The 230,075-nt window shown below is 71.7% G+C and carries 188 protein-coding genes, 15 tRNA genes, 1 other RNA gene, 4 pseudogenes and 1 riboswitch (1 of these 209 running past the window's edge); of the genes and pseudogenes, 107 read left to right on the top strand and 101 right to left on the bottom strand.

The genetic code is table 11. The annotated features are described in order from the left end of the window. Positions 1-470: 470 nt before the first annotated feature. Positions 471-1,025 (bottom strand): MarR family winged helix-turn-helix transcriptional regulator, encoded by a 555-nt coding sequence (locus tag ACZ4VA_RS32085; RefSeq protein WP_468083507.1) that lies wholly within the window; start codon positions 1,023-1,025, stop codon positions 471-473. Positions 1,026-1,200: 175 nt separating this feature from the next. On the opposite strand from ACZ4VA_RS32085, the gene ACZ4VA_RS32090 reads away from it, so the two are divergent. Continuing rightward, a complete protein-coding gene (locus ACZ4VA_RS32090) occupies positions 1,201-2,472 on the top strand; it encodes an MFS transporter (protein ID WP_356176028.1) in 1,272 nt (423 codons plus the stop codon). A gap of 13 nt (positions 2,473-2,485) precedes the next feature. Here the strand turns inward: ACZ4VA_RS32090 and ACZ4VA_RS32095 are convergent, their stop codons facing one another. Both ACZ4VA_RS32095 and ACZ4VA_RS32100 read right to left on the bottom strand, forming a co-directional pair. Then, positions 2,486-4,156: an ATP-binding SpoIIE family protein phosphatase gene (locus ACZ4VA_RS32095; RefSeq protein WP_356176031.1), complete on the bottom strand. Its 1,671-nt coding sequence runs from the start codon at positions 4,154-4,156 to the stop codon at positions 2,486-2,488. Positions 4,157-4,359: 203 nt separating this feature from the next. After that, positions 4,360-5,763, bottom strand: coding sequence for an NAD(P)/FAD-dependent oxidoreductase (locus ACZ4VA_RS32100; RefSeq protein ID WP_468083509.1), 1,404 nt, complete (start codon positions 5,761-5,763; stop codon positions 4,360-4,362). 375 nt (positions 5,764-6,138) lie between these two features. Here ACZ4VA_RS32100 and ACZ4VA_RS32105 point away from each other — a divergent pair, with 375 nt between their 5' ends. Both ACZ4VA_RS32105 and ACZ4VA_RS32110 read left to right on the top strand, forming a co-directional pair. Then, entirely contained in the window at positions 6,139-6,903 is a 765-nt protein-coding gene (locus ACZ4VA_RS32105) for a TetR/AcrR family transcriptional regulator (RefSeq protein WP_356176034.1), read from the top strand. 306 nt (positions 6,904-7,209) lie between these two features. Then, positions 7,210-9,135: a sigma-70 family RNA polymerase sigma factor gene (locus ACZ4VA_RS32110; protein ID WP_468083511.1), complete on the top strand. Its 1,926-nt coding sequence runs from the start codon at positions 7,210-7,212 to the stop codon at positions 9,133-9,135. 12 nt (positions 9,136-9,147) lie between these two features. Here ACZ4VA_RS32110 and ACZ4VA_RS32115 read toward each other — a convergent pair whose 3' ends face one another. Further along, on the bottom strand, positions 9,148-12,411 hold the full coding sequence (locus ACZ4VA_RS32115) for an AfsR/SARP family transcriptional regulator (protein ID WP_468083513.1): 3,264 nt from the start codon (positions 12,409-12,411) through the stop codon (positions 9,148-9,150). A gap of 516 nt (positions 12,412-12,927) precedes the next feature. Next, entirely contained in the window at positions 12,928-15,033 is a 2,106-nt protein-coding gene (locus tag ACZ4VA_RS32120) for an asparagine synthase-related protein (RefSeq protein ID WP_356176042.1), read from the bottom strand. Between the two features lie 810 nt (positions 15,034-15,843). Between ACZ4VA_RS32120 and ACZ4VA_RS32125 the strand changes: the two genes are divergently transcribed. The 4 genes from ACZ4VA_RS32125 (at position 15,844) to ACZ4VA_RS32140 (ending at position 20,995) form a co-directional block, all read left to right on the top strand. After that, complete coding sequence (locus ACZ4VA_RS32125; RefSeq protein WP_355790582.1) at positions 15,844-17,265, top strand: MFS transporter; 1,422 nt, start codon at positions 15,844-15,846, stop codon at positions 17,263-17,265. A gap of 108 nt (positions 17,266-17,373) precedes the next feature. Then, entirely contained in the window at positions 17,374-18,585 is a 1,212-nt protein-coding gene (lhgO, locus tag ACZ4VA_RS32130) for an L-2-hydroxyglutarate oxidase (protein WP_388904860.1), read from the top strand. 128 nt (positions 18,586-18,713) lie between these two features. Beyond that, entirely contained in the window at positions 18,714-19,580 is an 867-nt protein-coding gene (gene trmB / locus ACZ4VA_RS32135) for a tRNA (guanosine(46)-N7)-methyltransferase TrmB (protein WP_468083516.1), read from the top strand. A gap of 65 nt (positions 19,581-19,645) precedes the next feature. Further along, a complete protein-coding gene (locus ACZ4VA_RS32140) occupies positions 19,646-20,995 on the top strand; it encodes a PrsW family intramembrane metalloprotease (RefSeq protein WP_356176047.1) in 1,350 nt (449 codons plus the stop codon). A 255-nt stretch (positions 20,996-21,250) separates the two neighbouring features. Here the strand turns inward: ACZ4VA_RS32140 and ACZ4VA_RS32145 are convergent, their stop codons facing one another. The 10 genes from ACZ4VA_RS32145 to ACZ4VA_RS32190 form a co-directional block, all read right to left on the bottom strand. Beyond that, positions 21,251-22,195, bottom strand: coding sequence for an aldo/keto reductase (locus tag ACZ4VA_RS32145; RefSeq protein ID WP_356163568.1), 945 nt, complete (start codon positions 22,193-22,195; stop codon positions 21,251-21,253). A gap of 56 nt (positions 22,196-22,251) precedes the next feature. Continuing rightward, positions 22,252-23,301, bottom strand: coding sequence for a M23 family metallopeptidase (locus ACZ4VA_RS32150; RefSeq protein WP_356163569.1), 1,050 nt, complete (start codon positions 23,299-23,301; stop codon positions 22,252-22,254). Positions 23,302-23,312: 11 nt separating this feature from the next. Further along, a riboswitch (cyclic di-AMP (ydaO/yuaA leader) is annotated at positions 23,313-23,470 on the bottom strand. A gap of 255 nt (positions 23,471-23,725) precedes the next feature. Further along, the gene (locus ACZ4VA_RS32155) at positions 23,726-25,063 is read right to left on the bottom strand and encodes a PP2C family protein-serine/threonine phosphatase (protein WP_356238148.1); all 1,338 of its coding nucleotides are present in this window, start codon (positions 25,061-25,063) and stop codon (positions 23,726-23,728) included. Between the two features lie 143 nt (positions 25,064-25,206). Continuing rightward, positions 25,207-25,280, bottom strand: a tRNA-Met gene (locus tag ACZ4VA_RS32160). Between the two features lie 93 nt (positions 25,281-25,373). Then, the gene (locus ACZ4VA_RS32165) at positions 25,374-26,588 is read right to left on the bottom strand and encodes an alginate lyase family protein (protein WP_356238147.1); all 1,215 of its coding nucleotides are present in this window, start codon (positions 26,586-26,588) and stop codon (positions 25,374-25,376) included. Between the two features lie 99 nt (positions 26,589-26,687). Next, positions 26,688-27,830: a dihydrofolate reductase family protein gene (locus tag ACZ4VA_RS32170; RefSeq protein WP_355782425.1), complete on the bottom strand. Its 1,143-nt coding sequence runs from the start codon at positions 27,828-27,830 to the stop codon at positions 26,688-26,690. Positions 27,831-27,925: 95 nt separating this feature from the next. Further along, a tRNA-Lys gene (locus ACZ4VA_RS32175) sits at positions 27,926-28,001 on the bottom strand. A 110-nt stretch (positions 28,002-28,111) separates the two neighbouring features. After that, positions 28,112-29,665, bottom strand: a complete 1,554-nt coding sequence (locus tag ACZ4VA_RS32180; RefSeq protein ID WP_356238146.1) for an amino acid permease — start codon at positions 29,663-29,665, stop codon at positions 28,112-28,114. A gap of 162 nt (positions 29,666-29,827) precedes the next feature. Then, the gene (locus ACZ4VA_RS32185; RefSeq protein WP_355785085.1) at positions 29,828-31,954 is read right to left on the bottom strand and encodes a DEAD/DEAH box helicase; all 2,127 of its coding nucleotides are present in this window, start codon (positions 31,952-31,954) and stop codon (positions 29,828-29,830) included. A 1,487-nt stretch (positions 31,955-33,441) separates the two neighbouring features. Further along, positions 33,442-33,792 carry a metallopeptidase family protein gene (locus ACZ4VA_RS32190; protein WP_355785087.1) on the bottom strand — a complete coding sequence of 117 codons (351 nt, stop codon included), beginning with the start codon at positions 33,790-33,792 and terminating at the stop codon, positions 33,442-33,444. Between the two features lie 137 nt (positions 33,793-33,929). Here ACZ4VA_RS32190 and ACZ4VA_RS32195 point away from each other — a divergent pair, with 137 nt between their 5' ends. The 5 genes from ACZ4VA_RS32195 to ACZ4VA_RS32215 all read left to right on the top strand — a co-directional run bounded on the left by ACZ4VA_RS32195 (position 33,930) and on the right by ACZ4VA_RS32215 (position 37,741). After that, positions 33,930-35,492 carry a metallophosphoesterase family protein gene (locus ACZ4VA_RS32195; RefSeq protein WP_355785090.1) on the top strand — a complete coding sequence of 521 codons (1,563 nt, stop codon included), beginning with the start codon at positions 33,930-33,932 and terminating at the stop codon, positions 35,490-35,492. A gap of 255 nt (positions 35,493-35,747) precedes the next feature. Further along, positions 35,748-35,820, top strand: a tRNA-Glu gene (locus ACZ4VA_RS32200). Positions 35,821-35,867: 47 nt separating this feature from the next. Then, a tRNA-Asp gene (locus ACZ4VA_RS32205) sits at positions 35,868-35,942 on the top strand. 24 nt (positions 35,943-35,966) lie between these two features. Continuing rightward, positions 35,967-36,040, top strand: a tRNA-Phe gene (locus ACZ4VA_RS32210). A gap of 69 nt (positions 36,041-36,109) precedes the next feature. Beyond that, the gene (locus tag ACZ4VA_RS32215; protein WP_355785093.1) at positions 36,110-37,741 is read left to right on the top strand and encodes a hypothetical protein; all 1,632 of its coding nucleotides are present in this window, start codon (positions 36,110-36,112) and stop codon (positions 37,739-37,741) included. Between the two features lie 99 nt (positions 37,742-37,840). Here ACZ4VA_RS32215 and ACZ4VA_RS32220 read toward each other — a convergent pair whose 3' ends face one another. Continuing rightward, positions 37,841-38,893 carry an ABC-2 transporter permease gene (locus ACZ4VA_RS32220; RefSeq protein ID WP_356163853.1) on the bottom strand — a complete coding sequence of 351 codons (1,053 nt, stop codon included), beginning with the start codon at positions 38,891-38,893 and terminating at the stop codon, positions 37,841-37,843. Between the two features lie 153 nt (positions 38,894-39,046). On the opposite strand from ACZ4VA_RS32220, the gene hrpA reads away from it, so the two are divergent. The 3 genes from hrpA to ACZ4VA_RS32235 all read left to right on the top strand — a co-directional run bounded on the left by hrpA (position 39,047) and on the right by ACZ4VA_RS32235 (position 43,536). Then, complete coding sequence (gene hrpA / locus ACZ4VA_RS32225) at positions 39,047-43,015, top strand: ATP-dependent RNA helicase HrpA (protein WP_356163574.1); 3,969 nt, start codon at positions 39,047-39,049, stop codon at positions 43,013-43,015. Between the two features lie 92 nt (positions 43,016-43,107). Then, positions 43,108-43,182 (top strand) — tRNA-Asp (locus ACZ4VA_RS32230). A 162-nt stretch (positions 43,183-43,344) separates the two neighbouring features. Continuing rightward, positions 43,345-43,536, top strand: a complete 192-nt coding sequence (locus tag ACZ4VA_RS32235) for a DUF6274 family protein (RefSeq protein WP_355793926.1) — start codon at positions 43,345-43,347, stop codon at positions 43,534-43,536. A 471-nt stretch (positions 43,537-44,007) separates the two neighbouring features. Here ACZ4VA_RS32235 and bldC read toward each other — a convergent pair whose 3' ends face one another. Further along, complete coding sequence (gene bldC, locus ACZ4VA_RS32240) at positions 44,008-44,214, bottom strand: developmental transcriptional regulator BldC (protein ID WP_003949541.1); 207 nt, start codon at positions 44,212-44,214, stop codon at positions 44,008-44,010. 544 nt (positions 44,215-44,758) lie between these two features. Continuing rightward, positions 44,759-45,610, bottom strand: coding sequence for a DUF8083 family protein (locus ACZ4VA_RS32245; RefSeq protein ID WP_389390208.1), 852 nt, complete (start codon positions 45,608-45,610; stop codon positions 44,759-44,761). Positions 45,611-45,855: 245 nt separating this feature from the next. On the opposite strand from ACZ4VA_RS32245, the gene ACZ4VA_RS32250 reads away from it, so the two are divergent. Next, entirely contained in the window at positions 45,856-46,938 is a 1,083-nt protein-coding gene (locus tag ACZ4VA_RS32250) for a Leu/Phe/Val dehydrogenase (protein WP_356163575.1), read from the top strand. Between the two features lie 312 nt (positions 46,939-47,250). After that, positions 47,251-47,505 carry a DUF3073 domain-containing protein gene (locus ACZ4VA_RS32255; protein ID WP_355791219.1) on the top strand — a complete coding sequence of 85 codons (255 nt, stop codon included), beginning with the start codon at positions 47,251-47,253 and terminating at the stop codon, positions 47,503-47,505. 108 nt (positions 47,506-47,613) lie between these two features. Here ACZ4VA_RS32255 and purM read toward each other — a convergent pair whose 3' ends face one another. From purM to purS, 6 genes are all read right to left on the bottom strand, one after another. After that, a complete protein-coding gene (gene purM, locus ACZ4VA_RS32260) occupies positions 47,614-48,681 on the bottom strand; it encodes a phosphoribosylformylglycinamidine cyclo-ligase (RefSeq protein ID WP_356238145.1) in 1,068 nt (355 codons plus the stop codon). 45 nt (positions 48,682-48,726) lie between these two features. Beyond that, positions 48,727-50,253, bottom strand: coding sequence for an amidophosphoribosyltransferase (purF, locus tag ACZ4VA_RS32265; protein WP_356163576.1), 1,527 nt, complete (start codon positions 50,251-50,253; stop codon positions 48,727-48,729). Between the two features lie 266 nt (positions 50,254-50,519). Beyond that, positions 50,520-51,317: a maleylpyruvate isomerase family mycothiol-dependent enzyme gene (locus ACZ4VA_RS32270; RefSeq protein WP_355795449.1), complete on the bottom strand. Its 798-nt coding sequence runs from the start codon at positions 51,315-51,317 to the stop codon at positions 50,520-50,522. A 179-nt stretch (positions 51,318-51,496) separates the two neighbouring features. Continuing rightward, positions 51,497-53,755: a phosphoribosylformylglycinamidine synthase subunit PurL gene (gene purL / locus ACZ4VA_RS32275; protein WP_389390207.1), complete on the bottom strand. Its 2,259-nt coding sequence runs from the start codon at positions 53,753-53,755 to the stop codon at positions 51,497-51,499. Then, a complete protein-coding gene (purQ, locus tag ACZ4VA_RS32280; RefSeq protein ID WP_356163577.1) occupies positions 53,752-54,432 on the bottom strand; it encodes a phosphoribosylformylglycinamidine synthase subunit PurQ in 681 nt (226 codons plus the stop codon). Before purQ ends, purL begins: the two co-directional genes overlap by 4 nt. Then, positions 54,429-54,680: a phosphoribosylformylglycinamidine synthase subunit PurS gene (purS, locus tag ACZ4VA_RS32285; RefSeq protein WP_121404865.1), complete on the bottom strand. Its 252-nt coding sequence runs from the start codon at positions 54,678-54,680 to the stop codon at positions 54,429-54,431. The genes purQ and purS overlap by 4 nt, the downstream gene beginning before the upstream one ends. 361 nt (positions 54,681-55,041) lie before the next feature. Between purS and ACZ4VA_RS32290 the strand changes: the two genes are divergently transcribed. The 4 genes from ACZ4VA_RS32290 to ACZ4VA_RS32305 all read left to right on the top strand — a co-directional run bounded on the left by ACZ4VA_RS32290 (position 55,042) and on the right by ACZ4VA_RS32305 (position 56,125). Continuing rightward, entirely contained in the window at positions 55,042-55,359 is a 318-nt protein-coding gene (locus ACZ4VA_RS32290; protein WP_355788774.1) for a histone-like nucleoid-structuring protein Lsr2, read from the top strand. Positions 55,360-55,518: 159 nt separating this feature from the next. Continuing rightward, positions 55,519-55,590: transfer RNA gene (locus tag ACZ4VA_RS32295), tRNA-Gly, on the top strand. Between the two features lie 79 nt (positions 55,591-55,669). Further along, a tRNA-Gly gene (locus ACZ4VA_RS32300) sits at positions 55,670-55,745 on the top strand. Positions 55,746-56,049: 304 nt separating this feature from the next. After that, positions 56,050-56,125: transfer RNA gene (locus ACZ4VA_RS32305), tRNA-Gly, on the top strand. 43 nt (positions 56,126-56,168) lie between these two features. On the opposite strand, the gene ACZ4VA_RS32310 is transcribed toward ACZ4VA_RS32305, so the two are convergent. From ACZ4VA_RS32310 to ffs, 6 genes are all read right to left on the bottom strand, one after another. Then, positions 56,169-57,068, bottom strand: coding sequence for a phosphoribosylaminoimidazolesuccinocarboxamide synthase (locus ACZ4VA_RS32310; protein WP_468083524.1), 900 nt, complete (start codon positions 57,066-57,068; stop codon positions 56,169-56,171). 241 nt (positions 57,069-57,309) lie between these two features. Next, the gene (locus ACZ4VA_RS32315; protein WP_468083526.1) at positions 57,310-58,836 is read right to left on the bottom strand and encodes a N,N-dimethylformamidase beta subunit family domain-containing protein; all 1,527 of its coding nucleotides are present in this window, start codon (positions 58,834-58,836) and stop codon (positions 57,310-57,312) included. 173 nt (positions 58,837-59,009) lie between these two features. Next, positions 59,010-60,884, bottom strand: a complete 1,875-nt coding sequence (locus ACZ4VA_RS32320; protein ID WP_468083683.1) for a hypothetical protein — start codon at positions 60,882-60,884, stop codon at positions 59,010-59,012. Between the two features lie 403 nt (positions 60,885-61,287). Continuing rightward, positions 61,288-62,541, bottom strand: coding sequence for a phosphoribosylamine--glycine ligase (purD, locus tag ACZ4VA_RS32325; RefSeq protein WP_468083528.1), 1,254 nt, complete (start codon positions 62,539-62,541; stop codon positions 61,288-61,290). Between the two features lie 879 nt (positions 62,542-63,420). Next, entirely contained in the window at positions 63,421-65,715 is a 2,295-nt protein-coding gene (locus tag ACZ4VA_RS32330; protein ID WP_468083530.1) for a DNA polymerase III subunit gamma and tau, read from the bottom strand. Positions 65,716-65,832: 117 nt separating this feature from the next. Then, an RNA gene (gene ffs / locus ACZ4VA_RS32335) (signal recognition particle sRNA small type) lies at positions 65,833-65,927 on the bottom strand. A 72-nt stretch (positions 65,928-65,999) separates the two neighbouring features. Here ffs and ACZ4VA_RS32340 point away from each other — a divergent pair. After that, positions 66,000-66,087, top strand: a tRNA-Ser gene (locus tag ACZ4VA_RS32340). 75 nt (positions 66,088-66,162) lie between these two features. Here the strand turns inward: ACZ4VA_RS32340 and ACZ4VA_RS32345 are convergent. Further along, positions 66,163-66,900: an SDR family oxidoreductase gene (locus ACZ4VA_RS32345; protein ID WP_356163580.1), complete on the bottom strand. Its 738-nt coding sequence runs from the start codon at positions 66,898-66,900 to the stop codon at positions 66,163-66,165. Positions 66,901-67,043: 143 nt separating this feature from the next. Between ACZ4VA_RS32345 and ACZ4VA_RS32350 the strand changes: the two genes are divergently transcribed. Further along, on the top strand, positions 67,044-67,679 hold the full coding sequence (locus ACZ4VA_RS32350) for a TetR/AcrR family transcriptional regulator (RefSeq protein WP_468083532.1): 636 nt from the start codon (positions 67,044-67,046) through the stop codon (positions 67,677-67,679). Between the two features lie 55 nt (positions 67,680-67,734). On the opposite strand, the gene ACZ4VA_RS32355 is transcribed toward ACZ4VA_RS32350, so the two are convergent. The 4 genes from ACZ4VA_RS32355 to ACZ4VA_RS32370 form a co-directional block, all read right to left on the bottom strand. Continuing rightward, complete coding sequence (locus ACZ4VA_RS32355) at positions 67,735-68,055, bottom strand: hypothetical protein (protein WP_468083534.1); 321 nt, start codon at positions 68,053-68,055, stop codon at positions 67,735-67,737. Between the two features lie 235 nt (positions 68,056-68,290). Beyond that, on the bottom strand, positions 68,291-68,947 hold the full coding sequence (locus ACZ4VA_RS32360) for a hypothetical protein (RefSeq protein ID WP_468083535.1): 657 nt from the start codon (positions 68,945-68,947) through the stop codon (positions 68,291-68,293). Further along, a complete protein-coding gene (locus ACZ4VA_RS32365) occupies positions 68,944-70,431 on the bottom strand; it encodes a hypothetical protein (protein ID WP_356238139.1) in 1,488 nt (495 codons plus the stop codon). The genes ACZ4VA_RS32360 and ACZ4VA_RS32365 overlap by 4 nt, the downstream gene beginning before the upstream one ends. Positions 70,432-70,464: 33 nt before the next feature. Continuing rightward, positions 70,465-70,929 (bottom strand): hypothetical protein, encoded by a 465-nt coding sequence (locus tag ACZ4VA_RS32370; protein ID WP_356238138.1) that lies wholly within the window; start codon positions 70,927-70,929, stop codon positions 70,465-70,467. A gap of 185 nt (positions 70,930-71,114) precedes the next feature. On the opposite strand from ACZ4VA_RS32370, the gene ACZ4VA_RS32375 reads away from it, so the two are divergent. Continuing rightward, positions 71,115-71,990: a DUF72 domain-containing protein gene (locus ACZ4VA_RS32375; protein WP_389390199.1), complete on the top strand. Its 876-nt coding sequence runs from the start codon at positions 71,115-71,117 to the stop codon at positions 71,988-71,990. 60 nt (positions 71,991-72,050) lie between these two features. Here ACZ4VA_RS32375 and ACZ4VA_RS32380 read toward each other — a convergent pair whose 3' ends face one another. The 5 genes from ACZ4VA_RS32380 to ACZ4VA_RS32400 all read right to left on the bottom strand — a co-directional run bounded on the left by ACZ4VA_RS32380 (position 72,051) and on the right by ACZ4VA_RS32400 (position 78,385). Beyond that, positions 72,051-74,036 (bottom strand): copper resistance CopC/CopD family protein, encoded by a 1,986-nt coding sequence (locus ACZ4VA_RS32380; RefSeq protein ID WP_468083537.1) that lies wholly within the window; start codon positions 74,034-74,036, stop codon positions 72,051-72,053. 323 nt (positions 74,037-74,359) lie between these two features. Continuing rightward, on the bottom strand, positions 74,360-75,181 hold the full coding sequence (locus ACZ4VA_RS32385; protein WP_468083539.1) for an SDR family NAD(P)-dependent oxidoreductase: 822 nt from the start codon (positions 75,179-75,181) through the stop codon (positions 74,360-74,362). Continuing rightward, complete coding sequence (locus ACZ4VA_RS32390; protein ID WP_356163586.1) at positions 75,178-75,657, bottom strand: cupin domain-containing protein; 480 nt, start codon at positions 75,655-75,657, stop codon at positions 75,178-75,180. The genes ACZ4VA_RS32385 and ACZ4VA_RS32390 overlap by 4 nt, the downstream gene beginning before the upstream one ends. Before the next feature lie 9 nt (positions 75,658-75,666). After that, on the bottom strand, positions 75,667-76,293 hold the full coding sequence (locus ACZ4VA_RS32395) for a GNAT family N-acetyltransferase (RefSeq protein WP_356163587.1): 627 nt from the start codon (positions 76,291-76,293) through the stop codon (positions 75,667-75,669). Further along, positions 76,283-78,385 (bottom strand): penicillin acylase family protein, encoded by a 2,103-nt coding sequence (locus tag ACZ4VA_RS32400; RefSeq protein WP_468083541.1) that lies wholly within the window; start codon positions 78,383-78,385, stop codon positions 76,283-76,285. The genes ACZ4VA_RS32395 and ACZ4VA_RS32400 overlap by 11 nt, the downstream gene beginning before the upstream one ends. An 84-nt stretch (positions 78,386-78,469) precedes the next feature. On the opposite strand from ACZ4VA_RS32400, the gene ACZ4VA_RS32405 reads away from it, so the two are divergent. The 7 genes from ACZ4VA_RS32405 (at position 78,470) to ACZ4VA_RS32435 (ending at position 82,895) form a co-directional block, all read left to right on the top strand. Next, positions 78,470-79,210, top strand: coding sequence for a siderophore-interacting protein (locus ACZ4VA_RS32405; RefSeq protein WP_355782741.1), 741 nt, complete (start codon positions 78,470-78,472; stop codon positions 79,208-79,210). A gap of 88 nt (positions 79,211-79,298) precedes the next feature. Further along, positions 79,299-79,901 carry an HhH-GPD-type base excision DNA repair protein gene (locus tag ACZ4VA_RS32410; protein WP_468083544.1) on the top strand — a complete coding sequence of 201 codons (603 nt, stop codon included), beginning with the start codon at positions 79,299-79,301 and terminating at the stop codon, positions 79,899-79,901. Positions 79,902-79,996: 95 nt separating this feature from the next. Continuing rightward, positions 79,997-80,698, top strand: a complete 702-nt coding sequence (locus ACZ4VA_RS32415) for an HdeD family acid-resistance protein (protein ID WP_468083545.1) — start codon at positions 79,997-79,999, stop codon at positions 80,696-80,698. A gap of 343 nt (positions 80,699-81,041) precedes the next feature. Next, positions 81,042-81,308 (top strand): hypothetical protein, encoded by a 267-nt coding sequence (locus ACZ4VA_RS32420; RefSeq protein ID WP_356238131.1) that lies wholly within the window; start codon positions 81,042-81,044, stop codon positions 81,306-81,308. Positions 81,309-81,378: 70 nt separating this feature from the next. Continuing rightward, entirely contained in the window at positions 81,379-81,522 is a 144-nt protein-coding gene (locus tag ACZ4VA_RS32425; RefSeq protein ID WP_355794820.1) for a hypothetical protein, read from the top strand. Positions 81,523-81,852: 330 nt separating this feature from the next. Then, positions 81,853-82,149, top strand: coding sequence for a type II toxin-antitoxin system VapB family antitoxin (locus ACZ4VA_RS32430; RefSeq protein ID WP_003999914.1), 297 nt, complete (start codon positions 81,853-81,855; stop codon positions 82,147-82,149). Between the two features lie 98 nt (positions 82,150-82,247). After that, positions 82,248-82,895, top strand: coding sequence for a LytR C-terminal domain-containing protein (locus tag ACZ4VA_RS32435; RefSeq protein WP_468083547.1), 648 nt, complete (start codon positions 82,248-82,250; stop codon positions 82,893-82,895). 67 nt (positions 82,896-82,962) lie between these two features. Here the strand turns inward: ACZ4VA_RS32435 and upp are convergent, their stop codons facing one another. After that, complete coding sequence (upp, locus tag ACZ4VA_RS32440; protein WP_355794129.1) at positions 82,963-83,598, bottom strand: uracil phosphoribosyltransferase; 636 nt, start codon at positions 83,596-83,598, stop codon at positions 82,963-82,965. A gap of 174 nt (positions 83,599-83,772) precedes the next feature. Between upp and ACZ4VA_RS32445 the strand changes: the two genes are divergently transcribed. From ACZ4VA_RS32445 to ACZ4VA_RS32485, 9 genes are all read left to right on the top strand, one after another. Next, positions 83,773-83,955 (top strand): hypothetical protein, encoded by a 183-nt coding sequence (locus ACZ4VA_RS32445; protein ID WP_355794128.1) that lies wholly within the window; start codon positions 83,773-83,775, stop codon positions 83,953-83,955. Between the two features lie 272 nt (positions 83,956-84,227). Next, positions 84,228-84,770, top strand: coding sequence for a tRNA adenosine deaminase-associated protein (locus tag ACZ4VA_RS32450; RefSeq protein ID WP_355794131.1), 543 nt, complete (start codon positions 84,228-84,230; stop codon positions 84,768-84,770). 69 nt (positions 84,771-84,839) lie between these two features. Next, the gene (gene tadA / locus ACZ4VA_RS32455; RefSeq protein ID WP_355794130.1) at positions 84,840-85,271 is read left to right on the top strand and encodes a tRNA adenosine(34) deaminase TadA; all 432 of its coding nucleotides are present in this window, start codon (positions 84,840-84,842) and stop codon (positions 85,269-85,271) included. A gap of 61 nt (positions 85,272-85,332) precedes the next feature. Beyond that, positions 85,333-85,417, top strand: a tRNA-Ser gene (locus ACZ4VA_RS32460). Positions 85,418-85,604: 187 nt separating this feature from the next. Beyond that, positions 85,605-85,784 (top strand): hypothetical protein, encoded by a 180-nt coding sequence (locus tag ACZ4VA_RS32465; protein WP_468083548.1) that lies wholly within the window; start codon positions 85,605-85,607, stop codon positions 85,782-85,784. 58 nt (positions 85,785-85,842) lie between these two features. Continuing rightward, a complete protein-coding gene (locus ACZ4VA_RS32470) occupies positions 85,843-86,136 on the top strand; it encodes a Dabb family protein (RefSeq protein ID WP_355796263.1) in 294 nt (97 codons plus the stop codon). A gap of 194 nt (positions 86,137-86,330) precedes the next feature. Continuing rightward, complete coding sequence (locus tag ACZ4VA_RS32475; RefSeq protein WP_468083685.1) at positions 86,331-87,350, top strand: RNA polymerase sigma factor SigF; 1,020 nt, start codon at positions 86,331-86,333, stop codon at positions 87,348-87,350. 244 nt (positions 87,351-87,594) lie between these two features. Beyond that, positions 87,595-88,512, top strand: coding sequence for an RNA polymerase sigma factor SigF (locus tag ACZ4VA_RS32480; protein ID WP_355788848.1), 918 nt, complete (start codon positions 87,595-87,597; stop codon positions 88,510-88,512). 38 nt (positions 88,513-88,550) lie between these two features. Further along, positions 88,551-89,309, top strand: coding sequence for a hypothetical protein (locus ACZ4VA_RS32485; RefSeq protein WP_468083551.1), 759 nt, complete (start codon positions 88,551-88,553; stop codon positions 89,307-89,309). Between the two features lie 25 nt (positions 89,310-89,334). Here the strand turns inward: ACZ4VA_RS32485 and ACZ4VA_RS32490 are convergent, their stop codons facing one another. Then, positions 89,335-89,529 carry a hypothetical protein gene (locus ACZ4VA_RS32490; protein WP_355788853.1) on the bottom strand — a complete coding sequence of 65 codons (195 nt, stop codon included), beginning with the start codon at positions 89,527-89,529 and terminating at the stop codon, positions 89,335-89,337. Positions 89,530-89,863: 334 nt separating this feature from the next. Between ACZ4VA_RS32490 and ACZ4VA_RS32495 the strand changes: the two genes are divergently transcribed. The 3 genes from ACZ4VA_RS32495 to ACZ4VA_RS32505 all read left to right on the top strand — a co-directional run bounded on the left by ACZ4VA_RS32495 (position 89,864) and on the right by ACZ4VA_RS32505 (position 93,850). Further along, positions 89,864-90,364, top strand: a complete 501-nt coding sequence (locus tag ACZ4VA_RS32495; RefSeq protein WP_355788856.1) for a MarR family winged helix-turn-helix transcriptional regulator — start codon at positions 89,864-89,866, stop codon at positions 90,362-90,364. A 92-nt stretch (positions 90,365-90,456) separates the two neighbouring features. Continuing rightward, a complete protein-coding gene (locus ACZ4VA_RS32500) occupies positions 90,457-92,907 on the top strand; it encodes an MFS transporter (protein WP_468083687.1) in 2,451 nt (816 codons plus the stop codon). Between the two features lie 121 nt (positions 92,908-93,028). After that, positions 93,029-93,850 carry a YceI family protein gene (locus ACZ4VA_RS32505; protein ID WP_355789635.1) on the top strand — a complete coding sequence of 274 codons (822 nt, stop codon included), beginning with the start codon at positions 93,029-93,031 and terminating at the stop codon, positions 93,848-93,850. Between the two features lie 27 nt (positions 93,851-93,877). On the opposite strand, the gene ACZ4VA_RS32510 is transcribed toward ACZ4VA_RS32505, so the two are convergent. Both ACZ4VA_RS32510 and ACZ4VA_RS32515 read right to left on the bottom strand, forming a co-directional pair. Continuing rightward, a complete protein-coding gene (locus tag ACZ4VA_RS32510) occupies positions 93,878-94,642 on the bottom strand; it encodes a GAF and ANTAR domain-containing protein (RefSeq protein ID WP_355789632.1) in 765 nt (254 codons plus the stop codon). A gap of 28 nt (positions 94,643-94,670) precedes the next feature. Next, positions 94,671-95,396, bottom strand: a complete 726-nt coding sequence (locus tag ACZ4VA_RS32515) for a GAF and ANTAR domain-containing protein (RefSeq protein WP_355789629.1) — start codon at positions 95,394-95,396, stop codon at positions 94,671-94,673. A gap of 237 nt (positions 95,397-95,633) precedes the next feature. On the opposite strand from ACZ4VA_RS32515, the gene ACZ4VA_RS32520 reads away from it, so the two are divergent. Both ACZ4VA_RS32520 and ACZ4VA_RS32525 read left to right on the top strand, forming a co-directional pair. Beyond that, positions 95,634-95,984 (top strand): STAS domain-containing protein, encoded by a 351-nt coding sequence (locus ACZ4VA_RS32520; RefSeq protein WP_468083554.1) that lies wholly within the window; start codon positions 95,634-95,636, stop codon positions 95,982-95,984. 25 nt (positions 95,985-96,009) lie between these two features. Then, complete coding sequence (locus ACZ4VA_RS32525; protein ID WP_355789623.1) at positions 96,010-96,480, top strand: PPOX class F420-dependent oxidoreductase; 471 nt, start codon at positions 96,010-96,012, stop codon at positions 96,478-96,480. A gap of 16 nt (positions 96,481-96,496) precedes the next feature. Here ACZ4VA_RS32525 and ACZ4VA_RS32530 read toward each other — a convergent pair whose 3' ends face one another. From ACZ4VA_RS32530 to ACZ4VA_RS32560, 7 genes are all read right to left on the bottom strand, one after another. Next, positions 96,497-97,270, bottom strand: coding sequence for a TetR/AcrR family transcriptional regulator (locus ACZ4VA_RS32530; RefSeq protein ID WP_468083556.1), 774 nt, complete (start codon positions 97,268-97,270; stop codon positions 96,497-96,499). A gap of 325 nt (positions 97,271-97,595) precedes the next feature. After that, positions 97,596-99,788, bottom strand: coding sequence for an ArnT family glycosyltransferase (locus tag ACZ4VA_RS32535; protein ID WP_468083558.1), 2,193 nt, complete (start codon positions 99,786-99,788; stop codon positions 97,596-97,598). Further along, complete coding sequence (locus tag ACZ4VA_RS32540; protein ID WP_468083560.1) at positions 99,785-101,254, bottom strand: bifunctional glycosyltransferase family 2/GtrA family protein; 1,470 nt, start codon at positions 101,252-101,254, stop codon at positions 99,785-99,787. Before ACZ4VA_RS32540 ends, ACZ4VA_RS32535 begins: the two co-directional genes overlap by 4 nt. 26 nt (positions 101,255-101,280) lie before the next feature. After that, the gene (locus ACZ4VA_RS32545) at positions 101,281-102,879 is read right to left on the bottom strand and encodes a sensor histidine kinase (RefSeq protein WP_468083561.1); all 1,599 of its coding nucleotides are present in this window, start codon (positions 102,877-102,879) and stop codon (positions 101,281-101,283) included. Next, positions 102,876-103,616: a response regulator transcription factor gene (locus ACZ4VA_RS32550; RefSeq protein WP_402381238.1), complete on the bottom strand. Its 741-nt coding sequence runs from the start codon at positions 103,614-103,616 to the stop codon at positions 102,876-102,878. Before ACZ4VA_RS32550 ends, ACZ4VA_RS32545 begins: the two co-directional genes overlap by 4 nt. Before the next feature lie 145 nt (positions 103,617-103,761). Next, complete coding sequence (locus tag ACZ4VA_RS32555) at positions 103,762-104,631, bottom strand: amidohydrolase family protein (protein ID WP_388904865.1); 870 nt, start codon at positions 104,629-104,631, stop codon at positions 103,762-103,764. A 411-nt stretch (positions 104,632-105,042) separates the two neighbouring features. Then, positions 105,043-105,930, bottom strand: coding sequence for a DUF2797 domain-containing protein (locus tag ACZ4VA_RS32560; RefSeq protein WP_468083563.1), 888 nt, complete (start codon positions 105,928-105,930; stop codon positions 105,043-105,045). A 451-nt stretch (positions 105,931-106,381) separates the two neighbouring features. On the opposite strand from ACZ4VA_RS32560, the gene ACZ4VA_RS32565 reads away from it, so the two are divergent. Together ACZ4VA_RS32565 and ACZ4VA_RS32570 are read left to right on the top strand one after the other, a co-directional pair. Continuing rightward, positions 106,382-107,566, top strand: a complete 1,185-nt coding sequence (locus ACZ4VA_RS32565) for a DNA cytosine methyltransferase (protein WP_468083565.1) — start codon at positions 106,382-106,384, stop codon at positions 107,564-107,566. Positions 107,567-107,716: 150 nt separating this feature from the next. Further along, on the top strand, positions 107,717-108,889 hold the full coding sequence (locus tag ACZ4VA_RS32570; protein WP_468083567.1) for a Shedu anti-phage system protein SduA domain-containing protein: 1,173 nt from the start codon (positions 107,717-107,719) through the stop codon (positions 108,887-108,889). A gap of 461 nt (positions 108,890-109,350) precedes the next feature. Here the strand turns inward: ACZ4VA_RS32570 and ACZ4VA_RS32575 are convergent, their stop codons facing one another. Together ACZ4VA_RS32575 and ACZ4VA_RS32580 are read right to left on the bottom strand one after the other, a co-directional pair. After that, the gene (locus ACZ4VA_RS32575; protein ID WP_468083569.1) at positions 109,351-109,914 is read right to left on the bottom strand and encodes a GNAT family N-acetyltransferase; all 564 of its coding nucleotides are present in this window, start codon (positions 109,912-109,914) and stop codon (positions 109,351-109,353) included. Then, positions 109,911-110,684: a GntR family transcriptional regulator gene (locus ACZ4VA_RS32580; RefSeq protein ID WP_468083571.1), complete on the bottom strand. Its 774-nt coding sequence runs from the start codon at positions 110,682-110,684 to the stop codon at positions 109,911-109,913. The genes ACZ4VA_RS32575 and ACZ4VA_RS32580 overlap by 4 nt, the downstream gene beginning before the upstream one ends. 158 nt (positions 110,685-110,842) lie before the next feature. Between ACZ4VA_RS32580 and ACZ4VA_RS32585 the strand changes: the two genes are divergently transcribed. The 10 genes and pseudogenes from ACZ4VA_RS32585 (at position 110,843) to ACZ4VA_RS32630 (ending at position 117,892) form a co-directional block, all read left to right on the top strand. Then, positions 110,843-111,172 (top strand): SCO3933 family regulatory protein, encoded by a 330-nt coding sequence (locus ACZ4VA_RS32585; RefSeq protein WP_468083573.1) that lies wholly within the window; start codon positions 110,843-110,845, stop codon positions 111,170-111,172. Between the two features lie 2 nt (positions 111,173-111,174). Next, positions 111,175-112,518 carry an FtsK/SpoIIIE domain-containing protein gene (locus ACZ4VA_RS32590; protein ID WP_468083575.1) on the top strand — a complete coding sequence of 448 codons (1,344 nt, stop codon included), beginning with the start codon at positions 111,175-111,177 and terminating at the stop codon, positions 112,516-112,518. Positions 112,519-112,852: 334 nt separating this feature from the next. Beyond that, positions 112,853-113,494: a DUF2637 domain-containing protein gene (locus ACZ4VA_RS32595; RefSeq protein WP_468083577.1), complete on the top strand. Its 642-nt coding sequence runs from the start codon at positions 112,853-112,855 to the stop codon at positions 113,492-113,494. 20 nt (positions 113,495-113,514) lie between these two features. Then, positions 113,515-113,700, top strand: coding sequence for a mobile element transfer protein (locus ACZ4VA_RS32600; protein WP_468083579.1), 186 nt, complete (start codon positions 113,515-113,517; stop codon positions 113,698-113,700). Positions 113,701-113,713: 13 nt separating this feature from the next. Continuing rightward, positions 113,714-114,082, top strand: coding sequence for a hypothetical protein (locus tag ACZ4VA_RS32605; RefSeq protein WP_468083581.1), 369 nt, complete (start codon positions 113,714-113,716; stop codon positions 114,080-114,082). Positions 114,083-114,174: 92 nt separating this feature from the next. Next, complete coding sequence (locus ACZ4VA_RS32610) at positions 114,175-114,354, top strand: hypothetical protein (protein WP_468083583.1); 180 nt, start codon at positions 114,175-114,177, stop codon at positions 114,352-114,354. 98 nt (positions 114,355-114,452) lie between these two features. Next, positions 114,453-115,094 (top strand): DNA methylase, encoded by a 642-nt coding sequence (locus ACZ4VA_RS32615; RefSeq protein WP_468083689.1) that lies wholly within the window; start codon positions 114,453-114,455, stop codon positions 115,092-115,094. Continuing rightward, entirely contained in the window at positions 115,091-116,485 is a 1,395-nt protein-coding gene (gene repSA, locus ACZ4VA_RS32620) for a replication initiator protein RepSA (RefSeq protein WP_468083585.1), read from the top strand. Before ACZ4VA_RS32615 ends, repSA begins: the two co-directional genes overlap by 4 nt. After that, positions 116,482-116,685, top strand: coding sequence for a helix-turn-helix domain-containing protein (locus tag ACZ4VA_RS32625; RefSeq protein ID WP_070388538.1), 204 nt, complete (start codon positions 116,482-116,484; stop codon positions 116,683-116,685). Before repSA ends, ACZ4VA_RS32625 begins: the two co-directional genes overlap by 4 nt. Continuing rightward, positions 116,682-117,892: pseudogene (locus ACZ4VA_RS32630) on the top strand (site-specific integrase). Before ACZ4VA_RS32625 ends, ACZ4VA_RS32630 begins: the two are co-directional and overlap by 4 nt. Positions 117,893-117,969: 77 nt before the next feature. Here ACZ4VA_RS32630 and ACZ4VA_RS32635 read toward each other — a convergent pair. Both ACZ4VA_RS32635 and ACZ4VA_RS32640 read right to left on the bottom strand, forming a co-directional pair. Then, positions 117,970-118,042: transfer RNA gene (locus tag ACZ4VA_RS32635), tRNA-Arg, on the bottom strand. Between the two features lie 229 nt (positions 118,043-118,271). Next, positions 118,272-118,362, bottom strand: a tRNA-Ser gene (locus ACZ4VA_RS32640). A gap of 157 nt (positions 118,363-118,519) precedes the next feature. On the opposite strand from ACZ4VA_RS32640, the gene ACZ4VA_RS32645 reads away from it, so the two are divergent. Then, a complete protein-coding gene (locus ACZ4VA_RS32645) occupies positions 118,520-119,011 on the top strand; it encodes an SSI family serine proteinase inhibitor (RefSeq protein ID WP_468083588.1) in 492 nt (163 codons plus the stop codon). 245 nt (positions 119,012-119,256) lie between these two features. Further along, positions 119,257-123,765 carry a PAS domain-containing protein gene (locus tag ACZ4VA_RS32650; protein WP_388904852.1) on the top strand — a complete coding sequence of 1,503 codons (4,509 nt, stop codon included), beginning with the start codon at positions 119,257-119,259 and terminating at the stop codon, positions 123,763-123,765. A gap of 110 nt (positions 123,766-123,875) precedes the next feature. On the opposite strand, the gene ACZ4VA_RS32655 is transcribed toward ACZ4VA_RS32650, so the two are convergent. From ACZ4VA_RS32655 to ACZ4VA_RS32695, 9 genes are all read right to left on the bottom strand, one after another. Further along, a complete protein-coding gene (locus ACZ4VA_RS32655; protein ID WP_452918911.1) occupies positions 123,876-125,552 on the bottom strand; it encodes a long-chain fatty acid--CoA ligase in 1,677 nt (558 codons plus the stop codon). 251 nt (positions 125,553-125,803) lie between these two features. Further along, positions 125,804-126,358, bottom strand: coding sequence for a SigE family RNA polymerase sigma factor (locus ACZ4VA_RS32660; RefSeq protein WP_355779442.1), 555 nt, complete (start codon positions 126,356-126,358; stop codon positions 125,804-125,806). Between the two features lie 279 nt (positions 126,359-126,637). Continuing rightward, entirely contained in the window at positions 126,638-127,867 is a 1,230-nt protein-coding gene (locus ACZ4VA_RS32665) for a DUF1906 domain-containing protein (RefSeq protein ID WP_356163621.1), read from the bottom strand. 53 nt (positions 127,868-127,920) lie between these two features. Beyond that, a complete protein-coding gene (locus ACZ4VA_RS32670) occupies positions 127,921-129,087 on the bottom strand; it encodes a lipid-transfer protein (protein ID WP_468083591.1) in 1,167 nt (388 codons plus the stop codon). Continuing rightward, entirely contained in the window at positions 129,084-129,512 is a 429-nt protein-coding gene (locus ACZ4VA_RS32675) for a MaoC family dehydratase (protein ID WP_355779435.1), read from the bottom strand. Before ACZ4VA_RS32675 ends, ACZ4VA_RS32670 begins: the two co-directional genes overlap by 4 nt. Next, complete coding sequence (locus tag ACZ4VA_RS32680; RefSeq protein WP_468083593.1) at positions 129,509-130,666, bottom strand: acyl-CoA dehydrogenase family protein; 1,158 nt, start codon at positions 130,664-130,666, stop codon at positions 129,509-129,511. The genes ACZ4VA_RS32675 and ACZ4VA_RS32680 overlap by 4 nt, the downstream gene beginning before the upstream one ends. Before the next feature lies 1 nt (position 130,667). After that, positions 130,668-131,570, bottom strand: a complete 903-nt coding sequence (locus tag ACZ4VA_RS32685; RefSeq protein WP_452918902.1) for a bifunctional MaoC family dehydratase N-terminal/OB-fold nucleic acid binding domain-containing protein — start codon at positions 131,568-131,570, stop codon at positions 130,668-130,670. After that, positions 131,567-132,742, bottom strand: coding sequence for an acyl-CoA dehydrogenase family protein (locus tag ACZ4VA_RS32690; RefSeq protein ID WP_468083595.1), 1,176 nt, complete (start codon positions 132,740-132,742; stop codon positions 131,567-131,569). The genes ACZ4VA_RS32685 and ACZ4VA_RS32690 overlap by 4 nt, the downstream gene beginning before the upstream one ends. Before the next feature lie 278 nt (positions 132,743-133,020). Further along, positions 133,021-133,329 carry a hypothetical protein gene (locus ACZ4VA_RS32695; RefSeq protein ID WP_355784294.1) on the bottom strand — a complete coding sequence of 103 codons (309 nt, stop codon included), beginning with the start codon at positions 133,327-133,329 and terminating at the stop codon, positions 133,021-133,023. A 381-nt stretch (positions 133,330-133,710) separates the two neighbouring features. Here ACZ4VA_RS32695 and ACZ4VA_RS32700 point away from each other — a divergent pair, with 381 nt between their 5' ends. From ACZ4VA_RS32700 to ACZ4VA_RS32710, 3 genes are all read left to right on the top strand, one after another. Further along, positions 133,711-134,586 (top strand): bifunctional DNA primase/polymerase, encoded by an 876-nt coding sequence (locus ACZ4VA_RS32700; RefSeq protein ID WP_452918897.1) that lies wholly within the window; start codon positions 133,711-133,713, stop codon positions 134,584-134,586. A 336-nt stretch (positions 134,587-134,922) separates the two neighbouring features. Then, positions 134,923-135,687 (top strand): SDR family NAD(P)-dependent oxidoreductase, encoded by a 765-nt coding sequence (locus tag ACZ4VA_RS32705; RefSeq protein ID WP_468083597.1) that lies wholly within the window; start codon positions 134,923-134,925, stop codon positions 135,685-135,687. 142 nt (positions 135,688-135,829) lie between these two features. Beyond that, positions 135,830-136,528, top strand: coding sequence for an SDR family oxidoreductase (locus ACZ4VA_RS32710; protein ID WP_355784302.1), 699 nt, complete (start codon positions 135,830-135,832; stop codon positions 136,526-136,528). A gap of 93 nt (positions 136,529-136,621) precedes the next feature. Here the strand turns inward: ACZ4VA_RS32710 and ACZ4VA_RS32715 are convergent, their stop codons facing one another. Beyond that, on the bottom strand, positions 136,622-137,143 hold the full coding sequence (locus ACZ4VA_RS32715) for a histone deacetylase (protein ID WP_468083599.1): 522 nt from the start codon (positions 137,141-137,143) through the stop codon (positions 136,622-136,624). A gap of 324 nt (positions 137,144-137,467) precedes the next feature. Further along, positions 137,468-137,956: a hypothetical protein gene (locus ACZ4VA_RS32720; RefSeq protein ID WP_355784307.1), complete on the bottom strand. Its 489-nt coding sequence runs from the start codon at positions 137,954-137,956 to the stop codon at positions 137,468-137,470. Between the two features lie 677 nt (positions 137,957-138,633). Here ACZ4VA_RS32720 and ACZ4VA_RS32725 point away from each other — a divergent pair. Next, positions 138,634-139,701, top strand: coding sequence for a hypothetical protein (locus ACZ4VA_RS32725; RefSeq protein ID WP_468083600.1), 1,068 nt, complete (start codon positions 138,634-138,636; stop codon positions 139,699-139,701). A 403-nt stretch (positions 139,702-140,104) separates the two neighbouring features. Here ACZ4VA_RS32725 and ACZ4VA_RS32730 read toward each other — a convergent pair. After that, positions 140,105-140,775: pseudogene (locus ACZ4VA_RS32730) on the bottom strand (YdcF family protein). After that, positions 140,772-141,455 (bottom strand): annotated as a pseudogene (locus ACZ4VA_RS32735) (GntR family transcriptional regulator); the annotation flags it as partial. The pseudogenes ACZ4VA_RS32735 and ACZ4VA_RS32730, both read right to left, overlap by 4 nt. Here ACZ4VA_RS32735 and ACZ4VA_RS32740 point away from each other — a divergent pair. Next, a pseudogene (locus ACZ4VA_RS32740) lies at positions 141,455-141,961 on the top strand (site-specific integrase); the annotation flags it as partial. The pseudogenes ACZ4VA_RS32735 and ACZ4VA_RS32740 overlap by 1 nt on opposite strands. A gap of 144 nt (positions 141,962-142,105) precedes the next feature. On the opposite strand, the gene ACZ4VA_RS32745 reads toward ACZ4VA_RS32740, so the two are convergent. Further along, positions 142,106-142,190: transfer RNA gene (locus ACZ4VA_RS32745), tRNA-Ser, on the bottom strand. 100 nt (positions 142,191-142,290) lie between these two features. Next, the gene (locus ACZ4VA_RS32750) at positions 142,291-143,859 is read right to left on the bottom strand and encodes a S1C family serine protease (protein ID WP_356163642.1); all 1,569 of its coding nucleotides are present in this window, start codon (positions 143,857-143,859) and stop codon (positions 142,291-142,293) included. Between the two features lie 257 nt (positions 143,860-144,116). On the opposite strand from ACZ4VA_RS32750, the gene ACZ4VA_RS32755 reads away from it, so the two are divergent. From ACZ4VA_RS32755 to ACZ4VA_RS32765, 3 genes are all read left to right on the top strand, one after another. Next, positions 144,117-144,926, top strand: a complete 810-nt coding sequence (locus ACZ4VA_RS32755; RefSeq protein ID WP_356163643.1) for a glycerophosphodiester phosphodiesterase — start codon at positions 144,117-144,119, stop codon at positions 144,924-144,926. A gap of 183 nt (positions 144,927-145,109) precedes the next feature. Beyond that, entirely contained in the window at positions 145,110-145,652 is a 543-nt protein-coding gene (locus tag ACZ4VA_RS32760) for an ATP-binding protein (protein ID WP_388904848.1), read from the top strand. Between the two features lie 239 nt (positions 145,653-145,891). Then, positions 145,892-146,881, top strand: coding sequence for a DUF5926 family protein (locus ACZ4VA_RS32765; protein ID WP_355786639.1), 990 nt, complete (start codon positions 145,892-145,894; stop codon positions 146,879-146,881). Positions 146,882-147,144: 263 nt separating this feature from the next. Here the strand turns inward: ACZ4VA_RS32765 and ACZ4VA_RS32770 are convergent, their stop codons facing one another. Together ACZ4VA_RS32770 and ACZ4VA_RS32775 are read right to left on the bottom strand one after the other, a co-directional pair. Beyond that, entirely contained in the window at positions 147,145-147,705 is a 561-nt protein-coding gene (locus ACZ4VA_RS32770) for a hypothetical protein (RefSeq protein ID WP_468083603.1), read from the bottom strand. 56 nt (positions 147,706-147,761) lie between these two features. Further along, positions 147,762-148,427, bottom strand: a complete 666-nt coding sequence (locus tag ACZ4VA_RS32775) for a bifunctional DNA primase/polymerase (RefSeq protein WP_355789502.1) — start codon at positions 148,425-148,427, stop codon at positions 147,762-147,764. Positions 148,428-148,899: 472 nt separating this feature from the next. Here ACZ4VA_RS32775 and ACZ4VA_RS32780 point away from each other — a divergent pair, with 472 nt between their 5' ends. The 8 genes from ACZ4VA_RS32780 to fxsT all read left to right on the top strand — a co-directional run bounded on the left by ACZ4VA_RS32780 (position 148,900) and on the right by fxsT (position 163,810). Then, complete coding sequence (locus ACZ4VA_RS32780; protein ID WP_355789499.1) at positions 148,900-150,411, top strand: PP2C family protein-serine/threonine phosphatase; 1,512 nt, start codon at positions 148,900-148,902, stop codon at positions 150,409-150,411. Between the two features lie 138 nt (positions 150,412-150,549). After that, positions 150,550-152,037, top strand: a complete 1,488-nt coding sequence (locus ACZ4VA_RS32785; RefSeq protein WP_388904847.1) for an aminopeptidase P family protein — start codon at positions 150,550-150,552, stop codon at positions 152,035-152,037. A 97-nt stretch (positions 152,038-152,134) separates the two neighbouring features. After that, the gene (pdxR, locus tag ACZ4VA_RS32790) at positions 152,135-153,526 is read left to right on the top strand and encodes a MocR-like pyridoxine biosynthesis transcription factor PdxR (protein ID WP_389390177.1); all 1,392 of its coding nucleotides are present in this window, start codon (positions 152,135-152,137) and stop codon (positions 153,524-153,526) included. Positions 153,527-153,613: 87 nt separating this feature from the next. Beyond that, positions 153,614-154,936: an MFS transporter gene (locus tag ACZ4VA_RS32795; RefSeq protein ID WP_468083606.1), complete on the top strand. Its 1,323-nt coding sequence runs from the start codon at positions 153,614-153,616 to the stop codon at positions 154,934-154,936. A gap of 777 nt (positions 154,937-155,713) precedes the next feature. Next, positions 155,714-155,911 carry an FxSxx-COOH cyclophane-containing RiPP peptide gene (fxsA, locus tag ACZ4VA_RS32800; protein ID WP_355790202.1) on the top strand — a complete coding sequence of 66 codons (198 nt, stop codon included), beginning with the start codon at positions 155,714-155,716 and terminating at the stop codon, positions 155,909-155,911. Positions 155,912-155,934: 23 nt separating this feature from the next. Next, positions 155,935-158,331: an FxsB family cyclophane-forming radical SAM/SPASM peptide maturase gene (locus ACZ4VA_RS32805; protein WP_468083608.1), complete on the top strand. Its 2,397-nt coding sequence runs from the start codon at positions 155,935-155,937 to the stop codon at positions 158,329-158,331. A gap of 179 nt (positions 158,332-158,510) precedes the next feature. After that, the gene (locus tag ACZ4VA_RS32810; RefSeq protein ID WP_468083610.1) at positions 158,511-159,764 is read left to right on the top strand and encodes a TIR-like protein FxsC; all 1,254 of its coding nucleotides are present in this window, start codon (positions 158,511-158,513) and stop codon (positions 159,762-159,764) included. A 77-nt stretch (positions 159,765-159,841) separates the two neighbouring features. Further along, complete coding sequence (gene fxsT, locus ACZ4VA_RS32815) at positions 159,842-163,810, top strand: FxSxx-COOH system tetratricopeptide repeat protein (RefSeq protein ID WP_388904845.1); 3,969 nt, start codon at positions 159,842-159,844, stop codon at positions 163,808-163,810. A 69-nt stretch (positions 163,811-163,879) separates the two neighbouring features. Here the strand turns inward: fxsT and ACZ4VA_RS32820 are convergent, their stop codons facing one another. Together ACZ4VA_RS32820 and ACZ4VA_RS32825 are read right to left on the bottom strand one after the other, a co-directional pair. Further along, positions 163,880-164,740, bottom strand: a complete 861-nt coding sequence (locus tag ACZ4VA_RS32820) for an alpha/beta fold hydrolase (protein ID WP_355794375.1) — start codon at positions 164,738-164,740, stop codon at positions 163,880-163,882. A gap of 390 nt (positions 164,741-165,130) precedes the next feature. Beyond that, positions 165,131-165,625: an ATP-binding protein gene (locus ACZ4VA_RS32825; protein ID WP_355794374.1), complete on the bottom strand. Its 495-nt coding sequence runs from the start codon at positions 165,623-165,625 to the stop codon at positions 165,131-165,133. 248 nt (positions 165,626-165,873) lie between these two features. Between ACZ4VA_RS32825 and ACZ4VA_RS32830 the strand changes: the two genes are divergently transcribed. The 9 genes from ACZ4VA_RS32830 to ACZ4VA_RS32870 all read left to right on the top strand — a co-directional run bounded on the left by ACZ4VA_RS32830 (position 165,874) and on the right by ACZ4VA_RS32870 (position 176,207). Next, positions 165,874-166,737, top strand: coding sequence for a hypothetical protein (locus ACZ4VA_RS32830; RefSeq protein WP_468083612.1), 864 nt, complete (start codon positions 165,874-165,876; stop codon positions 166,735-166,737). Between the two features lie 228 nt (positions 166,738-166,965). After that, positions 166,966-167,700, top strand: coding sequence for a YcnI family copper-binding membrane protein (locus ACZ4VA_RS32835; protein ID WP_355791059.1), 735 nt, complete (start codon positions 166,966-166,968; stop codon positions 167,698-167,700). 105 nt (positions 167,701-167,805) lie between these two features. Then, positions 167,806-168,456 (top strand): SCO family protein, encoded by a 651-nt coding sequence (locus tag ACZ4VA_RS32840; protein ID WP_355791062.1) that lies wholly within the window; start codon positions 167,806-167,808, stop codon positions 168,454-168,456. Continuing rightward, a complete protein-coding gene (locus ACZ4VA_RS32845; protein WP_468083615.1) occupies positions 168,453-168,923 on the top strand; it encodes a copper chaperone PCu(A)C in 471 nt (156 codons plus the stop codon). Before ACZ4VA_RS32840 ends, ACZ4VA_RS32845 begins: the two co-directional genes overlap by 4 nt. 14 nt (positions 168,924-168,937) lie before the next feature. After that, the gene (locus ACZ4VA_RS32850) at positions 168,938-171,109 is read left to right on the top strand and encodes a copper resistance CopC/CopD family protein (protein ID WP_356238115.1); all 2,172 of its coding nucleotides are present in this window, start codon (positions 168,938-168,940) and stop codon (positions 171,107-171,109) included. A 6-nt stretch (positions 171,110-171,115) separates the two neighbouring features. Next, entirely contained in the window at positions 171,116-172,450 is a 1,335-nt protein-coding gene (gene efeB, locus ACZ4VA_RS32855) for an iron uptake transporter deferrochelatase/peroxidase subunit (protein ID WP_356163650.1), read from the top strand. A 109-nt stretch (positions 172,451-172,559) separates the two neighbouring features. Beyond that, positions 172,560-173,492 carry a prephenate dehydratase gene (pheA, locus tag ACZ4VA_RS32860; protein ID WP_355788761.1) on the top strand — a complete coding sequence of 311 codons (933 nt, stop codon included), beginning with the start codon at positions 172,560-172,562 and terminating at the stop codon, positions 173,490-173,492. Between the two features lie 625 nt (positions 173,493-174,117). Then, positions 174,118-175,395, top strand: a complete 1,278-nt coding sequence (gene serS, locus ACZ4VA_RS32865; protein ID WP_356238114.1) for a serine--tRNA ligase — start codon at positions 174,118-174,120, stop codon at positions 175,393-175,395. After that, a complete protein-coding gene (locus ACZ4VA_RS32870) occupies positions 175,392-176,207 on the top strand; it encodes an HAD family hydrolase (protein WP_355788755.1) in 816 nt (271 codons plus the stop codon). Before serS ends, ACZ4VA_RS32870 begins: the two co-directional genes overlap by 4 nt. Before the next feature lie 77 nt (positions 176,208-176,284). Here ACZ4VA_RS32870 and ACZ4VA_RS32875 read toward each other — a convergent pair. From ACZ4VA_RS32875 to ACZ4VA_RS32900, 6 genes are all read right to left on the bottom strand, one after another. Further along, positions 176,285-176,370: transfer RNA gene (locus ACZ4VA_RS32875), tRNA-Ser, on the bottom strand. Between the two features lie 310 nt (positions 176,371-176,680). Continuing rightward, the gene (locus ACZ4VA_RS32880) at positions 176,681-176,917 is read right to left on the bottom strand and encodes an SGM_3592 family protein (protein ID WP_356163651.1); all 237 of its coding nucleotides are present in this window, start codon (positions 176,915-176,917) and stop codon (positions 176,681-176,683) included. Between the two features lie 107 nt (positions 176,918-177,024). Then, positions 177,025-177,744, bottom strand: a complete 720-nt coding sequence (locus tag ACZ4VA_RS32885; RefSeq protein WP_356163652.1) for an ABC transporter permease — start codon at positions 177,742-177,744, stop codon at positions 177,025-177,027. A 9-nt stretch (positions 177,745-177,753) separates the two neighbouring features. Beyond that, positions 177,754-178,665, bottom strand: a complete 912-nt coding sequence (locus ACZ4VA_RS32890) for an ABC transporter ATP-binding protein (protein ID WP_468083620.1) — start codon at positions 178,663-178,665, stop codon at positions 177,754-177,756. Beyond that, the gene (locus ACZ4VA_RS32895) at positions 178,662-179,567 is read right to left on the bottom strand and encodes an ABC transporter permease (protein WP_356163653.1); all 906 of its coding nucleotides are present in this window, start codon (positions 179,565-179,567) and stop codon (positions 178,662-178,664) included. The genes ACZ4VA_RS32890 and ACZ4VA_RS32895 overlap by 4 nt, the downstream gene beginning before the upstream one ends. Next, positions 179,557-180,543 carry an ABC transporter ATP-binding protein gene (locus tag ACZ4VA_RS32900; RefSeq protein WP_355781358.1) on the bottom strand — a complete coding sequence of 329 codons (987 nt, stop codon included), beginning with the start codon at positions 180,541-180,543 and terminating at the stop codon, positions 179,557-179,559. The genes ACZ4VA_RS32895 and ACZ4VA_RS32900 overlap by 11 nt, the downstream gene beginning before the upstream one ends. Before the next feature lie 265 nt (positions 180,544-180,808). Between ACZ4VA_RS32900 and ACZ4VA_RS32905 the strand changes: the two genes are divergently transcribed. The 7 genes from ACZ4VA_RS32905 (at position 180,809) to ACZ4VA_RS32935 (ending at position 187,418) form a co-directional block, all read left to right on the top strand. Next, positions 180,809-181,663, top strand: a complete 855-nt coding sequence (locus tag ACZ4VA_RS32905; protein WP_468083623.1) for a M24 family metallopeptidase — start codon at positions 180,809-180,811, stop codon at positions 181,661-181,663. 26 nt (positions 181,664-181,689) lie between these two features. Further along, positions 181,690-183,453, top strand: coding sequence for an SDR family oxidoreductase (locus ACZ4VA_RS32910; protein WP_452918827.1), 1,764 nt, complete (start codon positions 181,690-181,692; stop codon positions 183,451-183,453). Beyond that, positions 183,450-183,680, top strand: a complete 231-nt coding sequence (locus ACZ4VA_RS32915; RefSeq protein ID WP_356163656.1) for a hypothetical protein — start codon at positions 183,450-183,452, stop codon at positions 183,678-183,680. Before ACZ4VA_RS32910 ends, ACZ4VA_RS32915 begins: the two co-directional genes overlap by 4 nt. A 69-nt stretch (positions 183,681-183,749) precedes the next feature. Beyond that, positions 183,750-184,694, top strand: coding sequence for a MerR family transcriptional regulator (locus ACZ4VA_RS32920; RefSeq protein ID WP_468083625.1), 945 nt, complete (start codon positions 183,750-183,752; stop codon positions 184,692-184,694). A 122-nt stretch (positions 184,695-184,816) separates the two neighbouring features. Next, positions 184,817-185,377: an RNA 2'-phosphotransferase gene (locus ACZ4VA_RS32925; RefSeq protein ID WP_356238109.1), complete on the top strand. Its 561-nt coding sequence runs from the start codon at positions 184,817-184,819 to the stop codon at positions 185,375-185,377. Between the two features lie 70 nt (positions 185,378-185,447). Beyond that, complete coding sequence (locus ACZ4VA_RS32930) at positions 185,448-186,359, top strand: LLM class flavin-dependent oxidoreductase (RefSeq protein ID WP_356163659.1); 912 nt, start codon at positions 185,448-185,450, stop codon at positions 186,357-186,359. A gap of 171 nt (positions 186,360-186,530) precedes the next feature. Beyond that, positions 186,531-187,418: a Cof-type HAD-IIB family hydrolase gene (locus tag ACZ4VA_RS32935; RefSeq protein ID WP_356238108.1), complete on the top strand. Its 888-nt coding sequence runs from the start codon at positions 186,531-186,533 to the stop codon at positions 187,416-187,418. 76 nt (positions 187,419-187,494) lie between these two features. On the opposite strand, the gene ACZ4VA_RS32940 is transcribed toward ACZ4VA_RS32935, so the two are convergent. From ACZ4VA_RS32940 to ACZ4VA_RS32960, 5 genes are all read right to left on the bottom strand, one after another. Next, entirely contained in the window at positions 187,495-188,541 is a 1,047-nt protein-coding gene (locus ACZ4VA_RS32940; RefSeq protein WP_468083627.1) for a M23 family metallopeptidase, read from the bottom strand. Positions 188,542-188,717: 176 nt separating this feature from the next. Then, positions 188,718-190,436: a sensor histidine kinase gene (locus tag ACZ4VA_RS32945; RefSeq protein ID WP_468083629.1), complete on the bottom strand. Its 1,719-nt coding sequence runs from the start codon at positions 190,434-190,436 to the stop codon at positions 188,718-188,720. A 91-nt stretch (positions 190,437-190,527) separates the two neighbouring features. Continuing rightward, on the bottom strand, positions 190,528-194,250 hold the full coding sequence (cydD, locus tag ACZ4VA_RS32950; RefSeq protein WP_468083631.1) for a thiol reductant ABC exporter subunit CydD: 3,723 nt from the start codon (positions 194,248-194,250) through the stop codon (positions 190,528-190,530). A gap of 101 nt (positions 194,251-194,351) precedes the next feature. Further along, positions 194,352-195,356 carry a cytochrome d ubiquinol oxidase subunit II gene (cydB, locus tag ACZ4VA_RS32955; RefSeq protein WP_355783651.1) on the bottom strand — a complete coding sequence of 335 codons (1,005 nt, stop codon included), beginning with the start codon at positions 195,354-195,356 and terminating at the stop codon, positions 194,352-194,354. 20 nt (positions 195,357-195,376) lie between these two features. Further along, complete coding sequence (locus ACZ4VA_RS32960; RefSeq protein ID WP_355783653.1) at positions 195,377-196,882, bottom strand: cytochrome ubiquinol oxidase subunit I; 1,506 nt, start codon at positions 196,880-196,882, stop codon at positions 195,377-195,379. Positions 196,883-197,122: 240 nt separating this feature from the next. Between ACZ4VA_RS32960 and ACZ4VA_RS32965 the strand changes: the two genes are divergently transcribed. Beyond that, positions 197,123-197,569: a cyclophilin-like fold protein gene (locus tag ACZ4VA_RS32965; RefSeq protein WP_356238105.1), complete on the top strand. Its 447-nt coding sequence runs from the start codon at positions 197,123-197,125 to the stop codon at positions 197,567-197,569. A 210-nt stretch (positions 197,570-197,779) separates the two neighbouring features. Here the strand turns inward: ACZ4VA_RS32965 and hisC are convergent, their stop codons facing one another. Beyond that, the gene (gene hisC, locus ACZ4VA_RS32970) at positions 197,780-198,859 is read right to left on the bottom strand and encodes a histidinol-phosphate transaminase (RefSeq protein WP_355782347.1); all 1,080 of its coding nucleotides are present in this window, start codon (positions 198,857-198,859) and stop codon (positions 197,780-197,782) included. 420 nt (positions 198,860-199,279) lie between these two features. Between hisC and ACZ4VA_RS32975 the strand changes: the two genes are divergently transcribed. From ACZ4VA_RS32975 to ACZ4VA_RS32985, 3 genes are all read left to right on the top strand, one after another. After that, complete coding sequence (locus ACZ4VA_RS32975; RefSeq protein ID WP_355782344.1) at positions 199,280-200,392, top strand: LacI family DNA-binding transcriptional regulator; 1,113 nt, start codon at positions 199,280-199,282, stop codon at positions 200,390-200,392. A gap of 194 nt (positions 200,393-200,586) precedes the next feature. Then, positions 200,587-201,672, top strand: a complete 1,086-nt coding sequence (locus ACZ4VA_RS32980) for a metallophosphoesterase (protein ID WP_355782353.1) — start codon at positions 200,587-200,589, stop codon at positions 201,670-201,672. Between the two features lie 181 nt (positions 201,673-201,853). Further along, positions 201,854-202,720 carry a hypothetical protein gene (locus ACZ4VA_RS32985; RefSeq protein WP_468083634.1) on the top strand — a complete coding sequence of 289 codons (867 nt, stop codon included), beginning with the start codon at positions 201,854-201,856 and terminating at the stop codon, positions 202,718-202,720. Between the two features lie 355 nt (positions 202,721-203,075). Here the strand turns inward: ACZ4VA_RS32985 and thiC are convergent, their stop codons facing one another. Continuing rightward, a complete protein-coding gene (thiC, locus tag ACZ4VA_RS32990; protein ID WP_355782338.1) occupies positions 203,076-204,878 on the bottom strand; it encodes a phosphomethylpyrimidine synthase ThiC in 1,803 nt (600 codons plus the stop codon). Between the two features lie 220 nt (positions 204,879-205,098). Here thiC and ACZ4VA_RS32995 point away from each other — a divergent pair, with 220 nt between their 5' ends. Further along, entirely contained in the window at positions 205,099-206,619 is a 1,521-nt protein-coding gene (locus ACZ4VA_RS32995; RefSeq protein ID WP_355782336.1) for a YibE/F family protein, read from the top strand. A 44-nt stretch (positions 206,620-206,663) separates the two neighbouring features. On the opposite strand, the gene ACZ4VA_RS33000 is transcribed toward ACZ4VA_RS32995, so the two are convergent. The 4 genes from ACZ4VA_RS33000 to ACZ4VA_RS33015 form a co-directional block, all read right to left on the bottom strand. After that, on the bottom strand, positions 206,664-207,101 hold the full coding sequence (locus ACZ4VA_RS33000; RefSeq protein ID WP_355782333.1) for an SsgA family sporulation/cell division regulator: 438 nt from the start codon (positions 207,099-207,101) through the stop codon (positions 206,664-206,666). Positions 207,102-207,200: 99 nt separating this feature from the next. Further along, positions 207,201-207,992, bottom strand: a complete 792-nt coding sequence (locus tag ACZ4VA_RS33005) for an IclR family transcriptional regulator (protein WP_388904839.1) — start codon at positions 207,990-207,992, stop codon at positions 207,201-207,203. A 299-nt stretch (positions 207,993-208,291) separates the two neighbouring features. Next, a complete protein-coding gene (locus tag ACZ4VA_RS33010) occupies positions 208,292-208,504 on the bottom strand; it encodes a DUF5326 family protein (protein WP_355782330.1) in 213 nt (70 codons plus the stop codon). 193 nt (positions 208,505-208,697) lie between these two features. Next, positions 208,698-209,015 carry a cupin domain-containing protein gene (locus ACZ4VA_RS33015; protein WP_121404964.1) on the bottom strand — a complete coding sequence of 106 codons (318 nt, stop codon included), beginning with the start codon at positions 209,013-209,015 and terminating at the stop codon, positions 208,698-208,700. Positions 209,016-209,095: 80 nt separating this feature from the next. Between ACZ4VA_RS33015 and ACZ4VA_RS33020 the strand changes: the two genes are divergently transcribed. The 4 genes from ACZ4VA_RS33020 to ACZ4VA_RS33035 all read left to right on the top strand — a co-directional run bounded on the left by ACZ4VA_RS33020 (position 209,096) and on the right by ACZ4VA_RS33035 (position 212,539). Next, entirely contained in the window at positions 209,096-209,476 is a 381-nt protein-coding gene (locus tag ACZ4VA_RS33020; protein WP_355785372.1) for a phage holin family protein, read from the top strand. A 180-nt stretch (positions 209,477-209,656) separates the two neighbouring features. Further along, a complete protein-coding gene (locus ACZ4VA_RS33025; protein WP_355785369.1) occupies positions 209,657-210,802 on the top strand; it encodes a cystathionine gamma-lyase in 1,146 nt (381 codons plus the stop codon). A gap of 234 nt (positions 210,803-211,036) precedes the next feature. Further along, positions 211,037-211,942, top strand: coding sequence for a LysR family transcriptional regulator (locus ACZ4VA_RS33030; RefSeq protein ID WP_356163666.1), 906 nt, complete (start codon positions 211,037-211,039; stop codon positions 211,940-211,942). Positions 211,943-212,056: 114 nt separating this feature from the next. After that, complete coding sequence (locus ACZ4VA_RS33035) at positions 212,057-212,539, top strand: NUDIX hydrolase (protein WP_355785363.1); 483 nt, start codon at positions 212,057-212,059, stop codon at positions 212,537-212,539. Between the two features lie 23 nt (positions 212,540-212,562). Here ACZ4VA_RS33035 and ACZ4VA_RS33040 read toward each other — a convergent pair whose 3' ends face one another. After that, a complete protein-coding gene (locus tag ACZ4VA_RS33040) occupies positions 212,563-214,128 on the bottom strand; it encodes a globin domain-containing protein (RefSeq protein WP_468083639.1) in 1,566 nt (521 codons plus the stop codon). Between the two features lie 876 nt (positions 214,129-215,004). Here ACZ4VA_RS33040 and ACZ4VA_RS33045 point away from each other — a divergent pair. Then, entirely contained in the window at positions 215,005-215,871 is an 867-nt protein-coding gene (locus tag ACZ4VA_RS33045) for a GNAT family N-acetyltransferase (protein ID WP_355785357.1), read from the top strand. Positions 215,872-215,943: 72 nt separating this feature from the next. On the opposite strand, the gene ACZ4VA_RS33050 is transcribed toward ACZ4VA_RS33045, so the two are convergent. After that, positions 215,944-216,363: a GlcG/HbpS family heme-binding protein gene (locus tag ACZ4VA_RS33050; RefSeq protein WP_355785374.1), complete on the bottom strand. Its 420-nt coding sequence runs from the start codon at positions 216,361-216,363 to the stop codon at positions 215,944-215,946. A gap of 131 nt (positions 216,364-216,494) precedes the next feature. After that, on the bottom strand, positions 216,495-217,703 hold the full coding sequence (locus ACZ4VA_RS33055) for an MFS transporter (RefSeq protein WP_356163670.1): 1,209 nt from the start codon (positions 217,701-217,703) through the stop codon (positions 216,495-216,497). 142 nt (positions 217,704-217,845) lie between these two features. On the opposite strand from ACZ4VA_RS33055, the gene ACZ4VA_RS33060 reads away from it, so the two are divergent. Together ACZ4VA_RS33060 and ACZ4VA_RS33065 are read left to right on the top strand one after the other, a co-directional pair. After that, complete coding sequence (locus tag ACZ4VA_RS33060) at positions 217,846-218,304, top strand: MarR family winged helix-turn-helix transcriptional regulator (protein WP_468083642.1); 459 nt, start codon at positions 217,846-217,848, stop codon at positions 218,302-218,304. Between the two features lie 60 nt (positions 218,305-218,364). Beyond that, positions 218,365-218,817, top strand: coding sequence for a GNAT family N-acetyltransferase (locus tag ACZ4VA_RS33065; protein ID WP_355794589.1), 453 nt, complete (start codon positions 218,365-218,367; stop codon positions 218,815-218,817). A 66-nt stretch (positions 218,818-218,883) separates the two neighbouring features. Here the strand turns inward: ACZ4VA_RS33065 and ACZ4VA_RS33070 are convergent, their stop codons facing one another. Together ACZ4VA_RS33070 and dnaB are read right to left on the bottom strand one after the other, a co-directional pair. Then, positions 218,884-220,269 carry a serine hydrolase domain-containing protein gene (locus ACZ4VA_RS33070; RefSeq protein ID WP_356238101.1) on the bottom strand — a complete coding sequence of 462 codons (1,386 nt, stop codon included), beginning with the start codon at positions 220,267-220,269 and terminating at the stop codon, positions 218,884-218,886. Positions 220,270-220,448: 179 nt separating this feature from the next. After that, positions 220,449-221,927 carry a replicative DNA helicase gene (gene dnaB / locus ACZ4VA_RS33075; protein WP_356163673.1) on the bottom strand — a complete coding sequence of 493 codons (1,479 nt, stop codon included), beginning with the start codon at positions 221,925-221,927 and terminating at the stop codon, positions 220,449-220,451. Positions 221,928-222,386: 459 nt separating this feature from the next. Here dnaB and ACZ4VA_RS33080 point away from each other — a divergent pair, with 459 nt between their 5' ends. Then, complete coding sequence (locus ACZ4VA_RS33080; RefSeq protein ID WP_468083644.1) at positions 222,387-223,724, top strand: MATE family efflux transporter; 1,338 nt, start codon at positions 222,387-222,389, stop codon at positions 223,722-223,724. A 146-nt stretch (positions 223,725-223,870) separates the two neighbouring features. Here the strand turns inward: ACZ4VA_RS33080 and rplI are convergent, their stop codons facing one another. From rplI to rpsF, 4 genes are all read right to left on the bottom strand, one after another. Beyond that, on the bottom strand, positions 223,871-224,317 hold the full coding sequence (rplI, locus tag ACZ4VA_RS33085; protein ID WP_121404978.1) for a 50S ribosomal protein L9: 447 nt from the start codon (positions 224,315-224,317) through the stop codon (positions 223,871-223,873). An 18-nt stretch (positions 224,318-224,335) separates the two neighbouring features. Beyond that, entirely contained in the window at positions 224,336-224,572 is a 237-nt protein-coding gene (gene rpsR / locus ACZ4VA_RS33090; protein ID WP_003949403.1) for a 30S ribosomal protein S18, read from the bottom strand. A gap of 45 nt (positions 224,573-224,617) precedes the next feature. Next, positions 224,618-225,214 (bottom strand): single-stranded DNA-binding protein, encoded by a 597-nt coding sequence (locus ACZ4VA_RS33095; protein WP_468083647.1) that lies wholly within the window; start codon positions 225,212-225,214, stop codon positions 224,618-224,620. A gap of 78 nt (positions 225,215-225,292) precedes the next feature. Continuing rightward, positions 225,293-225,583 (bottom strand): 30S ribosomal protein S6, encoded by a 291-nt coding sequence (rpsF, locus tag ACZ4VA_RS33100; RefSeq protein WP_028804085.1) that lies wholly within the window; start codon positions 225,581-225,583, stop codon positions 225,293-225,295. Positions 225,584-225,869: 286 nt separating this feature from the next. Between rpsF and ACZ4VA_RS33105 the strand changes: the two genes are divergently transcribed. From ACZ4VA_RS33105 to ACZ4VA_RS33115, 3 genes are all read left to right on the top strand, one after another. After that, positions 225,870-226,184, top strand: coding sequence for a hypothetical protein (locus ACZ4VA_RS33105; protein WP_356238099.1), 315 nt, complete (start codon positions 225,870-225,872; stop codon positions 226,182-226,184). Positions 226,185-226,393: 209 nt separating this feature from the next. Beyond that, entirely contained in the window at positions 226,394-227,515 is a 1,122-nt protein-coding gene (gene femX / locus ACZ4VA_RS33110; RefSeq protein ID WP_356163677.1) for a peptidoglycan bridge formation glycyltransferase FemX, read from the top strand. 128 nt (positions 227,516-227,643) lie between these two features. Next, positions 227,644-228,675: an alanine racemase gene (locus ACZ4VA_RS33115; protein ID WP_356238098.1), complete on the top strand. Its 1,032-nt coding sequence runs from the start codon at positions 227,644-227,646 to the stop codon at positions 228,673-228,675. A 100-nt stretch (positions 228,676-228,775) separates the two neighbouring features. Here ACZ4VA_RS33115 and ACZ4VA_RS33120 read toward each other — a convergent pair whose 3' ends face one another. Then, positions 228,776-230,075: the 3' portion of a glycosyltransferase family 87 protein gene (locus ACZ4VA_RS33120; RefSeq protein ID WP_389390159.1), read on the bottom strand. 209 nt of this gene lie beyond the right edge of the window; 1,300 of the gene's 1,509 nt are visible here — the last part of the coding sequence; its start codon lies beyond the right edge, outside the window — the gene reads right to left on this strand; its stop codon occupies positions 228,776-228,778.

The raw sequence follows: 230,075 nt of genomic DNA on the forward strand, positions 1-230,075 counted from the left end.
TCTCGGGCTTTCCTCCGGGCGCTTCCCTTCGGTCTTGCGTTTCCGACTCTATCAGACCGTTTCCGGTTCCGATTTCCTCGGTGCTTTCCAGGTTTGCGCTTTCGCGTTTCCCTTTCCGGCGGTTCCGACTCTATCAGATCCTTTCGGGCCTGATTCCCAGTCAGCGGGGCTTGTCTTCGCGGCTGTTGGGCCGTTCCGACGTCCCAGACTTTAGCGGATCCGCTCGGCGGTTCCTAATCGGAGCCGCCGGAGTCAATCGAATTGAATTCGGACATGCCGAAATACAACCCGGTTGGGAGATCCTGCTGGTGGTTTGGGTGCCGCTTCAGCGGCGGAGGTGCTGTCGCAGAACCGTTACGGCCCCGCGGCAACTCGAAGAACCTTACGGATCCGGCAGATGGCTGTCAACCACCTCTGTCAAGATCTTTTGCGGGAGGCTCCGACACCCTCACTGACCGGGGTCGACGCTCTCAGTCGAGGTCGGTGAGACGGCCGCCCGCGTCGGGCTGGGCGTCCTCCACGCGGCGGAGGAGTCGGGTGAGCACCTCGCCCAGGACGCCGCGCTCGTCCGCGGACAGGTCCTGGAGCAGGTCCTCCTCGAAGACCGTGGCCAGGCGCATCGCCTCGAGCCACTTCTCGCGGCCCTCCACCGTCAGCTCGATGATGACACGCACCCGGTTGGTCTCGTCCCGCTCCCGGGTGACCAGCCCCTCCGTGACCATGCGGTCGATCCGATGGGTCATGGCGGCCGGCGTGAGGCCCAGCCGCTTGGCGAGCTCGCTCGGGCCCAGGCGGTACGGGGCGCCGGAGAGGACGAGGGCCTTGAGGACCTCCCATTCGGCGTTGCTGATGCCGAGGGTGGCCGTCTGCCTGCCGTAGGCGACGTTCATGCGGCGGTTGAGCCGGCCGAGCGCCGAGACGATCTTCTCGACCTGGGGGTCGAGGTCGCGGAACTCGCGCTGGTAGGCCGCGATCTGTTCTTCGAGGGTCGGCTCGCTGACGCCGCCGCCGGGGGTGTCACCCATGGGCGCAGTATGGCACGCCCTCGCTTGGCTTCGAAGTCCTTGGAGGTGTACTGTTTAGCTTCGAACTTTAGCTCTGAAGTCTTCAGGGTTAACTCCTCATCCGTACCTCTGGACCGGCTCCCCGCTCGGGGGCCGGCCGGTCCTCGTTCCAAGGCAGGTGAAAGTGACCAGGGCGATGGGCGCAGCGATGCGCCGGATCCACGTGGGCAACGCACTCAGCGCGTTCGGGCTCGGCTTCACGGTTCCGTATCTGTACGTCTACGTGGCGCAGGTGCGGGAGCTGGGGGCCATGACGGCGGGGCTCGTGCTCGCCGTCTTCGCCGTGGCCGCGCTCGTGGTGCTTCCGTTCGCCGGGCGGGCCATCGTCCGGCGCGGTCCGCGGCCGGTCCTCGTCGCCGCCCTGGTCACCGCCGCCCTCGGAGCGCTGAGCCTGGGACTCGCGGGCAGTGCGACGACGGTCCTGCTGTCGGCCGCCGCGCTGGGTGCCGGTCAGGCCGTCATGCAGCCGGCGCTGGCCACGATGATCGTGGACTGCTCCACCGCGGACACCCGCTCGCGCGCCTTCGCCACGCAGTTCTTCCTGCAGAACCTGGGTCTCGGCGTCGGCGGCCTGATCGGCGGCCACCTCGTCGACACCACCCGCGCGGACTCGTTCACGCTGCTGTTCGCGATCGAGGCGGCGATGTTCCTGCTGCTCGCCGTGATCATGACGACGGTTCGGATGCCGCACGCGCCGCGGGTCGAGGGTGCCCCGCAGGCCAGGGGCGGCAGCTGGAAGCAGCTGCTCGGCAACCGGGCCATGGTGCAGCTGTGCGTCCTCGGCTTCGTGCTGTTCTTCGCCTGCTACGGCCAGTTCGAGTCGGGGCTGAGCGCGTACGGCGTCGAGGCGGCCGGTATCTCGACCTCCGCGCTCGGTACGGCTCTCGCGGCGAACACGGCGATGATCGTCGTCGCGCAGTTCGCGGTGCTGCGGTTCGTCGAGCGTCGCAAGCGGTCCCGGGTGATCGCCGCGGTCGGGCTCATCTGGGCCCTGGCGTGGGTCGTGGCCGGGTACGCGGGCCTCGGGCACGGCAGCCAGACCATGGCGACGGCCGCGTTCGTGTCGACGTACGCGCTGTTCGGTCTCGGTGAGGCGATGCTCTCCCCGACGGTCGCGCCGCTGGTCGCCGACCTGGCTCCGACCGGCATGGCGGGCCAGTACAACTCCGCCTTCGCGCTGGTGAAGCAGCTCGCGCTGGCGGTCGGCCCGGCGGTGGGCGGTCCGATGGGCGCGTCCCTGCACGCGCCGTACGTCGTGACGTTCCTGCTGTTCTCGCTCGGCATCACCTACCTGGCGGTCCGGCTCGGACGGCAGCTCACCCCCGTGCAGAACCAGCCGTCGCTCGCGCGCAGCCGGGTGGTGGCGCAGGGCGGTGCGCCGGCCGAGCCGGCCCGCTCCAGCGCCTGACGGGAGCGGCCGCTCAGCCCGCCTCGCGCGGCAGGGCGAACTCGCACCACACCGCCTTGCCGCCGCCCGGCGTGCGCCGGGAGCCCCAGCCGGAGGCGATCGTGGCGACGATGGCGATGCCGCGTCCCGCCTCGTCGCCCGGTTCGGCGCGGCGGCGGCGTGGCAGGTGGTCGTCGCCGTCGGTGACCTCGATGATCAGGCGCCGGTCGGTCCGGCGCAGCCGCAGCCGCATCGGCGGGGTGCCGTGCTGGAGGGAGTTGGCGACGAGTTCGCTGGCGGCCAGCACGCCGAGGTCGTGCAGCTCGCGCGGGAAGCGCCAGCTGGTGAGCACCCCGGAGGCGAAGGCACGCGCGCGTGGGGTGGCCTCCACCCCGCCGAGCAGCTCCAGTGCGGCGTTGCGGAACAGCTCGCTGTCGGGGCCGGTGCGGGCCGGGTGCTGGAGGACCAGGACGGCGACGTCGTCGTCGTGGTCGGCCGTCACCCCCGCCGAGCGGACCAGTCGGTCGCAGACGACCTGCGGGGTGCCGGTCGCGCCGGCCAGGGCGCGCTCCAGGGCGGCGATCCCCTCGTCGAGGTCCTCGTTGCGCCGCTCCACCAGGCCGTCCGTGTAGAGGACGGCCGTGGAGCCGGGGCCGAGCGGGACCGTGCCCGAGGCGTGCATCCAGCCGCCCGTGCCGAGCGGGGGCCCGGTGGGTTCGTCGGCGCGCAGCACGGTGCCGCTCTCGTCGCGTACGAGGATCGGCAGGTGGCCCGCGGACGCGTAGACCAGCCGGCCTTCGTTCGGGTCGTGGATGGCGTACACGCAGGTGGCGATCTGGTTGGCGTCGATCTCCGTGGCGAGGCCGTCGAGGAGCTGGAGCACCTCGTGCGGGGGCAGGTCGAGCCGGGCGTACGCGCGGACCGCCGTACGGAGCTGGCCCATGACGGCGGCGGCGCGCACCCCGCGCCCCATGACGTCGCCGATGACCAGCGCCGTGCGGCCGCCGCCCAGGGTGATGACGTCGTACCAGTCGCCGCCGACCGCGGCCTCGGTGCCGCCGGGGTGGTAGGTGGCGGCGACGCGCAGGTCGTCCGGTTCCTCCAGCTCCTGGGGCAGCAGGGAGCGCTGGAGGGTGACGGCGGTCTCGCGCTGCCGGCGCTCGCTGGCGCGCAGCCGCTCGGCGGCCTCGGCGTGGTCGGTGACGTCGGTGGCGAAGATCAGCACGCCGCCGCCCCGGCCATCGGTGCCGTCGTCCCCGTCGGGCGTGTCCACGGGGGTGCAGGTGAAGGTGTACGAGCGGCCGTCGGGTGTCCTGCGGGACTTGACCGTGCGCGGTTTGGCACTGCGCAGCACCTGGTCGAGGAGGGGCAGCAGGCCCAGCCCGTCCAGTTCCGGCAGGGCCGAGCGCGCGGGCTCGCCGAGGGGGCGTACGCCGAAGGCGGTCACGTACGCGTCGTTCACGTACGCGATGCGGTGGTCGGGGCCGTGCACGAGGGCGACGAGGGCGGGGACGCGGTCGAGGACCTCGCGCACCGGCAGTACGTCGACCGCGGGCACGTGCGGCGCGGCGTCGGTCAGCTGCTCGACGCGGGCCGCGGGCACGGATCCGTCGCCCCGCCGGTCCTGGGTGACCGGATGGTCGCCGCGCGCCGCGGCGCGGCGCTGCGTTCCGGGGAGTCGGGCGCTCCAGCGCGTGAAGTTCACGAGTCCTTGCCTCGGGTTCATGGCCCCCGGCCGGCACGGTCGGCCGGGGGGCCGGGGGTCTCCCCCGGGGGATACAGCACGTGGGAAAAAGCGTCGTGGGTCCGAAGAGCGGGGCGGCGGACCCGCCCGGCCGGGGAACAGTCTGGCCGACCGGACCGACATCCGTCAGACGCGGGCCCCTCCGGCGGAGTTCCTGGCTCCGGTCAGGACGACCCCTTCGGGTCCCGGGCGGGTTTTCCACCGGCCGCGAGTTCGAACTCGGCACGGGGGTGTTCGAGTGAGCCGAGGGAGACGATCTCCCTCTTGAAGAGCCCCGACAGGGTCCATTCGGCCAGGACGCGGGCCTTCCGGTTGAAGGTCGGGACCCTGCTCAGGTGGTAGGCGCGGTGCATGAACCAGGCAGGGTAGCCCTTCAGGCGCCGTCCGTAGACGTGGGCCACGCCCTTGTGCAGCCCGAGCGAGGCGACGGAGCCGGCGTACCGGTGGGAGTACGTCTCCAGCTCCTCGCCGCGCAGGGCGTGGGCGATGTTGTCGCCGAGGAGCTTCGCCTGGCGCACCGCGTGCTGGGCGTTGGGCGCGGTCTGCGCGCCGGGCTTCCCGGCGGCGACGTCGGGGACGGCGGCCGCGTCACCCGCGGCCCACGCGTGCGGGGCGCCGTCCACGGTGAGCCGGGCCGTGCACTTCAGGCGCCCGCGCTCGTCGAGCGGCAGGTCGGTGGCGGCGAGGAGCGGGTGGGGTTTCACGCCGGCCGTCCACACGACGGTGCGGGTCGGGAAGCGCGCTCCGTCGCTGAGGACGGCGACCCGGTCGGCGCACGATTCCAGCCGCGTCTCCAGGCGTACGTCGATGTTGCGCCGCCGCAGCTGGGTGACCGTGTACCTGCCCATCTCCTCGCCGACCTCGGGCAGGATGCGCGGCGAGGCCTCCACGAGGATCCACTTCATGTCCTCGGGACCGATGTTGTGGTAGTACCGCGTGGCGTACCGGGCCATGTCCTCCAGTTCGGCGAGGGCCTCCGTGCCCGCGTAGCCGCCGCCCACGAACACGAAGGTCAGGGCCGCGTCGCGGACCGCGGGGTCGCGGGTGGAGGAGGCGATGTCCATCTGCTCGATGACGTGGTTGCGCAGGCCGATGGCCTCCTCGACGGTCTTGAAGCCGATGCCGTGGTCGGCGAGGCCGGGGACCGGCAGGGTGCGCGAGACCGAGCCGGGCGCGAGGACCAGTTCGTCGTAGGTGAGCTCCTCCGCGCTCGCGCCCTTCTCCTCCGTGGCCGGGGTGGTGAAGACCGCCGTGCGCGCGGCGTGGTCGATCGACAGGACCTCGCCGACGACGACCGTGCACCGGTCGAGGACCCGCCGCAGGGGGACGACGACGTGGCGCGGCGAGATCAGACCGGCGGCCGCCTCGGGCAGGAACGGCTGATACGTCATGTAGGGGTCCGGGGAGACCACGACGACCTCGACCTCGCCCCGTCTGAGCTCCGGTTTCAGCTTCCGCTGCAGTTGCAGCGCGGTGTACAGCCCCACATAGCCGCCACCGACGATGAGAATGCGTGCGTTCTTCCGGGGTTCGGGGGTCGTCCCCTGATTGATCTCAGCCGTCACCATCCCATGACGCACCCGGCGCCTGCGTTTGTCCACAGCCCCGACAAATTGTGTGACCGGCGGTCGCCGTCGCGCGGGGTCGGCCGAATTGCCGGAGTACGGAGAAGACGCCCAGCTCAGTGGGGGCGCACGGGGTGGGTAGAGGGGGCGCAATCGGGAGGTAACAGACCCGTGCTCCGATCGGGGGGCGCTCTGTGCGGAACCTGCCCCTTCTGAATTGACCCCCTCTCAACTATGTTCGTGTGTCGACGGGGTGCAGGGGGATGTGCTCGACGGGCCGCAGGAGCGGACCCGTGAAACACGCTCGTTCCACACGCTCCGGCTTTTCAATGGCGGGGAGAGTCTCCGGGGGGAGACGTCATTACCGGGGGAACGCTTATGCACATTCAGGACTCTCATTGGTCTTCCGCGTCGGCCATCGCACCCGGTGGCGCACTCGGCGCGGCAAGCGGCAACGGACGCGGTCCGGGGGACGGTTCCCGTACCACCCCGTTGCGCGTGGACGCACAGCGCAATCTGGAACACGTACTGCGCGCGGCGCGCGAGGTCTTCGGCGAGCTGGGGTACGGCGCGCCGATGGAGGACGTCGCACGGCGCGCCCGGGTGGGTGTCGGCACGGTCTACCGGCGCTTCCCGAGCAAGGACGTCCTGGTGCGCCGGATAGCCGAGGAGGAGACGTCCCGGCTGACCGACCAGGCGCGTACGGCGCTCGGCCAGGAGGACGAGCCGTGGTCGGCGCTGTCGCGCTTCCTGCGGACGTCGGTGGCCTCGGGCGCCGGGCGGCTGCTGCCGCCGCAGGTGCTGCGGGTGGGCGTCGCCGACGAGGGCGCCGACGGCGTGCTCGCGGAGGAGGCCCGGGTGCCGCACCAGCGGACCCAGCCGGCGGCCGAGCTGCGGCTCGTCGAGGACACCGCGCCCGATCCGGGTGACGACACCGGCGCCGCGGCGCTGCTCGAGGTCGTCGGCCGGCTCGTGGACCGGGCCCGCGCGGCGGGCGAGCTGCGGGCGGACGTGACGGTCGCGGACGTCCTGCTGGTCATCGCGACGGCCGCGCCCTCACTGCCGGATCCCGCCCAGCAGGCCGCGGCCTCGGCCCGGCTGCTGGACATCCTGCTGGAGGGCCTGCGGTCCCGGCCGCTGTAGAAGCACGGCGTGAGGATCGCCGCGAGAGGCCGCCGGTCGTGTCCGGCGCGCCTCCCGCGGCGGCCCCGCCCCGCTCTCCCGCGCGCCGGGCGGGCATTTCAGGCAGGACTCCAACTTCCGTACAGCCGCGCCCTGTTGGCGCCACAAGAAGCGGTGAAGCCTTCCCCGAACAGGTGACGGTCAGTACCGCCGTACGAAAAAACCCCACGGACGAGTGGTTGATCCCCGCGCCCCGGCTCCTCAGGGGCCCCGTGTGCCACGCTTTCCCGGTATCCGGGTCGAGTGTGCAGGCGGGGGCAGTCCGCGATGAGTGTTGACGGACGGGACGAGTCGCCCGGCGACGCGGGCGCGGAGCCCGACGGACCGGCCGCGCGGCAGGTCCCGGGCCAGGGCCGCTCGCACGGTGGCCGCTCCCTCCCCGCGACCGCGGACACCGCCGCGGACGGGACGCCGCAGCCCAGCGTCCCCTCACAGCGCGAGCGCCGCGAGGACGGCGTGCTGCCGCCGCCGGCCGAGCTGCCGCCGTCCGACGCCGACCTGATCGAGCGGATGCGCGCGGGCGACGACACGGCCTACGAGGCGCTGTACCGCCGCCACGCCGACGCCGTACGCCGTTACGCGCGCACCTGCTGCCGGGACGGGCACACCGCGGAGGACCTCACGGCCGAGGTGTTCGCGCGCATGCTCCAGGCGGTGCGGGGCGGCAGCGGCCCCGAGCACGCCGTACGGGCGTACCTGCTCACCAGCGTCCGCCGCGTCGCCGCGCACTGGACGAAGACGGCGAGGCGGGAGCAACTCGTCGACGACTTCGCGGTGTTCGCCGCGCAGGCCGCCCACAACCCCGAGGTCCGCGACGACGACACGCTCGAACTCGGCGCGGACGTGCGGGCGATGCACGAGGCCGAGCAGTCGATGGCCATGCAGGCGTTCCGGTCGCTTCCCGAGCGCTGGCAGGCCGTGCTCTGGCACACCGAGGTCGAGGACGAGTCGCCGAGCGAGGTCGCCACGCTCTTCGGGCTCGACGCGAACGGCACCCGCGTCCTCGCCAGCCGCGCCCGCGAAGGACTCAAGCAGGCCTACCTCCAGGCCCACGTCAGCACCACGCTCATCGCCGACGAGGAGTGCGCGCGCTACGCCGACCGGCTCGGCGCCCACGCGCGCGGCGGACTGCGCAGCCGGGCCGAGCGCGGGCTGCGCAAGCACCTGGAGGAGTGCGTCAAGTGCCGCCTCGCGGCGGGTCAGATCAAGGAAGTCGCCGGCGGCATCCCCGCCGTCGTACCGGTCGCGGTGATCGGCTGGTTCGGGGCCGCCGGGTACGCGAAAGCGGTCGCGCTCGTCGCGGGCGGCACCGGGGTCGGCGCCGCGGGTGCGGCCGCCGCCGCGGGCGGTTCCGCCGGAGGGGCCGGTGGCGCGGCGGCCTCCGAGGGGCTCGGCGCGCCGGCCAAGGCCGGTATCGCGGCGGGAGTCGCCGCGGTGGCCGTCGCGGCGGTTGCCCTCGCGCTCGTCGGCGACGACAGCCCCGCGAGGAAGCCCGAGGCCAGGCCGAGCGCGTCGCGCGCCGTCGAGTCGCAGGCCCCGGAGCCCGCCCCGGACCCGCCGGGGAAGGCGTCCCGGCGGCCGCCGGTGGTCGCCGCCGGTGCCCCGACCCCGGCCCCGGCGACGACCCCGGCGCCCGCTCCCCGGCCCACGCGGGCCGAGCCGTCCCCGACGCCCACCCGTACGAAACCGGCGCCGGCCCCGGCACCCCGGCCCACCCCGAAGCCCACACCCCCGCCGCCGCCCGCGCCCGCGCCCGCGCCCGCCGTCTACCCGTGGAACGAGCTGAAGTACGGCCTGACCGGTGACGGCACCGAGCCCGAGATGCGGCTCGGCGAGAGCAGCTGGGTGTGGCAGCGGTGGGGCGTCTCGGTCGGCGGCCGGGAGTACGCGCGCGGAGTGACCGTGCACGGCAAGTCCTCGGTGACCATCGACCTGAACCGCGACTGCACGGCGTACGACGCGGTGGTCGGCGTCGACGACATGACACTGGGGCTCGGCAGGGTGCGGTTCTCCGTGTACGCCGACGGCTCGCGTCTGTGGCGGTCCCCGCTGCTGGCCGGCGGCGACAGCGCGGTCCCGGTCCACGTGGACCTCACCGGCCGCCGGACGATCCGCCTCGCCGTCGACCCCGACACCTCGTTCGACGCCGTGACGCTCGCGGACTGGGCGGACTCGGCGTTCAGGTGCCGCTGAGCCGCACGAGGGCTACCCGGCGTCCAATGCCTCCTTCAAGGTGAGCAGGACGCCGTCCGGGGTGAGGCCGCCGCCCAGCGCGCGCTCGGACTCGTAGCGGGCGCGGCCGAGGGACGCGCGCGCCTCGGCCGTGATGCGCTCGGCGTGGCAGCTCTCCGGCATCGGACGCGGGTGGCCGCCCCGCCAGCGCTCTCCGGCGGCGAGCAGGCGGACCGCGCGCGCGAGGTCGCCCGTCTCGGCGAGCAGCCGCGCCGCGTTGTCGGCGAGGGTGGCCGTCACCCACTCCGCGCAGCGCGCGTCCATGGCGTCGCGCAGGGTCTCGGTGATCTTCGCCAGGCCCCGCTCCGGGGTCGTCTCGATCGCCGTGATCATGGCGTCGAGCTGGCCGAGGGCGGCGAGGAACTGCGGCGGCGGGGTGCCCCGGCGGGACTCCGTGCGCGCCGCCCGGAGCAGCTCGCGCGCCTCGCCGGCCGCCCCGTCGTCCAGCGCCATGTGGGCGCGCATCATCAGGACGAAGGCCCGGGAGTCCGTCACCCCGTGGCGCTCGGCGGCCTCGCTCGCCCGGTCCAGGAGGGCCAGCGACTGCGAGCGGTCGCCCGCGCGGTACGCGATCTCGGCGAGCCGCGCGATGAGGAACGGCGTCTCCGTGTGGGCGCCCACCTCGTGCGCGAGGCGCAGCGCGTCCTCGTACTCGCCCCGCGCGTCCTCGAACCGGCCGCGCACCATCGCCGTCTCCCCGGCCGCGCTGCACACCTGGGCGCGCATCCAGCGGTCGCCGACGCGGCGGCTCAGGGTGCGGAGCTCGGCGAGGTCGCCGTCGATGTCGTGCAGCCCGCCGGGTGAGTCGACGACCATGTGCGTACGGAACATGAGGATGACGCCGACCTCCCAGTCGCCGCCGTACGTACGGCAGTTGGCGAGGGCGGCGTCCAGGGCGGGCCGCAGGTCCTCCGATGAGCCCAGGAAGTAGACGGCGAGCGGCCAGACCAGTCCCGGCATGACCGCCGCGTCCGGACCGCCCTTCTCGAAGACGCGGCGGACCCGGCGGATGTACTCCGGAGTGAGCCGGTCCCGGAGCGACTCCAGGGGCTGCGCCTCCATGACGAGGAACAGCTCCTGCATACGGAGGTTCATCCGCAGGCGGTGCAGCGGGTGCTCCTCGCCGTCGGCGTCCGCCAGGCAGGCCCCGGCGGGGTCGACGCCGGACAGCGCGGCGAGCAGGTCGTCGCCGCGGGCGTCCGGGCCCGCGTCCAGGACGAGCCCCAGGCGCAGCACGCGGTCGGTCCATTCCGCGCCCTCGGCACGGTCGTTGCGCAGCCACCAGAACCAGCCCATGGCGAGGACGAGGGCGCCGGCCTCCTCCTCCGCACCGGCGTGGACCGCCCGCCAGAGCGCCGCCCGGATGTTGTCGAGCTCGCTCTCCAGGCGCCGGATCCAGGGGAGTTGGCCGGCGGAGCGCAGCTGGGGCTCGGCCTCCTCGACGAGGGCGCGCACCCAGGCGCGGTGGCGCCGCTCGGCCGCGGCCCGCAGCCCGGGCACCTCGGCGGCGCGTTCACCGGCGTACTCGTGGATGGTCTCCAGCATCCGGTACCGCATCCCGCCGTCCTCGCCCGGTGTCGCGACGACCAGGGACTTGTCCACGAGCGCCCCGACGAGGTCGGCCGCGGGCCCGGTGCACACCGCCTCCGCCGCCGCGAGGTCCCAGCCGCCCGCGAACACGGACGCCTCGCACAGCACGGTGCGTTCCCGCTCGTCGAGGAGGTCCCAGGACCAGTCGACGACGGCGCGCAGCGTCTGCTGGCGGGGCAGGACCGTGCGGCTGCCGGAGGTGAGCAGTCGGAAGCGGTCGTCCAGGCGATCGGCGATCTGGCGCGGGGTGAGCATCCGCAGCCGGGCGGCGGCCAGTTCGATGGCCAGCGGCAGTCCGTCGAGCCGCCGGCAGATCTCGTCCACCGCCTCCGGGTCGTGCACGGCGTCCGCGTCGGGGCGGACGGCGGCGGCCCGCTCCACGAAGAGCCGGCGGGCGGGGTCGGGCGGCAGCGGCTCCACCGGGCGGACCGACTCGCCCGGCACACCGAGGGGTTCGCGGCTGGTGGCGAGGATCGTGAGGCCGGGGCAGTGCGTCAGCAGGGTCTCGGCGAGGGCGGCCGCGGCGTCGATGACGTGCTCGCAGTTGTCGAGGATCAGCAGCAGGCTGCGCGCGGCGCAGTGCTCGACGAGCAGGGCGAGCGGGTCGGTCGCCGCCGTGGCGGACATCTCGTTCGTGACGAGCACGGTCTCGCGCAGGCCGAGGGCGCCGACGACCGCGCCGGGCACCGCCTCCGGCCGCTCCAGCGGAGCCAGTTCGGCGAGCCACGCCTGCGGCAGGCCGGCGGCGGCCTCCTCGGCGAGGCGGGTCTTGCCGGAGCCGCCGGGTCCGGTCAGCGTGACCAGGCGGGCCCGGCGCACGTCCGCGCGGATGGACTCGATCTCGGGTTCCCGCCCGACGAAGGAGTTCAGCCGCCGCCGGATGTTCCCGCCGCGCGGCTCCGGCCGTACGGGTGCGGGAACCGGCGCCTCGGACTCCCCGAGCAACTCGCCGTGCAGCGCCCGCAGTTCCGGTCCCGGGTCGGTGCCGAGCCCTTCCAGGAGGGCGCGGCGCGCGGTCTCGTACGCCGCGAGGGCGTCCGCGTGGCGTCCGGCGTCGCGCAGGGCGTGGATGAGGAGCGCGTGCAGTGGTTCGTCGTAGGGGTGCGCGGCGGTCAGTTCCCGCAGCTCCGGCACGACGTCGGGGGCGCGGCCCAGTCGCAGGTCGGCGGCGAGGCGGGTACGGGTCGCCTCCAGGCGCAGGGCCTCCGCGCGGGTCGCCGCGTCACGGTCGGGAAGGTCTGCGAGGGCGGGGCCGCGCCAGAGGGCGAGGGCTTCGCGCAGCTCGTCCGCGGCGGTGTGCGCGTCGCCCCGGGCGAGGGCGGTCTTGGCGTCGCGCACGAGGCGTTCGAAGACGTACAGGTCGACGTCGTCCCGTGCGGCGGCGAGGCGGTAGCCGCCGGGCCCGGAGATGACAGCGTCCTTGCCGAGGGCCCGGCGGAGGCGGCCGACCAGGGCCTGCAGCGCCGCGGGGGCGTCCTGGGGCGGGTCGTCCGCCCACACCTCGTCGATCAGGGTCTCGGGGGTGGTCGTGCGGTCGGGGCGCAGGGCGAGGGCGGTGAGGAGTGCGCGGACTCGGGGGCCGCCCATGGCTATGGGGGTTCCCTGGTCGTCCTCCGCCTGGGTGACGCCCAGGATTCTGTACCGCACGCCCCCATTCTCACCGCCCCACCATCCCCCAGCACCCCCTTTCCCCGGCGAGCCCCACCCCGACCTCACCAGCCCCGGCCCACTCCCCGCCCATACGCCGGCCTCGGAAACCCCAACAGACCAGGCAACCCGAACCACGAGGCCCCCACGTACAGCAGCCCCCGCTGCCTCGGCCGACGCCGGGGTGGGACGGCGAACCCGGCGCCAACGGGGAGCCGCCTGCGCCCCACCCTCCCCCACTCTCGGCTCCGTTCGAGCGGGGGGACCCCCATCGCCCCAGCGGCACGATTGCCCGCAGCTGGGGTGACGACGGCCCGCAGCCGCCCTCCGACCGAAGGGGCCGTGCCGGTACATCAAATGGCCGTCGAGACGGGGACGTACGCAACCGAGGAACGCTGGTAACGGGGGCCGGCAACAACTACCGACGGCCGGATGTACCGGCACGGCCCCGACCCACCCACCGGACGGCCAGCGCCCGACGCCCACCACACCGGACACCGCCCAGGACAACCCCGCTCAAGGCGCCCCCGCCAGCCCCCGTCGCCCCGACCCCAGCACCCGCCCCTGCGGCGCGATCCCCGCGGGTACCGCCCGCTGCCGGGCCGGCGTCCCCGTCCAGCACGTGCCCCGGCGGCTCAGCAGCCGACGGAGCCACAGCTCCAGGGAGACCAGGTCCGCGAGCCCGTCCAACGGCAGCGGCTCCCCGTCCGCCGCAGCCCGCAGCGCCCTGCGGACCACCCGCGCCTCGACCAGCCCCGCCTCCGCGAGCAACGGCGTGTCGAACAGGGCGATCAGCGAGTCCACGGACACCCGCAGCCCCGTCCGGACGGCCGCCGCGGAAGAGGCGTTGGACGGCGCGCCCCAGCCCGCGGGGAGGTCACCGACCCCGGCCCCCTCCAGCACCGTACGGAGGATCGCCGCCCGCGCCCCGGGCTGCACCCGCAGCGCCTCGGGCAGCGCCCGGCACGCCCGCACGACCTGGTTGTCGAGGAACGGCGCGTGCAGCCGCTGGAAGCGGATCTCCACCGCCTGCTCCAGGATGCGCAGGTCCGCCGCGTGCCGCGCGAGCGCCGCACGCGCGCGGAAGTCCCCGGGCCGCTGCCCGGGACTCACCCCCGCCCGCCCGGACGCCGCCTGGAGACGAACCGATACTTCAGCGAGAGCCTCCCCGGTCAGCCACCGCGCGGCGGGCCCGGGCCGGGCCCAGGTGAGCGCGGAGAGGGAGGCCCCGACGGCCCCGACGGGCTCCTCGAACCGGCGGTGCAGCAGCCGGTCGGCGAGGACGTCGACCCCGGCCCGGTACGGCGTACGGGCCAGCTTGCGCGCCGCGCCGTACACGCGCGCGGGGACCATGACGGACCCGTCGGCCCGGGTGAGCGCGGCGACGGGCCGCACGAGATGGCGCCGCTTGCGGTCCATCAGGAGATCCGCCAGCCGGGCGGGGTGCGCGTCGAGCACCTGCCGCGCCCCGTACCCGGTGAAGTGGTCGGCGCTGCCCGCGGCGAGCCGGGCCCGGTGCCGGGCGGCCGTCACCAGCGAGGGCGCGGGCTCGTCGGTGAGCGGCCCGTCCAGGTCGGCGTAGGGCAGGGCCTCCTCCCCGCCGGCGACGACCACGTGGTGCAGCCGGGGGTTGGCGGCCAGCGACCCGGCCCGCTCCAGCTCGGCCTCACGCCCGCTGACGGCGAGGTCGTTGAAGGTGACGGCGAGGAGTCGCTCGCCCGCGCCGGTGCCGTGGCCCAGCACGGTGCCGGGCATCCCGGGGAGCCCGGCGGCGAGGAGCGCGAGGGTCCCCGAGGCGGGGCCGCCGGAGAGGTCGGCGCCGATGCCGGGGACGGGCATGCCGCGGGCGGCGCGCCGCTCGGCGGGGCCCATGCCGGGCACGGGACCGGGGTCGACGTCGGCACCGGGCACGTGCCGGGGCGCGGCGAGCCGGGCGCGTACGGCGTCGACGAGGGCGTCCCGGACGGCGTCCACGGAGGCGGTGGGATCGGCGGCCGGTGCGGCGACGGCGAGCGAGGCGACGGCCTCGTACCCGGCGATCTCCCGGGCCCCCGCGCGCAGGATGAGCGCGTGTCCGGGCGGGATGCGCCGCACGCCGTCGTACGGCGTGGAGTCGTGCACGGCGGCGGGCACGTCGGGAGCGGCGAGCAGCGCGGCGAGGTGTCCGAAGTCGAGGTTGGCCTCGATGAGGTCGGCGAGGGGCAGCGCGGCGGTCGCGTAGGCCGTACCGCCCGCCCAGGGGGTGTAGAACACGGGCCGGGCGCCGGCGAGATCGCCGCAGACGGTGACGCGGCGGCCGGCCTGGACGATGGCGGTGTAGCTGCCGGGCCAGGCGGTGAGATGGCGAAGTGCCCCTCCGCGGGCGGCGAACAGCCCGACGCGCAGTTCCTCGTCGGAGGCGCCGCAGGTGCCGAGGACGGCGATCCGGTTCTGCGCGCCCGCGTTGACGACGCGCACCTCGTCGGGGCGCCAGTCGCCGACCGCCCAGAGCGGATCGGGGTCGCCCCAGAGCAGTTGGGAGCCGACCGGGTGCACGGTCTCGCCGTCGCTCCCGGTGGCACCCGCCGAGCCGACCTCAGAGGCTCTGGCGGCGGTACTGCTCCACCCCACCAACCACCGCATCGCCGCCTCCACAGGCTGTGGACAACCAGTGCACCGCACGAACTGGGCACCATGCTGCCACGAAGCGGGCACGCTGGAAGGCCTGTGGGACTGCTTGCGCCCCCCGGAATGCGCCCCCGCGGACCCCGTGCAGGCTCCCGACCGGCCGTGCGGCGGGTGTCGGGGAGCAGTCGAGGGACCGTCAGAGAGGCAATGGCGGAGGCGAGTTGACGTGCCGGCGGCGGGCCGGTGGACGGCGGCGGACGGGAGCCGGGGAGGCGCGGCCGGGGCTGCCGCCAGGGCGGTCACGAAAGACACCCCCACGAACAGCGACTCGAATGCGCCCCCGATACGCTCCCCAAAGGCACCCCGCGCGCCCTCAAGTGACGTGGTGAGACGGCGTATTGACCTCCCGAGGAACCGTCGATAACAAGCCAAATCGATGCTGGATGGCCACGCGCGCACACGCTCCGTACAGGCCGTGCGGAGGGCCGGCGACCTCCAGTCCGGGAGGCGGAGTTCGCCTCCCGGACCGATCCGCCGCCCGCGGGGATGTAGGCGGCGGTGTCCCCCAGCCCACCGGATCCAGTACAGCGGGCCGACCCACGCGTCCTCATGGAAGCGCTCCCCCCGTGGCCGGAGAAGAGCGCACGGGCGGGCGCACGGCCACACAACGGGAGCACGCCGCAACACTCCGTACTGCCGTGCGGACCACAATCCCGCCATCCGGAAGTACGCCCCTTAACGCTTGGGATTGGGCGAACTACGCTGGGTTTACGAATGCCGCGTGGTTATGCCAGCGCGGCAGCCGTCTGTGTCGAGGGGTGGCGCATGTCCAGGGAGCAACGCGGGCCGAACGAAAAACTCGGCACCGTTCTCGCCCTCGCGGGAATCAGCAACGCGGGCCTCGCCCGGCGCGTCAACGACCTTGGCGCCCAGCGCGGTCTGACTCTTCGCTACGACAAGACGTCGGTGGCGCGCTGGGTGTCGAAGGGAATGGTGCCCCAGGGTGCCGCCCCGCACCTCATCGCGGCCGCCATCGGGCAGAAACTCGGCCGCCCCGTACCGCTCCACGAGATCGGTCTGGCGGACGCGGACCCCGCACCCGAAGTGGGCCTCGCCTTCCCGCGCGACGTGGGACAGGCGGTGCGGTCGGCGACGGAGCTGTACCGCCTCGACCTGGCCGGCCGCCGGGCCGGCGGCGGCATCTGGCAATCGCTCGCCGGTTCCTTCGCGGTGAGCGCCTACGCGACGCCCGCCTCACGGTGGCTGATAACCCCGGCCGACAGTTCGGTGGCACGCGACGCGAACCCCGGTGAGGGTTCCGGAGCACCGCTGAAAGTCGGCCACAGCGATGTGCTGAAACTGCGCGAGGCCGCCGAGGACGCCCGACGCTGGGACTCCAAGTACGGCGGCGGCGACTGGCGTTCGTCGATGGTGCCCGAGTGCCTGCGGGTGGAGGCGGCGCCGCTGCTGCTCGGCGCGTACTCCGACGAGGTCGGCCGGGCGCTCTTCGGGGCGAGCGCCGAGCTGACCCGCCTCGCCGGCTGGATGGCCTTCGACACCGGCCAGCAGGAGGCCGCCCAGCGCTACTACATCCAGGCGCTGCGCCTGGCCCGCGCCGCCGCGGACGTCCCCCTGGGGGGCTACGTCCTGGCGTCGATGTCCCTCCAGGCCACCTACCGGGGCTTCGGCGACGAGGGCGTCGACCTCGCCCAGGCCGCCCTGGAGCGCAACCGCGGGCTGGCCACCGCGCGCACGATGAGCTTCTTCCGCCTGGTCGAGGCGCGGGCCCACGCGCGCGCGGGTGACGCCCACGCGGCCGGCGGTGCCCTGAAAGCGGCCGAGGGCTGGCTGGAGCGGGCCCGCGACGGTGATCACGACCCGTCCTGGCTCGGCTTCTACTCGTACGACCGCTTCGCCGCCGACGCGGCCGAGTGCTACCGCGACCTGAAGGCCCCGCGCCAGGTCCGCCGCTTCACGGAGCAGGCGCTGTCGAAGCCGACGGAGGAGTTCGTACGCTCCCACGGGCTGCGGCTGGTGGTGTCGGCGGTCGCCGAGCTCGAGTCGGGCAACCTGGACGCGGCCTGCGAGCAGGGCGTGCGGGCGGTCGAGGTCGCCGGGCGCATCTCCTCGGCCCGCACCACCGAGTACGTGAAGGACCTGCTGCACCGCCTGGAGCCGTACGGGGACGAACCGCGCGTGGTGGAGCTGCGGGAGCGGGCGCGGCCGTTGCTGATGGCTCCCGCGTAGCCTCGCGGTCCCGCCGCTCCTGCGCACCCGCGGGCACGGGGAGCGCGATCCGGGTTTGAGGGCATTGTCAGTGGCGCAGTGCACTATCGAAGCCGGGAGGTGAAGCGGGTGCGGCAACGGGTTGCATACGACTGCGACGTGCTGGTGACCGGCGGCGGGATCGTCGGTCTGTCGGCCGCGTACGCGATCTCGCGCGCCGCACCGGGCACGCATGTGATGGTGCTGGAGAAGGAGCAGGGCCCCGCCCGTCACCAGACGGGCCGCAACAGCGGGGTCATCCACAGCGGGGTGTACTACCGCCCCGGCTCCATGAAGGCGCGCTACGCGGTCCGGGGCGCCGCCGAGATGACGAAGTTCTGCGCCGAGTACGGCATCGCGCACAGCGTCACCGGCAAGCTGATCGTCGCCACCGACAAGGCCGAGCTGCCCCGCCTGCACGCCCTCGTCCAGCGCGGCCGGGAGAACGGCATCGCGGTCCGCGAGCTGGGCCCCGCCCAGATCGAGGAGTACGAGCCGGAGGTCCGCGGACTGGCCGCCATACACGTCGGGACGACGGGGATCTGCGACTACGTGGCCGTGGCCCGCCGGCTCGCGGAGTCCTCCGGCGCCGAGATCCACTACGGCGCGCGGGTCGAGCGCGTCGACCGGCGCCCCGACCTCGGCGTCGCCGTCCGGACGGCCGACGGCCGGATCGTCCGCGCGCGCGTGCTGGTCAACTGCGCGGGGCTGCACTGCGACGAGATCGCCCGCCTCGCCGGGGACGACCCGGGGATGCGGATCGTCCCGTTCCGTGGCGAGTACTACACGCTGGCCCGCCCGGAGCTGGTGCGCGGACTGGTGTACCCGGTGCCGGACCCGGCGTTCCCCTTCCTCGGGGTGCATCTGACCCGGGGCATCGACGCGGGCGTGCACATCGGCCCGAACGCGGTCCCCGCGCTGGCCCGCGAGGGGTACGGCTGGGGCACGGTCCACCCGCGCGAGCTGGCGGCGACCCTGGCCTGGCCGGGCTCCTGGCGGATCGGACGCCGCCACTGGCGGTACGGGGCCGGGGAGCTGCGCCGCTCGGTGTCGAAGGCGGCGTTCACCGAGGCCGTCCGGCGACTGCTGCCCGCGGTCACCCCGGACGACCTGATACCGGCCCCGGCGGGCGTCCGCGCCCAGGCGGTCCTGCGGGACGGGACGCTGGTGGACGACTTCCTCATCCAGGAGCGCCCCCGGACGGTCCACGTGCTGAACGCGCCGTCGCCGGCCGCCACGGCCTCCCTCCCGATCGGCCGGGAGATCGCCCGCAGAGCCCTCAAGGCGCTGTCCCAGCCCTGACCCTCCCGGCAACGGGCCGCGACCGTGCCCGCCCGGCCCCGCGGGCGCGTCCTCCCCGGCCCGCCCGGGAGCGGCCCGTCCCCGGGGCGGGAGGCGCCGGGAGCCGTCCGCCGTAAAATCGACTCACTGTGTCTGATTCCCTCAACTCCTCCGAAGAGCCCCGGCCCTCCGCGGCCGAGGGCTCGCCGCGCCCTTCCCGTGCCAAGGGCGAGCCCCGCTTCCCCGCCGGGCCGAAGCCCGATCCCGCCGGTTCGCACTTCGAGCGCCGGATCCGGAGCTTCCAGCCGCGGCGCAGCCGGGTGACGGCCGGCCAGGCGGACGCGCTCCAGCGGCTGTGGCCCAAGTGGGGACTGGACATCGACGGGCGCCCCCTCGACCTCGCGGAGCTCTTCGGCACCGACGGCCCCGTCGTCCTGGAGATCGGCTTCGGGATGGGCGAGGCCACCGCCCAGATGGCCGCCGCGGACCCGGACACCGGCATCCTGGCCGTCGACGTGCACACGCCCGGCCAGGGCAACCTGCTCAATCTCGCCGACCGGAACGGGCTGTCCAACATCCGGGTGGGCAACGGCGACGCGATCATCCTGCTCCGCGAGATGCTCGGACCGGACACCCTCGACGGACTGCGCGTCTACTTCCCGGACCCGTGGCCGAAGAAGCGCCACCACAAGCGCCGCATCATCCAGCCGGAATTCCTGACCCTGGCCGCGACCCGTCTGAAGCCCGGCGCCGTCCTCCACTGCGCGACCGACTGGGAACCGTACGCCGAGCAGATGCTCGACGTGCTGACCGCGCACCCGGACTTCGAGAACACCCAGCCGGACGGCGGTTACGCGCCACGTCCCGGCTTCCGTCCGCTGACCCGTTTCGAGGGCCAGGGACTGGACAAGGGCCATGTGGTGCACGACCTGCTGTTCCGCCGTGCGGAGCACCGGGCCGAGGACCGGAACGAACGCCAAGAGGAACACGCTGACCAACCCCCCGCCGGCGACTGAGGCACCGCACGGCCCCCACCGGGTGCCGTCGCGGGCAGCGCCCCTCCCTCGTTAGGGTCGATGCCGTGGCCACCTTTCCTCCGTACCCGACGTACCCCACCGGCTCGGCCGACGGTGCGCTGCGGCATGCGCACTGGTGGCAGCACAGATGGGTGCGTTACGGCGCCCTGGTCACCCTGCTCGCGCTCTCCGGACTGGTCATCCTCGCGCTGGTCCGCCGGCAGACCGGCACCCAGGGCTTCCTGGTGGGCCTCGGCCTCGCCGTGCTGCCGGTCCCGCTCCTGCTGGCCGCGTTCCGCTGGCTGGACCGCGTCGAACCGGGCCCCTGGCGGAACCTGCTCTTCGCCTTCGCCTGGGGCGCCTGCGCGGCGGCGCTGATAGCGATCGTCGCCAACAGTTTCGCGACCCGGTGGATAGCGACAGCGACCGCTGACCCGTCCGGCGCCGACACGCTCGGTGCCACCGTCATAGCGCCCGTGGTGGAGGAGTCCGCGAAGGCGGCCGCCGTGCTGCTGGTCTTCCTGTTCCGCAGACGGGACTTCACCGGGATCGTCGACGGGGTCGTCATAGCCGGGGTGACCGCCACCGGCTTCGCCTTCACCGAGAACATCCTCTACCTCGGCAACGCCTTCGGCACCGACCAGCTCAACGGCGGCCGGGGCCTGGCGTCGGTGACCGCGGCAACCTTCTTCGTGCGCGTGGTGATGTCCCCGTTCGCGCACCCGCTGTTCACCGTCCTCACCGGCATCGGCTTCGGCATCGCCGCGCTGTCCGCGGACCGCCAGCGCCTGCGCCGGGTGCTGCTGCCGCTGTCCGGACTGCTGCTGGCCATGGGCATGCACGCGGTGTGGAACGGCTCCTCGTCCTTCGGCGAGTACGGCTTCTTCGCGGTCTACGCGGCCTTCATGGTCCCCGCGTTCGGCCTGCTCACCTGGCTGGTCATATGGACGCGCCAGCGGGAACTGCGCACCGTGCGCGCGGAGCTGCCCGCGTACGCCGTGGCGGGCTGGCTGACGGCGCCCGAGCCGTTCGTCCTGGGGTCCATGCGGGCGCGGCGTTTGGCTCGCGACTACGCCGCTCACCATTTCGGCAAGGCCGCCGCCCGGTCGGTCGCCGAGTACGAGTCCTACGCGACCTCGCTGGCGTTCCTGCGGCACCGCGGGCGCGCCGGCCGCGCGAGCGCCGACTTCGTCGTACGGGAGAGGGAGCTGCTGCACGAGCTGTGGCGGCGCCGGGAGGTAGCCCGGCCCTCCCTCGCGTACGCGGCCCGGGCGTCCGCCCCCGCGGTCGTACCGCCCTGGCCACCGCTGTACGCGCCGCCGCCCGTCCACCCGTACGCCGGCCCCCCGTCGGCGTACCCGGCGCCCCACCCGGGCCACGACCCCTACGGCGCGTACAACCCGTACCGCTCGTAGCGCGACCGGGGCGGAGCGACCGGCGGGACCTGTCTAGGGTCTGTCGTTTGGATCAGGCCGGCCGTGACGGACGGTTCGTCCCGGCCGACCCGAGCGGGGTCTGGTGCGTGCAGCTGCAAGGCGGAGGAGGGAGTCGAAGCGATGGGGGTCCCCCCGCTCGAGCGGAGCCGAGAGTGGGGGAGTCGGCGACCGACGACAACGCCGCAGATGTGCGTGCCAGACCCCGCGACACCGGCCTGATCCAAACGACAGGCCCTAGGCGGACGCCTGCGTCAGCGTGGCCAGCTCCGCGTCCGTCAGGGTCAGGTCGGCCACCCCGAGGAGCGCCGGGAGCTGCTCGACCGTCCGGGCGGAGGCGAGCGGCGCCGCCACCGTCGGCCGGTCGGCGAGCCAGGCCAGGGCGACCGTGGCCTGCGGGACGCCCCGGGACCCGGCGATCTCGTCGAGCGCGGCCAGCACCCGCGTCCCGCGCTCGGTCTCCAGGTGCTTGCCCGCGCCGGCGGCCCGCGCCGAGTCGACCGTCGTACCCGGGCGGTACTTGCCGGTGAGGAAGCCGGAGGCCAGGGCGTAGTACGGGACGGCGGCGAGGCCGGAGCGGGAGGCGATCTCCTGGAGCGGGCCCTCGTAGGTGCGGCGGGAGACGAGGTTGTAGTGCGGCTGGACGGCGACGTAGCGGACCAGGCCCTCGCGGTCGGAGAACTCCAGGGACTCCTGGAGCCGTTCGGGCGAGATGTTGGAGGCCGCGACGGCGCGCACCTTGCCGGCCCGCACCAGTTCGTCGAGCGTGCCGATGATGTCCTCGACGGGGACCGAGGGGTCGTCGTAGTGCGTGTAGTACAGGTCGATGTAGTCCGTGCCCAGCCGGCGCAGCGAGGCGTCGGCGGCGGCCCTGAGGGTGTCGGGCGCCAGCCCCTTGTACGCGGGGTGCGCGCCGGCCTTGGTCGCGAGGACGATGTCGGAACGGTTGCCGCGCGCGGCGAACCACCGGCCGATGACGGTCTCCGACTCGCCGCCCTCGTTGCCGGGAGCCCACGAGGAGTAGGTGTCCGCGGTGTCCACGAAGTTGCCGCCGGCCGCCGCGTAGGCGTCCAGCACGGCGAAGGACTGCGCCTCGTCGGCGGTCCAGCCGAAGACGTTGCCGCCGAGGGCGAGCGGGAAGACCTCGAGGTCTGACGGGCCGAGCTTGCGGAGAGAAGTCATGGACGATTTCAACATCGTCCGCGGTACCGCCTATTCCGCGAGCCCGGCCGGCGGACCTACGGGTTGAGGCCCTTGCTCTGCAGCCACGCCATCGGGTCGATGCCGGTGGCGGCGCCGCCCGCGTGGACCTCCATGTGCAGGTGCGGCCCGGTCACGTTGCCGGTCGCGCCCACCCGTCCGATGACGTCACCGGTGGCGACCTTCTGGCCCACGCTGACGCTGATGGACGACTGGTGGCAGAACCAGACCTCGGTGCCGTCCTCCAGGGTGAGGATGGTGCGGTAGCCGTACGAACCGGCCCAGCCCGCCTCGGTGATGGTTCCGGTGTGCACGGCCTTGATCAGCGTGCCGGTGGGCGCCGCGAAGTCGAGGCCGGTGTGGTAGCCGGAGGACCACATGGAGCCGGAGTCACCGAAGCGCGAGGTGAGCGTGTACGAGGAGGTCGGCAGCGCGTAGCTCTTGGCGAGCTCCGCGAGGCGCTCCGCCTCGGCCTTCTCCTTGGCCTCCTGCTCCGCCTTCTTCTTGGCGGCGGCGGCCTTGGCCTCGGCCTCGTCCTGGGTCTTGGCGGCTTCCTCGGCGGCCTTCTTCACGGCGGCGGCCTGAGCCGCCTCGGCGGCCTTGAGGTCGACCTGGTCCTGCTGCGACTCGGCCTGCTGCATGATGCGGGCGCGCAGGGCCTCGCCCGCGTCGGTGGTGCCTCGCGCGGTGTCCGAGTTGGTCAGTCCCGCGGTGGTGAGCGGGGTGGCCGAGCCCTTCGGTGCGCCGGCGTCGGAGCCGTCCGATATCAGGCCCTTGGCCGAGTCGGCGACCGATGACAGGTCGGGCATCGAGATGGACACCGGCGGCTTGCCGCTCTGCGCGGTGGCCATGCCGCCCGCGCCGACGGCGGCGATGACGCCTACGCCGAGGACGGTGGAGCTGCGGGCGAGTCCTCCGCCGCGCTGCTTGGAGACGCGGTGCCGGCCACGGACGGGACGGACGGAATCCTCGGTGGGATTCCACTCCTCCCAGGGGCCCTCGTCGTTGCCGCGGCCGTAGCCGAAGGTGTTGCTCTGCTGGTCACTCGGCGCGAACGAGGTTGACTGGGCAGGCCGGTTGGACGCCACGTGGGCGCGCTCCTTTCCTTCCTTCTCGCCTACCGGGTTAGCTGACGGGTTCGGAGCAGGAAGGTCTCCTACGCGCGTCGACCAGGGTGCACCGCACCGCGGAAGACGCTCGATTCACCCCAAGTTGGTGGTTCCCCGGTTCCCTTGCGGGATTCGGCGCGTGCGCACGGAGCCATCTCTTGTGACGGCTGGGACGACCGCGCTGCGTTATCGAACGTTAATAGACTCGGGTCCCGTATTCCAAGCTGTTCCGACTGATCATTAACGTCTTCGTCACGGACTTACGGGTCACGGGCGGTGAAAACCGGGCGAGTTGACCCTGCGGGCTAAACCTCATTTTCGCTGACGGTTCGTCAGTTGTTATGCGCAGCGGTGCTACTCGATCACTCGCGGTGACCTCGGCCCCTTCTCCCGCCCCGGTGACTCACGGCCGCCGTACGGCCAGCAGCGCCAGATCGTCCGTCGTCCCGTCTCCCGTGTGCCGGTGCACGTCCTTGATGAGGGTGTCGAGCAGCGCGTCCGGGTCGCGGAAGACCCGTCCCGCGAGACGGGCCGCGGGGTCGTAGAAGCGGCCCTCCGGGTCGCGCGCCTCCGACAGCCCGTCCGTGTAGACGAGGAGCGTCGCCCCGCCCGGGAACGGCACCACGGCGGCACGGTCGGGCCAGGTGCCCAGCTCGCCCATCCCGAGCGGCAGCGCGGAGTCCGGCCCCTCCAGCGTGCGCAGGGTGCCGTCCGCGTGCAGGAGCAGCGGCGGGGGATGGCCGCGGTTGACGACGCGCACGAAGCCGTCCCCGTGCGGGACCTCCGCGAGAACGGCGGTGGTGAACCCCTCGAAGGCGTCCAGCCCGTCGCGCCGCGTCCCCTCGCGCGCCAGCGCCCGTTCCAGCCGCTGGGCGACCGCCTCCAGCGTCGGCTCGTGCTCGGCCGCCTCACGGAACGCCCCGATGACGACGGCGACGGCCGTCACCGCGCCCATTCCCTTGCCCCGCACGTCCCCGACGACCAGCCGCACCCCGTACGGGGAGTCCTGCACCGCGTACAGGTCGCCGCCGATGAACGCGTCGGCCTGCGCCGCCTCGTAGCGCGCCGCCACCTCCAGCCCGCCGATCCGTTCCTCCGGGCGCGGCACCACGGCGCGCTGGGCGGCCTCGGCGATCTCGCGGGCGGAGGCGAGCCGCCGGTCGGTGCGGCGGACGAGCATGTTGATGAGCACGGCGAGGACGGTGACGGTCGCCACGGTGACCAGCTCGGTGACCGCCTCCGCGTGCGCGACGATGCCGAGGTCGACGTGCACGGCGAGGACGGCGGCGACCGTGGCGAGGCCGGTGAGGACCGTGCCGCGCAGCGAGAGCAGCGGCGCGGCGACCAGGGGCGCGGCCGTGAAGAAGGGGGCGGCCGTGAACTGCGACGGGGTGAGGTAGTCGTAGAGGACCCCGGCGACGATCAGCAGCGCGGGCAGGGCGCGCACCACGGTGCGCGCGTACGAGATCCGGCGGGCGGGCCGCTCCGGGGCGGGCGGTGACGGGACGCCCAGTCCGGGATCGGGCACCGGATCGCCGGGCAGCCGTCCCCCGGCCCGTTCGCGCCCTCCGGGAAGCGGTTTCCGGCCGCCGTCCACGAGGCCCGCTCCGAGGTCCGGCCCGCCGCCGGGCACGCGGTCACGGGGGTCTGGCGCGGCCCGGTCGTCGGCGTCGGAGAACCGGCCGCCGGCCCCGCCGGACCCCGGTTCCTCCGGCCGTCGCGCGCCACCTCGCTGCCCCACCCGTCCAGGCTTCCCGCCACGGGGGCGGGCGGCGACCGGTGTGGACCGACCGGATGACACCGATGGGAGCGCCGGCGGGCCCGGCCCGGGAAACGACTCAGGGCCGGAACTCGATGATCCGAGTTCCGGCCCTGGGCCTTCAGTAGCGGGGACAGGATTTGAACCTGCGACCTCTGGGTTATGAGCCCAGCGAGCTACCGAGCTGCTCCACCCCGCGTCGTTGAGACCAGTGTACGCCATCGGCGGGGGCGCGGACGCACGCCTGCACCCGGCCACCCCCGCGACCTGCGAATTCGGCTCCTGCCGGGGGTCAGGCGGCCGGGTTCCCGGCGTGGGTCAGGGTCTCCCAGGACACGAACAGATCGTCCGTTCCGGCGGGCCGGGTCCGTTCGACGAGCTTGCGGGCGGCCGGGACGCGGACGTCGAGCCGGCCCTCCAGGTGGTTGAGGGCGACCTCCATGTCGGGCCCCATGTCGCGGTCGACCTTGCCGCCGCACAGCCAGCCGGGCGGCGTCTCGCCCAGCTGGTAGCGGGCGTGGAAGGTGAGCGCCGCGCGCAGCCGGTCCTCGACCTCGCGGTACAGGTCGACGCCCTGGTGCCAGGCGGTCTCGGCGATGTGGGCGGTGGCGGCGAGCGCGTACCCCACGTGCTTGAAGTTGCGGCAGGTCTCCTGCGCGACCCCGTCCGTGTAGCGCTTCTGCCCGAACCAGTACGTCGTCATCTTCTGCGGGGTGTCCACCGTGCCGCCCGCCGGGGCCATCGGCAGCTGCCCGTCCTGACGCAGGTAGAAGTAGGCGGGGACGCGCTGCCGGAAGCGCGCGAGCGCGGCGTCGAAGGCCCGGTGGTCGTCGAGGAAGACGGCGATGCCGATGGCGGCGTCGGTCATGACGAGGTCCCAGTTGCCGTTGAAGTCCGGGACCGGCTTGGTGACTTCGGGCTGGTACACCGTCCGCAGCATGCGCCGGAACCGCTCGACGCCCGCCGCCGGCCAGTGGGCCTTCGTGTGCCGCACGATCTCCCCGGCGCGGGCCCAGGTCGATCCCGCCCAGGCGGTCTGCAGTCCGGCGTTGGCCTCGGTGTGCCGCCGCACCCGGTCCGACCAGGCGTCCATGATCTCGATCGCCTTGGCCGCGTGCTCCGGCCGGCCGGTGACGCTCCACAACAGGGCCTGGGTGTACGCCGCGATGGCGTCCTCGCGCTCCTCGACGCAGCCGCGCCCGGCCCGGGTGTCGGGCGGGCACGCCACGGTCGCGTACGGCTTGGCCTGCCACTTGTACGACCCGTAGCGGCTGTCCCGCATGCCGAGGAACGCGCTCACCCACGGCTGCTCGCCCTGGTCCACGTGCCGCCGCACGTTGTCCAGCTGCTCCCGGCTGACCAGCACTCCGGGGTGCTCGAACGCCCCGTCCTCGGGCCGCGCCCGCACCGCCGAGCGCGCGTGCGAGGACGTCCCGCAGGACGCCAACAGCCCCATCAGCAGCGGTGCGAGCAGCACCGCCGTCACCCGCCGCCCCACTGAACGCATCGCCTCGACCTCCGGGTCCGCCGCATCGACTCCCTCGCAGCCTGACCCCTCGGCCGCCCGCCCGCAGGATGGCTTAGCCCGTCCGGCAGGCGGCCCCGGTCACGCGGCGGGCGGCAGCAGGTGCCGGTTGGGCGCCTTGGCCGCCTCCTCGTACTCCGGCAGTACGACGACGTCGGCGCCGCCCGCCGTCAGGACCCCGCTGCCGTCGGCACCGGCGACGAACGTGTCGGGCTCCCGCCAGGCGGTGACGACGCGCCGCACCCCGGCGTCGAGGATCAGCCGGGCGCAGGGCGCGGGCCGGGACGCGCGGCGGGCGCAGGGCTCCAGGCTGCTGTAGACGGTGGCGGTGGCCAGGCGCGGGTCCGCCGGGTCGGTCCTGGCGAGGGCGGCCTCCTCGGCGTGCTCCACCGGGTCGCCCTGGCGCGAGTACCCGCGGGAGATCTCGGTGCCGTCCGCCGCGACGACGACCGCGCCGACGCTGAAGGCGGTCTCCGAGGGCGGGCACTGGGCGGCCAGTTCGCAGGCCAGTGCCAGCCAGCGCCGGTCGGCGGCGGTGGCGAGCGGTCCGGTGCCGGGGGCGGTGGGGACGTAGCGCATGAGGACGACGTCCCCGACCGGCCGGGTCTCCACCAGGCTCATCCGTCCAGCCGGGTAGGGGCCGGGGCCGAACATGCGGGGTGCGTCGGGCTCGCCCACGAGGAGCGGGGCGAGGACCAACTGCAGTTCGTCTGCGAGGCCCTGACGCAGCAGCTGGGTGTGCACCCGGCCGCCGCCCTCCACCATGAGCCGCCGGACACCGCGTACGTCGTGCAGGTGCTCCAGGACGGTCCGCCAGTCCAGTTCGGGGCCGGCCGCGACGATCTCGACGCCGAGTCCGTGCAGCGCGGCGGCTGCCCGGGCGGCCCCCGTGTCCGTCGTGTAGACCGTCTTGTCGCCGCCGGTGTGCCAGAACCGCGCCGCGGGGTCGAGGTCGCCGGACCCGCTGACCGTGACCTTGAGCGGGTACTCCGGGCGCCCCGCGTCGAGCCGCGCCCGCCGCCGCTCGGCCGAGTTCACCAGCAGCCGGGGGTTGTCGGCGCGGATGGTGCCCGCGCCGATCAGGATCGCGTCGCTGGACGCCCGTACCTCGTCGACCCGGTCGAAGTCGGCCGGCCCCGAGAGCAGCAGGCGGTCGGGCCCGGTGTCGTCCAGGAAGCCGTCCAGGGAGACGGCGGCGGACAGCAGGACGTGGGGGTGGGGCATGGGCGCACTCTCCGGCTCCGAGCGCTCGGCTCGTGGTGGTTCGGGTCAACGACAACAGCGCCCCACCCGGCCGAGGCCGCGTGAGGCGCTGTGCGTGGTAGACCCTGTGGGACTCGAACCCACAACCAATGGATTAAAAGTCCACTGCTCTGCCAATTGAGCTAAGGGTCCACGCAACGGCTCGCGCCGATGCATCCCCGAGCATAGCCGGACGCGGCCGGGACTCCGATCGGGTATCGGTGACCCGGCCGCGCCGGGGGGTCTGAAGTGGGCGGGAAGGGTCAGGGATCGACCGGTTCGGGTGCGCCCGCACGGGCGGCCTCACGGGCGATGGTGCGTTCGTGGCCGGGGTTGAGGAACCAGTGGCGGGCCGAGACCAGCCACCAGGTCGCGGCGAAGCCGAGGACGACGAGGACCGCGACCGGGGCGTAGTTGAAGGTCTCCCAGGTGACCGGCGAGACCTGCGGCAGCATGAAGAGGACGGTGATGACGGCCACCCAGGCGACGGAGACGATCCCGATCGCCCGCGACCAGCGGCCCAGGTGCCAGGGCCCCCGCTCGAACGCCTCGCCCTTGCGCAGCCGCAGGAGCGTCGGGATGACGTACGCGATGTAGAGGCCGATGACGGCGATCGACGTCACGGCCGCGTACGCCGTCACGTTGATCAGGTACGGCAGGCCGAGCACCAGGGCGCCCAGTGCCGCCAGCCAGACCGCCGCGACCGGTGTCCTGGTCCGCGGGTTCACGGTGTGCCACACCTGCGAGAACGGCAGCGCGCCGTCCCGCGAAAAGGCGTAGATCATGCGGCTGTTGGCGGTGACGGAGGCCATCCCGCAGAAGAGCTGGGCGCCGATGACGACCAGCAGCAGGAGCTTGCCCGCCGTCGCCCCGAGCGCGTCGAGCAGGATCTGCGCGGGCGGCGCCCCCGTGGGCGAGGCGAGCGCCTTGTCGTACGACTGGATGGCGTAGGTGAAGCCGAGGAGCAGGACGAAGCCCGCGATCCACGAGGTCCAGATGGAGCGGACGATACCCCGGGGGCCGGCCGTCGACGCGTCGTGGGTCTCCTCGGTCATGTGGGCCGAGGCGTCGTACCCGGTGAAGGTGTACTGGGCCATCAGCAGGCCGATGAGGACGACGTAGACCCCGCTGCCCCAGCCCGTGTTGTTCACGAACTCGGTGAACACGAAGGACGTGGACTGGTGGTGGTCGGGCACGAGGGCGAGCGCGCCGACGATGACCGCGACGCCGAGGACGTGCCACCACACGCTGACGCTGTTGAGGAGGCCGACGATGCGGACCCCGAAGGTGTTGAGGAGTCCGTGCAGGACGAGGATCCCGGCGAAGAGCAGGATCGTCCGGCCCGGGGTGACCTCGAAGTCGAACTGCAGGTTCAGGTAGGCGCCCAGGAAGGAGGCCGCGCCGAAGTCGATGCCGGCGGTCACGGCGAGCTGCCCGAGGACGTTGAACCATCCGGTGAACCACGCCCAGGCCGCGGCGGTGCGGGGCGGCGCCAGCCGGTGGGCCCAGAAGTACAGTCCCGCGGAGGTGGGATAGGCCGAACAGATCTCCGCCATCGCCAGTCCGACGAACAGCGTCATCAGTCCGACCGCGACCCATCCCCAGGTGATCAGGGCGGGACCGCCGGTGTTCATCCCGAACAGGTACAGCGTCAGACAGCCCGACAGCACCGAGATGATCGTGAAGGACACCGCGTAGTTCGAGAACGCGGACATGCGGCGGGCGAGGACCTGGGTGTAGCCGAGCTGGGCGAGCCGTTCCTCGTCGGAGAGGGCGGCGGAGGGGTCACGCGCCCCTGAGGCGGGTGGAGTTGTCATGCCCCCAGCGATTCCCTCACCAAGTGCCGGGCATGCGCGGCACGAAGGCCGAAACTCGACCGTGACCCGGCCGCAAAATGATCTTCCCGGACAGACGGAAGGGCCCGTACGACGTGAGTCGTACGGGCCCTTCTCCGTCAGGGCGCGAGGCCCGTCACCGGATCAGCCGTTGCGCTTCCAGCGCGGCTTCTCGTCACGGCGGCCGAAGGAGCCGGCACCGGTGCCGCGGTGGTCGTCACGACGGCCGTACGGGCGGTCGTGGCTGCCGGAGCGGAAACCGCTGGAGGGGCGGTTGTCCTGGCGGTCGCGGTTGAAGGGACGGTCGCTGCCACGGTGACCGCCGCGCTCGTCGCGACGCTCGAAGGTGCGGCCGCCTCGGTCGTTGTCACGACGCTCGAAGGTACGACCGCCGCGGTCGCCACCCTCACGACGCTCGAACGTACGCCCGCCGCGGTCGTCACGGCGGTCGTCACGGCGGAAGCCGCCACGGTCGCTGCCACCACGGTCGTCACGGCGGAAGCCGCCGCGGTCGTTGTCACGACGCTCGAAGGTACGGCCACCGGCGTTGCCGCCGCGGTCGTCACGGCGGAAACCGCCACGGTCGCTGCCACCACGGTCGTCACGGCGGAAGCCGCCACGGTCGCTGCCACCACGGTCGTCACGGCGGAAGCCGCCACGGTCGTTGTCACGACGCTCGAAGGTACGGCCGCCGCGGTCGTTGTCACGACGCTCGTAGTTGCCGCGGTCGTCGCGGCGCTGACGCGGCGCCTCGTAGGCACGCTCACGCTCGACGGGTTGCTCGGCGGCCTCGGCGGGAGCCTCGGCCACGGCCTGCTCGGCGGCGGCCGCGACAGCCGCCTCCGGGTCGTCTCCCCGCTCGCGCGCGGCACGGGCGACCAGGCGGTCGGCCTCCTCGCGGAGCTCGGCCGCGCGGCGCTGCGCACGCTCCAGCTCCTTGGTGAGCTGCGAGACCTCGCGCTCGGCCTGCTGCGCCGCGTTGCCCGCGGACTCGGCCTGGACCTCGGTCATCGAGCGGGCGCCGGTGATCTCGGCGACCTCGGGCTCGAAGGCCGTACCGGAGTTGATGATGTGACGCGAGGCGTCGACGCCCGCGTCCTCCATCAGCCGGAAGATCTGACGGCGCTGGTGCGGCAGGGACAGCGAGACGACGGTGCCGGAGCGGCCGGCGCGCGCGGTGCGGCCGGAGCGGTGCAGGTAGTCCTTGTGGTCGCCGGCCGGGTCCACGTTCAGCACGAGGTCGATGCCGTCGACGTGGATGCCGCGGGCGGCGACGTCGGTGGCGACCAGGGCGTTGACGTAGCCCTTCTTGAAGTCCTCCAGCACGCGGGTGCGGGCACCCTGCGTCATGCCGCCGTGCAGCGCGTCGGCCTTCACGCCGGACTCGCAGAGCTGCTCGGCGATGCGGTCGGCGCCCAGCTGGGTACGGACGAAGATGATCGTGCGGCCCTTGCGGGAGGCGATCGCGGCGGTGACCGGCGCCTTGTCCTTGGGCTTCACGATGAGGATGTGGTGCGACATGGTCGTGACGTTGCCCTGGGCGCTGTCGACCTCGTGCGTCACCGGGTTGGTCAGGTAGCGCTTGACCAGCGTGGAGATCTCGTTCTCCATCGTGGCCGAGAACAGCATGCGCTGGCCGCCGCCGGGGATCTGGTCGAGCAGCTCGGTGACCTCGGGCAGGAAGCCCAGGTCGGACATCTGGTCGGCCTCGTCGAGGACGGCGACCTGGACGTTCTCCAGCGAGCAGGCGCCGCGGCTGATGATGTCGCGCAGGCGGCCCGGGGTGGCGACGAGGACGTCGACGCCGCGCTCCAGGGCGTAGATCTGGTTGCCCATCGACGTACCGCCGCAGACGACCTTCATCTTCAGGCCGAGGACGTCGCCGTACGGCTGGAGCGCGTCCGCGACCTGCATCGCGAGCTCACGGGTCGGCGTGAGGATGATGCCGCGGGGCTTCTTCTTCTCGGTGTGGCCGCCGGACAGCGTCGCGAGCAGCGGCAGACCGAACGAGAGGGTCTTGCCGGAGCCGGTGCGGCCTCGGCCGAGGATGTCCTTGCCGGCCAGGGCGTCCGGGATGGTCGCGGCCTGGATCGGGAAGGGGGCGGTCACGCCGTTCTGCGCGAGCTTGCGCACGACGCCCTCGGGGAGACCCAGAGTGGCGAAGGTGACCTCGGGAGCGGACTCCGCGGCCGGCGCGAGCTCTACGACGTCGGCGCCCTCGGTGTCGATGTTCTCGGGCACGACGACGTGATCAGTACTGGAAACAGACATGCGAAATGCGAACCTTCCGGAGTTCTACGGCACGCGCCCAAACTCCGTGAAGTCGCAATCGACCGCCTCTATGCGGTCCGGCCACGGCAAGGGAGAGTACGCGCCACGCGGCGCTCTCTGTTGGCGCCGGGCAATTGGTATCAAACGATCTACCACCATACGCACCCCTCCACTCCCCTGGCAAACCGCGTCCCCCCCTCACGCCCCCCACACCCCGATTTTCCCCACCCAAATCCCCCATCCCCCCAGCTCAGCGCCCCGCACGTCCCCCACGTGAGCATCATCACCCCCTCCTCCGAAGGCCCCGCCACACGCCCCCAGCGCCGCAGCCGAGGTCGAGGCAGGACGGCGAACCCGGCGCCAACGGGGAGCCGCCTGCGCCCACCCGTGCCGCCCCTAGCGGCACGCCTGCACGCAGCTGGGAGCAGGCGGCCCCCTGTCTGCACGCCTGCACGCAACTGGAGCGGGTGGGACGGCCACCCCGGCCAGGGTCTGGGCCCCGCACCGGAACCACCGGGCCCGAGCCCCCGCAGCTCAGCCGCCCGCGGACCGCAAGCCGCCATGAAACCGAAGGGGCCGTGCCGGTACATCAAATGGCCGTCGAGACGGGGACGTACGCAACCGAGGAACGCTGGTGACGGGGGCCGGCAACAACTACCGACGGCCGGATGTACCGGCACGGCCCCGACCCACCCACCGGACCGACAGCGCCCCACGCCCACAGAATCAGGACGCCTGATTCGAGAACGGCGCCCCCGCCCGAGGCGCCGGCTCCCGCTGCACCAACTGCGTGGTCTGCTCATGCGCCGAAGACGACGGCTCCGCGCTCGGATCGGCGGACGGCTGCGTGGTCTCCGTGGCCGTGGGCCCGACCGTCCGCGTAGGACTGGGCTCCCCCTTGGTGGGCCGGGGCTCCCCCGGCCGCCCCCCGCCCTTGCCGCCGCCCCCCTCCCCCTTGCCGCCCTTGCCGTCCTTCGACGTCACCTCGGCCGAGGGCTTCGCGGACCGCCCCCCGGACGCGGAAGCGGAGGCGGACGCCGACCCCGACGCGGAGTCCGGCTCACCCGAGCCGCCCCGCCCTCCGGGCCCCCGGTGGAATCCCGCCACACCCCCGGACCCCGCCGGCCCCCCGTCCGGCGCCTCCCCACCCCGCTGCCCCGAGGAATGCGACGGCCCGGGCCCTGCCCCGTCGTTGCCCACGCTCATGCAACCGGCAGCCGCGGCGACGGCGACGACCGTGGCGGCCAGACGGACAGGTACGTACAAGGCGCGCACGGGCAGCCACCTCCGAGGGCGGGTCGGGAGTCCACCTGCCCAACTCCCGTCGCACGCCCAAGGACACGCGCCCCCCAAGAGCGACCCACCCCATCCGGCCACCCCCTGATCCGGACGGGGCGCCCAACACCCCGACGCGGCGTCACATCACGCAACCGGAACCCGCAAACAGCTCCCGGTCACCCATCCCCGTCACGCCCCCCGTTACCCCGTCACCCGTACCCCAGCGCATGCAACCGGGCATCGTCGATCCCGAAGTGATGGGCGATCTCGTGGACGACGGTCACCTCGGTCTCGGCGACCACGTCCTCACGCGTGTCGCACATCCGCAGCGTCGGCAGCCGGTAGATCGTGATCCGGTCCGGCAGCACCCCGGCGTACCACTCGCCGCGATCGGTCAGCGGCGTGCCCTCGTACAACCCGAGCAGCTCGGGATCATCGGCGGGCGGTTCGTCCTCGACGAAGACCGCCACGTTGTCCATCAACCGCGTCAGCTCCGGCGGAATCCGGTCCAACGCCTCGGACACCAGTTCCTCGAACTCCTCGCGCGTCATCTCCAGCACACCGCCATTGTCGGGCACGAGCCCCTTTCCCGAGAGTCCACGCACGACGCTCCACCGCAAGAGCCACGGCACGACCCACCGCGCAAGCCACCGCACCGCGCCGCATATCCACCCCCACCCATGGGCATACGGCACCAATGGCCAGCGCCGCAGCCACCGAGCACCGCCTACGCACCCGCATCCGCAACGCACCCCGCGCCCTGCTCCGGCACCACCGCTCCCGCCGCGGCCACCCCGAGGTCGAACTGGTCCCGCAGCCGCACCCGTACACCCGCGCCCTCGGCCTGACCGCCGTCGTCCTGCTGGGCGCCTGGCTCGGCCTGCTGATCGTCGGCAACGTGCGCGCGCCGGTCGGCCCGATGGACACCACGATGACGCTGCGCCCCTCCCTCACCGGCGGCACGAAGATCAACATCTCTCCGCTGGGCGCCCTGGAACTACGCAGCCACCGGGCCCCGATCCGCCTGGACGTGGACGTCGACCAACTCGACCCGGTCCGCTCCCAGGCCCTGGTGGACCACCCGGAACGGCTCTCCGGCCTCCAGGACGAGGTGACGCGCGACGTCGAGCACGGCACCGTCGACCTGGCGGTCCGCTCCTGCGTGGCCGTCGTCTCCGGCGCCACGGCGCTGGGCCTCGCGGTGTACCGCCGCCCCCGCCGCGCCCTCGCGGCCGGCGGCCTGGCGCTCGCCCTCCTGGCGTCGTCCGGGGCGACGGCGTACGCCACCTGGAACCCGAAGTCCGTCCTGGAGCCCAAGTTCTCGGGCCTGCTCTCCTCGGCCCCCTCGGTCGTCGGCGACGCCCGCAGCATCGTCAGCGAATTCGACGTCTACCAGAAGGAGTTGGCGCGCCTGGTGACGAACGTGACGAAGCTGTACGACGTCACCTCCACGCTTCCGGCCTACGAACCGGACCCGGGCACGATCCGGGTGCTGCACGTCTCGGACATCCACCTCAACCCGGCGAGCTGGAAGATCATCGCCTCGCTGGTGGAGCAGTACGACATCGACGTGATCGTGGACTCGGGCGACACCATGGACCACGGCTCGGCGGCCGAGAACGGCTTCCTGGACCCGATCCCGGACCTCGGCGCCCCGTACGTGTGGGTGCGCGGCAACCACGACTCCGCCGACACCCAGCGCTACCTGGAGCGCATGAAGAACGTGCACGTCCTGGACGACGGGAGGGCGGTCTCGGTGGCCGGCCTGCGCTTCGCGGGCATCGGCGACCCGCAGTTCACGCCGGACCGCACGGCGCGGGTCGGGGGCGACGCGGCCGAGCGGATGGCGGGGCTGCGGCTGGCCTCGGCCCTGGTGGACCAGAAGACGGCGGGCACGCCGGTCGACGTCGCCGTCGCCCACAACCCGGACGCGGCCCGGCAGACGGACGGCGACGTGCCGCTCGTCCTGGCGGGGCACGTCCACCACGAGGAGATGGAGGTCATGCCGTACGGCACGAGGCTCCGTGTGGAGGGTTCGACGGGCGGCAGCGGACTGCGGGCGGTGGAGGGGAAGTACCCGGACCCCATCGAGGCCTCGGTCCTCTACCTGGACCGCGACACGCGCCGGCTGCAGGCCTGGGACGAGATCGCGCTGGGTGGCCTCGGCCTGACGACGGCGGAGGTCAGCCGGCACCTCCCGAAGGAGAACCAGCCAGGCGCGACGCGCTTCTCCAGCCCCCCGCCGAACACCCGCCCCTGACAACCCGCCCGTCACCCTTCCCCCAGCGACGATCACCGGACCCCCACCGCTGCGGGCCCGGACCCGGCACCGGCCTGCATCGCCACGGGCCGGAACCCGGCACCCGCCCCCACCAACAAGGCCGCCGGAGCCCCGCCGCTTCCGGTGTCCCCGGCCCGCCGGAAGCCCTCCGGAAACCGTTTTGGCGATACCTCCCGCCATCCCATATGCTTCTCACGTCCCCGACGCGCTGAGAAGCGCCCAGGCGGGCCGATAGCCCTCATCGTCTAGCGGCCTAGGACGCCGCCCTTTCAAGGCGGTAGCACGGGTTCGAATCCCGTTGGGGGCACGCAAAACCGTGTGCGACACTGTTCACGCAGCCGCACACAACAGCTTGGTCCTGTGGAGCAGTTTGGAGTGCTCGCCACCCTGTCAAGGTGGAGGCCGCGGGTTCAAATCCCGTCAGGACCGCTGAGATTCCGCGAGGAATCTCGTGGCTGGGTAGCTCAGTTGGTACGAGCGATCGCCTGAAAAGCGATAGGTCGCCGGTTCGACCCCGGCCCCAGCCACAAGAGTCGAAACCCCCTCCGGGTGACCGGAGGGGGTTTTCGTCGCTCATGGGGAACCTAGGGGGGTTCTTGAGACACACCAGCAGGGCCATCGTCACGGCCGGCGCCGTCCTTCTCGCCACCTTCGCCGTGCCCGGCACGGCCCACGCCACCGCGCCGACGGTCAAGGAGGCGTACAGCGACTCGGCCGACTGGTCGGTCATCGACGTACGTCTCGGTCACGGCAGTGCCGTCGGTGAGGACGTCGAGAAGGTCACCGCGGAGCTCCGGCCCGCGGGCAGCACCGCGACAGAGCCGGTTGCGACGGTGACCGGATTCACGCAGAAGTACTGGAACAGTCCCTGGGACGGCGTCTGGGCCTCGGAACCCGTCCACCTGGACAGCCTCGGCGACTACACGATCGACATCGAGGTCACGGACAGCTCGGGCGAGACCTCCGTCCGCAAGGACGCGGGCACACTGCGGTACCGGAAGCAGCCGGTCATCAGTGCCTTCACCGTGACGCCCGACGAACCGACCATCGACGACAAGACCGTCGCGGTCGGCGGCGACCTGGTGGTCCGCGACCCGCGCACCCGCGCGACGGTTCCGCTGGCCGACGCCGCCGTCGACATCCATCTCGACCAGAACGGCGACACGAGCGCCCGTACGGACGAGAACGGTCACTTCGCCCTCTCGCGCGAGCTGGAGCAGGGCGGTTGGGCCTGGGCCGAGTACCGCGGCGACCTGGGGTTCGCCACGGTCCCGTGGGTGGACATCAGGCCGAAGGCGGCCCCGACCCGTCTGGTCCTCGACCGGGCCTCATTCCATCCCGCCGCCGGTGACCCGATCTCCGTCTCCGGCACGCTGCAATACCAGAGCGGGACGGAGTGGAAGCCCCTGTCCGGCATTCCGCTGGAGATGGACCACAAGGGCAGCAGCACGAGCAATCCGGTTCTCGCGACCACCGACGCCGCCGGCCGCTTCACCTTCTCCGCCCGGCCCTACCAGAAGACCGTGTACGAGGTGTCGTTCCCGCCCTACCCGTACAACGCGTGGATCCAGCGCACGGCGACCGCCGATGTCGCCGTCGCGGTCACGGCGGGCACGACGTTCAAGGAGTTCACCGCCTCCCTGGACGAGCGCGCCGAGCTGAGCGTCTCCGGCATCCTCGGCATCACCGGCGAGGACCACAGCGAGCGGGTCGACGTCGACGTGCAGTACTCCGCGGACGGCCGTACCGGCTGGAAGACCGAGAAGACGGTGCGGACCGGGTTCGACGAGCAGTTCCACGTCGACCTGCCGGGCCACCCGGACGGCTACTGGCGGCTGCGGTACGCCGGTTCCACGACCAAGGACGTCACCGGCACCACCAGCGGCTCCCTGCGCAGGAACCGCTCGCTGACCCGGATCAAGGACGCCAACGCGTCGCCGGAACCCGTACGCAAGGGCGGCACCGTCACGGTCAAGGGCGTACTCCAGGAGCGGGCGCCCGGCGCGTCGAGCTGGCGTGCGTACGGCGGCAAGAAGGTCCAGATCCTCTTCCGGCCCAAGGGCAAGTCGACCTGGTACCTGATGACGACCGTCACCACCAGCGCCGGCGGGTCCTTCTCCAAGGGGTTCAAGGCGCAGCAGGACGGCACCTGGACGCCCGTGTTCCTGCACCCCGACAGCAAGCACTTCGTGGGCGGCGGATACGAGGACTACGTCGACGTGCGATGACACCCCGTCCGGTCACGGGTGACCGGACGGACCCGGCGGGAGGGGCGGACGCGTACGGCGTCCGCCCCTCCCGCCGTCCGCCGCCGTACGGGGCGGTGGTCAGGCCGCCGCGTGTGCCGCTCCCCCCGTACGGCCGCCCGGATGCCGGTGCCGCCAGGTCCAGAACACCCCGCAGGAGACCAGGGCCCAGCAGGCCAGCACCAGGAACGGGAACACGTGCTGGTGACCGGCGAAGTACACCGCCGTGTGCTGGGCGTTGACGGAGGCACCCGGGGGCAGCCAGCGCCCGATGGCGCCGAGCGCGGACGGCAGCAGCGGCCAGGACACCGCGCCGCCCGACGAGGGGTTGCCGAGCAGGACCATCAGCCCCCAGGTGGGCAGCATCGCCCAGCGCCCGAAGAGGGTGTTGAACATGGTGAAGACCATGCCGGAGGTGAACATCGTCAGCGCGAGGATCAGCCACGACTCCACGAAGGGCAGGTCGAGCGCGCCCAGCACCCAGTCCACCACCGCCGCGATCACGAACGCCCCGAGCAGGGCGTACGCGGCCGTGAACGCGATGCGCTCCAGCGGGTTCAGATCCCGCGCATGCACGCTGAGCTGGATCGCCCCGACGAAGCCGATGATCACGGCCGCCAGGGAGACGTAGAAGATCGCGAGGCCGCGCGGGTCGCCCGCCTGGAGGGGCTTGATGTCCTTGACGGTGACCGCGACGCCGGTGGCCCTGCCGACGGCCGGCGCGGCCTTGGCGATGATCTCCGCGACGGAGGCGCCGGACGCCCCGGAGACGTCGAGCGTGACCGCGCGCCCGGCCTCCCGCACGTCGAGGATCGCGAAGACCTTCTGCTCGTCCACCGCCTCGACGGCCGCCGCCCGGCCGTCGTAGGCGCGGATCCGCAGGGACGCGTCGAGCGCCTTCTCCATGCCGTCGATGAACGCCTTGCCCCGCACCGTGTCGTAGGCGCCGATCACCGCCGTCGGGACGTGCCGGGGTGTCGGGTTGGCCATGGTGTACGTGTACGAGCCGGCGAAGAGGCCCGCCGACGCGGCGAGGATCAGCACGAGCACGGACGCGGGCAGGAACGGGGACTCCTTGAACCAGGCCCACCGCTCGCCCCGCGTCGGGGTCCTGCCATGGGCACCGTGCGGCATCTCGGACATACGGACACGCTAAAGGCGCGGAACGGATATTTCTTGACGGAACGGGATATCCATTCACCTTCTCCGCGCCTCCGCGGCGCCGGCGGGTCCGCCGCGCAAAAGCGTTCGCCACTCATTTCGCCGAGGTGAGATCCTGGATCGCGTATGTCTACGCATCCTGCCCCCGTTCTCGGCGATCTCGCCGCCCGCCTGACCGAGCTGTCCCTGCGCGACGCGCACCGGCTCGGGCGCAGGCTCGAAGGCGCGCGCAAGATCCGCAAGCCCGAGGCCCGGTCCGCCGTGCTCGCCGAGATCGACACGGAGGTCACCCGGGCCGAGTCCCGCATGGCCGAGCGGCGCCGCCGCGTCCCGGCCGTCACCTATCCCGAACAGCTCCCGGTCAGCCAGAAGAAGGACGCGATCGCGGAGGCCATCCGCGACCACCAGGTCGTGATCGTCGCGGGCGAGACCGGCTCCGGCAAGACCACACAGATCCCCAAGATCTGCCTGGAGCTCGGCCGGGGCGTCCGGGGCATGATCGGGCACACCCAGCCCCGCCGGATCGCCGCCCGCACCGTCGCCGAGCGGGTCGCCGACGAGCTCGACACGCCCCTCGGCGAGGCCGTCGGCTGGAAGGTCCGCTTCACCGACCAGGTGAACCCGGAGGGCACCTTCGTCAAGCTCATGACGGACGGCATCCTGCTCGCCGAGATCCAGACGGACCGCGAGCTGCGCGCGTACGACACGATCATCATCGACGAGGCCCACGAGCGGTCGCTGAACATCGACTTCCTGCTCGGCTACCTGGCCCAGCTGCTGCCCAAGCGCCCTGACCTCAAGGTCGTCATCACCTCGGCCACCATCGACCCGGAGCGCTTCTCCCGGCACTTCGGCGACGCCCCGATCGTCGAGGTCAGCGGTCGTACGTATCCCGTGGAGGTCCGCTACCGGCCCCTCCTGGAGGAGGACTCGGACGACGCCGACCGCGACCAGATCACCGCGATCACGGACGCCGTCGAGGAGCTGATGGCGGAGGGCAAGGGCGACATCCTCGTCTTCCTCTCCGGCGAGCGCGAGATCCGGGACACCGCCGACGCGCTCACCAAGAAGAACTACCGGTTCACCGAGGTGCTGCCCCTCTACGCGCGGCTCTCGCACGCCGAGCAGCACCGCGTCTTCCAGCAGCACACCGGGCGCAGGATCGTTCTGGCGACCAACGTCGCCGAGACCTCCCTGACCGTCCCGGGCATCAAGTACGTCATCGACCCGGGCACCGCGCGCATCTCCCGCTACAGCCACCGCACGAAGGTGCAGCGGCTGCCCATCGAGCCCGTCTCGCAGGCCAGCGCCAACCAGCGCAAGGGCCGCTGCGGCCGTACCAGCGACGGCATCTGCATCCGGCTCTACAGCGAGGACGACTTCCTCTCCCGCCCGGAGTTCACGGACGCGGAGATCCTGCGGACGAACCTCGCCTCCGTCATCCTGCAGATGACCGCGGCCGGCCTCGGCGACATCGAGAAGTTCCCCTTCATCGACCCGCCGGACCACCGCAACATCCGCGACGGCGTGCAGCTCCTCCAGGAGCTCGGCGCCCTCGACCCGGCCCAGAAGGACCCGCGCAAGCGGCTCACGGACACCGGCCGCAAGCTCGCGCAGCTGCCCGTGGACCCCCGGCTCGCCCGGATGGTCCTGGAGGCCGACAAGAACGGCTGCGTGCGCGAGGTCATGGTGATCGCCGCCGCGCTCTCCATCCAGGACCCGCGCGAGCGCCCCGCGGAGAAGCAGGCCCAGGCCGACCAGAGCCACGCCCGCTTCCGGGACGAGACGAGCGACTTCCTCGCCTTCCTCAACCTGTGGCGGTACGTGCGCGAGCAGCAGAAGGAGCGGGGCTCGTCCTCGTTCCGCCGCATGTGCAAGCAGGAGTACCTGAACTTCCTGCGCATCCGCGAGTGGCAGGACATCTACAGCCAGCTGCGCACGGTCGCCAAGCAGATGGGCATCCAGCTCAACGAGGACGACGCGCCCGAGCAGAGCGTCCACGTCTCGCTGCTCGCCGGCCTGCTCTCCCACGTCGGCATGAAGGACGTGAAGGAGACCGGCGGCGAGAGCGGCCGCGCCACCGGCAAGAACGAGTATCTGGGCGCCCGCAACGCGAAGTTCGCGATCTTCCCCGGATCGGCGCTCTTCAAGAAGCCCCCGCGGTTCGTGATGTCCGCCGAGCTGGTCGAGACGTCCCGGCTCTGGGCGCGCGTGAACGCGCGGATCGAGCCGGAGTGGGTCGAGCCGCTGGCCGGGCACCTCCTCAAGCGCACGTACAGCGAGCCGCACTGGGAGAAGGACCAGGCCGCGGTGATGGCGTACGAGAAGGTCACGCTGTACGGCGTCCCGATCGTGGCCCAGCGCAAGGTGAACTACGGGCGGATCGACCCCGAGGCCTCCCGCGAGCTGTTCATCCGCAACGCCCTGGTGGAGGGCGACTGGCGCACGCACCACAAGTTCTTCGCCGACAACCGCAGGCTGCTCACCGAGGTCGAGGAGCTTGAGCACCGTGCCCGGCGCCGGGACATCCTGGTCGACGACGAGACTCTCTTCGACTTCTACGACCAGCGGGTGCCCGAACACGTCGTGTCGGGCGCGCACTTCGACTCCTGGTGGAAGCACAAGCGCCACGAGGAGCCGGAGTTCCTCGACTTCGAGCGCTCGATGCTCATCAACGAGCGGGCCGGCGACGTCAGCAAGGACGACTACCCCGACTCGTGGCGGCAGGGCCCGCTGAAGTTCCGAGTGACCTACCAGTTCGAGCCGGGTGCCGACGCGGACGGCGTGACCGTCCACATCCCGCTCCAGGTGCTCAACCAGGTGACGGACGAGGGCTTCGACTGGCAGATCCCGGGGCTGCGCGAGGAGGTCGTGACCGAGCTGATCCGGTCGCTGCCGAAGCCCATCCGCCGCAACTACGTCCCGGCCCCGAACTTCGCCCAGAAGTTCCTGGAGCGGGCGGTGCCCCTCCAGGAACCGCTGACGACGACGATGGCCCGCGAGCTCAAGCGGATGGTCGGCGTCCCGCTGACGGCCGACGACTTCGACTGGTCCCGGGTCCCCGAGCACCTCAAGATCACCTTCCGGATCGTCGACGAGCGGCGCCGCAAGCTCGCCGAGGACAAGGACCTCCAGGCGCTCCAGCTCCAGCTGAAGCCCCGGGCGCGCAAGGCGATCTCGCAGGCCGCCGCGGCCACCGCCGAGCGCGAGGGCGGCCAGTCGCTGGAGCGCACGGGGCTCACCGACTGGACGATCGGCTCGCTCACCCGCGTCTTCGAGACGCGCCGGGCGGGCCAGCCGGTGAAGGCCTACCCCGCGCTCGTCGACGACGGGGACACCGTCTCCGTACGCCTCTTCGACACCGAGGCCGAGCAGCAGGAGGCGATGTGGAAGGGCACCCGGCGCCTCATCCTGCGCAACATCCCGGTGAACCCCGGAAAGTTCGCCTCGGACCGGCTGACGAACGCGCAGAAGCTCGCCCTGTCCGCCAATCCGCACGGCACCGTCCAGGCGCTCTTCGACGACTGCGCGATGGCCGCGGCGGACAAGCTGATCGGCGACTTCGGCGGACCGGCGTGGGACGAGGAGTCGTACCGGAAGCTGTACGACCGGGTGCGTGCCGAGATCGTGGACACCACGGTCCGCACGGTCGGCCAGGTCCAGCAGGTCCTCGCCGCCTGGCAGGCCTGTGAGCGCCGCCTGAAGGCCACCAGGAGCGTCGCGCTGCTCGCGAACCTCGCGGACGTACGTGCGCAGCTGGACGCCCTCGTGAAGCCCGGTTTCGTGACGGAGACGGGTCTGCGCCGCCTCCCGGACCTGATGCGGTACCTGGTGGCCGCCGACCGGCGTCTCCAGCAGATGCCGACGAACGTCCAGCGGGACACCAGCCGCATGGAGAAGGTCCACGAGATGCGGGACGAGTACGCCTGGCTGCTGGAGCAGCTGCCCCAGGGCCGGCCGGTGCCGCAGCAGGTCCTGGACATCCGCTGGATGCTGGAGGAGCTGCGGGTCAGCTATTTCGCCCACGCGCTGGGCACCGCGTACCCGGTCTCCGACAAGCGGATCGTGAAGGCGATCGACGCGGCGGCCCCGTGATCGGGTCCGCACGCTGAGTGAGTTCGACCACCGGGCTCCTGCTCCTGTACAGTCCTTCTCGCAGCACAGCGAAGGAAAGTGCCGCGAAACCTGGTCCTGTGGAGCAGTTTGGAGTGCTCGCCACCCTGTCAAGGTGGAGGCCGCGGGTTCAAATCCCGTCAGGACCGCAGAAAATCGAGAGCCCGGGTCTTCGGACCCGGGCTCTCGTGCGTGTGCCCGTCCCCCGGTCGGGGCCCTTTCGGCAACCCCGGCGGCACGACGGCGTCTTGACGGCGCCCCGTTCCGCCGGTACCCAGAAACCAGGGCCCTCGACCTCTCGGAGGTGGCGTATGGCAGCGACCGCCAGGCACGAGACGCGAGCCCTGCTGCGGGCCCATCTGGCGGCCGCCACGCAGTACCGCCACCTGACGCGGCACTGCCCCATCTGCCACCAACTCCTGCGGCTGGCCATGGAACCCGCCGCACGGGACGAGGAGAGCCCGGAGACGGCCGCCGAGGACGAGAGCCCCTCCCCGGCCTGACGCAGGCCGGTCCTCATCGGGACAACTCCCCTCTAGCGCACACCTCACAGGGGCAACAAGGACCCCGACGTGTGACGGGTGTCACCGCATAAGTTTTCAGAAGGGCGGTACTTACGCCCCACCTACAACAGGTCAATTTTATATGTGCAATTGCACGGGCCCCGTGGATGCCCCACAGGAGATCCGACACCCCTCCCCAGACTCCGACAAGCTCGCTCACAGTCGGGCCGTCCGGCGCACATCCCGGTCAGAAGCGGGGCACATCCAGAGCCCATCCCGGGAGCAACAGGGCATAAAAAAGATCGCGCTGGACCCGGCGGAGTCCAGCGCGATCTACGACACACCCTTGGCGCCTGCTTGTTCAGCTGGGGCGTGGGCTCCGTTGGGGCGGAACCCGCGTCGCTTGGAGCTGTTGGCCCGGACCTGCGGCGGGTTTGGGGGACCAGCCGAAATGCCCGGTTATGCGGTTGTTCAGGCTTCGCTGCGCTGCTGGGGGATGCCCGCGAGCAATGCGCGGACCTCCGCCTCGCGGTAGCGACGATGCCCGCCGAGCGTGCGGATCGACGTGAGCTTGCCGGCCTTCGCCCACCGCGTGACCGTCTTGGGGTCGACGCGGAACATGGTGGCGACCTCAGCCGGGGTCAGCAGCGGCTCGGCATCAGGGGTGCGAGCGGTCATGAGCGGCCTCCTCGGGAGAACCGAACCTTCTCGGTTCTTTCCTCTAAATTCTGCACCTTGACCCGCGTTGCCCGAAATGGCGGACGCGAGTCGAGTCGGTTATAGGACGAACGGCTTGTCCTCGGCACTACAACTACACCATCTGTCCAGCCGCGTCGGCCAAACCGATGGAATTGCCCTCCCAGGTGTTCATCAGCGACGGAAGCCGATGGACCATGCCATAGCGGACAGTCACACCCCTGTGACGATCAGTCACAGGGGCGATCAGGAGTCACCAGACCCCCCATAGCGTGCAATGCTGAGATTCCACCCAAAGTCGGACGGACGGAGTCCTCCCCGGACTCCTTGTCCTATTTTGGCATGAGGAGGGGCAAGCGGCGCAAGGGCCGAGTAAGTGCGGTCCGTCACCCTTGCGACAAACGCCCGGATCGGGACCTACGTCCGTGCCGAAGGATCCACGGCCCCGGACGGGAGCCGCGGGACGGCCGTGAAGACCGGCACGCGGCAGGTCAGTCCACCACGGCGGCCGTCTCCTGTCAGCCCCTCAGTTCGCCGAGCGCCGGTCCCGGACCGCGCGCCAGCGCTCCACGAGCCGGCCGTACGCCTCGCCCGCCGTGGTGCCGTCCCCGGCCCGCAGCGCCTCGATGCCCTCGGCGACGTCGGCGGCCGAGTGGTCGCCCTCCAGCTCCCGGGCCGGCAGGACGTGCACCAGGCCGCCGTAGTCCAGCTCGACGAGCGAGCGGGGGTGGAACTCCTCCAGCCACCGGCCGACGTCCAGCAGGCCGTCGATCAGCGGCCCCTCCTCGATGGTGTCCTTGAGGGTGCGCAGGGCCCGCGCCACCCGCCGCCGCGCCTGCACCATCGGCGTCCGGTAGCGGAGCAGCGGCGCGTCCTGCCCCGACTCCCCCGGACCCTTGTCGTACTCGCGCTCCTCGTCGGAGACCAGCACGAACCAGTTCAGCGGCACCTGCCAGGTCGAGGTGCGGATCCACGGGCGGGCGTCGGGGTTGCGGGCCAGCCAGCGCTCGTAGTCCTGGGTGGCCTGGTGGCGTACGAGCGGCGGCAGCAGGGCGTCCAGGACCGGTGCCGGGAACTCCTCCGCGAGCTCGCCAAGGGCCAGCCAGCCGCGCAGCCGGGTGCGCCACGGGCAGACGCACAGCACCCCGTCGACCTCGGTGACGAAGGCGTCCCCGCTCTCGTGCACCGGCACCGGGACGGGCGGGACGGGCAGCAAGTCCGCCAGGGAACGACGCAGTTCGTCCTGGTACGACGGACGGTCGGGGCGCCGGGCGTAACGGTCCCAGTGACCGCGCTCCGGCTCCGGGAAGGCGGCCAGCGGTTCGTACACCCGCAGATAGGACGCGTACGGGACGATCACCGAGGACACCTTGGGCACCCCTGCTCCCTCCCCAACCGACCAGCCGTGAAACCCGGGCACGCCGGGCGCTCGACCCGCGCGCGAGCGACCGGGAAAACACTCAAATCGTCCCACGGCCGTGACCGAACGTACTCCGGGAGAGGGTGATCCTGAACACTGCCCGGATGGCGGCCGGGCGCAGGCTCTAATCTCAAGCCATCGGGAGCCCGCCACCCGCACGGGCACCGCCTCCAACCGCCGCTTCGTAGCTGGGAGTCACCACCGTGACCGACGTAACCAACGGCGTCCTGCACACCCTGTTCCAGTCGGATCAGGGGGGCCACGAGCAGGTCGTGCTCTGCCAGGACCGGGCCAGTGGCCTGAAGGCCGTCATCGCCATCCACTCCACCGCGCTGGGCCCCGCCCTGGGCGGTACGCGCTTCTACCCCTACGCGAGCGAGGAGGAGGCCGTCGCCGACGCCCTGAACCTCTCGCGCGGGATGTCGTACAAGAACGCCATGGCCGGCCTCGACCACGGCGGCGGCAAGGCCGTCATCATCGGCGACCCCGAGCAGATCAAGACGGAGGAGCTCCTCCTCGCGTACGGGCGCTTCGTGGCCTCCCTCGGCGGCCGGTACGTCACCGCGTGCGACGTGGGCACCTACGTGGCCGACATGGACGTCGTGGCGCGCGAGTCCCGCTGGACGACCGGGCGCTCCCCGGAGAACGGCGGCGCGGGCGACTCCTCCGTGCTGACGGCGTTCGGCGTCTTCCAGGGCATGCGGGCCAGCGCCCAGCACCTGTGGGGCGACCCGACGCTGCGCGGCCGGACCGTGGGCGTCGCGGGCGTCGGCAAGGTCGGCCACTACCTGGTGGAGCACCTGCTCTCCGACGGCGCCGAGGTCGTGATCACGGACGTGCGCGAGGACGCGGTGCGCCGGATCGTCGAGCGGCACCCGTCGGTGCGGGCGGTGGCGGACACCGAGGCGCTGATCCGGGTCGAGGGACTCGACGTCTACGCCCCGTGCGCGCTGGGCGGGGCGCTGAACGACGACTCCGTGCCGGCGCTCACCGCGAAGGTGGTCTGCGGCGCCGCCAACAACCAGCTGGCGCACCCGGGCGTGGAGAAGGACCTCGCGGACCGCGGGATCCTCTACGCCCCGGACTACGTGGTGAACGCGGGCGGGGTCATCCAGGTCGCCGACGAGCTCCACGGCTTCGACTTCGACCGGTGCAAGGCGAAGGCGACGAAGATCTTCGACACCACGCTCGGAATATTCGCACGTGCGAAGACGGACGGGATTCCGCCGGCCGCGGCGGCCGACCGGATCGCCGAGCAGCGCATCGCGGAGGCACGCTCCCGCTGACCGCGGGCCGGCCCCTCGGGCGCCTGACACACCCTTGTCAGGGACCCGCCGACGCGTACTTCGAGAGAACTCTCACGTCCGTCGGCGGGTCGTGCGCCGAGAAGAGGTTAAAATCGCCGTTGACCAGCGGGGAAAGGGCACCTCGCGGGTTCTGGGCGAAGGCGCGTCCTGCGGGCGACGTACCGTATGGCCGCGGGCTCAGGTACCGTGGAAGCCCTACGGACCGGTCTCTCCACGGAGAGTCCGTTCCAGATCATGAACGCGTGTCAAGACTCTGGGGCCGTCGAGCCCCGTCACCGAGGGGGTCGAGCCATGGGGCGCGGCCGGGCCAAGGCCAAGCAGACGAAGGTCGCCCGCCAGCTGAAGTACAACAGCGGCGGGACTGACCTGTCGCGTCTGGCCAACGAGCTGGGCGCTTCGACTTCGAGCCAGCCGCCTAACGGCGAGCCGTTCGAGGACGATGACGAGGAAGACGACCCGTACGCCCAGTACGCGGATCTCTACAACGACGACGACGAGGACGAGGACGATCAGTCCGGTCCCCAGTCGCATCGTCGTGGCGCGTAGCGCTTGCAGCGGGCTCAGCAGGTTCCACGGCATCCGTAGGAACTCGTAGCACTTCACCCGGTCCGGGGCCTCAGCGCCGGACCGGGTTCAGTGCTGTCCCGGCCTGTCTCAGCTCGCGTAGTCACCCACGAGCGCCGCGCCCGTGGTGTGCTCGCCGCGCTCGGTGATCTCGCCCGCGATCCAGGCGTCCACGCCCCGGTCCGCGAGGGTGGCGAGCGCCGCGTCCGCCGACTCCTCCGGGACCACGGCGATCATTCCGACGCCCATGTTCAGCGTCTTCTCCAGCTCCAGCCGCTCCACCTGACCGGTCCGGCCGACCAGGTCGAAGACCGGGGCCGGGGTCCAGGTCTCACGGTCCACGATCGCGTGCAGCCCGTCCGGGACCACCCGGGCCAGGTTGGCCGCCAGGCCGCCGCCCGTGACGTGGGAGAAGGCGTGCACGTCGGTCGTGCGGGTGAGCGCCAGGCAGTCCAGCGAGTAGATCTTGGTGGGCTCCAGGAGTTCCTCACCGAGCGTCCGGCCGAACTCCTCGATCCGCTGGTCCAGGCTGAGGTTGCCCCGGTCGAAGAGCACGTGCCGCACCAGCGAGTACCCGTTCGAGTGAAGGCCGGAGGACGCCATGGCGATCACCGCGTCACCCTTACGGATGCGATCCGCGCCGAGGAGCCGGTCGGCCTCGACCACGCCCGTGCCCGCGCCGGCGACGTCGAAGTCGTCCGGGCCTAGGAGACCCGGGTGCTCGGCCGTCTCGCCGCCCACCAGGGCGCAGCCGGCGAGGACACAGCCCTCGGCGATGCCCTTCACGATGGCGGCGACCCGCTCCGGGTGGACCTTGCCGACGCAGATGTAGTCGGTCATGAAGAGCGGCTCGGCCCCGCACACCACGATGTCGTCCATGACCATCGCGACCAGGTCGTGGCCGATGGTGTCGTACACGCCGAGCTGCCGGGCGAGGTCGACCTTCGTGCCGACGCCGTCGGTGGCGGAGGCGAGCAGCGGGCGCTCGAAGCGCTTGAGGGCGGAGGCGTCGAAGAGGCCGGCGAACCCGCCGAGGCCGCCGAGGACCTCGGGGCGCTGCGTCTTCTTCACCCACTCCTTCATCAGCTCGACGGCGCGGTCGCCCGCTTCGATGTCGACGCCCGCGGCTGCGTAGCTGGCACCTGTGGTCTCAGACATGGCTGTGAGAACTTTCGTGTCGTACAGCTGTAGTGCTGCGGAGTCTTACGGGCGACGGATCGCGTCGGCCGCGGCCGTCGCGGCGGGACCCGCCGCGAGCTCGGTCTCCAGAAGCTGCTTGCCCAGCAGTTCCGGGTCGGGGAGCTCCATCGGGTACTCGCCGTCGAAGCAGGCGCGGCAGAGGTTCGGCTTGGCGATGGTGGTCGCCTCGATCATGCCGTCGAGGGAGATGTACGAGAGGGAGTCGGCGCCCAGGGACGTGCCGATCTCGTCGATCGACATGCCGTTGGCGATCAGCTCGGCCCGGGTCGCGAAGTCGATACCGAAGAAGCAGGGCCACTTCACGGGCGGCGAGGAGATCCGGATGTGGACCTCGGCGGCGCCGGCCTCGCGGAGCATGCGGACCAGGGCGCGCTGGGTGTTGCCGCGCACGATCGAGTCGTCGACGACGACCAGGCGCTTGCCCTTGATGACTTCCTTGAGCGGGTTCAGCTTCAGACGGATGCCGAGCTGGCGGATCGTCTGCGAGGGCTGGATGAAGGTCCGGCCGACGTACGCGTTCTTCACGAGACCCGCACCGAAGGGGATGCCGGATGCCTCGGCGTAACCGATCGCGGCGGGCGTCCCGGATTCCGGAGTCGCTATGACCAGATCGGCGTCGACGGGAGCTTCCTTGGCCAGCTTGCGGCCCATCTCGACACGCGAGAGGTACACGTTCCGGCCGGCGATGTCCGTGTCCGGGCGGGCCAGGTAGACGTACTCGAAGACGCAGCCCTTGGGCTTTGCCTCCGCGAACCGCGACGTCCGCAGGCCGTTCTCGTCGATGGCGACGAACTCGCCCGGCTCGATCTCGCGCACATAGGCGGCGCCGCAGATGTCCAGGGCGGCGGACTCGGAGGCCACCACCCAGCCGCGCTCCAGCCGGCCGAGGACCAGCGGGCGGATGCCCTGCGGGTCGCGGGCCGCGTACAGGGTGTGCTCGTCCATGAAGACGAGGCTGAAGGCGCCCTTGACCTGCGGAAGGATCTTGGCGGAGGCCTCCTCGATGGTCAGCGGCTTGCCGTCGTCGTCCACCTGGGCGGCGAGGAGCGCTGTGAGGAGGTCGGTGTCGTTGGTGGCCGCGACCCGGGTGGTCCGGCCGTCCTGCTTGGGGAGGTCGGCGACCATCTCGGCGAGCTGCGCCGTGTTGACCAGGTTGCCGTTGTGGCCGAGCGCGATCGAGCCGTGCGCGGTGGCACGGAACGTCGGCTGGGCGTTCTCCCACACGGAGGCACCGGTGGTCGAGTAGCGGGCGTGACCGACCGCGATATGACCCTGGAGCGAACCGAGAGAGGTCTCGTCGAAGACCTGGGACACGAGGCCCATGTCCTTGAAGACGAGGATCTGGGAGCCGTTGCTGACCGCGATCCCCGCGGATTCCTGACCTCGATGCTGGAGGGCGTAGAGCCCGAAGTAAGTGAGCTTGGCGACCTCTTCGCCCGGAGCCCAGACACCGAAGACGCCGCAAGCGTCCTGGGGGCCTTTCTCACCGGGGAGCAGATCATGATTGAGTCGACCGTCACCACGTGGCACGCCTCCGAGTGTAGGCGAGATCGAGTACTGGTCCGAATTGGGTACGGCGGGTCACCGGGCGTCACACGACGGCCACGACCACCGAGCTCGTATCGTTTGCGCAGGTCAGAGCGGGTGCGTGGAGGCCGGAGCGGTCCCGTGCCGGCCTGGCGGGGGGCGTGCGGGGGCTCCGTCCGGCGTCCGTGAGTGAGCCGTCGCACATCAATCTGGTGCGGACGGGGGCTCCGAGGGTGATATGTCCGTCGCGGACGGCGACACCCGGCCGCTCACTTCATCAGCGGCAGCAGCCCCGACAGGTCCGCGCGCTCCCCGCTCGCGCTGACCTTGGCCTCGTCCAGTGCCGTACGCCAGGCGATCCGGCCCGTCGCGAGCCTGATCCACGTCAGCGGGTCGGTCTCCACGACGTTCGGCGGGGTGCCGCGGGTGTGCCGGGGGCCCTCGACGCACTGCACCACGGCGAACGGCGGGATCCGCACCTCCGTGGAGGCCCCCGGCGCCTTCAGGGCGAGGGCGTCGGCGAGCAGCCGGGTGCAGGCGGCGAGGGCCTGCCGGTCGCGGGGGATGTCGAGGCCGGGCACGGCGCGGTTCAGGTCGTCGGTGTGCACGACGAGTTCGACGGTACGGGTGACCAGGAAGTCGGCGAGGGTCATGGCACCGGCGCGGAGGTCGACGATCCGGGTCCCGGGGGCGGCGGCCAGGCGCTCGGCGAGGCGCTCCTCGGTACGGGCGAACAGCGCGTCGAGGTCCGGGGTGCCGGCGGCGAGCCGGCGGACACCGTCGGCGATGGCCTCCGCGAAGCCGGCGCTCCCGAACAGCAGGTCCACGAGGGAGAGTTCCGCCTTGCGCGGTTCGTCCCGGTCCAGGGCGCGGCTGACGGCCTCCACGGTCATCGTGACGTGGACGGCCAGCTCCCGCACGGTCCAGTCGCCCAGGCCCGAGGGCAACGCCAACTGCTCGTCGTCGAGGGCCCGTACGGCCTCGCGCACGTTCCCGAACTGGGCGGAGACGGCGGCGCGGATCTTGGCGGGGTCGTAGCTGCGGGTGCGTTTCCTGGCCGGTGGCATGATCCTCAGCCTAGATCCTGGGCGCCGGGGGCGACCGGGGTTCTCCCGCCGCCGGCGTCGGGTCCCGCTCCGCACCCAACGGCGAAGGCCCCGCCCGGAGAACAGCCCGGACGGGACCTTCACACAGGTACCGCCGCTCGGTCACCGCCCGGGGCGGCACCCTGTGCGGCAGAGGACGCCTACGCCAGCAGCGCGGGGATCGTCCCCTCGTGCGCCGTGCGCAGCTCGTCCAGGGAGAGCGCGAACTCGCCCTGGACCTCGACCGTGTCGCCGTCGACGACACCGATGCGGGTGACGGGCAGACCCCGCGCGCCGCACATGTCGTTGAAGCGCAGCTCCTCCGAGCGCGGGACGGCGACGACCGCGCGGCCCGCCGACTCCGAGAACAGGAGGGTGAACGCGTCCAGGCCGTCGGGCACGATCAGCCGCGCGCCCTTGCCGCCGAGCAGCGCCGACTCGACCACGGCCTGGATCAGACCGCCGTCGGACAGGTCGTGCGCGGAGTCGATCATGCCGTCACGGGACGCCGAGATGAGGATCTCGGCGAGCAGCCGCTCCCGCTCCAGGTCGACCCGCGGCGGGAGACCGCCCAGGTGGTCGTGGACGACCTGCGACCAGGCCGAACCGCCGAACTCCTCGTGGGTGTCGCCGAGCAGGTAGAGGAGCTGGCCCTCTTCCTGGAAGGCGACCGGCGTACGGCGGGCGACGTCGTCGATGACACCGAGCACGGCCACGACCGGCGTCGGGTGGATGGCGGCCTCGCCGGTCTGGTTGTAGAGCGAGACGTTGCCGCCGGTCACCGGGGTGCCGAGCTGCTGGCAGCCGTCGGCGAGTCCGCGGATGGCCTCGGCGAACTGCCACATGACGGCCGGGTCCTCGGGCGAACCGAAGTTCAGGCAGTCGGAGACGGCGAGCGGCTTGGCGCCGGTCGTCGCCACGTTGCGGTACGCCTCGGCCAGCGCGAGCTGCGCGCCGGTGTACGGGTCGAGCTTGGCGAAGCGGCCGTTGCCGTCGGTGGCGATGGCGACGCCGAGCCCGGTCTCCTCGTCGATGCGGATCATGCCCGAGTCCTCGGGCTGCGCCAGCACCGTGTTTCCCTGCACGAAGTGGTCGTACTGGGAGGTGATCCAGGACTTGGACGCCTGGTTCGGGGAGGAGACGAGCGCGAGGACCTGCTCCCTGAGCTCGTCGGAGCCGGCGGGCCGGGGCAGCTTGTTCGCGTCGTCGGCCTGGAGGGCGTCCTGCCACTCGGGACGGGCGTACGGGCGCTCGTAGACCGGGCCGTCGTGCGCGACCGTGCGCGGGTCGACGTCGACGATCTTGCCGCCGTGCCAGTAGATCTCCAGGCGGTCGCCGTCGGTGACCTCACCGATGACGGTCGCGATGACGTCCCACTTGTCGCAGATCTCCAGGAACCGGGCGACCTTCTCCGGCTCGACGACCGCGCACATGCGCTCCTGCGACTCGCTCATGAGGATCTCCTCGGGCGAGAGTGTGGAGTCGCGCAGCGGTACGTCGTCCAGGGTGACGCGCATGCCGCCCGAGCCGTTCGAGGCCAGCTCGGAGGTGGCGCAGGACAGGCCGGCCGCGCCGAGGTCCTGGATGCCGACGACCAGCTTCTCGGCGAAGGCCTCCAGGGTGCACTCGATGAGGAGCTTCTCCTGGAAGGGATCGCCGACCTGGACGGCGGGGCGCTTCGAGGGCTTGGCGTCGTCGAAGGTCTCCGAGGCCAGGATCGAGGCGCCGCCGATGCCGTCGCCGCCGGTGCGGGCCCCGTAGAGGATGACCTTGTTGCCGGCGCCGGACGCCTTCGCGAGGTGGATGTCCTCGTGCTTCATCACGCCGATGGCACCGGCGTTGACCAGCGGGTTGCCCTGGTAGCAGGCGTCGAAGACGACCTCGCCGCCGATGTTCGGCAGGCCCAGGCAGTTGCCGTAGCCGCCGATGCCGGCGACGACGCCGGGCAGCACGCGCTTGGTGTCGGGGTGGTCGGCCGCGCCGAAGCGCAGCGGGTCCACGACCGCGACCGGGCGGGCGCCCATCGCGATGATGTCGCGCACGATGCCGCCGACACCCGTGGCCGCGCCCTGGTAGGGCTCGACGTAGGAGGGGTGGTTGTGCGACTCGACCTTGAAGGTGACCGCGTAGCCCTGGCCGACGTCGACGACACCGGCGTTCTCGCCGATGCCGACGAGCAGCGCGTCGGACTGCGGGGCCTTCTCGCCGAACTGGCGCAGGTGGACCTTGGAGGACTTGTACGAGCAGTGCTCGGACCACATGACCGAGTACATGGCGAGCTCGGCGCCGGTGGGCCGGCGGCCGAGGATCTCCACGACCCGCTCGTACTCGTCCTTCTTCAGGCCGAGTTCGGCCCAGGGCAGCTCGACGTCAGGGGTAGCGGCCGCGTTCTCGACCGTGTCCAGAGGCGTGCGGCTCATGCGTTGACCAGCTTCTTGAGGATCGAGGTGAAGAAGGGGAGGCCGTCGGTGCGGCCGCTGCCGATGAGCGGCTCGACGGCGTGCTCGGGGTGCGGCATGAGGCCGACCACGTTCCCGGCCTCGTTGGTGATCCCGGCGATGTCCCGCAGCGAACCGTTGGGGTTGAAGCCGACGTAGCGGAACGCGACCCGGCCCTCGGCCTCCAGCTGGTCGAGCGTGCGCTCGTCGGCGACGTAGCGCCCGTCCATGTTCTTCAGCGGGATGTGGATCTCCTGGCCCGACTCGTAGTCGGTGGTCCAGGCGGTGTCCGCGTTCTCCACCCGCAGCTTCTGGTCACGGCAGATGAAGTGCAGGTGGTCGTTGCCGAGCATCGCGCCGGGCAGCAGGTGGGCCTCGGTGAGGATCTGGAAGCCGTTGCAGATGCCGAGGACCGGCAATCCCGACTTCGCCTGCTCGATCAGCGGCTCCATCACGGGCGAGAAGCGGGCGATGGCGCCGGCACGCAGATAGTCGCCGTAGGAGAAACCCCCGCACAGCACCACGGCGTCGACCTGCTTGAGGTCCTTGTCCTTGTGCCAGAGAGCGACGGGTTCGGCACCGGCGAGCCGGATCGCGCGCTGCGTGTCCCGGTCGTCGAGGCTGCCCGGAAAGGTGACGACTCCAATACGAGCGGTCACTTCTCTTCCTCCACCTTCACGGTGAAGTCCTCGATCACGGTGTTGGCGAGGAAGGATTCCGCCAGTTCGTGGATGCGGGCGAGAGCGGCGTCGTCCACCGGTCCGTCCACTTCGAGTTCGAATCGCTTTCCCTGACGTACGTCGGAGACACCGTCGAAACCGAGGCGCGGCAGTGCACGCTGCACCGCCTGGCCCTGGGGGTCGAGGATCTCCGGCTTGAGCATGACGTCGACTACGACGCGTGCCACTGGCACTCCCGGTGTGTGGTGCTGAGCAGGTCCCTTCAGACTACCCGTACAAAATTTCTACTCGCGTAGATTCGTAGAATCCTACGTGACCCCGATCACGATCCGGCATCGGCGCGAGGGCGCCCACGGAAAATCCTGGGAAAAACCGCAGAAGACCGGTGGCACCCCATTGCCTCTGGACACGCGGGGGGATTTAGTCGGGCTTCACAATGCAATGCCGGGCACTGTACAAAGGAAAAGGCATTAGCCGATACTTTGCCCAATAACAGCCGGACAGTCGACATCTCTCCGCCCACTTCACGACGTCAGAGCACGTCATGGCGCGTGATCGCGGAGGAGTCGCACGAAGGGACCGATATTCGTGGCGCAGCGTGTCGTGGTCACTCTCTTTGACGACATCGACGGCTCGGAAGCGGCGGAGACGATCGCCTTCGGACTCGACGGCAAGTCGTACGAGATCGACCTCAATCCCGCCAATGCAGAAAAACTGCGTGAGGCCCTCGCGCCCTACGTCGAGGCCGGCCGCAAGCGCGCCAGGTCCGGCAAGGCGTACACGCACACGGCACTGACCCCGGACCCCGCCGCCGTCCGGGCCTGGGCCCGCTCCAACAAGCTGGACGTGCCGCCGCGCGGCCGCATCCCGCAGAAGGTCTACGAGGCGTTCGCCGAGGCGCACTGAAACCGGCGTCCCCCGTTCGGGGGACCCGGCCTCCCGGGCCTGACGAGGGGCCGTCAGCGGACCCTGGGGGCAGCCGACTTGCGCTGCCCCCCTGCTGGTCAGCTAGAGTCTGGAACACGCCGAGGGGCGAGGCCGAAAGGCCGGAGCCCACGAGGTCGTGCGGGTGTAGTTCAGTAGTAGAACATCCCCCTTCCAGGGGGAAGGCGCAGTGTGCAATTCCTGTCACCCGCTCCGCATCGCTTACCCACCACTCTTGTGGATCAGGTAAGGTGGTGCTCGCGCCGATCGGTGAGAGCCGGTCGGAGGCAATGCGAACGTAGCTCAGTTGGTAGAGCGCAACCTTGCCAAGGTTGAGGTCGCGAGTTCGAACCTCGTCGTTCGCTCCACAAAGAAGACCCCGGTCCATGACCGGGGTCTTCTGCTGTACCCGCTCGCCCTGTCCGCGGCCTTCGCGAATGCCGCGCGGTGATGTGAGCACGGCCACAGACTTTCCCTCGCCGCGCATCGGGAACGACCCGCGGGGCGCTGTACGCCCTCTTCCGCATACGCCCGCGTGTCCGCCGAGTTGGCCCGTCCCGGGGCGGACCGGCGAGCGCTCGGAGCGGGTCCGGAGGCGGCGGCCGAGCAGCCGGCAGGGCGTCCACGGCACCCGGGAGGTTGGGTATAGTAGCTGTCGCGCCACGGCGCAGTGCGGACGTAGCTCAGTTGGTAGAGCGCAACCTTGCCAAGGTTGAGGTCGCGAGTTCGAGCCTCGTCGTCCGCTCCATATGAAGAAGCCCCCGGCCTCGGCCGGGGGCTTCTTCGTGCGTTCAGGACCAGCTCGTACCGGTCAGCCGCTCGAACGCCTCGATGTACTTGGCGCGGGTCGCCTCCACCACGTGGGCGGGCAGCGCGGGCGGGGGCAGCTCGCTCTTGCGGTCCCAGCCGGACTCCGCAGAGGTCAGCCAGTCGCGGACGAACTGCTTGTCGTACGACGGCTGCGCGTGACCCGGCTCCCACTCGTCGGCCGGCCAGAAGCGGGAGGAGTCCGGGGTGAGCACCTCGTCGGCGAGGACGAGCGTCTCTCCCTCGAAGCCGAACTCGAACTTGGTGTCCGCGAGAACGATGCCCCGGTCGCGGGCGATGTCACGGGCGCGGCCGTAGACGGCGAGCGTCGTCTGGCGGAGCTGGGCCGCGGTCTCGGCGCCGACCTGGCGGGCGACCTCCTCGTAGGAGACGTTCTCGTCGTGCTCGCCGACCGCCGCCTTCGTGGCCGGGGTGAAGATCGGGGCGGGCAGCTCCGAGCCGTCCACGAGGCCCTCGGGGAGGGCGAGGCCGCAGACCGTGCGGGACTCGTCGTACTCGACCAGGCCGGAGCCGGTCAGGTAGCCGCGCGCGACGCACTCCACGGGGACCATCCGCAGCGACTTGCAGACCAGGGTGCGGCCCGCCCAGTCGGCGGGGGCGCCCGGCGGGAGCTCGGTGCTAAGGACGTGGTTGGGGGCGAGGTCCGCGAGCTGGTCGAACCACCACAGCGACAGCTGGGTGAGGACGCGGCCCTTGTCGGGGATCTCGGTCGGGAGCACCCAGTCGTAGGCGGAGATGCGGTCGCTGGCGACCATCACGAGGTCGCCCGCCTCGTTCTGGTACAGGTCGCGCACCTTGCCGGTGTGCAGGTGCACCAGACCCGGCACCTGAAGGGGCTCGGGCTTTTCGGCGAATCCGGACACGGTTCCTCCCCGTGGTTGAAGAAAAAGGGGCGCCCGCGGGCCCGAAGAGGCTGCGGTGGGCGACGGGTGGGCCCAGGTGGCTCGATTCTCCCGTATGCGGCGACCGGTCCGGGCCACGGGGTGCGCGGCGGGAGCGCGGGTCGCGGGTGGTCCGGGGTGTGGCCGGAGGGGTGTGGCCGGTGGCCCGGGGCGCGGGGGAAGGGAGGGGCCGAAGGGGAGCGCGGTGCGGGAGGGGTGCCTCTCAGTCGCGTTTGCAGATGCGGTCCAGGAGGTTCGCCGTGGCGCGCTGGACACGTGTGTCGACGTGGCCGGGCCGGTCCAGGGCCGGGGACCAGGCGAACGTTCCGGACGCGAAGACCAGGGCGCCGGACGCGGCACGGTAGACGGAGGTCTCCTGGTGGCGGGTGACGCCCTCGCTGTCCGCGTACGGGGAGTGGGCCAGCAGGATGCGGCCCTGGTGCTCGGGGAGCGGGGTGCGCGGGAAGTAACGGTCCGCCTCGCCGGCGACCAGGCCCGGGAGCTCGTCCCCCTCGTGGGCGCCGGTCGCCTCCCACAGCCAGTGGTCCGCGTTCCTGACGACGAGGGGGTGGGGCTCCGGGACGCGGCCCGCGTACTGGATGCCGATCAACTGCTGTTCCGGGCGGTCGATCTCCCGCCAGAGCGCCGGCTTTCCGGGGCCCTTGCGCTTGCGGCAGGTCAGCAGCCGGTCCGGGACGCCCGACGGGGACGGGCCCAACTCCACCTGCCAGTACATGGTGTTGGCGGAGAGGAAGACGAGCGAGGTGCCGTGGTCGCGGGCGCGCTCCACGGCACGGCGCATGGCGGGCGACCAGTACTCGTCGTGGCCGGGGAACACCAGGCCCCGGTAGCGGGTGGGGTCGACCCGGCCGGCGTGCAGGTCGCGGGCGTCGGCGTAGGCGAGGTCGTAGCCGTAGCGCTCGGCCCAGCGGATGAAGTCGTAGGCGTGCCCCACGTGCAGGGGCAGTCCGGCGCCCGCGTACGGGCGGTCGAAGGAGATCGTCGTCGCCGCGTCGGCCTCGCCGAGCAGCTGGCCGTCCTCGTCCCACGCGTGGTAGAGGCTGGCGCCCGTGCGGCCGTCCTCCGGGTAGAGGTTGTACGCCTGCCACGTGATGTCCGGGAGCAGAAGCAGCAGGTCGGCCGGCTGTTCGTCGCGGACCGTGAAGGGGACGTGGGAACGGTAGCCGTCGGCGGTGGTGAGCACGGCGACGTACGCGCCGACCGACCAGTACGTCGGGACCTGCAGCCGCCAGGACAGCCACCAGTGGTGGCAGGAGACCGTGCGGTCGGCGGTGAGCGGGGGCGGCTGGACGATGCCGGAGAGGCGCGGGCTGGTGGTGATCTTCGAGGCGCCGTCGCCGCCGTAGTGGCCGATGCGGTAGATGTCGACGCTGAATTCCTGCGGCGGGTCGACCGTGATGTGGAAGTCGATGGCCTCGCCGGGGGTGGCCGCGCCGGTGGACGTGAACCCCTTGATCTGGCGGCGGACGTCGTCGGCGGAGCGGGGTCCCGGGGTCGTGGGGCGGGAGCGCAACGGGCGGGGACGCGGGACGCCTCGGCCAGGGCGGGCGGTGGCCTGCGCTCCGGGGAGGTCGTCGACGGCGTCGATGTACCAGGGGACGACCTGGCCGGTGTCGCCGAAGTACTGCTCGTCACCGCGGAGCCACGGGACGGGGCCCTGACCGAAGGGGTCCGTCACGGCGTGCGCCAGTGCTCCCGACTCCCAGCGGCGGATCTGTTCCGACCCCATGTGTCCTCCCCTCCCCAGCGCCCCCGTCACCGTTGCGTTTCCTGCCCTGTGCGCGATCGGTCCCAGCACATCACATAACGCGCGCACTCCGTCACCGTTCGTCGCGAATTGACGTGAACGGAACGGGAGGCTCCGCCAAGGTCGAACGCAACCGTCAGCGCGGGAGGGCGCCCTCAGACCAGCCGGACGGGTTTCTCGGGGCGGACGCCCGTCTGGTGCAGCCAGGTCTTCAGGGGGGCCGGGTCGCCGGTCTCGACCAGGGCGAGGACGCGGGGGCCGAGGTCGGCGGCACGCTCACCGTCGACGAGGAGGGAGGGGCCGTCGAGCCAGTCGAGGCCCGGTATCGCGCCCGCCGTGTCCATCGCGGCGCAGCAGACCATCGCGGTGACGTGGTCGGCCAGCAGGTCCCGGCCCGTGCGGGGCGGCTGCAGGGGGAAGAGCGGAAGCATCCCGTCCTCCCACAGCGCGCTGTCGGGGCCGCCCTGCTCCACGCCGGACGCGGGGACGGGTCCCGCGGCCGCCTCCTCGCGCGCCACCTCCGCGCTGAGGGCGGCGGCCAGCGCCGCCGTCCGCTCGTTGCCCAGCGGGTCTTCGTCCTCTTCGTCCTCTTCGTCGTCGCCGTCCAGGCCCCCGCCGGGCGCGACACCGTCCGCCTGCCCCCCGCCGGCTATGCCCCCGTCGCCGGCGCCCGTGTCCGGTTCCCCGTACGGAGGGGGCGTCACCGCGGCGGCGGGGTCCGGCCCGTCACCGGCGGCGGTCGTCAGGTGCTCCATGACCCGGGACAGGGTCGGGCCGGGGCCGCCGGGCTCCGCCGGGCCGCCGGAGGGGCGGACGCCCTGGGCGTCGAGGACGCGGTGGAGGCGGGCCGCGTCGGTCCGCCACTTCCGGTCGACGACCTCCTCCGGGTACTCCTGCCAGTTCACCGGCGCCCAGTCCGGGCCTCGCTCGGCGGGGCCGCCGTGGAAGAGGCGGGCGGCGAGGAGGGAGGCCGCCTCGTCGACCGCGCCGGGCTCTTCGAGGAGGTCGCAGGCCGGGCGCTCGCCCAGCCGGGAGGCGAAGCCCTCCGCGAGGCGGTCACGGCGCGAGAGTTCGGTGAGGGCCGCCACGACGCCCGCGTCCAGGCGGGAGGGCCAGCGGCCCATGCGCCAGGCGGGCAGCGCGACCCGGGTCAGCAGCCGGTCCCAGCCCGCGTACGCGAGCCCGACCTGCTCCTGGGCGACGATCCGCAGTCCGTAGTCCACGGTCTGCGCACGCTCGGCGGCGGCCGCCGCCACCCCCCGCTCCATCTCCGCCGCGTGCCCGCGGCAGCTGCGCAGGAGCAGCCGGACCACCCAGCCGGCGCCGCCGAGCACCGTCCGGACGAGGGGACCCCGGGTCGGTGCGGACGTCACGGCCACGGCCGCGTCCAGGCCGCGTACGAAACGGCGGGCCGCGGCTATGTCCGGGTGGGCGGAGGGGCCCGTGCCCGCGACGACGGGGGCGAGGACCGCGCGCAGCTCCCCCACCCTCATCCACCACAGGAACGGCGAGCCGATGACGAGGACGGGCGTGGCGGTGCTCCGGCGGTGCGCGTGCCTCGTGGCCCGGCCGAGACCGCCGGACAGCGCGGAGAGGCGGCCGCCGCGGCGCTGCGGGGGCCTGCCCTGCGCCGGGTGCGTGCGGTCCTCCAGCCAGCTGTCGCAGTCCGGGGTGAGCGCTATCGCGGAGGGGACCGGGACGTCGAGCCGGTCGGCCAGGTCGCGCACCATCCGGTACAGGTCGGGCGCCGAGGTCTCGACGACCGGCACCGTCGGGCTCATCGCCGGCCGGGCCCGGGAGACCACCAATGCGATACCGGCGGCCGCCAGCAGGACGACCACGGCCAGGGCGGTCACGACCCGGCGGGCCGTCCCCCAGCCGCCGCCGACGAGATGGCCCGTGGACCCGCCGACGAGCAGCACGACGGCGACGGCCGCGGGCAGCAGGGCGACGGCCAGCGCCCTGCTGCGGATACGCAGCACGGCGAGAGCCCGGGAGCGCGCCGCCAGCGCGCCCACCTCCACACCCATACCGGTCACGACCGGATGCCACCCCCTACCGTCTCGCCCGGGGCCCGCCGTGACAGTGGCTGTCACGGTCGGCGCCGGGGCATCTGCTGGCGTTGCTCATCCCCCCACTGTGGCACCCGCCACCGACATCGCAATGCCGGTGGGCCAAGTGCCGGAACGCTTGCGCCGCACCCTAGTTGGGGCCTCGGCCCCAGTCAGCCGGATGGGGCATCGGTCACTCGATGGAATGGCTTTGGGGAGAGCTGGATGACAGTGGGCAACGATCAGGCCCCGGATCCCAAGGGGAATCCGGGGCCTGAGGTGGCGGGCCGTGGGTGACGGAGCGTGTCCGTCACCGTCGTGCCGCGGGCCGGTAGGCGATCGGGGTGCCGGGCGGCGTCCGCGCGCCGCCCACCTCCCCGTTCTACGCTTCCGCCGCCGCGTTCGCCGCGATGTCGGTGCGGTGCTGGGAGCCGTCGAGACGGATCCGGGAGAGCGCCGTGTACGCACGGTCGCGGGCCTGCGTGAGGTCGTCGCCGACGGCCGTGACGGACAGGACGCGACCGCCCGCGCTGACCACCGCGTCACCGTCGCGCTTCGTCCCGGCGTGCAGGACGTACGCGTTCGGCGCGTCCTGGGCCGCCACCTCGTCGAGGCCGGTGATCGCGTCGCCGGTGCGCGGGGTGCCGGGGTAGTTGTGCGACGCCACGACCACGGTGACGGCCGCCTCCTCGCTCCAGCGCAGGGGCGGGAGGAAGGCGAGGTTGCCGGTGGCCGCGGCGAGCAGCAGACCCGCGAGCGGGGTCCTGAGGCGGGCGAGGACCACCTGGGTCTCCGGGTCGCCGAAGCGCGCGTTGAACTCGATGACCCGCACGCCGCGGCTGGTGATCGCGAGGCCCGCGTAGAGAAGGCCGGAGAACGGCGTACCGCGGCGGCGCAGCTCGTCGACGGTCGGCTGGAGGACGGTCTCCATGACCTCGTCGACCAGCTTCGGGTCCGCCCAGGGCAGGGGCGAGTACGCGCCCATGCCGCCGGTGTTCGGGCCCTCGTCGCCGTCCAGGGCGCGCTTGAAGTCCTGGGCCGGCTGGAGCGGGACCACGGTCTCGCCGTCGGTGACCGCGAAGAGGGAGACCTCGGGGCCGTCGAGGAACTCCTCGATGACGACGCGGTCGCAGGCGTTGGCGTGGGCCCGGGCGGCGTCGAGGTCGTCGGTGACGACGACGCCCTTGCCGGCGGCGAGGCCGTCGTCCTTCACCACGTACGGGGCGCCGAAGGCGTCGAGCGCCTCCTCGACCTCGTCCGGCGTCGTGCAGACGTAAGAGCGCGCCGTGGGGACGCCGGCGGCGGCCATGACGTCCTTAGCGAAGGCCTTGGAGCCCTCCAGCTGCGCCGCCTCCTTGGAGGGGCCGAAGCAGGGGATGCCCGCCTCGCGCACGGCGTCGGCGACTCCCGCGACGAGCGGGGCCTCCGGGCCCACGATCACCAGCTCGGCGCCGAGGCGCGCGGCCAGCGTGGCCACGGCGGCACCGTCGAGGGCGTCGACCGGGTGCAGCTCGGCCGTCTCCGCGATGCCTGCGTTCCCGGGGGCGCAGTGCAGTGCGGTGACGTCGGGGTCGTGGGACAGGGAGTGGCACAGGGCGTGTTCGCGGGCGCCGCTACCGATGACAAGGACCTTCACGGGGGTCAGCCTAACCGTCCCGGGCGAGTGCCTTTGTAGAGGATTCCGAGGCGTGGACGCGGGCGGGTTGGTGTGAATCTCCAGTTGGGGGTGGGGGTTACGGGGGCGGGGCGGGATTGAGGGTGAGGTTCGGGGGTGGGGTGCGGTGGGGGGGGAGGGCAGGGCTGCGGGACTTGGGGAGCCGGAGGCCGGGGAGTGGGGGCGCGGTCTGCGCGGGGCGGGGACACGGTCGCAGGCGCCCGGGGGGCCGGGGTTGCGGTCGCGTCGCCTTGGCGGCGCGGGGCGGGGACACGGTCGCAGGCGCCCGGGGGGCCGGGGTTGCGGTCGCGTCGCGTTGGCGTGGGCCGAAGTTACGGCTGTACGGCGCCCGGTGGGCCAGGGCCACGGCCGCAGGCGGCCGGGGTGGGGCATGGCCACGCCCGCCGGGGGCCGAGGGATGGCCGCAGCGTCGGCTCAGCGTGGGCGGCGGCGTGGCCCAAGGCCACGGCTGTAGGGCCCTCGACGTGGGCGGGGTCACAGCCGCACCGCGTCGGTGTGGGTGTGGGCGGTGGGCGTGGGCGTGGGCCGGAGCATCGCCTGCACGGCATCGGCGTAGGCCGGGGATCAGGCGTACGGCGCCTGCGGGGGCCTGGGCCACAGCCGCACCACGTTGGCGTGGGCGTGAGCCGCGCCTCCGGAGCCGTACCGCATCGGCGAGGCCCGGATCAGGACCGCATGCCGTCGGCGTGAGCCAGAGCCACGGCCGTACGGCGCCGACGTGGGCCGGGGCAACAGCCGCACCGCGCCTGCGTGAACCGGAGTCGCGGCCGTACGACATCGGGTGAGCCGGGGACGGGCCGCACGGCATCGGCGTCGGACTGAGCCGGGGCCGGGGTCGGGCTACTCGTGCGAGACCTCTTCGACCACCGTCGCGCCCAGTTCGCGGACGATCAGGTCGTGGCCCGAGAGGGCGGACTCGTCCAGGTCGGGGTCGTCGTCCTCCGGGGTGTCGTCCTCGGGTGAGACGGGGGGCGGGGGCTCCGCCGCGGGCGGGGCCGGTCTCGGGGCGGACGCGGACGGGCCCGAGGACGCCGGGCCCTGCGAAGGGGCGGGGCGGGCCGCCGGGGCCGGCTGCTGCGGGGCGGGACGGGGCGCCGCCGGCCCCCCACCGTGCCCACCGCCGAAACCGGGGCCCGGCGCGGGAGGCGGCGCCGAGCCGCCCGACGGGTCGACGATGGCGTCGATCTTCCACTGCACGTTGAACTGCTCGGCCAGCGCCTGCTTCAGCACGTCCTCGCTGCCGCTGCTCGCGAAGTTGTCCCTGGCGCCCGCGTTGACGAAGCCGATCTGGAGGGTCGTGCCGTCGAAGCCGGTCACCTGCGCGTTCTGGCTGAGCAGGATCCAGGTGAAGCGGCGCCGGTTCTTCACCGCCTCCAGGATGTTCGGCCAGAGCGTGCGCGGGTCGGGGCCGCCGGGCACGGGGGCGGAGGGGGCGGGCGCGGCGGCTGCCGGAGCCGGGGCGGGTGCGGGCGCGGGCGCGGCCGACGGGGCCGGGGTCGCGGGCGGGCCCGAGGGTGCCTGGCCACCGGCGGGCGTGGTGGTGGGCCAGCCGCCGGGGCGCCGGGCGCCTCCGCTGCCCGCAGCCGTCGCGGTGGGCCAGGCGCCGGGGGCGGGGGCGGCGGGCCGGTCCGGCTGGGCAGGCGGGGCCGCCGGGGCCGGAGCCTGGACGGGCGCCTGCGCCGCGACCGGGGCGGGGGCGGGCGTAGGCGTGGGCTCCGGCTGGACCGGGGTCGGGGCGGGAGCCGGTGGCTGTGCCAGGGCGCCGGTGTCCGTCGCGGGACCGCCGGTCCCCGGAGCCGCGCCGGCCGACCGCACGGCGGCCCGGGCCGCGGCGGCACCGCCTCCCGGGGGCACGGCGGGTCCGCCGCCCGGCGCCGGTGCGGGAGCGGCCGCCTGCGCGAGCGGTGCGCCGTGAGCGTCCGGGCCCGGTGCGGGCACGTATCCCATGGCGGGGGCGGTGCCGGCCCCGGTGAAGTTCACCCCGCGCTCGATGCGGTCCAGCCGGGCCATGACGGAGCGCTCGTCCCCGTAGGCGGCGGGCAGCAGCACGCGCGCGCAGATGAGCTCCAGCTGGAGCCGCGGCGAGGTGGCGCCGCGCATCTCGGTCAGTCCCTCGTTCACGAGGTCGGCTGCACGGCTCAGCTCGGCGGCGCCGAAGACGGCGGCCTGGGCCTGCATCCGCTCCACGACGTCGGCGGGGGCGTCGATGAGCCCCTTCTCCGCGGCGTCCGGCACGGCCGCCAGGATCACCAGGTCCCGCAGGCGCTCCAGCAGGTCGGCGACGAACCGGCGGGGGTCGTTGCCCCCCTCGATGATGCGGTCCACCACCTCGAAGGCCGCCGCCCCGTCCCCGGAGGCGAACGCCTCGACCACGGAGTCCAGCAGCGACCCGTCCGTGTAACCGAGCAGGGAGGTCGCCATGGCGTATGTCACACCGGCGTCGCCCGCTCCGGCGAGCAGCTGGTCCATGACGGACATGGAGTCACGCACGGAACCGGCACCCGCGCGCACGACCAGCGGCAGCACGCCGTCCTCCACGGGGATGCCCTCGCTGCCGCAGACCTCGCCGAGGTACGTGCGCAGGGTCCCGGGCGGCACCAGACGGAAGGGGTAGTGGTGGGTCCGCGAACGGATCGTCCCGATGACCTTCTCGGGCTCGGTCGTGGCGAAGATGAACTTGAGGTGCTCCGGGGGCTCCTCGACCACCTTCAGCAGCGCGTTGAAGCCGGCCGGCGTGACCATGTGGGCCTCGTCGATGATGTAGATCTTGTACCGGCTGCTCGCGGGGCCGAAGAATGCCTTTTCCCGCAGGTCACGGGCGTCGTCCACGCCTCCGTGGGACGCGGCGTCGATCTCGATGACGTCGATGGAACCCGGCCCGTTCCTGGCCAGGTCGCGGCAGGACTGGCACTCGCCGCAAGGTGTCGGCGTAGGACCCTGCTCGCAGTTCAGACAGCGGGCGAGGATGCGCGCGCTCGTGGTCTTACCGCACCCACGCGGACCGCTGAACAGGTACGCGTGATTGACCCGGTTGTTCCGCAGCGCCTGCTGCAACGGGTCGGTGACATGCTCCTGCCCGATGACCTCGGCGAACGACTCCGGGCGATAGCGGCGGTACAGCGCGAGAGACGACACGCATACGAGGTTATAGGCGCCCACTGACAACCCGGACCGCCCGGAAGCGACCCCCGCTCCGGACCCGCCCGCCCTTCGGGACCACCGGCCGACCGCCGGCCGCACGGCCCCGGGAACGCAGACGCCCCCCACGCACCCGCCAGAGCCAACCTACCCTTGCTGCCTTCCGGCCCTGGGGGAGTTCAGTCAGATAGCGCCACGTGAGGGGCTCCGCACAGGTTACCTGATCCTGGCGGTGAGAACGAGTTCGCGAGCACTCCTCAACGTCTTGTATTGTTTGCCGCGGAGGATTCGCCTAGAGGCCTAGGGCGCACGCTTGGAAAGCGTGTTGGGGGCAACCCCTCACGAGTTCGAATCTCGTATCCTCCGCCAGTGCCTCACCGGGCACTAACGTCGAAGGGCCCCACCGCGAGGTGGGGCCCTTCGACGTTGTCCGTCCTATTCGGTTCAGAACATGCCTCCACCGGCGCCGATCGTCTGGCCGGTGATCCAGCGGCCCTGGTCGGAGACCAGGAAGCGGACGATGTCGGCGATGTCCTCCGGCTGTCCGACGCGGCCGAGCGGCGTGTTCGCGACCTCGGCGTCGATCACCGCCTGTCCCGCGGCGACCAGGGCCGGCGTCAGGACGGCGCCGGGCAGCACGCTGTTGACCGTGATGCCGCGGGGGCCGACCTCGTGCGCGAGCACCCGGACCAAGTGGTCGACGGCGGCCTTGCTGGCCGCGTAGACGCCGGTTCCGGTGCGCGGCATCCGCGTCAGCCCGGCCGAGATGGCGACGATCCGCCCGCCGTCGGGGAGCCGGAGCGCGGCCTCGCGCAGCGCGATGAACCCCGCCCGCGCGTTCACGGCGAACATCGCGTCGAACTGCTCGTCGGTCGTGTCGACGATCGTGCCGTGGTTCACGTTGGCGGCGTTCAGCACCACGATGTCGAGGCCGCCGAACTCCTTCTCCGCGAAGTCGAACAGCCCGCGCAGCTGCGCGGCGTCGGCGATGTCGGCCGGAGCGGCCACCGCGGTGCCGCCGGCCCCCTTGATTCCGCGTACGACGTCCTCGGCGTCCTGGCGCTCCGACGGGTAGTAGTGGACGACCACGCTCGCCCCGTCTCCGGCCAGGCGTTCCGCGATCGTCCTGCCGATTCCCCGCGACGCTCCCGTCACGAGCGCGACCTTGCTGTGCACTGCCATCGAACGACCTTCTTCGTGCGGCCCGGCCTCCCAGGATAAGCTGACTTCTGACACTTGTCAGATTACGCCCGTTCTGACAGGCGTCAAGCAGAGGTGACCCAGTACACGCGGCGCCTCCGCGCCAGACCGACGGAAGGTGTCAGATGGAACCGCGACGGAAGAACGCCGCCGTGCAGCTCGACGAGAGCGAGATCCTGCGCCGAGGGCTCGACACGTTCGCCGAGCTCGGCTACGACGCGACCACCGTGCGGGAGCTGGCCCGCCGGCTCGGGGTCAGCCACAACTTCATCAATGACCGTTACGGGTCGAAGGCGAGCTTCTGGCGCGCGGTGGTCGACTTCGCGCTCACCGGCGTCCAGGCCGAGCGTGACGCCCTGCTGGCGCGGCACCGCGACGACGCCGAGCGGCTGAGGGAGGCGGTCGGTCAGCTCTATCGCATGACGGCGAACGCGTCGCAGCTCAACCGGCTGATCGCCGACGAGTCCACTCGCGACTCCGACCGCCTGGACTATCTGCACCAGCGGTTCGTGCAGCCGTTCTGGGACAGCCTCACGCCGACGATCACGGCTCTCGTCGACACGGGGCGCATCCCGCGCGTAGCCCCGCGCATCCTCTACTTCGCGATCATCGGCCCGGCCCTGGCCCTCACCCAGGACCCCATCGCCGACCGCCTCGACCCCGCCACCACGCCGACCGCGCACCACGACCGGAACGGCATGGCCGACGCGTTGGCGGCCCTGGCCCTGCACGGTCTGTTGCCGCCGGAGGAACGGACGTGAGCCGAGGTTCGGGGGCTACAGCGTCAGCAAACTCCCTCGATTCCAGCAAGGTTTGTCAGCTCTGGTCGGCTAGGTCGCTCGACCAGTACGGGGACTTCACGTTCGGCGCGGGCAGCTTCTGCTTCGAGTAGTCGGGGCCGTTCGGCTTGCTGGTGGGCTGCGCAACCTTGGATTCCTTCACGCACGGGGTGGTGACGCTCAGGTGTGCCTGGCCATCGGGCCCGATCAGGACTTCGAGCTGGAAGCCGTCCTGCGTCCTGTAGTGGTCCACGAGCCCGTTCGGACTCGTAGCGACGAGCTTGTAGCCCTTGCTCTTCCAGTGACGTTCCAGAACGCCGAGGAAGATCTCACGCTTCTCGTCCGAGATGAGCGTCATGACAGAACGGTCCCGGTCCACGTAACAGTCACCCGGCATGTAGTACCTGTGCGTCCATTGGACGGGGGGCTGATCGCAGCGAACGCGTCGTCAAGAATCCCGTCCGCCCTGGCGGCCGCCTCTTGCAGGTTCATCGTGGAGTGGCTCCCCTCGCTCGGGGAGGCAGCGCCTGTGGCGCCGCACCCGGAAAGGCCACCATGACCTGTGAGTACCCGTACTCAGGCGGTAGCCCTCGTCACGGTGACGGTGTCGGTGGGAGGGGGCTGATGCCCGGGTCGAAGTGGGTGCGGAGGTAGATGCGGGCGCGGGTCGGGGTGTAGTCGTGGGCGTACAGGCGGACGCAGCGTTCATCGGACGTGTCGTACGTGTCAGGCGGGGACTGCGCCGACTCGGCGGTGGCGCCGGGGCAGACGTAGCCGTAGCGGACGCCCTTCTTCAGGGTTTCCGGTTCCGGTAGACCGAAGTGGGCGAAGTCGTGGGCGCTGGTCGTCTGTGCGGACGTCGGCTCCAGCCACTTGCCGTCCGGCGGGTGCTTCTCCAGGTACCTCTTCGCCTCCGCCCTCGTCAGCGTGAAGGTGAGGAGGCCCGTGTCGAAGCGTGAGGTCACCTCGTACGCCGCTCGCGGGGAGCCGGCCGTGGCCGGGACGTCCAGGCCCATCCGCTCGGCCATCCACTCCGGTGTGATCCCCTCGGCCCACCTCGCATCCGCCGCCTCCCGGGCCGCGCGCCCGCCGTCCTTGCCGTCATCCGCACCGGTGACGAGCACTCCCGCCGCGATCACGGCGCCGGCGAGGACTGGTACGGCGGCGATCAGCCACCACCGTCGGCGACGGCCGTCCTCTGGGCCAGGGGTCTTCTCGTCGGGTGCGCTGCGCGCGTAGGGGTCGGTCATCGCACGCTCGCCCTCCCCGGTGACCTGCCCGTCGTACGATCCTGTTGTTGCTCCCGGCCGGGGTTCACACGTCCATCCCTGCTGTCGTCGGGACCCGGCATCGGGTCACCGTTGGGCTGTGAGGAGCCCAGATCGTAATGCTCGACACTGCTGCTGCCCGCCATGTCGAACTCCTGGGCAAGGCCGGTGCGGTGGAGCTTGGCCATCTCTCCGTCCGGGATGTCCAATGGGCCCACGTTGACGCCTTTGCCCTCGTCCCAGTTGTAGCGGTCCCACACGTTCGCCTGGTAGTCGATGCCGATCCTCGGGTTACCGTTCGCGTCCGGAACGGCTGTAACCACGCCGGTCACGTTCGTGTTGGCACCGCCCACCGCGTAGAACCAGTTGGCGTCGTCCTCCTGACGGAAATAGAAACCCTCGCGTTGCTTCGCCTCGACCGGGAAGGCGACCGGCTTACCGCCGTTCTTCTTGAACTCGTCCAGAGCCTGCTTACGCCACTCGTCCTGGTTCAACCTGACCGTGTCATCGACGTACGACTTGAAGGCGGGTACGTCCGCCATCATCTTGTCCACAGGCAGGTTCATGGAACTTCCGCTGTTTCCCAGATAGTGCGCCATGTGACGGGATGCATCCGTCATGCCCTTCCAGTCGGCGCCTTCTGTCAGCAGTTCCATCTTCTGCTTGGTGACCCATTGGTCGAAGCCCGGCGACTCGGAACCGTGCTGACCCGCGCCACCGTCCGCCGCGATCTGCGGCATGGTGGGGCTCAGAATGCCGGCCGCCATCAGGTCGTCCTTCTGCGTCAACCACAGCTGCGCCCTGGCCTCAGGGCTCAGAGACTCCCATAGCCGCCGGAGCTCGCCCCGCTGCTTCGAGTCCGCGTCCTTGCCCAGCGCCGCCAGTTCCTTCGCACGCGGTAGCTGCTCCTCGTCGAGGGACGTGTAGGTAGCATGCCCGGCATTGTGCGGGTCGTTTCCATGGCTCTTCCGCAGCGCGCGTACGGCCGCCGCGTCCACCTCGGCAGCGTGCTGAACGATGCTTGTAAGCGTATCCGCGTACCACTGGATGCGGTCCTTCGTTCGTTGATCGGGGCCTTCCGGAGTACACATCGACTCCGCGACGCGGACCGTGCCTCCCTGACCGTCGAACACGATGAGTCCGGCATCCGGCGGTGTGTGAGCCGGGTCGCCCCGGCGCGCCTGATCAGTAAGCCTCTGCGCTTGCTTCTGATATCGGGTCAGTTCTTCATGCGCGTCCGACAAAACGCGAGCGATGCTCTCGGCCTCGGCTTGGAGGTCCTCGAACTCCTTTGCCGTCTTGTGCACGAAGCTTCTGGTCACACCGGCGTTGATGCCTTTCCAGCGGGCTCCGTCGGACTTCGTGATCAGTCCGTCCCGCACGTCGCTCGCCAGCTTGGCCAGTTCGCCGGCCATAGTTGACCAGTCGGACGCAGCCGTGCCCAGTTTGGTCAGATCCACGGCCATGAGATCCGAATACGAAAGTGATCCCACGGCTTCCTACTTGAAGTAGTCGTTCAGGGATGAGACGGGCAGTGGCCCGGTGCGGCCGCGGACTTCGGCCGCGATCCCCACGTCTTCCTGCGCGTGCAGCTTCTTGGTGTAGTCCAGGTGATTCGATATGTGGGCGCAGGCCTGCAGGACGTTCTTCACCTGAGAGGTCCAGACCTCGACGGTCGATTCCAGTTCTGATCCAAGTCCCAGATGGTGGCTCTTGAGAGAGGAAGCCGCCTGCATGGTTGACCCAGACCCGTTCTTGTCCGCACCCGCGCCCGCGATGTCGGCCTTCTTCTTCAACTCGCCATGGAGGATGAACGCCTCGTGGCCTACTGCCCCCAGGTCGTCCTGGTGAACTACGAGATCTGCGTCACCCGCGTCCACCGGCGCAGTCTGGTTCAGCTGGACGCGAGTGCTCCCGCCCGCCGATGCCGCAGCCTTGGCCTTCTCCCACTCTTCCCACACCACGCGTCCCCATCCCCGTCGTCCTACCTGCGGGTCTGCATCGGCAGTGCCGTCACTTGCGCAAACGTAGCAAGCCTTGAACCAGTCAACAGGAGTTGAGATCGCTCCCTTTTGGTTCCTCGGGTCGGCGACTTCCCCTCCGGGGCGGGTTCGTGGCGTCGGGCCGGTGGCGGGGTAGCCGGTCGTCCATGGGTGAGATTCTGGTGGGTGCGTGTTCGTGGACGGATCGGGCCCTCGTGGGGAGCGGCTGGTATCCCCCGGGGTGGCGGGACGCGGAGGGGCGGCTGCGGCACTACGCCGGGCAATTTTCCGTCGTAGAGGTCGACTCCGCCTACTACGCGCTGCCCAGTGAGCGGAACAGTCTCCTATGGAGCCAACGGACCCCGGACGGCTTCGTGTTCGACGTGAAGGCGTTCTCGCTGCTCACCGGGCACCCGACGCGGGACGCCGCGCTGCCCGCCGATCTGCGGGGCCGCACCGGGCGCGGCGTGTCGGACGCCGGGCTGCTCGACGAGGTGTGGGCGCGGTTCGCCTCGGCGCTCGAACCGCTGCGGCGCACCGACCGGTTGGGGACCGTGCTGTTCCAGTTCCCGCCGTGGTTCGCGCCCGGCGCCCGGTCCGAGACGTTCCTGCGGGAGTGCGCCGCCCGTACGGCGGGGTGGCCGCTCGCCGTGGAGTTCCGGCATCCCGGGTGGTGGCAGGAGGGGCTGTACGACCGTACGGCCGGGCTGCTCGCGGAGCTGGGGACGAGTGCCGTCGCCGTGGACATGGTGCAGACGCTGCGCACGTCCGTCCCGCCCGTCACGCCGGTCCCCTCCCCCGAACTGGCCGTCGTCCGCTTCCACGGGCGGAACGAGGCCTGGGGTACCGGCAGCAAGGAGGACCGCTTCCGGCACACGTACACCGACGGTGAACTCGCCGAGTGGGTCCCCCGGGTGGCCCGTATGGCCGGGCACGCCAAGCGGGTCCACGTGCTGTTCAACAACTGCTGCGCCGACGCGGCCGTCCGGGCCGCCGAGGCCATGCGGCGACTGCTCGCCGACGAGGGACTGACCGTGCGGTGAGGTGTCAAGACGGCTGCCCTGTAGGCGCGTTGGCCTCTTTCCTCGGTACGTCTGCGACCTCTAGCCGATCCGTATCGTCTTCGAGACCGTGACCTGGTCGATGTCGGTCGTACGGATCATCACCTTCATCGTCCAGGTGCCGGGCAGCGGGAGGTTGACGCTGTCGGTGCCCCAATAGCCGCCCCGGTCGGTGAGCCCGGCGTCGAGCGGGCCGATCTTCTGATCGCCCAGCGTGAAGCTCAGGCGCAGTTCGGGGACGGTGGCGATGCCTCCGTCGGGGCCGAACACGACGGCCTGGACCGTGTTCTCGCCCACCCGGCCCGGGCCCAGGTCGATCTGCACCTTGCCGTGGCCGCCCGGCGTACCGACGTCGAAGGGGACCAGGGTGGTGGTGTCGGCGGGCTGTCCGGCCGTCTCCGGGCCGGACGCCGCCGCCTCCTGCGCGGCCCGGCCCGGCTGGGTGCCGGTCAGCACCGTGGTGATCACCAGGACGACGATTCCCAGGGTGACCTCCGCGAGCACCGAGCGACGCAGGGCGCGGCGATGCGGTCCCGGGTCCGGAGCCGCCAACTCTTCTGCGGCGCCGGGCTGTTCCGGGGTGGTGGAGTCGTCCCCGGCGGTGGGCTCGTGCGGTTTCTGCTCGGCCCCGGTCACCCCCGACTCCGCTTCGGCCTCGGCGGTCGCAGTCTGGGCCTGAGGGGCTTTCGCGCCCGCGGTCGAGGTCTCCGCGTCCGTCCGGGCCAGTGCGCCGACCCGTTCCGGGATGCGCGCCGGGGTCGTCACCGTCCCCTCCGTCGTCGTCGCCGGCCGCGCCGGGTCGGGAGCCCTGTCCCGGGCAGACCGGTCGAGGGGCGCGGCGGGGGCCTCCCCAGCCGTACCGGTTCCCGCCGTCACCAGGCGTCCCGTCCAGCGGCGGGAGTACGCCGCCGCCGCCAGCACCAGCAGTACCGTCACCAGCTTGGCCGTCAGGATCCTGCCGTACGACGTGGTGGTGAGGGCGTCGAGGGAGCCGAGGCCGCGCCAGGACTGGTAGGCGCCGGTGGCCACCAGGACGCAGACCGCCGTGAAGGCCAGCCGGGAGTAGCGGTGCACGGCGGAGGCGGGCAGCGCCTGCGGGGACCGGTGCAGGGCGGTCAGCAGGGCCGCGAGGCCGCCCAGCCACACCGACATGGCCAGCAGGTGCAGCACGGCAAAGACCATGGCGACGGGGACCTGGATGCCCGCGGAGGCGTGTTCGGCGGCGGCCCAGGTCGACGCCAGGCCGACGGCGAGCAGTGCCGCCCCGGCCTGCGTGCCCCTCGTCGCGGGCGACGCGTCGCGGCCGGGGACGATCCGCAGCGGGAGCAGCGCGACGGCGGCCAGCAGCACCAGCCGGGCCAGCAGCGCCGTCCCGGGCCGGGAGGTCAGCGTGGCGGACAGGACGGACGGGTCGAACGCGGTCGCCGGGCCGCTCCCCCGCTCGTACGGGCCGCGGAGCAGCAGTAGGGCGACCGTGGACAGGGACAGCGTCCACCAGCCGGTCAGGAGCAGGCCCCGCAGAGGTCCGAAGCCGGTGGCCGCGGCGAACGCCGCCGTCCCGACGAGCAGGGCGACGGCCGCGTACGCGACGTAGCGGGCGGCGTCGTACAGCGTGCGGGCGAGGGTGTCGGCGGCGCCGTCGGACGGCAGGACGGCGCTGGTCGCGGAGGGTTCGCCGACGGAGAAGGTGAAGGCGCCGGAGACGGGGTGGCTGTCCGCCGAGACGACCCGCCAGGCCACCGTGAAGGTGCCGGTGCCCAGATCGCGCGGGAGGGTGACCCGGGCCGTGTCCGAGCGGCCGCCGGCGTGTCCGGGCTCGCCGGTGTGGACCCGCCGGTTGTCGGGGTCGAGGACGCGGAAGGAGTCGTCCAGGAGTCCGACGGGCTCGGTGAACGTCAGGGTGACGTGGCGGGGTGCGGACGCGAGGACGGTTCCGTCCCGGGGGTCGGTGCCGCTGAGGGCGGCGTGCGCGGACGCGGGACCCGCGCCGCCGAGGAGGAGCAGGACCAGCACGGGGCCCAGCAGCACCAGGCCGCGAAGGACCCGTCCCGCGCGGGGTTCACCGCCCCTGCCGCGCCGGGCAGGGGTTCCGCCGTTCCCGGCCCGCCCTCCGTCCCGTCCGCCATCGCGTCCTTCCGCTCGCCGAGCGTCTCGCCACAGGCCCACGTCACGTCTCCGTATCGGGCGTCCGGCGTCGACAGCCGGGCGTCCGGGTCGTTCATGTCGTCGTGTGTCCGGGTGTCCGGGTGCGCACGTGTCCCCGGGGACACCCGCGTCGCTCCTCCATACGTACGCGGGCGGCCCGGCGCTCAGCGTGCGCGCGTTCCGTGCGGGCGGGCGGGACGGGGCGTTCACCACGTGGGGCGGGCCGACACCCCTCCGTCGACCACGAGGTCGTGGCCCGTGATCCAGGACGCGAGCGGCGAGGCGAGGAACACGCAGGCGTCCCCGACGTCCTGCGGGCGCCCCAGCCGCCCGGTGGGGGCCGCCTGCCGCCAGCGCCGTACCCCGTCGGGCCAGTCCTCGGCCAGTCCCTCGCGGTCGATCAGGCCGGGCGAGACGGAGTTGACGCGGATGCCCTGCGGTCCGTACTCCAGGGCCGCGGAGCGGGCGTGCATGACGACGGCCGCCTTGGACGCGCAGTAGTGGGCGTGGTGGGGCGCCGGGTGGGCGGCCTCGACGGAGGCGATGTGGGTGATCGTGCCGCCGTCGCTCGCGCTCATCAGTTCCGCCGCCGCCTGGGTGCACGCGAAGACGCTCGACAGGTTGAAGTCGACGACCTCCCGCCACTCGGCGGCGGACATGCCGGGCAGCGCCTGAGTGGGCTGCACGCCCGCGTTGTTGACCAGGGCGGTCAGCCCGCCCGGCGCCGGACCGGCGTACCCCGGCAGGCTTCTGCCCCACTCCGCCGCCTCGCGGACCAGCCGGCGGCAGGCGTCCTCGTCCGTGAGATCGGCCCGCAGCGCGATGGCCGGGGCGCCCAGCTCCCGCAGCCGGGCGAGCACGTCGTCCGCCGGGCTCGTGCGGTGGTGCACGGCGACCGCCGCCCCGGCCCGGGCGAAGCTCAGCGCGACGCCCCGGCCGATGCCGCCCGCGGCACCGGTCACGAGGGCCACCTGACCCGCGAGCAGGGCGCCCGGGGGAGCCGCGACCGGCCCCGGGGCGGCGCTCACGGGCGGCACAGCGCGGTGATCCGCGCCGCCTCGGCGGGGTAGCGGGCGGTCAGTTCGGCCGCGTCCCCGTGCTCGTAGCCCTCGTAGGTGAAGCCGGGGGCCATGGTGCAGCCGAGGAAGGACCAGGCGCCGCCGCGGGCGACCCGCGCGCCCATCCAGGTGCCGGCGGGCACGGTGTACTGCGGTTGCTGACCGCCCAGCACATCGGGTCCGAGGACGGCCGAGCGCACGCCGCCGTCCGGCGCGAGCAGCAGCATGTCGAGCGGATCGCCCGTGTAGAAGTGCCAGATCTCGTCGGAGGGCAGCCGGTGCAGGGCCGAGAAGTCGTCCGGCGCGGAGGTGAACAGGGCGACGATCGCGGTCCCCTCGGGGCGGCCGTCGGGCCGCTCGGGGCCCGCCCAGGTCTGCCGGAAACGGCCCCCCTCGCGGGGGATCGGCTCCAGACCGTAGTGCCGCACGAGGTCTTCTGGCGTCATGCGGCCAGGCTACTGAGCGGGCACCCCGGCGAGGGCCGCCTCCTTGGTGAGGAAGGCGAGTCGGGCGCGCTTCTCCGGCAGGTGGACGTCCGGGAGGTCGATCTCGGGCAGGACGACGAGGGGCCCGGCTTCGAAGCCCTGGCGGACGAACCGCTCGACGGCCTTCTCGTTGCGCTCGTCCGGGTCGACCACGATCCGGGTGCGGCCGAGCCCGGTGAACACGTACGCGGTGAACGCGGCGAGCAGTCCGGTGGAGAAGCCGGGGCGGGCGCCGCCAGGTCCGCTGGGGGCGATCAGGACGTGGACGCCGAGGTCACCGGGCCGGACCTCGTAGCACTCGCCGACCCGGTCGGCGTCCGGCTCGTACGTCTGCAGCAGCGCGGCGGGTTCGCCGTCCTTGACCGCGAGGAAGGCGTGGTGGGTGTCGAGCGAGTCCAGGTGGAGGTAGGTCTCCAGGACCTGCTCCCTGGTGAACCCGTTCATGCCCCAGAACGCGGCCCGCTCCTCCGTGACCCAGGCGTGCACGACGTCCAGGTCGGCGTGCGGGTCGAGCGGGAGGACGCGGACGGTGCCGAAGCCGTCGGTCCGCTGCTCGTGGACGGCCTCGCGGCCGGCCGCGTACGGCTCAGTGCTCATCGTTCTCCTTCGTCAGGCGGTTCCAGTCGGTGACGACCGGGGCGAGTTCTCCCGCGAGCCACAGGGGGAGCTGGTCGCGGTGGTGCGGGGTGCCGGGGACGCCGCTCGCGCCGAGCGGGACCACCCAGAGGCTGTCCTCGCGGCGGGCGAGGTCCCAGACGTAGCGGGCGGCGGGGCCGCGTGCGGCGCGGTGGGTGAGGCCGGGCACGGAGGAGGTGCACAGGACGCAGTCGTGGTCGCCGGAGAGGCCGGGCCCCTCGTGCGGGTCGGGCAGCGCGCGCCACGGGACCAGGCGGTGGACGTCGCCCCAGGTGGTGTCCGGGGTGACCGCCTCGGCGCCGGCGGGGGCCGTGTCGGCGGCCGCCTCCTCCAGGGCCTCGCGGACGACCTCGGCGCGGTCGATGCCGTACAACTCCCGTGCGGTGAGCAGGTTCTGCAGGGCGTAGCCGACGCGGACGGTGAGGTCGAGCCAGGGCCGGAAGACCTCCGGGCAGGCGGGCGGGTCGGTCAGGCAGGCGAGGGCGGGGTGGGCCGCGAGCCGCCGGACGACGGCTCCGCGCACCGCCGCGTAGGCCGCCGCGTCGGTGCTGCCGGCGTCCATGTGCCGGTCCCAGGCCAGGAGCCGGGCGCGTACGGCGGCGGCCCGCGCGCTCAGTGCGGCCTCGTCGAGGGCGGCGAGGCGCTCCAGCAGGGGGGCCGCCGAGGCGAGGTGGGTGTCGGTGTGGACGGCCGCCATGTCCGGGGCCGACCAGGTCCGCCGGGCGGTGAGCAGGGCGCGGATGCGCCGGGCCCGGTGCGGGGCGGCGAACTCGGTGCCGAGCGGGGTGGCGGGGCCGTGCTGGTTGGCCATGACGGCGATGCCGTCGTCGACGGTGCCGTGCGGCATCTCGTGCCAGCCCCGCCATTCGTGGCCGGGCTCCCAGGCGGGCACGACCCGGGTGCGGTTGTCGGTGCCGCGCACCGGTACCTTCCCGGCGACGCGGTGCAGCAGGCCGCCCTCGGTGTCGGCGGCCTGGACGACGTTCACGGGTTCGGCCCACCGGTCGAGGGCCCGGTCCACGTCGGCGACCCGGCGGGCCCGCAGCAGGGGCAGGAGCGCGCCGAAGCCGAGGTCGCCGGTCACCCGGGGCGGGTACCGCAGGCTCATGGCGTCCTCGGTGCCGTCCTCGCCGGGGTCCGGGCCGACGACGACGGGACCCCGCGCGGTCTCGACGACCTCGACCTGGACCGGTTCGCCGCCCGCCACCTCCACGGTCTCCACGTGACGGGAGGCGGGGTGCCACCGTCCGTCCGGGCCGAGCGCCTCGACGCCGGAGGGGGTGCGCCGCAGCCGTTCGCGGTAGAGGTCCTGGTAGTCGGCCATGGCGTTGGTGATGGCCCAGGCGACCGCGCCGGTGTGCCCGAAGTGGGCGATGCCCGGCATGCCCGGGACGGCGATGCCGACGACGTCGAACTCGGGGCAGGCGAGGCGGATCTGCTGGTAGACGCCGGGGTCCTCGATGAAGCGGTGGGGGTCGCCCGCGATGACGGGCCGGCCGGTGGTGGTGCGCTCGCCGGCGACGAGCCAGCCGTTGCTGCCGACGGTGCCGGGGCCGTCGGCGGCGAACAGGGCGACCGCGTCCGCGCCGAGCCGCCGTACGACCTCCTCGCGCCACAGCTTGGCGGGGAAGCCGACGAAGAGGATGTGGGTGCTCAGCCAGACCCCCATCGGGGTCCACGGCTCCCACCGGCCGGGAGCGAGTGCGGTGCGCGCGAACTCCGGGGCGCGGCGGGCGCCTTCGGCCAGTCCGGCGTTGACGCCGTCGACGTACGCCCGCAGCCAGTCGGCCGTCTCCGGGTCCCGTTCCTCCAGGGCCGTGAAGCAGCGCCGGGCGGTGTCGTCGACGCGGGCCCGGCGGACGAAGAGGTCCCAGGGGAGGGAGTCGGCGCCGAGGAACGCGGCCGAGGTGCCCTGGGCGCGGTGCCGCTCGACCTCCAGCTGCCAGGCCCGGTCGAGGGCGGTGACCCGGCCCTGGGCGTGGGCGAGTTCCCGCACGCCGTCCGCACGCAGATGGGGAATGCCCCAGGCGTCACGGTAGATCTCGCTGCTCACGGACCAACCCCCGTCATTTCAGGTTAGGCTAACCTAACTTTGATTGCGGCGGAATCGTACGCGACGTGGGACGAGGGAGACTCCATGGGGCAGGGGCACGGCTGGGAAGGTGCGGTGCTCAGGCTGCTGGGCGCCAAGAACTTCGCGTTCACCGTCACGGGGGCCGAGGACGTCACCCCGCACTACCGGCGGGTGCGGCTCACCGACGGCGGCATGCTGGCGGCGACCGGCGTCCACCCGACGATGTGGGTGCGGCTGTGGTTCGACAACGCGGGCAGGCCCCATCAGCGGGCGTACACGCTGGTCGACCCCGATCCGGCCGCCGGGACCTTCAGCCTGGAGTTCGCCCTGCACGAGGGCCGCGCGAGCGACTGGGCGCGGACGGCGAAGCCCGGCGACACGATCGAGGCGACCGTGCAGGGGACCGGGTTCACCGCGCCCCGCCCGGCCCCCTCCCACGTCTTCGCGGTGGCCGACCCCGCGTCGCTGCCCGCCCTCAACTCCCTGCTGGACGCGATGGACGGGACCCCGGCGACGATCTGGTTCGAGACCGACGGCTCGTCCCCGGCCGGGCTCGGCGGCCTCCCCGCGCGGACCGTGCCCTCCCTGCACGAGGTGCGCGCGGTACCCCGCCTCGACGGCGGCGCCGGCCTGGTCGCCCGCGTGAAGGACGACCTCCCCGGCCTCCTGGCGGAGCAGCCGGAACCGTACGTGTGGATCGCCTGCGACACGGCCACGACCCGCTCCCTCGCGGCATACGTCCGCAAGGAACTGTCCCTGCCCAAGCAGCGGGTGAACGCCCTGGGGTACTGGCGCGCCGCCTGAACCCTCGGCCCGCCCTCCCGCTCCGGTGACGGCCCGCTCCCCGGGACCCGGGGAGGCGCCACGCGCGCGTGCGGGCGATCATCGAGGCATGGACGCCACTCTTCACCTCGCCCAGCAGCCGGAAGCGGACGAGTTGCTGGGGCGCAGTGCGCTCGCCGCCCTCGTCGGGATGCTGCTCGACCAGCAGGTCCCGATGGAGTGGGCGTTCGCCGGCCCCTACACGATCGCCCGGCGGCTGGAGAAGGACGACCTGGACGCGCACGAGATCGCCGCGCAGGACCCGGAGGCATTCGCCGCGCTCCTCTCGCAGAAGCCCGCCGTGCACCGCTACCCGGGGTCGATGGCCAGGCGGATCCAGCAGCTGTGCCAGTACCTCGTGGAGCACTACGACGGTGACGCGAGCGCGGTGTGGGAGGGCGTCGGCACGGGCGGGGAACTCCTGCGCCGGCTGAAGGAGCTGCCGGGCTTCGGCACCCAGAAGGCCCAGATCTTCCTGGCGCTGCTGGGCAAGCAGCTCGGCGTACGCCCCGAGGGCTGGCGCGAGGCCGCCGGCGCGTACGGGGAGCCGGACGCCTTCCGCTCGGTCGCCGACATCACCGGCCCCGAGTCGCTGACCAAGGTGCGGGCGCACAAGCAGGAGATGAAGGCGGCGGCGAAGGCGGCCAAGGCGGCCCGCGCCACCGAGGGGTAGGGCGCCGGCCGCCGCCCGGTGCCTGGCACGTCCGGCGTCAGCCGCGTGGACCCTCCCGGAGTGCGCGGTGTCCGGGCGCGGCCGGAGCATGAGGCATGACCGAGGCACCCAACGGCTCCCCGCGGGGCCCCGAGTACGACGACCGCCGGGTCCACGCCGCCCGGGACCCCCGAGTCGGGCACCCCGGCCACCCGGAGGGCGCCCTCGGGCGCCAGGGCGGCGGACCCGAGGGCGTCGAGGGCCCCCTGCACTTCCTCTCCCGCGCCGCCTGGCAGGCCGTCATGGCCGCCGGGGCCGCCGCACTGGTCCTCGGGATCCTGGTCCTGGCCTGGCCCGAGGCGACTCTGTTCGCGGCCGGCGTCCTCTTCGGGATCTACCTGGTGTGCAGCGGGGTGCTGCAACTCGTCGCCGCCTTCGGGACGCACGCGGCGACCTCGCTGCGCGTCATGGCGTTCATCAGCGGCGTGCTGTCCCTGCTGCTGGGCCTGTTCTGCTTCCGGGGCGCGATGCAGTCGATCCTGCTGCTGGCCCTGTGGATCGGCATCGGCTGGCTGTTCCGCGGGATCACCCAGACCCTGGCCGCCGTGTCGGACCCGAGCGTGCCGGCGCGCAGCTGGCAGATCTTCCTCGGCGTCGTCAGTTTCCTCGCCGGGATCGTGCTGATCGTCTCGCCGTTCGAGTCGGTGGCCGTGCTGGCCGTGGTCGGCGGCTGCTGGCTCCTCGTGGTCGGCGTGACGGAGATCGTCACGGCGTTCCGGATCCGCGGGCGCGCGCATCTGGTCCCCCGCACCCTCTGACGGGCACCGCGCGGCCGGACCGCGCCGCACGGACCCGTACGCCAAGAGGGCGGTTCCGGCCGCCGAACCGATGAGGACACCGTCGCCGAGGGGGACATCACCTTCCATGAGCACCGCCCCACGTCCACCGCATCCGCCGCCGCGGTGCGCACGGGCGCGGGGCGGGACTCCCACGGGGGCTTCCGCCGGAACTCCCACGGGCGCCCCGCCGTGCACTCGGGTGGGCACGGCGGGCACCCGGACCCTCCCGCCGCCGCCGCCGTCCGCCGCTCCCCCTTCACACGCGGCGCGGGCCACCCGCCGGCACGCGTGGCTGCGGGTCCTCGTCCTATTGGTCGTCGCGGTGCTCGCGACCGGCCCGCACCCCGAGGCCCTCGCCGCGCCGCCCCTCGCCGTCGCCGCCGAGACGGGCGGCCTCGAACCCGACGCGCTCGACACGGCCCTGCGCCCGCCCGCCCGGCACGGCCACCGCCTCCTGGCCCCCCTGACGCCCACGCCCCGCCCCGACACCGGGCGCCCGGAGCACGCGGCGCTCCTCCCGTCCGCCCCCTCGCCACCGCCGTACGCCCTCGCGCTGCACGTCCTGCGCTGTGTGGTCCTGCGCTGCTGAGAGGCCCGGTCCCCGGACCGTTCCGCATCCCGCAGCAACGCACAAACGGACCAAGGACAAGGACACAGCCATGCCCCACGATCCCTACGCGATCCTGCACGCCCTCCTGCGGGCGGAGGCCGTACGCAACGCGCCCAAGCCGAAGACCGAGTCCCGCCCCGGACCGGACGGGCGGCGCGAGCGGACGCCCCTCAAGGAGCACGGACGGCGGTGAGCGCAGGGCGGCCGTCCCACCCGGGGCGGCCGCCCGCCGGAGACCCCTGGGGAAGTCGCCCTTGAGGCGCACCGGGGACGGCGGTGAGCCTCACACCTTCGGGCCGGTCGTCACCGCCACCGCTCACCCTCCCGGGTGTCACCTTCCGCCCGGTCCCGCGGCGCCGTCCGCCGGGCCTCCGCCGCCGGTCCTGGCCGGTCCGGGCGCCGCCGGAGCCTTCCGGGGAACCCCGGACACCTACCGGTCTGCCCCGCTTTCCGCCGTCTTTTCCGGCACCGCACTCCGTCCCCATGGCTGCGCCCGGAAGGTCTTGACCGGTAGGCTTTCCGTGTGATCTTCAAGCGCATCGGAAACGGCCGGCCGTACCCCGACCACGGCCGGGAAAGCACCCGGCAGTGGGCGGACGTCGCGCCGCGCCCGGTCCGCCTCGATCAGCTCGTGACGACCAAGGGCCAGCTGGACCTGGAGACCCTCCTCGCCGAGGACTCCACCTTCTACGGCGACCTCTTCGCGCACGTCGTGAAGTGGCAGGGCGACCTGTATCTGGAGGACGGACTGCACCGCGCGGTCCGCGCAGCGCTCCAGCAGCGCCAGGTGCTGCACGCCCGCGTCCTCGAGCTGGACTGAGCGCCGCGGGCCCGCCGGTTGACCCTTTCGGGTTGGACTGAGCCGCCGTCAATGATCATTTAGTAGTTATCGTCGCCAAGTCGCACTACGCTGCGCCCATGAGCATGCTGACTCCCCCGGGCATGGGCCGCCAGTACCGCATCACGGGGGACAAGTACCCGCGGATGCGCCGACCCCGGGGGCGCCGCAGGCTGGCGTTCCTCGCCATCGCCTCCGTCGCCGCGCTGGGGTTGATCGGCTGGGGAACACTGCAGCTCATCGACGTCTTCACCGGCGGCGACAAGGCCTCGGCGGCCGGCGCCAAAGCCAGTTGCGCGAAGAAGGCGAGTCCCTCGCCGACGGCGTCCGCGGCGGCGGGCGCCCTCCCCGAACCGGGCCAGATCACCGTCAACGTCTTCAACGCCACGCCCCGCAGCGGGCTCGCGAAGAAGACCGCCGACGAGCTGAAGAAGCGCGGCTTCCGCATCGGTGACGTGGGCAACGCGACCAAGGCGTACGACAAGAAGGTCGAGGGCACCGGGCTGCTGCTCGGCGCGAAGGCCGCGGACGCCGCCGCCCTGCCGGTGCTGAACACCCAGCTCCCCGGCGCCGAGGTGCAGACCGACGGGCGCCAGAAGGCCACCGAGGTCGACCTCGTCATCGGCACCGGCTTCAAGGCGCTGACGGACAAGGAGGACGCCACCAAGGCGCTGGCCGTGCTGGCCAGGCCCGAGCCGACGCCCTCCGCCACGAAGAAGTCCTGCTGACACCTCCGCCAGCAGCGCGACGAACAGCGGCGGGGCCCGGTGACGGGCCCCGCCGTCCGCGCGTGGACTACTCCGCGGCGCCGTACATCCGGTCCCCGGCGTCCCCGAGGCCCGGGACGATGTAGCCGTGCTCGTTGAGCCGCTCGTCGACCGAGGCGGTCACGACGGTGACCGGCGTGCCGGCCAGGTCGCGCTCCATGACCTCGACACCCTCGGGGGCGGCGAGCAGGACCACGGCCGTCACGTCGTCGGCGCCCCGCTTGATGAGCTCCTGGATCGCCGCGACGAGCGTGCCGCCGGTGGCGAGCATCGGGTCGAGGACGTAGACCTGCCGCCCGGAGAGGTCCTCGGGCATCCGGGTCGCGTACGTGGACGCCTGGAGCGTCTCCTCGTCGCGCACCATGCCCATGAAGCCGACCTCGGCGGTCGGCAGCAGCCGCACCATGCCGTCGAGCATGCCGAGGCCCGCGCGCAGGATCGGCACGACCAGCGGGCGCGGGTAGGAGAGCTTGACGCCCGTGGTGGAGGAGACCGGGGTCACGATGTCGACCTGCTCGGTGCGCACGTCCCGCGTGGCCTCGTAGGCGAGCAGGGTGACCAGCTCGTCGGCGAGCCGCCGGAAGGTCGCGGAGTCGGTGCGGCGGTCGCGCAGGGTGGTGAGCTTATGGGCGACCAGAGGGTGGTCGACGACGTGGAGACGCATGTCCACAACAGTAACCGGGCCCGGCCCGCCCACCACCGCCCCGCCCGGCTCCCCGCCCGGGCGCGACGGCGCCCGATCGTCCGCGCCGCGCCCGGACCGCGCCTCGCCCTCCGGCTGGCATCAAACCGGCCGTCGGAGGGAAAGTGGGAGGGACGGACCTGGGGTGGTGTGCCTATGCCGGAGCGGGACGACGACTTCCTGGAGCAGCGGGAGACGGAGGCCGAGCGCCGCAGACGCCGCGCCCAGTTCCTGCGGGAACTGACCGAGGCACGCGAGCTGCGCGACCGGGTCCAGCCGCGCCGCGCCAAGGCGGCCCGGCTGCGCCACGCCATGCGTATGCGCACCTTCCGCTGGTAGTCCCGCCCGTCGCGGACGTGGTCGGGCCCCTGTCCAGGAATGGTCGCGGGCCCGCTCCCACGGGCGGTTGGGCCCCTGGGCGGGACCCCCGGCCGCGTACGATCCCGCTGGTAGCGATCAAAAGAGGCAGACACAGCAGGGCGAAGACGTCCCCTGGACGCTCTCTTTCTGCCACGATTCCGAGTGGGTGGGGCTCGAAGCAGCGGTTCCGCCCACAGCCTCCGCCGGGGGGACCCCCAACCGGCACGCCTATGACCAGTGGGAGAGTCACGGTGTACTTCGCCGCACTGCTCGCGCGCACCGAAGACGGGTGGGAAGCGAGCGACACAGAGCTCGACGATGTGGAGACCCTGTCGGATTTCACCGACCTGGCCCGCGAGGCCTCGGTCGACGACGACACGGTCCTCCTCCTCATCGAGCAGGAGGACGGATGGTTCGGGGTCGTCCGCGTGGACGGCGAGGAGGACCCTCGTATCTACGTCTCGGACGCCGCCGCAGCATCCCGCAGTTCGTACGGCGAGATCCTGCTCACCGACGAACTTCTCGGAAGGGAGCCCGGTGACGACGACGTCCCCGATCTGGACTCCCTCGACCTCGACGGCACGGAAGACGGTGAGCGAGAGGACCCCGACGACGAAGAAGAAGAGGCCGGCACGTCCGGCGAGGCCGTGCCGCACAGCCCGGTGGGTGACCGCGAGGTCCTCTCCGACCTGGGCGTCAGCGAGAAGGAGCTGCTCCTCCTCCACGAGGGCGACGCGCTCAACACGATCGCCGAGGCGCTGGGGGCCGCGGAGGTCCTGGAGACCGTCCGTTAGGTTCCCCCGGTGAGCAGCACTGAGGAGACGTCCCCGCCCGATCCCGTACGTGATCCCTGGCGGGCCGCGATGCGGCTCGCCCTGGAACAGGCCCGGCTGGCCACGGGGGGCGGGGACGTCCCCGTCGGCGCCGTCGTGCTGTCGCCGGACGGTACGACGGTGCTCGCGGCGGGGCACAACGAGCGTGAGGCCACCGGCGATCCGACGGCGCACGCCGAGGTCCTCGCCCTTCGCCGGGCCGCGGAACGCACCGGTGAGTGGCGGCTGAACGGCTGCACGCTCGTCGTCACCCTGGAGCCCTGCACGATGTGCGCGGGCGCGCTCGTGCAGTCGCGGGTGGACCGGGTCGTCTACGGCGCGCGCGACGAGAAGGCGGGCGCGGCGGGCTCCGTGTGGGACGTCGTACGCGACCGGCGGCTCAACCACCGGCCCGAGGTGATCGAGGGTGTCCTGGCCGGTGAGAGCGCGCGTCTGCTGACGGAGTTCTTCCGGCGGAGGTGACCGCGGAGGATCTCCGAAACGGATTTCTGACCACGGGCCACCTTGGGGTAGGGTCTCCCTCGGTAGCGTGTCCGAGCGGCCGAAGGAGCTCGCCTCGAAAGCGAGTGTGGCGCAAGTCACCGAGGGTTCAAATCCCTCCGCTACCGCTTCTGAAGGGCCCCGTCGAAAGACGGGGCCCTTCGTGCTGTGTGCCCGCTTCCGGAGGCGAGGTGAGGGGCCGGTGGATACGTGATCATGTGCGGGTGTCCGAACACCTGGCCGGGTTACACTCACCGCCGTCAACAGGGGGCCCACCGGGGCGCAGCAGGCACAGCAGGCACAGGGGAGGCCGCGGTGGCGGTGAATGGGAAGAAGGTCGCCGTCTACGCGGTCGTGGTCTTCGCGCTCTACGTGATCATCACCGACCCCGAGAAGGCCGCCGACTACGTCCAGATAGGGTTCCAGGGCATCTCGAACGCCGCTCAGGCGGTCGGCGACTTCATGACGTGGATCGCCGACGGAGCCCAGGACTAGGTCCGGCCGGACCTGCCCCGGCGCCGGGCGGCCGCCCGCAACACCCCTGGGAGCGCCCGTGATCCGCCATCTGGTCCTCTTCAAGCTCAACGAGGGCGTCCAGCGCGACGACCCCCGCGTCGTCGAGGGCGTGGCCGCCTTCCGCGCGCTCGGCGGGCAGATCCCGGAACTGGAGTTCTGGGAGTGCGACTGGAACATCACCGACCGGCCCATCGCGTACGACTTCGCGATCAACTCGGCGGTGGCGGACACGGATGCGCTGAAGCGCTACCTGGAGCACCCCGCGCACCAGGCGGGCGTCGCGCTGTGGCGCGAGTTCGCCACCTGGGTGATCGCCGACTATCCCTTCTGAGCCGCGCCACCCGTTCCAGGAGCCTCCCGCCGCAACCGGCGGGGGGCCCTTTTGCGTCGTATGCCCGGAGTAGTTACCAACACGGTGTTATGGGGTGCTTGCACACAGTGCACATGTCTTGTGATGCTATGACCGCTTTTGACGGATGAGTTGACGGAGACGTCGACGGATCGTTGACGAATGAAGAGGTGGCGTTGACCGTGTCGGCCAGTACTGCGCCACCCCAGGAGGAAGCCCCCGACCAGGCTCAGGTCCAGGACCGCCCCCGGTCCCAGGCCCCGACCTCCGCCCCGGCCCAGTCGTCCGCCCCGACCCAGCCGCCCGCGCCCGCCCTGCCGTCCGCCCCCTCCCTGCCCGCCAGGCCCGCGCAGTCCCCCGCACCCGGGCAGCCGGCAGCCCCGGCCCGGCCGGCAGCCGCCGAGGAGCAGCCCGCCCCCGCGCCGGAGAAGCGCCGGGGCGCCGACACCCGGGCGCTGACCCAGGTGCTGTTCGGGCAGCTGAAGCAGCTGGAGCCCGGCAGCCCCGAGCACGGGCGGGTGCGCGGCGCGCTCATCGAGGCCAACCTGCCGCTCGTCCGGTACGCCGCCGCCCGCTTCCGCAGCCGCAACGAACCGATGGAGGACGTCGTCCAGGTCGGCACCATCGGCCTGATCAACGCCATCGACCGCTTCGACCCCGACCGGGGGGTGCAGTTCCCGACCTTCGCCATGCCGACCGTCGTCGGGGAGATCAAGCGGTACTTCCGGGACAACGTGCGCACGGTCCACGTGCCGCGCCGGCTGCACGAGCTGTGGGTACAGGTGAACAGCGCCACCGAGGACCTGACGACGGCCTTCGGGCGCTCCCCGACGACCGCCGAGATCGCCGAGCGGCTGCGGATCTCCGAGGAGGAGGTCCTGTCCTGCATCGAGGCCGGGCGCTCGTACCACGCGACCTCGCTGGAGGCCGCCCAGGAGGGCGACGGGCTGCCGGGGCTGCTCGACCGGCTCGGCTACGAGGACCCGGCGCTCGACGGGGTGGAGCACCGCGACCTCGTGCGCCACCTTCTCGTACAGCTGCCCGAACGGGAGCAGCGGATCCTGCTGCTGCGCTACTACAGCAATCTGACGCAGTCCCAGATCAGTGCCGAACTGGGTGTGTCACAGATGCATGTGTCAAGGCTTCTCGCGCGTAGTTTCGCGCGTCTGAGATCCGCAAACAGGATCGAGGCGTAACTCCCGGGAGCGAATCGCTCAGCGGGCTTTTTTCCGACGGTTCTGCACTGATAAACCGTCAGACCCCCTTTTTCCAGGGCCGATTCACCCTTCCCATGTCGACATGTCACTACAGCGTGTTGCCGACATGTGACATTCTGCCGGAAGCGCGTTTGCCGCGGCCTCGCCGCCGGTATTCAGGTGGAGGCTGCGTTCCTCCGACGGGAGCGTCCGCCGCGACCGTCCGCGACCCAAAGGGGGTGGCATGTCCGCAGATCAGGGCAGCTCGAAGGTGCTCACGCTCGCCAAGAGCGACTCGGCGCCCGACGTGCTTCATGACGTCCCGGCCCTTCCGGACCAGGAAGCCGTCCCGGCCCTCCCGGACCAGGAAGCGGCCGTCCCGGCCCTTCCTGCCTCGGGAGCCATCGACACCCGCACCCTGTCCCGCTCCCTGTTCCTGCGGCTCGCCGCGCTCGACGAGAACAGCCCCGAGCGCGCCTACGTACGCGACACCCTGATCGAGCTCAACCTCCCCCTCGTCCGGTACGCGGCGGCCCGCTTCCGCAGCCGCAACGAACCGATGGAGGACATCGTCCAGGTCGGCACCATCGGCCTGATCAAGGCGATCGACCGCTTCGACTGCGAACGCGGCGTGGAGTTCCCGACCTTCGCGATGCCGACGGTCGTGGGCGAGATCAAGCGCTTCTTCCGCGACACCTCCTGGTCGGTGCGGGTCCCGCGCCGCCTCCAGGAGCTGCGCCTGGCCCTCACCAAGGCCAGTGACGAGCTGTCGCAGAAGCTGGACCGCTCGCCGACCGTCGCCGAACTCGCCGTGGTGCTCGGCGTGTCCGAGGAGGACGTGGTCGACGGCCTCGCCGTGGGCAACGCGTACACGGCCTCCTCGCTGGACTCCCCGGCCCCCGAGGACGACGGCGGCGAGGGCTCCCTCGCGGACCGCCTCGGCTACGAGGACCCGTCCCTGGAGGGCGTCGAGTACCGCGAGTCCCTCAAGCCGCTGCTCGCCAAGCTGCCGCCCCGCGAGCGCCGCATCATCATGCTGCGCTTCTTCGCGAACATGACGCAGTCGCAGATCGGCGAGGAGGTCGGCATCTCGCAGATGCACGTCTCCCGGCTGCTCACCCGCACGCTCTCCCAGCTGCGGGAAGGTCTCATCTCCGACTGAGTCTTCATAATTGACGCACCGTCAGCCACACTGTCGCGATGCGCCGACTCCCGATACGCGACCGCCGAGGCGCCCTGCTGGGTGCCTCGGCGGCTGCCGTCTGCCTGGGTGCCGTGGCCGTCGCCTGCGGGGGAGGCGGGCTCGGCGGCGGCTACGTCGCGGTCGGTCCGGCCGGCGGGCCGCCGGGCGCGTCCGGGGCGGCGGCGCCGACCGGGGACGTGACGCTGGCGCCACTGGACGAGGAGGGCGGCGCCGCGCCGCCGGCCGTCAACAGGGGCGCGGATCAGGGGCGTTCGGACCCGGCGAGCTCATCGGCACCCGGCACGGGGCCCACGCGGTCACCGGGTGCGCAGACGCGGGGTCCCGGCGCGACGACGGAAGACGGGACGGAGCGGCCGGGTCCGGCGGGCGCGGGCGGTGACTCCGGGCGGCCGGGCGCTGGTTCGGGCGGCGGTACGGCGACCGAGGCGCCCGCGAGTCCCCCGGCCGGGCCCGCCGTACTGACCGCCGGAGAGCCGCGGCGCGCGGCGGGTGAGCACCGGTGGTGCGAGGAGGTGACCGTCTCCTTCCGCAACACCGGTGGGACGGCGGTGCGTTCGGGCACGGTGACGTTCGGGACGCATGTCGTCGGGGCGCTCGGGATCGACTGGGCGACGGTCGAGTCGACCGAGGACCTGCCGGCGCCGATCGCGGCCGGCGCCGTGGAGGAACGGACCTGGACGGTGTGCGTGGACGCCTGGCGGGTGCCGCTGGGCATGCACGTCGAGACGCGGGACGTGTCCGTACGGTGGCGGTAGCCCGCCCCTGGGGGCGGGCCGCCGGTTACGAGAGCGCCAGCCAGGCCACGGCGGCGACGACGATCACGGCGGCCACGACGCCGAGGATCAGGCCGATGCGGGGGCCCGACTGGGCCGCCTGCTGGGGACGCGCCTGGGGGCCCTCGTCGACGAAGGCCCGGAACATCTGGGTGCTACCCGCGGGGTCGTAGTTGCCCTCGGGGCCCTGGGTGTTTGCCATGGCCCTGGACCCTAGCGAATGAGCGGGGACTGCCCAAGTGCCGGGTTCCCCTTCCGGCCGTTCGGCCGGGGCCCGCGATTCCGCTTCCGTACTGCTCGCGGCCCTTTTCGCCGGTTCCCGGGAGGCCTCGCGCCAGCCGGCCCGGCGGGGGCGCGGACGGGGACCGTACCGGCCGGACGGTCGTTGACGGCGGCACTTACCCCCCTCACCTGCGGGTTTACGGTTGCCAATGCTTGCCTTTGCCAAGTTTTTAGGGCGACTGGTCCCGATTTCGTTTGCCTGTGGCAACCAACTGTCTCTATGGTTGCCCTAAGCAACGAATACGGGAGGTGCGATGGCCGAGCAGGCGCAGTACGAGGAACTGGCTCGTCAGCTCAGCGCCATCGGTGCCGTGAAGAGGGACATGGGGCGGATCCTGCCGCACGACTGCCCGGCGGGTTCCGCCGCCGTCCTGACGCTGCTCGGCCGGCACGGCGACATGCGGATGAGCAGGCTCGCCGAGCTGCTCTCCGTGGACATGTCGGTGACCAGCCGCCATGTCGCCCATGTCGCGGACCGGGGCTGGATCGAGAGGTCCCCCGACCCGGCTGACAAGCGCTCACGCATCCTGCGCCTCACCGCCGCGGGCCGGCATCAGCTCGACGAGCTCTCAGAGCGTTCGTCGCGGCTGCTGGCCGACCGGCTGAGCCACTGGTCCGACGACGAGGTCGGTCTGCTCATCGAGCTCATGGGCCGGCTGCGCGAGAGCTTCGGCGACTGCCGTGGCACCCCGCCGCACCGACCGGCGCCCCCGCACTCGTACGCGACGGAACCGACCACCCGTACACCCGCATAGAACGTAAGAAAAGGAAGCCCATGGCAACGACCACACCAGCCGGTGTGCGGGCTCACGCCAAGCACGGAGGTGGGTCCTCCGACGGCGCTCCGATGACGCACCGGCAGATCATGGAGGCGCTCTCCGGGCTGCTGCTCGGCATGTTCGTCGCGATCCTGTCGTCGACGATCGTCTCCAACGCCCTTCCCGAGATCATCGGGGACCTGGGCGGCGGCCAGTCCGCCTACACCTGGGTCGTCACGGCCTCGCTGCTGGCCATGACGGCGACCACGCCGCTGTGGGGCAAGCTGGCCGACCTCTACAGCAAGAAAGCGCTCGTCCAGATAGCGCTGATCATCTACGTCCTCGGCTCCGTGGTGGCAGGCCTCTCGCAGAACGCGGGCATGCTGATCACGGTCCGGGTCGTCCAGGGCATCGGCGTCGGCGGTCTGTCCGCCCTGGCGCAGATCGTCATGGCCGCGATGATCTCCCCCCGTGAGCGGGGCCGCTACTCCGGCTACCTCGGCGCGACCTTCGCCGTGGCCACCGTCGGCGGTCCGCTGCTCGGCGGTGTCATCACCGACACCTCGTGGCTCGGCTGGCGCTGGTGCTTCTACGTCGGCGTGCCCTTCGCGGTCATCGCGCTGATCGTCCTGCAGAAGACCCTGCACCTGCCCGTCGTGAAGCGGGACGTCAAGGTCGACTGGGCCGGCGCGTTCTTCATCTCCGCCGCGGTCTCCCTGCTGCTGCTGTGGGTCACCTTCGCCGGGGACAAGTACGACTGGATCTCCTGGCAGACCTACACGATGCTCGCCGGCGCGGTCGTGCTGGGGCTGCTCTTCGTGCTCGTGGAGTCCCGGGCCAAGGAACCGATCATCCCGCTGCGGCTGTTCCGCAACCGCACCATCACGCTGTCCTCGATCGCCTCGCTGTTCGTCGGTGTCGCGATGTTCACCGGCACCGTCTTCTTCAGCCAGTACTTCCAGCTGGCCCGCGACGAGTCCCCGACGATGTCGGGCGTGATGACCATCCCGATGATCGGCGGCCTGTTCGTCTCCTCCACGGTCTCCGGCCAGATCATCACCAAGACCGGCAAGTGGAAGGCCTGGCTGGTCAGCGGCGGCGTCCTGGTGACCGCCGGACTGGGTCTGCTCGGCACGATCCGGTACGACACCGAGTACTGGCACATCGCGATCTTCATGGCGCTCATGGGTCTCGGCATCGGCATGATGATGCAGAACCTGGTGCTGTGCACGCAGAACCAGGTGGCCCCCTCCGACCTCGGCGCGGCCAGCTCCACGGTCACCTTCTTCCGGTCCCTCGGCGGTGCGATCGGCGTCTCCGCGCTGGGCGCCGTGATGGCCAACCGGATCACCGGCTACGCCAAGGACGGCCTGGCCGACCTCGGCCCCAAGTACGCCTCGGCCGCCGCCGGTGCGAGCTCCGACAGCAGCATCCCCGACATGGACAAGCTGCCCGCGCCGCTGCGCACCGTCATGGAGAGCGCGTACGGCCACGGCATCGCGGACGTCTTCCTGATCGCCTCGGCGATGGCCCTCGTCGCCTTCTTCGTGACGCTGTTCATCAAGGAGGTCCCGCTGCGGACCTCGGGCGGTCTGGCCCAGGCCGCCGAGGCCGACGCCAGGGCGGCCGTCCCGGCCGCCGCCGAAGCCCCCGCCGTCGAGACCGTCGAGACCGCGAACCGGTCCGCCTCCCCGACGGAGACGGCCGGCCCCGGCCCCGAGGGCACGCAGCAGCTCGGCGCCGTCGCCACGGCGGCGACCGGGACCGCGCCCGGCTCCGGCGGCATCCCGGTCCGCGGCCACGTCCGCGGCGCCGAGAGCGCGCCCGTGCCGCGGGCCGCGGTGACGCTGATCTCGCTCGCGGGACGGCAGCTCGGCCGGTCGGTCGCGCAGGCCGACGGCGCCTACGCGGTGGACGCGCCCGGTACCGGCTCCTACGTCCTGATCGCCTCCGCCGACGGCTTCCAGCCGCAGGCCTCGACGATCGTCGTCAACGACGAGCCGGTCGCGTACGACATCCTGCTCAGCGGCACCAGCGGGCTGAGCGGTGTGGTGCGGGCCGCCGGGTCCCGGACCGCGGTCGAGGACGCCATGGTCATCGTGACCGATGTGCGCGGTGACGTGCTGGCCACCGGAACCACCGGTGAGCAGGGCGAGTTCAGCTTCGCCGAGCTGGTTCCCGGTGCCGTGACCGTCGCGGTGAACGCCGCGGGGCACCGTCCGGTGGCCCTGCCCGTCGAGGTCGGCGGCACCGGCGTCACCCGGGTCGAGGTCGAACTCAGCCCCGGCGCCCACGTGCAGGGTGTCGTCCGCGCTCCGGGCGGTCCGCTCGGCGACGCCCGGGTCACCCTGGTCGACGCGGCCGGCAACGTGGTCGGCACGGCGAGGACCGGCGCCGACGGGGCGTACGCCTTCACCGACCTGGACGGCGGCGAGTACACCGTCATCGCGACGGGCTACCCGCCGGTGGCCACCTCGCTGACCGTCGACGGCCCCGGCACCGACGGCCACGACATCGAACTCTCCCACCCGGGCGAGTAGTTCGGCTCCGGCCCGCGGGGCGCACTCCGAGCGGAGGTGCGCCCCGCGGGCCGGTCTCTTTTTCGACCGGTCCGGCCGGCCCCGCCGGCCCGGACAGCTTGGCTTGCAAGGAGAAAACGGGATGGGACTGACCGCAAGGATCCGCACGCGGGACGGATGGGCCGTGTCGCACGCGGTCGTCACGGTGACCGACATGACGGGCACCCAGGTGGTGCGGGCCGAGGCCGACACCGAAGGTGCCGTGCGGGAGACGACGGACCTGGCGCCCGGCGCGTACACCGTGATCGTCACCGCGGTCGGGTACGCCCCCGCCGCGTCCAGCGCGATCGTCACGGCGAGCGGGCGGGCGGACGTGGGGAACGTGGTCCTGACCCGCCAGGGCGGCACCGAACTGCCCCCGCCGGGCCCCTGGACCATCGACCCGGTGCATTCCTCCGTCGGCGCGGTCGCCCAGCACCTGGGCATCTCCAGCGTGCGCGGCCGGTTCACCGAGTTCTCGGGCCTGATCGAGATCGCACCGGACGAGGTCGCCAAGTCCCGGGTGGAGGCGGTGATCTCCGCGGCCTCCATCGACACCGGGAACGCGATGCGCGACGGGCACCTCAAGTCGCCCGACTTCCTCGACGTGGAGACGTATCCGCAGATCACGTACCGCTCGACCGGGCTGACCCTCGCCGGTTCCGACCGCTGGACGGTGCACGGCGAACTGACCATGCACGGCGTCGTCCGCCCCGTCGACCTGGACCTGGCCTACCTCGGCACCGGCGCCGACCCCTGGGGCGGCACGCGGGCGGCGTTCCGCGCCACCGCCGAACTGCGCCGCGAGGACTTCGCGATGAACTACAACCAGGTGCTCCAGGCGGGCATCTCCGCCATCGGCACCACGCTGCGCGTCGAGCTGGACGTCCAGGCGGTCCAGGGCGACTCGCTGCCCGCCGTCTGACCGGGCGGGCCCTCCCGGGGCGGCCGCTCAGGCGCCGGCCCGGGAGCCGCCCGGCGTCCTGCCGTCGCGGACCGGCGTACGGGACACCCGGGCCACCAGATCCCCGCAGAGGTCCCGGAGTTTGACGTTCGAGTCCTGCGAGGCGCGGCGCAGCATGTCGAGCGCCACCCGGGCGTCGCAGCGCTCCTTCGCCATCAGGATGCCGACCGCCTGGTCGATGACGCTGCGCGAGAGCAGCGCGGTCCGGACGTCCCCCGCCGACGCCCGGTCCCGCTCGATGCGCAGCGCAGCGTTGATCGCCTGCGCCGCGCGGGCCGCGAACTCCCGGGCGGTCTCCCGCCGGTCGCGAAAGGCGTTCTCCGTCACGGCGTAGAGATTGAGCGCCGCGTCCGTCTCGCCGTCGACCGCGAGCGGGACCGCGAGGACCGAGCGGACCCCCTGCGAGAGCGCGTACTCGGTGTACGAGGGCCAGCGGGTCTCCTGGGTGAGGTCCGGCGAGTGCTGCTCGGCGTCCGCCTCGGCCGCCCGGACGCAGGGGCCGTCCCCGTTCTCGTACTGCCGCTGGTCCAGTCCGCTCGGCAGTCCGTCCGTGCCCGCCAGGGTGAGCAGCCGTCCGTCGCGGCGGACGGTGATGCTGGAGGCGGCCGCTCCCTCGACGGCGAGCACGGCCCGCTCCGTGAGGTCCTTGAGCAGCGTGTCGAGGCCGCCGCCCTGAGCCAGCGCCTCGTGGAGGGGGCCGGCTTCCGCCGCGACGGCCCGCGGCGACCGGGGTGGATCCGCTGGGGGTCTCATACAGAACGGTTATCCCGTCGGCACCCGCTCACGCCTGGTCCCTGGCCTCCACGATCCGCCCCGCGAGGTCGCGCAGCTTCACGTTCTCCCGCTGAGAGGTCCGCACCAGACTGTCGAAGGCCTCCGCCGCGTCGATGTCCAGGCGCTCCATGAGGATGCCCGTGGCCTGGCCGATCAGGTCGCGGGTGCGCATGGCCTCCGTCAGCTGCTCCCGTACGGTCGCCGACTCCAGCGCGATGCTCACGTGCGCGGTGAGCAGCCGGCCGATGCGGGTGGCCGAGTCGTCGAAGGCCCGCGGCTTGCGCGCGTAGACGGTGAGGACGGTGACCCGGCGGCGGTCCGCGCGCAGGCGCAGGGAGAGCACCGAGCGCAGTCCGAGGCCGGACAGGGTGAGTTCACCGTCCTCGTCGTCGCCGCTGTCCTCGATCCCGGCGACCGGCGCGCTCCACAGCCCGTTCCAGTACGCGTCGTGCTCCCGGCCCGCGTTCAGGGCGTCGGCGGAGCGGACGACGTCGTCGGTCCAGGCGAGGGTCTGCCGGTGCGCGGCGCGTTCGATGACGGAGACGCCGGCGTGCTCGGCGCCGGGCAGGAGGTGCACGGCGAGCCGGGCCGCGGTGCGCAGGGTGCCGTTCGCCGTGGATGTCTCATGCAGCTGCTGAGCGGCCACGGACAGAGCCTCGGCCAGCTCGAAACCCATCGCGAAATGGGGCAATTCAGTAAAGTCGGACGCAGCCACCACGAACCTCTTCGGCATGCATGACCAGGATCCCGTCGTCGTTCGACGACAGGCCCCAGCGCCATGCGCAGGAGAGCTCCGCAGCACATTCCCGACTGCGAGCACAGGACGAACAGCACTTTAGCTGCTCCGATGGGGTGAGGTTGCGGCTCGGTGGCCGAGCTTCCGAAGAGAGCCGCGCCCGTGGTGGAATGGCCGTACAGGTCAGGAAGCGGCCTCATCGGATCCGGACACATGTCTTTCAGGTGAGTTGCCATGACCTTCTCCCCGACCCCACGTGACCTGCCGAACTGCACGCTCGTCACGCTGCCCGCGGACATCGACATCTCCAACGCCGACTCCGTGTACGCCGGGACCATGGGCGTGGTGAACACACGGAGGGACCGACTGCGCCTGCTCGTCCTGGATCTCACCGGGACCGAGTTCATGGACTCCCAGGGCGTACGCCTCATCAACGAGGTACGCGAACAGCTGCACCGCCCGCCGCGCACCGAACTGCGCGTGGTGGCGCGGCCGGAGGGCCTGGTGAGCCGCGTCCTGGAGCTGACCGGGCTGCGCCGGGACGTCGCCGTGTACGACGACCTGGCCGAGGCGATCGAGTCCTAGGCCGTGTCCGACCTAGGCTGGCCGCATGGCACCCAACATCGCGAAGAACACCTCCGTCTCCCTGGACGAGTTGCTCGACTTCGTACGGCCCCGGCACCGCGCCGTCCTGCTGACCCGGCGGGCCGACGGCGGCCCCCAGGGCTCCCCCCTGACCTGCGGCGTGGACGACGCGGGCCGCATCGTCGTCTCCACCTACCCGGAGCGCGCCAAGACGCGGAACGCCAAGCGGGACGAGCGGGTCAGCCTCATCGTGCTGAGCGACGAGTGGAACGGGCCCTGGGTCCAGATCGACGGCACCGCCGAGGTCATCGACGCGCCGGACTCCGTCGAGCCGCTGGTCGAGTACTACCGCAACATCGCGGGGGAGCACCCGGACTGGGACGAGTACCGGGAGGCGATGCGCAAGCAGGGCAAGTCGATCATCCGCGTCACGCCCGAGCGGTGGGGGCCGGTGGCCACGGGCGGCTTCCCGGCGCGGCTCGCCCCGCAGGACTGACCCGGGAGCGGCGCGGTCAGCCCCTGGCGACCATCGCCTCGATGCCCGCGACCAGCGTCTCCAGCGCGAAGGCGAAGTCGCGTTCGCGCATCTCCTCCACCGTGTCACCGCCGCGGGCCTCCATGAGGTCCGCGGCGCTCTCGAACTGCTCCGCGAACTCCGGCCGGTCGCGGATGGCGCCCATGGCCTGGTGGACGTACTCGTCCTGGGTCATCCCGGCCGAGGCGCAGCGCCGCACGAAGTGGCCCTCGATCGTGCCGAAGCCGTAGACGAACTGGAAGACCGCCGACAGGGCGCCCGTGCGTCCGTGCGGAGGCAGCCCCGTGTCGCGGACGATCTGCTGCACGCGGTGCGAGAAGGCCATCGAGTGCGGCCCGATGTTCAGGAAGTTGCCGATCAGCGGGGACACCCACGGGTGGCGCACGAGCAGCGAGCGGTAGCCGGCGGCCAGGGAGCGCAGCTGGTCGCGCCAGTCCCCGCCCGGTCCGGCGTCGGACGGGTCCAGCTCGCCGAAGGCCGCGTCCAGGGCGAGTTCGAGCAGGTCGTCCTTGGTGTCGACGTACCAGTAGACGGACATCGCGGTCACGTTCAGCTCGGCGGCGAGGCGGCGCATGGAGAACCGGGCCAGGCCCTCCGCGTCCAGCAGCCGCACGGTGGCCTCCGTGATGCGGTCCCGGTCGAGCCCCGACGGCTGGCTACCGCCACGCGCCGTACGTCCCCGGGCCGCCTTGCCGTCCAACCAGACACTGGTCCGCGCCGGACGCCCGGCCCGGTCGGCTGCCCTCACCATGGCGCACCTTTCTCGGAACTGCGGGACCCTGAGGTTCTGGTTTCCCGAGGTGGGGGCCGGAATGCCCCGGTCCTCCCCTCCCGATGCTAAGCGGGCGTCACGCGGACACCGTCACCGCGGAGTCTGCCCTCTCCGCCCGCCGCGGCAACGCCGCCGCGAGCAGCCCGCCGGGAAATGGTGCGGGGCCCTTCCGCGGTGTACGGAGAGGGCCGTCCTACACCGTGGAACCGTTCCGTGCGCCGTACAAGGCAGTTTCCGGCGGGACGTGGAGCGGCGGTGGGACGGGGTGCGCGTGCCCCGTCCCACCGCCGCGCCGGACGTACGGTCAGCCGCCGCTCTTCGGCTGCGTCAGGTCGTAGAAGGTGGCCGAACCGGCCGTCACCTTCGTGTAGTTGGCCTCGACCCAGGTGGTGATCGCGGACGCGGAGCCGGAGTTGCCGCCACCGCCGCCCATGCCGCCCGAGACGAAGTAGTGGATCCTCCCGTCGCGGACGTACTTCTTGAACTGGGCGAGGGTCGGGGACGGATCGCTCCCGTTGAAGCCGCCGATCGCCATCACCGGCTCGCCGGTGGCGAGTTGGTAGCTGGCGCCGTTCTGGGAACCGATGGTCGCCGCCACCCAGGTGTACCGGTCGGCGTCCGCCGTCAGCAGCTTCCTGGCCTCGGCGCCCACCGAGGCGCCGTCGAGCAGACCGCCCATGCCGCCGACCCCCGCACCGCGCTCGCCGGCCGCCCCGCCCTGCGGAGCCTGGCCGTTGCCCTGCGGAGCCTGGCCGCCCTGCCGGTTCGTGCCGCCGCCGGGGAAGCCGCCGGTGCCACCCGCAGGGGGCTGCCCCATGCCGCCACCCGGCCGGCCCGCGCCGTCCTGCCGGTTCTGGCCGGGCATCCCGCCGTCCGGCCGACCCGCGCCGCCGGGACCGCCGCCCCGGCCGCCCATCATGCTCGCCCCGGCCGGACCGGCCGTCACGATGGAGCCCGAGTGCCCGGTGCCGACCGTGCTGAGGGTGTACGCCGCCGGTCCCGCGAGCGCCGCCGCGACGCTCAGCGCGGCCGTCGCCAGGGCGAGCCGGCGGCCGAGGCGGGTCACGAAGACGAGCCCCAGCGCGCCGGTCAGACCGCCGACCAGCACGAGCCACTTCAGCCAGGGCAGGTGGTCCGGGGTCCGGTCGAGCAGGACGTAGCCCCAGACCGCCGTCGCGGTGGCCGAGGCGGCGAGCGCGAGCGAGGCCCCGATCCTGCCCCGCTCCTCCCACAGCACCGTCGCGCCCATGCCGGCCACCGCCGCGATGTACGGGGCCAGGGCCACCGTGTAGTACTGGTGGAAGATGCCGGCCATGTAGCTGAAGACGAGCGCGGTCATGAGCAGCGCGCCGCCCCAGGCGAGGAAGGAACCGCGGGCCAGGTCGGTCCGCCCGGTCCTGCGGGTCAGCCACAGACCCGCGACGAGCAGGATCAGCGCGGCGGGCAGCAGCCAGGAGATCTGGCCGCCGATCTCGGAGTTGAACATCCGGTCCCAGCCGGTCTCACCCCACTGCCCGGTGCCGCCACCGCCGCCACCGCCCCCGACGCTGCCGCTCTCGTCGCCGTTGATACGGCCCAGGCCGTTGTAGCCGAAGGTCAGTTCCAGGAAGGAGTTGTTCTGCGAGCCGCCGATGTACGGGCGGGAGGAGGCGGGCCACAGCTCGACGACCGCGACCCACCAGCCACCGGAGACGACCAGCGCGAGCGTGGCCAGGGCGAGCTGCCCGAGCCGCTTCCTCAGCCGCACCGGCCCGCAGACCGCGTACAGGACGGCCAGCGGCGGCAGGATCAGGAACGCCTGGAGGGTCTTCGTCAGGAAGGCGAGACCGACCGCGACGCCCGCCCAGACCAGCCACTTGGTACGGCCGTCCTCCAGGGCGCGGATCACGCAGTACACCGTGACGGTCATCAGCAGCGCGAGCAGCGCGTCCGGGTTGTTGAACCGGAACATCAGCGCGGCGACGGGGGTCAGCGCGAGCACCGCGCCCGCGATCAGACCGGCCGCCGGGGAGAACCGGCGCCGCACGGCCGCGTAGAGCACGCCGACCGTGGCGACGCCCATCAGCACCTCGGGCACGAGGATCGCCCACGAGCCCAGGCCGAACAGCCGCACCGACAGGGCCATCGGCCACAGCGCGGCCGGCGGCTTGTCGACGGTGATCGCGTTGGCGGCGTCGAGCGAGCCGAAGAAGAACGCCTTCCAGCTCTGGCTGCCGGCCTGGACGGCCGCGGAGTAGAAGGAGTTGGCGTAACCGGAGGCGCTCAGGTTCCAGAGGTAGAGCAGACCGGTGACCAGGAGCAGCGCGAGGAGGGCCGGGCGCGCCCAGCGCGGGTCCTCGGGGCGTCCGCGCCACAGCCGTCCCGGGAGGCGCCCGCGGGGCGCTCCGGCCCCGGGGGCCGCCTGGTGCCGTCCGGCGGGACCGTCCGCCGGGGCCGTGGCGGGCGGTCCCCAGGAGGGGTCGGCCCCCTGCGCGGTCGTGTCGGGCTGAGTCGTCATCGTGCGTTCCTCGGATCGTGGTCGTGCGGGCGCACCGGCCGCAGCTGCACGGTCGCGTCCCCCCGGGTGGCGTCCGCGGCGTCGCCGGCGCGGAACTCTGTGGTGTCGTACGAAGAGCGGCGCGCCGTCGGGAGCTGCGGCAGCGGCGCCTCGGTGTACGGCCGCACCGCTGTGGAGTGCGCGGGCGGGGCCGGTCGGCGCGAGGGCGCGACCGTGGAGGCGGGCTCGTCGCGGTCCGGGAACACCCACGCCCGGAAGAGCAGGAACCGCAGCACCGTCGCCGCGAGGTTGGCGGCCACCAGGACCGCCAGTTCCGTGGAGTGGGCGGGCTCGGACGCCGCCGCGTCCAGGGCGGCGAGCGAACCGCTGGTGAGGGCCAGCCCGATGCCGAACACCACCAGCCCCTGGGCCTGATGACGTACGGCGCGGTCCCGGCCGCGCACGCCGAAGGTCAGCCGCCGGTTCGCCGCGGTGTTCGCCACCGCGGAGACCAGCAGCGCGAGCGCGTTGGCGGCCTGCGGGCCCGAGACGGCCCGGAAACCGGAGTACAGCAGCAGGTAGAACAGCGTGGACAGGACGCCCACCACGCAGAAGCCGACCAGCTGACGGGCGAGCCCGCGCGGCACGCCGGTCAGCTCCCGGTCGCGCGGGTCGTCCCCGAAGGGCCGCGCGAGCCGGTCCAGCGGCAGCGAACCGGTGGCCAGGGCCCGGCCCACCCGCCACACGCCCCTGAGGTCGTCCGTGGCCGTCCGGACGATGTGCACCGTCGAGTCCGGGTCGTCGACCCAGTCGACCGGCACCTCGTGGATGCGCAGCCCGGCCCGCTCGGCCAGTACCAGCATCTCGGTGTCGAAGAACCAGCCGGTGTCCTCCACCAGCGGCAGCAGCGCCTGGGCGACATCGCGCCGGATCGCCTTGAAGCCGCACTGCGCGTCCGAGAAGCGGGCCTGGAGCGAGCCGCGCAGGATCAGGTTGTAGGAGCGGCTGATGAACTCCCGCTTGACGCCGCGCACCACCCGCGAGGAGCGGGCGAGCCGGGAGCCGATCGCCAGGTCGGAGTGGCCCGAGATCAGCGGGGCGACCAGCGGCAGCAGGGCGTTGAGGTCGGTGGACAGGTCCACGTCCATGTACGCGAGGACCGGGGCGTCCGAGGCGGACCAGACGGTACGCAGCGCCCGGCCGCGGCCCTTCTGCTCCAGGCGGAAGGACCTGACCTCCGCGATCTCCGACTCCAGCCGCGCGGCCACCAGCGGTGTGGAGTCCGTGGAGGCGTTGTCCGCGATCGTGATGCGGAACGCGTAGGGGAAGGTGCGCGCGAGGTGCTCGTGCAGCCGTCGCACACACGGCTGGAGGTCCTTCTCCTCGTTGTAGACGGGGACCACTACGTCCAGGACAGGCGTACCGGCGGTTCCGGCCGGGAGGTGCTCCCGCGCCGGCAGGCTGCCGGGAGAAGAGTCGGTTCGCATGTCGACGACATTCGTCAACCGCCCTGTTACGCCCGTGTGGTGGCGCTGTGCTGTGCCTGTGAGTACGTCCGCGGTCCCGTCCCGACGGCGAGCGCGGGCAGGTGCACCGTGAACACGGTCCGGCCGGGGACGCTGTCGACGGTCACGGCGCCGCCGTGCGCGGACACGACGGCCTGCACGATGGCCAGCCCCAGCCCCGTCGAGCCCGAGGCACGGGAGCGGGAGGAGTCGCCGCGCGCGAACCGCTCGAAGACCCGGGGCAGCAGGTCCTCGGGGATGCCGGGCCCGTCGTCCTGGACGTCCACGCACAGCCACGGCCCGTGCCGGTGCACCCGCGCGGTGACCGTCGTGCCGGGCGGGGTGTGGGTGCGGGCGTTGGCGAACAGGTTTACCAGGACCTGCTGGAGCCGGGCGGCGTCCGCCGGGACCAGGGCCGGTTCGTCGGGCAGCTCCAGGCGCCAGTCGTGGTCGCGTCCGGCCGCCCGGGCGTCGCTCACCGCGTCCACGACGAGCGGCACCAGGTCGGTCTGCTCGTACTGGAGCGGGCGCCCCGCGTCCAGGCGCGCGAGCAGGAGCAGGTCCTCCACGAGGAGCGTCATGCGCCCGGCCTCGGACTCGATCCGGCCGAGCGCGTGCCGGGTGTCGGGCCCGGTCCGCTCCCGCCCGCGCCGGGTCAGTTCGGCGTACCCGCGGATGGAGGCGAGCGGCGTGCGCAGCTCGTGGCTGGCGTCCGCGACGAACTGCCGTACGCGCGTCTCGCTCTGCTGGCGCGCGTGCAGGGCGTCGTGGACGTGGTCGAGCATCCGGTTCAGCGCGGCGCCGACCTGGCCGACCTCGGTGCGCGGGTCGGCCTCGGACTCCGGGACCCGCTCGTAGAGGGTCACCTCGCCGCTGTGCAGGGGGAGTTCGGAGACCCGGGTGGCGGTGGAGGCGACCCGGCGCAGCGGACGCAGGGCGACCCCGACGAGCACGGACCCGGCGATGCCGGCGGCGACGAGACCGGCGGTGGTGACGCTTACCTCGACGAGGACGAGGGTGTGGACCGTGCCGGTGACGGAGGCGGTGGGCAGCGCGACGTAGAAGGTGCCGCGGTTGCCGTCCATGTACTTGACGCGGTACTCGCCGAGTCCCGGCAGGTCCAGGGTGTGCTCGCCGGTCTTCGGGACGGAGGCGAGCGCCGCCTTCTGCGCCTGGGTGAGGTTCTTGGTGGTCATCCGGAAGGCCTCGTTCGCGGAGGCCTCCCTCTCTTTGGTGACGACCGCCCGGGAGATCCCACCGTCGTCACCCACCTGGGCGACGACGGTGTCCGCCTGCGTGCCGCCCTTGGTGGCGAAGCCGAAGGGGTCGTCGGGCAGCACGGGCCGGCCCGCGGAGTCCCGGGGCACCGCGTCCCGCGGCGGATCGCCGTCCCTGTTCTTCGGCCCGCCGGTCGCCCGCATGCCGACCTCGGTGACCTGGTCGTCCAGCTGCCGGTCCAGGTGCTCGGCCAGCGCGATCGTGGTCACCGTGCCCATGACGGCGCACACCACCGCGATGAGCGCGACCGCCGAGACGACGAGCCGTGTCCGCAGCGTCCGCGGCCGGGTGGCCCGCCGCTGCCTCCGCGGCCGTCGTCGCCCGCTCACGACACCGCGGGCTTGATCAGGTAACCGGCACCGCGCCGGGTGTGGATCATCGGCTCGCGGCCCGCGTCGATCTTGCGCCGCAGGTACGAGATGTAGAGCTCGACGACGTTGGCCTGGCCGCCGAAGTCGTACGACCACACGCGGTCGAGTATCTGCGCCTTGCTCAGCACCCGGCGCGGATTGCGCATCAGGAACCGCAGCAGCTCGAACTCGGTGGCCGTGAGGTGGATGTTCTCGCCGCCCCGGGCCACCTCGTGGCTGTCCTCGTCCAGGGTGAGGTCCCCGACGACGAGCACCGACTCGCTGCGCCGGTCGGCGGCACCGGAGCGGCGGATCAGCCCGCGCAGCCGCGCCACGACCTCTTCGAGGCTGAACGGCTTGGTGACGTAGTCGTCGCCGCCCGCGGTCAGCCCGGCGATACGGTCCTCCACGGCGTCCTTGGCCGTCAGGAAGAGCACCGGCACGTCGGGCAGGTCCCGGCGCAGCCGGCCGAGCACCGCGAGGCCGTCCATGTCGGGCAGCATCATGTCGAGCACCACGGCGTCGGGCCGGAACTCCCGTGCGGTCTGCACCGCTCCGTGTCCGTCACCCGCGCTGCGGATCTGCCAGCCCTCGTAGCGCAGGGCCATGGACAGCAGCTCGGTGATCGACAACTCGTCGTCCACCACCAGCACTCGGACGGGGCTCCCGTCCGGCCTCAGCAGTTCGGTGCGCCCCTGGGGCGAGGTCGTGGTCATAGCGGACACATTGCTGGGCGCCGCTGAGAGCATCCTTTCGGGAACCTGTGATTTGCCTGAGAAACCCACAGCCGCCTCTCAGGGAACGCCCACGACCCGTACGCCGCAAGGGCGGTGGCCGCATGTCCGCCGGGCCGGTACGACCTCAGCCCGCCGCCGGGAGCCCGAACAGCCGGGCCCCGTTGTCGTGGCAGACGGCCCGCAGCCAGTCGTCGCCGAGCCCGAGCCGCTCCAGGGCGTGCAGCTGATCGACGTAGGGATACGGGATGTTGGGGAAGTCGGTCCCGAGCAGGACCCGGTCCCCGAGACCGGCGAGCCGGGACAGCGCCCGCCGGGGGAACGGCGCGAGCCGCTCGCTGAAGCCGGTGAACGCCATCGTCGTGTCGAGCCGCACCTCGCCGTACCGCTCCGCGAGCCCGAGGAAGTCCTCGTACTCGGGCATGCCGAGATGCGCGACGACGAGCCGCAGCCGCGGGTGCCTGGCGAGGACGTCCCCGACCGGTCCCGGCCCGGTGTGCTTGCCCGGCGCGGGCCCGGAGCCGCAGTGCGCGACGACCGGGACGCCCGCCTCGGCGAGCAGCCCCCACACGGGGTCCAGGAGCGGGTCGCCGGGGTCGTACGCCCCCACCTGCACGTGCGCCTTGAAGACCCGCGCCCCGGCGTCGAGGGCCTCCCGCACGTACGCCTCGACGCCCGGCTCGGGGAACAGGGTCGCCGTGTGCAGGCAGTCGGGGGTGCGGCGGGCGAAGTCGGCGGCCCAGCCGTTGAGCCAGCGGGCCATGCCGGGCTTGTGCGGGTAGAGCATCGCGGTGAAGGCACGGGCGCCGAACGCCCGCAGGACGGCGAGCCGTTCCTCCTCGCCGGCGCGGTAGGTGATGGGCCACTCGACGCCACCGGTGAGCGGCCCGAGCCCGTCGAAGTAGCTCCAGACCTTGCGCAGCACCCGCTCGGGCATGAAGTGCGTGTGCACGTCGACGAGCCCGGGCAGCCCGAGCCGCGCCCAGAACGCCCGCACGTCGGCGGTGCCCGGGTCGGCGACGGTACCGGGAGGGGTGCCCTGTGCGCCGACGTCCCCGGCGTCACCGGGCTCTCCGGAACCGGTGTCCCGGGGGTGCCCGTCGCCCGGGCCGATGTCCCGGGGGTGCTCGGGGTTCGGGCCGGTGTCCCGGGGGTGCCCGACGTCCGGGCCGGTGTCCCGAGGGTGCCCGGCGTCGGGGGCGGTACCGGTGCCGGTGCCGGTGGACGCTCCGTCAGGCCCGCTCGCGGCGCGGTGATCGCTCATGCCCGCCACTCTCCGTCCGGACGGCCGCCGGCGTCCAGCGGCAAGCGGGGAGATCCCTGGCGCCGCCGGGCTCTCCGGTACCGGTGTCCCGGGAGTGCCCGGCATCCGGGCCGGTGTCCGGGGTGCCCGGCGTAGGGGCCGCCGTCAGAAGAGCCCGTCCTGTACGCCGGGTGCGGCGCGCCTCGACTCCCGTATGGGGAAGGCGGGCCGGTCGTCCCCGCCGGCGGAGGTCAGCTCCCAGCCGGGCATCAGGCGGGTGTCGAGCACGACGACCCCGCGCCCGGTCGCGAGATGCAGATCGGGACCGGCGGCGGCCAGCAGCTCACCGCTCACGGCGCACCCCGCGGCCAGCTCGCTCACCACGCCCTCGGCGGGCGGCAGTCCGGTGAGCCCGAACACCTCCGTGTGGTCGACGGGCTCGAACGGCATGCGCTCCAGGGACTCGGGCCACCCGTCGAGCAGGCCCGCCCGGGCGTGCAGCTCGGCGATCTCGGCGACCCGCTCCACGCCCCCGGCGCCCGTCCCGGACAGCACGCCGCGCACCTCCCGCTTGTCGGCGTACGGGATCCGGTCGGGCACCCGCAGCGCGGCCCGCAGCAGTTCCTCGGCCCGCCGGGAGGCCATCAGCGGGCCGCGGCCCAGCCAGCTGAAGGTGACGGCGCCCTGCTCCAACAGCCGTGCGGAGCCCCGCTCGACGCCGGTGATCCCCACCTTGACCAGGCCGGGCCCGAACCACGCCAGGTAGACGTGGTACGGCCGCGGATCGTCGGCGACGGTGTCGGCGGCCACGGAGTGCGCCCGCTCCAGCCGCGCGCACTCCTCGCACCGCGCCCCGGTGCCGCGCCCCGGCACGGCGGTGGCCCGGGGGCAGGCGTGCCCGCGCGCCCCCACGCAGGTGCGGACACCGTCCTCGGCCACCCCGAAGGCGATCCGCCCGCCCCGCACCAGCGGGCTGACCCTTCCCCCGCCCCACACCAGCGCGGGCCCGTCGGCCCCCCACCGCAACCCCGCACAACTCCACACCCGACCCATCACCCGAGCGTAGACACCCCCACTGACAACGCCGGGTCCTGCCGTCCAGGGCCGCCCTCCCTGCCGACACCTTGAAAGAGGCGCAGTGCTCCCGGGTCCCGATGGCGTTCGCCAGGGGCAAGGCGAGGGGATCAGAACTTCACGTGCCCCTCCCGGCCCGCGCACTTCACTTCCGTCACCCCACGCAAAAGGCCCCCGGATCTCTCCGGGGGCCTTCAACCTGTGTGCACTCGGCAGGATTCGAACCTGCAACCTTCTGATCCGTAGCTCTATGCAAGTCGGCCAGGAACGGCCGTAACGGCTGCTACGTAGCTACAGAGACGCGCTGCGGGCCAAGGAAGTGCTGTGAGGTTGCTGTACAGGGCTGCTGTACGGCGGCATGTGACTCGCGCCTGCACTGGTGCAAGCCCGGCAGTATGACGCAAGTCCCGAGCGTGGGATCATAGCTCTCATGGCAGACGCAATTACAAGCACCCCAACTCCTACGGTAGCTGGACTATTCGCAGGCATCGGTGGCGTAGAGCTAGGTCTTCAGCGCGCCGGCTTCGAATCGAAGCTTCTATGCGAGTGGGCCGCGCCTGCCAAGGCTGTTTTGTTGAACCAGTTTCCCGGCGTGGACTTCCATGACGACGTCCAAGACCTTCCCTCCTTGCCATCCGTGGATGTCGTGACAGCAGGCTTTCCATGCACCGACCTTTCACAGGCCGGCAGGACCGCAGGTATTCACGGAACCCAATCAGGGCTAATTAAGCATCTATTCAAGCTGCTGGCAGATACCGATCCCAAATGGGTGGTGATCGAGAACGTGCGCAACATGCTCGCTCTCGATAAGGGCCTTGCGATGGAATACCTAGTAGAACAATTCGAGAGTCTCGGATATAGGTGGGCTTACAGACTGGTCGACTCTCGCTTCACGGGAGTTCCTCAACGCAGGCACAGAGTGATCGTCGTTGCTTCGCGAACAGAGGATCCTCGAACAGTACTTTTCGCAGATGACAGTTCGGAACTACCGCTATCCGCTTACCGCGACGACGCCTTTGGATTCTATTGGACCGAGGGAAATACCGGCCTCGGTTGGGCCAAGGATGCCATCCCCACACTTAAGGGAGGATCGGGTCTAGGAATTCCCTCGCCGCCCGCCATATGGATCCCTGGGGCGCCAGCCGGCCACGCTATCGTCACGCCATCGATTGGCGACGCGGAGGAGCTGCAAGGTTTCCCTCGAGATTGGACGATCGCGGCTAAGCAGGAAAAGGGACGTGCTGGCGACCGGTGGAAGTTGGTCGGGAACGCTGTGACTGTAGGCGTCGCCGAGTGGGTTGGGCGCCGACTCATGACCCCGGGCCTTTTCGATGAGACCGGTCAGGTACCCCTCATAAAGGGCATGCGTTGGCCCAATGCGGCATGGGGCGGTCCTGATGAGCGCTGGGAAGTGCCCTACGGCATGTGGCCAGAGCGACACCCGTATCGGCACATCCTCGACCTCGTAAGAAGAGAAGAACTCGCACCTTTGAGCCTCCGCGCGACCAGCGGCTTTTACGGGCGCCTCCAGAGGAGTCGGCTCCGCTACGACGAGGACTTCGCGACCGCGCTTAAGGCTCACGTTGAGATCTCGACTCCAGCCGCCACTTCATGAACTGACTATCGCGCCAAATGCGACAAATGCATACAATAAGTGCCCTTCTAACTGCTGTAGGCGCGCCCAGAACATCCGCTGACCAGCTAAGAGCGTAGCTTTCGCGCCAAAAGGCTCCCATGCTTGAGGTATCGAAGTTAACGTCCTTGCGTGACTGTCGAGGAGAATCTGGCAAACCTGGCCCTGCTCCTGAAAGGCGTGAACCACAAAGCCCCCATTAATAGCAAACACAAGTACGGCAGGGTGATGTCACTCATTGCCGACTTCGCAGGCTTGCCGACCGGTAATGTATACGCAAGCCAGGTGAGCAAGCCGGACAATCTAGACGTCCGACTCGGGCAATCGAGAGACGCGAGAAGCGCGAAACTTGCCGTCGCTTTAATTCTGGACGGAAAACTGAATAAATCACTGATCAGCGCCGCTCGTAGGTTCTCGCAAGAGTACGGACGTACACTTCTTTTGCTGCAGCAGAAGAATGATCCTCCGGGCGAGAGATGGCATCCAGTTATCGGCTTCTCCTCGGCCGGCGACAAAAACGCCCAGGCGACGCTAGAACGACTGAAAGAGAGACTCGGCGATTTTGAAGTTCACCAGACCCAAGGTGAGCTTTTCTCCATTACGGGATTCACACACGATGCCATGGGGCACGCACTTGTGGAGGGTGGAAATCTTCGAGCAGTTCTCTCCGCTGCCACGGAGACTGATCAAGGACTGAATGAAGTCGAGGCTGCTGTGGTGCAGCGTCGCCGAGAGATTGTTGCTCAGCTACAGCAACTTGTTGCCACGCCCGGCACAACAGAGACTGATCTACAGCACGCCCTTGGTGAGAAGTATTGGATCTTCGGCGGGCGCTACGTAGGCATCATCCCAAGAAGAAAATTTACCTTTCTCGATGAGTACGACATTCCTCTCCTCTGCGCTGACGGCTCTCTACACATCGTGGAGATCAAGGGGCCCTGCATCGAGAGACTTATTGTGAAGCATCGCGGGCACCTCATCGTCGGAAAAGAAGTACACGAGGCAGTCGGACAAACTGTCAACTATCTGCGTGCACTCGACGACCAGCGCACAGCACTGCAAGCAGAGCTCCATGAAGAGCTAGGGATCGCAGTAGACCTGCGACGCGTTCGGTCCTCCGTAGTGATCGGACATCCAACGCACGTGCGTGTCGCTGGCGTTGGGCTGCCGTCACGTCTCCACATCGACCAAACCATCCGGGCTTACAATTCACATCTTTCCCGGATCGAGGTTCTCACTTATAGCGATCTGCTGGACAGTGCAGAGCAAGCGCTGCGTTTCGAGAGCGAAAAAGGTGACAGCTAGACCGCTCCACCTACCTCAACCCACCACTAACCCCTGCTCCCATCCCGTCCGCCGTCGACCCACACACCGTGGAGCGGGCGTGGTTCATGGCGTCCAGGTGGAGCGCGCCACTGTACGAACGACCTGGACGCCATGGGCCGCGTCTGCTCGGCTCTGCCTGGGTCGATGGTGGACGGGATGGGAGCTCCCCGCGCACGCCACTACGGACCCGCGGTCGGGAGCGGCGCCCCCTCCATCCCGGTGCCGGCCGATCCCCCGCCGGAGGCATCGCCTTGACCGTGGGCCGCTCTATACGGTGATCGACTCATGGCTTCCGGCCCTATCCACATGTGGGCGCGCGTCGGCGGCGGCAGCGCCGAGCGGGCCGAAGGCAGGAGCGCGGGCGCAGCCAGAGCCGGGAAGCGCGCCCGGCGGAGCGGAGCGCAGCCGGGGCTTGATGAGGTAGAGAAACCTGTAACAACTCAGGTGCGCAGCGGTTCAGGGCTGGGCGTCTCATCAGCGAGACCGTGCTCGGCCGGACGGGCAGGGCGTTGGGCAAGCCAGCCAGATACCCGGGGGCCGCCGTTGACGGCGTTGCCTTCGGAGACGGTCCTCACGTACTGGAAGCCCTCGTCCAGGTAGTAGCGCTGAAGACGCTCGTTGGTGGTCCACGCGTCGAGGCGTAGCCACTTCGCGCCTGCGCGGTACGCGCGATCCCCAGCCCAATCCAGGAGCTTGCTCCCAAGCTCTTGCCCTGCGTACTCGCGCGAGACCGTCAACTTGTTGACGAACATCGAGGGATCACCCAGCTCCTCGGTACTCCACAACCCCTCCTCAACCTCCGGCGTGAGCGTGATGGTCCCGGCTGTACGCACCCCGTCCTTCAGCATGAAGACCGTTCCGGCCTGGATCGTCGCCAAGAGGCGGTCCGACGGATATGGCCGGCTCCACTGGTCGCTGCCAAGCTTGCCAAGCCAAGCCGCGGCCTCCTTCCGGAAGTTGAGCAGCCGGTCCAGGTCGGCAGGCGTAGCGCTCGTGATCCTCACTTGGCATCGCTCTCATCCCGAGCCGTCAGGTTGCCGATCTCGTAGTTCATGCGGTTCAGGTCGCCGCGGAAGGTCGTCACCGTGCACCGGACGGGGCGCTCGGTCGTGTAGCCCGTACGTGTCCAGAGCAGGACCGGGACGCCGGGGCCGATCTCCAAAAGCCGCGCCTCTTCCGGGGTGGGCATGCGAGTGGAGATTTCGTCTGCGTAGCCCACCTGCTCGATGTCCCGGCCAGCCAGGTAGCGGGTCGTGCCCTCGTCTATGTCTCCCGGTTCAGCGAGTCGCGGCGCCTCCTGTACCAACCAATCCGGGTAGTGCGTCGCCTGGGTCGACCATGGCACGTCATCCACGAAACGGTGGCAGAAGCGCAGCACGGATCGAGAGCCTGTCTCCACCTTTAGTCGCTCGGCGATGTACGCCGGCGCGGTCGTCATCTCTACCCGGAACGTCTGGTGCGGTCGGCGGCCAGCGTTCGTGACGTCGGTGGAGTAGGCATCGCCATTCTGCGGGAAGGTCAGGTTCTCAAAACGAGAGGCGTTCAGCTCGAAGACCTCGTGCTTCCGGACCTCGTAACCCAGCCCTTGACTCGACGTGATGAGTCCCTGGCTGACCAGCAAGCTCAAGCCTGATCGAACGGTGTTTCGGGAGGCGTCGAAGCGGCTGGCAAGGTCGGCCTCTGAGGGCAGCCGGTTGCCAGGGGCGTACGTGCCGTTGTCGATCTCGCGACGCAGCGCGTCGGCCACCTGCTGGTACTTCGGCTGCTTACTCATGCCTCCATCATGACGCACTCGCTCAACTTGTTGGTACATGTTCGCGTGAAGTGCTTGACGTCTCACTCCCAGTGCGCCAATCTCTAGAAGTCAGCTTGTACCAACAAGTTGAGCAAGAGGTCCAAGGGGCCTAACTCTGATCTATTCGGGAGTGAGCTATGCCGTCGTTCAAGATCGACGTTTCGACCGCTGTGGTGTTCGTGGCGACTACGCCGGCGCCGAAGCTGGCTAACGCGAAGACCGGTGAGCGGGCGATGGACCGGGAGACGGGGGCACCGCTGTCGACGGTGGGCCTGCTGATCTCGGACGAAGGGGAGGGGAACCTGTACCAGGTGACCATCCCGGAGACGGGCTACCCGGAGGGTCTGGCGCCGGGTATGCCGGTGAGGGTGGTCGGGCTCAAGGCGCGTGACTGGGAGAACGAGTTCAACGGCCAGAAGCGGCACGGGATCTCCTTCCGTGCGGTCGCGATCACGGCGGCGGCCTGACCATGAACGACATCGCTACCTGGTTCGAGCTGGGCGGCGCCGCTGCTGGTGCCGGTGGGCTCGGCTACGCGAAGTACAACGCCCCGCGCGTGTACTGGTCGCTGGTCGGCCTGCCGGTCACCTGGGGCCGGTTCACCTGGACCTACCGCTCCACGATGGACGTGTGCGGCCTGACGGTCCAGCCGTCCCGGTTACGTGCCTTCGTCGCCCGCAACGTGGCTCGCCGTGAGGTGCGGCCGGTGGCGCCCAAGGTCCGCCGGGTCCGGGGTACCTCGACCGGGCTGCGGGTCACGCTGCGTCTGCCCGCCGGCTTGGAGCCCGCCGACATCGCCGCGTCCTCCGAGCGTCTTCGCCACGCCTGGGGAGTCCGCTCGGTGATGGTGAGCGAGACCAAGCCCGGCTTCGTGGAACTGCGGATGACCGGCTACGACGTCCTCAACCGGGTCCGGATGCCGCGCAAGGCCAAGCCGCGTGGTCTGGTCGTCCCGGTGGCGATGCGCGAGGACGGCGGGGTGTTCGAGCGGAACTACCGTGAGGTCCCGCACGCGCTGACCCTCGGGGCGAACCAGTCGGGCAAGTCGATGTATCAGCGCAACCTGATCAAAGAGCTGGCCCAGCTCCCGGTCGGCCTGGTCGGTATCGACTGCAAGCGCGGTGTCGAGCACGGCCGCTACGCGGCCCGCCTCTCAGCCCTCGCCACCGACCTCCCTTCCGCCGGCCGCCTGATCGACGCGCTGGTCACGGAGATGGAGGAGCGCTTCGACCTCCTGGCTCTGCACGGCGTCTCGGACCTGTGGGAGCTGCCCGAGCACGTCCGTCCGGTGCCGCTCGTGGTGCTGATCGATGAGGTGGCGGAGCTGTTCTTCGTGATCTCCAAGAAGGATGAGACGGAGCGCGACCGGGTGGTCATGCAGCTCGTGCGCCTGGGCCAGATGGCCCGCGCGATCGGCATCTACCTGGAGGTGTGCGGGCAGCGCTTCGGCTCCGACCAGGGCAAGGGCGCAACCGCACTGCGCGCCCAGCTCACCGGCCGTGTGGTGCACCGCGTCAACGACAAGGCCAGCGCGGACATGGGCCTGTCCGACATCTCACCCGAGGCAGTGCTCGCGGCCACGATGATCCCTGCGAACCGTCCCGGTGTCGCGGTGGCCGGCGACACGTCCGGTGGCTGGTCCCGCATCCGCACCCCGGCCATCACGCCCGATGAAGCGGCGGCTGCGTGCCGGGAGTTCGCGCACCTGGCCCCGGAACTGTCGTTCCTGGCCCCGTTCCGCCCAGTCGCTCAGATCGCCCCGCCGATGCCGACCGCGCCGCCGCTCGTGCGGCCCCGCCCGGTCACGGACTAGCACCCTCTCGAACCCCGGTCGGCGTGACCCTCTCGCGCCAGGTCCCTACCCGGCCATGCCGAAAACCGAAAGGGAGACCGCTCATGGCACGCAAGACCGCCAAGCCGCAGACGGTGAAGTGCCCGGACTGCGACGGCAAAGGCGAGACCACCGAAACCGTGCGCGTCGGTGCCCGCAAGGGCCGCGCCACCGACCACCGGCAGAGCCGCCGTGTGCCTCACCTGCTGGGGCTCCGGCGAAGCACCCGCCAACGACTGAACCCGCCAGGGCCGGGCGGCCGGACACGCTTCCCCGCCCCGCCCCGACCTGACCCCCACGAAGGAGGTGAAGATCCGTGTTCCGCTCGATCCGCCCCGACGCCGTACTCGTCCAGGCCGTGATTGCCGGTGCGCTGTCCTTCGCCCACCTACACGACCTCGCCGCCGCTGCCGGACAAGACGGCTGGAAAGCCTGGGCCTACCCCATCTCCGTAGACCTGCTGCTCGTCGCCGTGTGGCGCCGGCTACGCACCGAACGCTCCGCCCTGGCCTGGCTCTGGTTCTTGGTCGCCCTGGTCGCCTCGCTCGGCGCGAACATCGCCACTGCCGGGCTCCTGGACCTGGAACACGTACCGGACTGGCTACGCATCCTCGTGGCCGGCTGGCCCGCGCTGGCCTTCCTCGGCGGCACCCTCCTCGCCCACACACCCGCCCGCCCCGTGCCCGTCCCGGAGCCTGGCCCCCGACCGGTGCCGGGGCCCGTCGTGGAGCGCCCCGAGGCACCCGAGCCGGCTCCCGAGATCCCCGAGCCCGCCCCGGTGCCTGCGCTGCCGAAAGCGGCTGCGGTGAACGTGCCGCCGGCCTTGGTGGATCACGCCCGGAAGATCGCGACCGAGCACCGCACCCGCACCGGTACGGACATCGACACCGCCACCCTGCGCGCCCGACTCGGGGTTACCGATGACCTCGCCGGCGCGATCGTCGCCCAACTCGCCTGACAGACAAGGAGGTAGATCCCGTGCGCCCGAACCGCTTCTACGACGTGATCCGCATCGGCCCCGTCAAGGTCGGCACCTTCAACAACGGACGCGGCCAGACCAAGCACACCGCCGCGTGCACCGCCCCGAACTGCGGATTCTCCACCGAGCACGGCAACCGCTCGGCCGCCGAACTCGCCGCCCGCACCCACCGCTGCACCACCTGAGGAGGGCTGATCCGTGCAGATCCCCGAAGACCAGATGCGCGCCGGCCACATACCCGCCGACCTGTACCGGCAGATCCCGCCCGGTGCCGATCTGCGCAAGGTCGTGATCGTCCAGGAAGCCCCGCGGTCCTACAAGGGCCCGATCATCCTCGCTCTGGTGATCGCCGCCGGAACGATCGCGGTGCTTCTGGTGGTCGCCTTCGTCGCCCAGGTCGTGGCCGGTGCCGCCGTCGCGGTCCTGTCGGCCACCGGCGGGCTCAGCTACACGATCAACCGCAGCAAGAAACGGGAGTTATCCCGCGCGGGCACCCGCCGGCGCTCCCGCTCGCCACGCAAGCACCCGGTCCGCTCCCGACCTGTCCGGAGCCGCAACCGCAAGTGATGCCCTCCGGGGCGGCCTCAACCGCCAAGTATCCGCCGCCCCGGACGGCTGCACCTCTTCCAGATCTTCCGACCCGAAAGGGCTTCCTCATCATGCCTCAGCACGCCCCGAACCTGCCCGTCTGCCGGGACTGCGACGGCTTCCCCGTCGTCGCCATCACCACCGGCACCCGCCACACGGACGGCACCCGCGTCCTGCTCCGCGTCGTCTGCCGCGCCTGCCAGGGCACCGGCCACAACCACCCGGCCGTCCTCGCCCGGACCGGGAGGTGACGGCGGTGGGACTCCTGAACTGGACCTCCAGCCAGCACTACGACCACAGCGGCGGCCGGCGGGTACTGGACCTGTTCTCCTGCGCCGGTGGAGCCGCCATGGGCTACCACCTCGCCGGGTACGCGGTCGACGGCTGCGACATCGCCGACCGACCCCGCTACCCCTTCGCCTACCACCGGGGCGACGCACTCGAATATCTCGCCTGCCTCATCGCCTCGGGCGACATCGAGCGCTATGCCCTCGTGCACGCGTCCCCGCCCTGCCAGGCCGGCTGTGCCCTGACCGTGGGCACCAACCACTCCCAGGGCTGGGGCGGCACCCACGAAGACCTCGTGGCCCCGACCCGCGCACTCCTCGACAAGACCGGCTTGCCCTACGTCATCGAGCAGCCCAACGGCCGCGCGAAGATCCGTAAGGACGTCTCGCTGTGCGGCGTGATGTTCGGGCTCAGAGTCTTCCGACACCGGAACTTCGAACTGGGGAACTGGTCCACGGCCAAACCCGTGCACGTCAAGCACGACGGCTATGTACGCGGGCACCGCCACGGCGTCCGCCGCGACGGGCCGTATGTCGCCGCGTACGGCAAGGGCGGCGGCAAGGCCACCGTGCCCGAGATGCAAGCCGCGATGGGCATCACCTGGACCGACGTCCACGAAGAACTCACCGAAGCCATCCCGCCCGCCTACACGCGCTGGATCGGAACCGCCTTCCTGACCGCCCGCCAGGAGGTGTTGGTGTGACCATCGCCGCCACCCCGGCGGGCCTGGACGCGGCCACCTTCAGCGACGTGCTGAGGGTGGCCGGCTCCGCCGACTTCGAACGCTGGCAAGACCAGATCCGCCGCACCGGCGGCTGCTCCGACCCCATCCGCCTCACCGGCGGAACCAAGACCATCGACCCCACCACCAAGACCGTCCTACACGCTTACACGACCGAGACCGAGCCCGGCGGCACCCTGCGTATCGCGTGCGGCAACCGTCGCGCCTCGCGCTGCCCCTCGTGCGCCTGGACCTACGCCGGCGACACCTACCACCTGATCCGCGCAGGACTCACGGGAGACCCCGACAAGGGCACCCCGCACACCATCCGCGACCACCCGCGCGTGTTCGCCACCCTCACCGCCCCGAGCTTCGGCCCCGTCCACAACCGACCCGACACCCGGCCCTGCCGCTGCGGCACCCGCCACGGTGAGGATGCGCCGGAACTCGGCACCCCGCTCGACCCTGACCGCTACGACTACGCAGGCGCCGTGCTCTGGAACAACCACGCATCCGACCTGTGGCGCTACTTCACGATCTACCTCCGCCGCGAGATCGCAAAGCGCGCTGGCCTCACCCAGAAAGCCGCCCGGGAACAGTCCCGGCTGTCCTTCGGCAAGGTCGCCGAGTACCAAAAGCGCGGCGCCGTGCACTTCCATGCCGTGATCCGATTCGACGGACCCCAGGGACCCGACACCCCGCCCCCGGCCTGGGCAACCCTGGCCCTGCTCTCGGACTCGATCCGCGCTGCTGCTGCCCGCGTCGCGGTCGACGTGCCGCCCGCCGGTGACGAGCCGGCCCGCACCCTGCGCTGGGGCACACAGCTCGACGTCCAGCCCATCGGCGCCTTCGGCCAGGGCGAAGAGATCACCGAACTGGCCGTGGCGTCCTACGTAGCCAAGTACGCGACGAAAGCCGCCGAGACGACCGGCACCGTCGACCGCCGGATCGGCAACAAGGAAGCCCTCGTGCTCCTCGACGTGCCCGAGCATCCCCGCCGGCTCATCGAAGCCTGCCTCGACCTCCACGCCCTCTACCCGGACCGCAAGTTGCGGGAATGGGCCCACATGCTCGGCTTCCGCGGCCACTTCTCCACCAAATCCCGCCGCTACTCCACCACCCTCGGCGCCCTCCGCCAGGCCCGTGCCGACTACCGCGCAGCCCAACAACGCGAAGCCCTCGGCCTGCCCGACCCCGACGAGAAGCCCGAGGCGACCACCCTCGTGCTCGCGCACTGGACCTACGCCGGCCACGGCTACACCCCCGGCGAATCCTGGCTCGCCGCCAACATCCGCCGCGACATCCAGCACAACCGCGAGATCGCCCGCGAGGAACTACCCGCCCTGCTCGACCTGGAAGGAGCTGCTACATGACCACGGCTGTGATCACGCGCAAGTGGTACACCACAGCGGAAGTTGCCGAGATGCTCGACTTCGGCCTGTCCAAGACCAAGATGCTCGTACTGACCGGGGAGATCCGGTCGGTCAAGGTCGGCCGCAACCGGCGCATTCTTCCGGCCTGGGTGGATGAGTACGTGGCGCGTGTCGTCTCGCAGGCTGAGGAGGCGGCGTGAGCGGCAAGCGCGGCAACGGTGAGGGCTCCATCTACCCGTACAAGAACGGGTACGCGGCCTATGTCTGGGTGACCAAGCCGGACGGCAAGAGGGCTCGTAAGTACGCCTACGGCAAGACCCGTGAAGAGGTCCACGAGAAGTGGCTCGCACTCCACGCAGAGGCCAAGCGGGGTCCTGTGGCCACGCGTCACCGGTCGGTTGCCGCGTTCCTCTCGTACTGGCTCGACTCTGTGGTCAAGCCGAACCTGGCTCCTCTGTCGTACGTCTCGTACGAGGGTTCCGTGCGGCTCTACATCGTTCCCCACCTGGGGGCGAAGCGGCTCGACCGGCTGACGGTCCGCGATGTCCGCGAGTGGCTTACCAAGTTGGCAGGCGTCTGCCAGTGCTGTGCTCAGGGGAAGGACTCGAGGCGCGAGCCCTCCCGCCAGAAGTGTTGCGCGGTCGGCGAGTGTTGCGAGGCGTGATCCAGGCCGCTCGGGACGCTTTGCGGGCCGCCCTCACGCACGCGGTCACTGAGGAGGAGATCAGCAAGAACGTGGCCTCTCTGGTGAAGGTGCCCAAGCCACGGCGCCGCCGTATCAAGCCCTGGTCGGTCGCTGAGGCGGGCCAGTTCCTTACTGATGCCGCCGCGCGGGAGGATCACCTCTTCGCAGCCTGGGTCCTGGTCCTCAGCCTCGGTCTGCGTCGCGGTGAGGTCTTGGGCCTGACGTGGAGGTCCGTCGACTTCGAGCGGGGCGAGCTGTACGTGGATCACCAGATCCAGCGCGCCGGGCGGCAGATCCTCCACCGTGAGACCAAGACCGAGGACTCCGACGACTTCCTTCCCTTGCCGGCACTCTGTCTCAAGGCGCTGCGGATGCGGCGTGCTCAGCAGATCGTGGACCGGAAGGCTGCGGGGGAACTCTGGCAGAACAGTCATGATCTGGTCTTCACGACGAAGTACGGCACCCCGATCGAGCCGGGCAACATGACTCGGATGTTCGCCCTGCGGGCTCGTCGCGCCGGCCTGCGAGTGATCCCGCTCAGGAACACTCGGCACACGTGCAGCTCGCTCCTGGTGGCACTGAAGGTGCACCCGAAGGTGGCACAACGCATCCTGCGGCACTCGCAGATCGCCATGACGATGGAGGTCTACGCCGAAGCGAGCGAGGAAGAGGTGCGGGACGCGATCGGCAAGCTGTCGGACGCGATGGGCGGCACCGGTTGACGCGGTTGCTGTACTTCGCTGCTGTACGCCCATGAAACGCAAGAGGCCCCGGATCTCTCCGGGGCCTCTTACCTGTGTGCACTCGGCAGGATTCGAACCTGCAACCTTCTGATCCGTAGTCAGATGCTCTATCCGTTAAGCTACGAGTGCCTGTGTGTTCTGTTGTGGTGCTCTTCCTCCCGGGCTTTTCGGCCCGGTCGGCGTTGCGGGAACAACATTACATGACTGGCGCCGTGAGGCGAAATCCGTTTGTCGCACCCGACCTGACCTGCGGAAATGCCCGGATCGGGGGTGATCCGGGGGCGGAGCCGTAGGACGTCCGGGAGCTCGGGAACGACCGAAGCCCCGGTCGTGACGACCGGGGCTTCGGGATCGAGCGCGGAGGCGGAGGGATTTGAACCCTCGATGGGCTTTAAGGCCCAAACCGCATTAGCAGTGCGGCGCCATAGACCGGACTAGGCGACGCCTCCAGCACAACCACCGCGCGAGCGCGAATGGTGCGTGCAGATGATGACACAGCCGAGCGGGGTGTCACCAATCGCCCCCCACGGTACTAGGCACTCAGGCCGCAGGGCAAAGCCTTGTCGCGCGGCGCAACCACGCGGGCCGTGAGGCGTTAGTCCCGTCATGAGTCCTGTCATGTCCCGGGTCACCCTGCGCCGGCTCGCCCTCGCCGCGGCCGCCTCCGCCGCCGCGCTGTCCGCCGCCCCCGTCGCCGCGCACGCCGCACCCGTACCGCTGTCCGACCCGCTGTCGCTCCCCTTCATGCCGCCGCCCCCGGCCGCGGCGGACCAGGGCGACCACCTCGTCGTCACCGTCGACCACGCGGGCGCCGCCGACGGCAGGTACGAGCTGGACTGCCACCCGGACGGCGGCACCCATCCCGACGTGCGCGGCGCCTGCGAGAAGCTCGAACACGGCACCCGCTGGGGCAAGGACCCCTTCGCCTCCGTCCCGGAGGGCACGCTCTGCACCATGCAGTACGGCGGCCCGGCGACCGCGCACGTCACCGGCACCTGGGCCGGACGCCCCGTCGACGCGAGGTACGACCGGGGGGACGGCTGCCAGATCGGGCGGTGGAACGCGCTCGTACCGCTGCTGCCCGACGTGCGCGGGTAGCAGCGGCCCCGCCCGTCCCCCCGGGGCCCGCTGTCGGCTCCCGGCGGGGGGATGTCCAAGTCATGGCCCGGAGGGGTGAAATGCGCGGTCACAGCTTCTGCGTGTCTTCTGCGTGCGACCTCCCTCTCATCCGGCATCGCGAGCGCAACCTCTGCCCGTAGACTCCCTCGCGTGACACGCTGCGGGACGGTTGGCAAGATGGCCCTCGCGGTCAGCAAGGTGCGGTAACAGGGAGGAAGCGTCTCGTGAGCAGCAGGCCATCCCGAGGCGCTGCTCGCCTCGCAGCCATACTGGACGCGCTCCCCGATGCGTTGGTGCTGGTCAACGCCAACGGGACCGTCGTCAACGCCAACACCATCGCCCTGGAGGCCTTCGAGGCCCCGGGCACGGCTCTGGTGGGCCGGGGGCTCCTCGATCTGCTGCCGCAGTTCGACTCGCGCCTGATCCCGGGCTCCATGCGGCGGCCCGAGTCCATGGACCAGAGCGGGCGCACCAAGCCGACCCGGATGGTCGCGCGGCGGACCGACGGGAGCGAGTTCCCGGTCGAGGTCACCAGTGCGAATCTGGAGAACGGCCAGCAGGCCTACGACGGCTACGGCTACACCGGCGACGAACTGCTCATGCTGGTCGTGCGCGACCTGTCGGGCACCGTCGACACCGAGGCCGAACTCGCGCGTTCGCAACGCCAGACCGAGATGATCCTGCGGGCCGCGTCCGAGGGCGTGGTGGGCACCGACACCGACGGACGGGTCGTCCTCGTCAACCCCGCCGCCGCCCAGATACTCGGCTACCGGGCCAGCGACCTCGGCGGCCAGGACCTGCACGCGCTGATCCTCCACTCGCGCGCCGACGGCGAGCCCTTCCCGTACCCCGAGTCGCCGCTCGCCGACACCCTGCGCTCCGGGCGCAAGCACCGGGTGCGCGGGCAGGTCGTGTGGTCCAAGTCCGGCGCCAAGGTCTCGGTCGACCTCACGACCGCGCCGGTGCGCGACGGGGACCAGCTCGTCGGCGCCGTGATGACGTTCACCGACCGGCGGCCCTACGACGCGCTGGCCGAGGAGAAGGAGGCCGAGGCCGCCCGCCACGGCGAGGAGCTCGAACGGATCACCGGCGAGCACGCCGAGGAGCTGGAGCGGCTGCGCGAGCGGCACACGACCGAGCTCGACGAGCTGCGCGAGCAGCACGCCGAGGACCTCGCCGCCGGCGACGACCGGTACGCGGCGCTCGCCGAGCGCGAGAAGGACCGCTTCGAGGCGCTCGCCGCCCGGCACGAGCAGCTGCTCGCCGTGCTCGGCACCTCGCTGCGCGGGCCGCTCGACCAGCTGCGCGGTGAGCTCTCGAAGCTCGCCGCCGACGACGCCGGGCAGCTGTGGCCCGAGGCCAACCAGGTGCTCCACCACCTCGCGGCGGGCTACTCGCGGATCACCACCCTGGTGGACAGCGTGCTGAGCTACCAGCGGCTGGACGCCGGCGCCGAGGGGATCACCCGGACCAACGTCATGCTCGACGCGGTCGTCGCGGCCGGTGTCGACGGCGCGGTCGAGCTGATCGGCCCCGGCCGGGTGCAGTTCGCCGTGCACGCGCCGCCCATCGAGGCCGAGGTGGACCCCGAGCGGCTCGCCACCGCGCTCGCGCATCTCGTCGCCGACGTGGCGGGAGTCGACGCGACCGGCAACGCGCCGGTGTCGGCGGGCGGTTATCTGGACAACACGGTCGTCGTGGCGGCGGCGCAGCGCGGCGAGGTCGTCCGCATCGAGGTGCGCGGCCCGTACTCCGGGGGAGACCCCGTGCACGAGCCGATCGTCCGGGGCATCGTGCGGGCGCACGGCGGGGTGCTCCAGACGCACGAGGTGCCGGGGATGAGCGGCAGCGCGTACGTCCTCGAAGTGCCGATCGGCGGGGGCGCGGGAGCGGTCGCGGCGGGATCGGTGCCGGGGACCGAGATCGCGCTGCCCGAGCAGGCCGCACAGCAGACACACGAGACACAGCAGACGCAGCAGGCACAGCAGGGGAGCGGACGGCGGAGGGCCCGGCGGTCCTCCGTCGACTCCTTCCTGGACGGCGCGGAGACCGCTCCCGACACGGGGGCGGGCACCGTCTCCGAGCCGGTGGCCCAGGACCCGGGCGCCGCGCAGCCCACCGGTCGGCGCAGGCGCCGCTCGGAAGAGGCCGCGGCACCGGCCGAGGCCGCCGTCCCGGCGCAGGGACCCGAGGACGAGGAAGCGAAGGCCGGGGCGCCCGGCGGCACGGGGCGGCGGCGCGGGCGGCCGAGCCCGGTCGAGGGTGACGCCGGGGGCGTCGCCGAGGGCGCGGTCCTCATGGCAGGCGAGCACTCCGCCGGCCAGGCCGCCGTGGGTACGGGACTCGGCGGCACCGTGCCGCCGCAGGGCGTGCCCGCCCCGTCCGGGCGACGCGCGCGCCGGGACACCGAGCAGCACGCGCTGCCGCCGGCGCTGCCCGCGGCCCAGAGCACGCCCGGGGACGCCGGTGCCGCGTCCGAGGCCCCCGACGCCCAGCCGACCGGTCGCCGCAGGCGTGCCCTGGCCGCGGCGGCGGAGCGTGCCGCGGCGCAGGAGGCGGGCGCCCGCACGGTGTTCGCGCTGCCGCCCGCCGACGCCGACCGCTCACCCGGGGACACGGCGGCCGAGGTCCCTTCCCCGCAGGGCGGCGCCTACGAGCCCGGTACTCCCGCAGTTCCCGGCGTCCTGGCGGACGAGAACCGTCACGACGTGATGGCGCACGACCCGGCCGACGACCACACCCCGCCGCAGCCGCATCCGGCGACCGCCCCGACTGGACGCCGACGCGCCCGGCGTGCCCCGGCGGAGGCGCCGGCCCCGGCCGCGCAGGGCGTCCCGGCCCAGGGCGTGCCCGCGCAGATCCCCGGGCAGGGCGTGCCGGCGGAGGGCCGGACCGCCACGCCGGGCGTACCGGCGCAGGCGGTGCCCGCGCAGGCCGTGCCCGGTCCCGTACCGGCTGCGGGTGTGCCGGAGCAGTCGGTCGCCGGGCCCGTTCCCGCGCGCCAGGGCACCGGACCGGCACCCGCCGGACGCCGGGCCCTCGGTCCGGTCGCGGCCGGCCAGTCGGTTCCCGAGCAGGGCGTCGCCGGACCGGGCGCGGTGGGTCCCGGGCAGCCGGTACCGGCGCAGGGCGTGCCCGGCGCGGCCGTGCCCGGACAGCCCGTCCCGCCGTACGGCGGCCCCGCACCGACGCCTCCCGGTCAGCCGGTCCCCGACCGGACCGCTCCGGCGGCCGGTGCCACGCCCGCCCCCGGCGTCGCGGCCCAGGCCGTGCCCGGTGCGGCGCAGAACGCTCCGGGCCCGTCCTCCGGGTCGCCCGTCGCTCCGCAGGCGTGGTCCGAGGGAGTGGACCCGGACGCCGGAGGCGGCGCTCCGCCGGCCTGGCCGGGCGGTACGGCGGCCGCCGGCGTGCCCGCGCAGGGCGCCGTACCCGAGCCGCCCCGGCCGTGGCCCGCGTCCGACGACACGTCCGGCGCCGGTCACCCCGTGCCCGCGGACGCCCAGGCACCGGCGTCACCGACACCCGCCTCGGGCACTCCGCTGCCGCCCGAGCGTCCCGTCGGACCCCGGGCCGCCCAGCCGCTGCCCGCCGAGGCCGCGGCGCCGGTCGACCCGAACTCGACGCAGGGGCGCGCCTTCAGCGTGCGGACGCTCGGGCAGGGCGTGCCGTTCAGCCGCCAGGCCGCACCGGCCCAGCCGGTCCCCCAGCAGCTCCCGGCGCAGCCCGGGTCGCAGACGCCCACGCCTCCCCCGCACCAGACCAACGGTTCGGGACGTCGCCGCAAGCTCGGCACGCGTCCCGAGCCCGCCGTGGAGCGCCCGGAGACCGGGGCCCGTCCGCACCCGCACACCGGCCAGTCCCGTCCCGCCGGAGGCACCGAGGGAGCCGGCCGCTCGTACGCCATAGGAGCCCCGGACCGGGACGCCGACGAGGGGCCCGAGCCGCTCGACGGGCCCGGTGGCGCCGTCGAGGTGGCCGACCAGCCGCAGCCTCGGCCCATGGACGACGAGCTGCCCCCGGAGCCGCTGGACAACCCTCGGCGGCTGCTCGTGTGGCCGGCGCCCGACGTGACGACCCAGCAAGCGCTCAGCGACCGCGGCTACCGTCCCGTCATCGTGCACTCGCGCGAGGAGGTCGACGCGCAGATCGCCGCCTTCCCGGCCGCGCTGTTCGTGGACCCGCTCACCGGTCCGATCACCCGCACCGCGCTCCAGTCGCTGCGTCAGGCGGCCGTCGCCGCCGAGGTGCCCGTCCTGGTGACGGCGGGACTCGGGCAGGCGACGCGCGAGGCTGCGTACGGAGCCGACCCGGCCGTCCTGCTGAAGGCGCTCGCCCCACGCGACTCGGAGCAGCACCCGCCGCGTGTGCTGCTCATCGAGGAGCACGGGGAGATCGCGCTGGCGCTCACCGCGACGCTGGAGCGGCGCGGGATGCAGGTCGCGCGGGCCGCGTCCGACGAGGACGCGGTGACGCTGGCGGCGCAGATGCGGCCGAACCTCGTGGTGATGGACCTGATGCAGGTACGGCGCCGGCGGGCCGGAATCGTGGACTGGCTGCGGGCGAACGGGCAGTTGAACCGCACGCCGCTCGTCGTCTACACCGCGGCCGTCGACCAGACCGAGCTTCCGCGGCTGGCCGCGGGGGAGACGGTGCTGTTCCTCGCCGAGCGGTCGACCAGCGCCGAGGTGCAGGACCGGATCGTGGACCTGCTGGCCCGCATCGGCACGAACTGAGCACCGGGACACACGGGTTGGGGCGCTGTTTCACGTGAAACAGCGCCCCGGTCCCGCAGGTCCCGCCCGATGTCGTCGTGCCGGCCGGCGGAGAAGGTCCGCCGTGACCGTCAGAGCTGTGTGACGTCCAGGTCTCCCGCCGCGTACTTCCTGCGGAGGACCTTCTTGTCGAACTTGCCGACGCTCGTCTTCGGCACCGCCTCGATGATCGTCCAGCGCTCCGGGAGCTGCCACTTCGCGATCTTGCCCTCGTCGGCGAGGAACGCCCGCAGGGTGGAGAAGTCGGCGGTGGATCCCTCCTTCAGCACGACCGTGGCGAGCGGGCGTTCGCCCCACTTCTCGTCCGGCACGGCGACCACGGCGGCCTCGGCGACGTCGGGGTGGGACATGAGGGCGTTCTCCAGGTCGACCGAGGAGATCCACTCGCCGCCCGACTTGATGACGTCCTTGGCCCGGTCGGTGAGGGTCAGGAAGCCGTCGGAGCTGATCGTGCCGACGTCACCGGTCTTGAGCCAGCCGTCCTCGCTGAACTTGTCGGCGGGGCGCAGCACCTCGGCGCCCTGTCCGCCGTAGTACGCGCCCGCGATCCACGGCCCGCGCACCTCCAGTTCGCCCGCGGACTCGCCGTCCCAGGGGAGCCGTTCGCCGCCGGGGCCGGTGAGGCGTGCCTCGACGCCGGCCGGGAAGCGCCCCTGGGTCAGGCGGTAGGCGAACTCCTCGTCCGTGCCGACGACATGGGCCGGCGGACGCGCCACCGTGCCCAGCGGGGAGGTCTCCGTCATGCCCCAGGCGTGGCAGACCCGCATGCCCAGCTCGTCGAAGGCCTCCATGAGCGAGGGCGGACAGGCCGATCCGCCGATGGTGACCTGCGTCAGGGAGCTGACGTCCCGCGGCTTGGCGTGCAGTTCGGCGAGCAGCCCCTGCCAGATGGTGGGGACGGCCGCGGCGTGCGTCGGTCGCTCGCTCTCGATCATCTCGGCGAGCGGGGCCGGCTGGAGGAAGCGGTCCGGCATCAGCATGTTGACGCCGGTCATGAACGTGGCGTGCGGCAGGCCCCAGGCGTTGACGTGGAACTGCGGGACCACGACGAGGGAGGTGTCCTCGTCGGTGAGACCCATCGACTGGGCCATGCAGACCTGCATGGAGTGCAGGTAGATCGACCGGTGCGAGTAGACGACGCCCTTGGGGTCGCCGGTGGTCCCGGAGGTGTAGCACATGGCGGCGGCCGTGCGCTCGTCCAGCTCGGGCCAGTCGTAGTCGGTCGGCTTGCCCTCGAGCAGCTCCTCGTACTCGTGCACCTGCGCGCTCGTGCCCGAGAGCAGGGAGCGGTCGCCGGGGCCGGAGACCACGATGTGCTCGACCGTCGGCAGCTGGGGGAGGAGCGGCGCGAGGAGCGGGAGCAGCGAGCCGTTGGCGATGATCACGCGGTCGGCGGCGTGGTTGACGATGAAGACCAGCTGCTCCGCGGGCAGGCGGAGGTTCAGCGTGTGCAGCACCGCGCCCATGGACGGGATCGCGAAGTACGCCTCGACGTGCTCGGCGTTGTTCCACATCAGCGTCGCCACGCGGTCGTCGCCCGTGATGCCGAGGTCCTCGCGGAGCGCGTGCGCGAGCTGCGCCGTCCGGTCGCCGATCTCGGCGTAGGAGCGGCGCTGCGGTGCGCCCTCACCGGTCCAGGTGGTCACCTGCGACGTCCCGTGGACGCGTGCCCCGTGGGTCACGATCCTCGAAATCAGCAGCGGTACGTCCTGCATCGTGCTCAGCACGGCGTCCTCCCGGGGCGACATTGCCTGCGCGGTAGTCATAAGGGTTGCGCTGATTCTGCGCACATACCGCGCGGTATGTCACTAGTTCCGGGTGATCGATCAGGCGGCGTCTCCCACGAATGCCGTGGCTGCCGCGCCGGTGAGGTGCCCGGGGCGGTGCGCCGGCCGCTCCCCGGGGTGCTCGAACGGGCGGGCGGACGGCACCGGGTGCGTACCGCGGGGCCCGTGCCGACGCCTCCTGGGACAGGAGGGGGACGTGGGACCGGCGGCCCTCAGCGCACGGGGCTCAGCTCGGGGTCCTCGCGCAGTTTGCCCAGGGCGCGCGACACGGCCGACTTGACCGTGCCGACGGAGACGCCGAGCACCTCCGCCGTCTGCGCCTCGCTCAGGTCCTCGTAGTACCGCAGGACGACCATCGCCCGCTGCCGGGCCGGCAGTTTCGTGATAGCCCGCCACATCGCGTCGTGGAGCGCCTGCTGCTCGGCCGGGTCGGCGGCGGGCAGGCCCTCCGGCTCCGGCAGCTCGTCGCACGCGAACTCGTCCACCTTGCGCTTGCGCCACTGCGACGTCCGCGTGTTCAGCAGCGCCCGCCGCACGTAACCGTCCAGCGCCCGGTGGTCCTCGATCCGCTCCCAGGCCACGTACGTCTTGGCCAGCGCGGTCTGCAGCAGGTCCTCGGCGTCGCACGGGTTCGCGGTGAGCGACCGGGCGGTGCGCAGCAGCACCGGCTGACGGGCCTTCACGTACGACGAGAACGACGGGTACGGAAGGGTCTGCCTCGCTGACGTGACGGCGTTCGAAGCGCTGGTGCAGACGGGTGTGGTCATGGCTCCACGCTAGGAGCGGCCCCCGTTCCGCGGATCGGCCGCAGGTCCCGAAGGCATGTCCGCCTCAGGTTGTAGGAGGGGGGCGGGCCCCACCTCCTGAAGGTGGACGAGCGGGGCCCGCCCCCTCAGGGTCCGTCCCTGAGGTGCCCGACGCGGGGGTACCGCGACCGGCCCGCACGGACCCGTCCCGCGCGCGCATCCCGGGCGCACGGGCGCTCGCCCGGGGCGGGCGGTACCCGGCGCCCCTCCCGGCCTGCGAGCCCGCCGGGTTCCTCCCCGTCAGCCGACGCGGGCGACCGGCGCGTCCATGGCGTTCCGGTCGATGAGGACGGTGCGGCCCCCGTGCCGTTCCCTCACGTTGCCCGCGTACTGGTGGATCCGCCCCTTCGGCCAGGCGCCCCGGGCCAGCACCGGCTCCTTGGCCAGCTGCGGCTTCACCCGCCAGCGCGCGAACCAGATCACCGACGGCAGGTCCTTCACCCCGGCCCGCCGAGCGGTCTCCATGTGCTTCACGCCCGTGGACGCGCTGCTGTAGAAGCCGGGCAGATAACCCCGGGCGCGCACCTCGCGGTTGAAACCTCGGACGAACTTCAGCGTCGAGGCGGCGCACTTCTTGTCATGGTGGTTGTACGCCTCCACGTCCAGGTAGAGCGGGCTGCCCTGCTGGATCCCGATCGCCTTCGCCCGGCGCACCGCGTCGGCGGCCTCGGTCTTCCCGCGCTGCCAGGGGTGGCGCCCGACGGTCACGTTCCGCTTGGAGCTGCCGGTCACGCAGTTGGACTGCGACCCCACGTACAGCGGGAGGACCTTCCAGCCCTGCTTCTTCACCGTCTTCATCCAGCCGTGCGTCAGCAGCGGCTGGTGGGGGCAGGCCCGGCCGCGGCCGCCGAAGTAGACGCCCACCGCGCGGTAGCGGGAGGCCAGCCAGCGGCGCATCGTGTCCGCCGACTGCGTGTGGCAGGTGTCGAAGGCCCAGCCCTTGAACCGGGGGGCCGCGCTCGGCCGCCGCCGCTGCTCCGGTTCGCGCCGCTGCTCCTCCCGCTCCCGCCGGGGCCGCGTCTCCTGTCCCGGCTCCCGCACGGGGTCCGGGTCCGGATCGGCCGCCTCCCAGTCCTCCCGGTCTTCCCCGTCCTCCCTGTCCTCCCTGTCCTCCCACGACCCCTGGTCCTCCCAGGCGTCCTGGTCCTCCACGTCGCCCGGGGCCTCGTCCCGCCGCTCACCGGGCTCGACCGGCTCGACGTCCGGGTCGGCCTCGAAGGCGGCGGCCGCCGCGTCGGCCGCGTCCTGCGGACCGAGCTCGCCGGCCGGCTCCGGGTGGACGCCGTCCGGTCCCGCTTCCAGGGCGGAGAGCCCGGGACCGTGGCCGACCGGTTCCGGACCGGGGCCCGCCGGTTGCGCGCCGGACGCCGGGGCTCCCGCCAGCAGGAGCAGCGTCAGGCTCAGGACGACGGCGACCCGGGGGCCGCGCTGGTGGACGCTGTGACTCCGATGACGTCTGTGACGATACATACGATGAGTGAACAGACCGACCCGTGTCCGCAGGCGTCAGCCACACGCCTCGTTCATCCGTCCGACCCCAGAATCAACCCCGATGTGGGGACCCCCGCGCCCGCCGTGACGAGGACGCGGGCGGCGCCGGGCACCTGGTTCACCGCCGTGCCCCGCACCTGGCGTACCGCCTCCGCCAGTCCGTTCATGCCGTGGAGGTACGCCTCACCGAGCTGACCGCCGTGCGTGTTCAGCGGCAGCCGCTCCTCCGCCACGAAATCAGCCGCCTCGCCCCGCCCGCAGAACCCGAACTCCTCCAGCTGCATCAGCACGAACGGCGTGAAGTGGTCGTAGAGGATGCCGACGTCGATGTCCGCCGGGGCCAGCCCCGACGTCCGCCACAGCCGGCGCGCCACCACTCCCGTCTCCGGAAGCCCCGTCAGGTCGTCCCGGTAGAAGCTGGTCATCTGCTCCTGCGCCCGCCCCGCGCCCTGGGCCGCCGCCGTGATCACCGCCGGGGGACGCCGCAGATCGCGGGCCCGCTCCACGGACGTCACGACCAGCGCCTGGCCGCCGTCCGTCTCCTGGCAGCAGTCGAGCAGCCGCAGCGGCTCCACGATCCAGCGGGAGGCGGCGTGTTCGGCGAGGGTGATGGGCCGGCCGTGAAAGTACGCCGCCGGGTTGGTGGCCGCGTACCGCCGGCCGAGCACCGCCACCCGGCCGAACGCCTCCGGGGAGAGCCCGTAGGCGTGCAGGTACCGCCGGGCCGCCATCGCCACCCAGGACGCGGGCGTCAGCAGTCCGAACGGCAGCGACCAGCCGAGGGCCGCGCCCTCCGCCGAGGGCTCGCGGTGCCGCACCCCCGAGCCGAACCGCCGCCCCGACCGCTCGTTGAAGGCCCGGTAGCAGACGACGACCTCGGCGGCCCCGGACGCCACCGCGAGCGCGGCCTGCTGGACGGTCGCGCAGGCCGCGCCGCCCCCGTAGTGGACGCGGGAGAAGAAGGACAGCTCCCCCATCCCGGCCGCCTGGGCGACGGTGATCTCCGGGCTGGTGTCCATGGTGAAGGTGACCAGGCCGTCCACGTCCGCCGGTGTCAGCCCCGCGTCGTCCAGCGCGGCCCGCACGGCCTCCACCGCCAGCCGCAGCTCGCTGCGCCCCGAGTCCTTCGAGAACTCGGTGGCTCCGATCCCGACGACGGCCGCACTGCCGCCGAGGCCGTCCCGCGTCCGTACGCTCACGGCGCACCGCCCGCCGTCCGGCCGGCGCCCGGCGCGGGAGCCGGGCTCGCGACGCTCACCTTCACCGTGCCGGTCACGTGCCGTCCGGCGCCGTTCGAGCCGACGACGGCCACCGTGGCCGTGTCGCCGTCCACATGCTCGACCGTGCCCGTCAACACCATGGTGTCTCCCGGGTGGTTGGGGGCGCCGAGGCGGATGGCCACCTCGCGCAGCACGGCGCCCGGACCGAAGTGGTCGGTGACGTACCTGCCGACCAGCCCGTTGGTGGTCAGGATGTTCATGAAGATGTCCGGCGAGCCCTTGGCCCGGGCCAGTTCGGGGTCGTGGTGCACGTCCTGGTAGTCGCGCGATGCGATGGCCCCGGCGACGATCAGGGTGCGGGTGACCGGGATCTCCAGCGGCGGCAACCGCTCGCCTGCCTTCACGACCGCTCCTCCCCGTACGTGATCGACTCCCCCAGCTCCTGAAGGACTTCGCCGCCGCAGCCCAGGTGGGCCTCCAGCTGGCGCCCCCACAGGAAGTGCCGGTGCACCGGGTGGCCGAGGTCCGCGCCCGCCCCGCCGTGCAGGTGCTGACCGGTGTGCACCACCCGGTGACCCGCCTCCGCCGCCCACCAGGCGGCGGTCAGCGCGTGCGTGAGGTACGGCAGGCCCGCGTCACGGCGCCAGGCGGCCTCGTACGCCGTCACCCGGATCGCCTCCGTGTCCAGGTGGGCGTCGGCGGCGCGGTGCTGGACGGCCTGCCGGACGGCGAGCGGACGGCCGAACTGCTCCCGGGTGCGGGTGTGCGCCACCGCCCGCGCCAGCGAACCGGCGCACACCCCCGCCTGGAGCCCAGCGAAGGCGGTGCGCGCGGTGGCCAGCACGTCGGCGTACACGTCGTCCGCGTCGCGGGCGGGGTCCCCACCCGGCGACCGGCCGCGCCGGCTCCCCTCGGCCGGCGACGCGTCGGCTGCCCCACCGCCCAGTCGCTCGGCGGGGGGACCGTCGGCGGCACTCCCGCCCAGTCGTTGGGCCGGCGTGCCCTCCAGGGTCAGGCGGCCCGCGGCCCAGGGCGCCGTCAGTTCCACCGGCTCGCACCCGGCGTCGGCGGTCCGCGCCAGCCACAGCCGGCGCCGGTCGTCCGCGACCAGGGCGTGGGTGGCGTCCCGCAGCCACGGCACCGCGGGAACGACACCGCTCAGCGCGCCCCCGCCCGCCTCCCGCACCTCGGCCCGTACCGCCCCCGTCTCCCGCAGCGCCCCGGCCACCACCACCGAACCGTCCCCGATACCGGGCAGCAGCCGCTCCCGCTTCTCGGCCGAGCCGTGCGCCCGCACGGCCAGCAGCCCGTACACGCAGCTCGCCGCGAACGGCACCTGCGCGGTCGTGCGCCCCTGTTCCTCCAGGAGCAGCACCAGCCCGAGCAAGCCGGTGTCCGCCACGGCGCTCACGAGTCCGGCTGCGCACAGGGCCTTCCACAGGCCGGGGTCGCTGCCGGTCCCCGCCGCGGACAGCCGCTCGTGCGTGGCGAGGTCGCCGAAGATCCGCGCGGCCAGGTCACGGGCCGCCTCCTGTCCCGGCGTGGGCGTGAAGTCCATGTCAGCCGCCGTCCCCCTCGACCGCGGCGAAGAGCGGCAGCACCAGCTCCTCGTCGCAGCGCTCGAACCGCAGCCGCACCGGCATCCCGATCCGCACCTCGTCGTACGGCACGCCCACCACGTCGCTCACCATCCGCACGCCCTCGGCCAGTTCGATCAGACCGACCGCGTACGGGGGGTCGAAGGCGGGGAAGGGCGGGTGGTGCATGACGACGTACGAGTAGACGGTCCCCTCGCCGCTCGCCTCGACCGTGTCCCACTCCGGGGAGCCGCACGCGTTGCACCCCGGCAGCCAGGGGAAGCGCAGGGTGCGGCAGGCGGCGCACCGCTGGATCAGCAGCCGCCCGCGTCCGACGCCCTCCCAGAAACCGGCGTTGTCCCGGTTGATCACGGGCCGTGGCCTGCGCTCCCTCGGCTCCTTGCGGGCGGGCGCGTACTTGAGGATGCGGAACCGGTGCGTCCCCGCGAGTTCACCGTCGCCCGTCCGGACGTCCGTCCGGGTCGTGACGAAGTGGCCCGTGCCCAGCCGGGTCCTCTTCCGCTCCGAGACGGACTCGATGACGGCGTCGAAGCTGACCTCGTCCCCGGGCCGCAGCGGCCGCAGGTACTCCTGCTCGCAGTCGGTGGCGACCACCGCCGTACAGCCCGCGTCGTCGAGCAGTCCGAGCAGCTCGGTGTACGCGCCCGTGCGCCCCGCCTGGCCGGACAGGCCGGCCATCGTCCACACCTGGAGCATCGTCGGCGGCGCCACCGCGTCCGGCCCCCGGTAGGCGGGGTTCTCGTCGCCCATCGCCTCGCACCAGTGCCGGATCATCGGCGCGTTCACCGGGTCCCGGCCCACCCCGGTGGCGGCGGCGGGCCGGCCCTCGTACGCCTTCAGACGTGCCGTGAAGTCGTCGCTCACCGCCGCCCCTTCGGCATCCCGAGCCGCTGCGTGGCCACGATCTCCCGCTGCACCTCGCCGACCCCGCCCCCGAACGTGTTGATCTGCGCCGCCCGGTTCAGCCGCTCCAGCCCGCCGCCCTCGAAGGCCCCCGGCGAACCGGCACGGATCAGGGCCCGCTCCCCCACGGCGTGCTGGCACAGCCGGTACACCGCGACCGCCGACTCGGTTCCCGCGACCTTCACGCCGCTCGCGTCGCCGGGCGCCGGCCGGCCGGCCCCGATGTCCTGCACCAGACGCCAGCTCAGCAGGCGCGTCACCGCCAGGCGGGCGTGCGCCTCGGCCAGTTGCGCGCGCACCCAGGGCTCGTCGGCGCGGCGCCGGCCGGTCACCGGGTCGGGGGTGCGCGCCGCCCGGAGCGCGGCGGCGTAGAAGTCCTCGGCCTGCATGCCGGTCGCGGCGAGCGCGACCCGCTCGTGGTTCAGCTGCTCGGTGATGAGCCCCCAGCCGCCGTTCACCTCACCGACGAGGTGCGAGGCGGGGACGCGGACGCCGTCGTAGTAGGTCGCCGTCGTGACCAGGCCGCCCACCGTCTCGATCGGCGTCCACGAGAAACCGGGCGCGTCCGTGGGCACCAGCAGGACGGAGATGCCCTGGTGCCGGGGCGCCTCGGGGTCGGTCCGGCAGGCGAGCCAGATCCAGTCGGCGTGCTGGGCGTTCGAGGTGAAGATCTTCTGCCCGTCGACCAGCCAGTCCGCCCCGTCCCCGCTCCCCGCCCGCACGGCCCGGGTCCGCAGGGCCGCCAGATCCGTGCCCGCCGACGGTTCGGTGTACCCGATGGCGAAGACGAGGTCCCCGCTCAGGATGCGCGGCAGGAAGCGGGCCTTCTGCGCCTCGCTGCCGTACTTCATCAGCGTGGGTCCCACGGTGTTCAGCGTCACCATCGAGACCGGCGCCCCCGCCCGGTACGCCTCGTCGAAGAAGACGAACTGCTCCTCCGCGCCCTGCCCTTGGCCGCCGTACTCGACGGGCCAGCCGAGTCCGAGCAGTCCGTCGGCTCCGATGCGGCGCAGCAACTCCCGCTGCCTGACGGGGTCGTCGGCGGGCGGTGGCCCGTCGGGCATCAGGTCGCGGAAGTACGTGCGGAGTTCGGCGCGCAGCCGTTCCTGGCGCTCGGTGGGGGCGAGGTGCACGGCCGCTGCCCTCCGGTCCTCGTACGGGCGAAGGTTTCTGACTGTCCGTCAGGTACCGCCCGCTGTCAAGGTCACCGGCACCCCCGGGCGGCTGAGGCACCTCCCGGCCCGCCCCGCACCCGCCATCCGCCCCACCTCCTCGGAACACGTCTGCGCGACAGCACCGAAGTGCCGCCGCGCAGACGTGTGACCTCCCCAGACCCCCCCAGCACGCCCCCTGAGCACCCCAAGCTCCCCCCGGGGGCCTCAGGGCCGACGCGAGCGCGCCGGCCCCCGGCTCACCAGAGGTTGGTGAAGTTGACGGCGACGGTCTCGTTCGACTGATGGATGGCCGTGAACGCGGAGCCGTTCACCTGCGCCGAGTTGCTCTGGTTCGAGGCGCCGGAACCGACGGCCTGCTGCTGCGAGGTGGACGAGTTGCCGGAGTTGTCGTGCCCGACCCCGCCGCTGACGGTGGCGACGGCCGCGTTCGATCCGTCGTCCGCGAATCCGCCGTTGTCGGCCGTCGCGACGCCCGACAAGAGGGCGGCGGCCAATGGCAGGGCCGCGACGGCGGCGAAGACGCGGACGGTACGGATGCTTGCCATGTGAGTTCCTCCAGAACCGGATGTACGCACCGGCCGAGACCGGGATTACGCGCTGACCCGAGGCAGTTGGCCGACCGCCCCGGTGGTGTTCTCGACGTCGCGACTCCAGAGTTGCCCAGCGGAACCCGGCGAACCACCCCGGATGAGGCGATTCGCCCCCAAGCGTGATGACATGTCGATAAACCCCCTTCATGACCTTTCCGGCGCACTCACGCCCTGACGAGGAGGGGTGCCGCCCTCCGCGGCACAGGCACCGCAAGCGCTGAAGCGTTCCGCCACGGCCCGGCCCCTTGCCTCCACTCCACCCCTGCGCGCAGGCGCCGACCCCCTCCTGACCGAAGCCCTCTTCCCTTTCTCGAACACCTGTACGAAAATAGAGCCATGGCCACCATCGACCGGCAGGCCACCACCATGGCCCTGGCACACGCCCTGTCCGCCGCCGAACGCGGGCTGGCGGTCATCCCGCTGTCTCGCACCAAGCTCCCGGCCCTCCGATCCCCCCACCGCGACGACCCGGACCCCTCGGCGCGCGCCTGCCACGGCGAGTGCGGCCGCTTCGGACACGGCGTGTACGACGCCTCGACCGACCCCCGCCGCATCCGCGAACTCTTCGCCGCCGCCCCCTGGGCCAGCGGCTACGGCATCGCCTGCGGACTGCATCCGCACCACCTCATCGGCGTCGACCTCGACACCAAAACCGGCACCGACTCCTCGGCCGCCCTGCGCGAACTGGCGCTGCGCCACCTCTTCACGATCCCCGAGACCGTGGTCGTCCTGACCCCCAGCGGCGGCCGCCACCTCTGGCTGAGCGGCCCGCCCGACGTGGTCGTGCCCAACTCGGCCGGCCGGCTGGCCCCCGGCATCGACATCAGGGGCGCCGGCGGCTACCTCGTCGGCCCCGGCTCCCGCACCGAACACGGCGTGTACGGCACGGCGCCCGGCACCGCCCGGCTGGCACCCGCGCCCTGCCCGCCCGCACTGCTGCGCCTGCTCACGCCCCCGCCCCGGACCCACCGGCCGGGCACCGGCGCGTCGAGCCGGCACGGCCAGGGCCTCGTCCAGTTCGTCCTCACCGCGCACGAGGGCCAGCGCAACACCCGCCTCTTCTGGGCCGCCTGCCGCGCCTACGAGCACGGCTTCGGCGAGGACCTGGCGAACACCCTGGTCGACGCGGCGGTCCGCACCGGCCTCACGTACCGGGAGGCGCGCTCCACGATCGCCTCGGCGGCCCGGATGACGAGCCGGGGGGATGCGTAGGCGGGACGCCGCAGGTGGGACAGGTCACGGGCGGCGGCGGACCGGCCGCCGCCCGCGACTGCGGATTCGGGCCGGCCGAATGACCGGCTGACCGGCTCAGCCGGTCGACCGCCCGACCGGCTGACTAGCCGACCGGCCGACCGGGCACAATTCGCCCTTTCCTACCGGTTCCGACGGGTGAGCACGCTCACGCCGATATAGCTTGACGCTTGTCAGACAGCGTCGCATTCTTGACGCGTCAAGTAAATCCGGAGTCGACCCCGGTGGCGCCGGACCCTGTGCCGGGCGTCCACCACCGAGGCGGCCACCGGATCACTCACGGACGGGAGCAGTCCCATGGCAACACTCGACGAGAAGGTCGTGCTGATCACCGGTACCGGCGGAGGCATGGGCCGGGTCGCGGCGCAGATCTTCGCACGGGAGGGCGCACGCGTCGTAGGAGCCGACATCCACGCCCCCGCGAACGAGGAGACGGTCGGACTCGTACGGGGTGCGGGCGGGGAGATGACCGGCATCGCACCGGTCGACCTGACCGACCCGCAGCAGGTCGAACGGCTGGTGGAGAACGCCGCAGCCGCGTACGGCGGGCTCGACGTCGTCTACAACAACGCCGCCTCGCTGCGGTTCGGGAGCATGCCGGACTTCTCCGTCGAGGACTGGCGGGCGACCGTGACGGGCGAACTCGACATCCCCTTCCTCGTGTCGAAGTACGCGTGGCCGCACCTGGTCCGGCGCGGCGGCGGCGTCATTCTCAACGTCGCGTCCATGGCCGGGATGATCGCCGGGCACAACCCCCCGATGGTCGGCCACACCGCTGCGAACGCCGGTGTCATCGGCATGACGCGCCAGCTCGCGCTCGAAGGCGCGCCCCACGGCATCCGGTCGGTGGCGATCAGCCCCGGTCCCGTCCTGACCCCCGCCAGCGCGCGCGACCTCGGCGACGACCGGGCGGCCCGGGACGCGATCACCGCCAAGACGCTCCTCAAGCGCTTCGCCGAGCCGGAGGAGATCGTGGAGCTGGCCGCGTTCCTCGCCTCCGACCGGGCGGCGTACATCACGGGCGCGAACTACGCGGTCGACGGCGGCGCGAGTGCCTGGTGACCCCTCCGGGACGCGGCGCACCGCGCCCCGTCCCGCCGTCCGGCGCCCACGTGCCGACGTGCACGGGCGGCCATAGCCTGGTGGTCCGAGGGTGCCCGACGGCCCACGCCGGGCGCCCCCTTCCGCCCCGAGGAGGGTGATCATGGAGATCAAGGGTTCGGTGGCCCTGGTCACGGGAGCCAACCGCGGCATCGGGCTGGCGTTCGGCCGGGCGCTGCTCGCGCACGGCGCCGCCAAGGTCTACGGCGGGGTCCGGGACCCGGAGAGCCTCCGGGACTCGGGGCTGGTGCCGCTGCGGCTGGACGTCACCGACGAGGAACAGGTCGCGGAGGCCGCGCGCACCGCCGGCGACGTGAGCATCGTCGTCAACAACGCCGGGGTCACCGGTGGCCCGTCCCTCCTGGAGGGCTCGTTCGAGGGCGCGCGGCGCGAGATGGAGGTCAACTACTTCGGCACCTGGGCGGTCACGCGGGCGTTCGCTCCCGTACTGGCCGCGAACGGCGGCGGAGCGGTCGTCAACATGCTGTCCGTCGCGTCCTGGGTGGCCAACCGCCGCTTCCCGAGCTACGCGGCCTCCAAGTCCGCCCAGTGGTCCCTGACGAACGCCTTCCGGCTGGCGCTGCGGGAACAGGGCACGCTGGTGGTCGGGGTGCACGCGGGGTACGTCGACACCGACCTGGCGGCGGAGGTCGACTCGCCGAAGATCCTCGCGGAGGACGTGGCCGAGATGACGATGGAGGCGTTGCGCGCCGACGAGCCCGAGGTACTGGTCGACGAGGTCACCCGCAACGTCCGCTCCGCCCTCTCAGGCGAACTGACAGTCCTGTACGCCAACCGCTGAGGGCCCCGGGTGCAGGGGCGGGCCGGCCTCACGCACAGGCTCCGAGGTCACCCACCGCCGAGGCCCCGATCACGCACCTTCACGGTGCCCGGGTCACGCGCCTGGAAGCGGTTCCTCGAAGCGGCTCGCCTCCAGCAGGTCCCTGACCGCGTCCACGGACCAGCGGCCCGACGCGCCGGAACACCCCGCGACGTACGCGGCGACGGTCTCCGCGTCCCAGGCCCGCGTCGCGAGCAGCCCGGTGGCCAGACAGCGCACGTAGCTCGCGGACGGCGGATGCGGCGCGACCTCGCCGAGCCTCCACGGTGCCGTGAAGGTCAGCAGGGGGAGCCCGTCGACGCTGCCGACGCGCACGAGCGTCTCGTAGCGCCCGTCCCCGAGAGCCGCCCGGCCGTGGGCCAGCACCTCCGTGAGATCGACGTCCGCGCCGGGGGCCCGGTACATCTCCTGGGCGGCGATGTCGGAGAACTGCTCCACGGTGACGAGATGCGCCCGGGCGAGGACCCGGCCGCGCGCGAGCGGGTCGTAGAACGCCCGGCCGCCGCCCCACACGGGCGACGCGGTGGCGAAGTACACCGCGCCGGCGAGTTCCACGGCGACGGACCGCGCCGGCATCCTGCGGTCCCTGCACCCGGGGTACGTCTGGCTCGCCCCGGCAGGCCGCCCGCCACGTACGTAGCAGGCCAGCCGGCCGAGGTGCATGTTGGAGCCGTACGACGTGTACCAGACCCGGTCCGGCGGAAACCCGCCCGAACCGCCGCCGTACGGCAACCGCCGACTCCGTGAGATGACGCCTCCCGACCCCGAACACCAAGACCGATCACAACGCTCTTGACGTCGTTCCCCACCACCCCCCGGACGACACACTCACCGACGGTCGTCGGGTATGCGCGGGGGGCTACGGACCGAGCGGTGTCGCCCGGTATACGGCCGGACTGGTCAGACCAGCATCGACCACAACCGGTCGATGACACGCAGGACCTCGTCTCGGTTCTTGCCCTTCTTGACCCAGGTCGGCAGCCGCGCGACAAGCGTCAGCTTCTTGCCTGGCGCATCCCACGGGGCCCGCTCACGCAACGGAGCCTGGACGAAGTTCCGGATCACCGCCAGGTGTTCGGGGTTGTAGGCCCAGATCCGCCCGTGCCGCGTCTCCGTCTGCAACCACAAGGGCAGCCCGAAGTAGGGATCCGTCGCCTCACCCCGGCCACGAAAGAGTCGGAATCCTCCCCCGCCAACCTCGCGGGACAGCCCGCACGCCCTGCATACGAGACGGCGACGCGCGAACAGCGAGGGAACGGTGTGCATGGGCGCGGCTACAGCCGGGGTGACATGTGCGATCCCGGCGCACTTCGGACAGCGCACGAGCACATGCTCGACGAAGTCGTACTTCGTGTGCCGAGCATCCCGAAACCGCTGTGGCGAGAGCATGACGCCAGTGTCCACTGCCCGCACACACTGGCCAGAAGTGGGCACCGGCGAATCAGGGTGAGACAGGGCCACGCAGAAGGGGTGCCGCTCCAAAGAGTGGCACCCCTTCTGACCTGCAACCTTCTGAGCTGCTGCGGTGGGTGTGGGATTTGAACCCACGGTGACATCGCTGCCACGACGGTTTTCAAGAGCGTCCCGGGTTGAGGGAACTCAGCGCTCTGACCTGCACCGATGCGTCAAGCACCGGAGCACCAGGAGCGTTGGCCCACGCATGGCCCACAGACATCCCGTTGGCACGAGGCCGCTTCGCCCGAAGCAACTTGGATGGGTGCCCGACCTTGGGCTGGTGGGCCTCTCACCTGCTGCGGCGGCCCGCCGTTCGGCGGCTGAAGCTGGGCGAACCGTCTGGGCGCTAGCCCGTTGGATCGGTGCATTCACCGAAGTTCCTTGCTGTTCTCTGCCTGATCTGGTGCGCTTGTGGTGCGGTCGCGATCACCGATTGGATGCATGCGCGAGCGTTCGCCTGCGTGCATGGGCGGAGGGCCCGAGCGACGAGCCCGACATGCAGGCCGCACGCTGCCGGGACAATGAGGCAGGGAGGCAGATGCAACTGGATCATTAATGAAGCCAGGTTATTCTTGCACTGACGAAACGGCCGTGCAGTATACGCCTTTCAGTTGACACATATTCCCTTGCGTCGCTTTTCAAAAAGGGTGATCGACTTGAATGAGCTTACCGATTACTACACCGACCTTTTTCGCTTGATGAAGTCTTATGGAATCGAGGATTTAAGCGATCTCGACGACCTCGAACTAGATTGGGCCAAGTGCTATTCTTCACGAACTCACGGCTGGGTTCGCGAGCTGTACAACTATGGAATTCGACTCGGCCCGCTGGTTACGACATACTGCACGGAGACCGCAATTACTCCGGCATTCTTCTGCTCGATGAGGGGAATTTCCTCCCAGCTGGAGGCGGGTGCTCAATTAAGCGAACGAGCTAAATATGCATGCCTTTTTCCGCGAAGGGTAGTCTTCCTTAGTGACCGGTTTGCGTATTGGCCAGACAGCGGAAAGGTCTATACGGTACCTTACAGCTTTCTCGCGCAAGCCATTATGCTCAAACCTCTACTGCTTGCAGGCCTTGCAATCCTATCGCCACGAAGAGTAGTTGTGGATATATGTGGCAGAACCAAGCAGATTTGGGGGTGGTATCAATACATGAATGATACATCCGCGGTAGAGGTGTCGACAGTCAGGGAAAACTCAGACGCTTTCACTTCCAAGATACGCCGCTTGCATGAATATAGCTCCAGCTATGCAATTGTGACTCCACACCTCCACGGTGTGAGTCTTGATAGATACGTACGACTAGTCCAAGAAGAGGAAGACTCGTTCCATCTGTTCGATAGAGCTGTGTCGCGCCTCTTGAAGCAAGGAGATAGCTCAGTTCAGGCAGTCGAGCAAGCCGTCGAGGAGCTTTCACTGGCCACAGCAAGGCTGAACCTCCTCTATCGCGAGAAGCGGCGCGCTTTGGATTTTGAGGGTGTGGCGTCAGCAATTGGGGCATTCGTGACTGCGGGGACCCTATTGGCTCCATCTCAATTTGCAGGATTGGCGGCGGGTGTAGGTGGAGCTACAGCCATCCAAAGTCTAACTTGGCTGCGAAATCGCGTCTCATCAAGGAAAAGTCTACGATCAGACGAGTTTTGGTTTCTATGGCAATCTTCCACTACTCACTCATGATTCGGGTAATTAAGCTGCGTCAAAGTGGCTTCTTGAAGCCGTATAGCCAACGACTCAGGCACGACGTCTTCCCTGACCTAAAGTCCCCGCTACGTGCGGTCGCGCGGGGGAGTGCCGGAGCGGGACCGTTAGCAGTACCGGCGGCTTCGTGGTCGCCGACCAGCACTTCCAGCTCGGCGCGGCTATTCCCGCCAGATCATCCCCCGCCAGTGGCATCGTGTGTGGCCGTGGGTCGCGTGCGACGGGTGCTCGAGTCTTTACCTCCGGGCCTGCCCAAAGCGGGCGGGCGTCGGCGCAGCCGGGGTGGAGCGGGCCGAAAGCAGGAGCGGCGCCCCGAGCGGAGCCGGGAAGCTCGCCTGGAGCAAAGGAGCGCAGCCGGGTGCTTGATGCGGTAGGGAAACTGCTATCCGGTCGACCGGTCGACGGTCGCGCGAACGAGCCGACTCGTGAAGCCCGCCGCACGGAGCCGTTCGTACGCCGCGGTCACGTCTGCGGGGACATCCATGCTGATCATGAATCCCTCTTGCGGGTACATCAGAAGCCGTTGTTGCGCTCCCACCAACATGTCGACGACCAGCCTCGCGTTCCCGATCGCTTCGACGTACTCCCCGAAGCTCATAGGCGTTGACGCGCTGACGATCTCCACTTCGGGCCAGAGCTTGCGTGCGGTGGCGTAGGCGCGCGTTCCTCGTAGGGCTTGCTCACCAGCAGCACGGAGGAGACGTCGACGCCCTGCTCTGCGAGCAAGGCCCGGGAGAATTGGACGTTCTCGCCTGTGTTCCGGGCTCGGGGCTCCACCAGAATGGCGGAGGCCGGCACCCCCAGCTCCAGCGCGCGCTCGCGGTAGTGCTCGGCTTCGCCGCGCGGCATCCGGTCCTGGGTGGTCCGGCTGGTCGCGCCCGTGAAGACGATGAGCGGGGCGAAGCCGCGGTGGTAGAGGTCCGCCGTCGTGTCCGCCACGCCCAGGTCGTGACTGCCGAGACCGATGGCGACCGAGCAGGGGCGCGGTTCGTGCTTCATGAGCTGGAAGTCCCACAGGAGTTGGGCGTCCTGCCAAGCCTGCTCCGAGATCACTGCGCGTCCCCCTCACTCCGTGCCGAGTCCGGCACCTTGAAGTCGTAGGACCAGGCGAACCGGGACGCCGCGTGCACGCCGATGGCGAACTCGACGACCGTGCCGTCGGCCGTGAACGTCGTCCTGTGCAGCTCCACCACCGGCTCGCCGGGCGGGAGTTGGAGCAGCTTCACCTCGTCCGCCGTGGGGATGCGCGCGAACAGTTCCTCCCGCATGTGGTCGATCTCGTATCCCGCGTCGTAGAGCACGCGGAAGCCGCCGCCGGCGGGGCCGGGAGTCGGGTCAACGATGCGCGTTCCCTCGACGTGTTCGGGCCGGTAGTAGCTCGTGAGGGTGTGGGTCGGCTGCTCGCCTTCCTTCACGAGCCGTGCCCGCGCGTACACCTCCGCGCCTTCCGGTAGGCCGTGAGCGGCCGCGACGGCGGCCGGCGCCACGATCCGGCTGACCGTCTGGGTCTGGTCGTTGCGCTTGTATCCCCGTCCGGACGCCACGCGGTCCGCGATAAACGCGACTTCGTCGCCGTCCCGCCACTTGGCCTTGTCGTACCGCTCGATGCCGAGCCGCTTCAACGGGGCTTGCTGCCGTACGACGGTGCCGTGCCCGCGCGATGAGGTGACGAGTCCTTCGGCCTCCAACGCCTTGTAGGCAGCGTGAACCGTGGACTTCGACCCCTCGCCGGCTGCCCGAGTCGGGGTGGGGCGAGCTGGTCCTCGCCGGAAGCCGTCCCGAAGTCGGCTCCGGCTGGACCGACGACGGAGCGTCGTACGAGCAGCGCGGTCTCAAGCGCCGGGCTCGCCGGGCGACCAGGCCCGTACCGATTCCGCCCGTGCTCGTCGGGATGCTGCGCGAGCACATCAAGACGTACGGCACGGCCGAAGACGGGCGGCTGTTCCGTGCGGCGCGGGGCGGCCGGGTGCGGTCCACGGAGTACTGCGAGGTCTGGGACCGGGCCCGCGTCAAGGCACTCACGAAGGCCGAGGCCGCAACGCCGCTCGCGGACGTGCCGTACTCGCTGCGGCACGCCGGGGTCTCCCTGTGGATCAACTCGGGCGTGGATCCCGTCGAGGTCGCGCGGCGGGCCGGCCACAGCCTCACCGTGCTGTTCCGCTTCTACGCCAAGATTCTCCGGGGCCAGCAGGCGCTCGCGAACGACCTGATCGACAAGGGGCTGAGGGGTGACCAATGAGCCCGGATCCTGGCCCACGGATGGCCCCCACGCCCTGATCAGACGTGGGATACGAGCGGTCCTGGGTGAGACAGGGTGAACACGGCGGGCCCGGCTCCATCCCGGAGCCGGGCCCGCTGACCTGCTAATTCTCTGACCTGCAAGCGGTGGGTGTGGGATTTGAACCCACGGTGACTCGCGCCACGACGGTTTTCAAGACCGTTCCCTTAGGCCGCTCGGGCAACCCACCCCGCGCGGGCGGCGATCACCGGACGCGCGGGGACAAGACTAACGGGTCGCGTGGCGCCTCCGTGGCCCGGAGGCGCCGTGGGTCCGGGGCGCTCTGCCGGTCAGCTGTCGCCCTGGCGCGAGCCCAGAGTGACGTCCGCCGTGCGGGTCTTGCCGTCGCGCGTGTACGTGAGCTCGACGGTGTCGCCGGGCTTGTGGGTCCAGATCTCGCCGATCAGGGTGGGCCCGCTGTCGATCACCAGGTCGTCCAGCTTGGTGATGACGTCGCCGGGCTTCAGTCCCGCCTTGTCCGCGGGGCCGCCGGCCTCGACGGCGTCGGAGTTGCTGACGCCCTTCTCGGAGATCTTCGCGCCGTCCGTGCCCTCCTCCAGGGAGACGGAGGCGCCGATCTTCGCGTACACCGGCTTGCCGGTCTTGATCAGCTGCTGGGCGACGTACTTGGCCTGGTTGACCGGGATCGCGAAGCCCAGGCCGATCGAGCCGGACTGGCTCTGGCCGCCGAGGCCGCCGCCGCTCGTGGACTGGATCGCGGAGTTGATGCCGATGACCGAGCCCTTGGCGTCCAGCAGCGGGCCGCCGGAGTTGCCCGGGTTGATGGAGGCGTCGGTCTGCAGGGCGCTCATGTAGGAGGCCTTGCTGCTGGCGCTGCCGTCGCTGGAGGCCACCGGGCGGTTCTTGGCGCTGATGATGCCCGTCGTCACCGTGTTCGACAGGCCGAAGGGCGCGCCGATCGCGATGGTCGAGTCGCCGACGGCGACCTTGTCGGAGTCGCCGAGGGGCAGCGGCCTGAGGTCAGACGGCGCGTTCTTGAGCTTGATGACGGCGACGTCGTACCCCTGCGCGTGCCCGACCACCTCGGCGTTGTACTTCTTGCCGTTCGGGAAGGTGGCGCTCAGCTTGCCGCCGTCGACGGCCTCGGCCACGACGTGGTTGTTGGTCAGGATGTGGCCCTGCTTGTCGAAGACGAAGCCGGTGCCGGTGCCGCCCTCTCCGCTGCTGCTCTCGGCCTCGATGGTGACCGTGCTCGGCAGCGCGGCGGTGGCCACGCCCGCGACCGTCCCCGCGTCGCGCTTGAAGTCGCCGCCGCCGCCGGAGGCTGACACGGTCGTCGAGTCCGTGGCGCCGTCGTCGTCCTTGGCGAGCGAGTAGCCGAGGCCGCCGCCGACACCGCCCGCGACCAGCGCGGCCACGAGCACCGCGGCGACCAGGCCGCCGCGTCCGGACTTGCGCCCCGGCGCGGGCTGCTGCTGCTGATACGAGGAGCCCCAGCCGCCGGACCCCGAACCGCCGTCGGCGTACGAGGGAGTGGCGGGCGGGGGCGGGGGCCAGCCGGCCTCGGCCGCGGACGGGGTGCCGGTCGCCCCCTGGCCCTGTCCGCCGAATCCCTGGTTCTGCCCGTGCTCGCCGTAGCCCTGCGCCGGCCCGGCGTGCCCCGCCCCGGAGGTCCCCGGAGCCCCGGCACCCGCGGAGGCGTACGGCGCGTTCGCCGCGGCGGCCGCCTGGCCGTGCTCCGACGCACCGGGCTGCCCGTGCGGCACCGGCGGGAGCGGAGTCGTCGGCGCGCCTCCCTCGGGCGCAGGGCTCTGCGCGGAAGCAGCGGGAGTGTCCACCGGCACAGGAGGTGCAGACGGGGCCGGGGGTACCGCAGTGCCCTCGTTCTCGGTGCTCACAGCTCTTCTCCTCGGTCCACGGCTGTTGTTCTCGGTCGCACTCGGTCACGCTCGCTCACGCTTGTAGACGACCCGGCGCGATTCAGCTGTGCATGTGCTTTTGTATGCCGTCAGCTTTTCCCACCGGCCGTCAGAGCACCATAAGCGGTGCCTGTGCGTCCGGGGCCATCCTTTATATCGGACGGTTAAGACAAAACGAATGTATTCCTGACGTCTCCGCCTGCACGTCCACCCCTCGGCGGTGGCACCATGACGCGGTGACCCTCGCACGACAGCACCCGATCCAGGTCGTCGCTCACCGGGGCGCCTCCGAAGAGGCACCCGAGCACACGCTGGCCGCGTACAAGAAGGCGATCGAGGACGGTGCCGACGCCCTCGAGTGCGACGTGCGGCTGACCGCGGACGGTCACCTCGTCTGCGTCCACGACCGCCGCGTGAACCGCACGTCCAACGGACGCGGCGCCGTCTCCGCGCTGGAGCTCGCCGACCTCGCGGCCCTGGACTTCGGCTCCTGGAAGAACGGCGACGAGGCCCCGGACTGGGAGCACGGCCCCGGCGACCCGGAGGCCACCTCCGTCCTCACCCTGGAGCGGCTGCTCGAACTCGTCGCCGACGCGGGCCGCCGGGTGGAACTGGCCATCGAGACCAAGCACCCCACCCGCTGGGCGGGACAGGTCGAGGAGCGCCTCCTCGTTCTCCTGAAGCGCTTCGGCCTGGACGCACCCGAGACCGCCGCCGAGTCCCCGGTGCGCGTCATGAGCTTTTCCGCGCGCTCCCTGCAACGCGTCCGGGCCGCCTCCCCGAACGTGCCGACGGTCTATCTGCTGCAGTTCGTCTCGCCCCGGCTGCGCGACGGACGGCTGCCCGCCGGTGTCCGGATCGCGGGCCCCTCGATGCGGATCGTGCGCGGCAACCCCGGCTACGTCGAGCGGCTGAAGAAGAACGGCCACCAGGTGCACGTGTGGACCGTGAACGAGGCCGAGGACGTCGACCTCTGCGCCGACCTGGGCGTCGACGCCATCATCACCAACCGTCCGCGCGCCGTCCTGGACCGGCTGGGCCGCTGACGAAACGGCCCGGCACCCCGGTTACCCGCCACCGACAACCAGCCATTCGTCACAGGGAGTGCACCGGCGCGTTCGTTCCGTATTCGATCGTTACGAGTGCGTCAGCAGACGTGTGTTGGCCGGTTTCCGGTCCAGTCCAAGAGGGCATTCACACCGTGGCGTGGGGCAAAGGAGGTCTCGGGGGTGGCGTTGGTGGTGGCACAGGAGGTGCCCACGTCGTCGAGCATGGCCGTACCCCATGGCCCTGCGGGCGTGGGACAAGCGAGACACCGGATGCGGGACCAGCTGCGGTCCGGTGGAGTGGCGGAACCGGTCATCGACGATGCCGTACTGATCCTTTCCGAACTACTGAGCAACGCGTGCCGTCACGGCCGTCCGCTGGGCGACGCCATGGCGGGTGACGGTGACGTCCGCGCGGCCTGGCGCGTCGATCCGGCGGGGCGGCTCACGGTCGAGGTCACGGACGGCGGTGGTCCGACCCGCCCGGTTCCGGCCACGCCCTCGGTCACCGCACGCGGCGGCCGCGGGCTGAACATCATCACGGCGCTCGCCAAGGACTGGGGCGTCCGCGACGACACCCGCGGAGAGGTCACCGTGTGGGTCGTCGTCCAGGACGACGTCCTGAGCGCGCACCGGCGTGACGATTTCGCTACGCGCGTCGCGTCACCGCACGTGTCGTGCGTCCCCGAACTCGACTTCGCGGACGTGTTCGACGACCTGGACTGAGGAACCGCCCCGGGGCCCGGAGCAGGACGCCGGGTCCCGCGGGAGACCGGGTCCGGCCGAGGCCGCGCCCCGGCCGGAAGTCGCGCTCCGGGCACGGGGCGCCCGTGGACCGGCACCCCGTGGACGACGCACCGGCTCCGTGCCGACCCGGTGCGTTGTCCACAGGGTCCCGTCCCTCGTCGTACGAACGGCTAGGCTCGCGCCCGTACGAGACGAGCCGTAACCGGGAGACACCCACGATGGCCAAGAAGCGACCCCAGACGAAGGCCAGGCAGCCGCAGCTGAAGGACGGGGCCCGCGCCGCAGGCGCTGAGGGATCCGTCCCGGTGGTAGGCGCGCGCGAGCCCTGCCCCTGCGGCAGCGGCCGGCGGTACAAGGCCTGTCACGGCCGGGCGGCCGCGCACGCGGTCACCGAGCTGGTGCAGCGCCCCTTCGAGGGCCTGCCCGGAGAGGGCGACTGGGTCGCGCTGCGCGAGCTGGTGCCGGCGGCGACCGTCGAGCTGACCCTCAAGGAGGGCCTGCCCGAGGGCGTCCCCTCGGTCACGCTCGCCACCGTGCTGCCGATGGCGTGGCCCGCGCTGCGCCGCGACGACGGCTCGGTCCTGCTCGGCCTTCAGAACGACACGGCCTCCGGCGACATCAGCCGCGACCTCGCCGACACCCTGCGGCGCGCCCTGACGGCTCCGCCCGGTACGCCGGTCGAGGGCCGCCGCGCCCCCGCCGACGGCCCGCGCCTGCAGGACGTGCTCGACCCCGAGGGCGCCTTCGAGCCGGTCGTGCACTCGGGCTTCGAGTTCTGGGTCCCGGACGCGGAGAACGCGACGCCGGAGGTGACCGCCTCCCTGGAGCGGGCCAACGCGGCCGCCATCCCGACCGTCAAGCTCTCCGGCGTCGACGCGGCGTACTGGTGCGAGACCCCGGACAAGAACCACCTGCGCTGGGTCATGCCGCACCCCGAGGAGCAACTTCTGGACGCGCTGGCGCGGCTGCACGCGGCGGGCGGATCGGGTCTCGGCGAGGGCACGCGTCTCGTCGGCTCCTTCCGGGCGCACGGCCTGACGGTGCCGGTCTGGGACCTGCCGAGCGAGGTCACGGCCGACGACATCGAGAAGCCCGCGGCCGAGTTCGCGGAGCGTCTGGCGGCCGCCCTGGCGACGGACGCGCCGCTCACCGCGGACGAGCGCCGGGCACGCGGCGGTCTCACCAACCGACAGGTCACGCTCAGCTGACACACCGCGGCGCGCTGACCGACCGGTCAGCTCGTCAGGTCCGCCGGGAGGGGTGACTCCTGTCACAACTCCCGGTCCTGGCACGGAAATCGGTGTCTGAATAGCCGAGTTCGAATTTGCGAACCGCCGATCTCTTGTTACCGTTCCCGTAGCCCGGTTGCTGGTGCATCCCCCGTCGCCAGCAACCGGGTCTTTTCATGGCCCGGTTCCGGCATCCCGCGCCGGCCCGTCGGCGCCCCGCTCCGCACTTGTCGCCAACGGCCTTACGGCCGGGCCGAGTTGCTCCCGGAGCGCAGCAGCAGCGGCCCTCGTCCCGCACTCCTCGCGAACTCCGCCACCGCCGAGTACGACGCCGGCTCGTCCGTCGAGCGCTCCCTGGGTGTCTCACACGTCTCCGGCTCGTCCCCGGCGTCCACGGCGCAGTGGATCTGCACGGTGCGGCCACCGGGCGCGAGGAGGGTCAGGACGGCGCTCAGCGCCTCGCCGGTCGCGTTGCGGTAGTAGGTGCGCGCCCAGGTCTCCTGTCCCTGCCGCAGGACACAGGTCTGCGCCTCGATGCCGTCGGGGGAGGAGAGTTCCGGACCGCAGGAGGCCGCGGTGGCGAGGCCGAGGCCGAGCAGCAGCGGCGAGCGCGAGGGTGCGGGGGCCGCCCGCTTCGCGTCGTCGCGGACGGGGGCGCGGACGGCCGCGGGACCGCCGTCACCGACGGGTCCCGCGGATGCCACGGCGAGCGGAAGGGCGATCACGGCCGCCACGAAGCCGACGAGTGCGAGCAGGCGGACTCTTCGGGTGTCCGGGGGCCGTCCGCCGGAGTGACGCAGCATACGAGGGAACATAACGGCCCGGAGGGGACGCCCGGTTCGCCGCGCGCCCGACACCCCTACAACTCGGGCGCGCTCACACCCGTACGAGTGAGAGCCTCCACGACCGCGTCCACGACGGCTTCCACATCGGGTACCCAGGGCGCGGCCGAGCCCGGCAGCGGAGCCCGCTCCCAGCGCACCTTCCCCTGGCCGGTCTCGGAGGGCGGCAGCGCGATGTAGCCGCCGTCCCCGTGGAAGCGCAGGGAGCCCGGGACGTGGTCCTTGGCGTACAGCAGCTCGCCGAGCTGCTCCAGGGAGTACGGCGCGACGAGGATCGCCCAGCGCGAGGGGGAGGCGACGACCGGGCCGAGGCGCATGCCCATGAGGTCGAGTGCCGCGAGCGCGCGGGCGGCCGCCAGAGAGGGCAGGCTCACCGCGCAGGGGGCCGCGCCGCCGGTGGCCAGCACGATCGGTGCGGAGGGCCGGTTGCCCCACCACCAGCGCACCATGCGCGCGTCGGTGGTGGCCGCGAGGAGGCCGGGGTCGAAGGGATGGGCACCTGGCACCGTGCACTCCGGGTCGGGACATCCGCAGCCGGCCCGCCCCCGCGGGTCCGGCGCCACTCCCGGGAGTACGGGCCACTGCCATTCGGTCGCGAAGGTCAGGGCCGCGCTGAGCATCTCAGGGCTCCGGTTGTTCCGCCTGGACAGGAGCCTGCGTCGCCTTCCGAGGATCTCGCGCATGAGCGCTCGTTCCTTTCCGTTGCACGCCTGGCAACACCGAGGATCACATCACACCATGTGTCGATCTCTTCACTGTGCGTACCTGCTGGCGCATCACACCCCTGCGCGAGGCAAGGGGAACCCCTATGGGCCGAACGTTGGCTGCATCCACACCCATACCGCGTCTGGCAAAAGCATGGGCATGGCGTGGGGTGGCGGCGCCTGGCGTTTTACCGTCGCGCATATGTCCAGCCGCCTCCGCCACGGGAGGATGGGGCACGGTCGTCGGTGGTTAAGACGCCCGGGTCCGCTGCCAGGTTCCGAGTGGATCCGATCCACCCCTGACCTTCACCGAGTACGTACCCATCACGACCGCTGTGACGCTCCGTCGAGCAAGGCCAGTCGACCTCAATAACCCGTTACCCGATGCAGTTTTAAGCCAACTTCGCTTTTCCGCAAGTGTCTCACGGACACCAGGAATCCCAGCAGGACAATGCTGGACATCCCCTCACGAGTGCGTGTACATGTGGAGACACTGCTAGCGGCGCAGAATGACATGGGGGTTTGCGATGCTATCGAGCAAAACGCACCGGTCGGAAAGCCGGATGCCATGAACGCCCCTCACCTTCCGAAAGTGGCCGGAATCGATTCCACGGTTCCCGCGCCCGCACACACTGTCGCGCCCGCGCCCGCCCCCACGGAGGCCCCTCCCGTCCCGCCCCCCACCGGCCCAGGAGCCGTCCTCCAGGACCGCCTCGCCGGCTGGGTCTCCGACCTCACCACCCTGCACGAACTCACCGAGCGGCTCGCGCGCACCGCGTCGCTCGACGAAGCCCTCCAGGAACTCCTGCGCGCCGGGGCCACCCTCGTAGGCGCCCGCCGCGGCCTGGTCGTCCTCGAACCGCGCGACGGGCTCGGCCCGGACACCACCATCGGCCTCGGCCTGGCCCGCGCCGACCTCGGGCACATCGAGACCGTCCCGCGCAGCAGCATGGCGTACGGCAGGATCCTGGACGGACTGCCCGGCGGCGAGGGCGAGATCGCCCAGCCCGACCTCTTCGGCGAGGACGGGCTCGACCCGCGCCACCGCGAGGTCGCCGCCCGCCTCGGCTACGCCGCCAGCTACGCCCTGCCGCTGTCCACCGAGGCCGGTGAGCGGCTGGGCGCCGCCGTATGGCTCTACGACGAGCCCGCCGAACCGGTCGAGCGGCAGCGCCACCTCATCGGCCTGTACGCCCGCTACGCCACCGAGCACCTGGCCCGGCTGGTGGAACTGGAGCGCACACGCGCGTGCATGACGACGATCTCCGAGGAGCTGCTCCCGCCGCGGCTGCCCCGGGTCGCCGGGGTCCAGCTCGCCGCCCGCCACCGCACCGGACCGCGCGGCGGGGGCGACTGGTACGACGCCCTGCCCCTGCCGGACGCGGCGCTCGGCCTCGCCGTCGGCTCGGTCACCGGCGCGGGCCCCAGCGCGGTCGCCGCCATGGGGCGCCTGAGAGCCTCGCTGCGGGCCTACGCCGTGATGGAGGGCGAGGATCCCGTCGCCGTCCTGTCCGACCTGGAGCTGCTGCTGCGGCTCACCGAGCCCGCCCGCTCCGCCACCGCCCTCTTCGCCTACTGCGAGCCCGCGCTGCGCAAGATCACGCTGGCCGGGGCGGGGCACAGCCCGCCGCTGGTCATCGGCGACCGGCGCACGGAGTTCGTCGAGACGTCCGTGTCGGCGCCGCTCGGGATGCTCGCCTGCTGGGAGGCGCCGAGCGTCGAGATGTACGCCCGGCCAGGCGAGACGGTGCTCCTCTACACGGACGGCCTGCTGCACCGCACCGGCGACCCCATGGACCGCGCCTTCGCCCGGCTGCACGCCGCCGCCGCCGGCGTCCCGAGGGCGCTGCGCGGCGACCCGGGCGCGGTCGCCGACCACGTCCTGCGGACCGTGCTGCCGGACGGTCTCGACGAGGCCGACAGCGACGAGGACGTCGTCCTGCTGGCCGCCCGCTTCGAGTGAGCCTGCCGGGACCTCCGCGGACGGCACGCGCGCACCACCGTGCGTGACCCCGCGGGTAACAGGTCCTATGGCCCTGGGCCCCCTTCCGTACGACCGTACGATGGGGGGTGGTCCAGAGTCGTAACGAGGAGGCAGACCGTGTCGGAGGCGCTCACACCGGAGACCCCGGAAGCCGTGCTTGACGATGCCGCTGACGAAGCGGGCGAAGAAGAGCCGATCAAGCAGCGGAAGAACGGCCTGTACCCGGGCGTGTCCGACGAGCTCGCCGAGAACATGAAGTCCGGCTGGGCCGACACGGAGCTGCGCGGGCTGGAGCCGATCGCGCAGGCCGCGTACACGGCGGCCCGCCGTGCCGCGCTGTCGGCGCGCTTCCCGGGCGAGCGCCTGGTGGTGCCCGCGGGCAACCTGAAGACCCGCTCGAACGACACGGAGTACGCCTTCCGCGCCTCCACCGAGTACGCCTACCTCACCGGCAACCTGACCGAGGACGGCGTCCTGGTGATGGAGCCGGCCACGGACGGGCACCGGGCGACCCTCTACCTGCTGCCCCGCTCCGACCGCGAGAACGGCGAGTTCTGGCTCTCCGGCCAGGGCGAGCTGTGGGTCGGCCGGCGGCACTCGCTGACCGAGGCCGAGCAGCTGTACGGCATCCCGGCGTCCGACGTCCGCGAGCTGCCCGAGCGGCTCCGCGAGGCCACCGGACCGGTCCGGGTCGTCCGCGGCCACGACGCCGGCATCGAGGCGGCGCTGAGCGACAAGGTGACCGCCGAGCGCGACGAGGAGCTGCGGGTCTTCCTCTCCGAGGCCCGCCTGGTCAAGGACGAGTTCGAGGCCGGCGAGCTGCAGAAGGCCGTCGACTCGACGGTGCGCGGCTTCGAGGACGTCGTACGGGTCCTGGACAAGGCCGAGGCCACCAGCGAGCGGTACATCGAGGGCACCTTCTTCCTGCGCGCGCGGGTCGAGGGCAACGACATCGGCTACGGCTCCATCTGCGCCGCCGGCGCGCACGCCTGCACGCTGCACTGGGTACGCAACGACGGCCCGGTGCGCTCCGGCGACCTGCTGCTGCTGGACGCGGGCGTCGAGACGCACACGCTCTACACCGCCGACGTCACGCGCACGCTGCCGGTCAGCGGCCGCTACAGCGAGATCCAGAAGAAGATCTACGACGCCGTGTACGAGGCGCAGGAGGCCGGTATCGCGGCCGTCCGCCCGGGTGCCAAGTACCGCGACTTCCACGACGCCTCGCAGCGCGTGCTGACCGAGAAGCTCGTCGAGTGGGGGCTCGTCGAGGGGCCGGTCGAGCGGGTCCTGGAGCTGGGCCTCCAGCGCCGCTGGACGCTGCACGGCACCGGTCACATGCTCGGCATGGACGTGCACGACTGCGCCGCGGCCCGCACCGAGACGTACGTGGACGGCACGCTGGAGCCGGGCATGTGCCTGACCGTCGAGCCGGGCCTGTACTTCCAGGCGGACGACCTCACCGTCCCCGAGGAGTACCGCGGCATCGGCGTGCGGATCGAGGACGACATCCTGGTCACCGAGGACGGCAACCGGAACCTGTCGGCCGCGCTGCCGCGCCGCTCCGACGAGGTCGAGGCGTGGATGGCGGCACTCAAGGCCTGAGCCAGGGGTTCGCACGGCCTGTACGGGAAGACGGCCGGGTACCGGGAAGGTGCCCGGCCGTTCGTATGTCTACGTGTGTCCAGGGGGGCGGCTTTTCGTGGAGGACTTCTGGTCCGGCGTCGGTGTGGACCTGCATCTGGAGCCGGACGCGGCGGGGGGACGCCGGGCCGGACTGGAGCGGGCGCTGCGGGATGCCGTGCGCGAGGGACGGCTCGCCCCCGGCACCCGGCTGCCCGCGACACGGCGGCTCGCCGCCGAGCTGGGCATGTCGCGCGGGACCGCCAAGGCCGCCTACGACCAGCTGGTCGCCGAGGGCTACCTGCGCGCCCGGCAGGGTTCGGGCACCGAGGTGGCGGCGCTGCCCACGGACGGCATGGCGCCCGCCGCGGACGACCCGCACACGCGTGCGCCCCGGTTCGACCTGCGGCCGGGCAGCCCCGACGTCGGCACGTTCCCGGCGGCGGCCTGGCTGCGGGCGCTGCGGCGGGCGATCGCGACGGCGCCCTCCATGGCGTACGACTACGGGGATCCGCGCGGCCGCATCGAGCTGCGCACGGCGCTCTCCGAGTACCTGGGCCGGGCCCGGGGCGTGATCGCGCCGCCCGAGCGGATCGTGATCACGTCCGGGTACGTGCAGGGGCTCGCGCTCCTGACGCGGGTCCTGGACGGCGGCGTGGTCGCCATGGAGGACCCGGGGCTGCCCTTCCACCGGGACGTGGTCCGGCGGGCCGGCGGGCGGGTCGTGCCGCTGCCGGTCGACGAACGGGGCCTCTGCGCGGCCGAGTTGGGCGACGAGGACGCCGTGGTCGTGACGCCCGCGCACCAGTACCCGACCGGCGTGACCCTGCATCCCGAGCGGCGGCGGGCGCTCACCGACTGGGCACGCGCGCACGGCCGGCTCGTCGTCGAGGACGACTACGACGGGGAGTTCCGCTACGACCGGCAGCCGGTGGGCGCGCTCCAGGGCATGGCGCCCGGGCATGTGGTGTACCTGGGCACGGCGTCCAAGACGCTCGGTCCCGCGCTGCGCCTGGGCTGGATGGTGCTGCCGCCGCACCTGGTCGACGCGGTGGCCGACGCCAAGCTGCACAGCGACCACCACACCGAGTCCATCGGGCAGTTGGCGCTCGCGGAGATGGTGACGGCTCACGCGTACGACCGGCATGTGCGGGCCTGCCGGCTGCGCTACCGGCGGCGCCGGGACCAGCTCGTCTCGCTGCTGGGGGCGCACCGGAGGGTGCGCGGGATCGCGGCCGGGCTGCACGCCCTGGTGGAGGTGCCGGACGAGGCGGAGGTCCTGGACCGCGCGGCCCGCGAAGGGCTCGCGGTCGGGCGTCTCGGGGACCACTGGCACACGCCGGGTGAGGGGCGGCCGCAGGGACTGGTCGTCGGCTACGGGACGCCCCGGGAGCGGGTCTACCCGGAGGCGCTGGAGGCGCTCGGGCGGGTGCTGGGCGGGGTGCGGCGCGGGCGCGCGTCCACGAGGTGAGGGAGAGCGGCGCCGCCTGATTGGACCAGTGACAGGGCGCCGGAATGGGCCTGTCGAGCGGTCCGGCGGGCCCATAGCGTCGAGACCATGACGAACTCCGCCGCCCGGTCCCCGCATCCGGCGCACGGCCCCGGCAAGGGCCGTCGCCTCGTCCCGCCGCCCGGCCCCCGGCGGGTGCTCGCCGCCGCGCAGTTGAGCAACTCGGTGGGGGACGGCGCTTATTACGTCACCTCGGCGCTGTACTTCACGCACGTCGTCGGACTGCCGGCCGGGCGGGTGGGCCTCGGGCTGACCGTCGCCTGGGGAGTGGGCTCGCTCGTCGGCGTCCCCCTGGGGCGGCTGGCCGACCGGCGCGGGGCGCGCGGCACGGCGGTGCTGCTGGCGCTCGCGACCGCGGCGGCGGTGGCGTCCTTCCTCGTCGTCCGGGGCTTCCTGCCCTTCCTCGTCGCGGCGTGCGTCTACACCTCCGCGCAGTCCGGGCTCGCCGCGGCGCGGCAGGCGCTGCTGGCCGGGCTGGTGCCCGCCGGGGAGCGGACCGGGCTGCTCGCCCACCTCCAGTCGACGCTGAACGCCGGTCTGGCGGTGGGCGCCGGTCTCGGCGGGCTCGCGCTGCACGCCGGGACCCGGGGCGCGTACCTCGCGGTCTTCGCCCTGGACGCGGTGAGCTTCCTGCTGTGCGCGGCGGTGCTGCTGCGGCTGCCGCCGGTGCCGCCCGCCGGTACCGGGCACGTGCGCGGCCCCGGGGTCCTGCGGGACCGCCCGTACGCGCTGGTCACCCTGCTCAACACCGTGCTCCTGCTGCGGATGCCGCTGCTCAGCCTCGGTGTCCCGCTGTGGATCACCGAGCGGACCGACGCGCCCGCCTGGCTGGTCTCCGCGCTGTTCGTGCTGAACACCGGGGCGGTGATGGTCTTCCAGGTCCGGGTGTCCCGCGCGGTCACCGGCGTCGCTTCCGCCACCCGCGCGATCCGGCGCTCGGGGTTCGTGATGCTGGCGTCGTGCGCGGTGTTCGCCCTCTCCGCGGGGGCGGCGCCGTGGGTCGCGGCGGCGGTGCTGGTGGCGGGCGCGATCCTCCAAGTGGCCGCCGAGATGCAGCAGTCCGCGGGTTCCTGGCAGCTGGCCTTCGACCTGGCACCGGCCGGCCGCACGGGCGAGTACCAGGGGTTCTTCGGCACGGGCGTCACGGTGGCCCGCACCCTGGGCCCACTGGTCCTGACGGCGCTGCTCGTGGGGTGGGGGACACCGGGCTGGCTACTGCTCGGCGGGGTGACGCTGGCGGCGTCGTACGCGATGGGGCCCGCTGCCCGGCGGGCGGAGGAGCGCCGGGTCCCCGGAGTCGGGTCGGTGCCGTCCGCGGGCGCCGGAAGCGGCGTCCGCCGGGGACAGGCGGCCGGGATGCGGGCGGGCTGAGGGGCCCGGGGCAGCCGGAACGGCACCGGCACGCGGGCGTCCGTGCGGCGGCCGTCCCGGAGCCGGGGGGCGGAAGCGCTGGAGGCGGACGCGCGAACCGCTGGAGCCCGGCCGGAGCTTCGAGGTGCGAACCGCCGGAGCCCGGGACGGGAACCGCCGGAGTCCGGGGAACGGGAACCAAAGGGGCGTCGGGTACGTCCAGAACACCGGGTGCGCGGATCGGTTTCGTCACCCGGAGTGACGGATTCGGGGCGGAAATCGGCCAGGTCCTCAACGGCGCGTCCAGAGCCACTGGAGGCGTGCCGGGGACATCGGCGGTCACCGGGGGCGCGCTCGTGTGCGTCCACGCGGGGGCGGGGCGCCGTCATGCGCTCCCGGGCCCCGGACGTAGAAACAAACCGCCTTTTGCCGTACATGTCCGCAGCGGCCATTACCAAATCTCGGTAAAGTTTCACCGATTATCGCCGGGCGCGCACGGCCGGTTGGCGATCCTCATGACCTGCGAATTGACGGCGTACCCGCGCTCTGACCTCGGTGCCGCCAAAGACGTGTATCGCGGACACCCACCTGGAGTGTGAAGCGTGTCACGTTTGGCTGACTCCCCGCTTTGCTGGTAGTCGTCTGCTCGTGATCAGTGGCCGACGGGACACCTGAGACCGCCCGTCGGCCGTGATGCGTTCTGGCCCGATCTCAACAGGCGGTTTTCCCGTGGGCACGTTTAGTTAGACCTAAGGCTTCACTCCCGTCCGTGCTTACGCACAAGAACATGAGGTCCGCATGAACGCATCCCACGACTCCGCGGTCGAAGAGCCAGGGAAGACGGCCGCCGTCGGCCCGGAACGGATCTCACTGGTACGCCTGGCTGCGCAGAGTAACGGCGCCGCCTCTCCCGCTCTCACCCGTGTCGTGTCGAACGGCGTCGAGCGGCGCGGCCCCGGCCGGGTGGCGGTCGCGGCCTTCAACTCCTCCGTCTGAGCCCGAGGGCAGTCACCACACGTATGTCAGCCATGGGCCGACCACCGCTCCCCTTACGCCAGTTCGTGCTCAAGATGCACAGTCGCTGCGACCTCGCCTGCGATCACTGCTACGTCTTCGAGCACGCGGACCAGAGCTGGCAGGGTCGGCCCATGGTGGCGTCCGACGAGGTCCTGAAGGCCACGGCGGAACGTATCGCCGAACACGCCGCCGCCCACCGCCTGGACACCGTCCACGTGGTGCTCCACGGAGGCGAACCCCTGCTGGCCGGGCGGGCCAGGCTGCGCACCGCGGCCGAGGAGCTGACCCGGGCCCTGGACGGGGTGTGCGCCCTAGACCTGCGGATCCACACCAACGGCGTCACCCTCGACGAGCGGTTCTGCGAACTGTTCGCGGAGTTCGGGATCAAGGTCGGCATCTCGTTGGACGGCGACAAGGCGGCGAACGACCTCCACCGCCGTTACCGCGACGGACGCAGCAGCCACGACAAGGTCGTGCGCGCCGTCTCCCTGCTCAACCGCCCCCGCTACCGCCACCTCTTCGCGGGCCTGCTGTGCACCGTGGACGTCCGCAACGAGCCGGTCGCCGTGTACGAGGCGCTCGCCGAACTCACCCCGCCCCGCGTGGACTTCCTCCTCCCGCACGCCACCTGGGACGAGCCGCCGCTCACCCCCGGCGGACCCGGCCTCGGTGAAACCCCCTACGCGGACTGGCTGCTGGCCGTCTACGACCGCTGGACCGCCGACGGCCGCCCCATGGACGTACGCCTCTTCGACTCCGTCCTCAGCACCCTGCACGGCGGCCTCAGCCTCACCGAGTCGCTCGGCCTCGCGCCCTCCGACCTCGCCGTGATCGAGACCGACGGCACGTTCGAACAGGCCGACTCGCTCAAGACCGCGTACGACGGGGCACCCGCCACCGGTCTCGACGTGCACACCCACACCCTCGACGAGGTGGCCGCCCATCCCGGGGTGGTGGCCCGCCAGCAGGGGCTGGAGGGGCTGTGCGACCAGTGCCGCGCCTGCCCGGTCGTGCGGTCCTGCGGCGGCGGGCTCTACGCCCACCGGTACCGGTCCGGCAGCGGGTTCATGAACCCCTCCGTCTACTGCGCCGACCTGCTGCGCCTCATCACCGACATCCGGGACCGGGACATGGACGAGCAACTCCCGCTCAGCGACAGCCAGTTCACCGACCTCGCCGCGGGCTTCGGCACCGCCGGGACCGTCGATCTGCTGGCCCGCCACCAACTCGCCGTCAACCGCGAGCTGTTGGCGGCCGTCTGGCGACAGAGCCCGCACGACTCCCTCGGCGAGAGGGCCTGGGAGACGCTGGCCACGCTGGACACCGCGGCACAGGAGTCGGTGGACACGGTCCTCGCCCACCCCTACGTACGCCCCTGGGCCGTCGAGGTGCTGCGGGGCGACGCGGGCGACGGCGGCACCGCGGCCATGCGCGGCGTCGCGGAGATCGCCGCCGCCGCCGCGGTGCGCGCCGGACGCCCGGCCCGCGTCACCGTCCCCGTGCACGACGGCGTGCTGCGCCTGCCGACCCTGGGGACCCTGGCGGTCGAGGACGCCACCGAGGCGGGGGTGCGCGTGTCCGGCGACGGCTTCACCGTCACCGCCGCCGGACGGGACCTGGTCCTCCCCTCGAAGGGCACCGGACCCGAGGGCTGGCACGGCAGCCGGCGCCACGAGCTGGACGGCTGGGCGGTCACCGTCGAGGACACGGACCCGCTGCGGGACTGCCACGGCCACCCCGCGCGGACCCGGCTCACCGAGGACGAGGCGGAGGCCTGGCGCACCAACCTCCTCGACGCCTGGGACTGGATCCGCCGCGAACTGCCCGCCTACGCACCGGGGATCGCCTCCGGCCTGCGGGTGATCACGCCGCTGCGGCCCTCCCCCGACGGCTCCGACATCAGCTCCGCGGCGCGCGACGCCTTCGGCGCGGTGGCCATCGCCCTCCCCGCCGGACCGGAACGGCTGGCCCTGCTGCTCGTCCACGAGTTCCAGCACGTGAAGCTCGGGGCGCTGCTCGACCTGACGGACCTCTACGACCCGACCTGCGAGCGCCTGTTCTACGCGCCGTGGCGCCCCGACCCACGTCCGCTGGAGGGGCTGCTGCAGGGCACGTACGCCCATCTCGCGGTGATCGACTTCTGGCGCGCGCAGTGGCGGAGCACCACGGGCGAGCGGTCCCGGGCCGCGGAGACGCACTTCGCCCGGTGGCGGGACCAGACGGCGGAGGCCGTCGAGACACTGGCCGGCTCCGGTGCGCTCACCCCGCTGGGCGAGCGGTTCGTCGCCGGCATGCGGGAGACCGTACGGCGGCTGCTCGCGGACGAGATCGGCGAGGAGGCCCTGCTGGCGGCGCGCAGGGCGGCCGAGGAGCACCAAGCCGTGTGGGCGCCGCGCTAGAGGAGCACGCCGGGTCGCCCTCGGGTCCCTTCCCGGTCTCCCCCGGACGTCCCGCGGGCCGTGACGGAGGCCCGGGCGGAGGGGCCGGAGCGGAAAGCCGGACGTGTTTGTCCTGTTCCACACAGGACTTGTGACTTCCTACACTGGGGTTCCTGTCACGGGATGTCGGGGGGTCATACGTGCAAGCAGACACGGGGAGGGGTCGGGGCGGGAATCCGTTCTTCTTCCTCAGTTACGCGCACACCCCGAAGCACGGCACGGGTGACGCCGACCCCGACGCCTGGGTCAAGAAGCTGTACGACGGCCTGTGCGAGCACATACTCCAGCTGACCGACCTGCCGACGGGGGCCAAGGTCGGCTTCCTCGACCAGGGCATGGCGGTCGGCACCCGGTGGACCGACGAACTGTCGGAGAACCTCGCCCGCTGCAAGGTGTTCGTGCCGCTGTACTCGCCGCGCTACTTCATGAGCGAGCAGTGCGGCCGGGAGTGGTGGGCCTTCTGCCAGCGGCAGATCAGCCGGCGGGTGCGCGGGGCCCCCGCCCGGGAGAGCGCGATCATCCCCGCGTTATGGGTGCCCGTGGAACCCGCCCAGATGCCCCAGGTCGCCAGTGAACTGCAGTTCAACCACGGCGCCTTCGGCCAGGAGTACGCGGAGGAGGGGTTCTACGGGCTGACCAAACTCCGGTATCTCCAGGACGCGTACGAGCGGGCCGTGTACCGGATGGCGCAGCGCATCGTGAAGATGGCCAAGGAGACCGAACTGGAGGAGGGGCAGGTCTACAAGGACTACGAGTCGCTGCCCAGCGCGTTCGGGTCCCTGGGGCACCCGCCGCAGTTCGACATCTCGGTCCTCGCCTGCACCCGCTCCGACTTACCGCAGGGCTGCAAGCCCGACTACTACGGGGACCTCCCGCACGACTGGAACCCCTACCACCCCGAGTCCGCCCAGCCCCTCGGCGACCACGCGGCCGACCTCGTACGGGCCATGGACTACAAGGTCACCATCGGGAACTTCGAGTACGACGCCGAGCGCATGCTGAGCCCCGGACCGCCCAAGGTGCCCGGGCTGCTCCTGCTCGACCGGTGGGCGCTGCACTCCAGCCGGGGCAGGGAGCTCGCGGACCGGCTCACCGAGGACAGCCGTCCCTGGATCAGCGTGATGCTGCCGCAGAACAAGGACGACTCCGTGTCCGCCGAGAAGGAGAAGAAGCTCAAGTCGCTCACGGACCGGGTGCTGGCCACGCGCCCGGGGGAGGACGCCGGGCACCGCTCGCTGAGCGCGGGCATCCGCACGCTGGACGCCTTCGGCAGCGAACTGCAGACGGCCGTCAGACGGGCCGTGCACTACTACGAGGAGCATGCGACGACCTACCCACCTGCGGGACCGCCGACCCGGCCCCCACGGCTGAGGGGACCCAGCGACCTGGGCTAGGACCCCTCGCACCACCGGCACCACCGCACGACCGAAGGGCGACGGAAGAGCGAGCCGAGAAGGCGGAGGGCATGCGCATGACGGAGAACCGCAAGGGCACCGTGATCACGTTCTACTCGTACAAGGGCGGCACGGGCCGGACCATGGCGCTCGCGAACGTGGCGTGGATCCTTGCCGCGAACGGCCACCGGGTCCTGGCCGTCGACTGGGACCTGGAGGCGCCGGGTCTGCACAAGTTCTTCCACCCCTTCCTGAACCCCTCGTTACTGCGCGCCACCCCCGGCCTGGTCAACCTGATCGACGACTACCGCCGCGAGGCCCTGCGCGAGCTGCCCGACCGCTCGCCCGACTGGCACCGCAGCTACGCGCGCGTCAGGCCGCACGCGCTCTCCCTCGACTGGCCCTTTCCCGACAACGGCAGCCTGGACTTCCTGTCCGCCGGCAAGCGGCACCGCGACTACCCCATCGTCGGCAACATGGACTGGGACCACTTCTACGCCAGCTACGGCGGCGGCCAGTTCTTCGACGCGATGCGCGCCGACATGCAGCGCTACTACGACTACACCCTGATCGACAGCCGTACGGGTCTCAGCGACCTGGCGGACATCTGCACCGTGCAGATGCCGCACACCCTCGTCGTCTGCTACACGCTCAGCGACCAGAGCATCGAGGGCGCCGCCGCCGTGGCGCAGGACATCAAGGAGCGGTACGGCGACAAGGGCATCCGCATCCTGCCCGTCGCCATGCGCATCGACCTCGGCGAGAAGGACAAGCTGGACGCCGGGCGTGCGCTGGCCCGCGAGCGTTTCGCCGGGCTGCCCTCCGACCTCCAGGCGGACCAACTCGCCGACTACTGGGCGTCGATGGAGATCCTGTACCAGCCGTACTACGCCTACGAGGAGATCCTCGCCGCGTTCGGGGACCCGCCGAAGTCGGCCAACTCCATGCTGAGCGCCTGCGAGCGGCTCACCTCCGTCATCACCAAGGACCGGGTCAGCAAGCTGCCCGCGATCAGCGAGACGCGGCGGGCCCAGTACAAGGGCGCCTACACCCGGCGCCGTCCCGTGCCGCCCTCGCAGCTGATGCTCTACTACGTGTCCGAGGACCGGATGTGGGCGGACTGGCTGGAGTCGGTGCTGCGCGGCGCCGGCTTCGAGGTGGTGCCGAAGAACGTCCAGACGATGTCCACCGCCGAGATCGGCGCCGACGCCATGCCGGGCGCCACCCACCGGGTGCTCGCCGTGCTCTCGCCGAGCTTCGTCGACTCCCGCCGGGCCCGCGCGGCCTGGGAGGCGGCCGTGCACTCCGGCGGCTCGGAGAAGCGGCAGCAGGCGGTGGCCGTCCGCGTCGACGACGTCCAGCTGAGCATGCCGTACGCCAGCCGGGGCGTCATCGACCTGAAGGGCCTCGACGAGTCGCAGGCGTACGCGGCGCTGCTGACCGGACTCGACCGCGCCGACGCCGTCTCCGCGGTGTCGCCGAGCGCGCGCGGGCTGCGCTACCCGAGCGTGGGCCGGCGGATCTCCAACATCCCCACCCGCTACCGGTGGTTCACGGGCCGCTCCACGATCCTGGACCGGCTGCGCGAGCAACTGGCCACCGGGCGGCCCGGACAGCGTCTGCCGCAGGTGCTGCACGGCCTCGGCGGCGTCGGCAAAACGCAGCTGGCCCGCGAGTACGCCCACCGCTTCATGGCGGACTACGACGTGGTGTGGTGGGTGGACGCCGAGCAGCCGGAGCTGGTGCCCGCCAAACTGGCCGCGCTGGCCCAGCAGTTGGGGGTGGGCGGCGGCGACGTGGGGGAGGCGGCCGAGGCGGCCGTCCAGGCGCTCAGGGAAGGCCAGCCGTACGACCGCTGGCTGCTGATATTCGACAACGTCGAGGACCTGGACAAGGCGCTGGACCTCTTCCCGGACCAGACCGCGCCCGTCCACGACACCGTCTACGGCCACCTGCTCGTCACCACCCGCGCCCGTCCCACCTCGACCCGGGTGCAGCCGATGGAGGTGGAGGTCTTCACCCGCGAGGAGAGCGTGGAGCACCTGTGCCGCCGGGTGCCCGGGCTCAACGAGCACGACGCGGGCCGGGTCGCCGACGCCGTGGGCGACCTGCCGCTGGCCATCGAGGTCGCGGCGGCCTGGCTGGAGGCGACGGCGACTCCCGTCGAGGACTACATCGAGCAGCTGCGCGAGCAGTCCACCCGCGTGCTGTCCGTGAAGGAGGCCGTCGAGGCGGTCGAGTACCCCTCGTCGGTCGGCGCCACCTGGAACATCTCCATCAACCGGCTGCGCGAGGAGTCGCCCGCCGCGGCCCGGCTGCTGGAGCTGTGCAGTTTCTTCGCGGCCGAGCCCATCGCGATGAGCCTGATCGGCAGCGACGCGATGATCAAGGCGCTGCTGCCGTACGACAAGCACCTGCGCGCCCGTTACATGCTCGGCCGGGTCACCCAGGCGCTGAACCGGTTCGCGCTGGCCAAGGTCGACTCGACCGACAACTCCATCCAGGTGCACCGGCTGGTGCAGGCCGCGGTGCGCGAGAGCCTCAGCGACGAGCAGTTCGACGACACCATCCACGAGGTGCACCGCATCCTCGCCGTGGCGAGGCCGCCCGAGGGAGCCGTGGACGACCCCTCGCAGTGGCCCGGGTTCGAGGTCATCTGGCCGCATCTGACGCCCTCGAACATCCGTGAGTGCGCGGAGGAGGAGCCGCGCCAGCTGATGGTCGACCGCGTCCGCTACCTGTGGAAGCGCGGCGAACTGCACGCGGCCCGGACGCTGGCCGCGCAGCTCGACGAGTTCTGGACCACCGAGTTCCCCGACGCCAACGACGAGCAGATCCTCAACCTCCGCTTCGAGCGCGCCAACGTGCTGCGCTCCCAGGGCCAGCACCAGGCCGCCCGCGACCTGGACGAGAAGACGCTCGCCAGCCAGCGCCGGCTGCTCGGCGACGACCACCCCAGCATCCTCATCACCTCCGGCAGCCTCGCCGCCGACCTGCGGGCGCTCGGGCACTTCAAGGAGGCCCTGGAGCTGGACGAGCGGATCTACCGGGGCTTCCGCGAGATCTTCGGCGAGGACCACCCCCGCACCCTCTCCGCCGCCAACAACCTCGGGATCGACTACCGGCTCGCCGGCGACGTCGAGGCCGCCCGCCGGCTCGACGACGACACCCTCCGCCGCCGCACCGCGCTGCTGGGCCCGCTGCACCCCTACACCCTGATCACCAAGGGCCACCACGCCCGCGACCTGCGCGAGCTGGGCGACTTCAAGGGCTCGGCGGAGATCCTGCGCGAGGTGCGCAAGAGCTTCGAGCAGGTGCTCAACCCGGACGTGCCCGAGGTGCTGCGCGCCGACAAGAGCCTCGCGGTCTCGCTGCGCAAGGCCGGTCACATCGGCGAGGCGTTGCGGATCACGGAGGAGGCATGGCAGACGTACGCCCGCTACCGCGACCGCTACGGCAGCACCATCCCGGAGGCGCTGGCGTGCGGGCTCAACCTCGCCGCGGACTACTTCGCCACCGATCCGGCGGGCGGCGCGGGGCGGGCCGTACAGCTGGTCAACGAGGTGCTGGAGGGATACCAGAACTCGTTCGGCGCCGACCACCCGTTCACGATGCAGTGCTTCAACAACCTGTCCATCTACCACCGGGCGCTCGACGAGCCCGAGACGGCGGCCGGACTCGCCGAGCGGGCGCGCTCGACCCTGGCCGCGCGCCTCGGCGACGACCACCCCGCCGTCCTGTGCGCCGGGCTCAACCTGGCGAACGCGCAGGCCGACCTCGGCCTCCACGACCGGGCCGAGCACTGGGAGCGGCTGGCGCTGGAGGGCCTGCGCCGCCGGTTCGGCCCGGAGCACCCCGACGTGCTGGTCACCAAGGGCAATCTGGCGGTGTCGCTGCGCGGACTGGGCCGGGACGAGGAGGCCATGCGGCTCCAGCAGGAGGCGGAGAACGCGCTCGCCCTGCTGCTGGGCGACGTGCACCCGGTGACCGAGTCGGTGCGCGAGTGGCAGCGGGTGGGCCGGGACCTGGAGCCGCAGCAGATCTGACGCGCGGCGGACGGCGGCGCCGGTCCCGCGGACCGGCGCCCCGCCCCGGCCCGCGGGCCGGGTGCGCTCCTACGGGGTGCTGACGGCCCAGCTCAGGATGCGGGTCATCACCCGCAGCGCACCGAAGTGAGCCGCGCCCCGCTCCACCTCGGCGCTCGCCCCGGGAATGTTCCTCGCCAGCCACAGCGTGTGCTGCACCGGCGCGAAGATGTCGTCCTCGCCGTGCCACAGCAGCACCGGCGAGGCGATCCGCGCCAGATCGAAGCCCCAGCCGGTGCTGAACGCCATCACGTCGTCCACCCAGCCGTCCGCCGAGTCCCGCAGCCCCTCGGCGAAGTTGCGCTCCAGCATGTCCTGGATCCCGGCGTCCGCGACGATCCAGCGGTCGGACTCCGGCAGCTTGCTGCGCATCTCCGTGATGGAGCCCGCCGGGTCGGCGACGATCGACAGCGACCGGCGGCCCAGCGTCGTGGTCACCCGGCGCCGGCTGATCCCCGCGTTGACGTACTCGCGCACGTTCGACTCGGTCATGCCCTCGAACCAGTCCAGGCCCCGGGCGTCCCGCGGGGCGAGGCTCACCAGGGCCCCCGTCCGCGTCGTGCGGTCCGGCAGCAGCGAGGCGCAGGCCAGCGCGTGCGGTGCGCCCCCGGAGCGGCCGACCACCGCGAAGCGGTCGATCCCGAGGGCGTCGGCGATGTCCGCCACGTCGGCGGCGACCGCGCTGACCGTACGGCCCGGCTTGCGGTCGGAGTCCCCGTACCCCGGGCGGTCGAAGGTGATCAGACGGATTCCCATCCGGTAGAGCACCGACGGGCGCGGCGCGGGGCCCAGCCGGCTACCGGGCGTGCCGTGCAGCAGGAACACCGGCCTGCCGCCGGGATCGCCGCGCTGTTCCACCGACAGTCGCCGGCCGTCCCCGGCACGCACCATTCGCAGCACTGGCACTCCCCCTGACGCTCTCGGCCGACGGGTCCCGCTCCGGCCAGGATCACCCCCGCGTCCCGCGTCCGGCCGGCCGGACCCGCGGGCCGTGCGATGTCCCCCCGGACACCTCGGCCCGGGCGGCGCGCCCGGGGCATCCCTCGCGGACGGCGTGCGGGGCCTCGGCAGCGTGCAGCCGGTTCGGCGGCGGCCGTTCCCAGTCCCCGCCCGTGGCCGGCCGCATGGCGCGCCGACTCCCGCATCAGGCCAGTATGCAGACGGACCCCCACCGCGCCCAGACCGCGTTCAGCCGCTGTTTTCAAGGCAGTTGGCCGGTGCACCGAACCATCCCCGGGCGCCGCGGGGACCCCGCGGGACCCCGGGCCTGCGCGGGAGCGGTCAGACCGTCACCAGCGGGGTGCCCTCGCGCCACTTGAGGATCTTGTCGAAGCTCACCACGGCGCCGCCCCGGCCCGGCTTGTTGCCGATGTGCACGTGGTCGGCCAGTTCCTGGATGAGACACAGCCCCCGGCCGTTCTCGTCGTCGCTGCGGGCGGCGCGGACCGCGGGACGCGGGGCGTACGCGCCGGTGCGGCCCGCGTCGGCGCCCTCCACCGGGGCGGACGGGAACCCGGGGCCCGAGTCGGCCACCTCGATGCGGCACGTCTCGCCGTCCAGGTAGGCGGTGACCTGGTACGCCTCGGAGGGGCCGCCGGACGCGGTGCCCCCGCCGTGCTCGACGGCGTTGGCGCACGCCTCGCTGAGCGCGAGGGAGAGGTCGTAGGAGACGTCCGGGTCGACGCCCGCCGTCTCCATCGTGCCGAGCAGCAGGCGCCGGGCGAGCGGGACGCTCGCGGCTTCGCGCCGCAAGTGGAGTGACCACCAGATGCTCATGCTCCAGCCTCCAGGCCGCGGCTCGACATACCGTTACGTATTGCCGCCGGGAACGGTGTGCAATCGCCCACACCCCGTGATGCCGCCCATACGGCGGATGCGTACACGCCCAGATCGGTGTATGTGGGGACACCGGGAATCCGCATATGCGCCGGCGACTCCCCCCGAAGCGGGCCCAATCCGGTCGTACGTCATCTTGCGGACCTGCCGTCAACGGAATGGGGTGCCAGTGCGATGATGAGCCCGCCATGACTGCCCCCCACCAGCGCACGGCGCGCTCCGGACGCGACGTCCGGCTTCTGCGGGCCGCGGTGTTCGCCGCGGTCTGCGTCGCGCTGGCCGCGGCGGGCCATGGCATCGCCTCCTGCGCCACGGTGCCGTGGTGGAGCGTGGGCGCCGGTTTCCTCATCGTCTTCGCCGTCGCCGCCCCGCTCGCCGGGCGCGAGCGGGCGCTGCCGGGCATCGCCGCGGTGCTCGCGGTCGGCCAGAGCGCGCTGCACGTGCTCTTCGGTCTCGGCCAGGGCACGGCGATGACCACGACGTCCGGCGGTCCGCCCGCCACGGGCGGTTCCATGGCGTCCATGGCGTCGGGCATGTCGGACGCCTCCCTCGTGGCGCGTGCGGCGCGGGTGGTGTGCGGCGCGTCCGCGGCGGCGATCAGCCCCGCGCAGGCGCAGCGGATCCTCGGCGACGCCCGGATCGACCCGCACGCGGCGCACTCCGCCCCGGCGCAGTCCATGCACCACTCGGCGGACGCCGTGTCGGCCGCGGCCGGCTCGTCGATGTCCGTCCTGCCGTCCCTGCCCATGCTGCTCGTCCACGTGCTCGCGGCCGTCGCCGCCGGCTGGGTGCTGCGACGCGGGGACCTCGCGGTCCTGCGCCTCATGCGGCTGTCCGCGCACGGCGTGGCGGAGACGGCCCTGGTCCGTTCCCTGCGGGCGGCGCTCGCGCTGGTCCGTGCCCTGCGGGCCGGCCTGCCGGGCGTTCTCGGGACTCCACGGGTGGTGCGGACCGCGCCGCCCCCGCCGCCCGCGCCCCACACCACCGCGCTCCAGCACTCGGTGATCAGGCGCGGCCCGCCCCGGGCCACGGTGCTCTTCCTCGCCGCCTGACACGGCGCACCACTCGTCCCGGAGAACCACTCCGTCCCGAGGCGTGCCGCCGTGCGGCACGCGCGCGTGCCCGCCCACGGGCGGGACCGACCCGGGAGGACTGCCTCCGGGCCGGCCCAGGGAGCGGTTCTCCGGCTCCTTCCGCAACGGGTCCGGCCCCGGGCGCCTCTTCGTACGCGCGTCTTTCGACCTCATCGGACCATCACGCACAGTGGAGTGTTCTCTGCCATGAAGGCTTCCCGTATCGCCGCCTCCGGCGTTCTCGCCGCCTCGGCCGTCGTCGTCCTGTCCGCCCCCGCCTTCGCGCACGTCAGCGTGCAGCCGGAGGGCGTCGCCGCCAAGGGCGGTTACGCGACGATCGACTTCAAGGTCCCGAACGAGCGGGACGACGCCTCGACCACCAGGCTCGAGGTCAACTTCCCGACCGACCACCCGCTCGCCTCGGTGATGCCCCAGCCCCTCGACGGCTGGGACGTGAAGGTCACCCGGGCCAAGCTGGACAAGCCGATCGAGCTGCACGGCAAGAAGATCGACGAGGCCGTCTCGAAGGTCACCTGGACGGCCACCGGCAAGGGCATCCAGGCCGGCTTCTTCCAGAAGTTCCCGCTCTCCGTGGGCCAGCTGCCCGAGGACACCGACGAGCTCGTCTTCAAGGCGATCCAGACGTACGACAACAAGGAGGTCGTGCGCTGGATCGAGCCGCAGGAGGACGGCGCCGAGGAGCCGGAGAACCCGGCGCCGGTGCTCGCGCTGGCCGCGGCGTCCGAGGAGGGCCACCACGGCTCGGCGGGCGCCGAGAAGGCCTCCGAAGAGGAGAAGGCGGAGCACGGCGAGACCGAGGCCGCCTCCTCCTCCGACAGCAGCGACACCCTCGCGCGCGTGCTCGGCGCCCTGGGCATCCTCGTCGGCGTGGCGGGCGTGGCGTTCGGCGTGCTGGCCGGCCGCCGGCGTACCGAGGCCTGAGGTCCACCCCTCTCGGTGCGCACCGGGGAGCCGTACGACGTCGCCGTCCCGGGCGGCGTACGACCCCGGTGCGCACCGGCGCACTCACATCTGGGACATTTTTCTATGCGCAAGAAGACGTACACCGTGGCCGCCCTGTTCGCCGCGGCCGCTCTGACCCTGACCGCCTGCGGTACCGACGACGGTGACAAGCCGGTGGCCGAGGTGTCCGCCGAGGCCGGCTCGGACAAGGCCGCGACGGTCCTCGACAAGCCGTTCGAGAAGCCGGACCTCGTCCTCACCGACACCCACGGCGAGAAGTACGACCTGCGCGAGGAGACCAAGGGCAGGCCGACGCTGGTCTACTTCGGCTACACCCACTGCCCCGACGTCTGCCCGCTCACCATGAACAACCTCGCCGTCGCCAAGAAGCAGCTGCCGAAGGCCGAGCAGGACAAGCTGCGCATCGTGTTCGTCACCACGGACCCGGAGCGCGACACCCCGGCCGCGCTCGGCACCTGGCTCAAGGGGATCGACCCCGCCGCGGTCGGCCTCACCGGCGACTTCGACACGATCCAGGCCGGCGCCCGCACCCTCGGCATCTCCGTCGAGCCGTCGAAGAAGGACAAGGACGGCAAGGTCGTCTCGGTGCACGGCACGCAGGTCATCGCGTTCTCGCCGAAGACCGACGCCGGCTATGTCCTCTACGGCGAGGACGCCACCGTGGACGACTACACCAAGGACCTCCCGAAGCTCATCAAGGGGGAGACCCCGTGAGGCGCCCCGCCCGCCCCTTCGCCGCGGCCGTCGCGGCGATGACGGCGGCGCTGGCGCTCGCGGGCTGCGGCGGGTCCGACGACGCGTCCCCGGCCGGACCCGAACTGAAGGTGACCGGCGCCTACATGCCCGCTCCGTCCATGGCGGACATGGCGGCCGGCTTCTTCACCGTCACCAACTCCGGCGCCGCCGACACCCTGACCTCGGTCACCAGCGACCTCTCGGACGACGTCACGCTGCACGCCACCGAGGGCGGCGCGATGGAGGAGCGGAAGTCCTTCACGGTGCCCGCCCACGGTGAGCTCGACTTCGCCAGCGGAGGCAACCACGTGATGTTCGAGAAGCTCGCCCGCAAGCCCGCCGAGGGCGAGAAGGTGGCGGTCGAACTGCACTTCGCCAAGTCCGGCACGGTGAAGGTGTCCATGCCGGTGAAGTCCGCGACGTACACCCCGAAGACCGGGCACTGAGGGAGGGATCCACCGTGACACAGGCCATCGCTCCCCGTCCCGTCCGCGGCTCGGCCGTGCGGCCGTGGACGCTGCTGTCGCTGCTCCTGGCGGTCGTCGGCGCCCTGCTGGCGGGCGCCGGGCCGGTGTCCGCGCACGCCGCGCTGACCGGCAGCGACCCGAGGCAGGGAGCGGTGGTCGACCGGGCGCCCACGCAGATCACGCTCAGCTTCTCCGAGAAGGTCGCGCTGTCCGGCGACTCGGTGCGCGTCCTCGACCCCGAGGGCAAGCGCGTCGACACCGGCGACCCCGCCGACCTGGGCGGCGCCATGTACGCCGTGAGACTGCACGCGGGCCTGCCCGACGGCACGTTCACCGTCACCTACCAGGTGGTGTCGGCGGACAGCCACCCCGTCGCGGGCGCCTTCACCTTCTCCATCGGCGCGCCGTCGCAGACCTCCGTCTCCGTCTCCGACCGGACGGCGGGCGGCGGAGTCGTCGGCGGCCTCTACGGGTTCGCGCGCTACCTCTCGTACGCGGGCTTCGTCCTGCTGGTCGGCGGGGCGGCCTTCGTGCTGGCCTGCTGGCAGCGGGGCGCGGGCGTGCGGCCGGTGCAGCGGCTCGTGGTCGGCGGGTGGCTCACGCTCACCGGGGCCACCCTCGCGCTCCTGCTGCTGCGCGGCGCGTACACCGGCTCGGGCAAGTTCGCCGACGTGTTCGACCTGGGCCTGCTCGGCCAGGTGCTCCAGACCAAGACGGGCGCGGCGCTGGTCTCCCGGCTGCTGCTCCTCGCGGCCGGCGCGCTCTTCATCGCGGTCCTCTTCGGGGCGTACGTGAAGCAGGACGAGGCGGATTCCCCCGAGCCCGGGGACGAGGCGGACGCCGACGCCGAGGGGCCGGCGGACACCGACGCGGACGCGGAGGCCGACGCCGCCGCGCAGCGGCGTGACCTCACCTTCGGGCTCGGGATCGGCGGCGGTGTCGTCGCGGCGGGCCTGGCCGCGTCCTGGGCCATGTCGGAGCACGCGTCGACAGGCGTCCAGCCGGGCATCGCGATGCCCGTCGACGTCCTGCACCTGCTCGCCGTCGCCGTCTGGCTGGGCGGCCTGGCGACGCTGCTCGTCGCTCTCCACCGGGCGCCCTCCGACGCCCCGATCGAGGCAGGCGCCGTCCGCCGCTTCTCCCGCGTCGCCTTCGGCAGCGTCGTCGTACTGGCCGCGACCGGGATCTACCAGTCGTGGCGCCAGGTCGGCTCCTGGCGGGCGCTCACCGACACCGGGTACGGGCAGCTGCTGCTCGTCAAGATCGGCCTGGTCGCCGTCCTGGTCGGCATCGCGTGGATCTCCCGGCGCTGGACCGCGCGGCTGCCCGAGGCCGCCTCGGCACCCACCGGCGCCTCGGTGCGCGTCCCGGCGGCGAGCCGTCCGTCGGACCGCCCGGCGGAGAAGGAGCCCGCGCGGGTGCCCGCCGGCTCCGGCTCGGAGACGGAAGCCGAGTCCGGAGCCGGGGCCGAAGCCGGGGTCGTGTCCGGGTCCGGACCCGAGACCGGGGCCGGGGCCGACTCGCGGTCCGGGGCCGGGGTCGAGTCCGAGACCGGGGCGGGGGCCGAGGCCGAGTCGGGGGCCGGGGCCGCGGACTCCGTGCGGGCGGCTCAGCTCGCCCGGCAGCGTGCCGCGGTGGCCACCGCGCGCGAGAAGCGTGCCCGGGACGCCGACCCGCACCGCTCGGGACTGCGCCGCTCGGTACTGGCCGAGGCCGCCTTCGCCGTGGCGCTGCTCGCCGTCACCACCGTGCTGACGTCCACCGAACCCGGCCGCACGGAGGAGCAGGCCAGGGCGGCCACCGCGGCCGCCGTGCAGCGGACCGGGCCGCTGACCGTCACGGTCCCGTTCGACACCGGCGGCCAGGACGGCCGGGGCAGCGTGCGGCTGACCCTCGACCCGGCCCGCGTGGGTGGCAACGACCTGCACCTGTTCGTGGAGCGCCCGAACGGCAAGGCGTTCGACGTGCCCGAGGTCAAGCTCGCCTTCACCCTCGGCGCGAAGGACATCGGCCCGCTGCCGGTGGTCCCCGACCGCATCGCCACCGGACACTGGACGGCGACCGGGGTGCAGATCCCCATGGCGGGAGACTGGGAGATCGCGGTGACCGTACGGACCTCCGACATCGACCAGACGACCGTCAAGAAGAACGCGAAGATCGGCTGAACCACCATGCCTGACCAGTCCACTCCGGAGGCCCCCGTCACGGAGGCCACTCCCGGGGAGACGCCTGCCGTGAACGGCACCCCCGGGAGGCCGGAGAACTCCCCGCACGGCTCCCGCCCGGGCGCCTTCTCGCGGCGGCGGCTGCTCGGCACGGCCGGCGCCACCGGCCTCGCGCTGGGTGCCGCGGGCGGCGCCGCCGGGTACGCGGCGGCCTCCGGGAGCGAGCGGTCCACGCCGCTGACCTCGCTCGGCGCGGACACGGTGATGTTTCACGGGAAACATCAGCCCGGCATCACCACGCCCCTCCAGGCACGCGGTCACCTCGTCGCCTTCGACCTGGCCGCCGGCGCGGGCCGCAAGGAGGCCGCCGCTCTGCTGCGCCGCTGGTCGCGCACGGCCCGGCGGCTGATGGCCGGGGAGGCCGCTTCCCACGACGACACCGACGTCGCCCGTGACTCGGGTCCCGCCTCCCTGACGGTCACCTTCGGCTTCGGGCACGGCTTCTTCGCCCGGACGGGCCTGGAGAAGCAGCGCCCGGTCGCTCTCGACCCCCTGCCGGACTTCTCCTCCGACCGGCTCGACAAGGCACGCAGCAACGGCGACCTGTGGGTGCAGATCGGCGCGAACGACTCCCTGGTGGCCTTCCACGCCCTGCGGGCGCTCCAGAAGGACGCGGCCGGCGCGGCACGGGTCCGCTGGCAGATGAACGGCTTCAACCGCACCCCGGGCGCCACCGCCCAGCAGGGGCTCACCGCGCGCAACCTGATGGGCCAGGTCGACGGCACCCGCAACCCGAAGCCGTCCGAGCCCGACTTCGACCGGCGGATCTTCGTGCCCGCCTCGGGCGACCCGGCGTGGATGGCGAACGGCTCCTACGCCGTCGTCCGCCGGATCCGGATGCTGCTCGACGACTGGGAGCGGCTGTCGGGCAAGGCGCAGGAGGACGTCATCGGGCGCCGCAAGTCGGACGGGGCGCCGCTGACCGGCGGCACCGAGACGACCGAGCCGGAGCTGGAGCGCACCGGCGCGGACGGCAAGCTCGTCATCCCCCTGAACGCGCACGCCCGCATCACCCGGCCCGACCAGAACGGGGGCGCGGCGATGCTGCGCCGGCCCTTCTCCTTCCACGACGGTTTCGACGCGGACGGGGTGCCCGACGCGGGCCTGCTCTTCATCTGCTGGCAGGCCGACCCGCTGCGCGGCTTCGTCCCCGTGCAGCGCAAGCTCGACCGGGGCGACGCGCTGTCGGCGTTCATCCGGCACGAGTCGAGCGGACTGTTCGCCGTGCCCGGCGGGGCCGGCGAGGGGGAGTACGTGGGGCAGCGGCTGCTGGAGGGCTGAGGGTCCGCGGTACTGGTGCCGCGTCCGGCGCCGGGCGGGCTACGGCGGTGTCCTCGGGCTCTCCCCGCGGCCGTGGGCCGGGCCGGGCCAGGCCCATTAGGGTGAGGTCATGCCAGCCAGCTACGCGTATCTCGGCCCCGAGGGCACCTTCACCGAAGTGGCACTGCGCACGCTTCCGGAGGCGGCCACCCGGGAGCTCGTCCCGATGGTCTCGGTCCCGGCGGCGCTCGACGCCGTGCGCAACGGCGAGGCGGAGGCCGCGTTCGTGCCCATCGAGAACTCGGTGGAGGGCGGCATCACCACGACCCTGGACGAGCTGGTCGCGGGCACCCCGCTGATGATCTACCGCGAGGTGCTCCTCTCGATCACCTTCGCGCTGCTGGTCAGGCCGGGTACGACCCTGTCCGCGATCAAGACGGTGACGGCGCACCCCGCGGCGCAGCCGCAGGTGCGCAACTGGATGAAGGCCAACCTGCCGGACGTGCTCTGGGAGTCCGCCGCCTCGAACGCCGACGGTGCGCGCCTCGTCCAGGAGGGGCGGTACGACGCGGCGTTCGCGGGCGAGTTCGCGGCGGCCACGTACGGCCTGGAGGCGCTGGAGACCGGGATCCACGACGCGGAGAACGCGCAGACGCGGTTCGTCCTGGTGGGCAGGCCCGCCCGCCCCGCCGCGCCGACCGGCGCGGACAAGACGTCGGTGGTCATCTGGCAGCGCGACGACCACCCCGGTGCCCTGCTGGAGCTGCTCCAGGAGTTCTCGGTGCGCGGCGTCAACCTGATGCTCCTGCAGTCCCGGCCCACCGGTGAGGGCATCGGCAACTACTGCTTCGCCATCGACGCCGAGGGCCATGTCTCGGACAGCCGGGTCGGCGAGGCGCTCATGGGGCTCAAGCGGGTCTGCCCGCAGATCCGGTTCCTCGGCTCGTACCCGCGTGCGGAAGTCGACCCCGTGGACGTGCGCGCGCCCCGCCCCGGCACGTCCGACAGCGAGTTCACCGCCGCGTCCGACTGGCTGGCGCGCTGCCAGGACGGCCGTTTCTAGGCCCGACCGTCCGCATCGGAGGCCGCTCCGCGCTGGTCCTACCAGCAGATTTGCTCCGTCCACAAAAGTTATCCACAGGTTCCCTTCTCGACCTGGGGACAAGTCGACAACGAAGCGTGACGCAGTCGACAAATCGCCCTACAGGCCCCAAGAGCGTCCACAGCCCCGCAGGTCACCCTTCGTCCACCCGTTTCCATCGATCAATCCCTTAGGGCGAACCATTTCCACTCGAAAGTGGGTGTGGAGACGGTTTGACTTGGGAATTCTCCGCCCGGCATGCGGCTTTCGGAACGATCACTCCCGAAGTCCACAGATCTTTCGCACAGCCTGTGGATAACTTTTCGCGATCGGAAATCCTGTGGACAACCCAGCCCCCAAGTCCCTGTCAGCGCAAAGGAATCCGGTCAACCACCCGGCGGCCCCCTGCCCCCTTTCAGGGAGTACGACCACTTTTATTGACGGCCATCGAAGATCAATTCCGATCGCCCCGAAGGTCATTACGGGTCACTCCGGAGATCATTTCCCGGTCTCGCGCATTCGCCGAACGAATCGCCCAAACCGCCCATAACCGGCGTGCCGGAATATCGAGTCGTGACCCTTGAGCGCACACCGGTAGCCTTGAGGGGTGATTGACCTTCGCCTGCTCCGTGAGGACCCCGACCGTGTGCGTGCGTCGCAGCGCGCCCGTGGAGAGGACGTCGCACTCGTCGACGCCCTCCTCTCCGCCGACGAGCGGCGCAGGTCCTCCGGCCTCCGCTTCGACGAGCTGCGTTCCGAGCAGAAGGCGCTCGGCAAGCTGATCCCCAAGGCCTCGGGTGACGAGAAGGCCGAGCTGCTGAAGAAGGCCGGCCAGCTGGCCGCCGACGTCAAGAGCGCCGACGCCGAGCAGCACGAGGCGGACGAGGAGACGAAGGCCCTGCTGCTCCGGCTGGGCAACCTCGTCCACCCGGACGTGCCCGTCGGCGGCGAGGAGGACTTCGTCGTCCTGGAGACGCACGGCACCATCCGCGACTTCGGCGCCGAGGGCTTCGAGCCCAAGGACCACCTGGAGCTCGGCGAGGCGCTCGGCGCCATCGACGTCGAGCGGGGCGCCAAGGTGTCCGGCTCGCGCTTCTACTACCTGACGGGTGTCGGCGCGCTGCTGGAGCTCGCCCTCGTCAACGCGGCGATCGCCCAGGCCACCGAGGCCGGTTTCGTCCCGATGCTGACCCCGGCGCTGGTCCGCCCCCGCGCCATGGAGGGCACCGGCTTCCTCGGCCAGGCCGCGGAGAACGTGTACCACCTGGAGAAGGACGACTACTACCTGGTCGGCACCTCCGAGGTCCCGCTCGCCGCGTACCACATGGACGAGATCCTCGACGCCGACAAGCTGCCCCTGCGGTACGCCGGCTTCTCGCCGTGCTTCCGCCGCGAGGCCGGCACCTACGGCAAGGACACCCGCGGCATCTTCCGCGTGCACCAGTTCGACAAGGTCGAGATGTTCTCCTACGTCCACCCCGAGGACGCGGAGAGCGAGCACCGGCGGCTCCTGGAGTGGGAGAAGCAGTGGCTCACCGGCCTCGAACTGCCCTTCCAGGTGATCGACGTCGCCTCCGGGGACCTCGGCTCCTCGGCCTCGCGCAAGTTCGACTGCGAGGCGTGGATCCCGACCCAGGGCAAGTACCGCGAGCTGACCTCGGCGTCGAACTGCGACGGTTTCCAGGCCCGCCGCCTGTCCGTGCGCATGCGCGACGGCAAGAAGGTCCAGCCGCTGGCCACGCTGAACGGCACCCTGTGCGCCGTACCGCGCACGATCGTGGCGATCCTGGAGAACCACCAGCTGGCCGACGGCTCCGTGCGGGTGCCCGAGGTGCTGCGCCCGTACCTGGGCGGCCGTGAGGTCCTGGAGCCGATCTCCAAGTGAGCGACGCCAGCGGGCCGTTCCCCTACAAGCTCGTCGCCACCGACCTCGACGGGACGCTGCTGCGGCCCGACGACACGGTCTCGGCGCGCACGCGCGAGGCGCTCGCCGCGATCACCGCGGCGGGCGCGGCGCACATCGTCGTCACCGGCCGGGCGGTGCCCTGGACGCGGCACATCCTCGACGAGCTGGGCTACGACGGGCTGGCGGTGTGCGGGCAGGGCGCGCAGGTCTACCACGCCGGGGAGCACCGGCTGCTGACCTCGGTGACGCTGGACCGGCAGCTGGCCGGACTGGCCCTCGCCAAGATCGAGGCCGAGGTCGGCCCGCTGCTTCTCGCGGCGAGCCGTGACGGTCTGGACGGCGAGGTGCTGGTCGGCCCCGGTTACCGGGTGCACGAGGGCCCGCTGCCGTACGTGCCGATCAAGGACGCCGACGACCTCTGGTCGGCACCGCTGAACAAGGTGTACGTCCAGCACCCGACGCTCTCCGACGACGAGCTGGCCGAGGTGGCCTCCCGGGTCGCCGGCGGTCTGGTCGGGGTGACCATGGCGGGCGCGGGCATCGTGGAGCTGCTCCCGCTCGGCCTGTCCAAGGCCACGGGGCTGTCGCTGGCGGCCCGCCGGCTGCGCATGAAGGCGGCGGACACGATCGCCTTCGGCGACATGCCGAACGACGTCCCCATGTTCGCCTGGGCGTCGTACGGGGTGGCCATGGCCAACGCGCACGCCGAGCTCAAGGCCGTGGCCGACGAGGTGACGTCCTCGAACGAGGAGGACGGGATCGCCGTGGTGCTGGAGCGGTTGCTCGGCTAGGCCCTGTCGCGTCCTCGGCCCGGTGGCCGAGGACCGTGTGCGGGTGTGCGGCGTGCGGGTGGTGCGGCGTGCGTGTGCGGAGGATGCGCGGATCGAACGCGCGCGGGGGACGACCCCGACCACGGCTTAGCAAGCCGGTGCCTTGCCTCTCGGCCAATCCTCCGGGTGGGCGGCCCGCGCGGAGATCACGCGCTCGAAGCGGCCGCCCCGGGCAGCTCACGTGCGGAGCGGACTCGACGGAGGTGACTACTCCGGAGACCGCCGCGGGCTGCCCTGCGGGGAACTCGACGTACTGCCCCTGAATGGCATGGTCGCGCTCCTCTCCCAGGACCCGGCGCCGGCCCGAACCGGCTGCGTGGACACCGACCACTGTGCCCCGGCGCCGACTTGGGCGCCACCGATTAACGGGCGGGGCGGACACCCGCGCGCGGGCACCGCGTCGCGGGCCGGTCGGCGGCGGCCGGACACGCGTCTCAGCGGCGGCGCCACCTGCGCCGGCGGCCCTTGCTGAAGAACCAGCCCGCGGGCGGCTCGTCGGACCGCCAGGGCTGGGGGTCGGGCGCCCCGTCACGCCAGCGGGCGGCGAGCATCCGCGCCCGCGCGGACGGCTCCTCCGTCGGTGCCGAGCGTATGAAGTCCTCGTCGAGCACGAGGTCGTCGAAGACGTCCCCGGCCTCCTCGCGACCGCCGCCGTGCGTTTCCTCCGCCATCCCCGTCCTCCTGGCCGAGCGTGCTCCCGCCCAGTGTGCCCGGGCCCGTGTGAAGCCGGTGTCAAAGCGGAAAGGGGGCCCCACGCGCGTGCGTGGAGCCCCCTTTCTCACTCTTCCCCGGCCAGTTTCAGCGTCCGCAGCTTCTGGCCCGCGTACCAGGTGGCGAGCACCGTGACCGCGACCAGCAGCACCGTCGCGGTCGGCAGTCCCACGTCGGAGGTGACGAGGTCCCCGCCGGTGACCTTGTGCGCCACGGCGAGCGACCACTGCTGGACGCTCAGGGTGCGCGCCCCGGCGACGAGCGTCCCGAACAGCGCCTCCCAGACGAGCGCGTAGACCAGCCCGAAGACCACCGCGTGCCGGGTCACCGTCCCGAGGAGCAGGAAGAGCGCCGCGTACGCGATGGAGGCGACCAGCGCGGCCACCGTGTAGGCGACGGCGATCTGCTGGCCGTTGCCGTTCAGGATCAGGCCCGCGACGAAGGTCGGGACCGCGGAGAACGCCATGGTGACGGCGACGGCGACGATCAGCTTGGTGAAGATGATCGTGGGCCGCTTGACCGGCTTGGCGAGCAGATAGACCACGGAACCGTCGTCGATCTCGGGGCCGATCGCGCCCGTGCCGGCGATCACGCCGATGATCGGCACCATCGTGGCGAGGGCGAACCCGCCGAGGACGTCGGCCGCCACCTGGTCGTCGGCGCCGGTCAGCGCCCGCACCACGGTGGCGATCACGATCAGCAGGACGGGCAGGGCGGCCAGGATGAGCGCCCGGCGGCGGCCGAGCAGGGCCCGGTACGTGAGCCGGGCGACTGTGGGGTCGTACATCTTGGCCTCCTACGCCGCGACGAGATACGAGAAGACGGATTCGAGGGACTCGTCGGACGGCGAGACCGTGAGCAGCCGGATGCCGTGCGCGCGGGCGACCTTGGGCAGCAGCACGGTGAACCGGGCGAAGTCGACGGCCTGGACGCGCAGCGCGCCCTCCGCGAGGTCCACCTCGATGCCGGACGTCGACGGGTCGGCGATCAGCGCGGCGGCCAGGGCCCGGTCGTCGCTGGAGCGCACCAGGTAGCGGTGCGGGCGGTCGGTCATCAGCCGGCGGATGCGCCGGAAGTCGCCGCTCGCGGCGTGCCGTCCGGCGACGATCACCTCGATGTGGGCGGCGAGTTGCTCGACCTCTTCGAGGATGTGGGACGAGAACAGCACCGTGCGACCCTCGTCGCCCATGCGCCGCAGCAGGTCCATGAGCTGCATGCGCTGGCGCGGGTCCATGCCGTTGAAGGGCTCGTCGAGCAGCAGCAGGGACGGGTCGTGGACGAGCGCGGACGCCATCTTCACCCGCTGCCGCATGCCCTTGGAGTACGTGGAGATCTTCCGGTCCTGCGCGTACTCCATCTCGACCGTGGCGAGGGCCCGTTCGGCGGCCTTCTTGCCGAGGCCGTGCAACTCGGCGTTGGCGACGACGAATTCGCGGCCGGTGAGGAAGTCGTACATCGCCTCCCGCTCGGGGACGATGCCGATGTGCCGGTAGATGTCCTCGTTGCGCCAGACCGGCTGCCCGTCGAGGGTGACGCTTCCGGTGGAGGGGGCGAGGAAGCCGCCCATCATGTTGATGAGGGTGGACTTCCCGGCGCCGTTGGGGCCGAGGAGGCCGGTGACGCCGGGGCCGATCGTCATCGTGATGTCGTTGACCGCCACCACGTTGCCGAACCAGCGCGAGACGTGGTCGATGTTCAGCGTGGTCACAGTCCGACCTTTCGGTAGCGGCGCATCAGCAGGCCGTAGCAGCCGGCGATGAGGCCCAGGACGACGACGAGGAAGACGACGCCCTGCCCGGACGTGGGTCCCTCGCCGCCGGGGAAGGAGGAGCTCGCGCCGAGGAAGGCGGTCTGGACGCCGTCGATGAGGGTGACGGGCGAGAAGAGGCCGATCCAGGGCACGGCCGAGGCGCTGGACTGCGAGTCCGCGATGGCCTGGAGGGTGGAGACGGCGCCGTAGGAGATGGTCAGTACGGCGATCACGGCCGCGATGCCGAACCCGCGACGGGGGGTGACGGCCGAGACGACCAGGCCGATGCCGGCGAACAGCAGGGAGAGCAGTGCCACGGATACCAGCCCCTGGGCGAATCCCGTCGTCTGGTCGGCGAAGTCGAGCTTGGCGAGCAGCGCTCCGACGTAGAGCACCAGCAGCGGCGCGGCGGTGAGCACGAACATCGCCGAGGCGAGGGCCGCGTACTTGGCGCGTACGTAGTCGGCGGTCTCGATGGGCCGCGAGAAGTACAGCGGAACGGTCTTGAAGCGCAGGTCCCGCGAGACGGACTGCGGTGCCTGGGAGGCGACGTAGAGGCCGATGACGGCCTGCATCACTATGGCGTAGCGCGTGTAGTCGAGGGGCAGGTCCTTCGCCTTGGTGGCGACGGCGACCGCGACCATGATGAGCGCGGGCACGCACATCACCACGAAGAGCAGCATCGGCAGGACCTTGGACTTGACCGAGCGGCCGAGGCCGTAGGCGCCGCGCAGGGACTGCGAGTACAGCGAGCGGCGGGCGTAGGCGCGGCCGAGGCGCGGGCCGTCGTAGTTGCGGTAGCCGATGTTGTGGATCCGGGTCTGCTCGCCCTGCTGGGCGAGGGGCTGCTCAACCGCCATGGCCGACCGCCGCCTTCCGCGCGTCCTGTGCGCCGTCGCGCGCCTGCGTCTGCTCGTCGTGGAAGACCTCGGCGATGTGGTGCCTGCGCTGTTCCATGCGGACCAGCCCGAGGCCGAGGTCGGCGACGACGTCCCGCACCAGGTCGTACGTCTCCTCGCCCTCGGCGGTGAGCAGCAGCACGTGGCCGGCGCCGGGCAGTCCGCTGCCTTCGTGGGTGTCCACCCCGCGCGCGTGGAGCGCGTCCCGCAGGGTGCGGGTGCCGTCCGGGTGCTCGTCGGTGTCGGTGACCTCGACGGCGAGGGTGGTGGTGATCTGGGTGAAGTCGGTGGTCGAGCTGGACCGCAGGAGCTTGCCGCCGTCGACCACGACCACGTGGTCGCAGGTGCGCTCCAGCTCGCCCAGCAGATGCGAGGTGACCAGCACGGAGATGCCGAAGTCGGTGTGGATGCGGCGGATCAGGCCGAGCATCTCGTCGCGGCCGACCGGGTCGAGTCCGTTGGTCGGCTCGTCCAGGAAGACCAGCTGCGGGTCGTGGACGAGGGCCTGCGCGAGCTTCACACGCTGCTTCATGCCGGTCGAGTAGCCGCCGATGGGGCGGTAGCGCTCTTCGTAGAGGCCGACGTGGCGCAGCGTGTCCGCGGTGCGCTCACGGGCGGCGGTGGGCGGCAGGCCGGACATGCGCGCCATGTGCACGACGAACTCGGTGGCCGAGACGTCGGGCGGCAGGCAGTCGTGCTCGGGCATGTACCCGACCCGCTCGCGGATCTCGGCGCCCTTGCTGACGACATCGAGTCCGAGCACCTCGGCTCGGCCCTCGGTGGCGGGGGACAGACCCAGCAGGATCTTGATCAGTGTGGACTTGCCGGCTCCATTGGCTCCGACGAGTCCGGTCACACCGGGCCCGACGTCCACGGAGAGCCGGTCAAGCGCGGTCACCCGGGGGAACCGCTTGCTCAGGCTTTCGGTCACGATCACAGTCACGTGTCCGACGGTAGTGGCGCACACCACACTGGTCGTCAGACCACGGAGCTGGATCGGCGTCAGTCTCCAGTCGTACGGGCCACTAGGGGTCCCCCTGAGGTCGAACACGTCCACCGTCCGGGGGTGGGCGTTGTCCACAACCGGCCGCTCGTCCACAGGCCGGTGCCCGCCTATTGACGCAGCCTCCAACAATTGTCACATTCATCAGTGTCAAGTTACGGGCAGGTAGCGCACAGCCGGACACGGGACGGACGGTGGCATGAGCTCTGCAGTGGCCTCATCGGGGGCGGCCGAACTCACCGCGGAACTGCGGGGGTTCAGAGAGGTGCAGCGTCTGGCGTACGCGTGCGCCGAGGCGGTCGCGGCGCAGCTGAAGCCCGGCGTGACGGAGCGCGAGGCGGCGCGCATGCAGCGCGAGTGGCTGCGCGAGCGCGGGGTGCGGGACTGGTTCCACCTCCCCTTCGCCTGGTTCGGCGACCGCACGGCCTTCGTGGACTTCAGGATCCCGCTCCAGTTCTTCCCCACCGGCCGCCGGCTGGAGGCGGGCATGCCGTTCATCCTCGACATGGCCCCGGTGTTCAAGGGCTACACGGCGGACATCGGCTACTCGGGCTCCCTCGGGCTGAACCCGGTGCAGGACAAGCTGCTCGCCGACCTGCGGGCGCACCGCGAGCTGATCCTGCGCGAGGTGCGCGAGCGGCGCCCGCTGCGCGAGATCTACGAGGACGTGGACCGGCTCATGGTCCGCCAGGGCTATGCCAACCGTCACCGCGCCTACCCCTTCGGCGTGATCGCGCACAAGGTGGACCGGGTGCGGGAGCGCCGCTGGTCACCGCATCTGTTCGGGTTCGGGACGCAGTCCCTGAAGGGGCTGGCGGGCGACGCGCTGCGCGGCCACCGCGACGGCTGGTCACCGCTGTGGTCGCCGTACCGCTTCTCCGACCACCCGCCGCGGCCCGGGCTGTGGGCGGTCGAGCCGCACCTCGGTTTCCGGGGCACGGGCGCGAAGTTCGAGGAGATCCTGGTCGTCACCGACTCCCGGGACCCCGAGGAGAGCGCGTTCTGGCTGGACGACGACCTGCCGCACGTGCGGCGCTGGGCGGAGGGCGTGTGATGAGCGCGCCGGACAGGGAGCTTTCGATGACGGGGCTGGACGGCGCGCGCGTGCGCCGGGTGCGGACGGGCGGGGTCGAGCTGTGCGTCGCCGAGCTGGGTGACGAGACCCGGCCGACGGTGGTGCTGGTGCACGGCTATCCCGACTCCAAGGAGGTGTGGTCCGAGGTCGCGGCCCGCCTCGCGGAGCGTTTCCACGTGGTGCTCTACGACGTGCGCGGGCACGGCGCGTCGACGGCGCCGCAACCCCTGCGCGGCGGCTTCACGCTGGAGAAGCTGACGGACGACTTCCTGGCCGTCGTGGACGCGGTGAGCCCGGACAGGCCGGTGCACCTGGTGGGGCACGACTGGGGTTCCGTGCAGTCCTGGGAGTTCGTCACGGTCGCCCGCACCGAGGGCAGGATCGCGTCGTTCACCTCGATGTCCGGGCCCTCGCTCGACCACTTCGGCCACTGGATCAAGCAGCGCACGAAGCGGCCGACCCCCCGCCGGGTCGGCCAGCTCCTCGGCCAGGGCGCCAAGTCCTGGTACGTGTACCTGCTGCACACGCCGGTCCTGCCCGAGCTGGCCTGGCGCGGCCCCCTGGGCAAGCGGTGGCCGAAGATCCTCCAGCGCGTGGAGAAGGTGCCCGCCGACGGCTATCCGACCCCGTCGCTGCCCTCGGACGCGGCTCACGGGGCCTGGCTGTACCGGGACAACGTCCGGGCACGGCTCGGCCGCCCGCGCGAGGACGCCTACGCACACGCGCCCGTGCAGCTCATCACGCCGCTGGGGGACGCGTTCCTCTCCGAGCGGCTCTACGACGGACTGGAGCAGTGGGCACCGCAGCTGGTGCGCCGCACGCTCCCGGCCAAGCACTGGGTCCCGCGCACCCGCCCGGACCAGCTGGCCTCCTGGATCACGGACTTCGTCCAGGCCAACGAGGACGGCGTCCCGGCGCACGACAAGCCGGCCACCGGCCGGTACGCGCACCGCTTCGGCGGACAGCTCGTGCTCGTCACGGGCGCGGGCAGCGGCATCGGCCGGGCCACCGCGTACGCCTTCGCCGAGGCCGGCGCCCGCCTGGTGGCCGTCGACCGGGACGCCGAGGCGGCGGCCCGCACGGCGGAGATGGCCCGGCTGATCGGCTCCCCCGCGTCCTGGGCCGAGACCGTCGACGTCTCGGACGAGCAGGCCATGGAGAAGCTCGCCGAGAAGGTCGCCACCGAGTACGGCGTGGTCGACGTCCTGGTGAACAACGCGGGCATCGGGCTCTCCGGCTCCTTCTTCGACACGACCGCCGAGGACTGGAGGAAGGTCCTCGACGTCAACCTGTGGGGTGTGATCCACGGCTGCCGGCTCTTCGGGAAGCAGATGGCCGAGCGCGGGCAGGGCGGCCACATCGTCAACACCGCGTCGGCGGCGGCGTACCAGCCCTCGAAGGCGCTGCCCGCCTACAGCACCTCCAAGGCGGCGGTGCTGATGCTCAGCGAGTGCCTGCGCGCCGAGCTCGCGGGCCAGGGCATCGGCGTCTCGGCGATCTGCCCGGGCTTCGTCAACACGAACATCACCTCGACGGCCCGCTTCGCCGGGGTCGACGCCACCGAGGAGAAGCGCCGCCAGAAGCGGACGGCACGGCTGTACGGGCTGCGCAACTACCCGCCGGAGAAGGTCGCCGACGCGATCCTGCGGGCGGTCGTGCGCAACGAGGCGGTCGTGCCGGTCACGCCCGAGGCGCGCGGCGCCCATCTCATGTCGCGCTTCGCTCCGCGGGCGCTGCGCGCGATCGCCCGGCTGGAGCCGCCGCTGTGAGCGCCTCCGGGACCCTGGCCGGCCGCCTGCGGTACTCGCTCGCCGCTCACGACAGGGCCGTACGCGAGGGGCTGCTCCCCACCTGGCGGCAGCTCGGCACCGCCGTACCCCGCTATCTGCGGCGGTCGTACCATCCCCCGCGGGAGTGCTCGCCGCGTGCGGAGGAGGAGCACCTGGCACGCTCACCCGCGGCGGCAAGGGCGATCGGGCGGGCGGCCCTCGCGTAGCGGCGGCACCGGGTGCACCAACGGCCGTGCACCAAGCGGTTGTTGCACGGAAAGGCAGGAAGCGTGAGCGTGAACGGTGAGCCGGCCGGCGGCGCCTACCGGATCGAGGACCTGGCGCACCGCAGTGGCGCCACGGTCCGCACGATCCGCGCCTACCAGGACCGGGGGCTGCTCCCCCGCCCCGAGCGGCGGGGCCGGGCGAACGTGTACTCGGACGCGCACCTGGCCCGGCTCCGGCAGATAGCCGACCTGCTGGACCGCGGCTACACGCTGGCCTCCATCAAGGAACTCCTGGAGGCCTGGGACGCGGGCCGGGGGCTCGGCGGGGTGCTCGGACTCGTCGCGGAGGTCGACGGACCGTGGACGGACGAGGAGGCGGTGCGTATCTCCCGGGCCGAGCTCGACGAGCGGTTCGGCGGGCACCCGGACGACGCGGCCGTCGCCGACGCGGTCGAGCTGGGCGTGCTGGAGCGCGTCCCGGGCGAGGACGAGACCTACCTCGTGCCGAGCCCCCAAGAGCTTTCCGTAGCAGTGGAGTTGTACGAGGCGGGCGTCCCGCTGTCCGCGATCGCCTCCCATCTGCGGGAGTTGAGGGGCCAGGTCGAGCACATCGCCTCCCGTTTCCTGGAGTTCACCACCGAGCACGTCTTCGCGCGCTATCTCGGCGAGCACCCGCCGACGGACACCGAAGCGACGGAAGCGGCATCGCTCGTACGCCGGCTGCGGCCGCTCGCCCAGCAGTCCATGGATGCCGAACTGGCCCGTGCCATGCGCCTGTTCGCCACCCGTCACCTGCACCGGCACCTCGGGACCGGATCACCCCAGGAACACCCTGCGGAGACGCGTGACGTCGCGATACCCGCCGACACAATGCGTGCCGTGGAGCGCCTGGTTGGCGCGGGCAACGCGGCCGCCTTCATCACCGCGGCGGCCGAACGAGAGGTGCACGGCAGGACCTTGGACGCCCTTGCAGCAAGCCCGCCTGGGTGCAACGGCGTTGCTGAACAGCCGTAAATAACACAGTAGTTGTCCACAGAATCGCCAATTCCCCTGTGGATAACCGCACTTGCTTGTGGATCAAACCTCCGGACCAAAATCGATCGCGTGACGCGCGTCTCTCCAGGCACCCTGGCGGGATGAACGAACCGATCGACGACAGACGCACCGTGAAGGTGTCGAAGTACCTCTCGAAACACCTGCGGCACCAGCCCGAGCGGATCGGGCTCACGCTCGCGGAGGGCGGCTGGGTCGAGATCGAGGAACTGATCGCCGCCGCCACCGAGCACGGCTTCCCTTTCAGCCGCGCCGAACTCGACCACGTGATCGCCACGAACGACAAGCGGCGTTTCGCCGTCGAGGGCACCCGGATCCGCGCCAGCCAGGGCCACTCGGTCGAGGTCGATCTCGGACTGCCCCCGGCGACCCCACCCGCGTACCTCTACCACGGGACCGTGGCACGCAGCCTGGACGCGATCCGCGCCGAGGGGCTGCGGCCCATGAACCGCCACGACGTGCACCTCTCGGCCGACCGCGAGACCGCCACCCGCGTCGGCGCCCGCCGGGGCCGTCCGGTCGTCCTCTCCGTCGACGCCGCCGCCATGCACCGCGACGGTCACGTCTTCCACGTCAGTGAGAACGGGGTCTGGCTCACGGCCGCCGTACCCCCGCGCTACCTGCGCTTTCCCGCACCGCACTGACCGGACCGGCGCGAGAGCGGAGGACGGAGGGCGGCCACCGGCACTGCCCGGCTCCGCTTAGGCTCGACGCATGAGTCTGCGTCTGAGCACCGTGATCCTGCCGTACCTCCGCTGGCACGAGGGCGGCCGCGCGACCTGGCAGCGCGCGGAGCAGCTCGGCTTCCACACCGCGTTCACGTACGACCACCTGTCCTGGCGGACCTTCCGGGACGGTCCGTGGTTCGGTGCCGTGCCGACCCTGACCGCCGCGGCCGCCGTCACCGACCGCCTCCGCCTCGGCACGCTGGTGACCTCGCCGAACTTCCGGCACCCGGTCACCCTGGCCAAGGAACTGATCTCCCTCGACGACATCTCGAACGGCCGGATCACCCTCGGCGTCGGCGCGGGCGGCACCGGCTTCGACGCCACCGCGCTGGGCCAGGAGCCCTGGACCCCGCGCGAGCGCGCCGACCGCTTCGGCGAGTTCGTGCCGCTGCTCGACCGGCTGCTCACGGAGGACGGCAAGGACGGGGTCACCTACGACGGCACCTTCTACTCGGCCCACGAGGCCCGGAACATCCCGGGCTGCGTCCAGCGCCCCCGGCTGCCCTTCGCGGTGGCCGCGACCGGTCCGCGCGGGCTGAGGCTCGCCGCCCGGTACGGACAGGCGTGGGTGACGACGGGCGACCCGAAGCTGTACGAGACGGGCACCTCCGAACAGTCGATTCAAGCCATTCGCGGACAGGTCGAGAAGCTGGGTGCCGCCTGCGCGGAGGCCGGCCGTGACGTGGCCGGGCTCGACAAGCTGCTGCTGACCGGGTTCACCCCGGACCGGGGGCGGCCGCTGGAGTCCCTCGACGCGTTCGTCGACTTCGCGGGCCGGCACATGGAGCTTGGATTCACCGACATCGCGATCCACTGGCCCATCCCCGACTCGGATTTCGCGGCCGACGAGAAGGTCTTCGAGCAGATCGCCGTCGAGGCCGTCGCGCAGCTGGGCTGACCCGCCGGGCGCCGGGACGAGGGCCCACCGGTGGTGGCGGCGCGGGTCCTCCCCGGCGGTGGTGGAGCGCGCAGGACCCGCGGCGCCCGTCCGGCGACAGCGGAAGGTGACGGCCCTGGTGGGGACGGTAATCACTCACATGTGCGGACCCCCGCACGAGCGTGCAGGCATATGCGGGAGAATGACGTGGTGACCTCAGCGACTCGACGGCCCGAGACCCCGGCCTCCACCGTTCCCACCCGGCTGATCGCCACGGACCTCGACGGCACCCTGCTGCGCGACGACAAGACGGTGTCCGAGCGCACGATCGCCGCCCTCGCCGCCGCCGAGGAGGCCGGCATCGAGGTCTTCTTCGTCACCGGGCGCCCCGCGCGCTGGATGGACGTCGTCAGCGACCACGTCCACGGCCACGGTCTCGCGATCTGCGGCAACGGCGCCGCCGTGGTCGACCTGCACGGCGGCCCCGGCGCCCACCGCTTCGTCAAGGTCCGCGAGCTCGAACCCCGCACCGCCCTCGACGTCGTCGAGCTGCTGCGCTCCGCGGCGCCGGGCACCGCGTGCGCCGTCGAGCGCACCTACGGACTCCACCTGGAACCGGCCTACCCCTCGCTGCACATGGAGCCCCCGGAGACCATCGCCCCGGCCGAGAAGCTCCTGGCGCCGGACGCCCCCGACGCCGACCAGCCGGTGCTCAAGGTCCTCGCCTACCACCCGGAGATCGCTCCGGACGACTTCCTCACCCTCGCCCGCCTGGCCATCGGCGACCGCGCCAACGTGACCCGCTCCAGCCCGAGCGCCCTGCTGGAGATCAGCGGGCCGGGTGTCTCCAAGGCGAGCACCCTCGCGCTGTGCTGTGCCGAGCGCGGCATCTCCCACGAGGAGGTCGTCGCCTTCGGTGACATGCCGAACGACGTCGAGATGCTGACCTGGGCGGGCCGGTCGTACGCGATGGGCAACGCCCACCCCGCCGCGATCGCCGCCGCCTCCGGACAGACGGTCGCCAACAACGAGGACGGCGTGGCGGTCGTGATCGAGCGGATCCTGGCGGACCGGCTCTAGGGTCCCCCGGGCTCCCGGCGCCGCCCTTGGTCTCCGGTGCCCGAACTGGGGCGAGGGCCCGGCGACCGTCGCGGGCCTACAGCTCCACCCCGTGCCCGGCCAGCCACGGCACGGGGTCGACGGCGGACCCCATGTCCGGCGTGATCCGCACCTCGAAGTGCAGATGCGGACCGGTCGAGTTGCCGGACGTGCCGGACTGCCCGACCCACTGCCCCGCCGCGACCCGCTCCCCCTGGTCGACGGTGACGGCGGCGAGGTGCGCGTACTGCGTGTAGTAGCCGCCCGGGTGCTCGACCACGACCTCGATGCCGAAGGGCCCGCCGCACGACACCCGCTCGACCCGCCCCGCGCCCACCGCCCGTACCGGCGTGCCGATGGGCACCGCGAAGTCCTGCCCGGTGTGCCGGGCCGCCCAGTGCTCGCCCCCGCTGCCGAAGGACGCGGACAGGTCGTAGGTCTCCACCGGGGTGAGCCACGGGGACTTCGGGCCGGTCTCCGGCTGGTCCAGCCGGACGGCACCTCGGCACGAACCCGCCGCGACCGACGCGTCCGCCTGGCCCTGCAGCGTCGAACGCGCCGCGTCCAGCTTCGCCTGGACGGTCCGCTTCACCTCGGCCAGCTGCCCGGTGAACTTCTCCAGCGCCTGCCACTCCGACGCCGCCTTCGCCTCGTCCGCGGCGAGTCTCGTCTCCGCCCGCCGGCTCTTGGACACCGCGTTGTTGACGGCGAGGTCCGCCTGCCAGACCGCCCGCTGGCCCCGCATCAGCTCCTCGGGGCTGTCCGCGAGCAGCAGCTGCGCCGTGTACGGGAGTCCGCCGCCCTGCCGGTACTGGGCTCGCGCGATCCTGCCGAGGTCCCCGTGCAGCGCCGCGATCCCCCGCCGCTCACGTACGAGGAGTTCGTCGGCCCGTCGCGCCCTGGCGCGCAGCGCATCGGCCTCGCGACGTCCCGTCTCGTAGCGCCGCGTCGCCACGGAGGCGTCCTCGTACAGGCGCGCCACCTGGGCGCTGACGTCCAGCTCCTCACCGGACTCGCCGTCGGACGCCGCGGGCCCTGCCGTGAGGACGGCGAGCGCGCACAGCAGGGCCGGCACGAGCAGCAGGGGGCGGCGAGGTGAGCGCATGCCAGCGATCGTGTCCCGCGCCGGGGCCCGCGGTCCTGTTCAAGTCGTACGCATGGGGGACCGGACGCCACGGACGGGCCATCCGGCTCGGCCGAACAGGGAACCGGCTTCGGCGTGTCGCGGCCGACGGCCCTCGGAGCTGCTACGGGCCCCTCCGCGGGCCCGCGGCCGCCGGTTCAGTGGGGCGCCTCCCACACCACCGTCGTGCCTCCACCGTTCCGCCCGATCCCGGGCCCGTACCAACTGTCGCCGCCCAGCGATTCGGCACGCCGCTTGAGGTTCAGCAGTCCACTGCGCCGGCCGCCCTCGGGGATGCCGACGCCGTCGTCGGCGACCGTGAGCCGTACACCCGGTTCACCGCCCGGTAGGACGGCCGCCGCGTCGACGGTGACGTCGATCCGGGAGGCCCCGGCGTGCCGGAAGGCGTTGGAGAGCGCCTCGCGCAGCGCGGCGATGAGGTTCTTGCCGGTGAGTTCGCCGACCACCGTGTCGACCGGGCCCACGAAGTGGTGGACGGGCTTGAAGCCGAGGGGGACGGCGGCCATGTTGATCTCGCGCAGGACCCGGGTCCGCAGCCCGGACGGTTCCTCGGCCGGTCCCCGTTGCAGCGCGAAGATGGCGGTGCGGATCTCCTGGATGGTGACGTCGAGTTCGTCGACCGCCTTGCCGACGCCCTGCCGCACCTCGGGCACGATGGAACGCCGTTGAGCGCTCTCCAGCATCATCCCGGTGGCGAACAGCCGTTGGATGACGAGGTCGTGCAGGTCACGGGCGATGCGGTCGCGGTCCTCGTACACGGCGAGCCGTTCCCGGTCGCGCTGTGCCTCGGCCATCATCAAGGCGAGCGCCGCCTGCGAGGCGAACTGCGCCGCCAGGGTGCGCTCGCTCTGCGTGAACGGCCGGGCGCCCCGTCCGCGCGGGGTGACCAGGGCGCCGAGGACGCGGCCGCCGCTCTGCAGGGGCAGCATCATGGCGGGCCCGTACTCGCGCGCCAGGTCGGTGAGCATCCGAGGGTCGGTGGCCGCGTCCTCGACGAACACGGGATCGCCCGCCAGGACTTCGGCGACGATCTCGCTCTGCGGCGGGACGACGACTCCGAGCGCCTCGGAGGGCCGGTCCGAGGCGACGGAGACGATCTCCAGGCCGCCCTCGTCCGCGGGCAGCAGCACGATCCCCGCCGCGGAGCCGGAGAGCCGCCGGGCCTGTTCGGCGACGACCTGGAGCGGGTCCTCGGTGTCGCCGCCCGAGAGCAGCGCGGTGGTGACGGCCACCGAGCCGTCGATCCAGCGCTCGCGCTGCTTGGCGGCCTCGTACAGCCGGGCGTTGCCGACGGCGATGCCCGCCTCCGTGGCCAGCACCCTCAGCATGTGGAGGTCGTCCTCACCGAACGGGCCGCCGCCATGCTTCTCGGACACGTACAGGTTGCCGAAGATCTCACCCTGCACCCGGATGGGGACGCCGAGGAAGCTGCGCATCGGGGGATGGTGCTCCGGGAAGCCGCTGCACCGCGGATCGTCGGTCAGGTCGGCGAGGCGTACGGCTTCCGGTTCGTGGATCAGCGCGCCGAGCAGCCCCCGGTGCCCGTCGGGCGGCCGGCCGATGCGTCGGGCGACCTCCTCGTCGACCCCGTGGTAGACGAAGTCCGCGAGTCCCTCGCCGTCCTTGGAGACGACCCCGATGGCCGCGTAGCGCGCGTCGGCCAGTTCGGCCGCGGTCTCGCAGATCCGGTCCAGCGTGGAGTGCAGTTCGAGGCCGGAGCCGACGGACCGCATCGCCCGCAGGAGCTGCGGCACGCGCGCCGTCAGCTCCGCGGAGAGACCTCGAAGACTCCGGGACGTCCGGGGCACCGCGCCCGGGCCGGCCTGCGGTTCGGGCGAGGTGCGGGCTGCTGACATGCCTTGAGAGTAGTTAGTCCGATTTGCAAGGGAAAGTCGAGATGTGCCGAGCGCTCCGGCCCCGGCCGCCGCACACGGCCCGGACCGCCCCTCAGTGCTGTGCCGCACCCACGAGCGCCTCGCTCTCGGACTCCCGCCGCCGCATCTCCCGCAGGGGCCCGTCCACCGCCGCCAGCTCGGCGTACGGTCCCCGCTGCACCACACGCCCTTCCGCCAGCACGATCACCTCGTCCACCGCGTCGAGCCCGGCCAACCGGTGCGTGATCACCACGGTCGTACGGCCCTCGGTCGCGGCGAGCAGATCTGCGGTGAGCGCGTCCGCCGTCGGGAGGTCGAGGTGCTCGGCGGGCTCGTCGAGGACGAGGACGGGGAAGTCGGCCAGCAGGGCCCGTGCCAGCGCGAGCCGCTGCCGCTGCCCGCCGGACAGCCGGGCCCCGTGCTCGCCGATCAGCGTGTCGAGCCCGTCGGGCAGCGCGCCCGCCCAGTCGAGGAGCCGGGCCCGCGCGAGTGCGTCCCGCAGTTCGCCCTCCGTGGCGTCCCTGCGGGCCAGCAGCAGGTTCTCGCGCACGGAACTGTCGAAGAGGTGCGCGTCCTGGGCGCACAGCCCGACGAGCCGCCGTACGTCGTCGCCGTCCATCGCGCGGGCGTCCACGCCACCGAGCGTGTACGTGCCCGCCGCCGGGTCCAGGAACCGCAGCAGCACCTGCGCCAGCGTCGTCTTTCCGGCGCCGGAGGTGCCGACCACGGCGACCCTGCGCCCCCGGTCGAGCGTGAGGTCGAGCCCGGCCAGCGCGTCCCGATGCTGTCCGGCGTGACGGGCGGTGAGCGACCGCACCCGCAGCGGGAACGGCGACGCGGGCGCGGGCTCCGGCAGCTCCGGCTCCTGTACGGGCTCGGGTGCGTCCAGGACCTCGTACACCCGCTCCGCGCTCCTGCGCACCCGCTGGCGGTACTGGACGGCGAGCGGCATCCCCAGCACGGCCTCGAAGGCGGCCAGCGGGGTGAGGACAACGACGGCCATCGTCACACCGCCGAGGCGCCCGTCGGCGACGGCCTGCGCGCCGACGAGTGCGGCGGCCGTCACCGTCAGGCCGGACACGAGGGCGGTGAGACCGTCCCCGAGCGCGGTCGCCGTGGCCGCGCGGGAGGCGATGCCGGTGAGCACGGTGTCGGCGTCGCGCGCCTGCGCGGTACGCGACGGGAGGGCACCGGCGACGGTCAGCTCGGCCGTCCCGGTGAGCAGGTCGGCCACCCGGGTCGCGAGCACTCCGCGGGCGGGCGCCAGCCTGCGCTCGGCGCGGCGGGCCACGGCGCCGGTCAGCAGGGGCACCCCGGCACCGGCGGTGAGCAGACCGAGGGCGAGGACGGCGCCGGCCTCGGGCAGCAGCCAGGCGGTGAAGCCGACGGAGGCGGCCGACACCACCAAGGCGGCACCGGCGGGCAGCAGCCACCGCAGCCAGTAGTCCTGGAGGGCGTCCACGTCGGCGACGAGCCGGGACAGCAGGTCGCCTCGCCGGGTGGAGCGCAGTCCGGCGGGCGCCAGCCTCTCCAGGCGCCGGAACACGGCGACCCGGGTGTCGGCCAGCATGCGCAGCACCGCTTCGTGGGACACGAGCCGCTCCGAGTACCGGAACACCGCACGCCCGATGCCGAACGTCCGCGTGGCCGTCACGGCCATCATCAGGTAGAGCACGGGCGGCTGCTGCGACGCCCTGGAGATGAGCCATCCCGAGGTCGCCATCAGCCCGACGGCGCTGCCGAGCGCGAGGCTGCCGAGCAGGAGAGCCAGGACGAGACGGCCGCGCCTGGCGTCCGCCATGGTCCGCACGCGCGCCAGCACTCCGCCGCGCTCGTGGCGGACGGGTGCCCCCGAGTGCTCCCGCCCCGTCGCCTCACCCGCGTCCACGAACACCGGACCGGTCGCGGCAGCGGCCGGCACGACAGCCACCAGACTGTCCCCCGCGACGGAGGACCCGACCTGGTCATTCGAAGAACGGGGTGCGGAGGCCGAGACCGACGTGCTCCGAGCGGAAGGCGCGACCGACGTACGGGGCGCGGAAGGCGCGACGCCGGGTGCCGGGACCGATGTCCGGGGCCCGGAGACGGTGGCGCCCGGTGCCGGGACCGTCGTCCGGAGCCCGGTGGCGGCGGGACCGGCGGCTTCCGGGAGGTGGAACTCCTGGGGCGTCGGCTCCAGCCGCACCACCCGGTCGGCCACACCCAGCAGCGCGGGCCGGTGGACGACGAGCAGCACCGTCCGCCCCACCGCGAGCCGCCGCACCGCCTCCACCACCTCTGCCTCCGTCGCCCCGTCCAGGGCGGCCGTCGGCTCGTCGAGGAGCAGCACCGGCCGGTCCGCCAGGAACGCCCGGGCTAGGGCGAGGCGCTGGCGCTGACCCGCGGAGAGCCCGGTGCCGTCCTCGCCGAGGACCGTGTCCACCCCGTCGGGCAGAGCCGCGACGAAGTCCAGCGCGCCCGCGTCGGCGAGCGCCCGCGTGAGTGCCGCGTCGTCGGCGTCGGGGCGTGCCAGCCGGACGTTCTCGGCGACGGACCCCGCGAACAGGTGAGGGCGCTGCGGCACCCACGCGATCCGCGAGCGCCATTCCGTCAGGTCGGCGGACGTGAGATCGACGTCCCCGGCCAGCACCCGTCCCGACGTCGGCCGTACGAAGCCGAGGAGCACGTTGAGGAGCGTCGACTTGCCCACGCCGCTCGGCCCGACGAGGGCCACCGTCTCGCCCCGCTCGACCGTGAACGACGCGTGGGACACCGCGTCGGCCGACCGCCCGGCGTACCGCACGGACACGTCCTCGAAAGTGATCCGTCCCTCCGGCGCTACGAGCGAACCGGACGCCGGCACGGGGGTCTCCAGCACCGCGAAGATCTCCTCGGCCGCGGCCAGCCCCTCGGCGGCGGCGTGGTACTGCGCGCCTACCTGCCGCAGCGGCAGGTAGGCCTCGGGCGCGAGGACGAGGATGACCAGCCCCACGTAGAGGTCCATGTCGCCGTGGACGAGCCGCATGCCGATGGTGACCGCGACGAGAGCGACCGAGATCGTGGCGAGCAGCTCCAGCACGAAGGACGACAGGAAGGCGATCCGCAGCGTCCGCATGGTCGCCTGCCGGTACTCACCGGTGATGCGCCGGATCGACTCGGCCTGCGCCTTCGCCCGGCCGAACACCTTCAGGGTCGGCAGTCCCGCGACCACGTCCAGGAAGTGGCCCGACAGCCGGGACAGCAGCTGCCACTGACGGTCCATCTGGGACCGGGTGACCCAGCCGATCAGCACCATGAACAGGGGGATCAACGGCAGGGTGCCGACGATGATCGCCGCCGAGACCCAGTCCTCCGTGACGATCCGCGCGAGCACGGCCACCGGCACGACCACCGCGAGCCCCAACTGGGGGAGGTAGCGGGAGAAGTAGTCGTCGAGGGCGTCGATTCCCCGTGTGGCGAGTGCGACGAGGGAACCGGTGCGCTGCCCGCCGAGCCATCCCGGTCCGAGCTGCGCGGCCCGCTCCAGCACCCGCCCACGCAACTCCGACTTCACCGCCGCACTCGCCCGGTGTGCCGCGAGTTCCGTCAGCCAGGAGACGAGGGCACGACCGATCGCGACGAGCGCCAGCAGGGCGAGCGGTGTGGCCAGTTCACCGGCCGAGCGGCCGTGCTGGAAGGCACCCACCACGATCTCGGCGATGAGCATGGCCTGAGCGATGACCAGTGCCGCCCCGGCCGTTCCCAGGCCGACGACCGCCACGAGGAAGAGGCGAGTGGCGCGGGCGTACCGGATCAGGCGCGGGTCGATCGGTTTCACGTGAAACACACTCTCGGTTCAGCGGGTGCGTTCCGAGCGGAAACGCACCCTTCGTTCCAGACGGCATGTTTCACGTGAAACATGCCCCTCGGCACGCGGGCTCAGTGAGCGACGTCCGCGATGTGCTGCGTACCGATCCGCTTGCGGAACACCCAGTAGGTCCACGACTGGTAGAGCAGGACCAGCGGCGTGGCGATCCCCGCGCACCAGGTCATGATCTTCAGCGTGTACGGACTCGACGAGGCGTTGGTGACCGTCAGGCTCCAGTCCGCGTCGAGCGAGGAAGGCATGACGTTCGGGAAGAGCGTCAGGAAGAGCATGGCGACGGCGGCCACGATGGTGAGCCCCGAGAGCGCGAACCCCCAGCCCTCACGCCCCGCCTTTACTGCGCCCAGGGCCGCGACCAGTGCGGCCACCGCCACCACCATGGCGACCAGGGACTTGCCGTCCCCGCTCTCCACCTGCGTCCAGAGCAGGAAGAGCAGCGCCAGCACGGCGGTCACCGCACCGACCTGGAGCGCCAGCTTCCGTGCCCGCTCACGGATGTCCCCCACGGTCTTGAGCCCGACGAACACCGTCCCGTGGAAGGTGAAGAGCGTCAACGTGACCAGGCCGCCCAGCAGGGCGTAGGGGTTGAGCAGGTCCCAGAGGGTGCCGACGTACTCCATGTCGGAGTCGATCTTCACCCCGCGCACGATGTTGCCGAAGGCCACGCCCCACAGGATCGCCGGGATCAGCGAGGTCCAGAAGATCGCGGTCTCCCAGTTGCGCTGCCAGCTCTCCTCGGCCCGCTTGACCCGGTACTCGAAGGCGACACCGCGCACGATCAGGCAGAGCAGGATCACCAGCAGCGGCAGGTAGAAGCCGGAGAAGAGGGTCGCGTACCACTCCGGGAAGGCGGCGAAGGTCGCACCGCCCGCGGTGAGCAGCCACACCTCGTTGCCGTCCCAGACGGGTCCGATCGTGTTGATGAGGACCCGCTTCTCGGCGCGGTCGCGGGCCAGCAGCCTGGTGAGCACCCCGACCCCGAAGTCGAAGCCCTCCAGGAAGAAGTAGCCGGTCCACAGGACGGCGATGAGGACGAACCAGACGTCGTGAAGTTCCATGACTCAGCAGCTCCCTGGGCCTAGTAGGAGAAGGCCATCGGCTTGTCGGCGTCACGGGAGTCGCCGCCGATCCTGGTGGGCGGGTTGAGGTCGTTCTCGGTGAGCTCGGGCGGCCCGGCCTTGACGTACTTGACGAGCAGCCTGACCTCGATGACGGCGAGGACCGCGTACAGCGCCGTGAAGGCGATCATCGAGGTGACGACCTCGCCCTGCGAGACACCGGGGGAGACGGCGTCGCGGGTCTGCATCACGCCGTAGACGACCCAGGGCTGGCGTCCCATCTCCGTGAAGATCCAGCCCCACGAGTTGGCGATCAGCGGGAAGGCCATGGTCCACAGCGCCGCGAGCCAGTACAGCCGGGTGAGCCTCGATCCGAGCGGCTTCTTCAGCAGCACCAGGTGCGGCACCTCGTCGTCGCCGGTCCGGTGGGCGGCGGGCAGCAGGAACCTCTTGCGCGTGAGCCACAGGCCCAGCAGGCCGAGCGAGAAGGACGCCATGCCGAAGCCGATCATCCACCGGAAGCCCCAGTAGGCGACGGGGACGATGGGCTTGTAGTCACCGGGGCCGAACTGCTCCCGCAGTTCCTTGTTGGTGTCGTTGATCCCGGGCACGTAGGACTCGAAGTCGCTGTGGGCGAGGAACGAGAGCAGTCCGGGTATCTCCAGGGCGACCTTGTTGTGCCCCTTGTCGACGTCCCCGTAGGCGAACACGGAGAACGGCGCCGGCTTCTCGCCATCCCACAGCGCCTCGGCGGCGGCCATCTTCATCGGCTGCTGCTCGTACATGACCTTGCCGAGGGTGTCGCCGCTGATCGCCGTGAGCAGTCCGCCGACCGCGAGCGTGACCAGGCCGAGCCGCAGCGAGGTGCGCATCACCGGGATGTGCTTCTTGCGCATGAGGTGGAAGGCGGCGATGCCCACCATGAAGGCACCACCGGTCAGGAAGGCCGCCGAGAAGCTGTGGAAGACCTGGTTGAGCGCGGTGTTCTGGGTCAGGACCCGCCAGAAGTCGGTGAGCTCGGCGCGGCCCTTCTCCTCGTTCATCCGGTAGCCGACGGGGTGCTGCATCCACGAGTTGGCCGCGAGGATGAAGTACGCCGACAGCAGCGTGCCGATGGAGACCATCCAGATGCAGGCGAGGTGGATCTTCTTCGGCAGCTTGTCCCAGCCGAAGATCCACAGGCCGATGAAGGTCGACTCGAAGAAGAAGGCGATCAGGGCCTCGAAGGCCAGCGGCGCACCGAAGACGTCACCGACGAAGCGCGAGTAGTCGGACCAGTTCATGCCGAACTGGAACTCCTGCACGATGCCGGTGACGACACCCATCGCGATGTTGATCAGGAAGAGCTTCCCCCAGAACTTGGTGGCCCTGAGGTACTTCTCGTTCTCCGTGCGCACCCAGGCGGTCTGCAGGCCGGCGGTGAGCGCGGCGAGCGAGATCGTCAGGGGGACGAAGAGGAAGTGGTAGACGGTGGTGATGCCGAACTGCCATCGCGCCAGTGTCTCCGGCGCCAGAGCCAATTCCACGTCGTCAGTCTCCTTACGTCACCGCCGTGGTTGCGGCGGCCGCTTGCCCTCTTTGTCACGCACATCACGGAGCAAACGGGACACGCTTGTGAACGCGTTCACATTCACAAGCAATTATGACGCATGCCCGTTCGAAGCGTGAGCGGCGGGGGGTCCCTAAGTGCGGGCCGGTCGGCCTCTGGCGCGAAGACGCCGGTCAGGACCCTTGGCAAGCACTTCAACATATTGTTGAATCCGCGCATGCAGATACGGATCTCCTGGCCGGCGGGACACCTCACCGCGGCCCTCGACGACACCCCGACCACCCAGGTCCTCGCCCGGGCGCTGCCGCTCGTCTCCACTGCCCGCACCTGGGGCGAGGAGGTCTACTTCGACACGGGCGTCGCGGTCGCCGTCGAGGGCGACGCCCGGCAGGTCGTCGCCCCGGGCACGGTGGCGTTCTGGACCGACGGCGACGCCCTGGCCCTCCCTTACGGGCCCACGCCGATCTCACAGGGGTACGGGCTGCCCGCGGACGAGTTCGAGGGCGAGTGCCGCCTCGCGAGTCCGTGCAACCTTCTCGGCCGCGTGGAGGGCGACCCGCGCGTCCTCGCGACCGTCCGGGACGGCGACCCCGTACGCGTCGAGCTCGTGGACGAGCGGTGGTCCCCGCCGGATGCGGCGAGGACCACCGAAGGAAACGTGTGACTTCCGGAAGGCCGGTCAGCAGGGAGTGAGCCCAGGACGCCCGGCGTCACCACGGGCTCGCCACCGGGCCGGGCGCAGAGGCGCGGGTCCGCCAGGAGGGACCGGGCCCACCGGGCCGAGCGCCAGAGGCCCGGCCCTCACCAGAAGGGACCGGGCCCGCTCGCCGGGGTGAGGGCAGAGGCACCCGGCGTCGCGGCGCTTCCGCGGCGCCTACAGCTCCCTGCGGAATCCTTCCGCCACCTTCAGGAAGATGTCGTTCGCCTCGGCCTCGCCGATCGTCGCCCGCATCCCCTCGCCGGCGAACGGCCGTACGACGACACCGGCCTGCTCGCAGGCCGCGGCGAAGTCGAGCGTGCGCTCCCCCAGCCGCAGCCACACGAAGTTGGCCTGCGTCTCGGGCACCGTCCAGCCCTGACCGCGCAGCGTCTCGACCACCCGCTGGCGCTCGCACACCAGGGCGCCGACCCGGCCGAGCAGCTCGTCCTCGGCGCGCAGCGAGGCGATGGCGGCCTCCTGGGCGAGCTGGCTCACGCCGAACGGCACCGCCGTCTTGCGCAGCGCGGCCGCCACGGGCTCGTGGGCGATCGCGAAACCGACCCGCAGACCCGCCAGGCCGTACGCCTTGGAGAAGGTGCGCAGCACGCACACGTTGGGCCGCTGCCGGTAGATCTCGACGCCGTCCGGCACCTCGGGATCGCGGATGAACTCGCGGTACGCCTCGTCGAGGACCACCAGGACGTCGCTCGGCACCCGGTCCAGGAACCGCTCCAGCTCGGCCCGGCGCACCACGGTGCCGGTCGGGTTGTTGGGGTTGCAGACGAAGATCAGCCGCGTCCGGTCGGTGATCGCGTCCGCCATGGCGTCCAGGTCGTGCACGTCACCCGAGGTCAGCGGGACCCGCACCGAGGTGGCGCCGCTGATCTGCGTGATGATCGGGTACGCCTCGAAGGACCGCCAGGCGTAGATGACCTCGTCGCCCGGCCCGCTGGTCGCCTGCAGCAGCTGCTGGGCGACCCCGACCGAGCCGGTGCCCGTGGCGAGGTGCGAGAGCGGCACCCCGAAGCGGTTCGACAGCTCGTCCATCAGGCCCGTGCAGGCCATGTCCGGGTAGCGGTTGAAGGACCCGGCCGCCGCGGTCACCCTCTCCATCACGCCGGGCAGCGGCGGGTAGGGGTTCTCGTTCGACGACAGCTTGTACGCCACCGGGCCGTCGGCCGCGGCGGCCTTGCCGGGCTTGTAGGTGGGGATACCCTCCAGCTCGGCACGCAGCTTGGGGCTCGTCTCGCTCACCGCAGTCCTCCTCGCGACCACCACCGGCTCATGACCCGCACCGGCATCCAATGCTTCTCACCTTATGAGGATTCGGCCCCACTGCGAATGGGGCTGTGGACAGCCGCCCGCATCCGCGAGGTCATCCCCACCCGAAGGTGTACGAGCCGCGCAAAACAGGGGGCGCACCGTCCGCTTCGACACGCGCCGGTGGCTCACTCCGTGGCGCGCGTCCCTCGTCGGGGTGAGTTGAGACCTCTTCGAAACATGGCCCACTTGGCAGGCTTGTGCGCGCCGACAAGTCACGTACTGCCATTGCATCGTTCAAACACCTCTGAATCAAAGGCAGTTGACGCTTTTCGATCATGCAGAAACGTGCCTGTCAACGAGTGAATATGCGTCCGCACTACCCCACCGCATGAGCCCTACTATCGGCTCGCCATGACAGCAGCAGGGAAGCACCAGGTGAGCCGGGCGGACACTCCCCGCCGAGGCGGTCGGCCGGGCCGGGCGGGCATCAGAGACGTGGCCGCAGCCGCCGGAGTCTCCATCACGACCGTCTCCGACGCCCTCAACGGGAAGGGCCGGCTGCCGGACGCCACCCGACGCCATGTCCGGGAGGTGGCCGACCGGTTGGGTTATCGCCCCTCCGCGGCGGCCCGAACCCTCCGTACCGGCAAGTCGGGCCTCATCGGCCTGACCGTGACGACGTACGGGGATGAACCTTTCACCTTCACCGAGTTCGCCTACTTCGCCGAGATGGCCAGAGCCGCCACCTCCGCCGCCCTCGCCCGGGGTTACGCCCTGGTCATCCTGCCCGCCACCTCCCGACACGACGTCTGGTCGAACGTCGCGCTCGACGGCACCGTGGTCATCGACCCCTCCGACCACGACCCGGTGGTCAGTGAGCTGGTCCGCCAGGGCTTACCGGTCGTCTCCGACGGCCGCCCGGCCGGCTCCCTCCCGGTGACCGCGTGGGTCGACAACGACCACGAGGCGGCGGTCCTCGGCATCCTCGACCACCTGGCCGACGCCGGCGCACGCCGGATCGGCCTCCTCACCGGCACCACCACGGACACCTACACCCACCTCTCCACGAGCGCGTACCTGCGCTGGTGCGAGCGCGTCGGCCAGGACCCGGTGTACGAGGCCTACCCCGCGCACGACCCGTGCGCGGGCGCCGTCGCCGCCGACCGGCTGCTCGCCCGGCCCGACCGCCCCGACGCCGTCTACGGTCTCTTCGACCCGAACGGCACCGACCTGCTGGCCGCGGCCCGCCGCTACGGCCTGCGCGTACCGGACGACCTCCTGCTCGTCTGCTGCAGCGAGTCCACCGTCTACGCCAGCACCGAACCGCCCATCACCACGCTCTCCCTGAAGCCCCGCCGGATCGGCACGGCCGTCGTCCAGCTCCTCATCGACGCCATCGAGGGCCTCGAATCGGACCAGCCGGTCGAACAGGTGATACCGACGGAGCTGATCGTGCGTACGTCCTCCGAGCGACGTCCGCCGCGCACGACGGTCAGCCCGCCGCGGTCCCCGGAGGAGGGCTGAGTCACAGGTGGCGGGACCGGCGCCGAGTGGGAAGCACCACCCAATTGGGGCGAAAGCCGCGGTGAAGCGAGGTCTTGCTCCGATTCACCACCCCTGGGTCATCACATGGCGCGATCCGCATTCCTATGATGGGCGGACGACACCGCGGGCCGCTGCGACCAGGCAGTCCGAAGCGGTGCAGATGCGGCGCGATGGTGGTGGAGGGGTCGATGACTCAGGGGGCCGGTCAGGGACCCGAGGTGCTGCGCACGGCGACGCTGCGCGACTTCCGGGTTCCCGCGTACGTCCACGAGACCGGTCCGTACGCGCAGAGCTCGCCCCCCGAGGAGGGCGCGCCGTCCGTCCCGGAGCCGGCGGAGTACACGCCGACCCAGCGCGATCTGCCCGTCATCAACCGGGGGGACACGCTCCAGGTCCACGTCGACCCCGCCGCCGCGCCCGCCCCGCAGCCCGCCGAGGGACCCGGCCCGCTGTACGTCGTCGGTGACGTGCACGGCTACCTCGACCAGCTCGTCGCGGCGCTCCAGGCGCAGGGCCTCATCGACGCCGCGGGCAACTGGTGCGCCGGCACGTCCCGGCTGTGGTTCCTCGGCGACTTCACCGACCGCGGCCCGGACGGCATCGGGGTCATCGACCTCGTGATGCGGCTGTCCGCCGAGGCGGCGGCGGTCGGCGGCTACTGCAAGGCGCTCATGGGCAACCACGAGCTGCTGCTGCTCGGCGCCAAGCGGTTCGGCGACACTCCCGTCAACTCCGGTGCGGGGACGGCCACCTTCCAGGCCGCCTGGCTCCTCAACGGCGGCCAGAAGACCGACATGGACCGCCTCCAGGACCACCATCTTCAGTGGATGGCCCGCCTGGACGCCATGGAGATCTCCGACGGGCATCTCCTCGTGCACTCCGACACCACCGCCTACCTCGACTACGGCGACTCCATCGAGGCGGTCAACGACACCGTCCGCGAGACCCTCACCCGCAACGACGCCGACGAGTGCTGGGACCTGTTCCGCAAGTTCACCAAGCGCTTCGCCTTCCGCGACGACGGTGGCGCCGAGGCGGTCCGCTCGCTCCTCGACACCTACGGCGGCGCACGCATCGTCCATGGCCACAGCCCCATTCCGTACCTGCTGGGCGAGGTCGGCTCGGAGGACGGCGAGGACAACGCGGGCCCGACGGTCGAGGGACCGCACATCTACGCCGACGGGCTGGCCATCGCGATGGACGGCGGAGTGACCATGGCCGGAAAGCTGCTGGTGCAGCAGCTCCCCCTGGGTAGCTGAGTGTTCGCCGGGCAGGTGTCCCCCGCGAAGGACCCTGCCGGGCAGAGGGCAATTTCCGGAAACCCTCTGTCATCGTGTGCCCTCGCAGCTCTACCATCGGCTTATCCGTAGCAGGCTCCCCTCCGTTTCTGCCCGACGGCTCGTCAGCGTGCGAGCCACCAGCCCTACGGAGCATCGGGGGATGCACATGAACAGCGTTCCGCAGCACCTGCTGAACGAGGACCGCCAGGATTACGAGCGGATCCTCGATGAGGCGCTGCGCTCCGCACCACACCGCCCGGAACTGGCCGCGGTCGGCAAGCGGCTCAACCCCGAACAACTGCGCACCATGGCCCTGAACGCCACGGCCCTCATCACGGCGGCCGCGGCGGCCGAGTACCAGCACTACGTGACGGTCCGCGACGAACTGCGCCGGCCCGCGTCGTCCGCCCCTTCCGTCCGCGAGGAGTCCGGTTCCACCGAGCCCGGTTCGGGCGCGGTCGGGCTGGCCACCACCATGGGGGAGGTCGCCGAGACGGCCGGAGCCGGTGCCATGGCCGTCGTCGCGGTGCTCGCCCCTGTGCTCGCCGGGACGGCCGCGGCGATATTCCTGCTGGTCGGCTACATCCTGAAGATGCTCGACCCCGAACCGGCGTTCGCGAGGACGATCCTGACCACCGGATGGGTCTTCGGAGCCGTCACTGCGGTCGCGATCCTGGCCGCCGCGGTCGGGCTCCTGCTCACGGCACTGCGCGACGGCGGCTCCTCCTTCCAGGCCGAGGACAGCGGCGAGCTGAACGAGGAGGTGACCCGGGCGGGGGACGCCTGGCGCGAGGCCCTGCTGGAACGCGGCATCCTGCCGTTCCTTCGGGAGGCGCTCGCCGACTCAGGCACGACGGCCGTCAGCCCCAAGTCCCCGGAGCCAACCGGCCGTATGCCGCATCTGGGGTACGGGCGACCGGGGTTCAGCAGCCCGGACGGGGGCCCGGCAGCGGGCCCGCGGCCGAGCTACAGCAGTCCGGACTTCTCCAGCCCGGACTTCGGAGGCCCGGAACACCAGCCGGAGTGACCCCGGCCCGACGTCCCACCAGGCCGGAAGCCCACCGGTAACCCACCGGCGCGCGACGCGACAGGCCGTCGACCATCGACCGCCCAGGCGCCAACCCGCCGGTCCCCGGACGGAGTTCGGCAGCCGGACCGAGCTCCACCTCACCTGTGCCGCCGGACCGGCACCTCGGCCCGGCGGACCGGTTCGAGGTGGCCGCACCCGGCGCGCCGTCGGGCCCGTGGTGCTCCGGGTGCCGCGCACCGCTAGTACGGGTCCCTGCCTGCGCCCCGCACAGGGAGCGCAGGCAGGCGGCACAGCGGGCGTCCGGACCGAGCGATCGTCTCGGTCGCGACCGCCGAGGCCCCGTCCAACCGCGTCAGTCCGCCAAGGGCAGATAGACCCGGTTGCCCGCCGCGGCGAACTCCTTGGACTTCTGTGCCATGCCCTCCTCGATCTCCGACGGCGAGTTCCCGTGTTCGCGCCGGATGTCGTGCGAGATCTTCATCGAGCAGAACTTCGGCCCGCACATCGAGCAGAAGTGCGCCGTCTTGGCGGGCTCCGCCGGCAGCGTCTCGTCGTGGAACTCCCGTGCCGTGTCCGGGTCGAGAGCCAGGTTGAACTGGTCCTCCCAGCGGAACTCGAACCGGGCGTCGGACAGCGCGTCGTCCCACTCCTGCGCGCCCGGGTGCCCCTTGGCGAGGTCGGCCGCGTGAGCGGCGATCTTGTAGGTGATCACGCCGGTCTTGACGTCGTCCCGGTTGGGCAGACCCAGGTGCTCCTTGGGCGTGACGTAGCAGAGCATCGCGGTGCCCCACCAGGCGATCATCGCGGCGCCGATACCGGAGGTGATGTGGTCGTACGCCGGGGCGACGTCCGTCGTCAGCGGGCCGAGCGTATAGAACGGAGCTTCATCGCAGATCTCCTGCTGGAGGTCGATGTTCTCCTTGATCTTGTGCATCGGGACATGCCCCGGGCCCTCGATCATGGTCTGTACGTTGAAACGCTTCGCGACCCTGTTGAGTTCCCCGAGTGTCCTCAACTCGGCGAACTGAGCGGCGTCGTTGGCGTCGGCGATCGACCCGGGCCGCAGCCCGTCGCCGAGCGAGTACGTGACGTCGTAGGAGGCGAGGATCTCGCACAGCTCCTCGAAGTTCTCGTAGAGGAAGCTCTCCTTGTGGTGCGCGAGGCACCAGGCCGCCATGATCGAGCCGCCGCGCGAGACGATGCCCGTCTTCCGGTTGGCGGTGAGCGGCACGTACGGGAGGCGGACGCCCGCGTGGACCGTCATGTAGTCCACGCCCTGCTCCGCCTGTTCGATGACGGTGTCCTTGTAGATCTCCCAGGTCAGCTCCTCGGCGCGGCCGTCGACCTTCTCCAGCGCCTGGTAGAGCGGCACGGTGCCGATGGGCACGGGGGAGTTGCGCAGGACCCACTCGCGCGTGGTGTGGATGTTGCGCCCGGTGGACAGGTCCATGACCGTGTCCGCACCCCACTGGGTGGCCCAGGTCATCTTGTCCACCTCCTCCTCGATGGAGGAAGTGACCGCGGAGTTACCGATGTTGGCGTTCACCTTCACCAGGAACCGCTTGCCGATGATCATCGGCTCGATCTCCGGGTGGTTGACGTTCGCGGGCAGCACCGCACGGCCGGCGGCGATCTCCTCGCGTACGACCTCGGGGTCGACGTTCTCGCGGACCGCCACGAACTCCATCTCGGGAGTGACCTCGCCGCGGCGGGCGTACGCGAGTTGCGTGACGGCCTCTCCGGGGCGGCCGCGGCGCGGCTGACGCGGCCGGCCGGGGAACACCGCGTCCAGATTGCGCAGTCCACCGCGCGGGGACGTGTGCTTGATGCCGTCGTCCTCGGGACGCACGGCCCGGCCCGCGTACTCCTCGGTGTCACCGCGGGCGATGATCCAGTTCTCGCGCAGCGGCGCCAGCCCCCTGCGTACGTCGGTGTCGACGGTCGGATCGGTGTACGGGCCCGAGGTGTCGTACAGCGTGACCGACTGCCCGTTGGTGAGGTGCACCTGACGGACCGGCACCCGCAGGTCGGGGCGCGAGCCCTCGACGTACGCCTTGTGCCAGCCGATGGACTTCCCGGCCTCGCCGTTCCGGAGCGAGGCGGATGCCTCGTCCGTCTGGCCGGAGGCAGGCGTGCTTACGTCCTTGTTGGTCATGAGACCTACTCCCTACGCCGGCATTACCCGGTAACAGGTTCAGCGGTCGACGCAGCGATGTCCGTCTGCCGATGTTTCATGTGAAACATCGCAGAGACGGAGGTCAGCGCCCTCTCAGCCCGGTGCTCCGAGCTCCCGCGTGTGCAAAGGTGCCTCCACGCTAGCGTCATATCTGGCGCGGTGAACAGAGGGCCCCCTCCGTTCTTGCGATGATCGGTCGGTGACCACGACGCAGCAGCCCCCGTATCCGCCCTCCGAGCCGCCGCACGGACACGGCGCCGGCCCCGGTTCCGGCCACGGGTCCGTACCCGGCCCCGGCCCCGGTGACGGCCCCCGCCGTGGACCGGGTGGCGGCGGCGGTCCCGGGCCGGGTGGTGGCAGCGGCCCCGGGTCAGGCGGCGGGCACGGTCCTGCGCCGGGCGACGGACACGGTCACTCGCACAGCCACGGCCCGGCAGCCCCCGTCTCCAAGCATCTCCGCAAGGTCATCGCCGCGATCCTGATCCCGTTCGCAGCCGCGGTCGTCGTGGGCCTGGTGGTGCTCTGGCCGGGCGGGGCACCCTCGCACGAGCGGACCGGCGTCGGCTTCGACCGGCAGACCCAGGGAGCCACGGTCACCCAGGTCGACGAGGTGGACTGCAAGTCCGTCAACGCCTCGGGGGACACTCCGACCGGTGACACCTCCACCGCCGAGGGGTCCTCCGCGCAGCAGCAGGCGACGGGCGACTGCAAGAAGGCGACCATCCGGATCGACACCGGCAAGGACAAGGGCCGCACCTTCACCGAGATCGTCCAGCCCGACCAGTCACGGCAGTTGCACGAGGGCGAGAAGGTCGTGGTCGCCTACGAACCCTCGGCGCCCGTGAACCTCCAGTACTCCGTCACCGACGTGAACCGGAAGCTCCCCATGGCGCTCCTCGCCGGGATCTTCGCGCTGGCCGTCGTCGTGGTGGGCCGGCTGCGCGGTGTCATGGCGCTGGTCGCGCTGGCCGTGAGCTTCCTCATCCTGACGTTCTTCATCCTGCCCGCGATCCTGCAGGGTTCGAATCCGCTGGTCGTGGCGGTGATCGGGGCCAGCGCGATCATGCTGATCGCCCTCTACATGTGCCACGGCCTCTCGGCCCGGACCTCGGTCGCGGTACTGGGCACGCTGCTGTCCCTGCTGCTGATCGGCGTGCTGGGCTCGGGATTCATCGACTGGGCCGCGCTGACCGGCAACGTGGACGACAACACCGGCCTCATCCACGGCCTCTATCCGTCCATCGACATGAGCGGCCTGCTGCTCGCCGGCGTCATCATCGGCTCGCTCGGCGTGCTCGACGACGTGACGGTCACCCAGACCTCAGCCGTCTGGGAACTGCACCAGGCCGACCCGACGATGGGCTGGCGCGGGCTGTACCGGGCGGGGATCAGGATCGGCCGCGACCACATCGCCTCCGTTGTCAACACCCTGGTGCTGGCGTACGCGGGCGCGGCCCTGCCTCTCCTGCTGCTGTTCTCGATCGCCCAGAGCAGTGTCGGAACGGTCGCCAACAGCGAGCTGGTCGCCGAGGAGATCGTGCGCACCCTGGTCGGCTCGATCGGCCTGGTCGCCTCCGTTCCGGTGACCACGGCGCTGGCCGCCCTGGTGGTCTCGGCGGACCGCAAGGACAGCTCGGGCGTTCCGGCACCCGCGGGCGCCACGGCTCCGCGACTCAGGGCCCCGGCACGCGGTGGGAAGGGCCGCCGGCGCAAGCACTGAGCGGAGAGGAAGCGTTACTCCACTGGGGCAGGCGGTCGGGCGGATCAGCCCGCGCTCTGCTCCTCCGCCAGGATGCGGTCCAGCGCCTCGTCGAGGTGGGTGTCGAAGTCCGCGAGGGAACGCTCCTGCCCGAGCGGCACCAGCTTGTCCGTACGGTCGAGGAAGGCCACCAGCGGGGCCGTACCGGACCGGAACAACGCGTGGTCGCACCCCACCTGAAGCCGGATGAGCACCTCACCGAACGCCTCGGGGTCCGCGGGGGTGATGTGCACATCCCCGTCACCGCACGGCCGGCCCACCCCGTCGATCAGCAGCTCCCGGCCGAACGCCCACGTCACCGGTGCGTCACCGGGCAGGTGGAAGGTCAATCGCACGGCGAAGGGATCACTGGTCTCATAACGGAGTTCCACCGGAATGCGGAAGGAGAGCTCCTCCGATACGAGAAAGCTCATCATCACTTCTGCCTGCACCGACTCGCGCATCGTCAACCCCGTCGTTTGCCGTCGACTGGCCAGGAATCATCCTCCTGACACTGCTGGCATCTTGCTCAACGTACACGGCAGATCACAAGGAGTGAGTTTTCAGATGCTGATAGAGATCGTCAGCGTTCCCAGCATCCGGCCGATTTCGGCCTGCAGCTGACGGGCCACGGGCAGCAGTCGGTCCACCTGATGGAAGGGCAGGGAAATGGCCACTGTGGCGGCCGTCGCCCCCGCCGTGATGGGCAGCGCGGCGCACACCGTCCCGAGGGCGTACTCCTGCCGTTCCACGATCGGTTCCATCCGCCTCGCCCTTTCCAGGCGGCGCAACAGGGTCCGTTCGTCACGCACCGTGTTCGGAGTGATGGACTGTACCGGGTAGCGGGCAAGGTGGTCCCGGCGGCCCTCCTCGTCGAGCTGGGACAGCAGGCACTGGCCGATCGCGTGGGCGTGGCCGGTCTCCCGGAAATCCGCCCACTCCTCCACCGCCGGGCTGCCCGGAGTGTCGGCGACGGACACCACCTCGATCTCACCGTCGCGGTAGATGGCGTAGTAGATGGGCACACCGAGCGCCTCGCTCCACTGGGAGAGCGCGTCATTGACCGTGCTGCGACGTTTCTGCTGTGCTCCGCTGCTGCCCAGCCGCTCGGCCGCCTCACCGAGGAAGAACAGCCCCTTCTCCCGGTGCAGATAGCCCTCGTGGACCAGCGTGCGCAGCAGGTGGTAGGCCGTCGGCAGGGCGAGGCCGGCCTCACGGGCCAGCTGTTTGGCGGGGGCTCCGCTCTCGCGTGCCGCCACGGCCTCCAGCAGGCGCATCGCCCGCTGGACGGAGCCGATGAGGGTCGTGTGCGGCTCCGGGGGCGCCGCCTCGGTGGGGGACGTGCGTGGCTGCACGGGCGGGACGCGCGTCCCCGCCGGTGTGTTCGATCGCTGGACGGGTGGAGCGGGTGATTCTGCGGGTGCGGTGTCAACCGTGGCCAAGGGTCACTCCCGGAGCGCGAGGAGGGCCGCCCGTGCGGGGGAACACGGGAGGAGGGTGCGCCGCCCGCGGGGGTCTGCCCCGCGTCGATTCCGGACTTTAACCGCCCGCCACCGCTCGCCGGCCGCCCGCGCGGGAAACTTCCCCCGGGCGAGGGAACCTCAGCTTCCTGTTTCCCGTTGCCCGTTACCCACCGGACGGACCCGCTTCGGCGTCACCAGTCGCTGCGCGAGGAGGAACTCGACATGAACTTCCGTACGACGTAGATCAGTCCGCCGACCAGCGCGACGAAGACCAGCACCTTGAACAGCAGCCAGATCACCACGCTGACGACGCTGACTATCACGCTGCCGAAGACGACCAGGGCGATGACCGGCACCGCGACCCACTTCACCCACCACGGCATACCGTTGAAGATCTCTCGCATCGCCCCGTCCTCACCTCTTCGCCCGTCGCCCCGGGTCCGGGACTGTGCTTTCCGGGAAATCGGACCTCCGGAACGCATGCCGTCCGGATCTTTGACGTCCTGCTTCGATGCTATGGCCGGGGAGGGGGCCGCCGGGGGCCCGGCGCCCCTTGTCTCCCCCTGACCGGTCCCCTAGGGAACCCTGAGGCGCGACTCAGCTCTCGGGCGGAGAGAAGACCACCAGGACCCGCAGGTCCTCGGTGATGTGGTGGAACTTGTGGGCGACGCCCGCGGGCACGTAGACGACGCTGCCCCGCCCGACCTGGGTCGTCTCCAGGCCGACGGTGATCGAGGCCCGGCCGCTGACGACGAAGTACACCTCGTCCTGCTGGTGGGGCTTCTGCGGGTCAAGTTCGCCCGCGTCCAGGGCGTACAGGCCCGCCGACATGTTCCGTTCACGCAGGAACTGCAGGTAGGCACCGTCGTTGGCGGCGCGTTCCGCCTCCAGTTCGTCCAGCCGGAATGCCTTCATCGACCTCGTCCGCTCCTGTGCGCCCACGACCGTGATCACAGCCGTATGGTGAATCGATCTCTTCTGCCACGATCAGACACATGAAGAATTTCGTAGTCAAGACGATCGCCAACGCGGGAGCCCTGGCCGTCGCCGTGTGGCTGCTCGACAAGATCACCCTGACCGGCGACAGCACCGGCAAGGAGATCGGCACGCTGATACTCGTCGCGCTGGTCTTCGGCCTGGTGAACTTCCTGGTCAAGCCGGTCGTGAAGGTGCTGACCTTCCCTCTGTTCATCCTCACCCTGGGTCTGATCACCCTCGTGGTCAACGCCCTGATGCTGCTGCTGACCTCATGGCTGGCCGGCGAACTCGACCTGAGCTTCCACGTGGAGGGCTTCTGGACGGCCGTGCTGGGCGGACTGATCATCTCGGTGGTGTCCTGGGCGCTGAACGTCGTCCTGCCCGACAACGACGACTGAGCACCGGCCGACGCGACCCCTGGAGGCCGGCCGCCGCGGTCCCGGTGGCGGCGCCGATCCGGACGCACCCGATCCGTATGACGGACGTCCGGACGGCTTCGCGGGGTGTCCTGAGAGGGTGGGGGCGGCGGGCGCTGGTCCGCTCGCCGCGATCCACCAGCACGTGAAGGGACGGGCAGCATGACTTCCGGGGAATTCGGTACGGAGACCGGTGACGGCACGCGCGCGGTACGGGCCGGACTGCCCGAACCCGTCAAGTACGAGCCGACGCTCCCGGGTCCCGTCTTCGCGGCCCACTTCCATCTGCCGGGCGATCCCACGGGCCCGTACACCTACGGCCGGGACGAGAACCCGACCTGGACGCTCCTGGAGCGGGCCATCGGCGAGCTCGAGTCACCCAAGGACGGCGGGGTCACCACACTCGCCTTCCCGTCGGGGATGGCCGCCATCTCGGCCGTCCTGTTCTCCCAGCTGCGCGCCGGTGACGCCGTGGTCCTGCCGGACGACGGCTACCAGGTCCTGCCGCTGGTGCGCGAGCAGCTGACCGCCTACGGCATCGAGGTGCGCACCGCTCCGACCGCCGGCGACGCGCAACTCGACGTGCTCGACGGCGCGAAGCTGCTGTGGATCGAGACCCCGTCCAACCCGGGCCTGGACGTGTGCGACGTGCGGCGGCTCGTCGCGGCCGCGCATGCGCAGGGCACCCTCGTCGCCGTCGACAACACACTGGCGACCCCGCTCGGCCAGCGTCCCCTCGAACTCGGCGCCGACTTCTCGGTGGCCAGCGGCACCAAGATGCTCACCGGGCACGGCGACGTCCTGCTCGGTTACGTGAGCGGGCGGACCGCCGAACTGATGGTCCCCGTCCGCCGCTGGCGCAAGATCGTGGGGGCGATTCCGGGCCCCATGGAGGCCTGGCTCGCGCACCGCTCGCTCGCCACTCTCCAGCTGCGGGCCGACCGGCAGAACGCCAACGCCCTCGTGATCGCCGAGGCGCTGCGCGGCCGTCCCGAGGTGAGCGGGCTGCGCTACCCCGGGCTGCCCGACGACCCCTCGCACAAGATCGCGTCTCAGCAGATGCGGCGCTTCGGGTGCGTGGTCTCGTTCACGCTGCCCACGCGCGCGCGTGCCGAACGTTTCCTCGGCGCGCTGCGGCTCGTGGACGACGCGACCAGCTTCGGCGGGGTCCGGTCCACGGCCGAACGGCGCGGCCGGTGGGGCGGGGACGCGGTGCCGGAGGGCTTCATCCGCTTCTCGGCCGGTGCCGAGGACCCGCAGGACCTGGTCGCGGACGTGCTGCGCGCGCTCGACGAGTCGGCGGAGTGACGGCCGCCTGACCATCGGGTGCGTCCACAGGCGTCGCCGGACGGGCGGCCGCGCGCACGAAGACGGTCCGAGCCTCCCCCCTCGTGGCTCGGACCGTCGCGGGTCTCCGCGCGAAGAACCGTGCCCACAAGGCTAGTTGACTCTGTGTCAGTGTCCAATCACGGTAGCGACAGAGACCTATCGACTTATTTATAGTTGGGGTTCGCTCGGGGGTGCTGGGAGGGGAGGGGCAGCATGGATCTGGCCCTGCTGCGCACCTTCGTGACCGTGCACCGGGCCGGTTCCTTCACTCGTGCCGCCGCTCTGCTGGGCCTCTCGCAACCCGCGGTGACCTCGCAGATCCGCACGCTGGAACGCCAGCTGGGCCGGCCTCTCTTCCTGCGTCAGGCCCGCGGGGTGACGCCCACGACCATCGGCGACGAGCTCGCCCACAAGGCGGCCCCGCATCTGGACGCCCTGGTGGAGATCACCGCGTCCGGCCTGGACGAGGACGCGTCCGCACGCACCCTGCATCTGGCGGGCCCTCCGGAGTTCACCGCGGAACGGGCGCTCCCCGCTCTCACGGAGCTCACCGGTGACGACGGCCAGGGCCTCGCGCTGCGCGCTTCCTTCGGGAACGCGGAGGAGACGTTGGAGGGACTCGCCGCCGGCCATCATGATCTGGCCATCACGACGGCCCGCCCCCGGGGCGCCCTGCTCACCTCGACTGCGCTCTGCGACGAGGAGCACGTCCTGGTGGCCGCCCCGAGCTGGGCCGCCCGGATCGGCGCCGGAGAGCTGCGCTGCAAGGGCTCCCACGCCCTCGAAGGCCTTCCCGTGGTCGAGGTGCACGAGTCGCTGCCGCTCGTCTCCCGGTACTGGGCCTCCGTCTTCGACTCCCGGCCCGCCGCCTCGGGCACCGTCATCGTGCCCGACCTGCGCGCCGTCCTCGCCTGCGCCGCCGCCGGAGCCGGCCTCGCGGTGCTGCCGCGCTACCTGTGCTCCCACGCGCTGGACGCCGGAGACGTCGTGCCCCTGCACGACCCGGCGGTGCCGCCGCTGCGCACGTACTTCCTCGTGGTGCGCACCGGGACACTGGCGATGCCCCACATCGCCCGGGCCTACGAGTGGCTGCTGCACGCAGCGGGGGAATGGAGCTGAGTCCCTGTCCTGGCCTCGCTCCTGTCCGACGGCGCGGTCGGCGCTGAGAGCTCTTCTGACGTCCTCCCGGCTGCGCGATGTTTCACGTGGAACCAGCCGGGCCACATTTCTCCCATGACCGTTCGACCCGTGGTCAAGCGCACCGCCCGCGCCATCCTGCTCGATGGCGACGACCTGATCCTCATCAAGCGGACCAAGCCCGGCGTCGATCCCTACTGGCTCACCCCGGGCGGTGGCGTCGAGCCCGAGGACACGACCGTCGTCGACGCCCTCCACCGAGAGCTCCACGAGGAACTCGGCGCCAAGATCACCGACGTGGTCCCCTGCTTCGTCGACACGGTCGAGCACATCGGCGAGGACGGCGGCGCGAGCGGCGTGAAGGTCCAGCACTTCTTCGTCTGCCACCTCGAAGCCATGGACCCCGCCCAGCGCCACGGACCCGAGGTGGACGAACCGTGCGGTGAGTACGAGATCGTGCGGATCCCCTTCACCCGGGTCGGCATCGCTTCCGTCCACCTGGTCCCGCTGTCCCTGCGGCACTATCTCGACGGCAACATCGAGGGCGTACGCGCGATGCACGCCCCCGATCTCGGCTGACACCGGTCCGGGCCTCCGCCGGATCAGCTGCCGGCCGCGACCAGTTCCTCCACGGAGTCGTGCCGGATGCGGTCCGAGGGGATGCCGATGTCCCGCAGCGCGTCCACTCCGCTGCGGATCATGCCGGGCGGTCCCGACAGATAGGCGTCGTACTCGTTCCACGGCCCGTACTCGCGTACGGCGTCGGGGAGCTGCAGATGCGCCTGCTGGTCGACGATCGGGCGCACCGACAGCCAGGGATGGCTCTGCTGGAGCCGCAGCATCGTGTCGATGTCGTACAGGTCCTGTCCGGTACGGGCGCCGTAGAAGACCTCCATCGGGCGCCGCTCCCCGTGCTCGGCGACGTCCTCGACCAGTGCCTTGATGGGGGCGATCCCGGTCCCGCCGCCCAGGCACAGCAGGCCGCTCCCGGTGGTGTGGTCCACGGTCATCGTGCCCGCGGGCGGTCCGAGCCGGATGGTGTCTCCGGGTCTGGCCCGGTGCACCAGCGCGTTGGACACCCAGCCTGCCGGCACGGCTTTCACGTGGAACGACAGCAGCCCGTCGCTGCGCGGCGCCGAGGCGAACGAGTAGTGCCGCCAGATCCGCGGCCACCAGGGCGTCTCGACACTGGTGTACTGCCCCGCGAGGAAGGGGTAGGGCTGGTCCGGACGGACGGTGAGCACCGCTATGTCGGAGGTCCGCAACTCGTGCGACACGATCTCCGCGTGCCACCAGGCGGGGGCCCGCAGTTCGTCGGCTGCCGCCGCGTCGATCATGACCTGGGAGATCGTCGTGTACGCCCGCACCCAGGCCGCCTCCGTCTCCTCGTCCCAGGCCGACGAGGCGTACCGGCTCAGGGCGCCGATGAGGCATTCGCCGACGGCCGGGTAGTGCTCGGGACGCGTGCCGTACTTGCGGTGGCCTCGACCGAGGTTCTTCAGATAGGCGACCAGGACGTCGGTGTTGTCGATGTGCTCGGCCGCCGTCAGCAGCGCCCTGAGCAGACGGTCCCGCTGGGTGTCCATCGCGGCGGGGAAGAGCTGCCGCAGGTCGGGGTGGCGTACGAAGAGCAGCGCGTAGAAGTACGAAGTGACCTTGTCGGCGACCGGAGCGACCTCGGCCATGGTCCGCTGGATCAGCACGGCGTCTGGAGAGGCCGTGGGGGCCGACCGGGGCAGCTGCGCGGGTGCTTGCGGCACCGGCGTCGCGGCGGGGTACGCGGGAGAGCTGTGCCGTCGGATCTCGGCGGGGCCGTTGGCGGCCCCTGTGCGTATGCCGTCGAAGGCGGGTCGGGGTGCGGGGCCCGGGGTGGGAACGGAGGCGGCCCGGCCTGGCTCCTGCGCCTCGGCGGCCGGAGTGGTGACCGGTACCCCCGTCGGCACGGCTGCGGACGGCTGAGCCGCCTGACCCATTCGTTCCTGTCCCGGCGCGTCCTCGCCCTTCGAGGACCTGCCGCGCGGCCGCATTCCCGCCAGGCGGTTGCCCTCCGGCGCGTCGGCCGTCTCCCCGACGGTGGCCTCAGGCTTGGTGCGCGGCGTGAACCAGCCGCCTCCGCCTTCGGCGCCGGATGTGCCGTTGTCGGCCGGCGTAGTGGTCGGAGCGTCCATGGTGTGCCTCGCCTCGAACATCTTTCGGTCGGTCTGCGCACTTCCTCGGTCGGAAGATGCCTGCTTTCCCCCGCAGACGGTTTTCCTTTGTGTCCCCGTTCAGTCCTGCCCGCCGCTACGGCCGCCTTGGCGCCGCGTTCCCGTCCCGTACGGACAAGTAAGCCGAGAGCGTGACATCGGCCCCACCATTCCCGAAGCGTCCCATCGCCGGGCTGCCGCCGGCCGCATAGCGGAAAATGACGTGTTCGATCTCTCCGTCCCGATACGCTGCATTGGCCTGCGTTCGTGAGCCGTGAAGCCGTCCAGCACCCCGGTCACGAACCGGAGTCGACCCTACCGGCCGACGACCCACACACAAGTCCTTCCTTGGTCCACCGCTAATGCTCTGGGCCGAACCACCAATTCCCTCAATTACCGGGCGTGCCGCACCAATTCATAGGCACCCCACAGATCCCGGCCCACGTGGGAGTGGGTGCCAGGCCCGCCGGGTGCCGATCGGCGTTGAGCGCGACGGATACCGGGACAATGGCGAACAGGCCCCGGTCGGACAGCGAGTCGCCACACGCGAAGCCGTCCGTACGGCTCACCTCGAATTCTTCACAGAGTCGGTCCGCGATCTGCACCTTGGCGCCGCGCCGAGAATTCCCACCACCGCCAACGGCTCACCGGCTCGTCGGGGCACGGACGACGAGGCCGGTTCCCTCATCGAGTACGCCTGGCCGGGGTCCGCCGTTCAAGTCGAGAGGACGTTCCGCGGTGTTTCACGTGAAACATCTGCCAGTACGGTGTGCGGTTCTGCGCGAGATGGCCGAAAAAGCGGCCGTCCGGACGCAAACCGGTGGACGTCACGGGTTCCTTTCGTACAGCCTGACCTGCGTGTCGACACCTTCCCTCACCGCTCTGCCCATCCGCCGACTGACGGTCCGCGATCTCGCCGCCTGCGCCGACCTGTCCGAGAACCGGGGATGGCCCCGCGAGGAACACAAGTGGGGCCTCCTGCTGGCAGCGGGCACCGGATACGGCATCGACGATCCCGAGGGAGGACTCGTCACCGCCTGTGTCGTCACCGAGTACGGCCCCCGGGACCGCCCCGGCCTTGGCGCCATCGGCATGGTGCTGGTCGCCGACCGGCATGCGCGCCTGGGCGTCGGCCGCCGCTTGATGAGCCATGTCGTCGCGGAGATGGGAACCACCCCGCTGACCCTCCACGCCACCCCGTCCGGGCGCCCGCTCTACGAGCAGCTGGGCTTCAAGACCATCGGCCGCGCGGAGATGATCCGCGGTCGCTTCCTGCCGGACGGCACGGAACCTCGGATCGTCACCCGGTCCGCCACCGCCGAGGACCTGACGACGATCGTGCGGCTCGACGAGGAGGTCTTCGGCCCCGACCGTACGCACGTGATCACGCGGCTGCCTGCCTTCGCCGACCAGCTGCGCGTCGCGGAGGAGAACGGCCGGATCATCGGTTACGCAGCCGCCTGGCCGAACATGGAGACGCACGTCGTGGGTCCACTGATCGCCCGGGACACGGAGACGGCCAAGGCGCTTGTCGCCTCGCTCGCGGCGCACACGGACCGCCCGCTGCGCACCGACATCGACGTCCGGCACGACGAGCTGCTGACCTGGCTGAAGGAGCACGGCCTGGCACCCGTCGCCTTCAACGACGTCATGACCTACGGCATCTCGGAACTGCCCGGCGACTGGACGCGGCGTTTCGCTCCGCTGACCGTCGCAGCGGGCTGAGCATTCTCCCTACGGACGGAAGCCGGCCCCCGGTGATGCGGGAGCCGGCTTCGGTCAGTGAGCGGTGATGTCTCAGGCGAGCGCCTGTACGGCCGCGGTCGCGAAACCGTGGTCCTGCTCGGGCGCTCCGCCGCCGACCCCGACGGCGCCGATCAGTCGGCCGTCACGGTGGACCGGTACACCGCCGGCGATGAACAGCAGCGGACGGTCCAGCGCGGTGGGCAGCGTGTGGAAGAGGCCGCCGGGCTGGACCGCGTCGACGAGATCGGCGGTGGCGGAGTCCAGCTGGAGCGCCGTGTAGGCCTTGCGGGTGCTGGTCTCGCCGGAGATCAGCACGGCGCGGTCGTCCCGCCGGAAGGCGAGCAGGTGGCCGCCCGCGTCGAGGACGGTGACGCTGACCGTGACCCCGGCGGCCTCGGCGGCACGGCGGGCCTCGGTGACGAGGAGTTCGGCGTCCTGGATGGTCAGCGGGGCGACAGCGGCGGTGGTGATGGTCATGAGGAGTTCTCCTTGCGGGGTGGTACCGGGCGTCCGTCGTGACGGGCGCTCGCTCGGAACATGCGGAGTGACGGTTCTCGGCCCGGGGCGGGGACGGCCCTGTCCCCCTCCGTCGGAACCGGGGGTCAGTGGTGGAGGGGGGCGGGCTGTTCGGTCGGGGTGGCACCCGCGACCACCGTGCTCCTGGCTCCGGCCCGACGCTCCAGACCGGCGGACAGCACGGCCAGGACGAGGGCGGCGGCGGCGAGGACGGCGCCCACCCAGTTCGGGGCGGTGTAGCCGAGGCCCGCCGCGATGACGATGCCGCCGAGCCAGGCGGACAGGGCGTTGCCGAGGTTGAAGGCGCCGATGTTCACCGCCGAAGCCAGCGTGGGGGCGCCGTGCGCCTGGTCGAGGACGCGCTTCTGCAGGGGCGGCACGGTCGCGAAGCCCAGGGCGCCGATGAGGGCGATGGTGATAGCCGCGAGGACCTTGTTGTGCGCGGTGAAGGTGAAGAGCGCGAGCACCACGGCGAGGCCGCCCAGGGACACATACAGCATCGGCATCAGGGCGCGGTCGGCGAACTTCCCGCCGATGAGGTTGCCGCCGACCATGCCGAGCCCGAAGAGGACCAGGAGCCAGGTGACGGAGCCGTCGGCGAAGCCCGCGACGTGCGTCATCATCGGCGCGATGTAGGTGATGGCCGCGAAGACGCCGCCGAATCCGAGGACGGTCATCGCCATGGCGAGCAGCACCTGCACGTTCTTGAAGGCGGCCAGCTCGTGACGGAGGTGTACGCCCTCGGGCTTCGGCAGATCGGGCACCAGCTTGGCGATGCCGAGGAATCCGATCACGCCGAGCACGGCCACACCGGCGAAGGTGACCCGCCAGCCGGCGGACTGCCCGATCAGTGTGCCCAGCGGGACACCGACCACATTGGCGATGGTGAGTCCGCTGAACATCATGGCGATGGCGCCGGCCTTCTTCTCCGGGGCGACCAGCTCCGCGGCTACGACCGAGCCGATGCCGAAGAACGCTCCGTGCGCCAGCGAGGCGACCACACGGCCCACCAGCATCAGTCCGAAGACGGGGGCGACGGCGGAGAGCAGGTTGCCGAGGACGAACAGCCCCATCAGCAGCATCAGCATCCGCTTGCGGGACACCTTCGTACCGAGCGCGGTCATGATCGGAGCGCCGATCACCACGCCGAGGGCGTAGCCGGTCACCAGCAGTCCGGCGGTGGGGATGGAGACCCCGAAGTCACCGGCGACCTGGGGCAGCACGCCCATGATCACGAATTCGGTGGTGCCGATTCCGAAGGCCCCGATCGCGAGGGCCAGTAGCGCGAGAGGCATGCGTGGATGCACCTTCCCAGAAGATTGCAGGAGCTCTTAGCGTGCGTTCACAATAGTTGCAGACGCGGGCTATATGCAAACGCGGTCTATTGCGTTCGTGCTCTATCCTGGTTCCAGCCGCTCCGGGACGGAGGAGAACGCCATGACAGCGACGGACCCCGCGCTCACTGCCCTTGCCCAGGGCTGGTGCGCCCTCTCTCTTCTGCACGGGAGGATCGAGGCGCACATCGAGCGCGCCCTGCAGGCCAAGCACGACCTGAGCGCACGGGAGTACTCGCTGCTCGACGTGCTCAGCCGGCAGCACGACGGCGAGGGAGGCCATCTGCAGATGAAGCAGGTCGCCGACGCGGTCGTCCTCAGCCAGAGCGCCACCACCCGGCTGGTCACCCGGCTCGAGGACCGCGGACTCCTCTCCCGCTACCTCTGCCCCACCGACCGCCGCGGCATCTACACGAACGTCAGCGAGGCGGGCCTCAAGCTGCTCGAAGAGGCGCGTCCGACCAACGACGCCGCTCTCCGCGAGGCGCTGGACGTGGCGGCGAAGGTTCCCGAACTGGCCCCGCTGGTCCGAGTCGTGGAGTCAGTGAGCGTGCCCGCGTAACCCGGGGCGCGAGTCCTCCCGTACCTGCGGGAAGTGACCAGGGCCGCTTAGGCTGCGGCCATGGGAGATCTTGAGATACGACCGGCCGCCGCCGACGATGTGCCCGCCGTGGTCGCCATGCTCGCGGACGACCCGCTGGGGGCCCAGCGCGAGTCCCCGGACGATCTGACGCCCTATCTCGCGGCGCTGGAACGCCTCAGGGCCGACCCGAACCAGCACCTCGTGGTCGCCGCGCGCGAGGGCCGCGTCGTCGGCACGCTCCAGCTCACGATCGTTCCCGGCCTCTCCCGCAAAGGTGCGACCCGGTCGATCGTCGAGGGCGTACGGGTCCACGCGGACGAACGTGGCAGTGGCCTCGGAACGCAGCTCATCGAGTGGGCGATCGAGGAATCCAGGCGCCAGGACTGCCAGTTGGTCCAGCTCACCTCCGACGTCACCCGCACCGACGCGCACCGCTTCTACGAGCGGCTCGGCTTCACCGCCTCGCACGTCGGCTTCAAGCTCCCACTCTGACGGGCTTCCAGCGGCTGGGCCGCGTCCTGTTTCACGTGAAACAGGACGCGGCCCCCGCGACGTCGCCTACCTGATCCCGCGCCAGCCCTCGGGGTCGACGCCACCCGGCACCTGAGCCGACTCGTCGTACGGCTGGCGGGTGAACACGAACGACCCGAGGTCCAGGTGGCTCACCGACCCGTCAGGCCGTCGTACGGCTCGTAGCGGCTCTCCGGCGTAGTAGCCGTCCAGCCCCGTCCACGTACCGTCACCGTTCGGCCGGAAACGCGACCGGCGGCCTCCGCCGGCCAGCGGCCCCAGCGAGAGGCCCTCGTCGGCCGACAGGCGCAGCGCGAACGCCAGAGTGCCCCAGTACCACTGGCCGGCCAACTCCAGTACGTCACGGTCGACTTCCGGCAGCGGCCTCCACGGTGCCGGAATACGCGGCTCGGCCTCCGCCACCACACGTACGAGTTCGGCCGCCAGGTTCGACACCAGCGGGCCGGAGGTGCAGTTGGCCAGCACGACCGCCGCCAGATCGTCCTCCACGCTGACCGTCAGGTTGGCGAGGAAGCCCGGCAGTGACCCGGAATGACCGACGAGGATCCGCCCGTCCCGATGCTGGATCTGCATGCCCAGTCCGTACGCGGAACCGGCTGACACGTCCGCGACCTCCGCGGGAGCGGCGGGCGTACGCATCTCCCGTACGGAATCCGCGCTGAGCACCCGGTCGTCGCCCCGGGTGAGGAAGACCGCGAAGCGGGCCAGATCGTCGGTGGTGGACCAGAGCTGCCCCGCCGGCGCCATCCGTCCGAGGTCCTCGGTGGGCTCCGGCAGCATCACGTCCGCCCACGGATGCACCGCCCAACCGCCCGCGTGCGGTGCCCGCGGACTCCCACTCGTGCGGTGCAGGCCGAGCGGCTCGAGCACCTCGCGCCGCAGCACGTCCTCCCAGGGCGCGCCGCGCAACTCCTCGATCAGAGCGCCGAGCAATGTGTACCCGGGGTTCGAGTAGTGGTGTCGCCGACCGACCGGATGCCGCAGCGGCTGCTCGCCCAGCACATCGGCGAGTTCCGGGCGCAGCGAGCCGGGCGTGCGCTCCCACCATGGAGCGGGTGACTCGGCCGCCAGTCCGCCGGTGTGCGCGAGCAGTTCGGCGATGGTCGCCTCCCCCGCGCCGGTGCCCGGCAGGTGCTTCTCCAGCGGGTCGCCGAGATCCAGCACGCCCTCGTCCCGCAGACGCAGGACGAGAACGGCGGTGAAGGTCTTGGTGATCGAACCGATCCGGTACTGCACGTTCCCGTCCGGGCCGTGCCCCTCCACCGACGTGCGCGAGCCCGTCCACACCGGCTGCCCGTCCCGGACGACCGTCGCGACCAGGGACGGAGCACGCCCCTCGGCCTGCGCGGTGGCGATGCGGTGGAGCAGGGTTCGGCGCGTGGCGGGAAGCAACTCTTCCTGAGGCGATGTCATGCGCCCAGTCCACCCCGCCCGACACCCCACGTCGAGCGCATTTCATCCGAGCCTCTCCGCAAAGCGAAACGGCCCGCGCCGCAGACGTCAGGCAGGATGCCGGCCAACCTCCAACGGCCGTCTGTCCGGCGTCGCCTCTGAGGCTGGGGCAGCGAACGTAAGACGTGCAGCCGCACCTGTCAGGTCTGTGCCATGTCCACGAAGCGGGAGTAGTGGCCCTGGAAGGCGACGGTGATGGTCGCCGTCGGGCCGTTACGGTGCTTGGCCACGATCAGGTCGGCCTCGCCGGCACGCGGGGACTCCTTCTCGTACGCGTCCTCGCGGTGCAACAGGATGACCATGTCGGCGTCCTGCTCGATGGAGCCTGACTCACGGAGGTCCGAGACCATCGGCTTCTTGTCGGTGCGCTGCTCAGGACCACGGTTGAGCTGCGACAACGCGATGACCGGGATCTCCAGCTCCTTGGCCAGTAGCTTGAGGTTTCGGGACATGTCCGACACCTCCTGCTGGCGGCTCTCGGCGCGCTTGGAACCACCGGCCTGCATCAGCTGGAGGTAGTCGATGACGACCAGCCGGATGTCGTTGCGCTGCTTGAGGCGGCGGCACTTGGCCCGGATCTCCATCATCGACAGGTTGGGCGAGTCGTCGATGAAGAGCGGGGCGGCCGAGACGTCCGGCATCCGGCGGGCCAGGCGGGTCCAGTCCTCGTCGGTCATCGTGCCGGAACGCATGTGGTGCAGGGCGACGCGGGCCTCGGCGGACAGCAGACGCATCGCGATCTCGTTGCGGCCCATTTCGAGGGAGAAGATGACGCTGGGCAGGTTGTTCTTGATCGACGCGGCCCGGGCGAAGTCCAGCGCGAGCGTGGACTTACCCATGGCGGGACGGGCGGCGATGACGATCATCTGTCCCGGGTGCAGACCGTTCGTGAGCGAGTCGAAGTCCGTGAAGCCGGTCGGCACGCCGGTCATCTCGCCGCTGCGCGAACCGATCGCCTCGATCTCGTCGAGCGCGCCCTCCATGATGTCGCCGAGCGGGAGATAGTCCTCGCTGGTGCGCTGCTCGGTGACCGCGTAGATCTCGGCCTGCGCGCTGTTGACGATCTCGTCCACGTCGCCGTCGGCGGCGTATCCCATCTGCGTGATGCGCGTGCCCGCCTCCACCAGGCGGCGCAGGACGGCGCGCTCGTGGACGATCTCCGCGTAGTACTCGGCGTTGGCCGCGGTGGGAACGGTCTGGACGAGGGTGTGCAGATACGACGCGCCGCCGACCTTGGTGATCTCGCCACGCTTGGTGAGCTCCGCCGCGACCGTGATCGGGTCGGCCGGCTCGCCCTTCGCGTACAGATCGAGGATCGCCGTGTAGATGGTCTCGTGAGCGGGCCGGTAGAAGTCGTGGCCCTTGATGACCTCCACGACGTCCGCGATGGCGTCCTTGGACAGGAGCATGCCACCGAGAACCGACTGCTCCGCGTCCAGGTCCTGCGGCGGGACCCTCTCGAAGGCTGAACCTCCGCCGTCCCACTCACCGCCCTCGCGGCCTCGTTCGTGCTGCTCCTCGCGGCCCCGTCCACCGTCACGGCGCTGGCGGGAGGCGGGCAGACGATCACTGGGACCGCTGTCGGCCCACGGGTCGTCCAAGGGCTCGGAAATACTCACCGAGCCACCTCCTCCCGTCCGCCGAGCGGACCTAGCCGTGCCCCTCTTTTCTACGGCACGGCACTGACAAATGAGCGGCCCAACTCCGGTTCTGACGCGTCGGTTTTGCCAGGTTTCCGAGGACGGAGGAGAGAGCGGGCGCCGCCCTACGGTAGGCCCGCGGGCACCGTCAGCCAATCTGGTTATCCACAGGCCATGTGGACGACGGCCCGGATGCTGTGGAGAACCCGGCAAAACCTGTGCACGAGCCGGTGGACAGCCCTGTGAACAAGCCCTCAGTCCCCTCACCAAAGCGGCGCTGACCTGCCGTTTTCCGTTCCACCGGCTGTGCAGAAGAAAAACTTTCCCGGTCAGCCCAAGATCTCCTCGAACACTGCACGACGACACCTGTCACTCGCCCACCAGTAAGGGTCTATGAAGGTTTGCATCTCTTACCTGTGGAAGATTAGATTGGTGCTCATGACACAGGCTCCCGCGGCACCCAGGTCCGCCCTGCGCCGGCACGACAGAGAGATCGTCGCGCTCGCCGTTCCGGCCTTCGGCGCCCTCGTCGCCGAGCCCCTCTTCGTGATGGCCGACAGTGCGATCGTGGGCCACCTCGGCACCGCTCAACTGGCTGGCCTCGGCGTCGCCTCGGCCCTCCTCATGACTGCCGTGGGCGTCTTCGTCTTCCTGGCCTACGCCACCACGGCCGCCGTCGCCCGGCGGGTGGGAGCGGGCGACCTGCGAGCGGCGATACGTCAGGGCATGGACGGCATCTGGCTCGCGTTCCTCATCGGCGCGACCGTCATCGCCATCACCCTGCCGGCGGCACCCGCCCTCGTGGAACTCTTCGGAGCATCGGAGACAGCCGCTCCCTACGCGGTCACCTATCTGCGGATCTCGGCCCTCGGCATCCCGGCCATGCTCGTGGTGCTCGCTGCCACAGGCGTTCTGCGCGGACTGCAGAACACGAAGACACCGCTCTATGTCGCCGTCGCCGGCTTCGTGGCGAACGCGGCTCTCAACGTGGGCCTGGTCTACGGCGCCGGCCTGGGTATCGCCGGCTCCGCCTGGGGCACCGTCATCGCCCAGTTCGGCATGGCGGCGAGCTATCTGTACGTCGTCGTCCGGGGCGCCCGTAAGCACGGTGCCTCGCTGCGGCCCGATCTCGGCGGCATCCGGGCCTGCGCCCAGGCCGGCGCCCCGCTCCTGGTACGCACCCTGTCCTTGCGGGCGATCCTCCTGATCTCGACCGCGGTCGCTGCCGGGCTCGGGGACGCGGACATGGCCGCGCACCAGATCATCGTCTCGCTGTGGAATCTGCTCGCCTTCGCACTCGACGCGATCGCCATCGCCGGCCAGGCCATCATCGGCCGCTATCTCGGTGCCGAGGACGCCGAGGGTGCTCGCGACGCCTGTCGGCGGATGGTGCAGTGGGGTATCGCCGTCGGGATCGTCCTCGGCCTGTTGGTCGTACTAACCCGGCCGCTGTTCCTTCCGCTCTTCACCAGCGATTCCGTCGTCCAGAACACCGCGTTGCCCGCACTCCTCGTGGTGGCGATCGCTCAGCCGGTCTCCGGCATCGTCTTCGTGCTGGACGGCGTCCTCATGGGTGCCGGAGACGGGCCGTATCTAGCAGGGGCCATGGTTCTGACACTCGCGGTCTTCGCACCCGTCGCACTGCTCGTGCCCGTCCTCGGCGGTGGGCTGACCGCTCTCTGGCTCGCGATGACCTTCATGATGACGATGCGCCTGCTGACCCTGTGGCTCCGGTCCCGGTCGGGACGCTGGATCGTCACCGGCGCCACCCGCTGACGGCTGGCAGCTGGTGTGTTTCACGTGAAACGGCTTGTTTCACGTGAAACAAGCCGAGGCGCCGACCCCATGGGAACGGCCAAGACGTGAAGAAGGGCCGCACCCAGGGGGTGCGGCCCTTCTCTCAGCTATGCCGAGCGCTGCACTCAGGCAGCGACAACCTCGATGTTGACCTTGGCGGCAACCTCGGGGTGGAGACGCACGGACGTCTCGTGGGCGCCCAGGGTCTTGATGGGCGAGCCCAGCTCGATGCGGCGCTTGTCGACCTCGGGGCCACCGGAAGCCTTGATCGCCGAGGCGATGTCGGCCGGGGTGACGGAACCGAAGAGACGACCGGCGTCGCCGGAGCGGACGGCAAGGCGAACCTTGACGCCCTCGAGGCGGCCCTTGATCTCGTTGGCCTGCTCGATGGTCGCGATCTCGTGGATCTTGCGAGCGCGACGAATCTGCTCGACGTCCTTCTCGCCGCCCTTGGTCCAGCGGATCGCAAAGTTCCGCGGGATCAGGTAGTTGCGAGCGTAACCGTCCTTGACGTCGACGACGTCGCCCGCGGCACCGAGGCCGGAGACCTCGTGGGTGAGGATGATCTTCATGTGTCTGTCACCCTTCCCTTATCGCGCGGTGGAGGTGTAGGGCAGCAGCGCCATCTCACGGCTGTTCTTCACAGCCGTGGCGACGTCACGCTGGTGCTGCGTGCAGTTGCCGGTCACGCGGCGGGCACGGATCTTGCCGCGGTCGGAAATGAACTTCCGCAGCATGTTCGTGTCCTTGTAGTCCACGTACGTGACCTTGTCCTTGCAGAAAGCGCAGACCTTCTTCTTCGGCTTGCGCACAGGCGGCTTCGCCATGGTGTATCTCCTGTGTGATCAAGAAGTGGGGGTACGAACCCGCCCTTAGAAGGGGGGCTCGTCCGAGTAGCCGCCGCCGGAGCCGCCGGAGCTTCCGCCCCAGCCGCCGCCACCGCCGCCGCCGCCCTGGTTGCCGCCGCCGGCAGGAGCGCTGGTCGCCCAGGGGTCGTCGGCGGGAGCGCCGCCGCCCTGCTGACCGCCGCCGGAGCTTCCGCCCCAGCTGCCGCCCTGCTGGCCGCCGCCACCGCCGCCGCCGTAACCGCCCTGGCCGCCTCGACCGGTGGTCTTGGTGACCTTGGCCGTGGCGTTCTTCAGGCTGGCGCCGACTTCCTCGACGTCCAGCTCGTAGACCGTGCGCTTGACGCCCTCACGGTCCTCGTAGGACCGCTGCTTCAACCGGCCCTGCACGATCACGCGCATGCCTCGCTGGAGCGACTCTGCGACGTTCTCCGCCGCCTGACGCCAGACCGAGCAGGTCAGGAACAGGCTCTCGCCGTCCTTCCACTCGTTGGTCTGACGGTCGAAGGTGCGGGGGGTGGACGCGACACGGAACTTCGCGACCGCCGCACCGGAAGGGGTGAAGCGCAGCTCGGGGTCGTCGACAAGATTGCCGACGACCGTGATGACGGTCTCGCCTGCCATGGGGGAACCTCTCGGCGGGTTTGCTGCTGGCTGCTTGGTGCTGCTACTCGGATCCCGAGATCAGCTGAGCTGGAGAGCTCAGTGGGTCTCGGGGCGGAGGACCTTGGTCCGGAGGACCGACTCGTTCAGGTTCATCTGGCGGTCGAGCTCCTTCACGACCGCAGGCTCGGCCTGCAGGTCGATGACCGAGTAGATGCCCTCGGGCTTCTTCTTGATCTCGTACGCGAGACGACGACGGCCCCAGGTGTCGACCTTCTCGACCTTTCCGTTGGCCTCACGGACCACGGAGAGGAAGTTCTCGATCAGCGGGGAGACAGCACGCTCCTCGAGATCGGGGTCGAGGATGACCATCACTTCGTAGTGACGCATGTGGAACCCACCTCCTTTGGACTCAGCGGCCACGGTCGTTCCGTGGCAGGAGGGTTGTTATGCGTGAGCAACGGTATCCGCCGCCACTGACAATGGGTTTCTCGCTCGGGGATCCGAGCGGGAGTCCCTGTCGTGACATGGCCACGGCCTGGGCAGACACCGGTGCAGAGAGTACAGAGTACCCGCACCGTGGCTTCCGGTTGAAATCCGGCCGGGGAGACCGTCAGTCTGTACACATCGGGTGTGAATGGCGCTACGATGCGCCACCTTCCGCAGGAGGTGCCCTATGGCACAGACAATGCGACCCAACATCGGCGGTTCCCTGCTCGCGAGCGACGGCAAGCCCCACCCCCTCCAGGACACCCTGGTCTGGGTGACCGCCGTCCTCGGCGTCGTCGCCTTCGTGACCGCGATGTTCCACAACCTCCATCTGATCAGCTCCTGGACGGGCCTGATCGGCATCTTCACCGGCGCCTACGGACAGTTCGTCTCCGAGACCACCCGGGAACGCTTCGGGCTGATCCTGGGGCTCGGCGCCTCGGCCTTCGGTTTCTTCCTCGGCATGGCCCACGGCGGCCTCTTCGGAGGCGTGATCAGCTGACCGGGCCGCCCGCTCGGCACGGGTCCGGCGGCCGGCCGGCGCACAGTCGGCCGCGCGGCCCGACAGCACCCCTCGCCTCCCCGGCGGCCCGTCGGCCGGGGGCGAGGTCGCATACGGCCAATCGGGGCGCTCGCGGGGCGCAGTAGGCTTCGGCGCGAGAGCCGGAGCCCCTGTACCCATGGGGACAGACCAGCCGAGGAGCGCCCCGAATGAGCCTGACCCTGAGGACCATCAGCCGAGAGCAGCATCTGGCATACATCCAGAGCCTGCCCTCGGCCAGCCACATGCAGGTCCCCGCCTGGGCAGATGTGAAGGCGGAGTGGCGCTCCGAGAACCTCGGATGGTTCGACGACAGGACCGGTGAGATGGTCGGCGCCGGGCTCGTCCTGTACCGCCAGCTCCCGAAGATCAAGCGCTATCTCGCGTACCTGCCCGAAGGCCCGGTCATCAACTGGTTCGCCCCGAACCTCGACGACTGGCTCCAGCCGATGCTGGCGCACCTCAAGCAGCAGGGCGCCTTCTCCGTGAAGATGGGCCCGCCGGTGATCATCCGGCGCTGGGAGGCCACGTCCATCAAGGGCGGCATCCAGGACCCCGACGTGAAGCGCCTGCGCGACATCGAGGCGGACTTCATCGAGCCCCGCGCCTTCGAGGTCGCGGACAAGCTGCGCCGCATGGGCTGGCAGCAGGGTGAGGACGGCGGCGCCGGCTTCGGCGACGTGCAGCCCCGCTACGTCTTCCAGGTGCCGCTGGCGAACCGGTCCCTCGAAGAGGTCCACAAGAACTTCAACCAGCTGTGGCGCCGCAACATCAAGAAGGCCGAGAAGGCGGGCGTCGAAGTCGTCCAGGGCGGCTACCAGGACCTGGAGGAGTGGCAGCGGCTCTACGAGATCACCGCGCTGCGCGATCACTTCCGGCCCCGGCCGCTCTCGTACTTCCAGCGCATGTGGACGGCCCTCAACACCGAGGACCCCAACCGCATGCGGCTCTACTTCGCCCGGCACAACGGGGTGAACCTGTCCGCGGCCACGATGCTCGTCGTCGGCGGCCACGTCTGGTACTCCTACGGCGCCTCGGACAACATCGGCCGCGAGCACCGGCCCTCCAACGCGATGCAGTGGCGGATGCTGCGCGACTCGTACGCCCTCGGCGCGACGGTGTACGACCTGCGCGGCATCTCCGACTCGCTGGACGAGACGGACCACCTCTTCGGTCTGATCCAGTTCAAGGTGGGCACGGGCGGCCAGGCGGCCGAGTACCTCGGCGAGTGGGACTTCCCGCTCAACAAGCTGCTCCACAAGGCTCTCGACATCTACATGTCGCGTCGCTGACCCGGACCGGTCCGCCCGCCGCGCGCACTCTCCGGCGCGGTGTCACCGCAAAGTCCCGGCGGATCCGCCACACTTTCGTTTCATCACTCTGATTCACCGCAGCCACGAGAAAGGTTCCGGGACCGGCCATGGCGCTCACGCTCTACGTCGACACCGCGCGCTGGCGGGCACACCACAAGCACGTGCAGGAGCAGTTCCCGGGGCTCGTCCCCGTCTGCAAGGGCAACGGCTACGGCTTCGGCCACGAGCGGCTCGCCGACGAGGCCACGCGCCTCGGCTCGGACGTCCTCGCCGTCGGCACCACGTACGAGGCCGCCCGGATCAAGGACTGGTTCGGCGGCGATCTGCTGGTCCTGACGCCGTTCAGGAGGGGCGAGGAGCCCGTACCGCTGCCCGACCGGGTCATCCGCTCCGTGTCGTCGATAGACGGCGTGTACGGCCTCGTGGGTGCCCGCGTCGTCATCGAGGTCATGTCCTCGATGAAGCGGCACGGTGTCAGCGAGCAGGACCTGCCGCATCTGCACTCCGCCATAGAGAACGTGCGCCTGGAGGGCTTCGCCATCCACCTGCCGCTGGACCGCACCGACGGCTCGGACGCCGTCGAGGAGGTCATCGGCTGGATGGACCGTCTGCGGGCGGCACGCCTCCCGCTGCACACCATGTTCGTCAGCCACCTCAAGGCCGAGGAACTCGCCCGCCTCCAGCAGCAGTTCCCGCAGACCCACTTCCGCGCCCGGATCGGGACGCGGCTGTGGCTGGGGGACCACGAGGCGACCGAGTACCGCGGAGCCGTCCTGGACGTCACGCGCGTGTCCAAGGGCGACCGCTTCGGCTACCGGCAGCAGAAGGCGGCCTCCGACGGCTACCTGGTGGTCGTGGCGGGCGGTACGTCGCACGGGGTGGGCCTGGAGGCCCCCAAGGCGCTGCACGGCGTCATGCCGCGCGCCAAGGGCGTCGCCCGCGCGGGCCTCGCGACGGTCAACCGCAACCTCTCGCCGTTCGTCTGGAGCGGCAAGCAGCGCTGGTTCGCGGAGCCGCCGCACATGCAGGTCTCGATCCTCTTCGTGCCCTCGGACGCCCCCGAGCCGCAGGTCGGCGAGGAACTGGTGGCCCATCTGCGGCACACCACCACGCAGTTCGACCGGATCGTCGAGCGCTGACCCGCTGAGGCAGGCCGGAGTTCCGCGCCGCCGAAGACGAAAGGCCGTACACGGACCCCGTGTACGGCCTTTCGCATGGCCTGCTTCCTGCCGTGTTCGCTCAGAGCGAACTGTCCTTGGCGGTTCCGTTCGGTGCGCCCCATTCGACCTGGGGGCCGTCGAAGTGAGCCGCGTGCCGGGGCGGATGGGCGGCCGCTCCCAGGACGAACACGTCCTCGGCGCCGTCCAGCACGCCGCCCGAGGGATCGTCGTCGCCGGAACGGCGAACCGGGTCCCGCTCCGGCATGAGGATGTCGCGCACCACCACGGCGCAGATGTACAGCGTCCCGAGGAGGTGGACGGCGATGGCGGTCTGATAGCCCTCCGTCGGCAGGCCCTTGTGGGCGTCTCCGCTGGTCGTGTACGCGAGGTACATCCAGATCCCCAGGAAGTACGCGACCTCGCAGGCCTGCCAGATGAGGAAGTCACGCCACCGCGGCCGGGCCAGCACCGCGAGGGGGACCAGCCAGAGCACGTACTGGGGCGAGTACACCTTGTTGGTCAGGATGAACGCCGCGACGATCAGGAACGCAAGCTGCGCGAAGCGAGGGCGGCGGGGGGCGGTCACCGTGAGCGCGGCCACGCCCAGGCACGCCAGCAGCATCAGGACGGTGGCGAACGTGTTGATGTTGTCCGTGGTGAGCAGTGAGCTCTGCCAGCGCTGGGAGAGGATCAGCCAGAAGGAGCCGAAGTCGACCCCGCGCTCCTGGCTGAACGTGTAGAACTTCGACCAGCCCTCGAAGGCGAAGACCATCACCGGCAGGTTCACGGCCAGCCAGGCGACCACGGCGCCGCCGACGGCGATCCGGAACTCCCGCCACTTGCCGGCCCGCCAGCACAGCATCAGGAGCGGCCCCAGCAGCAGGACGGGGTAGAGCTTGGCGGCCGTGGCGAGGCCCAGCAGGACACCGAAGGCGAGGGAGCGGCCCCGGGACCACATCAGCATGGCGGCGGCCGTCAGAGCGACCGCCAGCAGGTCCCAGTTGATGGTGGCGGTCAGGGCGTAGGCGGGCGCCAGGGCGACCAGCAGGCCGTCCCAGGGGCGCCGTGCATGGGTCCGGGAGACGCACACGGCGATGACCGCCGCGCAGATCATCAGCATCCCGGCGTTGACCATCCAGTAGAACTGCTCCTGGTCCTGGATGCTGCCGCTGCCGGGGGTGAGCCAGGAGGCGACCTCCATGAAGACACCGGTGAGCACCGGGTACTCGAGGTAGTCCATGTCGCCGCTGAGCTTGTCGAAGTACGGCACGAGCCCGTCGGCGAAGCCGCGCCCCTGGTAGAGGTGCGGGATGTCCGAGTAGCACGCGTGCGTGTACTGGGAACTGGCCCCGAAGAACCAGGCACCGTCGTAGCAGGGC

The sequence above is a fragment of the Streptomyces sp. NPDC028308 genome (assembly GCF_055565855.1).

Excerpts from the sequence above, each read along its gene's own strand:
- ACZ4VA_RS32085 (WP_468083507.1), bottom strand. The coding sequence starts at position 1,025 with ATGGGTGACACCCCCGGCGGCGGCGTCAGCGAGCCGACCCTCGAAGAA.
- ACZ4VA_RS32090 (WP_356176028.1), top strand. The coding sequence starts at position 1,201 with ATGGGCGCAGCGATGCGCCGGATCCACGTGGGCAACGCACTCAGCGCG.
- ACZ4VA_RS32100 (WP_468083509.1), bottom strand. The coding sequence starts at position 5,763 with ATGGTGACGGCTGAGATCAATCAGGGGACGACCCCCGAACCCCGGAAG.
- ACZ4VA_RS32105 (WP_356176034.1), top strand. The coding sequence starts at position 6,139 with ATGCACATTCAGGACTCTCATTGGTCTTCCGCGTCGGCCATCGCACCC.
- ACZ4VA_RS32110 (WP_468083511.1), top strand. The coding sequence starts at position 7,210 with ATGAGTGTTGACGGACGGGACGAGTCGCCCGGCGACGCGGGCGCGGAG.
- ACZ4VA_RS32120 (WP_356176042.1), bottom strand. The coding sequence starts at position 15,033 with ATGCGGTGGTTGGTGGGGTGGAGCAGTACCGCCGCCAGAGCCTCTGAG.
- ACZ4VA_RS32125 (WP_355790582.1), top strand. The coding sequence starts at position 15,844 with ATGTCCAGGGAGCAACGCGGGCCGAACGAAAAACTCGGCACCGTTCTC.
- ACZ4VA_RS32145 (WP_356163568.1), bottom strand. The coding sequence starts at position 22,195 with ATGACTTCTCTCCGCAAGCTCGGCCCGTCAGACCTCGAGGTCTTCCCG.
- ACZ4VA_RS32165 (WP_356238147.1), bottom strand. The coding sequence starts at position 26,588 with ATGCGTTCAGTGGGGCGGCGGGTGACGGCGGTGCTGCTCGCACCGCTG.
- ACZ4VA_RS32170 (WP_355782425.1), bottom strand. The coding sequence starts at position 27,830 with ATGCCCCACCCCCACGTCCTGCTGTCCGCCGCCGTCTCCCTGGACGGC.
- ACZ4VA_RS32180 (WP_356238146.1), bottom strand. The coding sequence starts at position 29,665 with ATGACAACTCCACCCGCCTCAGGGGCGCGTGACCCCTCCGCCGCCCTC.
- ACZ4VA_RS32185 (WP_355785085.1), bottom strand. The coding sequence starts at position 31,954 with ATGTCTGTTTCCAGTACTGATCACGTCGTCGTGCCCGAGAACATCGAC.
- ACZ4VA_RS32195 (WP_355785090.1), top strand. The coding sequence starts at position 33,930 with ATGGCCAGCGCCGCAGCCACCGAGCACCGCCTACGCACCCGCATCCGC.
- ACZ4VA_RS32220 (WP_356163853.1), bottom strand. The coding sequence starts at position 38,893 with ATGCCGCACGGTGCCCATGGCAGGACCCCGACGCGGGGCGAGCGGTGG.
- hrpA (WP_356163574.1), top strand. The coding sequence starts at position 39,047 with ATGTCTACGCATCCTGCCCCCGTTCTCGGCGATCTCGCCGCCCGCCTG.
- ACZ4VA_RS32235 (WP_355793926.1), top strand. The coding sequence starts at position 43,345 with ATGGCAGCGACCGCCAGGCACGAGACGCGAGCCCTGCTGCGGGCCCAT.
- bldC (WP_003949541.1), bottom strand. The coding sequence starts at position 44,214 with ATGACCGCTCGCACCCCTGATGCCGAGCCGCTGCTGACCCCGGCTGAG.
- ACZ4VA_RS32255 (WP_355791219.1), top strand. The coding sequence starts at position 47,251 with ATGGGGCGCGGCCGGGCCAAGGCCAAGCAGACGAAGGTCGCCCGCCAG.
- purM (WP_356238145.1), bottom strand. The coding sequence starts at position 48,681 with ATGTCTGAGACCACAGGTGCCAGCTACGCAGCCGCGGGCGTCGACATC.
- ACZ4VA_RS32270 (WP_355795449.1), bottom strand. The coding sequence starts at position 51,317 with ATGCCACCGGCCAGGAAACGCACCCGCAGCTACGACCCCGCCAAGATC.
- purL (WP_389390207.1), bottom strand. The coding sequence starts at position 53,755 with ATGAGCCGCACGCCTCTGGACACGGTCGAGAACGCGGCCGCTACCCCT.
- ACZ4VA_RS32315 (WP_468083526.1), bottom strand. The coding sequence starts at position 58,836 with ATGGGGTCGGAACAGATCCGCCGCTGGGAGTCGGGAGCACTGGCGCAC.
- ACZ4VA_RS32320 (WP_468083683.1), bottom strand. The coding sequence starts at position 60,884 with ATGGGTGTGGAGGTGGGCGCGCTGGCGGCGCGCTCCCGGGCTCTCGCC.
- ACZ4VA_RS32345 (WP_356163580.1), bottom strand. The coding sequence starts at position 66,900 with ATGGCAGTGCACAGCAAGGTCGCGCTCGTGACGGGAGCGTCGCGGGGA.
- ACZ4VA_RS32350 (WP_468083532.1), top strand. The coding sequence starts at position 67,044 with ATGGAACCGCGACGGAAGAACGCCGCCGTGCAGCTCGACGAGAGCGAG.
- ACZ4VA_RS32355 (WP_468083534.1), bottom strand. The coding sequence starts at position 68,055 with ATGACGCTCATCTCGGACGAGAAGCGTGAGATCTTCCTCGGCGTTCTG.
- ACZ4VA_RS32360 (WP_468083535.1), bottom strand. The coding sequence starts at position 68,947 with ATGACCGACCCCTACGCGCGCAGCGCACCCGACGAGAAGACCCCTGGC.
- ACZ4VA_RS32365 (WP_356238139.1), bottom strand. The coding sequence starts at position 70,431 with ATGGCCGTGGATCTGACCAAACTGGGCACGGCTGCGTCCGACTGGTCA.
- ACZ4VA_RS32375 (WP_389390199.1), top strand. The coding sequence starts at position 71,115 with ATGGGTGAGATTCTGGTGGGTGCGTGTTCGTGGACGGATCGGGCCCTC.
- ACZ4VA_RS32390 (WP_356163586.1), bottom strand. The coding sequence starts at position 75,657 with ATGACGCCAGAAGACCTCGTGCGGCACTACGGTCTGGAGCCGATCCCC.
- ACZ4VA_RS32395 (WP_356163587.1), bottom strand. The coding sequence starts at position 76,293 with ATGAGCACTGAGCCGTACGCGGCCGGCCGCGAGGCCGTCCACGAGCAG.
- ACZ4VA_RS32405 (WP_355782741.1), top strand. The coding sequence starts at position 78,470 with ATGGGGCAGGGGCACGGCTGGGAAGGTGCGGTGCTCAGGCTGCTGGGC.
- ACZ4VA_RS32410 (WP_468083544.1), top strand. The coding sequence starts at position 79,299 with ATGGACGCCACTCTTCACCTCGCCCAGCAGCCGGAAGCGGACGAGTTG.
- ACZ4VA_RS32415 (WP_468083545.1), top strand. The coding sequence starts at position 79,997 with ATGACCGAGGCACCCAACGGCTCCCCGCGGGGCCCCGAGTACGACGAC.
- ACZ4VA_RS32425 (WP_355794820.1), top strand. The coding sequence starts at position 81,379 with ATGCCCCACGATCCCTACGCGATCCTGCACGCCCTCCTGCGGGCGGAG.
- ACZ4VA_RS32435 (WP_468083547.1), top strand. The coding sequence starts at position 82,248 with ATGAGCATGCTGACTCCCCCGGGCATGGGCCGCCAGTACCGCATCACG.
- upp (WP_355794129.1), bottom strand. The coding sequence starts at position 83,598 with ATGCGTCTCCACGTCGTCGACCACCCTCTGGTCGCCCATAAGCTCACC.
- ACZ4VA_RS32445 (WP_355794128.1), top strand. The coding sequence starts at position 83,773 with ATGCCGGAGCGGGACGACGACTTCCTGGAGCAGCGGGAGACGGAGGCC.
- tadA (WP_355794130.1), top strand. The coding sequence starts at position 84,840 with ATGCGGCTCGCCCTGGAACAGGCCCGGCTGGCCACGGGGGGCGGGGAC.
- ACZ4VA_RS32480 (WP_355788848.1), top strand. The coding sequence starts at position 87,595 with ATGTCCGCAGATCAGGGCAGCTCGAAGGTGCTCACGCTCGCCAAGAGC.
- ACZ4VA_RS32485 (WP_468083551.1), top strand. The coding sequence starts at position 88,551 with ATGCGCCGACTCCCGATACGCGACCGCCGAGGCGCCCTGCTGGGTGCC.
- ACZ4VA_RS32490 (WP_355788853.1), bottom strand. The coding sequence starts at position 89,529 with ATGGCAAACACCCAGGGCCCCGAGGGCAACTACGACCCCGCGGGTAGC.
- ACZ4VA_RS32495 (WP_355788856.1), top strand. The coding sequence starts at position 89,864 with ATGGCCGAGCAGGCGCAGTACGAGGAACTGGCTCGTCAGCTCAGCGCC.
- ACZ4VA_RS32500 (WP_468083687.1), top strand. The coding sequence starts at position 90,457 with ATGACGCACCGGCAGATCATGGAGGCGCTCTCCGGGCTGCTGCTCGGC.
- ACZ4VA_RS32505 (WP_355789635.1), top strand. The coding sequence starts at position 93,029 with ATGGGACTGACCGCAAGGATCCGCACGCGGGACGGATGGGCCGTGTCG.
- ACZ4VA_RS32510 (WP_355789632.1), bottom strand. The coding sequence starts at position 94,642 with ATGAGACCCCCAGCGGATCCACCCCGGTCGCCGCGGGCCGTCGCGGCG.
- ACZ4VA_RS32515 (WP_355789629.1), bottom strand. The coding sequence starts at position 95,396 with ATGCCGAAGAGGTTCGTGGTGGCTGCGTCCGACTTTACTGAATTGCCC.
- ACZ4VA_RS32520 (WP_468083554.1), top strand. The coding sequence starts at position 95,634 with ATGACCTTCTCCCCGACCCCACGTGACCTGCCGAACTGCACGCTCGTC.
- ACZ4VA_RS32525 (WP_355789623.1), top strand. The coding sequence starts at position 96,010 with ATGGCACCCAACATCGCGAAGAACACCTCCGTCTCCCTGGACGAGTTG.
- ACZ4VA_RS32530 (WP_468083556.1), bottom strand. The coding sequence starts at position 97,270 with ATGGTGAGGGCAGCCGACCGGGCCGGGCGTCCGGCGCGGACCAGTGTC.
- ACZ4VA_RS32535 (WP_468083558.1), bottom strand. The coding sequence starts at position 99,788 with ATGACGACTCAGCCCGACACGACCGCGCAGGGGGCCGACCCCTCCTGG.
- ACZ4VA_RS32540 (WP_468083560.1), bottom strand. The coding sequence starts at position 101,254 with ATGCGAACCGACTCTTCTCCCGGCAGCCTGCCGGCGCGGGAGCACCTC.
- ACZ4VA_RS32550 (WP_402381238.1), bottom strand. The coding sequence starts at position 103,616 with ATGACCACGACCTCGCCCCAGGGGCGCACCGAACTGCTGAGGCCGGAC.
- ACZ4VA_RS32560 (WP_468083563.1), bottom strand. The coding sequence starts at position 105,930 with ATGGGTCGGGTGTGGAGTTGTGCGGGGTTGCGGTGGGGGGCCGACGGG.
- ACZ4VA_RS32565 (WP_468083565.1), top strand. The coding sequence starts at position 106,382 with ATGGCAGACGCAATTACAAGCACCCCAACTCCTACGGTAGCTGGACTA.
- ACZ4VA_RS32580 (WP_468083571.1), bottom strand. The coding sequence starts at position 110,684 with ATGAGTAAGCAGCCGAAGTACCAGCAGGTGGCCGACGCGCTGCGTCGC.
- ACZ4VA_RS32585 (WP_468083573.1), top strand. The coding sequence starts at position 110,843 with ATGCCGTCGTTCAAGATCGACGTTTCGACCGCTGTGGTGTTCGTGGCG.
- ACZ4VA_RS32590 (WP_468083575.1), top strand. The coding sequence starts at position 111,175 with ATGAACGACATCGCTACCTGGTTCGAGCTGGGCGGCGCCGCTGCTGGT.
- ACZ4VA_RS32610 (WP_468083583.1), top strand. The coding sequence starts at position 114,175 with ATGCCTCAGCACGCCCCGAACCTGCCCGTCTGCCGGGACTGCGACGGC.
- ACZ4VA_RS32615 (WP_468083689.1), top strand. The coding sequence starts at position 114,453 with ATGGGCTACCACCTCGCCGGGTACGCGGTCGACGGCTGCGACATCGCC.
- ACZ4VA_RS32625 (WP_070388538.1), top strand. The coding sequence starts at position 116,482 with ATGACCACGGCTGTGATCACGCGCAAGTGGTACACCACAGCGGAAGTT.
- ACZ4VA_RS32645 (WP_468083588.1), top strand. The coding sequence starts at position 118,520 with ATGAGTCCTGTCATGTCCCGGGTCACCCTGCGCCGGCTCGCCCTCGCC.
- ACZ4VA_RS32655 (WP_452918911.1), bottom strand. The coding sequence starts at position 125,552 with ATGTCGCCCCGGGAGGACGCCGTGCTGAGCACGATGCAGGACGTACCG.
- ACZ4VA_RS32660 (WP_355779442.1), bottom strand. The coding sequence starts at position 126,358 with ATGACCACACCCGTCTGCACCAGCGCTTCGAACGCCGTCACGTCAGCG.
- ACZ4VA_RS32665 (WP_356163621.1), bottom strand. The coding sequence starts at position 127,867 with ATGTATCGTCACAGACGTCATCGGAGTCACAGCGTCCACCAGCGCGGC.
- ACZ4VA_RS32680 (WP_468083593.1), bottom strand. The coding sequence starts at position 130,666 with ATGGACTTCACGCCCACGCCGGGACAGGAGGCGGCCCGTGACCTGGCC.
- ACZ4VA_RS32695 (WP_355784294.1), bottom strand. The coding sequence starts at position 133,329 with ATGGCAAGCATCCGTACCGTCCGCGTCTTCGCCGCCGTCGCGGCCCTG.
- ACZ4VA_RS32700 (WP_452918897.1), top strand. The coding sequence starts at position 133,711 with ATGGCCACCATCGACCGGCAGGCCACCACCATGGCCCTGGCACACGCC.
- ACZ4VA_RS32705 (WP_468083597.1), top strand. The coding sequence starts at position 134,923 with ATGGCAACACTCGACGAGAAGGTCGTGCTGATCACCGGTACCGGCGGA.
- ACZ4VA_RS32710 (WP_355784302.1), top strand. The coding sequence starts at position 135,830 with ATGGAGATCAAGGGTTCGGTGGCCCTGGTCACGGGAGCCAACCGCGGC.
- ACZ4VA_RS32715 (WP_468083599.1), bottom strand. The coding sequence starts at position 137,143 with ATGCCGGCGCGGTCCGTCGCCGTGGAACTCGCCGGCGCGGTGTACTTC.
- ACZ4VA_RS32720 (WP_355784307.1), bottom strand. The coding sequence starts at position 137,956 with ATGCTCTCGCCACAGCGGTTTCGGGATGCTCGGCACACGAAGTACGAC.
- ACZ4VA_RS32765 (WP_355786639.1), top strand. The coding sequence starts at position 145,892 with ATGGCCAAGAAGCGACCCCAGACGAAGGCCAGGCAGCCGCAGCTGAAG.
- ACZ4VA_RS32770 (WP_468083603.1), bottom strand. The coding sequence starts at position 147,705 with ATGCTGCGTCACTCCGGCGGACGGCCCCCGGACACCCGAAGAGTCCGC.
- ACZ4VA_RS32775 (WP_355789502.1), bottom strand. The coding sequence starts at position 148,427 with ATGCGCGAGATCCTCGGAAGGCGACGCAGGCTCCTGTCCAGGCGGAAC.
- ACZ4VA_RS32780 (WP_355789499.1), top strand. The coding sequence starts at position 148,900 with ATGCTGGACATCCCCTCACGAGTGCGTGTACATGTGGAGACACTGCTA.
- ACZ4VA_RS32795 (WP_468083606.1), top strand. The coding sequence starts at position 153,614 with ATGACGAACTCCGCCGCCCGGTCCCCGCATCCGGCGCACGGCCCCGGC.
- fxsA (WP_355790202.1), top strand. The coding sequence starts at position 155,714 with ATGAACGCATCCCACGACTCCGCGGTCGAAGAGCCAGGGAAGACGGCC.
- ACZ4VA_RS32805 (WP_468083608.1), top strand. The coding sequence starts at position 155,935 with ATGTCAGCCATGGGCCGACCACCGCTCCCCTTACGCCAGTTCGTGCTC.
- fxsT (WP_388904845.1), top strand. The coding sequence starts at position 159,842 with ATGACGGAGAACCGCAAGGGCACCGTGATCACGTTCTACTCGTACAAG.
- ACZ4VA_RS32820 (WP_355794375.1), bottom strand. The coding sequence starts at position 164,740 with ATGGTGCGTGCCGGGGACGGCCGGCGACTGTCGGTGGAACAGCGCGGC.
- ACZ4VA_RS32825 (WP_355794374.1), bottom strand. The coding sequence starts at position 165,625 with ATGAGCATCTGGTGGTCACTCCACTTGCGGCGCGAAGCCGCGAGCGTC.
- ACZ4VA_RS32830 (WP_468083612.1), top strand. The coding sequence starts at position 165,874 with ATGACTGCCCCCCACCAGCGCACGGCGCGCTCCGGACGCGACGTCCGG.
- ACZ4VA_RS32835 (WP_355791059.1), top strand. The coding sequence starts at position 166,966 with ATGAAGGCTTCCCGTATCGCCGCCTCCGGCGTTCTCGCCGCCTCGGCC.
- ACZ4VA_RS32840 (WP_355791062.1), top strand. The coding sequence starts at position 167,806 with ATGCGCAAGAAGACGTACACCGTGGCCGCCCTGTTCGCCGCGGCCGCT.
- efeB (WP_356163650.1), top strand. The coding sequence starts at position 171,116 with ATGCCTGACCAGTCCACTCCGGAGGCCCCCGTCACGGAGGCCACTCCC.
- pheA (WP_355788761.1), top strand. The coding sequence starts at position 172,560 with ATGCCAGCCAGCTACGCGTATCTCGGCCCCGAGGGCACCTTCACCGAA.
- ACZ4VA_RS32880 (WP_356163651.1), bottom strand. The coding sequence starts at position 176,917 with ATGGCGGAGGAAACGCACGGCGGCGGTCGCGAGGAGGCCGGGGACGTC.
- ACZ4VA_RS32885 (WP_356163652.1), bottom strand. The coding sequence starts at position 177,744 with ATGTACGACCCCACAGTCGCCCGGCTCACGTACCGGGCCCTGCTCGGC.
- ACZ4VA_RS32895 (WP_356163653.1), bottom strand. The coding sequence starts at position 179,567 with ATGGCGGTTGAGCAGCCCCTCGCCCAGCAGGGCGAGCAGACCCGGATC.
- ACZ4VA_RS32905 (WP_468083623.1), top strand. The coding sequence starts at position 180,809 with ATGAGCTCTGCAGTGGCCTCATCGGGGGCGGCCGAACTCACCGCGGAA.
- ACZ4VA_RS32910 (WP_452918827.1), top strand. The coding sequence starts at position 181,690 with ATGACGGGGCTGGACGGCGCGCGCGTGCGCCGGGTGCGGACGGGCGGG.
- ACZ4VA_RS32925 (WP_356238109.1), top strand. The coding sequence starts at position 184,817 with ATGAACGAACCGATCGACGACAGACGCACCGTGAAGGTGTCGAAGTAC.
- ACZ4VA_RS32930 (WP_356163659.1), top strand. The coding sequence starts at position 185,448 with ATGAGTCTGCGTCTGAGCACCGTGATCCTGCCGTACCTCCGCTGGCAC.
- ACZ4VA_RS32935 (WP_356238108.1), top strand. The coding sequence starts at position 186,531 with ATGCGGGAGAATGACGTGGTGACCTCAGCGACTCGACGGCCCGAGACC.
- ACZ4VA_RS32940 (WP_468083627.1), bottom strand. The coding sequence starts at position 188,541 with ATGCGCTCACCTCGCCGCCCCCTGCTGCTCGTGCCGGCCCTGCTGTGC.
- ACZ4VA_RS32945 (WP_468083629.1), bottom strand. The coding sequence starts at position 190,436 with ATGTCAGCAGCCCGCACCTCGCCCGAACCGCAGGCCGGCCCGGGCGCG.
- cydB (WP_355783651.1), bottom strand. The coding sequence starts at position 195,356 with ATGGAACTTCACGACGTCTGGTTCGTCCTCATCGCCGTCCTGTGGACC.
- ACZ4VA_RS32965 (WP_356238105.1), top strand. The coding sequence starts at position 197,123 with ATGCAGATACGGATCTCCTGGCCGGCGGGACACCTCACCGCGGCCCTC.
- ACZ4VA_RS32975 (WP_355782344.1), top strand. The coding sequence starts at position 199,280 with ATGACAGCAGCAGGGAAGCACCAGGTGAGCCGGGCGGACACTCCCCGC.
- ACZ4VA_RS32985 (WP_468083634.1), top strand. The coding sequence starts at position 201,854 with ATGCACATGAACAGCGTTCCGCAGCACCTGCTGAACGAGGACCGCCAG.
- thiC (WP_355782338.1), bottom strand. The coding sequence starts at position 204,878 with ATGACCAACAAGGACGTAAGCACGCCTGCCTCCGGCCAGACGGACGAG.
- ACZ4VA_RS33000 (WP_355782333.1), bottom strand. The coding sequence starts at position 207,101 with ATGCGCGAGTCGGTGCAGGCAGAAGTGATGATGAGCTTTCTCGTATCG.
- ACZ4VA_RS33010 (WP_355782330.1), bottom strand. The coding sequence starts at position 208,504 with ATGCGAGAGATCTTCAACGGTATGCCGTGGTGGGTGAAGTGGGTCGCG.
- ACZ4VA_RS33015 (WP_121404964.1), bottom strand. The coding sequence starts at position 209,015 with ATGAAGGCATTCCGGCTGGACGAACTGGAGGCGGAACGCGCCGCCAAC.
- ACZ4VA_RS33020 (WP_355785372.1), top strand. The coding sequence starts at position 209,096 with ATGAAGAATTTCGTAGTCAAGACGATCGCCAACGCGGGAGCCCTGGCC.
- ACZ4VA_RS33025 (WP_355785369.1), top strand. The coding sequence starts at position 209,657 with ATGACTTCCGGGGAATTCGGTACGGAGACCGGTGACGGCACGCGCGCG.
- ACZ4VA_RS33030 (WP_356163666.1), top strand. The coding sequence starts at position 211,037 with ATGGATCTGGCCCTGCTGCGCACCTTCGTGACCGTGCACCGGGCCGGT.
- ACZ4VA_RS33035 (WP_355785363.1), top strand. The coding sequence starts at position 212,057 with ATGACCGTTCGACCCGTGGTCAAGCGCACCGCCCGCGCCATCCTGCTC.
- ACZ4VA_RS33040 (WP_468083639.1), bottom strand. The coding sequence starts at position 214,128 with ATGGACGCTCCGACCACTACGCCGGCCGACAACGGCACATCCGGCGCC.
- ACZ4VA_RS33055 (WP_356163670.1), bottom strand. The coding sequence starts at position 217,703 with ATGCCTCTCGCGCTACTGGCCCTCGCGATCGGGGCCTTCGGAATCGGC.
- ACZ4VA_RS33060 (WP_468083642.1), top strand. The coding sequence starts at position 217,846 with ATGACAGCGACGGACCCCGCGCTCACTGCCCTTGCCCAGGGCTGGTGC.
- ACZ4VA_RS33065 (WP_355794589.1), top strand. The coding sequence starts at position 218,365 with ATGGGAGATCTTGAGATACGACCGGCCGCCGCCGACGATGTGCCCGCC.
- ACZ4VA_RS33070 (WP_356238101.1), bottom strand. The coding sequence starts at position 220,269 with ATGACATCGCCTCAGGAAGAGTTGCTTCCCGCCACGCGCCGAACCCTG.
- ACZ4VA_RS33080 (WP_468083644.1), top strand. The coding sequence starts at position 222,387 with ATGACACAGGCTCCCGCGGCACCCAGGTCCGCCCTGCGCCGGCACGAC.
- rplI (WP_121404978.1), bottom strand. The coding sequence starts at position 224,317 with ATGAAGATCATCCTCACCCACGAGGTCTCCGGCCTCGGTGCCGCGGGC.
- rpsR (WP_003949403.1), bottom strand. The coding sequence starts at position 224,572 with ATGGCGAAGCCGCCTGTGCGCAAGCCGAAGAAGAAGGTCTGCGCTTTC.
- ACZ4VA_RS33095 (WP_468083647.1), bottom strand. The coding sequence starts at position 225,214 with ATGGCAGGCGAGACCGTCATCACGGTCGTCGGCAATCTTGTCGACGAC.
- rpsF (WP_028804085.1), bottom strand. The coding sequence starts at position 225,583 with ATGCGTCACTACGAAGTGATGGTCATCCTCGACCCCGATCTCGAGGAG.
- ACZ4VA_RS33105 (WP_356238099.1), top strand. The coding sequence starts at position 225,870 with ATGGCACAGACAATGCGACCCAACATCGGCGGTTCCCTGCTCGCGAGC.
- femX (WP_356163677.1), top strand. The coding sequence starts at position 226,394 with ATGAGCCTGACCCTGAGGACCATCAGCCGAGAGCAGCATCTGGCATAC.
- ACZ4VA_RS33115 (WP_356238098.1), top strand. The coding sequence starts at position 227,644 with ATGGCGCTCACGCTCTACGTCGACACCGCGCGCTGGCGGGCACACCAC.